Genomic DNA, 180,449 nt, shown 5'->3' with positions numbered 1-180,449 from the left:
GCGCCTCCTCCTACTCGATTACTTAAAAAGGAAAGGTTATGTATGGCAAAGAATATAGTGTATAGGATGGCTTTTCGAAAAAGTCCGAAATGAAAGGGAGCTAAAAAGTGTATATAATGATTGGAATACTAGTCTTCGTGATTGCATGTGTAGTAACTGCTAAAATAATTTCCTCTAAATATTGGACATGTATTTATACGGCATTCGGGAATGAAAATTATTTTAAGCTAGTTGCGAAATTGGAAAGGGAAGGGATACAATTCAAAACGAAAACGCCTATGAATTCAGGATCCGAAAACTTTCAAAATCGCCATGAAACAATTCAATATGATGTTTTTGTGAAAAAGGAACAGGAGCATATTGCCCAAAGGGCCGTTCACAAAAGTTAATAAAGGGAAAACCTTGAATCTGGCTGTTCTGGTGGCAGCCTTTTTTATTGGCTAGAAAAGGCAAATAGGGAAATGAAGTTTTACGTATGTGATGATATTTCTTATTGAACTAACGGAACTACTCTAACAATCAATCTTACGTTCCATTCATAACCTGGTTCTTTAAGCGAAATGACCTGGAGTGAACTCCAGGTCAAATTTTACTTCCTTGGAAACTCACGAGTAAAAGCTCTAAACTCACGAGTAAAAGCCCGGAACTTACGAGTATTCGCTCGAAACTTACGAGGGTGAGACTAATAAGAAGAAAAATGCTGCTAATCCATTTTTTCATTGAATTTATATGGATAAAAGAAAGAAAAAGCGTTGATTTTGATATGGAATTCGTTTTTTATAGTTTCAAAGACTGAAAATTTGTATAATGGGTGAGATGGATTTAATTGAATGTACATATAGGAGGGGCATGGATGAGTAAACTTAATGGCAGGACCGTTGCTTTATTGGGAGCGCGGAAGACGGAAGAACTTAGTAAAATCGTTCAAAATCTTGGGGGAGTCCCGCTCGTTCGCCCGGCACAGGGGACGGTATTCCTGGATGATTCCCATTTGGAAGAGGATGTCACCCGGTTGATGGCAGGGGAGTTCGATTGGATCATCCTTACGACGGGAGTGGGGACGGAATTATTATATAAAACGGCAGTGAAGATGGAAGCGGGAGGTCGTTTCATAGAAGCTTTGCAGTCCATGAAAATTGCAGCCAGGGGCTATAAAACGGTGAATATGCTGAAAAAGCTTGGTCTGCAGCCATTAATCCGGGATGATGATGGCAGTACAGCAGGGCTTGTTCGCAATTTGGAAGGCAATCTGTCTAAAGGTGTAAAGGTCGCTTTGCAGCTTCACGGCGATCCGGCTCCTCTTTTGATGAACTGGTTGGATGAACAAAAAGTGGAACATAAAGAAATCCTGCCATATGAACATATACCGCCCGAAAAAGAAACGATGCAGCAGCTGATCCAAGAAATCCTTGAAGGCAAAATCGATTCGGTTGTATTCACGAGTGCACCGCAGCCGCGAAATTTAATGAGATTTGTCCGTGAACAAGGTGTGGAGGATAAGATAATCGACCTGTTTGCATCAGATGTAATTGCTCTTGCGGTCGGAAAGGTAACGGCACAGGTGGTAATCGATGAAGGGATCGAGCGGGTCATATATCCTGAAGATCAGCGGATGGGCAGTGCAATGGTGGAGCTGGTGAAATATTATCATGGAATAGCAAGCAGATAGGGGTGAGTTCGGCATGACCAAGGGCAAGGTCTATTTTGTGGGTGCTGGTCCGGGGGATGTGGGCCTTATTAGCGTAAAAGGTCAAAAAGCGATTGAAAAAGCGGACATCATTTTATATGACAGATTGCTAAATCCCAAATTGTTGGAGGCCGCCACCCTCGATTGTGAATTGATATATTGTGGCAAGACACCTTATACGAATGGCATCACTCAAGGGGAAATCAATGGGCTGCTTATTTCCAAAGCAATGGCAGGGCATCGGGTCGTTCGCTTGAAAGGCGGGGATCCTTCCGTTTTTGGAAGAGTAGGGGAGGAAGCTGAATCGTTGAAAAATGTGGGAATCCCATTCGAGGTCATTCCGGGGGTTACGTCCAGCATTGCTGCATCCATGTATGCGGGAGTCCCCGTCACGCATCGGGATTATGGACGTTCCTTTGCGATGGTGACGGGCCATGAACAAACGGAGAAGGATATGGATTGGAACGGGCTTGTGAAAAGTATAGATACGGTTGCCTTTTATATGGGTGTTGCCAACCTTCCGTATATCCGCGAAAATTTGATTAATCATGGAAAGCCGGGGAATACGCCGGCACTCGTCATACAATGGGGCACTTATGGAAGACAGGAAAGTGTTGAGGGTACCTTGGATGATATCGTCGAAAGGGTAAGTGAAAGGTCGCTTGGCAATCCTGCGATCACCTTGGTCGGGGATATCATTTCACTAAGGGGAAAACTGCAATGGTTCGAAAAGAAGCCACTGTTTGGGCAACGGTTTTTAGTGGCCCGGACCGGGACGGCAAAAAGTTCCTTGGCAGAAACCCTGGATGAACTTGGCGGCGAAGTCATCGAGTTTCCTAAATGGAATGCGGCCAAAGTGAAAATAGATGAAAGTCAGCTGCTCTCTTTTCTTTTGTATGATCGGATTCTCTTCACTTCGCCCGAAAGTGTCCATGGATTCTTGGATTCACTCACTGAACATGCTATTGATTTCCGCCGGATTTCTTCTAAACTTTATGTGTTATCAAGGAAATCGAAAAAGGCTTTACAGCAACGGGGACTGATGGCCGAGCTCAAATCCGAGATGTCGGAAGCCGGAACCCTGTTGGTTGTTGGAGATCGAAACAGAGATCAAAGAGATCCGGCTCATGGGGACGGAGACTATTTTCAATCAGTCGATAAATTCGTCGATGAAAGATTCCTTGAAATCCTTCCGAGAATGCTGGACGGGATAGCTGTCGGAACGGTACTATTTTCGAATCGGCATTCAGTTGATATGCTGATGCAATATGGGAAAAAGGCAGACGTGGATGTTGAAACACTGCTAAATCAAGCCTCCATCGGGGTAATCGGGGAAAGCACCGGCAATAGACTTAAAGACTATGGATTTATATTGGATATGATGCCGAAAGAACCGTCTGTCGAACAATTGGTGGAGTTGATCTTGAATAGGAATGTTTTTTAGGCTCTGATAAAAACAGAGTCTATTTCCTTTGGTAGGGATTCGTTATTCATACCCGTTGAAATGTTGTTTGCGTCGAGTTTATTCTACATTGCCCTGCTTGTTCTGTTATTCGTAATGGTTGTGAAGGTGTTCCGTTTCTTTATAAAACATATGACAAAGATGAATTACATGATCGATTGAAAAAAGGGATGACTGATGGCCCTTTCTTCGGGTCGTTAGGGCAGGGATGGGCGTTGAGTGGATTCGGTCAACTTTACCAAATGATGGACGCTCATAAGATTTTGAGGAGTAAGCAATAAAAGTCTTTTATTTCTTCACAGATTGGGTATTATATATACGTGACTTTTCCAGGGAGGCGAAGTAAATGAAACGGACATGGGAATTCGTATTAAGTATCTTTGGCGTGGGTATCGCTGTGATTTTTTTAATCATGACGATCATAGCGGCCGTTTATCTCAACAGTATCGATATGAAAGAAATGATGGACTACTCTTTAATGACAGATTCTGAGTTTTCCTCGTCTGAGGTAGATATGTCGATCAAGTTGTTCATGGGCATACTATGGACGGGAATCATATCGCTGTTCATTGCATTGGCGGGCGGTTTAATCTCTATCTTTCTATTAAAAGGCGGCAAAGCGAAGGGAGCCGGAATCTTATTGATCATTACGGGCATTCTGACGGTCTTTCATGTTTGGCCGCTTTTTTTCTTCATCATACCGGGTATCATGTGCCTTGTAAGGAAGCCGAGGGAAACAGTGGAAGTGATCGTATGATCCGACACTATACATAGTGTAATTTGAAAACAAAGGAGCTGATCCGAAATTCGGGTCAGCTCCTTTTGTGCTGTGAGGATATTTTAGGGGAATATACCTATTTATACCTGCAATCACCAGTCTATCATGTTACTATTATTATAGATTTAAATATAAATAGACTGGAGTTCGATCGATGAAGATACCTTTAATGAAGGTTGGAGCACTGACCTGTTTAACGCTCGGTTTGTTCAATGGACAGGCTTTTGCGGAGTCTGGAATAACCAATGCATGTTCATCATTCGGTGAGATTCAATCCAATGAAAATCCTTCCCATAAGCAAATTAACTGCTTACTGACGAATGCGGCAATAGAGGCCGAAATCCCCCCTGAAGTGGTAAAAGCGGTGGCTACGCAGGAAAACGGGGATTGGAGGCAATTTAATGAGGACGGTACACCGATTAAATCCGGCGATGGCGGTATCGGTCTAATGCAGCTTACCAATAAAAGTGGGTATGACCAGAGAAATCTGGAAAATGATATAGTCTACAATATCGAGGCAGGCGTCGAGGTATTGAATGGCATGTATTCAAGAAGGGATTTGCCCAAGATCAAAGGTGCAGGAAGAAGGGTCATCGAAAATTGGTATTTCCCTGTAATGGCATACAACGGGACAAAACCGGTTAACAGTCCTCTTTACCAGGAAAACGGGAAAATAAATCCGAATGCCTATCAAGAGGAAGTTTTTGCCGAGATAGAAAAACAAAGTTATTTGGATGGCACAAAACTGGCCAAATATCCATTCAAAACAACGGACTTTCAATATGACCGGGAAAGCACTGAAAATATCATCTTTAAAAATCTTGAATACACACTGACAGATCAAACGCATGACTCTGTTTATTGGTTCAAGGCTGGAGACAAAGTTTTGACGACATCCAGTGCGAATATCAGGAAAGAAATAAGCACTACGGCAGGTGCGGTACTTGTGCCACCCAATACAAGCTTGATCATCACAGGGAATTTTGACTATCACGAATCTAAGGGAAATAAATTTGTCTTTTACCCTGTACAAACGGAAGACAAGAGTATTAAGGGGTATGTTTCATCGGCTTACATCACCAATAGTCCATCAGTTGTCGTGCCCATCAAGGATACGAATAAACCTGTGATTTCAGGGGCAGCTGGCAAATCGATACCATTCAATTCAACTTTCAATCCTCAAACCAGCGTAAAGGCGAAGGATGATAAAGATGGTGACTTAACGAGTGCCATACGTGTGGAAGGTAAGGTGGATACGAAGAAAGTGGGCACCTATACTTTGACTTATACGGTAGCTGACAAGGCGGGGAATATTGCTAAGGTCATAAGGAAAATAACCGTTTATGATCAAGTCAAGCCGGTAATTTCCGGTGCCGGGAATAAAACCATCAAACTTAATTCTTCATTCAATCCAAAAACAAACGTGAGTGCCAAGGATAATGCCGATGGCAACTTGACTAGTAAAATCAAAGTGACGGGTACAGTGAATACGAAGAAAAAGGGGACATATACATTGAAGTATACGGTCACCGATTCATCGAAAAATGCAGCGACAGTCACAAGAAAGATCACGATAGATGGCACCAAGCCAGTCATCTCGGGAGCCAATAGTAAAACCGTTGGCTATTATTCGACATTCAACCCTAAATCAGGCGTATCTGCGAAAGATAACCTGGATGGCAACATGACTAGTAAAATAAAGGTGACAGGTACGGTGAATACAAAGAAAAAAGGAACGTATACATTAAAGTATACAATCACTGATTCATCGAAAAATACTGCGACAGTCACAAGAAAGATTACGGTAGACAGCACCAAGCCGGTCATTTCCGGTGCCAATAGCAAAACCATTGCCTATAACTCGACATTCAATCCTAAATCAGGTGTATCCGCGAAAGATAATCTTGATGGAAGTTTAACAAGTAAGATCATAATAACAGGGACTGTGAATACGAAGAAAAAAGGCACCTATACATTGACATACACAGTTACGGATAAATCGAAGAACAAGGCAGAAGTAAAACGGAAAATTACAGTTAAATAGAAGGCAAAATGGGATTCCCGCAATAGGGGAATCCTTTTTTTTGCTGTCTGAATGGGTTTGGCTGAAAGATATGCATATATAATAGTAGAAAGTGTTCAAGGATTGATCCTCCAGGGTGGAGAGGATATTGATAAAAATGTTATAATTGTAAATAGATGTAACGCGAAGGGATCTGAAGGGGGATTGTTTATGGGCAAAGAACAAGGGCATGTGAACTGGATGGATCAGATTTTTAAGGAATATGAAAGAGACGGCGGGCTGAAGAATAATCCTGGCTTTGGAAAACCGCTTCCGGAGTCGGCGCTATCGGGAAATATATATGACAACTTCTTGACGAAGGCCAAGGATGCCGGTTACCTTCCGCTTTGGATAAAATGGCAAAAAGAAATTCGGGAAGAGCTATCAGGATTGGTTCGATTGAAAAAAATGAATGGAACTGAATCTGAAATCAAGAAACGAATGGATGAAATAAATGAGAAAGTCCGTACATATAATGCAATTTGTCCAGCCAAAATGCAGCGCAGGGAAATAGAGTTGGAAAGCATCGAAATCCAGTATGAAAAATGGAAGTAATTGATAATGTGTAAAATGCGGGTATTTGTATGACGTGATCATTAATGGATTATGATATAATGACATGAATAAAAAACAGAGAGAGGGACTTCGATTGGAAAAAAGAAAAGAAGTTTTTTCATGGATAAAAGCGATATTGATTGCAGTCATTCTAGCTTTTTTAATTCGAACGTATATTTTTGCACCGATTGTCGTGGACGGTGAGTCAATGATGCCGACTCTGCAAGACCACGAAAGAATTGTTCTTACCAAGTTTGGAACGAATATCGATAATATAGACCGGTTTGACATTGTCGTTTTTCATGCAACGGTAGATAAAGATTATATAAAAAGGGTAATTGGTCTGCCAGGTGACCATATTGAATATAAAGACGATACGCTTTATATTAATGGGAAAGCATATGAAGAACCATACTTGGACAAATATAAGAGTCAGATGGCAGGGGTGCCGCTGACTGAATCCTTCAAGCTAGAAGATCTTACAGGCAGCATGACAGTGCCGGAAGGCCATTTGTTCCTTATGGGGGACAATCGCCAAAATAGTTTGGATAGCCGTGAAATAGGCACGATTTCCGTCGATGAAATTGTCGGCAAGGCGAATCTAGTGTATTGGCCAATCAATGAAATAAAGCTTGTCAATTAAGAAGAAGCGGACTCGGGTATCGAGTCCGCTTTATTGTTGCCGTTATTCATTTCCGTAAAGAGGAAACATTGATTAGCATTATCATACAGGTATCAACAAAAAACGTGTCCATTCTTCTTTTTTTTCTATTTTTTTTATGAAAATCAACTCATTTGGGTTAAATTAGGTTATCCTATTAAAAAGAAGTAATCACGTTACCCAGGCCCGTGTAAAATATGGATTACTTTAAAAAAGGGTGCTGAGATGGAGTACTTTAGATGGATATTGTAAAAGATTTAATATCAAACTATGGTTATTTTGCGATATATGGACTGTTGGCCATTGGGATTATTGGCTTGCCGGTACCTGATGAGTTCATGATGACTTTTGTCGGCTATTTGTCATCCATTTCCGTTTTGAATGTCCAGGGAGCATTCCTTGTCAGTTTCCTTGGTTCGATATCCGGGATGCTTGTCAGTTATTTCATCGGAAAAAAGGTGGGGAAGCCTTTTTTGAGGAAGCATGGTAAGTGGATCAAAATGACCCCCGCGAGGTTGGAGAGATTGGAGAAATGGTTCAATAAATACGGTCCTTGGACCATCATCATAGCCTATTTCATCCCAGGAGTCCGTCACTTCGCCAGCTACATTTCCGGGATGAATGGAATGGGGAAACGAAAGTACTTTATCTTTGCAGGAGCAGGGGCTTTCAGCTGGTGTTTGGTATTTACGACTTTTGGTTATTTCATTGGTGTGTTAACGTAACTCATTTCAACTTACCAAATTTCTTTATTGGAATCAGAAAATCCCGTTTCTGGATCTCTAGAAACGGGATTTTCCATTTCTGCCTATAATTATTGAGCTGAGTATCCGCCGTCGATGACAAGCTCGGCACCAGTTACGTATGAAGCTTCATCGGATGCTAGATAAAGCACGGCATTTGCAATATCCGCCGGCTGACCCAAACGTTGTAATGGAGTTGCTTTGATCATTTGGTTCACTAACTCTTTTGACTCTTCTAATTTTTGAGTCATTGGTGTTTCGATGATACCAGGGAATACAGCATTGACACGGACGCCCATGCGGCCATATTGCGTTGCGGCAGCCTTGGAAATAGCACGAACGGCACCTTTTGAAGCTGAGTAAGAGTTTAAGCCCATACCGATTTGAGCAGTGAAGGAAGAAATGTTTACAACTGCGCCTTTACCTTCTTTAGCCATGTGAGGAACAACGTGTTTCATTCCAAGGAATGGTCCAAATCCATTGATGCTTAACATTAGCTGCCAATCGGCCAATGTCGTATCGTTAATGCCTTTTTCTGTTGAGATACCGGCATTGTTTACCAAAATGTCGATTTTGCCAAATTTAGCGATAACTTCATCGGTCACCTTTTTCCAGCTTTCGTCTGAAGATACATCAAGTACAGTTCCATGGACATTATCCAGTTCATTCACAACAGCTACAGCTTTTTCATTGATATCAGCAGCAATGACTTGTGCTCCTTCTTTTGTGAATAGGTCTACCATTTCCCTGCCCATACCAGATGCTCCGCCAGTGATAATGGCTACTTTATCAGTCAATCTTCCCATCATGATCACTCCTAATTAGTTGTTATAACGATGAATATATGTTCAAGTATAGTGCAAAAGTTATATTATCAACGAGCAATACTATAACTCCTTCAAGAATCCGTCAGGCATTTTATTTTCCGGCTTGCGAATTTCCTTTATCTTGCTGGATAAAAAAGTACATGTATGCCTGTGAAAAAATGGACTTCCCATAACTGATGCAGGTTGAAAGCGGTATCAATCTTTCAATCTTCTAATATTGAAACCGTAAATTATCAATATCTAAATAGCTTTACCCGTTCTATTTGAAACGATTCACTAGTAATCTTGTAGAGGCATCTCATGCATGTCGGGGAGGACCATATGCTCAATTCTAGTAATTAAAATTGAATACTGCAATCTTTTTGTACTTTGAATACAAATTTTTATAACACGATTCCAATTTTAACTTTTCAGAACTTTTATGTACATAGGAGGTCATTATTTTATGAATAACAGAGTGTATCTTTCCTTGGTCATCCCGCTTACGATTTCGACAATGAGTACGCCCTTGCTAGGTGCGGTCGATACGGCTGTGGTTGGAAAGTTGAGTGATCCCGCTTATATTGGCGGGGTGGCTGTCGGAACCATAATTTTTAATACGATGTATTGGCTTTTTGGTTTTCTACGGGTCAGTACATCTGCCTTTGCTGCACAAGCGGAGGGGGCACGGGATGAAAATCAAAGCCTGATGGCCTTGATTCGGCCTTTCTTCATTGCAGCGATCATCGGCCTGCTTTTTATCGTGATCCAAAAACCCATTTTGAATGTTTCGTTAGGCGCAATCGGTCCGGAATCGGACGTTTCCGCCTTTGCCGCAGATTATTTCGGCATCCGGATATGGGGTGCACCTTTTGCATTATTGAACTATGTCATCTTAGGCTGGTTAATCGGGAAATCCAGGATAAAAACATCTTTGTTCATTCAAGTTTTCATGAACGTGATCAATATTGTCTTATGCCTCGTTTTTGTAAATGGCTTTTCGTGGTCTGTATCAGGGGTTGCTGCCGCTTCATTGATATCAGAGATTTTCGCTTTTTTGCTGGGCTTGTGGGTCATCCGAAAAGCGGTTAACGTACCGGATTCATTTTCATTCCGGGAGGGGTTCGATCGGGCTTCCCTGAAAAAAATGATGGTGGTCAACAGGGATTTATTCATCAGGACCATTTGCCTGATCACGGTTTTCAATCTTTTTACGGCCAAGGGAGCCACTTTCGGGACAGAGACACTGGCGGCCAATGCCGTACTCATTCAAATCCATTACCTGATGGCCTATTGCTTTGATGGCTTCGCGAACGCGTCGAGTCTTCTGGTCGGGAAGGCGATTGGTTCGAGAGATATAGACCTTTATAAAAAAACACTCTCACTATCGGCGCGGTGGGGCTTGTATGCTTCGTTCATACTTGCCGCATCTTACTATCTATTCAGCGATAAGGTCATTCTCCTTTTCACGAACATTCCCGGCGTCATCGAACTGGCCCATGAATATGGACTTTGGATAGTCCTATTCCCATTCAGTGCCTTTATCGGACTCATTTTTTATGGAGTGTTTATCGGTGCGACAGAAGCCGTTCCAGTTAGGAACTCAATGCTCCTTGCACTATTGGCTTTTCTATTTGTCCAATTCATGGCTGTCAGCAATCATGGCAATCATGGATTATGGCTTGCATTCCTGGCTTTCAGTTTAGGACGTTCTGTGTTTTTAGCTCTATACATCCCAAGGCTGAACCGAAAAGTAACAAAGCTTATGGATGCCGATAGTCTAATGAAATCATCTTCTTTTTAATAAAAGAGGGTGTTTTTTATTAATGCAGGGAATTTTATCGGTAGTTTGATGTTGGCGATAATACGGGAATACGAAGAATAGGTAGCAACGCTTGGCGAATCAGGTAGTAAAAGTGATAAAATGAAAAATATATATAAAAGAGGAGTTGTCGTATTTTGAGTGAATTGAATTGGCGAGAAGAAGTTGAAAAACGGAAAATGAACTTATTACTGGACACACAAAACTTATTGAAAATAAAAAGTGTACTGGATGAAGAACATCCGACAGAGGTGGCCCCATTCGGTAAAGGGGTGAAGGAAGCACTTGATTTCATGCTTCAATTAGGCGAAAAGGACGGTTTTACTGTTAAAAATGTCGATAATGTCGCTGGTCATATCGAAATGGGTGAAGGCGAGGAATTAATCGGGATATTATGCCATGTCGACGTGGTACCTGAGGGAGATGGCTGGAGTTCCGATCCGTTCGGCGCTGAAATCCGCAATGGCCGCATTTATGCTCGTGGGGCAATCGATGATAAAGGGCCGACGATGGCTGCCTATCATGCGATGAAGCTGGTCCGAGAGCTAGGAGAACCTTTGAACAAACGTGTGAGGATGATCATTGGAACCGATGAAGAATCGAACTGGCGCTGCGTTGACCGTTACTTTGAAGTGGAGGAAATGCCCTCGATCGGCTTCGCGCCAGATGCTGACTTCCCGATCATCAGTGCGGAAAAAGGAATCTGGGATTTCTCGGTTATACACCCTGCAGATGCAGGAAATGGCACGAACTCTGAAGTGAATGTTTTGGGATTTTCTTCAGGTCGACGGACGAATATGGTACCGGATTTTGCTACGGCTATTGTGGAAGCGGCCAACCCTGCTGAAGTGGCGGCAAACTATCAGGATTATTTGCAAAAATACTCATTGAGGGGCCAAGCAGTTCCGCAAAAAAATCAAGTGCTGCTTGAAATGAATGGTGTCTCGGCACACGCGATGGAACCGAAAAATGGAAAGAATGCAGGTCTGCATTTAGCCGTATTTTTAGCTGATCTTACTCTTGATCCGCATGCGAAAGCCTACTTCACTTTCATAAAGGACCGTTTGTTTGAAGATTCCCGCGGAAATAATTTAGGTGTGGCTTATTCGGATGAGCAAACAGGAGAATTGACGGTCAATGCCGGCGTTTTCAATTATTCTAAACAAGGCGACAGCTCGATTGGTTTCAGCATGCGTTATCCGGTGACATTTGAGTGGGAACAGCAAAAGGCGGCAATGGAAGAAAGACTTGCGGCATATAATTTGAAAGTGAAGACCAATTCGCATTCAACTCCACATTATGTGGACAGTGAAAGCTTCTTGATTAAGACGTTGCAGGAAGTTTATGAAGCGGAGACAGGTGATAAAGCTGAACTCCTTTCGATTGGCGGCGGCACTTACGCCCGTTCATTGAAAGAAGGCGTTGCATTTGGCCCGCTTTTCCCTGGCAGCGAAGACATTGCGCATCAGAAAGATGAATATATTGATATTGAAGATATGCTTAAGGCTACGTCCATTTATGCACGTGCCATTCATGAATTGGCTAAATAAGAGGCAAAGAGGGAGAAAGACATGGGGAAAATCATTTTTAACGGCGACCTTAAGAGCAGGTCCGAAGTAAAGGTAGATATTGAAGACCGGGGATATCAATTCGGTGATGGCGTCTATGAAGTCATCCGGGTTTATAATGGCGAATTATTTGCGGGGGAGATGCATCTTAACCGGCTGATGGACAGTGCGAAGTTGATACAGATTAAAGTTTCCTTTACTGCAGCGGAAATCAAAGCACTCATGGAAGAGCTGATCGCTGAAGATCAACTGAAGGACGGTATCGTCTATATGCAGCTGACAAGGGGCGTATCTCCGCGTACACACTCATTTCCAACTGCTGAGGTGGAACCGGTCTTTGTTGCCTATACAAAGGAAATGCCTTATACAGGAAAAATAAAGCCAGGGGTCAAGGCTGTTACCACCGACGATATACGCTGGCTGCGCTGTAATATCAAGAGTTTAAATCTACTGGCTAATATAATGGCAAAACAGCAAGCTGTAGAAGCCGGTTGTGATGAAGCGATCCAGCATCGTGATGGTACGGTGACGGAGGGAAGTTCGTCCAATGTCTCAATCGTGGTGGATGGACTACTTAAAACGCATCCGGCCACAAACTTGATCCTGAATGGGATTACCCGTCAGGTGATGCTGAAACTTTGCGCTGATCATGGGATTCCATATGTCGAGGAAGCCTTCACCGTCGAGGACATGATGGCAGCCGACGAAGTCCTTTATACAAGCACAAGCGTCGAAGTGACACCAATTATTAATATCGATGGCCAATCGATTGCAGCCGGGGAAGCCGGTCCGATAACCAAAAGACTGCAGAAATTGTTTTCCGAGGAAATCGAGAAGCAATGCGGTTCCGTTAAATAAAAAAAAGCCCCTTTGCCACTATTGGCAAAGGGTTTTTTATATGTGTAGCCGGAAGCAGATGGCCATCACCGAGTCCCCGTTTACGTTAATTACATCCTCATGCAATCCTCCCTTTTTGACATTTTCAAGAACCAGGAATATAATTGCTAATAACCTAAAAAGTTTACCTGTCGCAACAATTTAAGTTGCGTATAAAAAGGAGTTGACATAGATATGTCCGATGTGTTGCATCAATCTTCTTCAACAAGAGGAATAAAAAAACTTCTTCCCTATCTAGGTCCTGCCTTTATAGCTGCTGTGGCCTATATTGATCCAGGGAATTATGCGACCAATATTACAGCAGGGTCAAAATATGGCTATACGTTATTATGGGTTATCTTTGCATCCAATTTAATGGCTGTGCTAATCCAATCACTATCGGCTAAATTGGGGATAGCCACTGGAAAGAACCTTCCAGAGCTATGCAGGGAAAGATTTTCGAAAAAAACATCTTTCTTATTATGGATTCAGGCCGAAGCCGTTATAATGGCAACCGACCTAGCTGAATTCATAGGAGCTGCACTAGGGATTTATTTGCTATTTGACTTACCGCTTATCACATCGGCAATAATTGCAGCGATTGGTTCCTTTGCCATTCTGGAATTCCAGCGCAGAGGTTATCGAACATTCGAAGCTCTGATCACGGTCATGATATTTGTCGTTGTGATAGCATTTGGTGCTCAAGTTTTTTATGCAAAACCTGACACTTCAGCCGTTGTTTTAGGACTCTTCACTCCAAAGTTCCAGGGAGTGGACAGTATTTTACTTTCGGCCGGTATGCTTGGAGCCACCGTTATGCCACATGCCATTTACCTTCATTCTTCTTTGACTCAAAGAAGAATAGTCGGAAAAAACGATATGGAAAGAAAAAGGATTTATCGTTTTGAGCTAATTGACATTGTCATCGCCATGTTGATTGCAGGCGCGATCAATGCCGCCATGGTTATAGTTTCAGCTGCCCTATTTCATAAGAATGGAATACTTGTCGAGGACTTGGATGTTGCCTATCAACAATTCGGTGCGATGCTTGGACCATCAGTCGCGATGTTCTTTGGAGTAGGATTATTATTTGCCGGTTTATCAAGCTCATCGGTTGGTGTACTGACAGGTGATGTAGTCATGCAAGGATTCATTAAAAGGCATATACCGATTTATTTAAGAAGGGTCATTACCACCGTACCGCCCCTGCTCATAATATTATGGGGAGTGAATCCATCCAAAGCACTTGTGATGAGCCAAATTGTACTCTCGTTTGGCATCGCGTTTGCCTTAGTGCCATTGATCATGTTTACAAGCAATGAAAAAATCATGGGCAGCCTGGTCAACCATAAAATCACCTCGAGCGTCGCTTGGCTTATAGCTGTACTTATCATTGGACTGAACTTGTTCCTGCTTTACGAAACACTGTTCAGCTAAAAGAAGAAATGGCAGGGAAGGACCAATTTTTTGGTCCTTTTTTATTTATTTTTGCTGACCTTTTCGTTTTATCCACCCAGCCCGAAAAAACCGGCCTGGATCTGCTGTGTATTATCCGTAGATTGGGAATATTCCTGATGGAGGGAATATTTATTAGGATGCCCAAGAAAAGGTATAGGCAATGGGAATTATGGTAAAATTAAAGGGAAAACAGGAAGGAATGTAAGTGACCATGAATACTCATTTTTTCTTTGCTTTAGTATTGCCCGATGATATTAAGGCTTATTTAAATGCTGTTACGGAACAACTAAAGCAAGACTTTCCATTTAAGAAATGGCTGCATCCAGCCGATTATCATATTACGATGGCATTTTTGGGCAATGCTCCCGATACATTGAAAGAGGATGCTTTGAGGCGTGTGGAAAACGAGCTTGCCAATGAGGCCTCATTCGGCTTGGAACTCGGCGTTATCGGCGGTTTTGGCAAGAGTGAGAGTCCAAGGATTCTATGGGCAGGCGTCAAGCAGCAAGAAAGGCTTTTTGCCATTCAAAGGAAAGTCTATAATTCTTGTATCGAAGCAGGTTTTGAACTTGATAAAAAGCCGTTTAAGCCTCATATTACGCTGGCAAGAAAATTCGAGGGGGATAGTCCCTTTTCGTTGGAGAGCGTTCGCCAGGTAGCGAATTTGGAGGATAAGCATTTTGAAGCAGTTCAGGTTGCGTTATATCAAACACATCTTGGAGCTTCCCCTTCATATGAAAAGATTTTCACGATAAACCTTCGAAAATAGAGAGAGATGGGTGGTGGTCGAATGGCACAGCTCATAAAGATGCAGGATTATATTTCCCGGTATGAGCAGGATATTTATCATTATCCAACACAATTTGCACGGTTGAAAAAACAGCAATGGGATAAATTGAAGGCTGCTTATCATGCGGGCGAGCTGGATCGGTTGTATAGCGAACATACTGAAAGTGAAACACAGGTCAAATTTGATCCGCCTCAGGAAGAGTCAAAGGGCCTGTTTAAAAAGGTGAAAGGCATATTCCACCGGACAGGTAAACAGGAGGCAGAGGCAGAAGAACTGCTAATACCGAACCAGTTCGAAGATACTAATGTTTTTTCATTAAGATTTCCGTTCCGACCGGACAGTCTGGATGAATTAAAGCAAAATTTTTTAAATCAATTACTCCGTTTTCAAATGAAATGGGGGAGTTCGACGCTCCGTGAAAAATCATTTGTGGACCAATCATTCGCTTTGGATGAGAGGCTCCGCTTTTTTCTGCAGCGTTTTCCGGATACGTTTCTCGTATTATATAAACCTATCTTTCTATTGAAAAATGCGCCTGTTGAAGTCGAAGTCATTTTATTGACCCCTGTTGATGCTTGGTGCATCACTTTTCTGGAAGCGGAAGAGGACGCTGCTTTCATCGGTTCGAGTGAACGGTTCTGGGTCCGCAGGCATCATAAGCATCCTGATAAAAAAGTGCTCAACCCTTTGTTGGGTGCAAACCGGATGACGAACATCGTCTCCCAGTTATTTGAGCTATATGAAGTGAACATGCCGATTAAAAAGGTGATTTTATCCCGGAATGGATATGTCGATTATCCCGAAGCACCTTATGATATTACGATGTTGGATAAACGGACCTTTCCGGAATGGTTTGAAAGGATGCGGGCTATATCGTCCCCTCTTAAGGCACAGCAGTTAAAAGGGGCGCAGGCATTGCTTGAATATTGCCAAACTACATCCAGCCTGCGACCTGAGTGGGAAGCCGATTATAACCAAACAGAAGGAAATGAGCATGCCGCGACTTAATGAAACGGTATATTTCATTGTCAATCCAATGGCTGGAAATGAAGAGAGTTTGAAGATTTGGAAAAAAGCCGAGGAAATACTGAAATCAAAATCTGTTCCCCATGAGGTGTTTTTTACACGTGAAAAGGGGCATGCGCTAAGATTGACAAAGGAAATTCTATCAGGGACGAATCAGGATACCAGGGTAATCGCTGTCGGAGGGGATGGCACGATTAATGAAATGATAAATGGCGCCATTGATTTCCCTCACGCTATCATCGGCTCCCTTGCAGCTGGATCCGGCAATGATTATGTAAGGGGCATTCAAAAAACTGAGGGTGTGGAAGAAGCCCTTTCTTTATTTCAGGTTAATGCCTTCAGTGCCATTGATATTGGACGGTTCGAGACGAATGGCAAGGCGGGTTATTTCGTGAACAGCCTGGGAATGGGCATTGATGCTGAAATTTCCGATGAAGCAGAACGTTCCGCTCTGAAAAAATGGTTTAATTTTGTCAGGGCGGGTAAATTGATTTATCTGTTCATTTTTATAAAAAAGATATTTACTTACAAGCCCAGCTGCATGGAATTGATCATTGATGGTGATCGGCATCTTTTGAAAAAGGTTTGGTTCATTGTTATTGCGAACCAGCCCTACTTTGGCGGCGGGATGAAAATTTCACCGATGTCGAAGTTGGATGATGGCAGGTTGAACGTGATTGCGGTCCATGATATTACTTTGTTGAAATTATTGACCGTCTTCATCACCGTTTTTTGGGGCGGTCACCTAAACATTAAAAATGTTGATTCTTTTTCCGGTAAAATGATAAAAATGAAGAATCAAGGGTCAGTAAAAATCCAGTCTGATGGGGAAATTGTTGGTACGCATGAAGTAGCTGCAGTGGTTCTGAAAGAGAAAATGCGCGTCATGTTCAAGGGTGATAACCCATACAAAAATATGAAATGATTTATTTGTTTTTGTTTTATGCGTATAATCGTTTTATAGTACTTGACGCAGAAACCGTTTTTCAACTAAAATTTAATTTATGGCTATTGTTTAATTGCTCAATAGCTATTTTTTTATTTCTCTAAAATGAGGATGTTTTTAATTGCGGGTATCATCCCGATGCAAGTATATATGCAGCTTCGCCAGCAGGCGGATTTTTTATAAAACATGGACTCAAAGTAGTGGTAATACATACACTAGGTGAACGTACCCACATTTGTATGATTAAGCGAGGAAATCGAAGGTGAACCAGTTGGAACATTTATTAGGTCAGGAGTGGGATATATCCCCTGCCGGAGGAGCTACGGGAGAAGCCTTTATTGCCGAGAAAGAGGGGCAGAAGCTCTTCCTTAAACGAAATTCATCGCCATTTTTAGCTGTTCTTTCGGCTGAGGGCATTGTTCCAAAGTTAATGTGGACAAAACGCCTGGAAAATGGGGATGTAATTACGGCCCAGCATTGGATGGAAGGCAGGGAGCTATCTCAGCAGGAAATGAACAATATAAGAGTCGCAAAGCTGCTTCAAAAAATTCATCAATCCGATCCTTTGTTAAGCATGCTCAAAAGGCTTGGGAAATCCCCTTTACGACCTGAAAGTATACTTACAGACATAGAAACCGGGTTATCTTCGGATGTTACGGATATTCCGATTATCAAGCAGGCCATCCATTTTTTACAGAATAATCTCCTGTTGATTGAATGCGACGAAAAAGTCGTCTGTCATTGTGATGTGAACCATAATAATTGGCTCATGACCGAAACCGACGGATTGTTCCTGATCGATTGGGACGGAGCGGTCATTGGCGATCCGGCCATTGACCTCGGTATACTCCTGTATTCTTATGTCCCAAGGGAAGAATGGAATCAATGGCTTGCCCGTTATGGCAAGAAGCTTGACGCAGGCCTGGAGATGAGGATGAAATGGCACACGGTTTCACAACTTGTGCTTTCCATCCAATGGCATCATCGTAGAAAGCGGTACGAGGAAAGAAATGAATTACTGCAAAAGCTGGAAGCATTATTGATGGTTGGCTGATCAGAATTGATCTATATCATCCACCCACTGGGACAGGTCGTTCTGGTGGGTTGAAATATGTGCATCTAAATCGGCGGTGCCGATGCCTGTTTGACTGTATTCGTAAATCTCCGTCAGTATCGTTTTCACATTGCTGTCAATTTCCATATTGATCATTAAGGATTTGACGAGCCTTTCAACCTGTTCACATTCAGAAACGGATCCGCAGCAGTCTGTTTGATGGTTGGTCAATATATCTTTCAATAGTGACATTTGATGTTCATGGGAAAGCGGCATATAATACCTCTCCTTTCTTAAATATGATTAAGGGATTCCCAGGTGGTTCTCGGCCTGCCCTTCACTTATATATGGTGTGTTTTGCTGAAAGTTTTATACATGAAAACTACAGAGACTGTCGCCAGGATGGCCGGCAGTTTTTTTATTTGTTCAGTGTGTGTTTCCTGAAAAAATCAACTTGCGGGAATCCATGCACTCGTGTTATGGTTTGAACGATTATATTATAAATAGGGGTGTCATCATGCGTTTAAGAAATAAACCTTGGGCTGAAGACCGTTTGAATGATTTTCCACAATATGTAATTCAGCAGCCAGTGAGCCATAAAGGTAAATGGCATGAAGTTTTCGGTAACGATAATCCGTTATATATTGAAGTGGGTACAGGAAAAGGCCGTTTCATCACAGAAATGGCAAAAGCCCATCCTGATGTGAATTTCATTGGAATTGAAGTATATGGAAGCGTCATTGTAGCTGCTTTGGATTTGCTGATTGAAGCGGATGTTCCAAATTTAAAGCTGTTGAATGTTGACGCAGCGGACTTAGGGGACTATTTTGCAAAAGGTGACGTGGACCGCGTCTACTTGAATTTCTCTGATCCATGGCCGAAATCACGTCATGCAAAACGTCGGTTAACGTACAAGACCTTCCTCGAAGTATATGAAGGCATCCTGCCAGACAAAGGCGAGATTCACTTCAAGACGGATAACCAAGGGTTATTCGAATCTTCTTTGAAAAGTATTTCCGAGTACGGCATGCTCTTGAAATATGTAAGCCTTGATCTTCACAATAGCAGTTTTGAAGGCAACATCATGACTGAATATGAAGAAAAGTTCTCGAGTAAAGGCAACCGGATATACCGAATGGAAGCAATGTTCCAATAATCATCGATCAAAAACCAGGTGCACAGCATCTGGTTTTTTTCCTTGTTAAGGCGGTATATTTCATTCAGGAGGATGACTTGATTGTTATCGATTTCAATATATGGAAGTGGGTGTTAAACTAAAGGGAGAGGAGGGGTAAAATGGAAACGATGCAAATAGGGGAAATTAAATTAACATGGTTGAATGGCGGTGTGACTCACTTGGATGGCGGTGCGATGTTCGGTGTTGTACCGAAACCGCTTTGGGCCAAGAAGTATCCTGTTAACGAAAATAACCAAATCGAGTTACGTACGGATCCGATTTTGGTGCAGGCCAATGGATTGAACATGCTTATAGATTCCGGCATTGGCAATGGAAAGCTGAATGACAAGCAGAAACGGAATTTTGGGGTGACGGAGGAATCCAATCTTGTCGAAGATCTTGGCAGACTTGGGATTCAGCCAAATGATATCGATTACATTTTAATGACCCATCTACATTTCGACCATGCCTGCGGTTTGACGAAACGTGAAGGCGAAACTTGGGTGCCTGTTTTCGAGCGTGCAGAAATCATTACGACCCAAACTGAATGGGTGGAAATGAAAAACCCGAATATTCGTTCAAAAAGTACATATTGGGCAGAAAACTGGGAGGCTGTCGCTTCTCTTGTACGTCCTTTTGAAGGTGAGCACGAAATTACGGACGGCATTAAAATGATCCATACCGGAGGGCATAGTGATGGACATGCGATCATCATCATTGAGGATGGTGGGGATAGATTGATTCACATGGCAGATATCATGCCGACGCACGCGCATGCGAATGTCCTCTGGGTCCTCGCTTATGACGATTATCCGATGACTTCCATCGAGGCGAAGGAAAAGTGGATGAAATCCGGACTGGAAAATGGGTCCTGGTATAGCTTTTACCATGATGCCCAATACTGTGCCATCAAATGGGATATAACGGGTAAGGAGATAATAGCCGATTTGAAACGGAAGCAATAAGAGGGGAAGCAACAGGAGGACGTCAGTTTGACGGCCCTCCTGTTGTTGTTTCAATCATTTTGCGCATTTAGCTCCAATATCGTTCCTGTTGAGGCATCTGCAACAAATTCGAATTGCTCGCGTTTACCCTCTGTGTTTCTGGTGATCCCGCCTTTGTACACTTCATAGTCCAAGTCATTTTTTGTATAATTCTCCGGCTTCATCAAGATCCATGAGCCATATATATTTCCATCCTTTTTGACTGTTTCCTTCACTTGGGCCAAGACTTTATCGGGAGAATGTTTACTTGATTGATCCAATAGTTGTTTTGTCGCATAGCCAGCAGCAAACCCGGCTGCAGTACCTAGTAAAAACGTTTTCCAATTCATTGATTTCTCCTCCATTGCATTTATTAAAATCGCTTCTTCCAGTATACAGAAGAAGGCTTTATTTGACTAATAATTTGAAATTTTACCCATTAACTGATAAATTAGAACTTTCTAGTGTATCACGATGCTAAGTTCTGTAAAATAGTAAGAAACAATACATAGGTTAGGGGTAGAAAAATGAATCATGAGACTTTGGAGCTTTTTAAAACATTGACGGAATTACCGGGAGCCTCGGGAAATGAACATGCAGTTCGTAGTTTCATGAAGCGGGAGCTGGAAAAGTATTCGGATGAAATCGTCCAGGATCGTCTTGGCGGAATATTTGGCGTAAAAAGAGGCGATGAGGATGGGCCGACTGTACTAGTTGCCGGACACATGGATGAAGTGGGATTCATGGTCACCTCCGTAACAGAAAACGGAATGATCCGCTTTCAGACCTTGGGAGGCTGGTGGAGTCAAGTGCTATTGGCCCAAAGAGTCGAGATCATAACCGATAACGGTCCGGTCATTGGTGTCATCGGTTCGATTCCGCCCCATTTGCTTGATGAATCGCAACGCTCAAAACCAATGGATATCAAAAATATGCTGATTGATATCGGGGCGGATGATAAGGAAGATGTGAAGAGAATCGGCATTAAGCCAGGTCAGCAGATTGTACCGATTTGTCCATTCACTCCTATGGCCAATGAGAAGAAAATCCTCGCAAAAGCGTGGGATAATCGTTACGGCTGCGGACTTGCGATAGAATTGTTAAAGGATTTAAAAGGTGAAACGTTACCGAATATCTTATATTCCGGGGCAACCGTCCAGGAGGAAGTTGGATTAAGGGGTGCACAAACTGCAGCTCATATGATCAAACCGGATCTTTTCTTCGCTTTGGATGCAAGTCCGGCGAACGATATGTCCGGGAGTAAAAGTGAATTTGGCCAGCTAGGAAAAGGGGCACTGCTCCGCATTTTCGATCGTTCGATGATCACTCATCGCGGCATGAGGGAATTCATCCTTGATACGGCCGAGTCGAATGAGATTCCGTATCAATATTTCGTTTCCCAAGGCGGCACGGATGCAGGGCAAGTCCATATTGCAAACGAAGGCATTCCAAGCGGGGTAATTGGCATTTGTTCCCGCTATATTCATACACATGCATCCATGATTCATATTGATGATTATGCCGCTGCACGTGAACTGATTGGGAAATTGGTTCGTTCCTGTGATAAAACGACATTCGAGACTTTGATTAATAACGGTTGATGGTGGAAGCTGAAATGGAAAGGGATGCTGTCATGTATCCTTTTCCATCAGCTTTTTTTACATAGAAGGAAGGTAATGATATTGAAAATAGCAGTAGGCAGTAAGAATCCGGCGAAAGTAAGTGCCGTGCTTGGTGTATATGAAGATGCAGAAATCATTTCGCTTCAAGTGGAGAGCGGGGTCCCGGAACAGCCTTTTTCAGACGAGGAAACGATGGAGGGGGCAATGACACGTGCCCGGAACTGCTTGATTCACAGTGATGCCGAAATGGGTATCGGGCTTGAAGGCGGTGTCGTGAAAATGGGACAATCCCTGTATTTGTGTAATTGGGGTGCAATGGCAACAAGGGACGGTGAGGTCTTTGTAGCTGCCGGAGCGAGAATCCCAGTTCCGGGAATTGTTGCTGAGAAGCTGCTGGAAGGTGAAGAGTTGGGCCCGGTGATGGACGCCTTCACAAGGCAAGAGAATATTAGCAAAAAGGAAGGGGCGATCGGCGTATTTACAAATGAGCGAATCACCAGGGGGGAAATGTTCCTTCATATCATGAGGATGCTTGCCGGTCAACACGAGTATAAGCTGAAAATGAAAAAGCAGGATTTTTGAATCACTGTCATGGAAAAGCGGGTTTCGAATGATGGAAACGAATACTGCCAAAACAGAGCAGGAACGGACAGGATTTTATTGAGCGGCGTTGCTAGTATAGTGACAAGGGGGGAACGAAATGGGGTGGGTTGAATCAATCCAAAAGGCCATCGAATATATCGAGGAGCACTTATTGGAGGACCTGACAATAGAGAGCATTTCCAAGCAGGCGAATGCCTCAGCTTTTCATTTTCAACGGACATTCACCATTTTAACGGATATAACCATTGGTGACTATATCCGTCGTCGAAGACTGACCTTAGCGGCCCAGGAGATTTCATCAACAAATGGCAAGGTCATTGATTTAGCCTACAAGTATGGCTATGACACCCCCGAGGCATTCTCGAAAGCTTTTCGAAGGCAGCATGGGGTATCTCCAAGCGAAGCCCGAAAGTATATGGGGAAACTGAAATTCTATGAACGCCTGGTGATACAGGTGATTCTGAAAGGGGCAAAACCGATGAAATACAATATCCTTGAAAGGGATTCCTTTCAATTGATTGGAATCAAGCAGGAGTTTTCCTTGGTTAATGAAGAGAATTTAATCGGGATTCCAAAGTTGTGGGAGAAAGTGAATTCGGATGGAACAAGTGATAGGTTAGCGAAGTTGAACAATGGCCAAATAGATGGCTTGATTGGTGTATGTGTCGATAAGCGGGCTGTGGAAAAAAATGAAATGATGGATTATTGGATAGGTGCAGAGTATGCCGGGAAAGTGCCTGAAGAGTTTTCAACCCTTACGTTACCGGCTTCCAAGTGGGTTGCATTCGAAGTTCACGGACCTATGCCTGATGCCATCCAACAAGCTTGGAAACGAATTTTTTCCGAATGGTTCCCTACCAGCGGTTATGAACATGCCGGAACTCCAGAATTGGAAGTATACGCGAATGACGACGCTTCAAACCCTGACTATTACTCTGAAATTTGGATTCCCATTAAAAAGGGATAAGATAAAATATTCGTTTTTCGCTTGCAGGGGAGGCCCTGCAAGCTTTTTATTCGTTTCTTTATAAATGATCAGTCTTTCATACTTGAGTTGGACAATGGGATTTACAGCCCTTCTTCAAAAATATAAGAAAGCACTTTCATGGCTTGGTTAACGGATTCTACCGTGACACTTGCCTTTTCCGATAATTCCTTTAAGGCATGATGATGGGATTCCGGACGAATCAAAATAAGTGGTTTACCCAGGGAAATGGCGGTGCTTGCGTCCATGGCAGTATTCCATTGTTTATATTTCTCGCCAAACAGAGCGACGACAAGATCAGCTTTTTTCATCAAAAGGCCTGTCCGCAAATTATTGATTTGGGAAGCGGCCGCATCCTTCAGGATGGGATTCGGCTGTTCCCCGATAATATCTTCACCGATATTATCGGAGCGTTCATGATTTTCCATCGGGCCTACAAATTCTAAAGGAAGCTTCAGTGCAGCGGCTTTATCTCTCAGCTCACTTCTCCAATTTGAATGGATCTCCCCAGCAAGATACACGGTTAACTTCATTGTTTTCCTCCTCGGTATTAAAATTGCTTTCATTGTACCATGTTTTTTAGAAAATGGATGAATTCCATAAATAAGGATAATATTATCCATAAGGTAGTAAAAGAGACGGCTGGAGGAATGACGATGGCTTTATCGAATAAGAATATCCTTGTTTTTCTGTTGATAAGCAGTTTGATCGTGGGCTGCTCAGGTATCGAGAGACAAACCGAAAAGGCAATGAAGGCTGCTGAAGTGGCTTTTCGTGACGATGAAAAACAGCCCAATCAAGAGGCAGGGCTAATTCAGGTCTATCTGCCAAAGGATTTTAAAGTAGTGGAAGAACATGATAATAATTTGATTTTACAAAAAAGTAATAAGATTTATATATTATTTGTCAATCCAAATGAAAAAGAAGACAGCTCCGTGTTATATTTGGCGATAAAGAAACAAGATGATCAAAATGTAATGCTGCACTCTTTTCAGACTGAAGATAAATTCGGCTTTATCTCGATCAAAGAGATACCGAAAGAAAAGTATGAGCTTGCAGTGGGAATCGGCGGGGTGAAGCTGACAACCGAAACGGATAAAGACCAATTAAAAACCGATGCAAAACAAATGATGGAAATCGTTTCATCCGTGCCCCAGAAATAAGCTGACCCCTGCCTCTCAACCGATCCGTATTAATGGTTGATTTCTGGAGAGTCTGGTATGATGGGATTATAAAAACTAAGGTGTCATTTAGAGCAGGAGGAATATTCAAATGGAAAATTTACAAACCGTTGAGCAATATGATGCATTGAAAAATGAAGGCAAACATATCTTTCTTTTTTCGGCGACATGGTGTGGGGATTGCCGAGTAATCGAACCGATAATGCCGGAGATTGAAACGAAATTTCCTGACTTTACATTCATTCATGTGGACCGTGATGAATTCATCGATGTGTGTGCGGCTAATGATGTATTCGGTATACCAAGTTTCATCGCGTATGATAATGGTAAAGAGCTAGGCAGATTCGTGAGCAAGGATCGTAAAACGCAAGAACAAATTGAGGAATTCATACAATCACTATAATCAAAATCCCCTTCTCGCTGGGGATTTTTCAATGAAGAGGAGGGTCAGTCATGAAAATGGACAGCACGAAGCTGAAAAATATCCTGAAGGAACGTTTAAAAGATGAAAATCGCACATTTAAATTCGATAGCAAGCAAGATACGTTACGGGTGGAAAATGTGAAGACCGGGAAGGGTATCACCATCGAGTTGCCTCCTGTACTTGCTAACTATGAAAACGTACAGGAAAAGGCCATCGATGAAATTATCTATTACGTGGAAGAGGCCCTGAATGTAATGGGGGGAGAACACAGCATGGAAGGCAAGGAGAAATTCATTTTCCCAGTCATCCGCTCGACCTCCTTTCCAATGGAATCGGAAGAAGGAAATCCATTTTTATTCGATGAGCATACGGCTGAAACCCGGATTTTTTATGCCCTTGATTTAGGGAAAACCTACCGTCTTATAGATGAAAAGATGATTCAACGGGAAAATTGGCAGGGTGACAGGATCCGTGAAATTGCCCTTTTTAATGCCCGTTCCCTCTCCACTGAAATGAAGTCGGATATCGTTGCAGGTAATGCATTTTATTTTTTGAACACGAATGATGGATATGATGCCAGCAGGATCCTGAATGAATCATGGCTTCGGGAAATGAAGGACAAGATCGAGGGAACCATGGCTGTGGCCATTCCCCATCAGGACGTCATCATCATTGCCGATGTGAAGAATGATACGGGCTATGATATTCTTGCGCAAATGGCGATGAGCTTCTTTGCTAGCGGTCATGTTCCAATAACGGCTCTATCATTTCTTTACGAAGAAAATGAGTTGGAGCCCATCTTTATTATGGGTAAAAACAAAAAGCGTGAACAATAATATATTGAATACATAAGGACCGTGTCAGCATCTGACAGCGGTCCTTTTAAAGTTTAATAGAGTTTATGACTCTTAGAGTTGATATTTATTTTTTAATCGGTGATAATATAATTGTAATATTTTGAAAATATGGAATAAAACAATAGAACGAGCGGATGAACGTTGTGGGAGAGTGCAAAGCATTGAGCCACCGAAGGAGCAAGTTCCAAAAATATCCCTTGGAGCAAATCTCTCAGGTAAATGGAACCGCAACTGGACGCAACTCTGGAGAGCGCGCAGGAAGTGTGCCACCAAAGGGGAAATCTCTATGACCAAAATGGAGTTAAACTCTCAGGTAAAAGGACAGAGAAGGGAGCGGTAAGTTTACGGAACCCTTCTCTGTCCTTTTTTATTTGGCTTTTTACATACAGAAGGTTTGCAGGGAACATGGAACTTACTAATATGCTAATCAACTTGAAATAATGGGGGAGAATAATCGTGAACGTGAAAAGCAAATTAATGAACATGCTGGAAGCCCGTAAAGGGGAAATGGTTCAAATCCGCCGTCATTTACACGAGAATCCGGAGCTATCCTTCAAAGAAGAGAAAACGGCAAAATATATCATTGATTTTTATAAGGGGAAAGATGTATCGATTCAAACGAATGTAGGAAATGGATTAGGGATCATCGTGACGATTGAAGGCGGAAAACCAGGGAAAACGATAGGTCTCCGTGCCGATTTCGATGCACTGCCGATTACAGAAGAAGCGGAGGTTCCGTTCCGTTCAAAAAATGAAGGGGTCATGCATGCCTGCGGACACGATGGGCATACCGCTTATTTATTGGTATTGGCAGACTGCATCAATGAGCTGAAAGATTCCCTATCAGGTACGATCAAAATAATTCATCAACATGCAGAAGAAACACCCCCCGGAGGAGCCAAAAGCATTATGGAATCAGGGTTTTTGGATGAACTGGATGCCGTTTTCGGAATCCATCTATTTCCTTCTCATCCAGCAGGGGTTGTCGGGTATCGCGGCGGCTATTCGATGGCTGGACGGACCTATTTCAAGTTAGCAATAAAGGGTGTAGGCGGCCATGGATCCTCCCCGCATATGGCTAATGATGCCATTGTGGCAGGCGCCCATTTCGTGACAGCCGTACAAACCGTAGTCAGCCGTCGCTTGAACCCTTTTGATATGGGCGTGGTCACGATCGGCTCCTTCGATGGAAAAGGAAGCTTTAATGTCATTAAAGATCGTATAGAGATTGAAGGGGATGTCCGTTATATGACAGCAGAGACCCAACAGCTGATCGATAAGGAAATCCACCGGATTGTTAAAGGGATAGAAACGGAATTTGATGTTCAGTGCGAACTTACATATGTGCCCGATTATCCTCCGTTATATAATGACCCTAAACTGACTGGATTCGTGAAAAATAGCCTGGAAAGCATGGATGAAAAAGATATTAAGAAGGTTGTGGAATTTCCGGTTTTCTCTGGTTCGGAAGATTTTTCGTATTATGCAGAAAAGATTCCTGGCTGCTTCTTTTATATTGGCTGTAAACCGAAAGGGGTGGAGAAGGCATATTTCAATCACCATCCTAAATTCGACATTGATGAAGATGCCCTTTTGATCGCTTCCAAATCAGTGGCGCAGGTTGTATGCAGTTTTTATGAATGGAAATAGTACCTTTTTGGTCTTTGTTTGCAAAAAAAACGCAGAAACCCACAAAACACCGTTCGGTCTTAACGAACGGTGTTTTATGGGTTGCGGCAGGTATTTGGATGCCGCCGGCGGTTTCATGAAGGATGTGGCAATGGATTGGCCAGTCTGCTTCCAAGGCTGCATGAAAACTTAATCTCTTTGTAAACGCGATTTAACAGCAGTGTTTTATTTAAATAGTAGACTAGGGGCTAATGTTATTTCGCGATGGATAGGTTTAAACTCATTCCAGATGGGGTTTAATAGGGTAGGAGTTCTGCGAAATACGTTAAGTTAGTAAGAATGCGATAAAAAAATAGATATTAACCCCAATTCAGCTTAAATTTTCTCGATATTTTTAAAATAACTGGTAGAATTAGTTACATAACTACAGATGTAGAAAGAGTGATAGTTTTGAAATGGCTAAATAAGATGAAAAAATGGTTCCAAGCAGAGGAAATTATTGAAATTGAAGAAATTATTATAGATGAACCGCTTGATGAAGAGACATTAAGGAAAATGGATTTTTCGAAGCTTTCGAAGTCAAAGGAAGAAGAAATAAAGGTTTACAATCAAAAAGTGGAAAAAATGTCCCAGACGCCAGACCCAGATACGAAAATCCTGTTTCAGTATCCTAAAGGACAGTTCAAGTTTCCGCTCATTCCAGACCGGGAGCAGAATAAAAGAAAGCCTAGGGAAAGAAACAGGGAAGACAACGAACCCAAACAGGGGAAAAATGTGACCAAAGAAACAACGAGAAGGCCTGTAAGGGATACTGAACCAAAACGGAGAAGCATCGACCGGGAGGAAACCTCAAAAATAGTCCCGTCAAATACTCCATTCCGCCCAACGGAAATCCCTTCACCCATTTATGGGTTCCGTCGTCCGGAAAAAAAAATAGTCCCTCCTGAAGAAATTGTCGAATATGAATTAGAAAGCAAAATGCCCATCTTTAAAAAAGAAGGACCCGATATCGGGATTCCGGTAGCGATCCCAGAAATTCCAAAAGAAGTGTCACATGAGGAAATGACGATAGAACCATCCGTTCTTATACCTGAACAAGCGGAAGAAAAAAGGGAAGATTCGGAGATACCCGCTTTCTTTCGTAGGAATTCCATTGAGTCACTGCCAGAAGAAGCAATAAGCGAGCCTGACATAATTGAGCATGCGGTGGAAAAAGAGGCTATTGAACAGGACCAGGTCGATTTTGGACGAGAAGTCGCTGTATCCATCATGGAACAGGCGGACGACACCCCGGCTGAAGCTATATCGGTTCCTGCACAATCAAATCAACCATCCGTTAGTCAAGGGACACTGCCTGAAGATCCAGCTGAGGCAATACCTGAGGTGCAGCCTAAACGTCCGAAAAAACATATCCCATTTAATGTGATGATGCTTACGCAAGATCGGGAAAAAAACAGCTTCATGAACAACATGATGCCGGAAAAAAAAAGCCTTAATTCGGAAAGGGCAGTAGTTTCACCTGATAAGCGACCAATGAATGATGCTGCTGAAACGGAGACAGGACAAGCGAAACCATCCGCCATTCCTGAACGGAAACAGGAGGAAGGCAGAGTTATGCCGAAAGAGGGGACTCCGGTCATTACACCAACCTTTTTGGACACTAAGGCTGGTTCGGAAACCGCCGCCGTGCCTGAAAATACAGTTGAATCCAATATTGGTTCCAGCCCGGTCACTAAGCCGCTCTTGGAGCAGGTATCCCCCATTTCCGGAAATGGGTATCAAGAAGCAGTTTATACAGAGGCGGCAGCAGAAAGTGGCCAGGGCGATACCCCGGCAGTTTTTAGCTCCGTGGAAGCGGAGGATAATCCATATTATGTGTTTCCGAATATCGAATTGCTGACACCTCCCACTTATGCTGTGCATGATGATGAGTGGCTCGAGGAACAGACTTTATTACTTGATGAGACACTGAAAAATTTCAATGTCCGTGCAAAGGTCGTCAATGTCACTCAAGGTCCGGCAGTAACTCGTTTCGAGGTGCATCCGGAGCCGGGAGTAAAGGTGAATAAAGTGACGAACCTGATGGATGACATCAAATTAAGCCTTGCTGCTCAGGATATGCGGATGGAAGCGCCCATTCCCGGTAAACATACAATTGGCATCGAGATTCCGAACAGGAAAAGCAAACCGGTATTTTTGCGTGAGGTTTTGGAAAGTACTGAGTTTCAAGAGCATGAATCACCGCTTGCCGTGGCTTTAGGACTCGATATATCCGGTCAGCCGATTATCACGGATTTGAGAAAGATGCCGCATGGATTGATAGCCGGGCAAACGGGATCTGGGAAAAGTGTCTGTATCAACACGATGCTGGTCAGCTTGCTGTATAAAGCGACGCCGCAGGAGTTGAAATTACTGTTGATCGATCCGAAAATGGTCGAGCTCGCCCCATATAACCGGATCCCGCATTTGGTCAGTCCAGTCATAACCGATGTAAAAGCCGCTACGGCTGCGTTGAAATGGGCTGTAGAGGAGATGGAACGGCGTTATGAATTGTTTGTACATGCCGGTGTGCGTGATATCACCCGCTTTAATGACCAAGCGGAGAAAGCCGGTCAATATTCAAGCAAGCTGCCTTATATCCTGGTGATCATCGATGAGCTTGCGGATCTAATGATGATGTCCCCGGCTGATGTAGAGGAAGCGATTTGCCGGATTGCGCAAAAGGCCCGTGCTTGCGGTATCCATTTGATTGTAGCCACTCAAAGACCTTCAGTCGATGTCATAACTGGATTGATCAAGGCAAATATCCCGACAAGGATCGCTTTTTCGGTTTCTTCACAAGTCGACTCCCGTACAATCATCGATAGCGGCGGTGCAGAAAAATTATTGGGAAGAGGAGATATGTTATTCGCTGAAAACGGCTCTTCGAAAACGGTGCGCCTGCAAGGGACTTTCGTGAGTGATGAAGAAATCGATCAAGTCGTCAACCATGTTAAACTGGAGCAGCAGCCGAAATACCTGTTTGAACAGGAAGACTTGCTGAACAGGGCCGAAGTCACGGAAGATGCGGATGAACTGTTTTTCGAGGCCTGTGAATTTGTCGTGAGCCAGCAGGCGGCATCTGCATCGAGTGTCCAAAGGCGCTTCCGTGTTGGTTATAACCGTGCATCACGTCTAATAGAAATGATGGAGCAACGGGGAGTCGTTTCCGAATCCAGGGGCTCAAGGCCCAGGGATGTATTGATTACGGAAGAAGAACTGGAATTTTTACATGTTAATTAAGAGAACCTAATAAAAGGAAATTGAATATAATGTGAAAGGGTGAAAACCCTTTTTTATCACCTTAATTGAGGGAAAAACCAATGTTTTGATAAATTGGCATCTGCCTGACATGGATGAATGAATAAAAAAGTGATATAATAGTTTTTTGTTGATGAATGATTGAAGATAAGAGCTTGAAAAACCTATTAAGAAATTGCGTTACTAACAAGTCTCGTAATGGAAAAAACAAATAAAAGATGACGTCATATACTGTCATACAGGTAGACGATTGGTGGAGGTTCGCTTTATGACTGCTTACCATTTTGTGGGAATTAAAGGGTCGGGTATGAGTGCTCTTGCACAAATACTGCATGATATGAATATTGAAGTGCAGGGTTCCGATTACGAAAAAGAATTTTTTACACAATTGGCATTAGAAAAAGCCGGGATTAAAATCCTTCCTTTTAACGAGGAAAATATTCAACCTGGAATGACCATCATTGCAGGAAATGCGTTTCCGGATAGTCATCCGGAAATCGTGAAGGCAAAAGAACTTGATTTGCCGATTATCCGTTATCACCGCTTCCTAGGTGATTTCATGAAAAACTTCATTAGCGTGGCCGTTACGGGAGCGCATGGTAAAACATCGACGACTGGTTTGCTTGCCCATGTAATGGGGGGCGCTAAACCGACATCCTTCTTGATTGGGGATGGAACGGGTAAAGGTATCGTGAATTCTGATTACTTCGTATTCGAAGCATGTGAATATCGCCGTCATTTCCTTTCCTATTATCCGGATTATGCAATCATGACGAATATCGATTTTGATCATCCTGATTATTACGCCAATGTCGAAGACGTGTTCGAGGCTTTCCAAACGATGGCCCTTCAAGTCAACAAAGGCATCATTGCGTGCGGAGATGATGAGCATTTACCACATATTCAGGCGAAAGTACCGGTTATTTTTTACGGATTTGCAGAAGGAAATGATTTTCAAGCGAAAAATGTTTCCGTCACTCCGGATGGCACGACGTTTGATGTGCATGTAAGGAACAATTACTATGATACATTCACTATTCCTACTTTTGGAAAGCATAATGTGTTGAATGCACTTGGTGTCATTGCACTTTGTAAATATGAAAACTTGGATACGGAAGCCGTGAAAGCCCAGTTGCGGACTTTTGGCGGAGTTAAACGCCGGTTCTCCGAAAAGGAAATCGGAAGTCAGATCATCATTGATGATTATGCACACCATCCGACCGAGATCTCTGCAACTGTCGACTCGGCGCGTCAGAAATATCCAGAGCGTGAAGTTGTTGCGGTATTCCAGCCACATACTTTCTCGAGAACGCAGGCATTCCTGGATGAATTCGCCGACAGCTTGAATTTGGCCGACAAAGTATACTTATGTGAAATTTTTGGATCTGCTCGTGAACATCAAGGGAAGTTATCGATTGAAGACCTTCAAGATAAGATTCCCGGTGCCGAGCTGATTACGGAGAACACAACATCAATATTGCAACATCATGAAAACAGTGTCGTGTTATTCATGGGTGCGGGGGACATTCAAAAGTTCCAGGCAGCCTACGAGCATTCACTGCAGGTAAAATAAAAAAAACGACCATCCGTTAGTAGCGGGTCGGTCGTTTTTTTATTGGTGTTTATGTTATTTTAAATTTTCTGGATTTAAATTTTCTAGTTCCGGTAAAACGAAGCGTCCGTCCTTACGTATCAAGACGTCATCAAAATGGATTTCCCCGCCGCCGTATTCAAGCCGCTGGATATTGACCAGGTCCCAGTGAATGTCTGAATGGTTTCCGTTAAAGGCATCATCATAGCATTGTCCGGGAGTGAAATGAAAACTTCCATCAATTTTTTCATCAAAGAGGATATCTTGCATCGGGTGTAGAATATAAGGATTTACACCAATTGCAATTTCACCGACATATCGTGCGCCTTCATCAGTATCAAAAATTTTGTTGATGCGTTCCGTATCATTCGCAACCGCTTCAACGATTTTTCCATCCTTGAATGTCAACTTCACGTTTTCAAAAGTAAAACCCTGATAAGGGGACGGAGTATTATACGAAATCACTCCATTGATGGAATCTTTAACCGGAGCCGTATATACTTCACCGTCAGGAATGTTTAGCTCACCCGCACATTTGATGGCTTTAATGTCTTTGATGGAGAAGGTTAGGTCCGTACCGGGACCAGTTAAGCGGACCTTATCCGTTTTATCCATCAATTCAACAAGATTGTCCATTGCTGCGCTCATTTTGCCATAGTCGAGGTTGCAGACTTCGAAATAAAAGTCTTCGAATGCTTCTGTACTCATTTTGGCTAATTGGGCCATTGAATTTGTCGGGTAGCGAAGTACGACCCATTTTGTTTTTGGCACGCGGATATTTCTATGTACTTTACCGACTGTCTGTCCATGAATCGCCATCTTCTCTGAAGGGACATCGGATTGTTCATTGATATTATCCCCGGCACGAAGCCCGATATAAGCATCCATCTGTTTCATTACGTTTGCTTCAAACTCACTCATCAACTTGTACTGTTCTTCTTTGGCACCCATCAGCAAGGCACGATCCACTTGGTGATCCTTTAAAAGGACGAATGGGTAACCACCTGCTGCATAGGCTTCATTCACAAGTGCGTTAACAAGCTCACGCTGCAATCCGAAGTTTTCGATCAAGATTCTTTCACCTTTTTGAAGCTTCACGGAATAATTGATTAAGTTTTTGGCCAATGTACCAATTCTGGGATCTTTCATAAAAAATACCTCCATTGTTTAAATTCGACTTATCTTTTCTATCATACCCGATTTCCTTCCATAAGTGTCACACATGAATTTCACGGAGGAACTGGATGCAGACAACAATATTTCCAGATTAGGGTTTGATAGGGTATATTGAAAAAATAAATAAGTTTATAATAATAGGGAAGGGGTAATTAATATCTAACAGCTATTAAATAAGTCGATTTTTTTCGGAGGTGTTCCAATGGAGATTATTTTATACGTAAGTGCTGCTGTTGCAGCGATAGCTTTTTTGGTACTTGTTATTTTCCTAACAAAGGTACTGACATCACTTCAAACTACCCTGGACAGTGTGGCCCGGACGCTGACAGGACTAGAGAGCCAAATGCAGGGCATAACGCTCGAAACTACTCAGTTATTACATAAAACGAATACGTTGGCTGAAGATTTGCAGCAAAAGTCGGAAAACCTGAACACGGTGGTGGATGCCGTGAAGGATGTTGGCACATCCATCTCTAGCTTTAATTCTTCCATCCAAAAGGTTTCCCATAAAGTGCAGGCTGAGATTGATAATAATCAAGAACGAATCTCACAAATTGTACAATGGAGCAATGTAGCCATGGAGATCAGGGACAAGTGGAAGGCCAGAAGCAAACAGGCTGCCCCGACCCCAACCGAAAGGGCGGAGTTAGAAAGGGAAGCGCTTGAAACAGATAACCTGCCTAAAAAAAGGTTTTTACGTTCTAGATCTTAAAATCTAGTTAAATAAAAAATGAACTGAAAATTGAAAGGGGAATGTATTATGACTCAAAAAGAATTTGCGGCAAAGGACTATCAGAAATCTTATGAGGACGAACGCGACTCGATCAATTCGAAGGACTTTATGATTGGCGCCTTGATCGGCGGGATGATCGGAGCGGCTACAGCTTTGTTCATGGCCCCTAAAACAGGCAAGGAATTAAGGAATGACTTCAATGAACAAGCTAAAAGCATTTCAGAGAAAACAGAAAGATTAAGACAAACGGCAATGGAAAAAGGAACAGTCCTTGCTGATACTGCAAAAGAAAAAACAAGCTCCGTCACGGAAATCGTTTCCAACAAATCTTCAAATATCGTCAATAAAGTGAAGAGCTTAAAAACGGGAAAAGAAAACGGCGACGCGGCTGATGATACGACGAATTCCAGCAATAAGGATATAGATGTAACAGGAACTTCCGATTCTCCTATCGTATCCGTCGAAACGAACTTTGCTAACGGCAATGACTCGGAAAATAATCCTGCAGATCCTACAAGCGGAAACAAGAATGCGGCAAAATTAAAACTTGATGAAGCGAAAAAGGCATTTGATGAAACAGAGAATAATCTAAAGAAATAAATTCCTTGGATTCCTTTAATGGGGATGAAGAGGCATAAAGGGACGAAGAATAAGGCGGTGAAGTGCTTCAATGGCTTCATCGCCTTTTTGATGGTAAAATTTATATGGACAAGGAAAGGAGAATGTTTTATGGTCATGAGCAAAATCGAAACAGAAGAACAATTCAATGAGCTTCTAAAAGAGGATACATTCCTGCTTTTCAAGCATAGTGTAACATGCCCGGTCAGTGCTGAAGCATTTGAACAATATGAGAGGTACATCTTGGAGAACGAACAACTTAAAACGGCCTATTTAGCCGTTCAGGAAGCTCGTCCACTATCTAATTATGTGGCAGAAACATTTGATGTCAAACATCAATCACCTCAGGCCATCCTTTTTAAAAGTGGAAAACCTGCCTGGAATGAATCTCATTGGCGGATTACATATGATTCATTGAGCAAGGCCATTACTGAATGAATGATGAAGGCCGGATCCCTTTGGTAAGGGGTCCGGCCTTTTATTATTCCATTTGGTGGCCATGGGAATTTTAAACGGTCTCCAGGGGAAACCTTTTCTTTAAAGGCCCTTCCTGTTCAAGTGACAGACGATTTGATCAGGGTCCAATGCTCTTTGAGATAAAATATCAATTAAATTATAGCTTTCTTGTTCTATTTCCAATATAATTCCTACAACGGATTGTTCCAATATTCAGTCTAAATCGTTTTTCATGCATGTGTAACACCTGATTTTATGCATTTATAGCTTTAATGCTTAAAAGCGTTTAATTATTAAAGAAAAATATAGTGACATTTATGGGTACTTCATTTATAATTGATTTAATCATACATGAAATATTCTAAAATTTTCATTGATAATACAATCGGGGTGGATGTTCGAGGATCCAGATGGGGTTTTTTTAGTTAGAGTCCGCTGAACCGATTTCTATTTTAAAAAACGAAGGGATGGATTTGTAATGAGCAACAAAGAGCTTGATGGACTTCGTAATCAACTGGATGATGTGAACCTTCAGTTATTACATCTTATTAATCAACGTGCTGAACTTGTACAGGAAATTGGTCGCGTTAAAGAAAAACAAGGTGTTAACCGTTACGATCCGGTCCGTGAAAGAACAATGCTGGATCTTATCGAAGCCAATAATCAAGGACCGCTTGATCTTGGTTCGATTAAACATATTTTCAAAGAAATCTTTAAATTGGGCTTGGAGCTGCAAAAAGATGATCAGAAGAAAACGCTTCTTGTATCAAGAAAACAAAAGGCTGAAGACACTATCATCGACATTAAAGGTGAATTGGTAGGTAACGGGATCCCTAGCTTCGTTTTCGGACCATGTGCGGTTGAATCTTATGAACAGACAGCTGCGGTGGCGGAAGTCATTAAAGCTAAAGGTCTGAAATTGATGCGCGGCGGTGCATTTAAGCCACGTACATCTCCATATGACTTCCAAGGGCTTGGTTTGGAAGGTTTACAAATACTTAAACGTGTTGCTGATGAATACGGCTTGGCTGTCATCAGTGAAATCGTGAGTGCCAACGATATTGAAGCGGCGATCGATCATATCGATGTCATCCAAATCGGGGCGCGCAACATGCAAAACTTTGACTTGCTAAAAGCTGCAGGTGCTGTAAATAAACCAGTTCTTTTAAAACGTGGACTGGCGGCAACGATTGAAGAGTTCATTCATGCAGCGGAATACATCATGTCGCAGGGAAATGGCAACATCATCCTTTGTGAACGCGGTATCCGTACTTACGAAAAAGCAACAAGGAATACACTTGATATCTCTGCTGTACCGATTTTAAAACAAGAAACTCATTTACCGGTCATGGTTGATGTGACGCATTCAACTGGACGTCGCGATCTTCTGCTTCCTACGGCTAAAGCGGCTCTTGCAATCGGTGCTGACGGTGTTATGGCTGAAGTGCATCCAGATCCTTCCGTTGCTTTATCGGATTCTGCACAGCAAATGGACTTCAAACAATTTGATGAATTCTACGATGAAATTAAACGTTTGAACTGGGTAACTGTATAAGCTAAGAAAGTCTTTAAATGATCTACTTACGGCCCTTACCAACTTGGCAAGGGCTTTTTTTAATGGTAAAATACTAGTTTTTGCAGAAAAAGCTTCGAAATAAGCACTATTGGATTGCAGGAAAGATTCTACTATCGTATGATAAATAACAAGAATGAGAACTGTTCGGAAGATTGAGTCATACATAAAGTGATATCTATGTGAATTTTATACTTGAATAGGGTATTGAATATTTGACTGAGAAGAGAGTAGGACTGCATTTTTGTTAGGCAGATCGTTCCTATAATAATCTTCCTTATAGAGAAAAACGCATAAAAGATTTTTTTTCGAAATAATTCGGGTCTTTTATGGGGAAAATGAAAGAAATGGAGGAATGGATGAATGAATAATATAACCATTTATGATGTGGCGCGTGAGGCGAATGTTTCCATGGCCACCGTTTCCCGCGTAGTTAACGGGAATCCAAATGTAAAGCCTGCAACAAGGAAGAAAGTTTCCGATGTGATTGAGAAGTTAGGGTACCGTCCCAATGCAGTGGCAAGGGGACTTGCCTCAAAGAAAACGACTACAGTCGGGGTCATCATCCCGGATATCTCGAGCATCTTTTTTGCCGAATTGGCACGGGGCATTGAAGATATAGCCACGATGTATAAATACAATATCATTCTAAGCAGTTCTGATGAGAATATAGATAAGGAATTCCATTTGCTGAATACGATGCTTGGAAAACAAGTGGATGGTATCGTGTTCATGGGCGGCAACATCTCTGATGAGCATGTCAAAGAGTTTAAGAATTCACCGGTTCCAATCGTACTGGCAGGTTCGGTGGATGAAAGCGGGCAAGTTCCATCGGTTAATATTGATTATGAGGCAGCGGCATTCGACGCAGTGACATTCTTTGCTGAAAAAGGCCACAAGCATATCGCTTTTGTAAGCGGAAACCCTTCCGCGCTGATTAATGAAATGAAATTGGCTGGTTATAAACGAGGGTTGAAAGAAGCTGGTCTTTCATTTGATGAAAGTTATATTGTTGAAGGTGATTATACATATGATTCAGGAATTGAATCTTTTGAAAAGTACCTGGAAGTTGAAGACCGACCGACGGCATTCATCGCCGGTGCTGATGAAATGGCTCTTGGAATTGTCCATGCTGCACAGGACAAAGGGTATAATGTACCGGAAGACTTTGAGGTGATCAGCTTCGATAACACGAGATTGACATTGATGGTGCGTCCGCAAATCACGACGATCGTTCAGCCTTTATATGACATTGGTGCGGTTGCGATGAGGCTTCTTACGAAGTTGATGAATAAAGAACAAGTGGAGGAAGGTCTTGAAAAAGTAATCCTGCCGCATCGGATTGAAAACCGTCAATCAACGAAATAAACTTGTTTGGAGAGTGTCCCGGAGGGCACTCTCTTTTTGTTTCTCAACCGGACAAAAAAGATCGTTTTTCAACGATCTTTTGGCTAACTTTGTTTATTGCTTTTCGAAGTTTGCTTGGAAGACCTGATGGGATAAAGGACCTTTTCAAGCGTCAGGGCATTCTTCTCGGTAATTTCAGGCTTCCTCGGAATGGGTTCGTATATATCCTCCATGTCATCCCATTCATCCGGCAGGGTAACAGGGGACTCGGGCTGCCAGCAATCGAGCCATTCCTTTGATAGGGGACCTGATATATCATTGTTCGTCATTTCAAGCCAGACCCTCGCCCAAGCCCTCGGGACGACGCGCCATATATCATATCCGCCGCCGCCTACTGCAATCCACCGTCCTTCGCAAAACTTATGGGCCATTTCGTGGGCCAACTTTGGTATTTCCCTATAAATCTTCATGGTGGCAGATAAGTGAGTGAGCGGATCGTAATAATGGGAATCGGCCCCGTTTTGCGTTAATATGACATCCGGTTTGAAGAATTCAATGACCTCCTTAAAAGAAGCCCTATAGCATTCGAGCCAGGATTCATCTTCAGTGAACGCATCGACCGGGATGTTGAATGAATAGCCGTAGCCTTTTCCCTGGCCCCGCTCGTTAATATTGCCGGTGCCGGGAAATAAGTAGCGCCCCGTTTCATGAATGGATAGGGTGCATACATCGGGATCATCATAAAATGACCATTGGACTCCGTCACCATGATGTGCATCGGTATCGACATACATGACACGTGCCCCATATTTTTTTTGCAGGTATTTAATCGCGACCGAACTATCATTGTAAATGCAAAAGCCTGAGGCTTTCCCGCGGAAACCGTGATGCAGGCCCCCGCCAAGATTAAGTGCGTGCAGGGACTGACCGGTCATGACGGCATCCACAGCCGTCAAGGTACCGCCTACAAGCAAGGCACTCGCTTCGTGCATCTTGGGGAAGATAGGGGTATCCTCTGTTCCCAGCCCATAATTTACTGCCTTTTCAGGGAGGAGCTTTCCCTGGCCTGCTAATTTGACAGCGTTTACATAATGGTGATCATGGATCAGTTCCAATTCTTCATCGGTAGCCATTCTGGGCTTGATAATTTGATCATCATTGATGGCATGGTGTTTTTTTAATAAATCAAGCGTGAGCTTAAGCCGTTTTTGATTGAATGGATGTTCATCGTTGAATTTGTAGGTAAGGAGTTCATCCGAATAGACGAAAAGGGATGTATCATTCATGTGAAATCCCCGGCAGGCTAGGCCATAAAACGGTATAGCCTTCTTTCTTCAAATCCTCCACCACCATAAATGGATTCATCGTCTGTACACGAATTACAAGAATTTTATAATCGGTTCCATTTTTTTCAGGATAAACAAGGGTGCTCAGGATATTCGAATTGCGCCTTTTGAAAATATGGGCAATATCATGAAGGGAACCGGCCTTATCCGGGATTCTGATTTCGATTTGGGAACCGGGCTGATTGACTCCAGTCAACTCAACGTATGAATGAAGTAAATCGGAACCGGTTATGATGCCCACTAACTTCCTTCCCTTTACGATTGGAAGGCAGCTGATATTGTTATCACAAAAAACAGCCCCGATTTCTTCCACGAAATCCAGCGGGTGCCCCGTGATTATTTCCGTTTTCATGATGCTTGATAATGGTTTTTGTAAATCATTTTTGTATTCTGCGGTACGGAATATAGAAGGGGCAGCATCCCGAATATCACGGTCGCTGACTAATCCCACAAGTTGATAGCTGTCATCGACAATGGGTATATGGCGAATTCGCTTCTCCTTGATGATCATGACAGCGCTATGGATTGTATCCGTTGGAGTGAGGGTGATAATATCCTCATTCATTATTGTTTCTACAATCATTTTCCTTCCTCCTCTTACTCGCCTCTTTAATACATAAACCGATTCATAAAACGCAACTGGTCGAACTTCTGGATGGATTCCGGCGGCACTCTTTTGCCGATACGGGCCATCAGGCAGTTGGCCGGGTGGGAACTGATTTCAGGATCATCTGTTGCAAAGTAGACCAAGCCACCCGCACTCATCATTTTTTCCATGACCTTGCGATAGTCCCAAATATTCAGACCTGTCCCTTTCAAATCCCAATGCCAATAGTATTCAGTGGTGATGATGATGAAATCTTCAACCGAATCGTCTTCCATGGAAAGGCGGATCAGGTTCTTCCCGACGGAGGCACCCCGGTATTTAGGGATGACCTCGATTGCACCAAGCTCAATCAAGTCCTCCATCTTAATTTCCGACCAGCGCTCCAAGGGATCGGGATATAAGTAAGTTACATAACCCACGATCGTTTCATTTTCACGGGCGATAAAGATCCTGCCCTCAGGTAAGTCTGCAATCTCTATTAACGCTTTATGCTGCAAAGCAGGAGGGCGAAAGGCGACCAAGTCTTCGTGAAACTCATAAGCGGACATTTTTTCGCCGTTCAACGGCCCTTCGATGATGAGCGTCCCGCTTAATGTCTGCAGTTCCTTAGTATAAAAGGTCTTATTATATTCCATTCTTTCACCACCCTTGTTATGTAGTAATCTTACACTCTAGCATTCCGAAGTATAAGAAGCGTTGCTTTTAAAAACTGACCGAATGGAAAGCTTAAATAAATTATACATAAAAACAAGGGGCATAATTTAGAAAGTTCAATACATATATGAATCTTTTGTTACAGTGCTTCTTCTTTCCGAACCATCAACATGAATTTACCTTAACTATAACATACTTGTAATTTTCAAAATTCAGCAAGCTGGATTTTCCCTAATATGGAAGTGTTTAATATTTTAAAAATTGAGAAAATTGTCCTCTTATACTATAATAAAAATATAGAGCCGAATGAAGGGGGAGTTTGTCGTATGAATGTGAAAGCGTTGCCAGTGGTGGAAGGTAATTTTAATTTAAAGAATTATGATGAAAAATACAAGAAGTTTGACTGGTCTGAGACGGAAAAGGAATTCTCCTGGTCTGAAACCGGTAAAGTGAATCTTGCACATGAAGCAATTGACCGCCATGCCGAAACATACAAAAAGAATAAAGTAGCCCTTTATTACAAAGACGATAAAAGAAACGAAAAGTATACATTCAAGGAAATGAAAGATTATACGAATCAAGCGGCCAATGTGTTCAAGAACATTGCCAATGTGGAAAAAGGTGATCGTGTTTTCATCTTCATGCCTCGCTCCCCTGAGCTTTATTTTGCATTGTTGGGTGCGATTAAAACGGGAGCGGTCGTAGGGCCGTTGTTCGAAGCCTTCATGGAAGGCGCAATAAGGGATCGTCTTGAAGATAGTGAGGCAAGTGTGATTGTGACGACACCTGAACTTTTGCCGCGCGTCCCAGTGGATGAGCTACCCCATTTAAAGCATATTTTCTTGGTGGGGGAAAATATAAAAGAAGAAGGAAAGTACTATCACTTCAATAAAAAATTAAAAGAAGCCGACAAAAAATTCGAAATTGAATGGGTGGATCGGAATGACGGTCTGATTCTTCACTATACCTCCGGTTCCACAGGTAAACCAAAAGGAGTGCTTCACGTTCATAATGCGATGATCCAGCATTATCAAACGGCAAGATGGGTCCTTGATTTGCAGGATGAGGACGTGTATTGGTGCACAGCGGACCCTGGATGGGTGACAGGGACGTCTTACGGGATCTTTGGACCTTGGCTGACAGGGACCTCGAATGTCATTGTAGGCGGGCGGTTCAAGCCTGAATCCTGGTACAAGACCTTGGAAGACTTTGGTGTCACGGTATGGTATAGTGCCCCGACGGCCTTCAGGATGCTGATGGGCGCAGGTGACGAAATCGTTAAGCGGTTCGATTTAAGCACTCTCCGCCATATTTTAAGTGTCGGCGAACCGTTGAACCCGGAAGTGGTGCGCTGGGGAATGAAGGTATTCAATCACCGTATCCATGATACATGGTGGATGACGGAGACCGGGGCTCAGGTCATCTGCAATTATCCTTGCCTGGAAATCAAACCGGGTTCGATGGGTAAACCGATTCCTGGTGTGAAGGCGGCAATAGTGGATGACCAAGGCAACGAGCTTCCACCGCATAGAATGGGGAACCTTGCCATCAAGAAAGGCTGGCCTTCGATGATGAAGACCGTCTGGAAGAATGAAGCGAAATATGAATCTTACTTTATGCCAGGAGATTGGTATGTGTCCGGGGATTCCGCATATATGGATAAAGATGGTTATTTCTGGTTCCAAGGCCGTGTTGATGATGTCATCATGACGGCAGGGGAGAGAGTCGGACCTTTCGAAGTGGAAAGCAAGTTGGTCGAGCATCCAGCCGTAGCTGAAGCGGGGGTCATTGGTAAGCCGGATCCGGTTCGGGGGGAAATTATCAAAGCGTTTATCGCCCTTCGTGACGGATACGATGCAAACGATGAGTTGATTGAGGAAATTCGTACATTTGTAAAGCATGGTCTAGCAGCACATGCGGCACCTCGTGAAATTGAATTCAGGGATAAACTTCCTAAAACAAGAAGCGGTAAAATCATGCGCCGTGTCCTGAAAGCTTGGGAACTTGATTTGCCAACTGGTGATTTATCATCGATGGAGGATTGAGAAACTGAGTCATGCTGATTATTGAAAAGGAAAAGGCATCCATTGTCACTTTCATGGATGCCTTTTTGGGAGATTATAAGGAAACAGGCTGTCGGGCTAACCCGACAGCCTGTTTTAGTTCAAGAAAGAGTGTCATTCTTCCTCTTCTTCAGCTTTATCCGTGTCTTGCTCTTTATCATTGACTGTGTCTTGCTCTTTATCATTGACTGTGTCTTGATCGTTGACTGTGTCTTGATCTTTGTCAGTCTCTTGATTTTCTTTATCAGTATTTTCTTTGTTTTGATCTTTGTCTAGGGCTGGCTCTTTATCTTTATTTGTTTCATTTTCTGGTTCTTTTTCTGGTTCTTTATCTTTATCTTTATCTTTATCTGAACCGTTCTCTTCTTTTGTGTCTGGTTTTTTATCTTCGTTAGCTACTTTATCTTTTCCGCGATCATCTTTATTTTTTGCGGAATCTTCTTTTGAACCTGTCTTTTTAGCGCCGCTTTCAACACGTTGGGAAGGGGCTGATTCTTTACCGACTATGTCTACGGCCGTTACGTAATAGGAACCGCCTGAGCCGACTTTGTAAACAAGACTCCCACCAGCATTGATGCTCGCCACTTTTTTGCCGTCCTTATAGACACGGTAACCGACGACATCTCCTTCATGATGCAGGCCCCATGTAATCTTATCGTTACTGATCGTTATGGATAGGGGATCTGGTGCTTTGCCATTATCATTCAATTTCGCTTTCGCCCCGACGACATTTCCTGATCTTTCGCCTCCAGGAATCACGGATCCCGGGTCATCGACATATTTCAGTCCGATATCTGCAAAGGAATCGGGATTCAACATGAACCCGCCGCTCGTGAATTCGCCAGGCGTTTGCGGAAGGGCTGCGTAGCGTTTGCTGCCGACTGATACATATTGTCCGTCTATGAAACTATCATCCGCCCTGGATGGAGCATATTTGGCGATGAATAAATCTGATTTAACAAGACCAGCCTTTTGGCATGCACTTGAAGGCAGCAGTCCTGAAACGCCACAGAAGGAACGGCTGACAATTCCGCCCGGCATTTCAAATCGCTTATCGGGGTCGATGAGTTTAGGATCGACCTTGTATGCGCCATTGATCAGATCTGCCCAATAATACATATTACGTTTATTATATTCCAGACCATTGTAGGTCCCTTGCAAGGATTTCGGTGTGTCATAACCCAGCCATGTTCCGAATGATACATTTGGATTGGTTGCGACGAACCAAGCGTCCTGATAGTTTTGTGAAGTCCCGGTTTTACCAGCCCAATCACTTGAGAAAGCAAGGCGGTTCCTGACCGAAGCGGCCGTCCCGCTGTTTACGACGTCACGCATCATATCAAGCGTCAGGTAAGCGGCTTGTGGTGAAAAAACATCCACTGGTTTCACTTTATGTTGATAGATGACCTTGCCATCTTTCGATACGATTTTATCGATCATATAGGCATCGACAAATTCCCCTGAATTGGCAAATGTGCCAAATGCATTGACGTTTTCTTCAACGGTTACACCTTTTGACATAGCTCCCAGTGACATGGAAGGATTAGAGTAATCCTGTTTCGTCACTGTTGTGAAGCCCATTCTTTCCAAATAGGAAGCTGGACCTTGGTTGATTATTTTCATGTAAAAGAGCGCTGCCGGGATATTATAGGAATTCTTCAGGGCCTCGCGTGCGGTCGTTACCCCCGTATAGCTTCCGCCCCCATAGTTCCCTGGACGCCACATTTTTCCTGCGGGGATGGAAATCGGTACGTTGGCTGATACACTTCCAGGTGAGATTTTTCCTAACTCAATACCTGGACCATATACGAGCAGCGGCTTCATCGTTGATCCGTTTGATCTCAGTGATGAGGTGGCATGGTTCGTCTGTTCCCGCTTGAAATCACGGCCGCCTACGAAACTGATGATTTTTCCTGTTTTATTTTCGATTAGAATGGCACCGGCTTCAACGGGCTCACCCGCTTTATCGTATCCGTAATTCGGATAGTTTTTCGTTACTTCCTGCATTTTGTCATAAATCTTTTTATTGACTGTCGTATAAATCTGATAGCCGTTTTGACGCAGCTTACGATCAGCAAGTGCTACATATTGTTCTTTTAAATCATCATTCTCTAAATCTTTCTCTTCATATCCATCGTCTTTTGCGAGACTGACAGATAGGATTTCAATGGAGCGTTTTTCAATTTCATAGGTGAGCCATGGATATTTCTCGGATGGCATCTCCGTTTTACCGATAAAGTCTTTTGTTATGTCGTATGTTCTTGCTTTATCATATTCTTCTTTTGTTATGTATCCGTTACTATACATCCGCTTTAAAACGGTTTTCATCCGGTTGATGCCGGGTTCTTGATTTTCTTTCAGTTTTCCTTGCTGGGTATATGGTGTATAACCGAAAGGGCTTTGCGGCAATCCAGCAATAAAAGCGGATTGGGGCAGAGTCAGATCTTTGGCCTCCACGCCAAAAATACCTTCAGCAGCCGACTCGACTCCAGCGATGTTCCGACCGGAAGAATTTCGTCCCAACGTGGAGACGTTTAGGTAGGTTTCCAAAATCTCTTCCTTTTCAAAGAACTTTTCGACCCGTAGCGCAAGAAGGATTTCTTTTGCTTTCCGGTCAAATGATACTTCGTTGGTGAGGACCTGGTTTTTAATGAGCTGCTGTGTTAATGTACTTCCTCCCGATTGGACGCTTGCATTCGAAAATTCCTGGTAAACGGCACGCAGGATGGCTTTCGGGACAACTCCGTCATGCTCATAAAAATATTCATCCTCTGTAGCGATGACTGCATTTTTAAGATACTCGGAAACTTTATCGATGGACACTTCCTCACGCTCAAGGTCACTCTTAAGCTTGCCCAAGTATACGTCATCAGCAAAGTATACTTCAGAGGTCTCTTCATAATTGTAAATGTCTTTTTTTAAATCTTCTTTTGTGCGTACCGGCTCATCTTTGACGAGGGCAGCGAAATAGCCGGCTCCGACGCCGCCGGCGAATGAGAATCCTAGAACCCCGACAATAATGAGGATAAGCGTTAAATTCCAAATGACTTGGTATGTAACCCGCGCGTTCTTATGTGTTTTTTCATTTTGAAAAAAATGGGTCAACTGCTTCCATAATGCTTGAAATCTATCTTTTTGATTACTATTCATCGTATCATACCCCCTGAAATCACATATATTATAGCATATAACAGGTAGGGGAAAGGGCATCTTTCTTATTTTTCTAGAATCTGTAAGGGTGATGTTGACAAGGATTCTTATGTATGATAAAAGTTTATTAACAATAATAAAATGATTAAATGATCGCGATGATAGGACCCAGTAGTCAGACTATCCCTGTTTCAGAGAGCCGGTGGTTAGTGGAAATCGGTACAAATGGTATGATGAATTACTTCCTTGAGCATTTGCTGTGAAATGATTAGTAGCAGGAAACGGTTGACGGCCGTTATTCGTCTTGAGCGGAGGGCATATTATGTCCTCAAGTTGGGTGGTACCGCGAATTCATTCGTCCCTTCATATTTATGAAGGGGCGTTTTTGTGTGCTTTTTGCGGGTTTTTTCTAAGATGGAGGAGGAATATTTAATGGAATTGCTTAAAGACCTCGAGTGGAGAGGGATTATTTATCAACAAACGGATGAAGAGGGTTTTAAGGCCCTTTTAGAAAAAGAAAAAATTTCTTTATACTGTGGTGTCGATCCAACTGCGGATAGTATGCACATCGGACATCTATTGCCATTCTTGACATTGCGCCGTTTCCAGCAGCACGGTCATCGTCCACTTGTGCTAGTAGGCGGTGCGACTGGACTTATTGGTGATCCAAGCGGTAAAAAAGAGGAACGCCAGCTGCAAACTCTGGAAAAAGTGCTTTATAATGCAGACTGCATAAAAGGGCAGCTATCCCACATCTTTGAATTCGACGGTGAAAATGGTGCGGTCATGGTAAATAACTATGACTGGATAGGTAAAATCGATATGGTTACATTCTTGCGTGATTACGGGAAATACATCGGCATTAACTACATGCTGGCAAAAGATACGGTTGCTTCCCGCTTGGATACGGGAATTTCCTTTACTGAATTTGCGTACACGATCTTACAAGGAATTGATTTCGGTCATTTATACAGCAATTACGACTGTAAATTGCAAATTGGCGGCAGTGATCAATGGGGCAACATTACGACCGGTCTTGAAATGATCAGGAAATCCAATGATGAGAATGCTAAAGCATTCGGTATGACGATCCCGCTCGTAACGAAAGCGGATGGAACGAAATTCGGTAAGACGGAAGGCGGAGCGATTTGGCTTGACCCGGAAAAGACGACTCCGTATGAATTTTACCAATTCTGGATCAATACAGCCGATGCTGATGTCGTGAAATACCTGAAATTCTTCACATTCCTATCTCGTGAGGCGATTGAAGAGTTAGAGCAATCCGTACAGTCCGAACCGCATTTGCGTAAAGCCCAAAAAGCTTTAGGGGAAGAAATGACCCGTTTGATTCATGGTCAGGAAGCTCTTGACCAAGCAATCAAAATCTCTGCAGCCCTATTCAGCGGTGAGGTGAAGAATTTAAGTGCAGCGGAAATCAAATTGGGCTTTAAAGATGTCCCTAGCTTCGAACGTGAAAGCAAAGAAGATATCGGTTTGGTCGATTTAATCGTTGAAGCGAAAATTTCGCCATCAAAGCGTCAAGCCCGTGAAGATATTCAGAATGGGGCAATCTCCATTAATGGGGAGAAAGTGACTGATCTGCAGTATGTAGTGACGGAAACTGCCAAGATTGAAGGGGAGTTCATCCTCGTTCGTCGCGGCAAGAAGAAATACACATTAGTGAAATGATTGTTCAAGGCCCGGCTGAATCCCAGCCGGGCCTTGTCATGCAAGGGTGTTTAGGTGTAAAAAAAACCCCATCCAAGGATGAGGTTTTTTGAAGTTATTAACGAGAGTAGAACTCAACGATAAGAGCTTCGTTAATTTCAGCAGGCAATTCAGAACGTTCTGGTAAACGAGTGAAAGTACCTTCTAATTTCTCAGCATCGAAAGTAAGGAAATCAGGAACGAAGTTAGTTGCTTCAACTGATTCTTTGATGATTGAGAAGTTGCGTGATTTTTCACGAACTGCGATTGTTTGTCCAAGAGACACTTTGTAAGATGGAATGTCTACGCGGCTTCCGTCTACAGTGATGTGACCGTGGTTAACAAGTTGACGAGCTTGACGACGTGTACGAGCTAAACCAAGACGGTAAACTAGGTTGTCAAGACGTGATTCAAGAAGAATCATGAAGTTTTCACCATGAACACCTTTAAGTTTGCCAGCGCGGTCGAACATTGAACGGAATTGACGTTCAGTGATTCCGTACATGTGACGAAGTTTTTGTTTCTCTTGCAGTTGCATTCCGTATTCAGAAATTTTTCTGCGTTGGTTAGGACCATGTTGTCCTGGAGCATAAGGGCGTTTTTCTAATTCTTTACCAGTACCTGTTAGGGAAATTCCTAAACGACGGGATAGTTTCCAGCTTGGGCCAGTATAACGAGCCATAGGATGACTCCTCCTTTAAATGTTTTTATTTTGGTAAAATAAAAACCGTGTGAATGTACGATCATGACCATTTTGTTTTCATGTACCTTCGCCCTAGCAGCAGAGAGTTACGAGATACACCTCTGTATTGAGGAACAAAATGAGAACATAAAGGCTGTCACATAGGCTGCAATATTTTACACAAGGAGTATTGTATAATATTCTGCTCAATGAGTCAAGGACAGTTGTGATTTATTAAGGAATGGATAAAGAGAATCACGGCATGAAAATACAAAATATTAAAAAAATGCAATTTATAGAGAGGTTTTTTCCATTGTAAGCATTATGAATAATGCTTACAAAAATTATGGATGGTTTGAGACATTTCTTGGGTGCCTATGCCATGGGTGTGGTTCATTCTTTGCTTAAAATGTCAAAAGGGTCGATGAGGGATTTTATATTGCGAAAAATTCAGGAAAGGACCTGGTACATGTACAACGGGTCCTGTATTGGAAAAGGGAGCAGGCAAGGTTTGCAGCTCCCTTTTACTTTATAGATGATTGGAAAGGATATCAGCGAACTTTTCCAGTCCTTGCTGATCCATTTCGTCAAAACGGTCCGTTATCGGGCTGTCGATATCGAGGACACCGAGCAATTTGCCATCCTTCATAAGCGGTATGACAATTTCAGATCTTGATGCCGCATCGCAGGCGATATGTCCAGGGAATTGGTGGACATCCTCTACGCGCAGGGTTTTTTCAGTTGCCGCTGAAGTCCCGCATACGCCCTTGCCTATTGGGATGCGGACACAGGCTGGAAGACCTTGAAAGGGTCCTAGAATTAATTGGCCTTCTTCATATAAATAAAAGCCTACCCAGTTAATCTCATCGAGAAAAAGATTAAGTAAAGCTGCCGCATTGCTTAAATTGGCTATTTGGTTCGTTTCATCTTCGATTAATGCAAGTAGTTGTTTTTGGACCAGTTCATAGTTTTTTTCTTTTTTTCCTTGATACATTTCGACATTAAACAAAAGCGTTCACCTGTCTTCCGCATATTTTTACAGCACTATCTAATCATGATGCTTTATTGTTGGGAAATTGTCGAGAACTTACTAAAGGATTCAGGCTCTTCCGTGAAGAAGTAGTCCACAAGACTTGTCTCAAAGAAAGCGAGGGATTGCCTAAATGAATCGCCAGACGCCAACGAAACAAGCCATTGTGGAAGCTGCATTGCATTTATTTCATTTAAAAGGCTATCATGCTACATCCATACGGGATATTGCGAATAAAGCGAAAGTGAACGCTGCAAATATTGCCTACTATTTTAAGAATAAACAGGGGTTGCTGGAATTCTGTTTCATTTCCTATTTAGAAGAGTATATCCTGGTCCTTGATAAGAACATGACATTGCTCGAACTTAAAGGCCCGCAGCATTGCTTGATGAATCTTGTAAAGGAAATTCTTGCTTTCCAGAGGGAAAACTTCCTTGCTGCACGGTTCATATATGGAGAATCTTCACTCGATTCCAATTTAAACCGCGAAATTCATTCGACTTATTTTACTAAGGAAAAGTCTTATTTTCAATATATTTTGGAACAAGGAATCAAGAGCAGGAGTTTCCAGCAGGTCTCCGTTCCCATGTATATGCTGCAGTTGAAGGGATTATTGACGGCCCCTGTCCTGCATACTCATTATGCGATGGATGTGCTTCATGTCTTCCCGCAGGAAGCCTATTACACGAATATTTATGCCAATGAAGTCGGACGTTTTCTGCAAAATACCCTTTTCATTGCCGAAGACTTACAGCCACTGTTAGCCGGCCGGCCTGAAGTGTATACATGAGTTACCCTTTAAAACCTGCAATCAGTGCCTGATGGCCCTGACCCAAATCTTTAGCCTGATGGGCATCGGAACCGTAAATAAGCGGAATTCCGAGATCTAAAGCACGTTTTGCAAATCGTTCAGGAGGATAGGGCTCACCGCATAGCGGCTTTACAAGCCCGGCTCCATTATAATCTAGTTCATACCTTTGATCCTTAATCATGTCGAGAACCTTGTAAACCCGCTCGTCAAAACTTGATGCCGGCGGATATCGATGCTGGAACTTATGGACAAGCGTAATGTGCCCGATCCGTTTTGGTTTATATATGCCTAAATCAGCTTCTATTGATTTTTCCAGTGTATCGTAATATTTGGTATAAACCGAATCCACTGAACCTAGTTCAGTGGCAATCTCACCAAACCCATTATCGCTGAAATCGATGCAATGCCAACTGTTTTGATGTTTGATGAAGTGGACGGAAAGTATACTATCATCAAGGAATTCTCCGATTTCGTCGAGGAATGCTTTTGTTTCATTTTCATACCCCTCTATAAAGTCAACCTCGAGGCCTGTTTTGATCAGGATTTTGTCTTTATAGCGTTCTTTCAGTACGCGGAGCTCTTGAAAGTAATCCAGGAGCAGGGCAGCGTCCATGCCGCTGTCTTTTTCAGGCGTAGGATCTAGAAAATTTCGTGGCAATGGAGCATGTTCCGTAAATGTGATTTCCTTTAATCCTAGCTCGATTCCCCGCGTAATATATTCATCGAATTTATCCGTAGAGCCGTGTGGGCAAAACGGAGTGTGCACATGACCGTCAACTTTCATGGTTCTTCCCTCCCAAAAAACAGGTATTTGTAGCAATTTTCTACAAAAAAATCATTTTTCTCGTCAAAAATTATTGCTAACATGGTATCATAAAAGCATTAAATTTAACATTTTTAAAATTGATATAAACGAGCAAGACTGTAAGGACTAGAACAGGGGGCTTACCATGGATTACATAATTGGGGTAATTGTATTAATTTTGATTTTCATCATTTGGGGTTATTTTTTCAAAAAGAGATATTTTAAAGAAATCGATCGACTGGAATCCTGGAAAATAAGCATCATGCACCGCCCCGTGCTGGAAGAGCTTTCTAAAGTCAAACAATTGAACATGACAGGTGAAACAGAGGAAATGTTCGAAAACTGGCGCATTGAATGGGACGCCATCATTACGGATCATATGCCCGAAGTCGAAGAGCTTTTATTCGATGCCGAGGAATTGGTTGATAAATACCGTTTCAGCCGATCAAAAGAGGTACAGCGCAAAATTACAGTCAAGCTGAATGAAATCGAGGAAATGATCAAAAAGATCTTATACGAACTGAATGAACTTGTAGGCAGTGAGGAAAAGAATCGATTGGAAATTGAGGATATCAAAGAATCCTATCGTCAATTGAAGAAATCCCTGCTTGCTCACAGGCATAATTATGGGAAAGCGGCTGATAAGCTGGAAAATTCCTTGGATGAAGTAGTGCAAATCCTCCAAAAGTATGAAGAAGAGACCGTGAACGGCAATTATTTGAATGCGAGGGAGCTTGTTCTATCCATTAAGGAAAAATTGGCGGTTCTGTCAGTTAAAATGGAAATGCTCCCAAAATTATTGGTAGATAGCCAATCAGAGCTGCATTCCCAGCTTCATGAATTGAAGGATGGTTATGAGGAGATGTCAGGACAAGGTTATCTGTTGACCCATATCCAATTCGAGCTGGAAATATCACGGCTTGAGGAAGAACTGGAACTATATAAAACACAATTGGAAAATGCCGAAACGGAAGCCGTGGAAAAGGGCATTAAGGAAATGCGTGAAAGCATTGAGGTGCTTTATGACCTTTTGGAAAAAGAAGTACTTTCAAAACAGTATATCTTGAAAAATGATGAAGTTCTCAGAAAAACGTTAAGTGACCTTGAATATGAAAACGATAAACTTAAAGTTGAAACCATACATGTTCAACACACATATCACTTGACGGAAAATGAGCTCGATGCACAACGGAAAATGGAAAAGCAGATTGCCCAGATTTCGAAACGCCATCAATTGCTCGTCTTGAAAATGGAGGATAATGTGATGGCAAGCTCCCTTATCAGCGAAGAGATGCAGGGGCTGGAGGCACAGTTGAAGGAATTACAGGAAAATCAGAAAGACTTTACCCTTAAATTACAGGCTTTACGAAAAGATGAAATGGATGCCAGGGATGCATTGGCCGAATTGAAACGCAAAATGGTCGATACTGGACGTTTAATTGCCAAAAGCAATATTCCAGGTCTTCCAGAAGAGTATAAAGTGGTGCTTCAGGACGCCAAAGAAAGCATGGATGACGTTCAGGGGAAACTTGAAGAAAAGCCGCTTGACATGGCCGTTGTTTATATTTATTTGGAAAAGGCGGTTCAACAGGTGAATAGGGTCCACGAAAAAGCCAGTGAATTGATCGAACATATGTATTTGGCCGAAAAGGTGATCCAATTCGGAAATCGCTATCGTAGCAGTCACGAAATGGTTGCCGAGAGTCTTAGGGAGGCCGAGGCCAAATTCCGAAGCTACGAATATCAAGCCGCATTGGAAACGGCAGCCACGGCCATAGAAAAGGTCGACCCAGGCAGTTTACAAAAAATCGGGGCGAACATAGAAGAAGTCCTTTCCTAAAAAACCCGCCATGGCGGGTTTTTTTCTTTTACAGGACCCTGAATAGACTAGCCGGGAAGTTAAATCATTCTGCAGGAATAAAAAGAAGCAGGTCTCCTATCATTCAGTGGACCAGTGTTTTACATTCTCTTTCAAATTCAATTATGTTAATATTAGAAGTTGCAACAGCAACAATGAAACTTATATTTAGTAGAGTGACCATCATAGATACAAAAACATGGAAGGTGAACCCATGATTTATTTTGATAATAGTGCAACAACAAAACCATATCCCGAAGTAATCGAATCATTCATGAAGGTTACTTCGGACTATTTCGGGAACCCCTCTTCGCTTCATGGACTTGGGGTGCAATCCGAAAAACTGCTTACCGCTGCAAGAAAGCAGATCGCTGATTTATTAAAGGTGAAGAGTTCGGAAATATATTTCACTTCCGGGGGTACGGAAGGAAATAATCTTGCCATTAAAGGGGCCGCCCACTCTCAGGGAAATCGCGGCAAACACATAATCACGACAGCGATTGAACATCCTTCTGTAGAAGATGCATGCCAATCATTGACGAAAATGGGCTTTGAGATCACATATCTTCCCGTTAACCAATTTGGGCAAATCGATGTAACGGATCTTAAGGAAGCATTGAGGGAAGATACCATTTTGGTTTCTGTCATGCATGTTAATAATGAAGTTGGCTCGATACAGCCGATTGCTGAAATTGGCAAATTGTTAAAACAATACCCAAACGTGCTCTTTCATGTCGATAATGTACAGGGAACAGGCAAAGTTTCATTATCATTGCGTGAAGCCAATGTGGATTTATGTACAATTTCCGGCCACAAGGTTCACGGCTTGAAGGGGACGGGCATCCTTTATGTTCGTGAAGGCGTTCGGGTCGATCCGCTTTTCCATGGTGGCAATCAAGAAATGAAAATCAGGAGCGGCACCGAAAATGTTGCGGGAATCGTCGCCCTATCGAAGGCTTTGCGTATTAGTATGAACAATCAATTGCTGTATCATGATAAGCTGCAGCAAATCAAAACATATTTATATAAAGGGTTGAAGGAAATGGACGGGGTACTGCTTAACAGTCCTGAAGAGGGGGCACCCCATATTGTGAATTTTTCCGTTCCAGGGCTTAAATCCGAGGTATTGCTGCATGCACTAGAATCTGAAGGAATATATGTTTCGACGACCAGTGCCTGTTCTTCGAAAAAAAGGACGGTAAGCAAAACGGTGGATGCGATGTTCCATAATTCAGCCCGTTCCGAAAGCGTCATCCGAATCAGTACTACCTATAGCAATGAAATGGAAGAAACAAAGCATGTTCTGGCGGCGATACAGAAAATAGTCGCTAATTTAGAAAAAATAATGAGGGTTGCAAAATGAAATTTGATCATATAATTATCCGCTATGGAGAAATCTCCACGAAAAAAAGAAACCGTAAAGGCTTTGTAGACAAAATGAAGGCACATATCCGCTGGAGTTTAAAAGATATAGAAGGCGTAGTGCTTACTGCCAACCGGGAGCGGATGTACGTTCTCCTGAACGGTGCGGACCATAAGCCTGTCATTGAGCGGTTGAAAGGCATATTTGGGATTCAGTCATTAAGCCCTGCAATAAAAATAGAGCGTGATCTTGAAGTGATGAAAACGGCAGCATTGTATTATCTTAATCATACTCTTGAAGAGGTGAACACGTTCAAAATCACGACAAAACGCGCGGATAAGGATTTTCCATATAATACCGATGAAATTAACAGGGCAATCGGCGGGCATTTACTTCGAAATACAGAAGATTTAAAAGTGGATGTGAAGAACCCTGATTTGAACCTGCTAGTGGAAGTGAGACGCGAAGCCGTGTATTTGACAGGTGAAATCATCCAGGGGGCAGGCGGTCTTCCATTCGGTTCAAGCGGGAAGGCGATGCTGATGCTTTCAGGCGGGATTGATAGCCCTGTTGCGGGATTCCTTTCGATGAAACGAGGATTGGACGTGGAAGCGATCCATTTTTACAGCCCTCCGTTCACAAGCGAACGTTCACGTCAAAAGGTCATTGATTTGGCAGGTAAGCTTGCGGAAATAAATGGAAGCATGAAAGTGCATATCGTTCCATTTACGGAAATCCAATTATTGATTCAAAAACAAATCCCGGAAAACTACTCAATGACTACAACCCGGCGTTTAATGATGCGGGTCGCCGATCGAATCCGTGAAAAGGAAGAAGCCATGGCACTGATTACCGGTGAAAGCCTTGGACAGGTTGCGAGCCAGACGATGAGCAGCATGTTTGCTATCAATGAGGTGACGAATACACCGATCCTGCGTCCGCTGATTACCATGGATAAGACAGAAATCATCAAAATTGCAAGAGAGCTTGATACTTTTGAAATATCCAATCTGCCCTACGAGGATTGCTGTACGGTCTTTACGCCGGCAAGCCCAAAAACGAAACCGAAACGTGAAAAAGTCAATTACTATGAAAGCTTCGTCGACTTTGAATCCTTGATTGAAAAAGCGGTCTCCGAAACAGAAATATTAACGGTTAAACCTGGTCAGACTTTCGATAAGGAAGAAGCGATGGAAGACTTATTTTAATATCCTGTAATTACCAATAAAATTGTACGAATGAAGCCATGTGTTTTAACACACTCTATAATCACAAGGAGGTGAAAAACACATGGCAAACAACAACAGCTCAAACGAATTATTGGTACCTGGAGTGGAACAAGCTCTAGAACAAATGAAATATGAAATCGCTACAGAATTCGGCGTACAACTTGGTGCCGACACAACATCTCGCGCTAACGGTTCAGTTGGTGGAGAAATCACAAAACGCCTTGTTCAAATGGCTGAACAACAATTAGGCGGAGGATTCAACAGATAATTTAATAAACATGGCTACAGAGAGCGGGTTCTAACACCCGCTCTCTTTATTTGTTTGTAAAAATAAATAGAAATATTACAGAAGTATCTTGTATAATGAGTAGGTACTAAGAGTTCATAATTGGAGGGGAAGAATATGAAGCGTGAAGACTTATTGGCTCCGGAACATTACAACTTAGTGAGTGAAATGGAACGTTTTGCAAAAGATCCAGAAAAAGTTGCCGTCCTCTGGGAGAATGAAACCGGGGATAAAAAACAACTTACATATGAGAATTTATTAAAAAGTGCAAATAAGATCGGAAATGCCTTCAAGAAAAAAGGACTGGGTAAAGGTGATACGGTCCTTATCATAATCCCTCGTTTGGTGGAAGCTTATCAAGTGTATTTAGCCGCATTGAAAATTGGCATGATTGTCATACCTTGTTCCGAAATGCTTCGTGCGAAGGACTTGCAGTATCGAGTCAACCATGGTGATGTCAAAGGAATCATCAGTTATCATGAATATACTCATGAATTGAATGAAATAGAAGGGGCGGAAAGCCTCCTGAAATTTTCAATCGGAAAAAGTATCGAAAATTGGCTGGATTTGAATGAGCTTGCCGATGAGGAATCAGATCAGCTGACTATGGCCGACACGAAGAGTGAGGATATGGCGTTCTTATCGTATACTTCCGGAACGACAGGAAATCCAAAAGGGGTCGTCCATACACATGGATGGGCTTATGCCCATTTGAAAACGTCTGCAGCAAACTGGCTCGGCATCAGCGAAAATGATGTGGTTTGGGCAACTGCAGGCCCAGGGTGGCAAAAGTGGATCTGGAGTCCTTTCCTGGCGGTTCTGGGAACGGGAGCTGCCGGTCTTGCCTATCATGGGAAGTTCGAGGCGAAGAAATATCTTCAGCTGCTTCAGGACTACAAGGTGAATGCGTTATGCTGCACACCGACCGAGTATCGATTGATGGCAAAGGCGGATAACCTTGATGACTATGATTTATCCCATCTTCATAGTGCTGTATCAGCGGGAGAGCCTTTAAATCAAAAAGTGTTCGAGGTCTTTAAAAACCATTTCCATATTGAAGTGCGTGATGGATATGGACAGACCGAAAATACCCTGCTGGTAGGTGTAACGAAAGGCATGGAAATTAAATTGGGCTCCATGGGCAAACCGACTCCGGGCAACCATGTGGAAATCATTGATGATTCCGGTAAACCTTGTTCTCCTGGCATAGTGGGGGATATTGCCGTACATGTAGATACACCTGCTCTCTTTAAAGAATATTTCAAAGATCCCGAGCGGACATCGCAGCAATTCCGCGGGGACTATTATATCACCGGCGACCAAGCGAAAAAGGATGAAGATGGTTATTTCTGGTTTGAGGGTCGTTCTGATGATATCATCATCAGCTCGGGATATACGATTGGACCGTTTGAAGTGGAAGATGCACTCGTTAAGCATCCATTTGTTAAAGAGTGTGCCGTTATAGCAAGCCCTGATGAAATAAGGGGAAATGTGGTCAAGGCATATGTCGTCTTGATGGAGGACATCGATCCGAACAGCCAAGGCTTGATCCAGACGCTCCAATCGCACGTGAAAGAATTGACTGCCCCATATAAATATCCAAGGAAAATTGAATTTTTAGAAGAGCTGCCCAAAACGACATCAGGTAAAATCAAACGGGTGGATTTACGCAAAAGGGAAGAAGCACTCCTTAACAATTGATTGAAAGCATTACCGTCAGCCCCCACGGCTGGCGTTTTTTTATTAATAGGTGCTTGGATAAAAGCGTAAATATGGGAATTCATGATATGAGATGGTACACTTACTGCATATCTGCGCAGTAACAATCATTTAATAAGGAGTGTAAAGCCGGAATGGGAACGTTATGGTTCAATGGGTCGATTTATACGATGATTAAAGAAAACGATCAAGTGGAGGCAGTCTTCACAGAAAAGGGGGTAATTGTTGATACTGGCAGCCTGGACTATTTGAAAAATGAATATGCCGGCAATATTTCCAGGGAAATCGACTTAAAGGGACAAACGATGCTGCCGGGGTTAGTGGATAGTCACCTTCATTTGGTCGGGCATGGTGAAAGGCTGCTTCGTTTAGACCTCTCTTTGATGGATAGCAGGGAGTCCATCTTGAAATCCTTGAAGGAAAAGTGCTCAAAAACCCCGGCTGGAAAGTGGATTGTTGCCGAAGGGTGGAATGAGAATGAATGGCCGATTCCTGAATTGATTTTACGGGATGAGCTTGACGCGATATCGACAGAACATCCCATCGTATTGAAAAGGATTTGCCGTCATGCCTTGGTGGTCAATTCCCGCGCCCTTTTGGAAGCGGATATTAAAGAAGATATAAAAGAACCTTCAGGCGGGGTGATCTGCCGTTATCCTGACGGACGTTTAAATGGTTTATTTAAAGAAAGTCAGGCACAGAACCTTATTTTAGACAGCCTTCCCGGCATTGATCAAGAGTATATCGAAAACGCGCTCACAGAGGCCATAGAAGACGCATATAAGCTAGGTTTGACTGGCGGACATACTGAGGACCTCCATTATTACAATGGCTTCATGCCGACATATCAGGCGTTTAAATCGGTAATCGAGGACCGGGAAATGGCCTTTCGCGCCAATTTGCTCGTCCATCACGAAGCGTTTGAAGAAATGCTGGCAGCAGGCGGCGGCTATCAGAAAGGTACGCGATATATCAAATTCGACAGCATGAAGATATTTACCGACGGCTCCTTGGGCGGACGCACAGCCCTGTTGAGCGAGCCTTATGTAGATCAAGGGGATACGAATGGAGTCGCGATATTCACTGAAAACGAGCTTCAGGAATGGGTAGAAAAAGCAAGGGATGCCGGAATGCCGATTGCTGTCCATGCGATTGGCGATCTCGCTTTTGAATACGTCTTGAATGCAATAGAAGCCCTCCCCCCGAAAAAGGGGCAGAGGGACCGGCTCATCCATGCGCAGATTGTCCGGCCGGAGCTGTTGGAGCGGGCGGCAAAGCTGCCGGTAATCTTTGATATCCAACCGGGTTTCGTCCCGTCCGATTTCCCGTGGGTGGAAGAAAAGGTTCCAGCCGATCTATTGGAATCCTCCTATGCCTGGAAAACCTATTTGAAGTTGGGCATCATTTGTGCGGGAGGGTCGGATGCACCCATTGAACCATTAAATCCAATTTTGGGCATTCATGCAGCTGTTACAAGGATGAAAATCAACAGTGAGGACCGGACCGTATATGGCTTGGGCGAAAGGCTTTCCGTATACGAGGCTTTCGCACTGTATACAAAAGGGAGTGCTGCAGCAATCGGCCAGGAAAAACGTCGCGGTGTGATCATTGAAGGGTACGATGCCGATTTTACCGTGTTTAATCTGGATGTTTTTGCTGTTGCGCCGGATGATCTCCTAAAAGCTGAGGCGGTCATGACGGTCATCGATGACAAAATCATGTATGATAAAAAATAACAGTTGCAAAAAAAGAAATCGGAATACAAAATTGTTAGATGGAATTAGATAAAGGAATGTAAATGGAAAGAAGGCTTGTTATGAAAGTGGATGAACAAAAAGAAGGGGCAATCTATGCAGCCCTTTCTTACATGATGTGGGGAGTCGTGCCGATTTACTGGAAGTTCCTTCAGGGCGTCGGTGCAACAGAAATTTTAGCTCAGAGGGTATTATGGTCTTTCGTGTTCATGCTGGTTTTATTGATGTTCATGAAAAAATGGCAAGCGTTTCTTGTTTATGTCAAAAACATAATGGGAAATCCCAAACTCTTTACGGCATTACTAACGGCGTCTCTGCTTGTTACAGCTAATTGGGGAGTGTTCATCTGGGCCGTTAACTCAGGACGGATCCTCGACACGAGCCTTGGATATTATATCAATCCGCTAGTCAGTGTACTATTGGGAGTGATAGTCTTAAAAGAAAAATTGAGCAGGGCCCAAATCATTTCATTCCTGCTTGCAGGAATCGGAGTCTTGATCCTTGGCATTCATTTTGGCACGATACCGTGGATCTCTCTTGTTTTGGCCATGACGTTCGGATTATACGGTCTGGCAAAAAAAATGATCAAGGCCGAATCGGCAATCGGGCTGACGCTCGAAACGATGATGGTAACGCCTCTTGCCCTGGGTTACCTGATATACTTGATGAATCGGTCAGAAATGCAATTCTTTACAGAGGGAAGCACAAGCCTGCTGTTGGTGGGCGGCGGGATTGTCACGGCATTGCCTCTTTTATATTTTGCGAAAGGGGCGGAGAAGATCCCGTTATCGATGCTTGGCATTTTTCAGTATATCGCTCCGACCTTATCTTTATTGATTGGGGTATTCGTCTATCATGAAAGTTTTACCAAAGCACATCTTTTAGCCTTTTTCTTCATATGGTCAGCCTTGGCTGTTTATACATTATCCATAACGAAATGGGGTCAGGCAAGTGCCCGCAGGTTCAAAGGCAAAGGGAATATTGGTGCGTGAATAGCAAAAAATGCTTGGGAGATTTCTCGCCAAGCATTTTTTTTATGCCGGTATTTAATGAAACGGTTTTACGGCATATGGGAAATGCCATGGTCACGAAAGGTAAATATTGGAACCTACTTCAGAAACAATACAATTGGAAAGGCTGATAGGACTGTAATCGGGCTTTGCACGTGGGGGATTTAATTGGAATTGACTATAGAAGGAACTATCCAGGGAAATGATATGATCTGTCAGGAATGCTGATATGGTGGCGAACGGCTTTCTATTGCTATTTAATTCAGCGATGATTCCCTGTGAACTGGTAATCCCGATCCCATGGCCATAAAAGAGGTTATTTCCTAATAATATGGCATTTTCACCTTGCCATTCAGGAGTTGACTCATCGTGATCAGGGTTTTTGAAGTAAACGCAATCACCTGGTGAATAATCCCTTCCTTTATGAATGATGAGAGCCATATTTTGTGGAGGGTGCCAGTCATATAAAACTAGGTTTGAAAAAAGGGTGTCGAAATTCCTCGGGCCGATTAAATCCAAAATGGCCTTTAAAAAAGTGACGACTATCGCTGTCCCGCATTCGAAAGCATAAAGCCTTCCATTTATGAAAATGTCAACGAGTGCAGCATGAGGGAGAATCCCTGGCTGAAGGGTAAAGGTGCCATCCTTTGAAAGGCGCCAATATTGTTTATTGCTTTCCGATTCCTCAAGTGTGGAAAATTCTGCATTACTTTTATCCAACGCAATAGCTGCCGCAATGACTCGGTTCCTCAGTTGTATCTCGAAATTAAACTCTCCAAAATTCCGGAATTCAAGAACGTTAGAATCTTCCGCAAGCAATTGGACAATTTCAAGCGATTTAGCAGATGTTATTCCTGGTTGGATTTGACTGACATCTAACCATTTGTGATTAATCTTTATCATGATCATATCCACCTTTTGCTTATGAAATTAACGGTTTATAAAACCGGTAAACAAAAATGTCTACATGTAATGCTCATTATATGAATGCCAGCAAGGAATTGACTATTTGGAACGTGTCAGCCACCGTTGCAGCCGAGAATGATTGGAATGAAAAGAGGCAGAATTTTTTTCTTTCATTCCAATAGATGTTTTGCTAGATATCCTAAAGTGCAAGGAATACCTTTCCAATTAGCGAGAAGAAGCAAATTAGTATTCCTTTTTCCCAATGAATTGATATAATGAGAGAGAAAAGTTCATATGTGCGAGAAATGTAGGGGGGCCAGTACTGCTGGCTGAGATTGCATCCTTTAGATGCTGACTCTTTGAACCTGATCTGGATGATGCCAGCGGAGGGAACATATTATTACTGATTTTCTGTTTTGTATGTTAACGTCCGAATTCATCTTCGGGCGTTTTTTGCTTTTTTATCCAGTATTTGAATAAACCCTGGAGCCCCATTATGGTTCCGGCATATGGAACTTATATGATGTGTAGGAGGATAATGACTTGAATAAATTCTTGCCACTGTTAACTTCGTTGTTCCTTTTGGCTGGATGCGGTGCAGGCGGAACTAATGAAAAAGAAGAAGCATCTAAAAATGAAGGAAATGAAAAATTAAAAAAAGTATCGGTCGTGCTCGATTGGACACCGAATACAAACCATACAGGATTGTATGTAGCCAAGGAAAAAGGTTATTTTAAAGACCAAGGTCTTGATGTGGAAATTATCATGCCAGGTGAAGCCGGAGCTGATAAGCTTGTCGCTTCAGGGAAATCTGAATTTGGCGTGAGTTACCAGGAGGGCATAACGCAGGCCCGCGTGCAGGGCGTGCCGATTGTATCGGTAGCTGCCGTCATTCAGCATAATACCTCGGGATTCGCTTCCCCTGAGGCAAAGAACATTAAAACTCCCAAGGATTTTGAAGGGAAAACGTATGGTGGCTGGGGGTCTCCGGTTGAAAAGGCCATCATTGATTCACTCATGAAAAAAGAAAATGCGGATGTAAATAAAGTGGATATAGTCAATACAGGAGACACGGATTTTTTCACTTCGGTTAAAAGGGATATAGATTTTGCCTGGATTTATTATGGATGGACAGGCATTGAGGCTGAATTGCGAAATGAAAAGCTTAATATGGTTTACTTAACTGAATACTCTGATAAGCTTGATTACTATACGCCTGTATTAACTACGAATGAAAAGATGATAAAAGAAGATCCGGAGACTGTTAAAGCATTCGTTCAAGCAGCTTCGAAAGGGTACCAGTTTGCGATTAAGAATCCTGACGATGCAGCGGACATATTAATTAAGTCTGCACCGGATCTTGATGCAAAACTAGTGAAGAAAAGCCAGGAGTGGCTTGCAGACAAGTATCAGGATGATGCTCCGCGATGGGGTGAACAAAAGCTTGAAATTTGGAAGAATTACAGTGATTGGATGACTGAAAATAAGCTTCTTGAAGGTGATTTCGATCCTGAAAAGGCATTTACCAATGAATTTTTACCAAAATAGGAGGAAATACAATGGCCAACTCATTAATTAGTATACAGATTATTCCTAAAGGGGAAAATGTCATCCCTATGGTCGATGAAGCAATCAAGATCATTGAAGAATCAGGTGTCAAGTATGAGGTTCACCCGCTTGAAACGACAATGGAGGGTGAGCTTTCCGAACTTTTTGCCGTGATAGAAAAAATGAATGTAAGAATGATTGAAATAGGATCGCCGAATGTCATTTCCCAAGTGAAAATATTATATCAGCCAAGCGGGATTACGATGGATACGTTAACGGAGAAATATCGGGCATGATCGGAAGGGGAATTTGGAAGAAGGGGGCTCCCTTCTTTCTTTTATTATTGTTGCTGATAGTATGGGAGTCAGTGACAGTCTTATTGAAAGTCGAAGAATGGCTGCTTCCCGCTCCATCGGCCATTTTCATTGAAGGAATTGAGTCGTCCCGCAATCTTTACGGACACCTTATATCCACAACCGAGCTTGCGTTGTCGGGTTTTTTTATTGGAAGCTGCATCGGCTTATTGATCGCGGCAATTTTACACCTATTTCCCGGTGTGAAGGACGCGGTTTATCCTCTGCTCATACTATCACAAAATATACCCATCATTGTTTTGGCGCCGCTCTTGGTGATCTGGTTTGGCTTTGGCATGCTGCCTAAGTTAATAGTGATTTCGCTTGTATGTTTTTTTCCGGTTGCGGTTGCATCATTGGACGGTTTTCGCCAGACACCATACGAACTTAAGCATTATTTCAAGATGATGGGAGCGGGAAAAAACCAGTTATTTTGGAAGTTGGAACTTCCTCACTCAATCCCATTCATTTTCTCCGGCCTGAAAATTTCTGCCACCTATAGTGTAATGGGTGCGGTTATTTCGGAATGGCTTGGGGCAAAATCGGGGATTGGTGTTTACATGACTCTCGCTTCCTCTGCGTTCAGGACAGATCGGGTGTTTGTTGCCATTTTCATCATCATGGGAATGAGCCTGATCTTTTTTGGAATCATCACCATTCTGGAGAAATACTTAGTTTCTTGGAAGAGAAAGGAGGGCGAAAAGGGTGAAGCTGGAAATTAAAGATGTCTCCTATTCTTTCGATGGTAAACAGAATATATTGGAGAAGATGAATTTCCATGTGGATGATGGGGAATTTGTCACGATCCTTGGGCCATCGGGCAGCGGTAAAAGTACATTGTTCCACTTGATCGGCGGCATATTGAAGCCGGATCATGGCATCATTTCACTGGATGGTAAAAAGATAAATGGCTTAAAGGGCCATATCAGCTATATGCCTCAGCAGCCTTCCCTTTTACCCTGGAGGACGGTATTGGAAAATGTTTTGCTTGGAAGTGAACTTGCTGGGGTCAGAGATAAAGAAAAGGCAAAAGCCCTTTTGAAGAAAGCTGGATTAGAAGAGTACGGGAAAGCATATCCTCATGAATTATCTGGTGGCATGAAGCAAAGGGCCGCATTCATCCGGAGTATCTTAAGTCCACAGGATTTGATGTGCCTGGACGAACCCTTTTCTGCCTTGGATGAACTGACAAGATTGCAAATGCAAAAATGGCTGTTGTCGGTTTGGGAAGAAAATCGGAGGTCGGTGCTTTTTGTTACGCATAGCATAGATGAAGCGGTTTTCCTTTCAGATAGGATTTATGTGTTATCAGCAAAACCGGCTGCTGTCATCAAAGAAGTGGAAATTCCATTTCCAAGGCCAAGAAGTGAAGAACAGCTTCTTAGTGATGAGTTTTTTCATTTGAAGAGAGAGTTATATGCAGCACTGAAACCAACTTTTTCTACTTAAGGGAGGCGATTAAACTTGAGGATCATCGACAGTCATATCCATTTGGACCGGTATGATGTTGTTAAGCGGAAGCAGATTCTGACTGACATGGAAAAGGTTCATATGGAATCCTTGCTGTCTGTTTCCATGAATTTGGCCTCTTCGATTAACAATTATCAGCTCTCACTGAAGGATTCACGAATAAAGCCTGCCTTTGGTTTTCATCCAGAGCAGCCCCTCCCAAGCGATGAAGAAGTGAACGAACTTTTGAACTGGATGCGGGAACATCGTCAAGATATGGTTGCCATAGGTGAGGTTGGGCTGCCCTATTACTTAAGGCAGGAAAATCCCGATATTGATAACTCAGCGTATATAGTGATACTGGAGAGGTTCCTGACCTTAGCTAAAGAGGTTGAAAAGCCGGTTATCCTTCATGCCGTCCATGACGATGCACCCATCGTTTGCGACCTTTTGGATAAGCACCAAATCACAAAGGCACACTTTCATTGGTTTAAAGGCGATATCCGGACAGTCGAAAGAATGGCCGAAAAGGGCTACCGCATTTCGATTACACCTGATGTTTGTTATGAGAGGGAAATACAGGAATTAGTTTTTGCATACCCACTTAAGCTGATGATGATTGAAACGGATGGACCATGGCCGTTTGAAGGGGTTTTCAATGGGAAATGGACCCATCCCGGCATGATGCATGACAGTGTGCGTCAGATTGCTTCGATTAAAGGATTGCCGATTGAGGATGTCTATGAAATCCTTTATCAAAACACGAAAGATTTTTATCATATATAAAGGTACCGGTTACCATACCCGGTACCTTTTTTAGTTCAAAGAAAGGTCCTTTTAACCTTTTCCCAAAAGGAATTGTCTTTTAGCTTAACGGTCTTGATGACTTTACCGCTTAACCGGACCTTTACCTTTTCGACATGATTGATGCTTAGTGCTTCATTGTCCATTCCGATGATCGGATAGCTTGGTCCGTTTTCTTCAAGGTGGACGGTCAATGTCTTATCACCGCTTAAAATAAATGAGGAACCTAGGGTCCGATAGGTATTATTATTGACGGAAGCAAGTTCGCTCACTTGAAAGCATGGGAGGAGGGGATCGACAACGGCCCCATTGACCGATTTATTATAGGCGGTGCTTCCAGTCGGAGTCGCAATGATGATCCCGTCCCCGCGAAAAGTTTCAAAATGGAGTTGATCAATGAAAATATCCATGATGAACGTTTTGGTGATGGAAGACCGGATACTAAGTTCATTAAGGGCGTAAAAGGAGGGCTGATCGTCCAATTGGATAGCGATGGTTGGATATTTACGTACCTCTATTTGCTCTTTTGTCATGGCATCGATCATTTTAGCACTGTCTTCCAAGTGGAAATCGCAATACATATTCAAGTTACCTGTGGTGGAAATGCCCGCATATAAACAGTCATCCCTGAATCCGGTTTTACGGGCTGCCTGCAGGAATGTGCCGTCATCACCGATGCTTACGATGATGTTTGCTTTCGTGAAATCCTGGATGACTTCATACGAATGCTGCTTCGCCAAGTCTGACAAGTATTCTACCTTGCTAATCATCTCTGCATTCGGTGCATGGAAAAAATAAATATTCCTTCGAGTGTTCATCATGTTCCCCCCTAGTATGGTATGGTGATGAAAGGGCTTTCTTTTCTTTCAAGAAGGGAAAGCCGTCAGTACAAAATGAAGCTGCACATTTCGTACACTTTTATATGACATAGTTTATCATGGAATGAAGCATTTTTGTTATTCGTTTGAGGAAGCAGTATCGAAGAAAGAATGATTGACTGGATAGCGAAGCAGTTCCTTTTAGGAAGTGAAAAGCGAATGATGGTATAATTAATTCTCAATAAAAGAAGCGCTCCACAAAGGTGGTCATATGTACCCTGGCCATACAGAGATTCTTGCTGACCTTACAGGTACAGATGACTTTTCGATGATGCTGACCACTCCCAATTTAAAGGGCATCCATTTGACGACTCATATGGGGCTGATCGAAGCTATCGAAAGCATTAATCCTGAGCGGACGTACAGAGTGATTAAGCTTGCACATGAAACGCTGACAAAGGCGGGCTTTCAAAACCAGCATCGCTGTTTGTGGTATAAACCCCCATGCAAGGGAAAATGGCTTATTTGGAAATGGTGAAGAAGAAGAGAAATTAATGCCTGGAATAGAACGGGCACAGGGTGAGGGAATCAATGTAAGCGGGCCGCTTCCGGCAGATACATTGTTCTTCAGGGCCGGCCGTGGAGATTTTGATATTGTCATTGCCTGTTATCATGATCAGGGACATGCCCCCGATCAAGGTCATGGGAATTGAGGCTGGAGTCAATATTACTGTAGGGCTCAAGGGCGGCATAGTCCGAACTTCCGTAGATCATGGGACAGCATTTGATATGGCCGGTAAGAATATCGCTGATGAAAAAAGCATGCTTGCGGCCATTCAGTCAGCAATTGAATTAGCTCCAAAGCAATAAATATAGAAGCTGCCGGGATGAATCCCGGCAGCTTTTTAGTTTGGCTGATTTTTCCGTTTAAAGCATGTACTGCTCCGGCTCAAAATTAGAAACTTGAAGAAAATTTTCTATTTGCATGTATATCATCATCCCTCTTTTGTATAAATAGGAAAGAAAGGTATATGCAAATTGTACAAAATGCACCAATGCATTTCCAATTAGAGGATTATTTGCTACAATTTTATATGTCTTAGTTTATCATGGAATGAAACATTTTCATCATTAGTTCGTATGGTAAGAAGGATACATATATTTAAGGGGGAAAACAGATGAATGGAAAGCGTTGGGCTGCACTTGGAATCGCAGCCGTTTTATTTTTTGTCTCTATTGCTGTTGGGGCGGCTACGACTCTATTTACAGCGGATACGGAAAATATCATTGATGAATTATTTGCTTCCGAAAGTGCATTTTACGAGGAAGTCATAGAAGGTGATGATTACTCAAATGTTATTGCCGTATTTGATGTAGAAGGCACGATTCAAGATACAGGAGAAGCCTCATTACTTAGTTCAGCAACATATAATCACCGTGCCTTCATGGATAAGCTGAAGATGGCAGAGGAAAATGATGATATCAAAGGAATCATCCTTCGGGTCAATTCTCCAGGCGGCGGTGTCGTCGAAAGTGCAGAGATTTATGACAAGATCCTTGATATCAAGAAAGTGAAAAAACCTGTCTATGTTTCCATGGGGTCTATGGCAGCTTCCGGCGGATATTATATTTCTGCACCAGCCGATAAGATATATGCTAGCCCAGAAACGATGACGGGTTCACTTGGCGTCATCATGCATGGGTATAATTACGAGAAGCTGGCCAAGAAATATGGTGTCGAGTTCGAAACCATCAAAAGCGGACCACACAAGGATATTATGAGCCCGACCAGGGAAATGACTGGGGAAGAACGTGAAATACTGCAAAATATGATTAATAATTCTTATGATCAATTTGTAAAAGTCATTGCAGATGGACGCGGTATGACAGAGAAGGAAGTAAGGGAAATTGCCGATGGACGCATTTATGATGGGCGTCAGGCTAAAGAAAACCATCTAATCGATGATTTCGGCCATTTGGATGATGTAATTGCCGCAATGAAAACGGATATCGGTGAAAAGGATGCTCAAGTTATCCGTTATACAGATGAGGCAGGTTTTGGTTCATTATTCAGTATGGGTGCGCAAAAAATGTTGGGAAATGATGTGGAAACGGCAGTCTTGACAAAAGTCCTTTCCTCTTCAAATTCTCCACGCTTAATGTATTTGTATGCGGAATAGGGGGGCTGAAGGATGACGGAACGAAATGAAAACAATGAACAAATCGCTTCATCCAATCTAATGGCAGATCAAGAGGTTCCTGTTCAGCAGGAATTTACACCAGCCAATAAGACCGTGGATGATGACGGAGTCAAGAAAGTGCATTTTGCAGGTTTTTGGATGAGGTTTTGGGCCTATCTAGCCGATCTATTGGTTATCGGAAGTTTGAACCGGATTTTGATTCATCCGATCTTCAAGTTTTATGAAGGGACAGATGATCTCTGGTTTTCCGCCGAGGGCTTCTTAACGGGGGTCGTATTCTTCTTATACTTTGTTTTGATGACCAAATTCTTGAACCAAACCCTTGGCAAGATGATTTTTGGACTGAAAGTCGTGGCATTGAAGGAAGAGAAAAACATTTCATGGGGTACGATATTGTTCAGGGAGCTGATTGGCCGCTATATTTCAAAAGTCACTTGGATTGGCTATCTCTTGGCAGGACTTTTACCGAAGAAACAGGCATTGCATGATGTCTTTGCAGACACGGGCGTTGTGTTGATCAGAAGATGATTTCTTCCATTCATAAATCTGTAAGAGCGGGATTTTCGCTTTTGCAGGTTTATTTTTTTTTGCATATGCCGATAATGATAGGCTGAAGGGGTGTGGGTGCATGAAGTGGCTTTTGTTGATTATAGGTATCCTCATTTTAGTGCTGCTGATTGTTGTTTTCACTAAAGTAAGAGTGTACATCGACTACAAACGTATCCAAACGAATGACCAAATACATATTAAATTATCAGCTTGGTATGGGCTTTTTCACTATACATTCAAGGTTCCGGTCATCAAAATGGAAGATGACTCTGCGGCTATAGTAGTAAAGGAAGAGCAAGAAATGAACGGAAAAACCAAAAAGGAAGAAAAGAAAAAAATCACGGCCGAAGATTTGCGTGACGGATTCGCAGACAGTCTGGAGATGCTTCAGCATATAATCGGATTTCATGGGATTGTCCGTCAATTCACAGGGAAAGTCCAAGTCAAAAAATTCACCTGGCATAGTATGGTCGGTACTAAAAACGCTGCACACACCGGTGTTTTAACTGGAGCATGCTGGGCGCTTAAAGGTTCAATCATCGGGTTGCTGACAACCTATTTCAACTTCCGGATCATGCCCTCCTATTCCATTACACCCGACTTTCAGAGATGGCAGGCAAACACGTCGATTTCCTGCATATTACAATTTAGAATCGGGCAAGCTATGGTGACTGGAATAAAACTGCTTCGTTATAGGAAAGGCGGAAAGCCGCATTTCAAGTCGAGGAAATTAGCGAAGCTATCAGGTGATTCCAATAAACAATCGTTATAGAGGGAGGAATTTAAATGTCAGATCATCCGATCCAAGGTTTAATGAAAGAAGCTATGGAAAATCTGAAAGAAATGGTTGATGTGAACACGATCATCGGGGATCCGGTGGAGACTCCGGATGGAAGTGTCATTTTAACCGTATCCAAAGTGGGATTTGGTTTTGCAGCCGGTGGCAGCGAATTTATGATGGATGGGAACCATCAAGGACAGCAAGGTGGTTCCAAGCAGCCTTTTGGCGGCGGTAGCGGCGGTGGGGTTTCCATAACACCAATTGCCTTTTTGATTGTCGGTTCCCATGGGGTGAAAATGATTCACCTGGATGAAGGGACACATCTTCTCGAAAAAATGATGGATTTAGCTCCTCAAGTCGTCGATAAAATTCAGTCCATGCTATCCAAGAAAGACAGTAATCAAAAGCAAGGCAGTAATCAAGGCGGCAGTCAACCAGCTGTAAAGAGATATCAAGAACCAAAACAGGATATAGATTTCTAACTGTGACTCGGCACCCGCCGAGTTTTCTTTTTGCTGCAGTATTTCATCAACATAAAAGCATGTATGTAATGTACAAGCACCATTCACATTTCCTAATTCAATTTATTGCAAAATTCCGGTAAAACAAATATGATTATGCTTGTACATATAGCAGAAAAGGGAGGAATTATTAATGGCTTCAGTTACATTTAAAAACAACCCGATCACTTTAGTGGGACAAGAACTAAAAGTTGGGGACAAAGCACCTGATTTTACAGTATTGGCTAATGACTTATCACCGGTTACATTAAGCGACTCCAAAGGTTCTGTCCGCATTATCAGCGTGGTTCCATCTGTGGATACAGGTGTATGTGATGCACAGACACGTAAATTCAATGAAGAAGCGGCAAAATTGGATAATGTGAAAGTACTGACGATCAGTAACGATCTTCCTTTCGCGCAAAAACGCTGGTGTGCTGCAAGCGGCTTGGACAATGTTCAAGTGCTTTCCGATCACCGTGACCTTTCATTCGGTGAAGCATATGGTGTTGTCATGCAGGAACTTCGTCTATTGGCCCGCTCTGTATTCGTAGTGAACAGCTCTGATGAAATCACATATGTAGAATATGTGAGTGAAGGTACCAACCATCCAAATTACGAAGGTGCAATCGAAGCGGCTAAAGCGGCAAAATAAGATGCAATCCTAAGAAACCGGGCGCTATGTACCCGGTTTTTTGTTTTAACTTTATTTAACGGATGTTATTCATGCCTGATTTTCAATGGAGCTGTGTATATTAAACTTTGAGTGCCGACCAATACAGTTCGTTTCTAATACACTATTTTTATCATTATATGCTTGATTTAGTTATGGCTCCAAACTCGGACCATTCAGTGGTAAAACAATTTTGCCAGACCACTCTTGACCATTAGGTGTACCAACTTTTATGTCAATTTCATTAGGCCACGACGGCATTTGTCTTTGATGATGTCCTGGAATAAACCCCGCTTGTTGCCCTGCTCGATATCCATCCCTATACCCTTGTCGATAACCTTGTCGATATCCTTGTCTAAACCCTTCTTGAAACCCTTGTTGTTGCCTGTTAATTTCATCTGCTGACTGTGTATCATGTTGCTGATTTATCGGATTAACCTGCCCATGATAGTATTGATATTGATTATCCATCATAATCACCACCTCATGTATGGTATTCTGTTTGGGCATTCATTGAGCCTTTCCAAGTAATAAAAAATACAGGGCAGCAACCCTGTATTTCATTTTGTAGACAAAAGGGCTTCGGAAAACGTAACTATGCGCGTGCCCTACGTTACAATCAACTTCCAAATTCCACACCCTGTATTTAATTTACCTTTTAATTACTCGTGGTTGAAATTTTGAAAAAAGAGTGCGCGCAAGATTCCATATATGTAACTTTCAAATCGAAAAACAGTATGTTAAACAAACGAAGAATGATAAGCAGGACGTACGGCTTGTATCTCATTCTTCTTACCTTTAAAATAGGGACAGAAGCAAACAGGAGGAATTAATAAGTGAAGTCTACCCCAGTTGAACAATTATTTTATGAATTTGATGAAACAGCCCAAATATTGCAAAGTGAACTTTCATGTACGTATCTGGATGCCCTGGGTGAAACGGGCGAGAATTTCTTCCAAGGGAAAGTCCTGCAGGAGGAAATCAGTGAAGTATCGAAGAAAAGGTTAGTGAAGCATTATGCAGATTTTTCACCGGAGAAATATGAGAAGGAAGCAATCCGTAAAGCGTATCAGCTTGCTATTTTAAAAGGCATGCAGCAGAGCGTTCAGCCGAATCATCATATGACCCCTGATGCAGTCGGCATGTTCGTCAGCTATTTAGTCGGTAAATTCACCAAGAATCAAAAAGAGATAGTCATGCTCGATCCTGCCATTGGAACGGGGAATTTACTATTTGCGATCTTGAATCAACTTACTGATAAAAACATCGCTTCATATGGTGTCGAGATTGATGAAACCTTGATCAGGCTTGCATACGCGGGTGCCAACCTGCAAGAACATCCGATGGAATTTTTCAACCAGGACAGCTTGGAGCCGCTTTTCATCGATCCTTCAGATGTTGTGGTCAGTGATTTGCCGATAGGTTATTACCCGAATGATGTTCGTGCAGCTGAGTATGAATTGAAGGCCGATAAAGGACATTCGTATGCACATCATTTGTTTATTGAACAAGGTGTTAAACACGCGAAGGATGGCGGACACCTATTCTTCATTGTCCCGAATAACCTGTTCGTCTCGGAGGAAGCTCCGAAACTCAATGATTTCCTGAAGAAGCATACACATATCCAAGGGATGGTGCAACTGCCGCTTTCCATGTTTAAGAGCGAAGCGGCTGCGAAAAGCATCCTGATCCTCCAAAAGAAAAAAGAGGGTATCGAAGCACCGAAGAAGGCATTGCTCGTACAACTTCCGAAGTTGTCGGATTTCGAAGCGACCAGGTCTGTCATGCAACAGATGGACGATTGGTTTAAAGAGGAAAAATAGTCAATGAAAGCTGATGCCGCAGGCATTGGCTTTCTTTTTTTTTTGAAAGAGTGATTATTTGCAATTTTTTATTATTATTTGGTTGAATCCGCTTGCCATGATAAGATTGTACAATACACTGCACGTTTCGTTTGGATGAACATTGGAGGAACTAGCATAGAGTAAAGGAGCAGGATGGATGTCAAAAATCATGGCTATTAATGCGGGCAGCTCATCATTGAAGTTTCAGCTTTTTGAGATGCCAAGTGAAAAAGTAATGACAAAAGGTCTTGTAGAAAGAATCGGCTTGAAAAATTCCGCATTTACCTTAAGCGTCGAAGGCGAAAAGGTTTCTGAAACGATGGATATACCCAATCATGAAATAGCTGTAGGGCTTTTATTGAAAAAGCTGATTGACCATCGCATCGTTGACTCCTTAGAAGAAATAGATGGCGTAGGGCATCGGGTGGTGCATGGCGGTGAGATATTCACGGACTCGGTCTTGATTACGGAAGACGTAATAGAGGAAATCGAAAAGCTTTCCGAGTTGGCGCCCCTTCATAATCCCGCCAATATCACCGGAATCAAAGCCTTCAGGCGAATACTGGATGATGTGCCAGCGGTTGCGGTATTCGACACTGCCTTCCATCAAACGATGGCGGCAAGTTCCTATTTGTACAGCTTACCTCTTGAATATTATGAAGATTACGGAATAAGGAAGTATGGGTTTCATGGCACTTCACATAAATATGTATCGCAGCGGGCTGCCGAAATGATTGGCCGCCCAATTGAACAGCTTCGATTGATATCGTGCCATTTAGGGAATGGTGCAAGCATTACGGCCATAAAGGGCGGCAAATCAATTGATACATCAATGGGGTTTACACCATTGGCCGGTGTTACTATGGGAACGCGTTCAGGGAACATCGACCCTGCACTGATTCCTTATATCATGGAAAAGACGGGAAAAACAGCAGATGAAGTTCTGGATGTCCTGAATAAGAAAAGCGGCATTCTGGCCCTTTCCGGATTTTCCAGCGACCTGCGCGATATTCAAGTTGAAGCGGATAAAGGCAATGAGCGGGCTGAACTCGCACTTAAAGTGTTCGCAGACCGGATTCACAAGTACATAGGCTCCTATTCAGCTAAAATGGGAGGTGTGGACGGCATCATTTTTACAGCGGGCATCGGTGAAAACAGTCAAACTATTAGGGGGCGAATCTTGGAGGGGCTTGAATACATGGGGGTATATTGGGATAAGGATCTCAATCGCACCTCGGGTAAGGAAGCATTCATCAATGCACCCTATTCCCCTGTGAAAGTCATGGTCATCCCCACTAATGAAGAAATCATGATTGTCAGGGATACCATGAAAATAGCTTTGTGCGAAACTTGGAAAACATGACTTCCTGTTTTATAATGACCCCCTTATCTCTCTGGTAAGGGGTCTTTCCCATGAAATTTCATTCTCAAAATCCGCCTTCCCATGGATTTTATCTCCATGCAAACCGATCCCCTTGAACGCTGGGTCGCCATCATCTATTCTTTGAAAACCTTTTCTCTATGTTATACTTAAGGGAGAATCCACCAATTCTGTACATAGGAGGCTTGATGCATGGAATTCACGAACCGGGAAATGAAACTTTTGAATGAAATTAGTGAATGGCAGGAAAAACTTTATCAATATGAGCCAACGGATCTGGCTGCATTGTATGATAAATGGTTGGAGCAGGGGTTTGCCCTGCTTCCGGAAAACATCCAACAACAGTTTTTTGACAAGCTTGATACTTGGCTTTTTCATTTGCATGCCATGGTTCAGAGCTCACAAGTTCAAATAGATGCAAGAGAGCGGATTTTAGCATCTGCGCGCGTGTTTAATGAAGAAATCGAAACGTTGAGTGATTTGAAACACTTATCGATCGATCAGTTGAATTACATAGCCAATCAGCATATCGCTAAGCATCGCTTATATTCATTTGCACAAGGCGGGATGAGCGGATCAGGAGGCCTGCTTCTGCTAGGGAGCGATATTCCGGCCATGACGGTCATCAATGTCAGGATCGTACAGCTGATTGCGATGTCTTATGGTGTTGAGGTGAATACACCGTTTGAAATGATGCTGGCCCTTAAGGTATTCAATGCAGGAGCGATGCCAAAGAGGCTCCAAGGAATAGCTTGGGAAGAATTGATCCGCGAGGTCCAGACCGCAGAAGATGACTATTTTTATTTAGGAATCGAAGAACTGACAAACCCTACCTGGATGGAACAGCCGCTGAAGCAGCTGTTGAAAGCATTATCCATTACTGTTTTCCGAAAAAAACTGGTTCGGGGCATACCGGTCATCAGCATGGTCATAGGGGCTGGGTCCAATTATCAAATGACCCGGAGTGTCAGTGAATTTGCCCAGAAGTTCTATCAGTACCGTTATTTACTTGAGAAGAAGGCTGATGAAGAATGAGTGTCAAGAATCATAAAAACGCCATCACGGAGGCAGTTCGCTGCATGGTGATAACCGTCAGCGATACGCGAAATGAAGAAATGGATAAAAGCGGAGCACTGATGATGGAATTGCTGAAGTCGAAAGGGCATGAAGTGACGGATTATGTAATCGTTAAAGATGAGCGGAAAGCGATTCAGGATGCGGTCAATTCCGGTAGCCAAAGCAGCACGGTCGATGTCATATTAACAAATGGAGGCACTGGCATCGCCAATAGGGATGTGACGATCGAGGCGGTCAAAGAGTTGATGACCAAGGAAATTCCCGGTTTTGGCGAGATTTTTCGAATGCTCAGCTATCATGAGGATATCGGGTCTGCCGCCATTCTATCCAGGGCGATTGCCGGAGTCGTGAACAACAAAGCGGTTTTTTCCACCCCGGGCTCTTCAGGGGCGGTTAGGCTTGCGATGAATAAATTGATTCTCCCGGAATTGGGACATGTCGTTGGTGAACTTCGCAAGGATTTATAAGAGGGATGCAAAAAAAGCCACAGTTTTAAACTATGGCTTTTTTTGCATGGAATAGGCCTTAATTATGCATCTTTTCAGTTACGCCTTGATTGGCACGATACCATAGCCATAAATCATTGATGATGGAAGCAAGTTCCGCAATTTCGGAATTGAGCTGGCATGATTTGGTGAAATTACTCTCATCGGAGAGCTGAAGCTGCTTTCGGTTAATGGTGGATTCCAGTTCCTTGATGCGGTCCGGGATGCTTCCCCGGATATTCTCCCAAAGTACGAGTATTTGCTGTTGCTCGCCTTTTGTATAATCATCCCACTCCAGATTCAAATCGGGAATTGAGATGCCAAGCCGTTCATCATAGATAAATAGTTCTTTCATATGCCCTCCGCTTTTCGATTTATCATACTCCTAGTTTACTATATTCTCGCGGAAGCATCCAATGTGTAAATTCCTTGAAAATATTAGCGGATTATTTAGCGAAATCTTTAAAATACCCCTTGTATTCCTTTAATAAAGATGATAAAGTACTAATCATAGATTGAATAAAAATAACAAACGATGAATTTTTATTCATACGAAAGGACGATGAAAATGAAAAATCAAAAAGTTGTTTTAGCATATTCCGGAGGTTTGGATACTTCCGTTGCAATTAAATGGTTACAAGATCAAGGGTACGAAGTTGTGGCATGCTGCTTGGATGTCGGTGAAGGGAAAGATTTGGACTTCATTAAAGAAAAAGCGATCACTGTCGGTGCGGTAAGTTCCTATGTCATTGATGCGAAGGACGAATTCGCTGATGAATTCGCATTGACGGCTCTTCAGGCACATACTTTGTATGAAGGGAAATATCCATTGATATCAGCTTTATCACGTCCGCTGATCGCGAAAAAATTAGTGGAAGTGGCTGAAGCGGAAAACGCGGTAGCCGTTGCGCACGGTTGTACGGGAAAAGGAAATGACCAAGTGCGTTTCGAAGTATCCATCTCCGCCTTGAACCCTAATTTGCAAGTTCTTGCACCTGTTCGTGACTGGAAATGGTCTCGTGAAGAGGAGATTGAATATGCAGCGGAAAATGGCATTCCCGTTCCGATTGGCATGGCGAGTCCATTCTCGATTGACCAAAACCTTTGGGGAAGAAGTAACGAATGTGGAATCCTGGAAGATCCATGGGCAGCTCCGCCGGAAGAGGCATATGATTTGACTGCAAGCCTTGAAAGTACGCCAGATACAGCTGATATCATTGAAATTGGTTTTGAACAAGGTGTGCCGGTTACATTGAATGATAAAAACTATAAATTGGCTGACCTGATCGTCGAGTTGAATCAAATTGCCGGCAAGCACGGAGTTGGACGTATCGATCACGTTGAAAATAGATTAGTAGGAATCAAATCGCGTGAAGTCTATGAAGCTCCTGGTGCAATGACATTGATAGCTGCACACAAAGAACTTGAAGATATCACGCTAGTAAAAGAATTGGCTCACTTCAAACCGGTTATCGAGAAGAAAATGACTGAATTGATTTATGAAGGGCTTTGGTTCTCTCCGCTTCAAAAAGCGTTGGCTGCATTCCTGAAAGAAACACAAGTGAATGTAACGGGTACGGTACGTGTGAAACTATTCAAAGGTCATGCGATTGTTGAAGGAAGAAAATCCGAGTACTCCCTATATGACGAAAAATTGGCTACTTATACAAAAGCGGACGAATTCGATCATGATGCAGCAGTTGGATTCATTAAGTTATGGGGACTTCCAACGAAAGTGAACAGCATGGTCACTAACAAGAAGGTGACAGTGTGAGCAGCAAGCTTTGGGGAGGAAGATTCACAAAATCTGCCGAAGAATGGGTAGATGAGTTTGGAGCTTCCATTTCCTTTGACCAGGAACTTGTCCTTGAAGATATTCAAGGCAGTTTAGCTCATGTAACCATGTTAAAGAAATGCAGCATTTTACCTGAAGAAGATGCGGATCAGATCATTGCGGGTCTGAAAACTTTACAGGAAAAAGCTGAGAAGGGTGAATTGACTTTTAAGGTTGAGATGGAAGATATCCATCTTAACCTGGAAAGTATGCTAATAAGCGAAATCGGTCCAGTTGGCGGAAAGCTTCATACAGGAAGAAGCCGTAATGACCAAGTTGCAACCGACCTTCATTTGTATATGCGTAACCAAACGAAAGTGATTCTGGAACTCATCAATGATTTGCAAATGGCGATTTTGGGACAATCCAAGAAAAATGTGGAAACACTAATTCCAGGTTATACACATTTGCAGAGAGCACAGCCCATTTCATTTGCCCACCACTTAATGGCTTATTTTTGGATGCTTGAGCGTGATAAGCAGCGCTTCAACGAGAGTTTCAAAAGGATTAACATCTCTCCATTGGGTGCCGGGGCATTAGCTGGGACTACTTTCCCGATTGACCGTGCCCTCAGTGCCGAGTTATTGGGGTTTGAGGGAATTTACGAAAACAGCCTTGATGCGGTGAGTGATCGTGATTTTGCCATTGAATTCATGAGCAACAGTGCGACAATGATGATGCATTTATCCCGTTTCAGCGAAGAAATCATTCTCTGGTCAAGCCAGGAATTCCAATTCATTGAATTGGATGATGCGTTTTCCACGGGAAGCAGCATCATGCCGCAAAAGAAAAACCCTGATATGGCGGAATTGATCCGTGGTAAAACAGGACGGGTTTATGGGAACCTAACGGGGTTATTAACTGTTTTGAAAGGACTGCCGCTTGCTTATAACAAAGATATGCAAGAAGATAAAGAAGGCGTTTTTGATACGGTTAAGACCATTGTTGGTTCACTTAAAATATTTGCCGGCATGATTTCAACGATGAAAGTGAAAACGGACGTAATGGAAAAAGCAACAAAAAATGACTTCTCGAATGCGACGGAATTAGCTGATTACCTGGCTTCGAAGGGTATGCCTTTCCGTAAGGCGCACGAAGTGGTCGGGAAGCTTGTATTGTTCTGTGTCCAGAATGGCTGCTATTTAGTGGACCTAAGCATTGAACAATTCCAGGAAGCTTCCGATTTGTTTGAACAGGATATTTATGATGCATTAAATCCTTATGAGGCCGTTAAACGCCGTAACAGTGCGGGCGGTACAGGTTTTGCCCAAGTATTGCTGGCTATTGAAAAAGCGGAAAAACTTGTAAGTGAATAACAGGAAAAAGCTCGTTCACCAATTTGGCGAACGAGCTTTTTATCATTTTCTTTTATCAATTCGTACGCACGACCATTACATCACAGTTTGAATGGCGAACGATGCCTTCCGACACGCTGCCGATGAGGAATCGTTCGACTGCATTTAGGCCTGTTGCACCGCAAACAATTAAATCGATTGAATGCTTTTTCGCTAAATCCCTTGGAATTTGAACTTTAGGAGAACCATATGCAACTTCTGTTTGGACCTTTGCAATCCCGGAGGCAATGGCTTCCGTTTTATACTTGTCCAATAGCTCATTGGCAAAGGTTTCAGAGTGATCACGGATAGTCATATCATAAGCTTCGACAGTAGGGAAATTCCTTGTATCCACGATATGTGTGAGCACAAGGGTAGCGTCACTGAGTTTTGCTAAATAGATTGCCTTTTTTAGGGCCCACTCTGCTTCTTCCGAACCGTCCACTGCTACAAGAATATTTTTATAATCTATACTATTCAAGTGAATCTCCTCCTTCTATTATATTCCCATTATACTATGTTTTACCTAATGGATCTGATTTCAATTGTAACAAATTAGCAAATGTTTTAGCCAATAATCTGGAAATCGCAATATGGAAAAATGATTCAAACCTTATTATGTGATGTGAAAAATATAATGAAATATATCAAAGCATGCAAAAGCAAGTATAAATATAATGCATAGTTTAATATTCTTGAGAACAGCATAATGAAGGAAAATCAAAATTAGATTTATAGTCATAACAAGCCTGTGCTTTACTCTTCTATTTTATTGTATTTTTAAGTTAGGGGTAAATGAATATGAATCAAGGTTCACCACTGAAAGATGGTTAAATGATGATGAAGGAAAAGTATATCTGGTTGATGACTTAATGAATGAACATGAATTGATAGGCAAGACAAAAGAAGAAGTGATCACGCTTTTAGGGTCCCCAACAGAAACGGAATATTTTAAAGAGAAAGATAATGTTGTTTATTTTCTTGGTGCCGAGAGGGGAATCATAAGAATAGATAGTGAATGGCTGGTCATTTGGTTTGACGGCAGTGATAGAGCAGTGAAACTTGAACTGCGGACCGATTAGCTAAAATGAGTTTTGAATAATAAATACCCCCGTCTTAAATGAAGGCGGGGGTATCCGGGTTTCGATATATTAAATGGTAACAGATCATCACTTTATGATTTGCAGGCTCTTCGGGAATTTGGTCAAAACTTCACAGCCGGTATCGGTGATCAGTAGATCATCTTCAATCCTGACGCCGGCAACATTTGGAACATATATGCCAGGTTCGATGGTATAAACCATTCCGGATTGAAGTTCAAGCGAATTCGTTTCAGTCAAGGATGGATACTCATGGACGCTGATCCCAAGTCCGTGCCCGAGCCTGTGCGGGAAGAATTCACCGTATCCTTTATTCCTGATGATGTTTCTGGCAGTCAAGTCTATCTCGGAACAGGATACACCAGGTTTACTGGCTGCCACGGCAGCTTCTTGTGCTTTAAGTACAGTTTCGTATATTTCTGCCTGTTTATCATTGATATCTCCGTAAGCAACCGTTCTAGTGATGTCAGAGCAGTACCCTTCATGAACGACGCCCAGGTCAAAGAGGACAAGGTCGCCGCGCTGAACCTTCGTATTCCCGGGTGTACCATGAGGGGAAGCGCCATTTTTACCAGTCAGGACCATGGTGGAAAAAGACATTTGGCTGACGCCGGCCTTTTTCAATTCGTATTCTATCGCTGCAAGGATTTCCATTTCCGTTTTACCCTCATGAATTTCGCTGACACCCACTTCGATCGCAAAGTCGGCAAGTCGGCATGCTTCACGGATTTTGACCATTTCATCTTCCGATTTGATCATTCGCATCCTTTGAAGTTTTTCTTCTGCGGAAACGAGCTTTGGTGCTCCGAAGTATTGTTGGACCTTTTCATAACGTTCTACATTCATATGCTCTTTTTCAATGGCCATTGTATTAATGGTCAACCCGCGACTCTTCACTGCTTGCTTCACTTTTTCCCAAGGATTTTCAATGTCGGTGTAACCGATGATATCTCCAGCCCATCCAGCCTGTTTAGCATCCGGGACTTCCATCTGCGGGCAGACAAGGAATGGGTCGGCATTTGCAAAAGTCGCAAGTGCTAGCAGTCTTTCATGAGGATCACTATAAAAACCGCTCAAATAGAAGATGCTCTCTGTAGATGTAAGTAAAGCGGCTTCTGCCTCATTGGCCTGTAACCAATTTTGTAGTTCTGTCAAACGTTCATTCATGACGATACCTCCATTAATAAGATATAATTACCTTAGCAATATTTAAAAGTATAGTAAATGGGAAAGGCCTAAGAAAGCTACTAAATAAATTGTGGGTATGGGAAGGGAGCATCAAAAATGAAAGTATCTTTTCATGGACATGCAGTTGTAAAAATCGAAACGAATGGTAAAACGATTTTAATCGATCCATTCATTACTGGAAACGAATTGACCGATTTGAAGGTAGAAGATGTGAAACCGGATGTGATTATCTTAACACATGGCCATAATGACCACGTCGGTGATACGGTTGAATTGGCCAAAAGGCATGATGCACTTGTCATCGGCATTGCAGAAATTGCCGACTACCTGGGTGCTCAAGGGGTTAGGACCCACGGGATGAGCATCGGCGGAGCTTTCGAGTTCGATTTTGGAAAAGTGAAACTGACGCCAGCTTTCCATGGAACGGGATTCAATAACGGAGAGGGGCAAATCATTTATTTAGGAATGCCTGCTGGCATATTGCTTATGTTAGAAGGGAAAACGATTTATCACGCAGGGGATACAGCGGTATTTTCCGATATGAAACTGATTGGGGAGAGACATCCGATTGACTTGGCATTCTTGCCAATCGGCGACAATTACACCATGGGGCCTGAAGATGCAGCACTTGCTGCGAAATTCCTTCAAGCCAAACAAGTCGTACCGATTCATTACAATACTTTCCCTGTCATCAAACAGGATCCTGACAAATTCATCGACTTGCTTGAAGAGGGAAATGGACTGATCATGGAAGCCGGGGATGAAATAGAATTTTAATAGGAGCGGGAGCCTGCAATGGCTTCCGTTTTTTTGTGTAACGTGTTGGCATAGCCGACCGAATTGACTGATCTCCGTGCATCATTGCCTTTTACGCAGATTTCCAGAAATGGAAAGTAAAGTCTCGTTCTGCAGCCAAGTCTTTTTTCCTTTCACAGGCATAAAATGAATAAATGAGAAAAAAGGGGGGATTGGATGAAACAGAGATTATTGCTGTGTTTGCTTTTATGCGGTGTGATGCTGTATTATGCCGTGCCGCGTTTGTCGTTGGAAAGTGGCGGTCTGGAGAGTCTGTTTGCTGGATCCTGGCTGTTGTTTGCATTGTTGGCGGTAGCTGGAAACTTGACGGGCATACTATATTCTCCTAAGAAACAAAAGGTAAAACGCAAGCTGGAATACAAAAGGTTGCGTCAATACTAGTAGTTGTTTGATAAACTAGGCTCTTTGACCTTATAATGGAGAATAGGAATACCGTGAAAAGGGTGAAGCGCTTGGCTACAAAGCATGAACAAATATTAAAACATATCGATGGGCTCCCTGTTGGCGAAAAGATTTCCGTCCGTCAAATTGCGAAAGCATTGAATGTTAGTGAAGGTACGGCATACCGGGCAATTAAAGAGGCGGAGAACCAGGGCTACGTGAGCTCGATTGAGCGGGTAGGCACGATCCGTATTGAGAAAAAGAAAAAAGAGAATATTGAAAAGCTCACTTTCGCAGAAGTAGTCAATATTGTTGACGGACAAGTTCTTGGTGGGAAAACGGGACTTCATAAGACATTAAATAAATTCGTCATCGGGGCGATGAAGCTGGATGCCATGATGAGATATACAGGGGCAGGAAACCTGCTGATCGTCGGGAACCGTACACAGGCCCACGAGCACGCGTTAAAAGCGGGTGCAGCGGTGCTGATCACCGGGGGATTCGATACGGAGGAGCCCGTTAAAAGGTTAGCCGATGAATTGGAGATGCCAGTCATCTCGACGAGTTACGATACGTTTACCGTCGCAACGATGATCAATCGGGCGATCTATGACCAATTGATCAAAAAGGAAATCTTGCTGGTGGAGGATATTTTGACACCCGTACAGGAAACGACCTTTTTGACTGTGGGTGACCGGGTTCAGACTTGGCATGAACTGAATCAGGAATCCGGGCATAGCCGTTTCCCTGTTGTCGATGACAATATGAAGGTTCAAGGAATGGTCACATCAAAAGATATCATCGGACAGGAAGAGCTGACGCTCATTGATAAGGTGATGACGAAAAACCCGATGACCGTAGGCGATAAAATGAGTGTGGCATCTTCTGCACATATGATGGTTTGGGAAGGGATTGAGTTAATCCCGGTCGTGAATGACAGCCATATCCTAAAGGGAATCGTGAGCAGGCAGGATGTGCTGAAGGCACTGCAAATGAGTCAAAGGCAGCCACAGGTCGGCGAAACGATCGACGATACGATTACAAGCCAGCTTGTGATGACTTCGAATCGTGGCAAGGGCGAGGAAGTGTATAACTATGGCGTCACTCCGCAGATGACCAATTACCTTGGGACCATTTCAAGCGGTGTGTTCACGACATTGGTCACCGACTCAGCAAACCGTGCACTTCGAAGCTATAAGCGCGGTGACTTGGTCGTGGAAAACATGACGATCTACTTCATCAAGCCAGTCCAGATCGACAGTACGCTTGAAATCCATCCGCGTGTGCTTGATGTAGGACGTAAATTCGGAAAAGTGGATGTCGAGGTGTTTAACCAAGGCAAACTTGTCGGCAAGGCGATGTTGACTTGCCAATTGCTGGACCGATCATGAGAAATAAAAAGGATAATCGAAATTCGATTATCCTTTTTGGTTTGCAGCTTCTTCGATTGCATGCGGCAAATAAAACTTATACATTTTATAGCCGCCCCAAACACTGAATAGGCCAACGAAGATGAAAACGGCAGCAATGATATAAGTGATGGTCGTGTGGAACAGAAAAAGCTGATTGATTCCGAATAGTGCGACAAACGCACCGAGGGCGATGGAAGACTTCCCAGAAATCCACTTTTTCTCCATCGGCAACCTGGTTCGGACCGATTTGATTTTATAAAACAGATAGACCCCTAGCGAAAGAACGATCAAGGTGACAAGAATAGGCATCGGTTGAAATTCCCCCAATTTAACATATGTACCTTTTTATTGTAGCGGGAAATGAAAGAGAATGCCACAGTAAACAAGATGAGTCTTCCTATTTCCCCAATTTTTTGATTAAATAAAATATATCATCTTTATAAGGCTCGATAATACATATGTTAAGGGGAGATCTAAATGAAAGCTGAAATATTAGCAGATATAAAGCGTTATGATACTATCATTCTCCATCGTCATGTCCGTCCAGATCCGGACGCTTATGGTTCACAGGGGGGATTGGCGGAAATCCTGAAAGCATCTTTCCCAGAAAAGCGAATTTTTACGGTCGGGAAAGAAGAACCGTCTTTGAATTACTTAAGAAGGCTCGATGTGATTTCTGATGAAACATATCAAGGTGCTCTGGTCATCGTTTGTGATACCGCAAATACGGACCGGATTTGTGATGCAAGGTACACGACGGGTGATAAACTGATTAAGATCGATCATCATCCTAATGAAGATCCATATGGGGATATGCGTTGGGTCGATACATCGGCAAGTTCAGCAAGTGAAATGATTTATGAATTTTACCAGTTCGGTAAAGAACAGGGCTTGAAGATGAGTGATGAAGCGGCACGTCTTATATATGCAGGCATTGTTGGCGATACAGGTCGTTTCCTATTCCAGAATACGACTGAAAAGACATTTGCCTATGCCAGTGAATTGATTAACTATTCGTTCTCCCGCCCGCAGTTATATCAGGGGATGTATGACGTCGAGGAAAGCATAGTCCGGTTGAATGGCTATGTGCTGCAGCATTTTGAAATCCTTCCATATGGCACAGGGAAAATGATCATCACAAAAGATATACTTGAACAATTCCAGGCTTCTACATCTGAGGCATCTCAGCTCGTTTCCTCGCTAGGTTCGATTAAAAATGTTAAGTCATGGGTCTTTTTCATTGAAGAGGATAAAGAAATCAGAGTCCGTTTCCGTTCTAAAGGACCGATCATCAATACGATTGCCCGTAAATATAACGGAGGAGGCCACCCGCTTGCAGCAGGGGCTTCGATTCATTCTTGGGATGTAGTGGATAACATCCTTGCTGACATGGAAGAGTTGAATAAATCGGAATGAAAAAACTTAAAGACCAAATCGCATATGATTTGGTCTTTAAATTTAGTGGATATTATTAAGAAGTAGTCCTTTTTAGTTTGATTTCAATATTCATTTTCGTATAAAACATGATCTCGACGACTTCAAGTCGATAGCGTTTTTTATTGATGGTAACGATCTTATTTTCGATGGATTTTTTCAAAAGCAGCTTTCCGTCATAGACACTGGCGACATCTTTGGCAAGAAGAGAGGAAAGGTCGTCCTCGATCACATCCTCGGCTTCTGCAATACTCAGCCGATCCAGACTGTATTTTTCATTCGTAATGGTTACTTCCACTTCCTGAATCGTCAATATCTCCTCGTTTTTCTGGTTCAATTTTTTATAATCCTGCTCCCAAATTGCGATTTTCCCGTTTAAATCCTGAATCACTTCACTTTGTTCGTGAAGGGTCCGGATCTGCTTCTCCTGCTGGACACCATGCATATAAAAGAAAAGCACCCAACTGATCAATCCGCCAAGTGCAGCTCCGGCAAAGAAACGCTGCCAGGTGGGAGACCGGTGATAGGGAGGAATCCTCATGATGAAATATGCTCCTGCGTGAACCAGTTTATGATCAGTGCTCCTGTCTGTGCTCCGCCAAGTGCAGATAGAATCAATAGGACCTGCTTGACTATATCCTTCGTTTCCCCGTGGAAAATACCGCGTTCGAAATTATAAACCATATCAAAAGTTCCCCCGATTGCAGCGACAATCGCCCAAATACGAAGGCTGTCCGAAAGCCGGAATACAGTCGTCATCGGGGCTTGTCCAGTAAAAAAAGCGGCGAGGCCCCCGATTATCGAGCCGCCAAGCAATACGCCAAGCGATATGAAAAAGCTGTTGATGAAGGCTGGAACAAAGGCTTCATTCATATATCATCATCCTTTTTTTCTTGATATTCTTCTATTCCATTTATATGGGAAGTTCAGAGGTAATATGATAGTCGTCGGAAATCAGTAAGTTAAATTGCATTGGTAATGAGAACATATTTTCTTTTTTTGAAATAAACACTATAATGAAAAGAAACATGCCTTACAAAGGTGGGAGAAAAAACGTGTATACTCATCTCCATATTCAGAGCGGATACAGCCTGCTGACAAGTACGGTGAAGATCACTGAACTTGTGGCCAAAGCGAAAGCGGATGGCTGTACAAGTCTTGCCTTAACCGATCGAAATGTTATGTACGGTTCGGTCTATTTTTATAAAGAATGCAAGAGACAGGGGATAAAGCCGATCATCGGCATACTTGCAGATATCCTTGATGAACGGGATTCGCCACATGGACTTCTTTTATTGGCAAAAAGTCTACAAGGATATCAAAACCTGCTTAAAATAAGCAGTGCCATAAAAACGAAATCCCCGTCAGGCATTCCAATGAATTGGCTTAAAGCCTATTCCCGGGGCTTGATAGCAATCACACCGGGTGCGGAGGGGCAAATAGAAACGCTATTGAGAGAAGAAAATCCTGAGGAGGCCAAACAGGCAGCGGGGCGATTTCTGCAAATTTTTGGTCATGATAACTTTTATGTATCCATACAGAGACTTTCGATCGCGAATGAGGAAAAAGGCAACGAAGCTATAAGTCAGTTGGCGAGAGATTTAGAGATAAAGATTGTCGCGACGAATCCAGTCTATTATTTGAACGAAAGCGATGCACTCGCTCAAGAAGTCCTATTGGCAATTGGAAATGGCGACAAGCTGGCGGATGAGACGCATACGGTTCTTGAATCCGGTCAATTTTATTTGAAAAGCCGGGCCCAGATGGCAGAACTATTTCATGACAGACCGGATGCACTCGAAAATACACTGCATATTGCCGCGCAATGCAATCTGGAGATTCCATTTCACCGTTCACTGCTTCCTAAGTACCCTACTGAAGATGGAGTCACAGCAGAGGAAATGCTCGAAGCCATCTGTTTCCAAGGGCTGAAGAAAAGATTGCCCGAGCCATCCATTCATTATGAAGAACGCCTGCGATATGAATTGGATATCATCACCAAGATGAAATTCAGCGATTACTTTTTGATTGTTTGGGATTTCATGAAATTCGCTAAGGACCATCAAATCCTGACAGGTCCTGGAAGGGGGTCGGCCGCCGGATCGATGGTCGCTTATGTGCTGTCGATAACGGATGTCGATCCAATCGAACATTCCTTGCTGTTCGAGCGCTTCCTGAATCCGGAACGTGTCTCGATGCCGGATATCGACATTGACTTTCCGGATAACCGCCGTGAAGAAGTGATTGCCTATGTCGCAAAGAAGTACGGGGAACTTCATGTAGCACAAATCATTACATTCGGAACATTGGCTGCCAAAGCTGCGTTAAGGGACACAGGGCGTGTTTTCGGCTTGAATTCAAAGGAACAGGAAGCGGTATCGAAAATGATTCCAGGCCGCCTGGGCATCACGCTTCCCGAGGCTTTCAAGGAATCGAAAAGGCTCAGGGAATTCGTTAATGAGAGTGACCTGAATCAAAAACTTTTTCAAACCGCTTTATTGCTTGAAGGTCTGCCTCGCCATGCTTCGACACATGCCGCCGGCGTCGTCATCAGCGATCAGGCACTGACCGAGCATATTCCGATTCAGGGGGGGCATGAAGGCATCCATCTGACTCAATATCCAATGGACCTTCTCGAAGAACTGGGACTTCTTAAAATGGATTTTCTTGGACTCCGCAATTTAACGCTCATCGATAATATTTTAAATAACATCAAAAAAGGAACGGGGAAAAAGCTCGACTTGTCCCATATCCCGATGGATGACCCCGAGACGCTAGCCCTTTTAGGGAGAGGCGAAACAACCGGAGTGTTTCAATTTGAATCGGATGGCATCCGAAAGGTTTTGATCAAGCTGAAACCGAACCGATTCGAGGATATCGTCGCGGTCAATGCCCTATATCGTCCAGGTCCGATGGAAAATATACCGCTGTTCATCGAGCGAAAACATGGACTGGCTCCGATTGATTACCTGCACGAGGATTTGAAGGATATCCTCGAGCCTACTTACGGGGTCATCGTTTATCAAGAACAAATCATGCAAATCGCCTCCCGTTTAGCCGGGTTTTCATTAGGGGAGGCTGACCTGCTCCGTCGTGCCGTTTCGAAGAAGAAGAAGGATGTTCTGGATCAAGAGCGGCAGCATTTCGTGAACGGCTCATTGAAACAAGGATACTCCGAAAAAACGGCAGATGAGATTTATTCCTTGATCGTCCGCTTCGCTAACTATGGATTCAACCGAAGCCATGCGGTGGCGTATAGTTTCATCGCTTATCAGCTGGGTTACTTGAAAACCCACTATCCGGAATATTTCATGGCAGCACTCCTGACATCGGTCGTCGGGAATGATGAAAAGATTTCGCAATATATCCGTGAAGCCAAAAAGAAAGGGATAATGGTTCTGCCTCCCTCGATTAACCGGAGCGGGTACCCGTTTTTACCGGAAAAGGAAGGGATCCGTTATAGCCTTGGAGCCATAAAAGGGATAGGCGGTACGGTCCTAAAAGAAATTTTTGCTGCAAGGAGGCAGAAGAAGTTCGCTGATTTATTCGATTTCTGTTTGCGCGTTTCAGGAAAAATCGTAAATAGAAAAGTGTTGGAGGCGCTTGTGCATTCAGGTGCATTTGATGAATTCGGTGAGGACCGGGCAACATTGTTGGCGAGCTTGGACGTAGCAATCAATCATACGGAATTGGTTAATCCAGATGATGAACTATTCGATATGTTTTCCGATGGTGAGTTTTCACTCAAACCGAAATACAACCGGGTCGAGCCTATACCTATCGAGCACAAACTCTCATTGGAAAAAAGCGCATTGGGGCTTTATCTATCGAATCATCCGGTGACAAGCTACAGAGAACTTTTTCAGCACTTCGGCTGTTTGACCATAGATGAAGCTACCAATAAAAAGGAATCAAAAGTCTTGCTTGGCGCATACATTACGTCGGTTAAAACCATAAGGACAAAAAAGGGCGATGTGATGGCTTTCTTGAGCGTTAGTGATGAAGAGGGGGATATTGAAGCGGTCGTTTTTCCAAATGTTTATAAAAATCACTCTGCCGACTTGAATCACGGACAACTCGTTATGCTGCAAGGAACATTGGAAGAGCGGGATGGAAAAACACAGCTCCTGATCAAGAACGTATACCCGCTTGAAAAAGTGAAGCAGATGAAAGAGGAAAGAAACGGAACGATATTCCTGAAAATCGAGGCTGGCAAGCAAACGAAGGATACACTGCAAAAAATAAAAAAAATTTTAATGCAGCATAGCGGTGAAACGAAGGTCATGCTTTTTTACGAGAGGGAAAACCGCTATGTACAGCTATCTTATTGGGATTGGGTCAATCCTACAGATAGACTGATGCAGGCATTATTTGACTTGGTCGGAAAAGGGAATGTGGTTTACAAGAAAGAATAACTGTTTTACAACTTTAATAGTTATGTTATATTGAAAACAGGCCGCTGTGGTCTGACCACTAGATTTCAGCATATAAGATATGGGATACCCAATTTGGTTTAGGAGTGAAACTATGACATTAAGAGAAGAAGCTTTACATATGCACCGCTTGAATCAAGGAAAATTAGAAACAGTTTCGAAAGTACCGGTAAGGAATGCAGTAGATTTAAGCCTGGCTTATTCTCCTGGTGTCGCAGAACCGTGTAAAGATATTTACGATAAGCCGGATACCGTTTATGACTATACAATGAAGGGGAATACTGTTGCTGTTATTTCTGATGGAACGGCTGTATTGGGACTTGGAAACATCGGTCCGGAAGCTGCCATGCCGGTTATGGAAGGTAAAGCCGTTCTATTTAAAAGTTTCGCTGGAGTTGACGCTTTCCCAATCTGTTTAAAAACGACGGATGTGGACAAAATTGTAGAGACCGTTAAATTACTCGAACCGACTTTCGGCGGAGTGAACTTAGAGGACATAGCCGCACCAAATTGTTTTGAAATTGAAGAACGACTCAAGAAAGAAATGAATATTCCTGTTTTTCATGATGATCAGCACGGTACTGCCATTGTTACTGTTGCCGGTCTTGTGAACGCGTTACGACTAGTGAATAAATCAATGTCAGAAATTAAAGTGGTAGCGAATGGAGCAGGCGCTGCTGGCATTGCCATCATTAAATTGCTTTATAGCTATGGAGTTCGTGACATCATCATGTGTGATACGAAGGGTGCCATTTATGAGGGCCGTTCGACAGGTATGAATGATACAAAAGAACAAGTGGCGAAAGTGACCAATCGAAATAGGGTTTCAGGACCTTTGGAAACTGTCATTCAAAACGCTGATGTATTTATAGGTGTTTCTGCTGCAGGAGCATTGACAAAAGAAATGGTTTCCTCGATGAACCGGGATGCGATCATTTTCGCGATGGCTAATCCAGATCCTGAAATCATGCCGGAAGATGCAAAAGCGGCAGGTGCTAAAGTTGTTGGAACAGGCCGTTCGGATTTCCCGAATCAGGTCAATAACGTCCTTGCTTTCCCAGGAATTTTCCGTGGTGCCCTAGATGTACGTGCGACTCATATCAATGAAAAAATGAAGGTTGCTGCAGTACAAGCCATTGCCGGTTTAATACAGGAACATGAGTTAAACGAAGACTACGTCATCCCTGCTCCATTTGATGAGAGGGTAGCACCTGCCGTCGCGGCTGCTGTTGCCAAGGCAGCGATGGAAACGGGAGTAGCTAGAATTAATGTAGATCCAGAGGAAATTAAAGAAAAAACAAGGAAATTAGCGATCATTGGAAAAAGTGAGGAATAATTAATTTGGCAGGTCGTACTTCTTCATCCAAAATTTATCTCGATGTCGTTGAGAGCCTACGTACCATGATTGAAGCGGACAGCCTCCTGCCGGGAGATAAAATCCCATCAGAACGGGAGTTATCGGATCGTTTTAATGTTGGCCGATCCTCTGTCCGTGAAGCATTGCGTGCCTTAGAACTATTAGGATTAATAGAAACAAGGCGTGGTGAAGGGACGTTTATCAGGGATTTCCAGGAGCATAAGCTAGTCGAGCTTCTGGGAACCTTTTTTTTGCAAGATAAAAAAGTACAAGAAGATTTGTCTGAGACGAAAAGGCTGATTGAAATTGACTGTTTGCGGATCGTCGCCTTTTTCGCTACGGCTGAGGATATTAAAAGATTAATGGTCTGGGTCAAAGCGGATGAGTTTCATGATGATGATTTCTTTTTAAGAATTGCCATTTTGAATCGCAATCGATTGCTGGAAAGAATTTGGCGCATTGTCAACAGCTATGCTAGAACATCAGAGATGGTACAGGGTAATGTGAAAAAAGAAGATTATCTAGCACTTCTTACATATTTGCTCGAACGTGATGAAGAAAAAGCCATCGAAACTTATCTTATTAGAATTAGAAATATGTCGAAGGACGAGTGACACCTTTTTACACGATACTAATTTTATTTCTGATATAGTTTGTACCAAGTATCATAAAATAGATAATTGGTGGTAAAGGGAGGATTAAGCTTGCTTAAAGAGCTATTTGCGAAGTCTAAGAAGAAATATGCAACGGTTCCTTTTGATCGTGAGAAACAAGATGTACCGGAAGGAATCATGACAAAGTGCACCGGCTGTAAAAAAATCATGTATACAAAAGAATTGGTGAAAAACAAGAAAGTCTGTCTGCATTGCGGGTACCATCATCCGATGTCTTCCCATGAGCGCATCGAATTTTTATTCGACGCAGGCACTTTTAATGAATTTGATAAAGAAATGATTTCAGTTAACCCGCTTGACTTTCCGGATTACCTAGAAAAATTGGAAAAAGATAGAAAGAAAGCCAAGATTAATGAGGCGGTTGTCACAGGAGTGGGAAGCATCAATGGGTACCAAGTTTCAACGGCCATCATGGATTCGAATTTCCGGATGGGAAGCATGGGATCCGTTGTTGGGGAAAAAATTACCCGTGCCATTGAACGTGCAGGTGAAATGAAGATCCCGTTCATCATATTTACGGCTTCAGGCGGCGCTCGGATGCAGGAGGGTGTTTTAAGCTTGATGCAGATGGCGAAGACAAGTGCGGCACTCAAGATATTCAGCAATGAAGGCGGACTGATCATATCAATGATGACCCATCCTACCACAGGCGGGGTTTCGGCAAGTTTCGCGTCACTTGGCGATATTAATCTAGCCGAACCTGGAGCCCTTATTGGTTTTGCGGGACGAAGAATCATTGAACAGACGATTCATGAAGAGCTTCCTGAAGATTTCCAAACGTCTGAATTCTTGATGAAGCACGGCCAATTGGATGCGGTCGTCAAACGTACGGAAATGAAGGAAACCTTGACGACGATCCTTAAAATCCATGCCCCGGGCGGTGAATGGTTATGATTTACGAATTAGAGTTCGAGCGTCCCATTACGGACCTTAGAAATAAGATTAAAGAGCTAAAAGACATTTCGAAGGACGCTGATGTAGACTTAACAGCTGAAATCGAAACATTGGAAAAGCGTCTAGAGAAGCTGGAAGTGGATATTTATAACCATCTTAAACCGTGGGATCGCGTTCAGATTGCCCGGCATCCAGCCCGTCCGACGACGCTTGATTACATTCCGCTATTATTCAATGACTTCATCGAGTTTCATGGTGATCGTTATTATGGGGATGATGAAGCGATTGTCGCTGGAATCGCAGAATTTGATGGACTTGCCGTGACTGTCATCGGTCATCAGCGAGGTAAGGATACGAAGGAAAACATCCGTCGTAACTTTGGCATGCCACATCCTGAAGGCTATCGAAAAGCTTTACGTCTGATGAAACAGGCGGAAAAATTCAACCGTCCGATTATTTGTTTCATTGATACGAAGGGAGCTTTCCCTGGTAAAGCTGCTGAAGAGCGCGGGCAAAGTGAAGCCATTGCGAAAAACCTTTTCGAAATGGCGGGGCTGAAGGTGCCTGTCATCAGTATTGTCATCGGTGAAGGCGGAAGCGGCGGTGCATTGGCACTTGGCGTCGGGGACCGAATTTTCATGCTTGAGAACTCAACATATTCGGTAATTTCCCCTGAAGGGGCTGCAGCCTTGCTGTGGAAGGATGCCTCTCAGGCTAAGAGGGCTGCGGAATCGATGAAAATCACGGCTCCCGATTTAAACCGCTTAGGAGTCATCGATGAGATCATTCCTGAAGTGAGGGGCGGCGCCCATCGGGATTCAAATTCACAGGCAGAAGCCATCAAGGATATCCTGAAACGTTCATTCAATGAACTTCTGCCATTGAATAGTGATGATCTTATCAACCAGCGTTATATGAAATTCAAGAAAATCGGTGAATATGAATTTGCAAAACAACCTGAGGGCGAACCTAAGGAAGTTGAACAGCATTCATAAACACATTTACAAAAGGGAAAACGTGCTGCCTTGGGCAACACGTTTTTTCATCCTTTCATGGGCACATATGTATTCATTACAGAAACGTGTAAAGAATATGGTTTGTGTGTAGAATGTAAACTTTTGCGCCATTTTACTTCAATTTCTGATGAGAATCGGTTAGGCTTATAACATCAAGTGAGCATAAGTGAAACAGTTACTGCTTATTGAAGCTTGAAAAAGGGTACAATGATATAACGAGGCTAAAAAAAATTGATTAGTGCTGTAGAGAGGTGACATTTATGAAAAGAATAGGTGTATTGACAAGTGGAGGAGATTCTCCTGGCATGAATGCGGCAGTCCGAGCGGTTGTCCGGAAAGCAATTTTTCATGAAATTGAGGTCTTCGGTATTTATCATGGCTATCAGGGATTGATAAATGGAAATGTAAAGAAGCTTGAACTTGGGTCGGTCGGGGATATCATTCATCGAGGCGGCACGATGTTACATACGGCTCGCTGTCCGGAATTTAAGACGGAGGAAGGCCAGCTGAAAGCGATTGAACAATTGAATAAACTTGGTATCGAGGGCATTGTCATCATTGGTGGCGATGGTTCATACCGCGGAGCGAAAGCTTTAACGGAAAGGGGCTTCCCTTGTATCGGAGTTCCTGGAACGATTGATAATGACATACCGGGTACGGACTTCACGATTGGTTTTGATACGGCCCTTAATACAGTCATCGATGCTATCGATAAAATTCGGGATACGGCCACTTCTCATGAAAGGACTTATGTGGTTGAAGTGATGGGAAGAGATGCCGGCGATATTGCGCTTTGGGCTGGATTGGCTGGCGGAGCTGAAACGATTCTTTGTCCTGAATATGAATATGATATAGAAGATCTGATTGGAAAGCTGAACCGCGGACATGACCGTGGGAAAAAGCATAGTATCATCATTGTAGCTGAAGGTGTTGGAAGTGCCGTTGATATCTCCAGGAAAATTGAGGAAAAGGCAGGGTTTGAAACCCGTGTAACGGTCCTGGGCCATGTCCAGCGCGGAGGATCTCCTTCGGCAAATGACCGTGTATTAGCAAGCCGGCTTGGAGCAAAAGCCGTTGAACTGCTTCTTGAAGGAAAAGGAGGCAGGGCTGTCGGGATAGAACAAAATCAACTAGTTGATTATGATATCATCGAAGCTCTTGCTAAACCGCATACAATTGATAAGAAAATGTATGAATTATCTGCTGAGCTATCCATTTAATCATTATTGATCGATAGGAATTTAAAGAAGACATAAAACACTGCGCCCCTGTCTTCAAAAGGTGGACAGGCGGCAGTTTTCCTTAAAGGAGGATGACAACATGCGTAAAACCAAGATTGTTTGTACGATTGGCCCCGCAAGTGAAAGTATAGAAAAGCTGGTTCAATTAATAGAGGCGGGGATGAATGTAGCACGGCTTAACTTTTCTCATGGAAATCATGAAGAACATGCCGCTAGAATACGCAATATTAGAGAAGCGAGCGAAAAAGCGGGTAAACAGGTTGCCATACTGTTGGATACAAAAGGACCTGAAATACGGACAAATAATATGGAAAATGATTCCATGGAGCTTGTTGCAGGCAATGAAATCATTATTTCCATGAATGAAGTCCTGGGAACACCTGAAAAATTCTCCATTACCTATGAAGGGCTTCTGCATGATGTCCACCCAGGATCTAAAATCCTTTTGGATGATGGATTGATTGGGCTTGAAGTGTTGAAGATAGATCAGGTAAGAAAAGAAATCCATACCAAGATCTTGAATAGCGGTACACTTAAGAACAAAAAAGGCGTGAATGTTCCTGGAGTTTCGGTTAACCTGCCTGGCATAACGGAGAAAGATGAACAGGATATCCTTTTTGGAATCGAACAGGGTATCGACTTCATTGCTGCCTCATTTGTACGCAGGGCTTCCGATGTGCTTGAAATAAGTGAATTATTGCAGCAAAATGGAGCGGAACATATTCAAATCATCCCTAAGATCGAAAATCAAGAGGGCGTAGACCGTCTTGATGAAATCTTGGAAGTTTCAGATGGCTTGATGGTAGCACGTGGAGACTTGGGAGTGGAAATTCCCGCAGAAGAAGTGCCATTAGTCCAAAAGCAATTGATCAAAAAATGTAATAATGCTGGGAAACCAGTCATAACGGCTACACAAATGCTCGATTCGATGCAGCGTAATCCAAGGCCGACCCGTGCAGAAGCAAGTGACGTGGCCAATGCCATATTTGATGGAACCGATGCAATCATGCTTTCTGGCGAAACAGCTGCTGGGACCTATCCTGTCGAAGCGGTGCAAACGATGCATAACATTGCTTCACGTGCTGAAACAGCCCTTGATTATCGGGATATATTATCAGTCAGAAGCAAAGTGAACCGCCATAATGTCACTGATGCTATTGGTCAATCCGTTGCCCACACCGCGCTTAATCTTAATGCCGGGGCAATCATCACCCCTACAGAAAGCGGTCATACGGCAAGGATGATTTCCAAATACCGCCCTAAAGCACCGATTATTGCTGTTACATCCAATGATCACGTTTCAAGACGGCTTGCATTGGTTTGGGGAGTCTATCCGCAGATTGGTCCAAAAGCGACGACTACAGATGAAATGCTTCAAACCGCAATAGATGAAAGCTTGCATTCTGGCTTAGTTTCCCATGGGGATTTAGTTGTCATTACAGCCGGTGTGCCTGTAGGTGAAACAGGTACGACTAACTTGATGAAAATTCATGTGTTAGGAGAGGTTCTTTTGAAGGCTCAAGGAATCGGCAGGAAATCTGCGAAAGGTGAAGTGGTTATAGCTAAGAATGCCAAGGAAGCTTTGGAAAAAGTGACGGAAGGCTCTGTATTGGTTACGATCGGTTCGGACCGTGAAATGATGCCGGCGATTGAAAAGTGTGCGGCATTGATTACGGAAGAAGGCGGTTTGACAAGCCATGCAGCTGTTGTAGGAGTTACATTGGGCATACCGGTCATCGTTGGGGCGGAGGACGCGACCAAGGTTTTCAAGGATGGTCAAAGAATAACAGTTGATGCAGGTCGCGGAGTCATTTACGATGGACATGCCAACGTTTTGTAAAACGAAATTTTGGCTGATTCCGTGCCGATGAGGTAAGATGGATGTACCGCACCAGAAATGGGCTGTGCAGGAGGAATGTAGATGAAATATTTTTTAATGTTTATCATTGCGATGCCGGTCGTTGAAATTATTGTCCTTTTGCTGTCAGGCAACCTGATTGGTTTTTGGCCAACGCTGTTCCTGATTGTAGCCACAGGCTTGATCGGAGCCTATTTGGCTAAACGGCAAGGGATGGAAACGTGGAAAAAGGCACAGGAACAGATTCGTTACGGAATGATGCCAGGAAATGAAATCATTGATGGAATCTGTATCTTTATCGGAGCTGCACTGTTGCTGTCCCCTGGGCTCATCTCGGATATCATGGGATTGATCCTTGTGTTTCCGCCAACCCGGAATCTCCTCAAACCGATTGTTATCCGGTTTATCATGAACAGGGTGAATAAAGGGAAAGTTACCATCATTCAGCATAAATAATATAAGGCTGTCTAAAGGCTCAAGCTTTTAGGCAGCCTTTTTTGGTCTGGAAAAAAGGTCAACAAAAGCATCCAAGTTTTTTATGGGGTGCTTTTTTTGATTAACAAATGGGAGTTTCAATGTTAATCGGATTTTGCCTGTTTCACCATTAAATGATGAATTCCACGAGAATGAAAAAGTGTATGATAACAGGATTTTTAAAGATTAACCCTTTGAAAACATTGGTAAATCAGGCTTTTCTATGATTGAAAATCTTTTTTTTAGATTTTTTAGAAAAAACTGGTGACAAATTTATACAACGTGTTATATAATACAAACAGGAAATAAAACAACTGTATTATAACATAAAAGAGTTGGAAAGGATGTGGAGAGGCAACATGATTACGGAAGCAAAAGGCTTACAAATTACAGGCAACATTAAGCCAGGATATGAACAAATACTTACAACGGAAGCTCTTCAATTCATCGAAAGAATTGAACGGCATTTCAATGGAAGAAGGGCAGAACTTCTAGAACGGCGGAAAAGCGTTCAGGAAGAACTGAATCAAGGTAAGCTTCCTGATTTCCTTGAAGAAACGAAGCATATTCGCGAAAGTGATTGGACGATTGCGCCCCTCCCGAATGATTTGCAGGACCGCAGGGTTGAAATCACTGGACCTGTTGATCGCAAAATGATCATTAATGCCATGAACTCGGGTGCCAATGTATTCATGGCGGACTTTGAAGATGCCAATTCACCCACTTGGGAGAATTGCATTGATGGCCAATTGAATCTGCGGGATGCAATCCGCGGAACCATTTCATTTAAAAATCCAAATGGCAAAGTGTATGAATTAAATGAAAGAACAGCTGTCCTAAAGGTAAGGCCACGCGGCTGGCATTTGGAGGAAAAACATGTCCTTTTGGATGGACAGCCTATATCAGCCAGCATTTTTGATTTTGGACTGTACTTTTACCACAACGCAAAAGCGTTGGTCGAAAAACAAAGCGGTCCATACTTTTACTTACCAAAAATGGAAAGCCATCTCGAAGCAAGATTATGGAATGACATATTCGTATATGCACAGAACGATTTGAGAATTTCGCAAGGGACCATCAAGGCAACGGTGTTGATAGAAACGATTCTTGCTGCATTCGAAATGGACGAAATTCTGTACGAGCTTAAAGAACATTCGGCAGGCCTGAACTGTGGCCGCTGGGATTATATCTTTAGTTTCCTGAAAAAATTCCGTCACTCGGATGATGTCATCTTCCCAGACCGGCAGCAGGTCACGATGACCGTCCCGAACATGAGGGTGTATTCCTTATTGGCAATCAAAACATGTCACACTCGTAATGCTCCTGCAATCGGCGGGATGGCGGCGCAAATTCCTGTTAAAAATGACCCGGTTAAGAACGATGAGGCTTTTGCAAAAGTAAAGGCAGATAAAGAACGCGAAGCAAGAGACGGTCATGATGGAACATGGGTTGCCCATCCAGGTATGGTAAGCACGGCAAAAGAGGTTTTTGACCTGCTCGTCCCAAAACCGAATCAAATTTTCCGAAAACGGGAAGATGTCCATGTAACAGCTCAAGAGTTGCTGGCTGTACCGGAGGGAACGATCACAGAGGCAGGATTAAGGACGAATATTAACGTAGGCATCCAATATATCGCCTCTTGGTTAAGTGGCAGAGGTGCGGCACCCATCAATAACTTAATGGAAGATGCTGCAACCGCTGAAATTTCAAGGGCTCAAGTTTGGCAATGGATCCGTCATCCAAAAGGCATTCTCGAAGATGGCAGGAAAATAACCAAGGAATTATTCCATCAAATCAAAGAAGAAGAATTGGCGGTCATTAAATCGGAAGTAGGGGAAGAAACTTTCAAATCAGGAAAGTTTGAAGAGTCTACTGAACTATTTGAACAATTGATTGAAGCGGATGACTTTGCAGATTTCTTAACGAATGCCGCATACGAAAAATTATCTTAATATTCAAAATATAAATTAGGAGGAAATAATGATGATGAATGAGAGAGCCCAAAAATTACAACAAAGCTGGGAAAATGACTCACGGTGGACTGGTATTAAACGTCCTTATACGGCCGAAGAAGTTATTAAACTAAGAGGTTCCATCGATATTGAACAAACATTGGCACGCCGTGGTTCTGAAAAACTATGGGATCTATTGAATACGGAGGATTTCATCAATGCATTAGGAGCATTGACTGGTAACCAAGCCATGCAGCAGGTGAAAGCTGGTTTAAAAGCAATCTACTTAAGCGGCTGGCAAGTGGCGGCAGATGCTAACATCGCAGGGCAAATGTACCCTGACCAAAGTTTATATCCAGCCAACTCCGTGCCGCAAGTAGTTAAACGCATTAATCAGACACTTCAGCGTGCAGACCAAATCAGCTTTGCTGAAGGAAAAGATGATATCGATTGGTTCGCTCCAATCGTGGCGGATGCTGAAGCAGGCTTTGGCGGTTCCCTTAACGTCTTCGAATTAATGAAAGGCATGATCGAAGCTGGAGCGGCAGGCGTTCATTTTGAAGACCAGCTTTCTTCCGAGAAGAAATGCGGTCACCTGGGCGGTAAAGTCCTTCTTCCAACCCAAACGGCAGTACGTAATTTAGTTTCCGCCCGATTGGCAGCCGACGTAATGGGTACACCGACTATCTTGATTGCCCGTACGGATGCAGATGCTGCAGATTTGATCACCGATGATATCGATCCGGTCGATGCACCATTCATCACTGGTGAAAGGACTCCAGAAGGATTCTACCGCACGAATGCAGGTCTTGACCAAGCAATTGCAAGAGGCCTTGCTTATGCGCCGTATGCCGACCTTATCTGGTGTGAGACTTCTGAACCTAATCTAGCGGATGCTCGCCGCTTTGCCGAAGCGATCCATGCAGAGTTCCCGGGCAAACTGCTAGCTTACAATTGTTCCCCATCATTTAACTGGAAAGCGAAATTAAGTGATGAAGAGATTGCAAATTATCAGGTGGAATTGGGTAAATTGGGTTATAAGTTCCAATTCGTTACACTTGCAGGATTCCATTCATTAAATCATAGCATGTTCAACCTTGCTCTTGGTTATAAAGACCGCGGCATGGCTGCATACTCAGAACTTCAACAAGCGGAGTTCGCTAGTGAACCCGACGGCTATACAGCAACACGTCATCAGCGTGAAGTGGGAACTGGTTACTTTGATGAAGTGGCACAAGTCGTTTCTGGTGGAACATCATCCACAACAGCGCTTGCAGGTTCTACTGAAACGGAACAATTCGAGACGTCAAAATAATTTTGCTTAAAACCAAAGATCCGCCTTGTACCCAAGGCGGATTTTTAAATGGAAATGGGTGAATGCTAATTGTGTCTGGAATATCTTAAGTCGTTTTCTTCGTATCTCCGATGATGAAAGTCCATGTTGCCTTGAAGACATTGGCACGCTGGAGTGTATTGAATATGACAAGTACGACAGGTCCTGCAATCAGACCTAGGAAACCGATCAGTTTGAAGCCGATGAACAAGGCGATGAGAGTGGCAAGCGGATCCAAACCAATACTGGAAGAAAGTACTTTCGGCTCTATTAACTGACGCTGGACAACGACGATTATGTAAAGAACGGACAAACCGATTGCAAGACTTGTATTCCCGGCGATGAATTCAAAGATGATCCAAGGAATGAAAATCGTACCTGTCCCTAAATAGGGGATGATATCGACCAGTCCGCATATCAGGGCAATGGTAATTGAATAATTCACCCCCAAAATGAGAAATCCTATTAAAATTGTGACAGTCGTCAACGAAACAAGAGTGAATTGTGCACGGATAAATCCGAACAAAGCCCGTTTTAAGTCCCTGAATAAACGCTTGGCACCCGCAAAAATCTTATCAGGCAACACTTTTCCGGTCATGCGGCTAAAGCTATCCCAATCTTTGCTGATGAAGAAAGTGCCCAGCAGGGTAAAAAGGAGTGCAGTTGCTGTAGTTGGAAACCATCCGATGATTGTGGGGATGTTCTTCAAGAAAGCTTGAATGAAGCCGCTTACTCCGGTAGTGATCGATTCACCGATATTTTGGATATTCTTGAGGACTGTGTCCTGCTGTTCGGTATCCAAATTATTGAACATGGCAGCTATTTGATTATAAAAAGGGATGACGGTGGACGCGATGTAAGTTTCTATATAATCCACGATGGTTTCAATATGTTTCGGGATGACTCCTGCTAGGTAATTGGTCCCTGAAATGATCTCGGTGACCAGTAAGGTGATAAGACCCGCAAATAAAAGGAAAATGAGTAAAAGGGAAACGAATACAGCCAACCCCCGTGGCAGCCTTCCTTTCCTTTCGAAAAAAGTGACCAGGGGATTCATCAAGAAAGCGATTATCATGGCAATGATGAATGGATATGTATATTTAGATAAATAAAACAAGGCAATTCCGCCTAAAATAATCCCTCCGATGACCAGTAAAGAGCGAATGAAACGATACATATATACCGGATTCAAGTCATATCCTCCTTCAATCATAAAGTTTGTATTATAATTGTAACGATGATGGTAAAGAAAGGAAAGATTCTTTCATCTTTCGGCTTAACTTTTTTCCGCCGATGCATCGTTCCATAAATCATTTTTCTCCCAGGAAACATGGGAGTTTGTTATGTTAAAATAACAAAAACAGAAGGAAGAAGGTGAAGGGAGAATGATCAACGGTCCTGTAGTATTTTTAATTCTGCTTGCTGCAATCGGTTGGTTTGGGAAAAACACCTCACTGATCATGGCTGCGGGTTTTCTTTTAAGCATGAAACTGATTGGCCTTGACTCTAAAGTGTTTCCATACCTGGAAGCGAAAGGAATCAACCTGGGCGTTACAATCATTACGATTTCGGTACTCATACCCATAGCAAACGGGGCAATAGGTTTCAAGGAACTCGGAGACGCAATAAAATCTCCTTATGCCTGGATTGCGCTTGCATCTGGAATAGCGGTTGCGCTCATAGCGAAAAATGGGATTACGCTCCTATCACATGATCCGCACATTACCACGGCTCTTGTTTTTGGGACGATTCTTGCAGTCGCATTATTCAAAGGTGTGGCTGTCGGACCGTTAATCGGGGCTGGAATTGCTTATTTATGCATGCAGATCTTCAATTTTTTTAAATGAAGCAAGTGGCAAAGGGGAGAAAAGCCTGTCAGTCCTGGGGATATAAATTCTCTATTTAATGTTTCGTTTATTCTGCTTTGAGGCGAATTTTCAAAAAAACGTTTTGAGTCGCATAAAAAAAAGCAAGAGAATATGTAGCTAATTTTTCTAATAAAATAATAATTTTTTCACATTTTAGGTGCTTTTCATTCCCAAAAAAGTGTTTATTGTTTATAATAATGGTGTAACTGCTCTGATTTATTAAAATTGGGATTCAGAATATCATTGATATTTTTGAGGAATCTTAAAAAAAAGATGTAGTTATTGAGCAAGCGCTCACTAGGAATAGCTACAAGCATTATTTTTAGATTTTCTTATTAAAGATTATCGTACATTTTACTATTGTTGGGGTCATATTCTGTGAACGCTTCCAATACAAGATGTATGTCTTCTGCTAAAAAATAGATGGTTGTATACAATAGCTAATTCCTTGGAAGCGCTATATTTATACGCAATGAGCAAGGGCATAGGGGAATACTTAGGAAAAGGAGAGATTTAGTATGACAGCAACAAAAGGTCTTGAAGGTGTGGTAGCAACAACTTCATCAGTAAGCTCCATTATCGATGATACATTAACGTATGTAGGATATGACATCGATGATTTAGCTTCTAACGCAACATTCGAGGAAGTAATCTATCTTTTATGGCACGGAGCTCTTCCGAACAAAAGCCAATTAGAAGAATTAACTAAACAACTTGCTGAAAATGCTGAAATTCCAGCTGAAGTGGTTAATCACTTCAAAACATACCCAATTGATAAAGTACATCCAATGGGAGCTCTTCGCACAGCAGTATCTCTTCTGGGTCTTTATGATGAAGAAGCAGATGTAATGAGTGAAGACGCTAACTATCGTAAAGCAATCCGCATCCAAGCAAAAATCCCTACATTGGTAACAACTTTCGCTCGCACCCGTCAAGGTAAAGAAGCGGTTGCGCCACGTACAGATTTAAGCTTTGCTGCTAACTTCTTATATATGTTAAGCGGTAATGAACCAACGGCAATCGAAGAAGAAGCATTCAACAAAGCATTGGTTCTCCATGCTGACCACGAATTGAACGCTTCTACATTCACTGCACGCGTTTGTGTGGCTACATTAGCTGATATCTATTCTGGCGTAACTTCTGCCATCGGCGCTTTAAAAGGCCCACTTCACGGCGGAGCTAACGAACAAGTCATGAAAATGCTTACAGAAATTGGTTCAGTGGATAACGTTGAGCCATATATCAACGAAAAATTAGCCAATAAAGAAAAAATCATGGGCTTTGGCCACCGTGTATACCGTAAAGGTGATCCACGTGCTAAACACCTTAAAGAAATGTCACAAAAACTGACTGAACTTACTGGACAACCGCAATATTATGATATGTCCATCAAAATTAATGAAATCGTAACTGGTCAAAAGAATCTTCCGCCGAACGTGGATTTCTATTCTGCTTCCGTATACCACAGTTTAGGTATCGAGCATGACCTATTTACACCAATCTTTGCTGTAAGCCGTGCTTCAGGCTGGATCGCTCATATCCTTGAGCAATATTCAAACAACCGTCTTATCCGTCCGCGTGCAGAGTACGTTGGACCAGGTATGCAAAAATACGTACCGATTGAAAAACGCTAATTAAAAGTTTTTTCGAAAAATCATTTTTTATTTCATCGAATTTGTAGTAAATTAATAGATGTGAGTAAAAAAGGTTAGTGGTTCTGCTTCATTAAATGGCAGGCCATCTAACCTTTGAATTTGAATCGGAGGTAAGAGACATGACACAAAGCCAAAAAATCACAGTTACTAACGGTGCTCTTAACGTACCAAACAATCCAATCGTTCCTTATATTGAGGGAGACGGAATCGGTCCTGATATCTGGGCTGCAGCATCCCGCGTTTTAGACGCAGCAGTTGAAAAAGCTTACAATGGCGAAAAGAAAATCGAATGGAAAGAAGTTTTAGCTGGACAAAAAGCATTTGACCAAACGGGCGAATGGCTTCCACAAGAAACTCTTGATGTCATTAACGAATATCTAATCGCTATTAAAGGACCTCTTACAACTCCAATCGGCGGCGGTATCCGCTCATTGAACGTTGCATTGCGTCAAGTATTGGACTTATTCGTATGTCTTCGTCCAGTACGTTACTTTGATGGTGTACCTTCACCAGTTAAACGTCCAGAAGACACTGACATGGTCATCTTCCGTGAAAACACTGAAGACATCTATGCTGGTATCGAATATGCAAAAGGTTCTGACGAAGCTAAGAAATTAATCGACTTCCTACAAACTGAATTCGGTGTTACAAACATCCGTTTCCCTGAAACTTCAGGTATCGGAATTAAACCGATTTCTGAAGAAGGAACGAAACGTCTTGTTCGCGCTGCACTTAACTATGCGATCAAAGAAGGCCGTAAATCATTAACGCTTGTTCATAAAGGTAACATCATGAAATTCACGGAAGGCGCATTCAAAACTTGGGGTTATGAAGTTGCAGAACAAGAATTCGCCGATAAAGTGTTTACATGGAACCAATATGACAAAATTAAAGATGCTGAAGGCACTGAAGCTGCTAACAAAGCACAATCTGCTGCTGAAGCTGAAGGCAAAATCATCGTTAAAGATTCCATTGCTGATATCTTCTTACAACAAATCCTGACTCGTCCTAAAGAGTTTGATGTTGTTGCAACAATGAACTTGAACGGAGATTACATTTCTGATGCATTAGCTGCACAAGTTGGCGGAATCGGTATCGCTCCAGGAGCAAACATCAACTACGAAACTGGACATGCCATCTTCGAAGCAACTCACGGAACGGCTCCTAAATATGCTGGTCTTGATAAAGTTAACCCATCTTCAGTTCTTCTTTCAGGCGTTCTTTTACTTGAGCACCTTGGCTGGAACGAAGCTGCAGACAGCATCACTAAATCAGTGGAACAAACAATCGCTTCTAAAGTTGTTACATACGACTTTGCCCGCCTAATGGAAGGTGCGACGGAAGTTAAATGTTCTGAGTTCGCTGACGAGCTTATCAAAAACCTTAAATAATTCATTACATGCTTTCTGGAAAAGTGCCTGAATGGGCTGCTTTTCCAGGAAGCTTATATATATTTTCATGAGGATGTTAAAAGTATTCCAAAAGTATTCATATATTTTAAGGAGGAAATAACATGTCTAAACGTAAAAAAATCACAGTTGTAGGTGCTGGATTCACTGGTGCTACAGCAGCATTCCTAGCCGCTCAAAAAGAACTTGGCGATATCGTTTTAGTTGATATCCCGCAAGCTGAAAACCCTACTAAAGGTAAAGCCCTTGATATGGCGGAAGCAGGACCTGTCCTAGGTTTCGATGCTAACATCATCGGTACATCCGACTATGCAGAAACAGCTGATTCCGACGTAGTGATCATCACTGCCGGAATTGCCCGTAAACCCGGCATGAGCCGTGACGACTTAGTTCAAACTAACCAAAAAGTTATGAAATCAGTAACTAAAGAAGTCGTTAAATATTCCCCTAACACAACCATCATCGTTTTGACTAACCCTGTAGATGCAATGACTTACACTGTTTACAAAGAATCAGGTTTCCCTAAAGAACGCGTTATCGGACAATCAGGTGTCCTTGATACAGCTCGTTTCCGTACTTTCGTAGCTCAAGAATTAAACTTATCGGTTAAAGATGTAACTGGTTTTGTACTTGGCGGACACGGAGATGATATGGTTCCTCTGGTACGCTACTCTTATGCAGGCGGAATTCCTTTGGAAACATTGATCCCTAAAGATCGTTTAGAAGCAATCGTGGCTCGTACCCGCACTGGCGGCGGAGAAATCGTCAACCTTCTTGGAAACGGAAGCGCCTATTATGCACCAGCTGCATCTCTAGTGGAAATGGCTGAAGCGATCCTTAAAGACCAACGTCGCGTTCTCCCGTCCATCGCTTACCTTGAAGGTGAATACGGATTTGAAGGTATCTACCTTGGAGTGCCGACTGTACTGGGTGCAAACGGTATTGAACAAATCATCGAACTTGAATTGACTGAAGACGAAAAAGCGGCACTTTCAAAATCAGTTGAATCAGTTAAAGCAGTAATGCAAGTCCTTCAATAAGTGATCATGATCAGACTGTTCGGAAATAGGAAGAAAAGGCCATGGTCTTTTTCCGATTCCGGGCAGTTTTTTTTCGCTTCAAAAGTCCGCTGGAACTTATAATCTCCTTGCTGAAGATAAGGAATAACTTTCTTTCGTTTTTTTATGTGTAAATTTCATATAATATTCTTTATAATGGAATTGGATGAGTAGACCAAGAAATTGGTCTTTTGGGTAATACAGAATTCAGGAGGATCTAATGTCAAAGAAAATTCTCGTAGTGGATGATGAACAATCAATAGTTACCTTACTTCAGTACAATTTAGAACAAGCAGGCTATTCGGTAATCACAGCTTTAGATGGAGAACAAGGGCTGGAGGCTGCCGTGGATATACGCCCCGATTTAGTGGTATTGGATTTGATGCTGCCTAAAATGGACGGGCTTGAAGTATGTAAGCAGCTTCGCCAGCAAAAAATCAATATACCGATCTTGATGCTGACAGCTAAGGACGATGAATTTGACAAGGTGCTGGGACTTGAACTAGGGGCGGATGATTATTTGACCAAGCCATTCAGTCCTAGGGAGGTAGTGGCCCGGATTAAAGCCATTTTAAGAAGATCCCAGTTACAAGCTAACGGCAGTGATTCAAGTCAGGATCAGGAAGATGGCCTCTTGAAATTAGGGGAATTGAAAGTGTTCCCGGAACGATACGAAGCATTCTTTGATGAACAGCAATTAGAATTGACTCCAAAGGAATTTGAATTACTTTTATACTTGGCGAAGAATAAAGGAAGAGTGCTGACCAGGGATCAACTGCTCAGTGCGGTATGGAATTATGATTTCGCGGGAGACTCACGAATCGTCGATGTCCATATTAGCCATCTTCGTGAAAAAATAGAAAAAGATACAAAAAAACCATTATATATTAAAACGATAAGGGGCTTGGGGTATAAGCTTGAGGAGCCTAAAAAAGAATGACGACCTATCGTAAAAAGCTCTTATATACCCTCATCACATTGGTGATGGTCGTCCTGATGGCCGTGGGCTTTTTATTAGGACACTTGTTCAAAAGCTATTATATTAAAACGTTCAATGACCGTATACAGAACGAAACGTTTTTCATTTCTACATATATTCAGGAGCATGGCGGGATTGAGTCCTTTTTGGAAAAAGGGAAGACGGCAAAACTGACACCCCTTTTAGATTCGAATTTAACCATTCTCTCCACGAATGGGGAAATATTATACGATTCGACATCATCCAATGAAATATTTAAAGGCCATGCCAATGTCCTTCGTAAAATAACTTTGGAAAAAGGGCTTAAGCAAGGGGAAGGGTATGAAGTGGTCGAAGGCGAATCGGACCTCCATTATTATTGGAAGACGGTTGAAAAGGATGGAGAGATTGAAGGCTTTGTCGTACATAGCAATGAAATAGAGGCCATCAATCAAGTGAATAAACAAATGTGGCAAATATTGATCATTTGTTTAGGGGTTGCCTTGATCATCATTCTCATGCTTGCGAGCAAAATCACTTCATATTATACGCGTCCGATCGAGGAGGCGACGATGGCGGCCATTGAACTGGCAAAAGGGAATTATGGAACCCGGACATTCGGGCGGCATTCCGATGAAACGGGAATGCTGACAACTTCCTTGAACATATTGGCGAGGAATCTTCAGGAAACAGAGATAGCGAGGGAAATGAATCAGGATCGTTTGGAAACACTTGTTGAAAACATCGGTAGTGGTGTCTTGCTGATAGACAGTAAAGGGTATACCACATTAATCAACCGGGAATTCAAGAAAAGCTTCCGTGTGAACTCCGCTACGTTTTTGTTTCAGGAATATTATTCGGTCATTAAAGAACAGGAAGTCATAGCCATCATCGAAGAAATCTTTCGAACGGAAAAAACGATTAAACGACAGGTGAAGATACCGCTTGCCATAGAACGTAAGCATTTTGAGATTTACGGGGCTCCCATTATCGGGAATCATGATGAATGGAAGGGGATCCTCCTCATTTTCCATGATATTACCGAATTGAAAAGGCTCGAGCAGATGCGGAAGGATTTCGTGGCTAATGTGTCCCATGAATTGAGAACCCCGATCACTTCTATTAAAGGCTTTTCTGAAACATTGTTAGATGGCGCCTTAAAAGACGAAAAGACCTTAAAGCACTTTTTATCGATTATCCTGAAAGAAAGTGATCGGCTGCAAGAACTCATTCAGGAGCTTCTGAATTTATCTAAAATGGAGCAACAGGAATTCGTTTTAAACGCAGGGGTCGTGGATATTACGAAGGTGCTTGGCGAAATACAAGAGATGCTCATAGGCAAGCTGAAAGAAAAAGAAGTATCCCTTGAAATTAAAACATCACCGGAACCGGTATTCATTGAAGGGGAATCTGACAGGATCAAACAGGTTTTCATCAATTTGATTACGAACGCATTGACCTATACACCAAATGGCGGCAGGGTCACCGTTGATATCATTGAAAATGAACAGACGGTCGATATAGCAGTGCAAGACAGCGGGATCGGCATCGAAGAAAAAGAACTGCCGAGGATCTTTGAACGGTTTTACCGGATCGATAAGGCGAGGAGCCGCGATTCAGGAGGAACGGGCATTGGACTGGCAATCGTCAAGCATATAATAGAAGTCCATAAAGGTAAAATCAATGTGGAAAGCACACCTGGAACAGGGACGACTTTTACAGTCACATTAAATAAAAGCTTAAAAGGAATGTAGCGGATTTCTTATTTACATGTCCTTTACAATTCCTTAAAACGGACTTCATAATGCAGGGGTACAATGGTTGTACAACCCCTCATCCAAGGAGTTAAACATTGACAGAGACATAGTCTCTGTCTTTTAATTTTGGCTATATTCCCCGGGAACGATTCCTCTATCCTATTTTCCTGGGAAAATATTTGATTTTTATGAAACTTTAGGCCCTTCCTTGCGTAAATAAGATATAACTGCAAAGAAGGGGTGATACATATCGTTAGCTTAAAAAGGATATATACGATCACAGGACTTGTCTTTCTTATTTTAATTTTAGGTGTAGTTGCGATATCGACCTGGTACACGGTTGATGAATCCGATCAAGCTGTCATAATGACGTTTGGTAAAGTGGAGCAAACGATAACGGAACCAGGACTTCACTTTAAACTGCCTTGGCCCGTTCAATCGGTCGAGAAATTATCCAAAGAAACATTCAGTCTTAAATTTGGATATAAGGAAGAGGATGGAGAGGTGAAGGATTACCCGAGTGAGACCAAAATGATTACGGGTGATGAAAATATTGTGCTGGCCGACCTGGTGGTCCAGTGGAAAATCACCGACCCTCCAAAATATCTATACAATGCGGATGATCCAGAAAAAATATTATACGATACGACTTCAGCTGCATTACGGAGCATTATCGGCAGCACGAAAATCGATGATGCCCTTACATCTGGTAAAGCGCAAATCGAAGCGGATGTACGCGATTTATTGTCACAGCTAATGGAGAAATATGATGTCGGGATTTCCATATCTGCGGTTAAACTCCAGGACGTGGAGTTGCCGAATGAAGAAGTGCGAAAAGCATTTACCAATGTAACGGATGCCCGGGAAACGGCGAATACGAAAATCAATGAAGCGGATAAATATGAAAATAAGCGTATGAATGAAGCGGAAGGGGAAAAAGATGCCCTCATTTCACAGGCTAATGGGGATAAAGCTGCCCGTACGGAAGCTGCCCGCGGGGATGTAGCGGTTTTTGAAAAATTACTCAGTGAGTATAAGGGCAATAAGGGGATTACGAAGGACCGCCTTATTATTGAAACCCTTGAGGAAGTAATGCCGAATGCAGAGATGTATATTATGAATGATGATGGAAACACAATGAAGTACTTGCCGCTTCGCTCACTTGAAAAGGAGGAAACGAAAAAAACTCCTGCCTCTGATGAAGCCGCTATACCCGAAGAAGAAACGAAAATAGGGAATGCATCGGAAGAAAAAGCGACAGGGGAAGGGGGCACTAAACAATGAGCGGAAAAATAATAGATTTCTCTGAGTTGAAAAAAGGGGATTTTCATTGGAGGGGCTATGTGAGAATCGGCATTTTCCTGATTATTTTCATCGCGTTGCTGTTAATCATCCTCACCAATGTCTATATCGTCAAAGAGGGCGAATACAAAGTCGTCCGCCAATTTGGTGAGGTGGTAAGGATCGATAAGACCCCGGGATTGAAGGCGAAGGTGCCATTCATTCAGAGTGTCATGACCTTGCCGAAGTATCAGATGACTTCTGATGTTTCCGAAGCGGAAATCAATACGAAAGATAAAAAGCGGATGCTGATCGATAACTATGCAGTTTGGAGAATAGAAGATCCGAAGAAATTGATTACAAATGCAAGGACACTTGAGAATGCCGAAACGAAAATGGAAGAGTTCATCTATTCGGCAGTTCGTTCAGAGCTGGGCCAGCTGAATTATGATGAGATCATCAATGATGAGAAATCATCCAGGGGAAGTTTAAACGACCGCATTACCGAAAAAGTCAACGAACTGCTGCAAAAGGACAGTTACGGAATCAGCTTGACGGATGTCAGGATAAAGCGGACTGACTTACCCTCCGAAAACGAAGCATCCGTCTTCAAGAGGATGATTTCCGAGCGGGAATCGAAAGCGCAAGAATACCTATCCAAAGGTGATGCGAAGAAAAACCGTATCATTGCGGATACTGATCGGAAAGTGAAAGAATTGCTCTCTACTGCAGAGGCTGATGCAGAAGTGATCAGGGCTGAAGGAGAAGGGGAAGCAGCGAAAATCTATAATAAGTCGTTTTCCAAAGACCCCGAATTCTATAAACTATACAGGACTCTTGAATCCTACAAAAAAACGATTGGAGATCAAACGGTCATCGTTCTGCCTTCGGACTCCCCTTATGCCAGCTTGTTAATGGGAAATACTAAATAACCTTGATGCCGTCATTTTTCTTTCCGCTTCTACTCATGGTAGAATAGAGAAAGAAAATGAACGGCTTTTTGCGTTTTTATATAGAAGCTATAACTACATAAACCTGTATGACTGGAGGAAGACGGATTTGGATAAAAAGTTAGTACTCATAGATGGAAACAGCATTGCATACCGTGCGTTTTTTGCGCTTCCGCTCTTGAATAATGATAAGGGGGTCCATACGAATTCCGTGTACGGATTCACCATGATGCTCAACCGCATTCTTGAAGAAGAAAAGCCAACGCACATACTTGTTGCATTCGATGCGGGTAAAACGACATTCAGACATGCATCATTTAAAGAATATAAGGGTGGGCGCCAAAAAACGCCGCCAGAATTATCGGAGCAATTCCCTTTCATTCGCGAACTGCTTGATTGTTTTCAAATAAAAAGGTATGAACTGGAGAACTACGAAGCCGATGATATTATCGGTACCCTGTCTTTACAAGCGGAAAAAGATGGTTTTGAAGTGAAGGTCATTTCCGGTGATAAGGACTTAACACAATTATCCTCCCCTAGTACGACGGTTTCCATCACGAAAAAGGGGATTACTGAAATTGAGGAATACACTCCAAAGCATATACATGAAAAATACGGTCTATCCCCTTTGCAAATCATTGATTTAAAAGGGCTGATGGGAGATGCTTCCGACAATATTCCCGGTATTCCGGGTGTTGGTGAAAAGACCGCCCTGAAATTATTGCATCAATTTGAAACGGTTGAAAACCTTCTGCAGTCGATTGATGAGGTAAGCGGACAAAAATTGAAAGAGAAAATAGAAGAACATAGAGACCTGGCCCTATTAAGCAAAGAGTTGGCTACGATAACGAGGGAAGCGCCGCTTGAAGTTTCCGTAAACGAGACCGAGTACACTGGCATTGACCAGGATAGAGTCATCTCATTCTATAAGGAGCTTGGATTTTCGACTTTGCTCGATAAATTGGATGTAACGGAAAGTGCACCGCTTGAACAGGAGAAGATAGAGGTGCACACTGCCGAAATGACAGAAGCAATGTTTGCGGATGAATGTGCTTTATATGTTGAGATTTTAGAAGATAATTATCATCGTGCCGATATAATGGGGATCGCCATTAGTAATGAACAAGGTAATTTTTACTTCAATGGGGATGATGCTCTGAGTTCCGGGGCATTTAAATCCTGGGCAGAGGATGAAACAAAAAAGAAAACGGTATTCGATGCGAAGCGTACGGTTGTGGCACTGCGTCATCGAGGAGTTGAAATAAAGGGCATCGATTTTGATGTATTTTTGGCATCCTATATCCTGAATCCCGCAGAGTCAGTGGACGAAGTGGCAGAAATCACGAAAACACAAGGTGCGATCCGTCTTGAAACAGATGATGTTTTTTATGGAAAAGGTGCAAAACGCAAAATACCTGAGGAAGCGGAATTGAGGGAGCATATCGCCAGAAAATCGAAGGCGATCCTTTCTCTGAAAGAACCGATGATTGATAAGCTGCAAGAGTTCGAGCAATTTCACCTATTTACGGAACTGGAGCTGCCACTGTCGATCATCCTGGCCAATATGGAATGGCAGGGAATCAAGGTGGATATAGGCCGATTGAAAAACATGGGACAGGAATTAGCCATTCGCTTAAGAAACATCGAAGCCCGAATTTTTGATTTGGCAGGAGAGGCGTTCAATATCAATTCACCTAAACAGCTCGGGGCCATCCTGTTTGAAAAGTTGGAGCTTCCAGTCATGAAGAAAACCAAAACAGGTTATTCGACTTCAGCCGATGTGCTGGAAAAACTGGAGAGCAAGCATGATATCGTTAAGGAGATATTGCTGTATCGCCAGCTTGGTAAGTTGCAATCAACTTATATTGAAGGGTTGCTTAAAGTGGTCAATGGCAAAACGGACAAGGTGCACACCCGGTTCAACCAAGCATTGACCCAGACCGGCCGGTTAAGTTCTACAGATCCCAATCTGCAGAATATCCCGATCAGACTGGAAGAAGGCAGGAAAATCAGGCAGGCCTTCATTCCTTCCGAAAAGGATTGGATCATTTTTGCTGCCGACTACTCCCAGATCGAGTTACGCGTCCTGGCGCATATCGCCAATGACAGCGGATTGGTGGAAGCGTTCCAAGCCGGGATGGACATCCATACAAGGACAGCTATGGATGTATTCCATGTACCGGCAGAGCAAGTCACGTCGAACATGAGGCGCCATGCCAAAGCGGTCAACTTCGGAATCGTTTATGGTATAAGTGATTACGGGCTATCGCAAAGTCTTGGCATCACGAGAAAAGAAGCCGGAGAGTTCATCGAGAAGTATTTAAGAAGCTTTCCTGGTGTTCAGGAATATATGGAAGAAAGCATACATGAGGCCCGTCAAAAAGGATATAGCACGACTCTGATGCAAAGAAGGCGCTATATACCTGAGATAACAAGCAGGAATTTCAACATCAGGAGCTTTGCCGAACGGACAGCGATGAATACGCCGATTCAAGGCAGTGCCGCGGATATCATCAAGCTAGCCATGATAAACATGAATAAGCGCCTGAAACGGGAAGGTCTTAAAACGAGAATGCTTCTTCAGGTGCATGATGAATTGATTTTTGAAACTCCTCCTGAGGAACTCGAAATCCTTAAAGTGATCGTTCCGGAGGAAATGGAAAATGCCATTGAATTGAACGTGCCCCTTAAAGTGGATTATGCTTTCGGGCCAACATGGTTTGATGCCAAATAATAAAAGATAGGTGATTGCAATGCCAGAACTTCCAGAAGTGGAAACAGTCAGAAGAACGTTAGAGCAGCTCGTGCTCGGAAAAGAGATCAAGGAAGTGTCAGTCTTCTGGCCAAAGATCATAAAAGCGCCTGAACCTGTCGAACAGTTTCAGGATGCTTTAAGGGGACAGACAATTTCTGGAATAGGCCGTCGGGGCAAGTTCCTCATTTTCACCTTGGATGATTATTCGTTGGTTTCGCATTTAAGAATGGAGGGGAAATACGGCGTGCATCCAAAAGAAGAGCCGTATGATAAGCATACCCATGTGATTTTCACTTTCACGGATGGAAGTGAACTTAGGTACAGGGATGTCCGGAAATTCGGAACGATGCATCTGTTTGCCAAAGGGGAAGAATTTGAGCGGTTGCCACTGTTGCATTTAGGGCCTGAACCGTTGTCTGAAGATTTTACTGTCGAGGGGCTAAGTAGCAAGTTGGCAAGAACCAACAGGAAAATCAAGCCCGTTCTCCTTGATCAAACGGTTGTCGTCGGGATTGGGAATATATATGTAGACGAGTCGTTATTCCGTTCCGGTATCCATCCGGAGAGAATCGCTTCTTCACTCTCGGTGCAGGAAATCAAAACGTTGCATGCAGAAATCATTGCGACGTTAGGTGAAGCTGTGGAAAAAGGCGGGAGTACGATTCGTTCATACATTAATTCCCAAGGGCAAATCGGCATGTTTCAGTTGGAACTGAATGTTTATGGCCGAAAAGGCGAGAACTGCAAAACATGCGGCACGCCTCTTGAAAAACTGGTTGTTGCAGGACGCGGCACACATATTTGCCCGTCATGCCAGCCGCTAAAATAGGTAATGTTTTTTCAAACACATCGGATGGGCTCCATCCATATACTAGGGTAGCAACGAGTAGGGAAGGAGTATTATTCCGATGTGGCTACAAATTATTTTTCTCGCTTTTGCAGTTAGTATTGACGGATTTGGCGTAGGTTTGACATTCGGTATGCGGAAGATGAAAATCCCCTTAAGGTCAATAGCGGTCATCTCATTTTGTTCTGCATTGAGTTTAGGTATTGCGATGGTCATCGGACAATTCATCAGTCAGCTCATATCGATCGGGGCGGCAGAAAAAACGGGTGGCATCATCCTCATTTTCCTTGGTGCCTGGATGGTATACCAGTATTTTAAGCCTGAAAAAGATTTGAAAGATGATAGATATCATGAAAAGATCATCTTTAATTTTGAAATTAAATCACTTGGGGTCGTCATTAATATTTTACAAAAACCATTGAATGCCGATTTTGATAAATCAGGTACGATTACGGGTGTTGAAGCGCTTGTTCTGGGGTTTGCACTTTCGCTGGATGCGTTCGGAGCCGGAGTTGGAGCGGCTATGATCGGCATTTCACCGATTATCCTCGCAGGGTGCATCGCTGTTATGAGTTCAATTTTCATTTGGAGCGGAATTCAAAGCGGGAAATTGCTTTCAAATAATAAAGTTGTCCAGCATTTGTCCTTTCTTCCAGGTGTACTATTGATTATCATCGGTTTATTCAAGTTATGATACATGGTTAAAAGGGGGAGCTTATGGGACAAATCATTGGAATCACCGGAGGCATCGCCAGTGGGAAAAGCACCGTCAGCCTTTATTTACAGGAACTCGGATTCACGATTGTCGATGCAGATCTAGCTTCCCGTGCTGTCGTTGAGCCAGGTGAAGAAGCCTATCATCAAGTTGTGAAGGCATTTGGTGAAGATATCTTATTGCCGGATGGGAATATAGATCGCGTAAAGCTCGGGTCGATCATATTTAATGATCAGGAAAAGAGATTGCTATTGAATGGCATCGTGCATCCTGCCGTCAGGAATTGGATGCGCCTCAAAACGGAAGAGGCACTATCATCAGGGGAAGAAACGGTGTTCATGGATATTCCGCTCCTATTCGAAAGTAAGCTGACATTCATGGTGGAAAAGACGCTTTTGATCTATGTGGATGAGCAAGTTCAATTGCAGCGATTAATGAACAGGAATGGTCTTTCGGAGACGGAGGCACTTGCCAGGATCAATTCGCAAATGCCCTTGGCCGATAAAAAGGCTTTAGCGGATGCCGTCATCGACAATAATGGGGACATTAATGAAACGAAGAGGCAAGTGAAGTCCATACTTAGCGAATGGCATGTCATATAATCATGATAAAAAGAAGAAACCACCCGGTTTCTTCTTTTTGTGTTGAAAAAATAAGTACAATCCGCATTTTTATTAGCACAATTCCTTTGAATTATGTTATACTAATTACATGTGAAGGGTAATAAGTATAACATTAATATTTTCTGGAGGGTCCGAACAATGAATTCAAGAATAGCGATTAACGGGTTTGGGAGAATTGGAAGAATGGTTTTCCGAAAGGCCATATTAGATGAGAGTTTGGACATTGTTGCCATTAATGCAAGCTATCCAGCTGAAACTTTAGCACACTTACTAAAATATGATACGATACATGGTAAATTCGACGGTATCATTATAGCGGAAGATGATTCACTAGTAGTGAATGGCCGCCGAGTAAAACTAATAAATAACCGCGATCCAAAGCTATTGCCTTGGAAAGAGTTGAACATAGATATTGTAATTGAAGCTACGGGCAAATTCAATGATCGTTCTAAAGCGGCTCTTCATTTAGATGCAGGAGCAAAAAGAGTTATTTTATCAGCGCCGGGTAAAAATGAAGACGTTACCATTGTAATGGGTGTTAATGAGGAAGTGCTGGAAATCGACAAGCATTTCGTCATATCCAATGCATCTTGTACAACCAACTGTCTTGGACCGGTTGCAAAAGTGCTTGATGAAAAATTCGGCATAAACAACGGTTTAATGACAACGATCCATTCTTATACAAATGATCAAAATAATATCGATAACCCGCACAAAGACTTAAGACGTGCCCGTGCTGCTGCGGAAAGCATCATTCCTACGACTACAGGAGCTGCAAAAGCCATCTCACTAGTGTTGCCGCAATTAAAAGGCAAGCTTCATGGAATGGCATTACGCGTACCGACACCTAACGTATCTCTAGTCGATCTTGTGGTGGATTTAAACTGTGATGTCACGATTGATGAAGTGAACCAAGCCTTCATCGATGCTTCAGAAAATGAACTCAAAGGAATTATGGAATTCACGATGGAACCTTTAGTTTCCAGTGATTTCAAAACGAATCCTCACTCTGCAATCATCGATGGTTTGACGACGATGATGATTGGGGACAGGAAAGTGAAAGTCCTTGCCTGGTATGATAATGAGTGGGGTTACTCCAACCGGGTAGTGGACCTTGTGAAATTGGTTGGATCCGAATTGAAAAAAACTTCCCAAGTCGAATTATCAGTACAATAATGAAAAAATCGAGCCTGCTAAAATTTTTTAGCGGGCTATTTTTAATGCAGTGATCCATCAATTCCTTGCTGCTTTAAGGCGCTGAATAAACCCCGAAAACAGAATTTCCCCCACATTGGAACCTTCGCTATATCCCTATTACATATAAAGTTTATCTTTCCAGAATTTCAATTTGGAGTTGCAAAAAAAATTCAAAGCATATATACTATGAATCGTGAACTTCTTCCAAAGCGGTTTGCATGATGGCTACTTAAAGGGTTAGGACCTCTTTGGACTAACTTTCCCCCGTGGTAGTTATCAGAACTTATTTTTAAATCATGGTAAGGGGGAAGCTTAATATGGAAACAGCTTACACTATGGAAACAATGGGTAGACATGTCATTTCTGAACTTTGGGGTTGTGACTTTGAAAAACTGAACAATATCGATTTAATTGAAAAGATTTTTGTTGATGCTGCTTTGAAATCAGGTGCAGAGGTACGAGAAGTTGCCTTTCACAAATTTGCTCCACAAGGGGTCAGCGGGGTTGTCATCATTTCTGAATCACACTTAACGATTCACAGTTTTCCAGAACACGGCTATGCGAGCATCGATGTCTATACATGCGGTAACTTGGATCCGAATATTGCGGCAGATTATATTGCAGAAGCTTTGAATGCGCAAACACGTGAAAACATAGAATTACCACGTGGATTAGGTCCTGTACAAATGAAAAAAGCTAATATAAGTGCCCTATAAAAAACACGTATACACAGAGATGCCATGGGTGCATCTCTTTTTTAATGCAATGAATCGGCAGCCTGCTTCACTTTATAGCTAATGATTGCGTGTAGCACAAAGACCTTGACAAAGGTGCTCCAAGGGCAGAACAAAAGTGCCTGCTGCTGGAAGTTACACTTTTTACTTGTACTGGCCGTTCCTTTTAATATAAGATTAAGATAGAGAAGTAAATCCTTGGGGAACATTTAGATAGGGGAGTCCTACATAAAATACGGAGCTGATAATGATGAAATGCCCATCATGTCAATATAACGGAACAAGAGTGCTCGATTCCAGGCCAGTCGATGAAAGTAAATCGATTCGACGACGCCGTGAATGTGAGGCATGTGGTTTTCGATTCACGACATTTGAAAAGGTGGAGGAAACACCGCTTATTGTAGTGAAAAAGGGCGGGACACGGGAAGAGTTCAGTCGTGATAAAATCCTGCGTGGCTTAATCAGGGCTTGCGAAAAACGCCCGGTTCCCTTGAAGGAACTAGAGCAAATTACCAGTTATGTAGAAAAAGAACTGCGCAATCAGGGCATATCGGAAGTGAAAAGCGACAATGTCGGCGAAATGGTGATGGACAAGCTGGCGGAAGTCGATGAGGTTGCCTATGTAAGGTTCGCATCCGTCTATCGGCAATTTAAAGATATCAATGTCTTTATCGATGAATTGAAAGATTTAATAAATAAGGAAAGAAAGTAGAGCTGAAGATTCACTTTGGCTCTTTTTTCACTACATCTTTTGAAAGGTTTGAATGGAGATGTCAATGCATTGGCAAGAATTGCTCCCAGCGGATTCATATTTGGTCTCATCTGCGGGGCTGCTTCATGATTATGATCGGAAAATACTTACCCGACTATATCAACCTCTTATTGGACCTATCTGTATTAGCCTATATATGACGTTATGGAGTGAGCTGGAGGAAAACAGGCTATGGTCGGAAACCTCCTCACATTATCAATTAATGAATACCATCGGCCTTAAGTTAGGTGATATTTACGAAGCACGCCTTTTACTTGAAGGAATTGGTCTGTTGAATGTATATAAGAAATCGAAAAATGAAACGAAGGAATTCATCTATGAGTTAAACCCGCCGCTTTCCCCGCAGCAGTTTTTCACGGATGGAATGCTGAATATTTACTTGTACAAAAAAATCGGCAAAGCGCAATTCAACCGGTTAAAGAGATTCTTTTGTGATGATCATATCTTAACCGATCAATATGAAGGTGTGACTAAATCTTTTGCGGAAGTATTCTCATCAGATCATTTGGACTCTTTATATGTAACGGATGAAGCGAAGGACGAATGGAAACCGATGCCTGAACAGCAATTCATCGATCGGACGGAAGGCGTCGAGCCATCGGGATTTGATGACTTATTTGATTTTGACCTTTTATTTGCCGGGATGAAATCCTCAATCGTACCGAAAAAGGCCTTTACTCCGAAAATAAAAAGTACGATTGCCAAACTTGCTTTTTTATATGGCATTGATCCGCTGGAAATGCAAAAACTAGTAATGGATGCCGTTTCATTGGATGATGAAATCGATGAGGAAGTGCTCAGAAAGGCGGCAAGGGACTGGTACCAGATCGAACGGCAGGCAGATATGCCTTCCCTAGTCAATCGGGTGCAGCCGATTCGTGAACGGACACAAAAAGAAGAACCGAAAACACAGGAACAAGAGTTAATCCGTCATTTGGAGACGATTTCCCCAAGGGAGCGACTGATGCAATTGTCTGGAGGCGCAGAGCCATCAAGCGGTGATTTAAAAGTGGTTGAGGGCGTGATGATCAATCAAAAGCTGAATCCGGGTGTCGTCAATGTCTTGATTGAATACGTCATGCTCAAAACGGATATGAAGTTCACGAAGGGCTATGTGGAAAAGCTGGCAGGCCATTGGGCACGGCTGAAGGTCTCTACGGTCGTCGAGGCGATGGAACTAGCTAAAAATGAACATAGGAAATATCAGGACTGGGCTCAAGGAAGCAGGAATGCTGCGAAGGGCAGCCGGAAAAAGGCGATACGGGAAGAAGTGGTTCCGGAGTGGCTTGAGAAAAAAGAAGAAGCACAGCTGGAGCAGAATGCAGATCAGCCTGAATTGAATGCCCAGAAACGCGAGCTACAGGAGAAATGGAAGCAGTGGAAAGCAGGAGGTGAAATGAACGATGGAAAAGATTAATAGATCCCTTAATAAATTGGCCAATACAAACCAATTTCAACAACGTTATGAAAAGCTGAAACAGGAGATTTTTGAAGACGAACAAGTGCGGTTATTTTTGAATGCCAACAGTTCGACGGTCACGAAGGAAATGATTGATAAAAACTTGGGGAAGCTTTATGAGTTCACTACACAAAGCAATAAATGTGATAAATGTCCAAGCTTGAATGGCTGCATCAATATGATGCAAGGGTATTATCCCAAATTGGTGGTTCAAGGGAAGGCCCTGAACCTGAATTATGAAATCTGCCCGCGGAAATTGGCAGAGGATGAAAAGCGGAAACGGGAAAAATTGATCCGCAGCCTGTATGTACCGAAGGATATTTTAAAGGCGACCATTGAGGACTTTACCCAAACGGATAATGAAAACAAACGCTTGGGTGTTTTAAGCAAGGCGATGTCGTTCATTATGGAATATGAGCCAGGTAAAATGCAAAAAGGCTTATATATATATGGGAAATTCGGTGTTGGGAAAACGTACTTATTAGGTGCGATTGCCAATGAACTTGCACAAAGGCAAATTTCCTCCCTTATTGTCTATGTCCCTGACTACTTGCGGGAACTTAAGGGGTCGATAGGTGATAATACGGTCAATGAAAAAATTGAGATGGTGAAAACGGCACCTGTTCTCATGCTGGATGATATTGGAGCGGAGTCCATGACGAGCTGGGGACGCGATGAGGTTTTTGGTCCGATTTTGCAATTTAGGATGCTGGAAAACCTGCCGACGTTTTTCACTTCGAATTTTGACCTGAATGGCCTGGAGAACCACCTAACCTTTTCACAGCGTGGTGAGAAGGAAGAAGTGAAGGCGGCCAGGATAATGGAAAGAATTCAATATTTAGCGGAGCCGGTCAAGCTGGATGGCTTGAATCGGAGAAGATGAAGGAAAGTGGTCTCTTAATGGAGGTCACTTTTTTCTTTTACAAGGCCCATCCTACTTCTAAACACGTCCCCATCCCCATATACATGAACAAAGAGGCAAGGGGGAAGGGGGGATGTCGTAGTGCAAATTTCGTTTCAAAACGATTCAGAGGCAATGAAATTACTGAATTTTGTTTCTGTCCATCCACTGGGGGCAGAATTTCAAGCATACATTCGATTTCTTCCGCAACAAGGCATGCATGTGGATATGACGAAGTCTTCAGGTGATAAATGGCTAATTCTGCTTCGTGATGCATTTCATTCTTTTTTATTGGAAGAAAAGACGATTCCTGTTCTGGAGCAAATAATAGTCGGTAAATTTTTTTATAGGGAACGGGAAGAAATTGAAGCCATCATTGAAATTGCATCATCGATCATCGAGGTGGAAAGAGCCAGGAATCAAGATGGAGCATTCAGTACGGAGAAACGATTGATTGAGGAAGGACTTCAAAGCATATTGGCTGGAAAGGTATCTTTTTCATTCGATTCTTTTACGACCTTCCGTTTAAAATCATTTCAGCACACTTTGGAAAAGTATGTCGTTAAGGCGATTGATGAATACAAGCTGGAACAGGACTATCAAAATTTCATTGCCACTCTCCGTGATTGCCTTCATGGGCAGGAGTCGAAATTAAGAAAGCTGCACCTGGTCAACCGGGATGGTTTTCATTTCTATGATCAGAAATTCAGCAAACTCGACCGGCCAAAAATCAATAGTATGATCGACAGGAGACTTCTTGTCAAAAGTTCACTTTTTCTCGATACGGTGATACTTGCCCCGCTTTTATCGATTGCTCCCGAAAACTTGTGCATCTATACCGATGACAAGGAAGAAGGACTGATCCAGACCATTTCAAGGATTTTCGAAGAACGGGCGACCATCTTGCCACTTTCGTCATTTTCGATGCATTTGAATGATCTTTCGTGGAAAAAAGAAAATTAACCTTGATTTTCACCGTATAACAAATTATAATTTCCTACATACTATTAAAAAACTAAAAGTTATGATGAGGACAAGGGTATTCTAGTCGCCGATTATCAGAGAGGGGAGCCAACAGGCTGTAAGCTTCCTATTCGCATGGAACACTTACCACCTTTAAACTTCGGCTCGGAAAGCAGGCATTCTGCGAATATGAGCTGACGGGAAGCTGCCGTTACCAAGTTACAAGTGCCATTTTGCCGTGAAAAGCAAGCTGGAACGAGGGTGGAACCGCGGGTTAATGATATTTATTACTAAGCTCGTCCCTGTTTTATACAGGGGCGGGCTTTTTTGTGTTGTAATGGAATCAAAAACCTGTAATTTGTTCGAACAATAAGAAGGAGTGAAACTGAATGTCAGAATTACTGAAAATATCTTTTCCTGACGGAGCGGTTAAGGAGTTTGCTAAAGGCACAACAACTGAAGACATCGCTGCATCCATCAGTCCTGGTTTAAGGAAAAAATCCATTGCCGGAAAATTCAATGGTGAATTATATGATTTGAAACGTCCGATTGAACAAGATGGTACAATCGAAATCGTCACACAGGACGCGGCGGATGCTCTTGAAGTATTGCGTCACAGTACAGCACACTTGATGGCACAAGCGATCAAACGTTTGTACAAAAACGCTAAATTCGGCGTAGGTCCGGTCATTGAGGGCGGTTTTTACTATGATATGGATCTGGAGGAATCATTGACTCCCGAAGATCTTCCATTGATTGAAAAAGAAATGAAGAAAATCGTCAACGAAAACTTGGAAATTTCCCGCATCGAAGTGAGTCGTGATGAAGCGATTTCCCGTTTTAAAGAAATCGGCGACGAGTATAAATTGGAGTTGATCGATGCGATTCCTGCCGATCAGCAGGTAACGCTTTATGAGCAGGGTGAATTCTTTGACCTTTGTCGTGGAATTCATGTTCCATCAACGGGGAAAATCAAAGAGTTCAAGCTATTGAGCATCGCTGGAGCATACTGGAGAGGCGATAGCAAAAACAAAATGCTTCAACGCATTTACGGTACGGCTTTCTATAAAAAAGAAGATTTGGCCGAACACCTGCGTTTCCTTGAAGAGGCCAAGGAACGTGACCATCGTAAAATCGGCAAAGAATTGAACTTGTTCATGAGCTCACAGAAAGTGGGGCAAGGGTTGCCGATGTGGTTGCCAAAAGGCGCGACCATCCGTCGGACAATCGAAAGATATATCGTGGACAAGGAAGAACGATTGGGCTATGACCATGTTTACACACCTGTAATGGGAAGCGTGGACCTTTATAAAACATCTGGACACTGGGATCATTACCAGGACGGCATGTTTCCTGTCATGGAGATGGAAAACGAACAGCTTGTCCTGCGTCCGATGAACTGTCCGCATCACATGATGGTCTATAAAAACAGTATCCATAGCTACCGCGAACTGCCAATTCGGATTGCCGAGCTAGGCTTGATGCACCGCTATGAAATGTCAGGTGCCCTTTCAGGCCTTCAGCGTGTACGTGGAATGACATTGAATGATGCTCACATTTTCGTCCGTCCCGACCAAATCAAAGAAGAGTTCAAGCGCGTTGTGAACCTGGTTCTGGAAGTATATAAAGATTTCGATATCAAGGATTATTCATTCCGACTGTCTTATCGCGATCCTCAGGATACAGAAAAATACTTCGATGATGATGACATGTGGGAAAAAGCACAAAGCATGTTAAAAGGCGCCATGGATGAACTTGGCCTGGATTACTTTGAAGCGGAAGGTGAAGCGGCATTCTACGGTCCTAAGCTTGATGTTCAGGTGCGTACTGCCTTAGGGAAAGATGAAACGCTTTCCACTGTTCAGCTTGATTTCTTGCTTCCTGAACGTTTTGATCTTAATTACGTCGGTGAGGACGGCAAGCAGCACCGTCCGGTTGTTATCCACCGCGGCGTCGTTTCCACAATGGAACGTTTTGTCGCTTACTTGATCGAAGAATACAAGGGGGCATTCCCGACTTGGCTTGCACCTATCCAAGCGCAAGTGATCCCGGTCTCACCTGAAGTGCACTTGGATTATGCGAAAGAAGTACAGGAAAAACTTAAAGCGCAAGGCATTCGTGTCGACCTGGATACACGTGACGAGAAAATCGGTTACAAAATCCGTGAAGCGCAAATGCAAAAAATCCCGTACATGCTGGTTGTTGGAGACAATGAAGTCAAAGAAGGCAGCGTGAATGTACGTAAATACGGTGAACAAAAATCCGAAACGATCGCTTTTGAAGATTTCGTTTCAGCGATTAAGGCGGAAGTGAGTCGTTAAAAGCAAAAAGAGGGGCACATATAGTTGTGTCCCTCTTTTTAATTAAGGCATGATAAAATGAAACCATCATGTGAAAATATGTACAGCAATGAAAAGGAGGGTCAGCATGAAAAAGAAATTTTCTTATCTATTCGGACCGACATTTCTTGTCATCATCATCTTATTGTTATGGGATGATTATCGACAATATGCCATTGTCCCGGTCCTGCTTTTTTGGATAGTCCTATTTTCCTGGGACACCATTGAGAAAAAGAAAAAGGCGAAAGAAAACTCTTAGCATTTGATCGCCTCGATCAGTATGGTCTGTAACCAAAGGGGGAGTGGGGATAAATGGAGATTAGAAAGGCTTCAAGGAAAGACGCGGGTAACCTGGCTGCTCTGTTCAATCATGTTGAAGATTCCGGGTATATGCTGTTCAACCCTGGGGAAAGAAAAGCGACGGGGAAACAAATGGAAAAGCAAATGGAGCAAATTGAAAAAAGTCCCCTTTCCGTTTTCCTCGTTGCTGCTAGCGGTCATGAGTTGAAAGGTTACCTAATCTTATTGGGCAATCAAATGGGCCGAACGAGGCATTCGGCCAAAATCGTCATCGGCATCAATGAACAGGACAGAGGAAAAGGCATCGGTACAAAGCTATTTCAGAAAATGGAGGAGCATGCACGGACAAACGAAATACGTCGCCTGGAATTGTCCGTGATCGCAAACAACGCCCCTGCGCTTTCCTTATATCGAAAGATGGGTTTTGAAAAGGAAGGAATAAAGCGGGAATCACTGTTTTTTGATGGAAAGTATCATGATGAATATTTTTTGTCCAAATTACTTTAAAAAACGTATTGTCAAATAACTGAATGTCTGATAATATTAATTTTGTTGTGAAAAACGAATAAAATTTAGCATTTGACAAGTCATCAGTGTTTATGATATATTTCTAAAGTGAATTGAATACGTGTTTGATGAAAAGAAGAAGCACCCGCTTCTCACCTGGTTGACGCAAACAATGCAGTTAACAGGTCATGATTTGATTATTTGGATCTTTCTGAATGAGTCTATCAGTGTGGGTGCAGCATGCATCCACACTTTTTTATTATGATTATATCCTGTAAGCGAGTTGTGAGCGTGACCGAATTTATTCAAATATTCGTATTCGCCAATATCTTTGGAGGTGGCTAACTATTAGTAAAGACGCGATGGTAAACGAGGGCATCCGAGCCCGTGAAGTTCGTCTTATTGACCAAAACGGAGAACAACTTGGAATTAAAACGAAATTCGAAGCAATGGAAATTGCCGCTCGTGTAAATCTTGATCTAGTTTTAGTTGCTGCAAATGCAAAGCCTCCGGTAGCCCGGATCATGGACTACGGAAAACACCGCTTCGAGCAGCAAAAGAAAGACAAGGAAGCACGTAAAAATCAAAAAGTCATCAGTCTGAAAGAGGTTCGTTTGAGCCCGACGATTGAAGAACATGATTTCAATACGAAGCTTCGCAACGGTATTAAATTCCTTGAAAAAGGCGATAAAGTAAAAGCTTCTATCCGATTCAAAGGACGTGCCATTACACATAAGGAAATTGGTCAACGTGTACTCGTTCGTTTTTCTGAAGCATGTAAAGAAGTGGCTACAATCGAGCAACACCCAAAAATGGACGGGCGCAGCATGTTCATTATCTTAGCACCGAAAAACGAAAAGTAATTGTAAAGTAATTTGTAATGAGGAGGAATACCTTATGCCTAAAATGAAAACTCACCGCGGATCTGCTAAACGTTTCAAAAAGACTGGATCCGGCAAACTTAAGCGTTCTAACGCTTACACAAGCCATTTATTTGCTAACAAATCTACTAAGCAAAAGCGTAAGCTTCGCAAAGCTAGCCTTGTAAGCAAAGGTGACTTCAAACGTATTCGTCATATGCTAGACAACATTAAATAAGTTCGATTTATCGAGTTAAATAGGAGGGAAATAACATGCCACGTGTAAAAGGCGGTACTGTTACTCGCAAACGTCGTAAAAAGGTAATAAAATTAGCTAAAGGTTACTATGGCGCGAAACATATTCTTTTCAAAGTAGCTAACCAACAAGTAATGAAGTCAGGAAACTATGCTTTCCGTGACCGTCGTCAAAAGAAACGTGATTTCCGCAAACTTTGGATCACTCGTATCAACGCTGCAGCACGCATCAACGGTCTTTCTTACAGCCGTTTAATGCATGGTCTAAAGCTTGCTGGTATCGAAGTGAACCGCAAAATGCTTGCTGATCTTGCTGTTGCTGACGAACAAGCTTTTGCTCAATTAGCAACTGCTGCTAAACAACAATTAGACAAATAAGTCTGACTGATACAGCCACTCTCTTTTCAAGAGGGTGGCTTTTTACATATTTAAAGGAGGGAATGAGAATGCAAGGAGTATGGTTCATTGCTGCTTATATGATCATCACGAACATCATCGGATTTGCCTTAATGGGAATCGACAAAAGGAAAGCGCGTAATGGGGAGTACCGGATCAGCGAAAGGACACTTTGGTTTTGGGCGGTCATAGGCGGGGGGACTGGGTCCTTTTTGGGGATGAAACAATTCCGCCATAAGACGAAGCATGCCGCTTTTAAGTGGGGCCTGCCCCTATTGATGATTCTTCAGATAGCCTTATTGATCAAGATATTCATTCAATTGTAATATGTAGCCCGTATGATGTATATGCTTTGTAGAAGCAGCAAAGAGTAGCTGGAGGGAGAGCATGAATGATAAACTGACACTTGTGATGAGCTACGTTCAATCTGGCAGCGTGTTTGCACCGTTGATTTTTATCACTTTTCATTTATTAAGGCAATTTTTATTCATTCCCGTCATTGTAGTTTGCATGTCTGGCGGAGTATTATTCGGGGCAGCCTTTGGAACCATCTATTCGGTAATCGGTTTGACATTGTCCAGTATGGCCTTTTATTTCGTGATAGGCAAATTTCCGAAAACAAAGGATAGGCTGCTGCGGCTAAAGAATAAGCTGTTTGGAAATCGAAAGCTAAATAGTCGGCAAATTGCAGTACTGAGGCTAATACCATTCATACACTTTTACTTACTGTCGCTTTGCTTATTGGAATCCAATAAAGGGCTGAAAAATTATTTTTATCTATCCTTCATGACCAATCTCCCTGTAGCATTCGTATACACGGTTTTTGGCCACTATATTGCAGATTTCAGTCCAACGATGATCGTCATCATTTTATTATCCTTAACCTTATTGATCTATTTATTGAGAGAGAAGCAGACGGTCGTCCCTTGGAAGGAATTTTTTCGTTCAGATGATTAATATAGAGCCTTGAGTCCATTTTTCTCAAGGCTCTTCATTACGTTTAATTTTTTTCATTTTTGTAAAAACTCCTTAACTGGGCTCTTCCAATCAATAACGGCATCCGGATATTGTTTTTTAATGGCTGCCTCGATTTTTAAGAAGTCATTTCGCTTCAAGCCTTTCAGGCCGGCCGTTTTTTTAGGCCATATGAAGATGGAGATGACCTCGAAGGAGCGTTCCGTCGTCCCTAAATACTTTTCCCCTTCAAACATCACCCCGTTGTACGTCAATAAAAAATTCTTTCGTATATTGGCTGTATCGTCGAGCAGAAAGAACTTTTTCTGTTCATGTGCAAGTTCTAATTTTCTTTTCGGATTAAATAGGTATTTGATAACTGTATATATTAAGAAAATGATGAGAGCCAAAAGAATGAGCCGCATGATCAATACCATGGTTCTACCTCCTTAAACAGAGTGATTCCCTTCATTTACGTATGGGTTTTTAATAAGTTTCATTTATTTGATATAATTTAGGGGAAGACGATAGAAAGAAGTGATGAAAATGAACATAGGTAAATTAATGGAAATGCAGGCAGCTTTGGACGAGCATATACAATCAAAGCATGATTTGGGTGCTGAAGATTTAGTGGAACGGAAGATACTTGCTCTTTTAGTGGAGCTTGGAGAGCTTGCCAATGAAACAAGATGTTTTAAATTCTGGAGTCTTAAAGGCCCCTCTGATAAAGAAACGATTTTGGCTGAATACGTGGATGGCATTCATTTCATTTTGTCACTTGGGATCGAACGGGGATTTGTACCGGAAGTTCCATCCGCCTTCAAGATGGATCAGGAGGATTTGACGGTCCAATTTACTGCTATTTACGGCTATATAAGTGAATTTCGCACACAGTTGACAGAGTCAACTTTCCAAAAGGTTTTTGCTGCGTATTTACATTTAGGGGAGTTGCTTGGATTTTCAGCAGTGGATGTGGAAAAAGCATATATAAGCAAAAATGAAGTGAATTACGAAAGGCAAAAGCAAGGCTACTGATTGTTTATGTAATCAATTATCTGTATAATTATTCTTGTAATGTAAGTTATAGGGAGGTATAAGAATGGCTCAATTGGATGAAACGTTAAGGATGCTTGCTGACTTAACGGATGCTAAAGGCATCGCAGGAAATGAAAGTGAAGTAAGAAAAGTGATGACCGAATACATAACACCATTTGCGGATGAAATATCGACAGATGGCCTGGGAAGTTTGATTGCCAAGAAAACGGGTGATGAAAACGGACCGAAAATCATCGTTACCGGGCATATGGACGAAGTCGGTTTCATGATCACCCAAATTGATGATAAAGGATTTTTGCGTTTTCAGCCGGTAGGGGGTTGGTGGTCACAGGTAATGCTGGCTCAGCGCGTGACGATCGTTACAAGTAAAGGTGATATAACTGGCATTATCGGTTCCAAGCCGCCGCATATCCTGTCAGCGGAGGCGCGGAAGAAGCCGATTGATATTAAGGATATGTTTATTGATATCGGTGCATCCAGTAAAGAAGAAGTTAAGGAATGGGGTGTCAAGCCAGGGGATATGGTTGTGCCATATTTTGAATTCACGGTCATGAATAATGAAAAGATGCTGCTCGCCAAAGCCTGGGACAATCGAATTGGCTGTGCAATCGCCATTGATGTGCTTAAACAGCTGAAAGACAGCGACCATCCTAATGTAGTTTATGGAATTGGTGCTGTGCAAGAAGAGGTCGGCCTGCGTGGCTCCAAAACATCCACATTCAAAATTCAGCCGGATATCGGTTTTGCCGTCGATGTTGGCATTGCTGGTGATACACCGGGGGTTTCCGAAAAAGAAGCGATGAGTAAGATGGGGGAAGGACCGCAAATCGTCATCTATGATTCATCGATGGTGGCACATAAGGGATTACGCGATTTCGTCACCGACACGGCTGATGAAATGAATATTCCTTATCAATATGAGTCGATTCCAGGCGGCGGGACGGATGCCGGCTCCATCCATTTAACGGCAAATGGAGTTCCCGCACTGGCAATCACGATTGCGACACGCTACATTCATTCACACGCAGCAATGCTCCACCGGGATGATTATGAGAATGCAGTTAAGCTCATTGTCGAGGTGATCAAACGTCTCGATCGTGAAGCGGTTGATCGGATCATTTACGAGTAATATGAAAGTTAAAAATGGAGAGGCCTAATCAGGTCCTCTCCATTTTCTTTTCCTTATTTCTACTTATCTTCGACGATTATATAGACCGCTTTGATGGGACCATGAACGCCGACGACAAGGTCCATTTCGATATCAGCCGAATTGCTCGGCCCTGTTATGAAGTTGATGCAGGAAGGAACGACTTCGCCCCGGGTAACTTTGGAACGGATGGCCGCTGCAGCCTGTGTCATTCGCGGAACGATGGTGCTTTTTGGAATGATGGAAACATGGCAGGAAGGAAGGAAGCTGATGGAACGGCCATGGTCCTTGTCGCTGAACAAGACGACGGTCGCTGATTCTGCTAGTGTCATCTCACTGAATGTGATTCCGATGTTAGCACTTTCTGCTTTTTCGATATTTTCTTTCCCGGCTTGGTGATCCCATATATGGACATTTTTTTCCTTTAAGATACCCTCCAATCCATAGTCGAAAAATCGATCGTCCTTAGGGATGATCAAGGGCCCGTTTCCAAGTTCCTCGATCACCTGTTTTAAACAATGCATCACTTGCTTGGAGTCGGTAACGTGAACCTGAGTATGCACCCGTTTACATTGCTCCTCCAATTCCGCGACAAGATCATTTGGTGTCGCATGTTTCAAAACTTCTTTTTGGGGGGCGTGCTTCCATTCCGGAACGGAGATGCCTTCCGTAATAGGAGCCCTTCCCAGGTTTTTGGCTATATTGTTTAAAAATGTCCCTTCATTATGGATGGTTCCATTCATGATGGTTTCCCTCCTTTTTCCCGATTTTTGAACCAGTCCCGAAAGCTCTCTTTCCCTGGAGCAGGGAACTCGCGGCTTTCCGTCCAAGTTTTGAGTGGTCCCGGTCCTTTCGAGATGATATCCCCCGTTTTAAAAGGAGACATCGCGGATGGGGCCATTTTGGAGCCGAACTTATAAAGCATAGGCGAGGCCGCACCGATTCCGAAGGCTTTCATGGCCATCCTTTCTGAGAATGGAGCCATTTTTTCCTTTTCAACGATGACCTCACGATGCTTCCTCAGTAAGTCATGGAGAGGAATCTTAACCGGACAGGCATCCGTACAGGCTGCACAAAGAGTGGAGGCATATGGCAGCTCCTTGAAATCATCATACCCCCCGAGTAAGGGGGAAAGCACAGCACCGATTGGTCCTGGATATATTGAACCATATGAATGACCGCCAACCTGGCGATAAACCGGGCAGACATTTATACAGGCGGCACATCGAATGCATTGAAGAACGGATTGAAACTCAGTTCCTAAAATGGAGGAGCGTCCATTATCTACGATCACAAGGTGAAATTCCTCGGGGCCGTCTACATCTCCTTCATCACGCGGCCCGGTAAGTGCGGTGATGTAACTGGTCAACCTTTGGCCGACAGCGCTTCTTGTCAATAAGCTGACAAGGATTTCGAATTCATCGAATGTAGGTACAAGCCGTTCCATTCCCATCACGGTGATTTGCGTTTTTGGGAGGGCAGTGACCAAATCGGCATTTCCTTCATTCGTCACCAAACCGATCGAGCCCGATTCGGCAATAGCAAAATTACAGCCAGTAATGCCCACATCGGCGCTTAAGAAATCTTTCCGCAGAATGCCCCGCACATGGGCGGTAAGCTCTTCCGGCTTTTCGGTTTGCGTATATGCAAGCTTTTCTTTAAAGACATCCCTAATCTGCTCCTTATTTTTATGGAGAGCAGGTGCGACGATATGGGAAGGGGGATCATGATCATCCACTTGTAGAATGTATTCACCAAGGTCCGTTTCAACGACATCGAGGCCAACTGCTTCAAGAGTTGCATTCAAATTGATCTCTTCCGTGACCATCGATTTGGATTTCACGACCTTTTTGGCGTTCTTTTTTACAATGACATCCTTAATGTAGCCGCTTGCTTCTTCAGCGGTTTCAGCGAAGAAGACATGACCGCCCCTTTTCGAAACGTTTTCTGCAAGCTGGTGCAAATAGAAATCAAGGTTACTAAGCACATGCTGCCGGATTTCTTCCCCAAGGGACCGCCAATCCTCCCAGCTTCCCAATTCATCAACGGCAGTCAGTCGCCTTCCGTGTAATCGTTCTTGGGCACTCGATACGGCCAATCGCATAAAATCATTATGTATTCCTTCATCCACCCGGTCTTTAAACTTGGCAGAGCTGGTTTTCATAGCCATTAGTTTTTCCCTCCTCGCTTTCTTTAAATACTATTCAGGACTTCCGCGATATGAAGCACTTTGACCGGTTGCCCCTTCCTTTGGATCCGTCCGCCGATATTCATCAAACATCCTGCATCCCCGCCTATTAAAAAATCGGCGCCGGTAGCTTCAATATTGCAGACCTTCTCCTCGACCATTTGCCCGGAAATGTCCCCCATCTTAACCGAAAAGGTCCCCCCGAACCCGCAGCAGTTTTGGGCATCCGGAAGTGGTGTCATTTCCAGCCCCCTGACATGGCTTAACAAAATGGCAGGTGCTTCCTTCACCTTAAGCAGCCGTGTCATATGGCATGAAGTATGATAAGTGGCCTTTCCCTTAAGGGTCGCCCCGACATCGGTCACTTTTAAGACATCCACGATGAATTGGGTCAATTCATATGTTTTAGCCGCTAATGATTCCGCCCTCTTTTCCCATTCGGCATCGCCTTTGAAAAGGACCGGATATTCTTTGAACATCGCTGCGCAGGAACCGGAAGGGGTTACGATGTATTCAGCATCCGCGAACGTTTTAATCATCTTTTTCATAGCTTCCTTCGATTCCTTCGTATACCCGCTATTATATGCGGGCTGTCCGCAGCATATCTGGGACTCCGGGAAATCGATCTCACAGCCTAATCTCTCGAGTAGCTCCACTGTCGCTTTGCCGACATTGGATTGAAACAAATCCACTAAACATGTTGCAAAGAGAGTAACTTTCAATTTGAACTCCTCCTTTTTCAAATAGGTTAACAGGTCATCTGATGACTAGAAAATGGAAAAAGGAAATGGTTAAGAGAATATACCAATTTCCAAGATTTTTTAAATGTAGTAATCGTTTTCAAAATAATATATCAATTTAATCCTTTTTTGTATAGGGTATTTTTGAAATTTAAAGGAAGATCAACTATACTTTTGCTGATTTTTTTGGATGACCCGGTCCAGTGATTCCTCGACGCTTTGAAGGTGAAACAGCATGGCACTGCGAGCTCCGTCTTCATCCTGTGCCACGATTGCATCATGAATCCGGACATGCTGCTGGTAAAGCTGCTTAAGTGTCATCTCTTCGGAATAAAGCGCTATCCGGCGGATATCCCCCATCTTTTCCGTCATTAATTCTGAAACGTGGTTCATCAATGTAATCAGCAGTTCATTTTGAGATGCATTTGCCACTGCAATATGGAAGGCGATATCTGCTTTATCACTGAGTTCTTCATCGTCGGATACCTTTTCCATATTAAAAAGACTTTCCTTGAGTTCGATAAGGTTTTCTTCCGTTCTCATCTTCGCTGCCACTTCTGCCGTACCGGACTCAAGTATTTTCCGGACTTCCAGTAAATGCTTGATATTGTCTTGATCCATCAAAAGGGCGGCAGACAAGGGATGGTTCATGATGGTGGGGTCGAAGGTTTTGACGAATGTTCCTTCACCTTGTTTTATTTCAATAAGACCCATTGAACTCAATGCACTTAATGCTTCGCGGATGGCCGGGCGCCCGACTTGGAAATTTTCCGCAAGCTGCTGAATGGAATCCAATTGTTCACCTGGTTTCAGGCTGCCTGACCGAATCATTTCATAAAGTTCATCGCTGACTTCTTCATAAATTTTTTTCGGCTTTATTTTTTTATATACCAAGTAGTAGCACCTCTATTTTCTATGAGTTTCTCTGGTTAATATTATATAACACAAATGATCTTTGACACTTCCAGAAGGTTAAAAAATCAACAAAAAATAAAAAAAATCTTGATTTTATATTTTTAATCATTTAATTTTAATGAGTACTCATCAAGTCATCTGATGACTTAGAATTTTCGGATATGTAAGGGGTTTCAATTAGCGGGTGATTTCTGAATTTTTTAAAAAATTTATAGAAAATGGAGTCGAAATGAATGACATGGACACAAAACTTTACGCCGATCACCGATAATTTAGTTTTATCATCTCTTGCCGCACTCATTCCAATTCTTTACTTTTTCTGGGCACTTACCATCAAACGTATGAAAGGTTACATTGCAGGTATAACCACGTTGCTTGTAGCTCTTGCAGTGGCAGTATTGATATATGGAATGCCTGCAGGAAAAGCAGTGATGTCTGCTTCACAAGGAGCCGTATATGGGCTGCTCCCGATCGGTTGGATAATCATCACTTCCGTATTTTTGTACAAAATGACTGTTAAAAGCGGACAATTCAATATCATTCGTTCTTCGGTGCTTTCGCTTACGGAAGACCGCCGCCTCCAGGCGTTATTGGTGGCATTTTCTTTCGGGGCCTTTTTAGAAGGTGCCGCGGGATTTGGGGCACCTGTTGCCATTTCAGCCGCGCTTTTGGTCGGTCTTGGATTTAACCCGCTATATGCAGCCGGGATTTGTTTGATCGCGAATACCGCTCCTGTAGCATTCGGGGCGGTTGGAATACCGATCATCGCCATGGAAGGCCCAACTGGCATAGCCGCCATGGAGATTTCAAAAATGGTCGGCCGCCAATTGCCATTCCTTTCGGCTTTCATTCCGCTATATCTCATTTTAATAATGACTGGGTGGAAGAGGTCGCTTGAAGTCTTGCCGGCAATATTGGTTTCCGGATTTTCCTTTGCCATCACACAGTACTTAAGTTCAAATTTTCTTGGGCCAGAATTACCGGACATCCTTTCCGCGTTAGTGTCACTATTTGCATTGGCGATTTTCCTTAAATTCTGGAAACCTAAAACGATTTTTCGCTTTGCATCCGAGGAAACGGCAGCAGCTGTCGAACCTTTATATACGGCAGAAGCGGAAACAAAATACACGAAATGGAAGATATTCCATGCTTGGTCACCATTCCTTCTGTTAACGCTTTTCATAACAATATGGGGGATGAACCCAATAAAGCCGGCGCTCTCCGGACATTATGAAGGCAACAATGCGTTGCTTGGCGGAATCAATGAAATCGGGAAACTATTAACCTTCCAAATCGAAGTCCCAGGTCTGCATAATGCGATAATCGGAAGCGATGGATTGCCGATTGCGGCTTTCTATAAAATAGAACTGCTCGGAGCGGCCGGGACTGCGATTTTACTGGCTGCCATCGTAACGAAGTTCATCGCACACATGTCTGCAAAAGACTTTTATAGCACCTTTGTTGAAGCGATGAAAGAGTTGGCAAAACCAATCTTGATGATTTCTGCCGTGGTGGCTTTTGCCTATGTGACGAATGCTTCAGGCATGTCGACAACATTAGGGATGACCCTTGCAAAATCGGGTGATTTATTTCCGTTCTTCGCACCGGTCCTCGGCTGGCTGGGTGTGTTCATTACAGGCTCGGATACATCAGCCAACCTCTTATTTGGCAGTCTGCAGAAAGTGACCGCACTTAAAGTGGGGATGGAGCCGGTCTTGGCACTAGCGGCGAACTCTTCTGGAGGGGTCACCGGAAAGATGATTTCCCCCCAATCGATAGCGATTGCATGTGCTGCCGTTGGATTGGCGGGCAGGGAATCGGAATTATTGAGATTCACACTCAAACATAGTTTGTTTTTATTGCTGCTTGTTTGTGTGATTACCTTCTTGCAAAATGGCGTCCTTTCCTGGATGATTCCATAAGTAGAATGAGGCTCCCTTTTCATAGGGGAGCCTCGAAATATTTTCAAGTCCATTCAAAAAAGGAGGACATATCATGCAATTGACAGCTGTGGCAGGAAAATTGGTTCATGAGGTTCGGAAACTGATTGATGAGGAAATCATCATTATTGATCATGCTGGCACGATTATCGCCAGTACCGATAACAGCCGTATTGGATCTTATCATGAAGGAGCTATCCATGCTTTCAACAATCGTGAGAAATTGATCATCAATAAACAGGATGAACGAAGTTGGAAAGGAGTGAAGGCAGGTATAAATCTACCTGTTTTCTTCAACCAGGAAGCAGTTTGTGTCATTGGAATTACAGGCGACCCCAAACATGTTTCCCCCTATGCGGAACTTTTAAAAAAGATGACGGAGATGTTCATTCAGGAAAGCTATCATATCGAACAAGCAGAATCCCAATCACGTCTGATGGAATTCTTTGTATTTGAATGGCATCAGCTGCAGACGTTCAATGAGCTTTTCCTTCAGAAGGCCAAGTTGCTTGGGGTCGATGTTCATGCAGAACGGATCATCACCCTTGGTGAATTTAAGACTGAGGGAATTATTGAACCTCATGTGTGGAGAACGCTTCAGATATACATAAGACAGCAGCATCCCAATGACATCGCAGTCCGTTGGGGAAGAAACCAATTCGTCATTCTTTCTATAGCGGATTTCATCGGGTCAAAAGTCCAGCAATTAAAGAAATTAAGTAAACTCCAAAATAAGCTGGAAGAGAGTTCGGGTTATAAAGTGTGTGCAGGAGTTAGTTCTCGTGCATCGGGATCCGCATTCAGGTCAGCGTTTTTTAAAGCGGAACGTTCTTTGAAAATCGCGCTTCCTTCATCGGGGATTATATTTGACGAGGACTTGAAGCTTGAGGTCCTGCTTGATGAAGTTACCGCTGAAACAAGACAGGAATATTTATCCCGGACGATTCAGGAGTTGCTTCCTAATGAGGAGCTGCTTAAAACCCTTTCCATGTATTTTGCATGTGATCTATCTTTAAAGGAGACCGCCGCAGTGCTGCATATCCATATCAATACCCTCCATTACAGGCTTAAGCGCATAGAAGATTTGACCCGCCTGAATCCCAGGAAGCTAGCCGATTTAGTCACTATGTATCTAGCATTAAGTGTATTGGATAAACATACAAATTAATTCTATGGAAAGCTCAAAAATTTATAGGTTCATACATAGATGATTGAGTGTTTTCTTTCTTATACTTACATCATATAAAAGATCTCGAATTTCCTGTGTTTATATATGAGGAGGATGTACATGTTAACAAAGCAGGTTAAGCAGCTACTTCTTACCATCGTCGGTCAGGAGAATTACGATGACTCGAAAGTGGAACGTCTAGTCTATTCATATGATGCAACGCCGGGGTTTCAAGCGATGCCGGATGCTGTCATTAAACCGGGCTGCACAGCTGAAGTCGCAGCCATCGTCAAAGTGTGCAACGAATACAATGTTCCAATCGTTCCACGCGGGTCTGGGACGAATTTAAGCGGAGGCACTTGCCCGACAGAGGGGGGGCTTGTCCTATTATTCAATCGAATGAATTCATTACTTGAAATAGATGAGGAGAACTTAACGGCGACCGTACAGCCTGGGCTTATCACATTGGACTTGATTTCAGCAGTTGAAGAGAAGGGGTTGTTTTATCCGCCGGATCCCAGTTCGATGAAAATCTCCACTATTGGCGGAAACATTAATGAGAACTCTGGTGGACTGCGAGGATTAAAGTACGGAGTCACCCGTGATTATGTCATCGGGCTAGAAGTGGTCCTTCCGAATGGGGACATCATTCGAACAGGGGGCAAGCTTGCTAAAGATGTAGCCGGATATGATTTAACGAAACTTTTTGTCGGCTCAGAAGGGACCTTGGGCATCGTTACGGAAGCGATCTTAAAGCTGATCCCAATGCCGGAAACGACAAAGACGATGCTTGCCTTATATCAAGATCTGGATGCCGCAGCCCAGTCAGTGGCCAAGATCATTTCAAATAAAATCATTCCTGTTACATTGGAATTTCTGGATCGGCCGACGTTGATCGTGGTTGAGGACTTCGCGAAAATCGGTTTGCCCACCGATGTGGAAGCCGTGCTGCTGATTGAACAGGATGGTCCGCCTGAAGTGGTGGAACGTGATATGAAAAGGATGGCCGATATCTGTCTAGAGGAAAAGGCGGTTTCCGTGGAAATTGCCGAAACGGAATCTGACGCTGTCGCCTTGAAAACCGCAAGACGGACAGCCCTCTCTGCACTGGCACGCCTCAAGCCGACGACCATTTTGGAAGATGCCACCGTTCCGCGGTCGGAAATTGCCAAAATGGTTAAAGCGATTAATGAGATCGCTGTCAAGCATAACGTGGACATTTGCACTTTCGGTCATGCTGGGGATGGGAACCTGCATCCAACGTGCATTACCGACGCTCGTGATCATGAGGAAATGGAGAGAGTGGAGCTCGCTTTTGCCGATATTTTTGCCGCGGCTATCGACCTTGGCGGTACGATTACCGGTGAACATGGTGTAGGGGCGATGAAGGCCCCTTATCTTGAATGGAAGCTGAAGAAAGAAGGGATTGATGCCATGAGAGCGATTAAACAGGCTTTCGATCCCAATAACATCATGAATCCCGGCAAAGTATTTGCCAAGGAAACCAGGAAAAGGGTGGTGGTTTCTTCATGACGACAGTTCAGGAAAGGGAAACCATTGCCATGCAATTCGCTGAAAAAATGAATGAAGATGAATTGTTGAATTGTATGCGCTGCGGCTTTTGCTTACCCCACTGCCCGACATACATGGAATCGGGGCTGAAGGAATCCCATTCACCAAGGGGCCGGATTGCACTTATGAAAGCGGTGGCGGATGGTGTGATTGAGCCCGATGAGGATGTAGAACGTTCATTGAGTCTTTGCCTCGGCTGCAGGGCTTGTGAACCTGTGTGTCCTTCAGGTGTGAAATATGGACATCTTCTTGAAGAAGCAAGGGATATCATCCATCAGAATAAAAAGCATAGTTACCCTGTAAAAACGATCCGCAAGGCCGTTTTTAGTGGATTATTCCCGCACCAGGAGCGAATGCAGGCCATGACGAGCTTGCTTGGCTTCTATCAGAGATCAGGCCTGCAATACATGGCCCGAAAAACGGGAGTCCTCAACATGCTACCGAATAATTTGGCAACCATGGAAAAGGTGCTGCCGAAAGTCCCGAAAAAATCAGAAATGAAAAATAGGCCAACCGGGCTGCCTGCAATCGGAACCCCGCTCAAAAAGGTGGCTTTCTTTTCCGGCTGCTTGATGGATACGATGTTTTTGGAAACGAACAAGGCCACACTAAAGCTACTTCAGCTGGCAGGGTGTGAAATCGTGATTCCGAAATCCCAGGCATGTTGCGGGGCGCTGCATGGGCACAGTGGTGAAAAAGCAGGTGCAAAACAACTGGCCAAGCGTAATATAGAAGCTTTTGAAGCGGAGGAAGTTGATTATATCATTACGAATGCCGGCGGCTGTGGAGCTTTTCTCATAGATTATGACCATTTGCTCCAAGGCGAACCGGAATGGCATGACCGTGCAATCGCATTTAAAAATAAGTTGAAAGATATCAGTGAGATACTTGTTGATTTGCGTTTCCAGGAAAAGGTTCGCTTGAAACTGCCGGCACAATCGGTAACTTTTCAGGATTCCTGCCATTTACGGAATGTGATGAACACCTCCTTGGCTCCGCGAATTCTCCTTCAATCGATAGAAGGAATCGATTTCAGGGAAATGAAAGATGCGGATCGGTGCTGTGGCTCCGCAGGGATTTATAATATTGTTGAATCAGAGATGTCCATGAATATCCTCGACTCCAAAATGGAACACACGAAATCGACTCAGGCCGATATTGTTGTCACGGCAAACCCTGGCTGTCTATTGCAAATGCAATTGGGAATCGAGAGGGAAAACTTGGGGGAATGTACGAAAGCGGTGCATATAGCGGACCTGCTAATAAAGGCTGTGGCATTATAATAGAAGAAAAGAAAAAATGAAATAACATTATTTGGTTAAACATTACATTTTTATAAATGGGGAAACCCTTGAAAAGTCTGGATTTCAATTGAAAAATCGTTCTGTGCTGAGAACAATTTGTAAATGATATAACATAAATGAAATATTCATTCCTCGTTTACTTAGGTTCATAGCGGGTAGAGTTTATATATAGCATCCACTAAACGAAACAACAAAACCTAAGGAGGAATGTAAAATGAATAAAACAGTATATGGAGTATATGAATCAAATGCAGAAGTGATCCAGGCAATTAATGCACTTAAGGCAAAGGGCTTTGAAGGGGACGATATCACGGTCGTCGCAGACAAGGAAGAAACATTGGATTTCACGAACACACAACGCGAAACGGATGTTCATACAATGACGAATGTTTCTAACGACGAATCATTTATGGACAAGGTGGCACGTTTCTTCATGCCGGATGATACGGCAGACCTTTCAACAAGATTGGCGAATGCAGGCCTTTCGAATAGTGAAGCGGCGGAACATGTCTTTGATGTAGAAAATGGAAAGGCCCTGGTTCTGGTAGAAGAAGGTGAAGGCCATCTTGGAACGGCAAGAGATAAATTCACGACCGGAAATATGGATACTGCCGCTACACGGCTTGATACAAATTCTACCAACCAACTATATAATGGCACTGAAAAAACCGATGCATTAAATAAAGAAGATGTTTATGGTGTCAACGGACAAGGCCGTGAATTGCCAGAGGATGAAAGGACGCTTACACTTCGGGAAGAACAGCTGAACATTGACAAAGAAAGAGTTCAGACAGGAGAAGTCGTCATTAACAAAGAAGTCAATGAACAGCATAAAACGATTAATGTCCCTGTTGAACACGAAGAAGTGACAGTCGAGCATAGATCAGTTTCAGGACGTGAAGCGAACCTGGAAACCGGAAGCATTGAAGATGGGGAAACATTACGGATCCCCGTAGTTGAAGAAAAATTGGAAGTTTCGAAAAAACCGGTCGTCACAGATGAAATTGTCATCAAGAAACATGCTGTACAAGAAACCGAACAAGTTCAGGATACTCTTAAAAAGGAAGATATCCAGCTTGATAGTACGAATGAATCGATCGTAAATGAGAAAAACGCAACTGAACGTAGAAACGATCGCTTCTAGGAGTGAAGGAAATGGCCTGCAGTTTTTAAAACTGCAGGCTTCTTTTGGGTTTTAAAGACTGATTAAAAGTACGAGCCCAGGGAAGGCAAACCTTTTTGTTTAATTGGCACCCATCAGGGTATAAATACACATAAGAAGAAATATCGGAATAATAGGAGGAGGAAGATGCATGGGAAAAACATTATATGGTGTTTTTAATACGGAAAGAGAAATAATCCAGGCTATTCAATCCCTCAAGGAAAAGGGGGTCCACGAAGGAGAAATAACGGTAATGGCTGATAAGAAAGAAGATTTGGATTTCGTCAACCAAAAGCGTGATCCGGATGTCGACGTCGTTACTAACTCTAACGAGGATTCCTTCATTGATAAGATGAAACACTTTTTCCTGAATGAGGGTTCTGAAGATATAAGGAACCGACTAGGTGAGTTAGGGCTTGCCGATAGTGAAGCCACCGCTTATATAAATGAAGTGGAGGATGGAAAGTTCCTGATTCTGTTAGATGAATCGGAAACCGTAACAGCACGGGAGAGCATAACTTCCAATCGCATGGAGGATACGGACGAACCTGCAGAGAATCCGCTTAAAACAGGGGTGGTGAACAATCCGGACCCGAACCTTTTTCCTGAAACAACAGCAAATGCCTATCAAACAGGGGAAGTGGAAGCACAGCCAGGAAGAAGCGAAGAACTTCATGGGAATTCTGCGAACATCTTTGAAAATGAAGAGCTAGATACAAAGCGAGCTCAAGAAAGGGAAATCTGGGGGAACTCCACAGAAAAATTCAAGAAGAAAAAACCAGGGAATGATGAAGGAACACTAGCAAGCGACCCTCATGCAGACCCGTTTTCTGCTGATACTGATAAAGCCCTTGATGCTAAAGGATCACTGGAACGGACCGTGAGCCCGAATGCCAGCGGGCAGCAAGAGGAAGTCTTGCAGGATGAATACATCAAAAATCGAATCAATACCGACAATCTGTAATACGCAAAAATAACTGCCTGCACAAGGCTGTTCAGACTGTAGACAAACTAGATGAAAATCGAGTTTGTCTACAGTTTCTTTATGAGTTGTAAAATTTGAACGTTGATTTTCAGGCACTCGCTTTCCGCCTGCCGGTCTCCCTTGGATAGAAATCATACATGATAAGTTGAAGATATTGCTTTGGTACAGTTGGCTCGTTTGATGAAGGATATATTTTCCGAACCCTTTTTATCTGCAAACTGAACCAGGCTGTTTTTTTAAAAAAAACCTTTAGGCAAAGGGTTCCCTTGTTCATTAGTCAGGAATTCTCCATAGACTATTTGCTTGTTTATTGTTAAAGCTGCAAGGTATAATGACAAAGGAATTATTTTAAGTAGAGTAACAAGGAGGGGGAGAAACATGGAAAAAAACATATATGGTGTTTTTGACTCTAATCCGGAACTACTTGCTGCAATTCAAGACTTAAAAGCTAAAGGCGTATCTGGCACCCAAATGACAGTAGCAGCTAATATAAAAAATAATGTGCAGCTTGGAAATGAACATACGGATATCCTGATCATCGCCAATCAGGATAAGGAGGACACTCTTTTTTTAAGAATCTTCCACTACTTCACAGATGAAGGGTCTGGAGATTTACGCAGCTTTTTCACGAAATACGGCTACTCATATGATGAGACAAAAGCAATGCTTGAAGAAGTGAGCGCAAAAAAATTCATCTTGCTGCTTGATGAAGAAGTCTCCATCGAAGAACTGAAGGCGTGCGAAGCGAAATCAAAAAAATAACAGCCTCTGAAGGCTGTTATTTTTTTAATCCTGATTCAAGGACAGTGATCATTTCCTGTTTTTCCTGCTCAGATGAATTTTGCCAGATGACCTCGAATAATACTCCCAATCCAGGTAGCATTTTTTCCTCGCCATTTTGTATGGCATCAACAATCGTGTCTTCCAGCTGTTCTTGCGAATTTCCAGAAACATTTTGGATGATCGCATTACGTAAGTTTAAATTCATAATTATTCCTCCTCTAACACATAATGACTGACATTAATAGCATTTCACAAACTCGCATGCAATATGTATGTGAATTGCGTTATAATAGGAAAATCAGTGTGAAGTTAAAGGAGCGTTTACCCTTGAAATATATCGAATCCGTAAAAAACCCGCAAGTTAAGCAATGGAAAAAACTTTTGACGAAAAAAGAACGAGATAAAACAGGTAAATATTTAGTCGAGGGTTTTCACCTAGTTGAAGAAGCCTTAAAGGAAGAAATCGTCTTGGAAGTGATCATCAATGAAGAAACTGAAATGCCAGCACATTTTAAGGTGGAAGGCACAGAACTCATTTATGTGAAACATGATATTATGAAGGCGATTTGTGATACCGAAGCTCCGCAGGGAATTGCTGCTGTTTGTGAACAGAAATCAACGAGCATGGCGTCCATCAATCCGGATAAACTATTGTTGATCGATGCCGTACAAGATCCAGGGAATATTGGAACGATGATCAGGACAGCGGATGCAGCTGGAATCGATGCGGTCATACTTGGCGAAGGGTGTGCTGACTTGTATAATCCCAAAGTGGTCCGTTCGACGCAAGGGAGCCTCTTTCATATGCCTGTCATTAAAGGGAACCTTTTCGAAATCATCGATGGGCTGAAGGAAAGCGGCATACCGGTATATGGCACCGCATTAGAAGGCGCATCGCCATTTGAAGAAGTGGAAAAGTCTTCCCGATTTGCCCTGCTGGTCGGTAATGAAGGCCAAGGAGTATCGAAGGAATTACTGGAGAAAACGACTAAAAACCTTTATATTCCCATCTACGGAAAAAGCGAATCATTGAATGTGGGGATCGCTGCCGGGATATTAATGTACTATTTACGAAAATCGATTTGAAACGGCCGAAGAATTATAATATAATAAAACAGAATTTTATAATGAAAACAACGATGACAAAGAGTAGTAGCTTAAGTTAACCATATCCAGGGAAAAAATGCCTTGACTGAAAGCATTTTTATGGCACTGCTTAAGGGAATTCACCTTTCGAGTTGGCATTGGGAAGACATGATGTCCGAAAAATGTTCCGGTGAAGAGCCGTTATTTTTAATGAAGTGAGTGCAGAAGTTTTTTTGTTCGTGCACTAATAAGGGTGGTACCGCGATACATAAACCTCGTCCCTTTAGGGATTGGGGTTTTTTTGTGTTCATTTTTACAAAAGGAAAATAAAGGAGGAAGACATGATGCAGGAACGTTTACTAGAACTGCAGGAAGAAGCGTTGCAAAAAGTTGCCGCCGCTTCCGAATTAAAAGAACTGAATGAAGTCCGAGTTGCTTATTTAGGGAAAAAAGGGCCAATCACTGAGGTATTGCGCGGCATGGGTAAATTATCTGCCGAAGAACGCCCGAAAATCGGGGCACTGGCCAATGATGTAAGGGAAGCGATCGCAACAAAGATCGAGGAGAAACAAAAAGCACTTGAAACTGCTGCAGTCAATGCAAAGCTAGCAACTGAAACGATTGACGTCACACTTCCTGGACGTCCGGTTAACAAGGGGAATCTACACCCATTAACACGTGTCGTGGAAGAAATCGAAGACTTATTCATCGGTATGGGTTATACCGTTGCGGAAGGTCCTGAAGTCGAAAGCGACTACTACAACTTCGAGGCACTTAACTTGCCAAAAAGCCATCCGGCACGTGATATGCAGGATTCCTTCTACATAACGGATGAAATCCTGATGCGTACGCACACTTCACCTGTTCAAGCCAGAACGATGGAAAAACATAAAGGGCAAGGTCCAGTTAAAATCATTTGCCCAGGAAAAGTATATCGCCGTGATAACGATGATGCTACACACTCCCATCAATTCCAGCAAATTGAAGGCTTGGTCATTGATGAGAACATCAGCATGAGCGACCTGAAAGGAACGCTGGACGTATTTGCGAAAAAAGTATTTGGGCAAGACCGAGAAATCCGCCTTCGTCCAAGTTTCTTCCCATTTACGGAGCCTTCCGTCGAAGTGGATATTTCTTGTAAAATCTGTGGTGGTAAAGGCTGCAGCGTATGTAAACAAACAGGCTGGATCGAAGTGCTTGGCGGCGGGATCGTTCATCCGAACGTCCTTGAAATGGCTGGCTTCGATTCCAAGAAATACTCTGGATTCGCATTTGGAATCGGCGTGGAACGGATTGCCATGTTGAAGTACGGTGTGGATGATATTCGTCATTTCTATACGAATGATGTTCGATTCTTAAAACAATTCAACCATCACGAAGCATAAATTTTTATTTTAAAAAGGAGGACCTACCATGTTTGTGTCATATAAATGGTTACAAGATTATGTTGACCTTTCAGGCATCAATGCGACGGAGTTAGCTGACAAAATCACGAAAAGCGGCATTGAGGTTGAAGGGGTTGAAAAGAAAAGTGAAGGGCTAAAAGGGGTCGTCATCGGGCATGTCATGGAACGTGAACAGCATCCAAATGCGGATAAATTGAATAAATGCCAAGTTGATATCGGGGCCGAAAATCCCGTTCAGATCATCTGTGGAGCACCGAATGTCGATAAAGGCCAAAAAGTCGCAGTCGCTACTGTTGGCGCAGTCCTTCCAGGTAATTTCAAAATCAAGAAAGCGAAACTTCGTGGAGAGGAATCGCACGGGATGATTTGCTCGCTTCAGGAATTGGGCTTCGAATCCAAGCTCGTTTCCAAGGATTATGCTACAGGTATCTTCGTCTTCCCTAATGATGTGGAAGTAGGGAAAGATGCATTGGAGGAACTTGGTCTAAGTGATGAAGTGCTGGAACTTGGGCTGACTCCAAACCGTTCCGACGCATTGAGCATGCTTGGTGTTGCATATGAAGTGGCAGCCATTCTAGGCCGTGAAGTGAAATGGCCGGTTGTCGAGAAAGAAGAGGCAGCTGAAAAAGCAACTGATTATATCAGTGTCAAAGTTGAAGCGAAAGAAGATAACCCGATATACATTGCTAAAATCATCAAGGATGTCAAGGTCGGACCCTCACCGCTTTGGATGCAGACTAGGTTGATGTCTGCAGGTATCCGACCTCATAATAATGTGGTGGATATCACGAACTACATTTTACTTGAATACGGCCAACCGCTCCATGCCTTTGATTATGACCGCTTTGGTTCAAAGGAAATCGTCATCCGCAGATCGAAGGATGCTGAAAAAATCGTAACATTGGATGAAGCGGAACGCACTTTGACACCTGACCATTTAGTGATCACAAATGGCAGCGAGCCAGTAGCGATAGCTGGTGTGATGGGCGGAGCGGATTCCGAAGTGAAAAATGATACGACGAACATCATTATTGAAAGTGCATACTTTGCAGGTACAGTAGTTCGTAAAGCTTCAAAGGACCATGGATTACGCAGTGAAGCTAGTGCCCGCTTTGAAAAAGGTGTCGACCCGGCCCGTGTACGTGAAGCTGGAGAACGTGCTGCACAATTGATTGCACAATATGCAGGTGGAACAGTCTTACAAGGAGCAGCAGAAGTTGATGAATTGACAATGGAACCTGCGGTCATTAGCATCACTCTTGAAAAAATCAACACACTTCTTGGAACAAGCATGACCGTATCGGTTGTGGAATCGATCTTCAAACGTCTGCAATTTGGCGTTGAACTTGACAATGAAACATTCACAATCACAGTCCCGACGCGCCGTGGTGATATTACGATTGAAGCTGATTTAGTCGAAGAGGCTGCACGTTTATTTGGATATGATAACATTCCCGCTACACTGCCGATTGGTGCTGCTACCCCAGGCCAATTGACTGACTATCAAATTAAACGGCGGAAGGCACGTCGTACACTTGAAGGCGCAGGCCTTTATCAAGCGGTGACCTATTCTCTGACAAGCCAGGAAAAAGCGTCCCAATTCGCATTGGAAGCAAGAGAATCCATCCGATTAGCAATGCCAATGAGTGAAGAAAGAAGCCAGCTGCGTTTAAGCATCGTGCCTCAATTGCTGGAAGTGGTGAAATATAACAATGCCCGCCAAATTGATTCACTGGCACTGTATGAAATCGGTTCGGTATTCTTTAAGCGTGACGAACAAGAACTGCCTGAAGAAAAAGAACATATTGCTGGGGCAATCACCGGCCTATGGGAGTCACATCTATGGCAAGGCGAAAAGAAACCAGTGGATTTCTTTGTAGCCAAAGGCGTGATCGAAGCATTATTCGACACACTTGGATTAGCTGATCAAATCAATTATCGCCAAGCTGAAATCAACGACATGCATCCAGGACGGACAGCGGAAGTACTATTGAATGGTGAAGTGATTGGCTTTATCGGCCAAGTGCACCCAACTGTCCAAAAAGACTTGGATATTAAAGAAACATACATTTTCGAACTTTCCTTAAAAGCATTGGCAGAAGCCGAAGTCGCGCCGATTGCGTACCAAACCATTCCGCGCTATCCATCAACCACACGCGATATCGCGCTCGTTGTGGATCAAGCTACGAAAGCCGGGGACATTCAGGATATTATTGAAGAAGCCGGTGGCAAACTGCTGAAAGAAGTAAGCATCTTCGACTTATACGAAGGTGAAAGAATGGACGAAGGCAAGAAATCCATTGCCTACTCACTGAAATACTTCGACCCGGAACGTACTCTAACGGACGAGGACATTACAAAAGCACATGATAAAGTTCTTGAAGCCGTTAAAGAAAAAGCTGGCGCAGAACTAAGAGGTTAAAACAAAAAGACAGCTCCCTGAAACATGGGAAGCTGTCCTTTTGGATTTTACGAGTAAATAGCGTGAATTCACGAGTAAATGGAGCGAACTCACGAGTAAATGGAGCGAACTCACGAGTAAACGGCGTAAATTTACGAGTAAAAGGTGCAACCTCACGAGTAACGGCGTAAATTCACGAGTAAATCATAAATTTACGAGTAAATAGAGTAAACTCACGAGTAAATCGTAAATTTACGAGTAAAAAGTGCAAACTCACGAGTAAATCATAAATTCACGAGTAAATAGCGTGAATTCGAGTAAATGGAGCGAACTCACGAGTAAAAGGTGCAACCTCACGAGTAAATCATAAATTTACGAGTAAATAGCGTAAACTCACGAGTAAATGGCGTAAACTCACGAGTAAACGGCGTAAACTCACGAGTAAATCGTAAATTTACGAGTAAAAGGTGCAACCTCACGAGTAAACGGCGTAAATTCACGAGTAAAAGGTGCAAACTCACGAGTAAATCGTAAATTTACGAGTACCGGCGTAAACTCACGAGTAAACGGCGTAAATTCACGAGTAAATGGTGCAAACACACGAGAAAACGGCGTAAACTCACGAGTAAATCGTAAATTTACGAGTAAAAGGTGCAAATTCACGAGTAAATGGAGCGAACTCACGAGTAAATGGTTCAAACCTACGAGTAACCGGCGTAAACTCACGAGTAAATCGTAAATTTACGAGTAAATGGAGCGAACTCACGAGTAAATGGTTCAAACCTACGAGTAAACGGCGTAAATTCACGAGTAAATGGAGCAAACACACGAGAAAAAGGCGGCTGTTCCGGAAGGTCAGCCGCTTTCTTCTATTTATGATATTTCTGTTGATATAGTCGCTTCGCTTTTTCAGTGTTGGCGAAGTGGGTTTTCGTGAATTCGTGTAATGAATCGATTCCTTTTTCATGAATCAATCTTGCGGCCGCTTCATCGACTGCAAATCCGGCACCTTTAGGGATTTTGAATCCGGCTTTTTCACTCAGCAAGTCAAAGCGTTTGACGAATGCATATCGGGCAATGATGGATGCGGCTGCTACTCCAAGATGAATGCCTTCCGCTTTTGTGCATAGATAGGTGGCATTAGCTTGGAATAGTTCTTGGCCTTTTAGGTAATTGAAAAATACCTCTGGTTGAGCGAATTGATCAATAAGGACCGCTTCCGCTTGTTCAGGCTGGATTTTTTGTATGAGATTCTTGATTGCTTGGTTATGGAGGAGTGCCTTCATTTTTCCTTGTGACATTCCCTTTGCCTGTAGCGCATTATATTTCGGGTTGTCGCATGTGAGCAGGCTGAAGGGCACTACATCCTTAATCTGTTTGGCAATTTCGATGATCTGTGGATCTTTCAGATTTTTGGAATCCTGGACACCAAGCTCCTTTAATAGGGCTAGTTGCTCCTTTTTTGCATAAACGGCTACGACAGTGATCGGGCCGAAATAGTCTCCTGTTCCGACTTCATCGGAACCGATCACTGACATGGTTCCGATATTGGCAGGCGGCGAATATCGATGGACGTTGACTGATGCAGATGATGCCGTTTTTTTCTTTGGAGCCGCAGCAGTGGTGCCTTTTTGCCATTTTCCCGCTTCTAGTTCGGCATTCTTACCCTGAAAAAGGACCTTCCCGGATTTATAGGCCGTCACCGTACATAGCGGCGGTTTGGCGGAAAAGATGCTCCCCGGCGGAAGCTTGGCTGCCAAGGATGAAGAATAATGGGACTTCATCGCCTTTATTTGTTCAGGACTGATAAGTAAAACAACATGGGACATAATGGGTTAGCTCCTAACTTCATTTTGTTTATTAGGTGATCGTCTTCCTAAATTCGCTTTCGTTTGACAAATTATTGAAATTTTTATGCAAGAAATGACGATGTACTCTCTTTCGTGACGAAAAACTTCATGATATGATAGAATTAGGATTGTTTAGATTGGGGGCATCATTTTGTCAGACGATAAACGAAATAAAACAACAGTTGATATATACGGACAACCATATACAATCGTCGGCACAGAAAGTGCAAGTCATATGCGCCTGGTCGCTTCGATGGTTGACGAAAAAATGAGAGAGATCAGGATGAAAAATCCATACTTGGATACAAGCAAGCTAGCGGTACTAACGGCCGTGAATACCATCCACGAATATATTAAATTAAAAGATGAACTAGACCAGCTTCAACTGGAATTAAAGAGAGAGAAGGACTGAGTACATGCTTGATTTAGCAATTCTGGCCATTCTTTTAATCGGTTTATTAATCGGTTTAAAGCGTGGCTTCATTTTACAAATGGTTCATATGACAGGGTTCATTGTAGCCTTCATCGTCGCTTATGTATTTTACGGAGATCTTGCTCCCAATTTGAAATTGTGGATTCCGTTCCCAACGATGGGTGATTCCTCGACCCTTAATATGTTTTTCGATACAGTCGGGCTTGATACGGCGTATTACAATGCAATTGCCTTTGCAATCATTTTCTTTGCTGCCAAGATCCTTTGGCAAATGATAGGATCCATGCTCAACTTCATTACCCACCTACCGATATTAAAGCAGCTGAATCGCTGGGGTGGAGGGATATTGGGTTTTCTCGAAGTCTATCTTATCATGTTTATTATATTATATATAGCTGCCATGCTGCCAATGGATTCCATTCAGAAACCATTAACTGGCTCATTTTTGGCAGAATCGATCGTGAAACATACGCCGTTCCTTTCCGAGCAAGTGAAGGAACTTTGGTTTCATGATGTAAAACAATCTTAATGTCAGTATAAGAGGGCCTGCCTCCCTTTCTCAAAGTCCTGGATTCCTATACTTTGAACGGGGGAGGCCCCTTTTTATGTAGCAGCATGTTTAACTTCCCCCTATTTGATTCGAAAGTTAAGAATCTGACTGCTTGTACTTTACCTCCAAGAAAGGTATCTTTAAGAAAGTGAACAATGGACACCCTACTAATTTTTTCGGCGGTGAATTAAATGACAATTAATAAAAAAGATATCATTAAACTATTAGAAAAAATTGCAATATATATGGAACTAAAAGGAGAGAACCCGTTCAAGGTTTCAGCTTTCCGAAAGGCAGCTGGCGCCTTGGAAACGGATGAACGGAGCCTTTCGGCCATCGATGACTTTACCGCTTTAAATGGAATCGGGAAAGGAACGGCCTCCGTCATCGAAGAGTATATAAATGAGGGGAAATCGACCGTACTTGAAGAGCTGCAGGAGCAGGTGCCAAAAGGATTGATTCCGCTTCTGCAGCTTCAAGGTCTGGGCGGGAAGAAAATTGCCAAGCTTCATAAAGAGCTGCATGTCAATGATGTGAATGATCTTAAAATCGCCTGTGAAGAAGGCAGGGTCGCGGCGCTTGCCGGTTTCGGCAAAAAAACGGAAGAGAAGATCCTGTCTGCAATTGCCGAGGCGGGTTCAAGGCCCGATCGGCTGCCTCTTGCCTTCATGAGGCCGATTGCGGATGATATTGAAACGGCCCTTGCTAACATGGAATACATCATCCGTTCTTCCAGGGCCGGCAGCATCCGGCGTATGAGGGAAACCATCAAGGACCTCGATTTCATCATCTCGACAGATCATCCCGAAGAAGTTAAGGATCAACTGCTTGCATTAACGGGGATAAAGCAGGTGATTGCGGCCGGTGATACAAAAGTATCGGTCGTGCTTGATTATGAATATGATATTTCTGTCGATTTCCGAATCGTGAAGGATCAGGAATTCATCACGACACTCCATCATTTTACAGGTTCGAAGGATCACAATGTGCGGATGCGCCAGCTTGCTAAAGATCGCGGCGAGAAAATCAGCGAATATGGGGTGGAAGTGGCTGAAACCGGTGATGTATTGACGTTTGAAACGGAAGAACAATTTTATAATCATTTTGGTCTTCCCTTCATTCCGCCAGAACTGCGTGAAGACGGAACGGAAGTGGAGCATTATGATGCTAATGAACCTCTCATATCTTTAGAGGCCATCAAAGGTGACCTGCATATGCATACCACTTGGAGTGATGGGGCACATACGATTGAGGAAATGATTGAAGCATGCCGTGCAAAAGGGTATCGGTATATGGCCATCACCGATCATTCGCAATATCTGAAAGTGGCGAATGGCTTGACCGTGGAACGTTTACGTGAACAAAAACGTATCATCCATGAACTAAATGAAAAATACGCTGACTTTACCGTTCTTTCAGGGATTGAAATGGATATACTTCCTGATGGGACCCTTGATTATGACGATGAGCTGCTTGCAGAGATGGATTTGGTGATCGCATCGATTCACTCAAGCTTTTCACAGCCTCGGGAAACGATCATGGAGCGCTTAAAAACGGCTCTAAATAATCCGCATGTAGATATCATTGCCCATCCAACGGGAAGGATCATCGGCAGACGAGCCGGATATGATGTTGATATAGAGATGCTGATTGAACTGGCCCGTGAAACGAATACTGCCTTGGAATTGAATGCGAACCCGAACCGATTGGATTTGGCACCTCCCCATCTGCGCAAGGCACAGGAAGCAGGCGTTCCCATCGTGATCAATACGGATGCCCACAGCATCGACATGCTTGAACATATGCCTGTTGGGGTCTCATCAGCCAAAAAAGGCTGGATTAAAGAATCAACGGTTCTTAATGCAAGGGATACGGATGGATTATTGGCGTTTTTAAAGAGAAATGATTAACTATTTGCCCATAAATAAGGAGGAGCTTTAACTCCATGCATAATAAAGCTTTAAAGACATTGGAATTTCATAAAATAAAAGATCAATTAATTTCACACGCATCCTCATCCATAGGAAAAGAGAAGGCAGAGCAATTGATGCCTTCCACGGATTTTGAAGAGGTGTCGAGATGGCAGGAAGAAACAGATGAGTCAGCCAAAATCGTCCGATTGAAAGGTAACTTGCCATTGGGCGGGATTTTTGATATCCGTCCGCATGCAAAAAGGGCACAGATTGGCGGAATGCTCTCACCGATGGAATTGATGGAACTCGCGAGTACGATTCGTGCCGGCAGGATTCTCAGCCGTTTCTTTGAAGAACTTGCAGAGCAGGAAATTGATGTTCCGCTTTTGGCCGAATATATCGATTCCCTTCATCCATTGATAGATTTGCAGCAGGAAATTACATATGCAGTAAGCGAACATGGCGAAGTGATGGATTCTGCCAGCGACAAGCTTCGTACCTTAAGAAACCAAATTCGGACGAACGAAAGCCGCGTCAGGGAAAAACTAGAAAGCATGATCCGTTCTTCCAATGCATCAACAATGTTATCCGATGCCATCATCACCATCCGGAATGACCGATTCGTCATCCCGGTAAAACAGGAATACCGGAGTGTGTATGGCGGGATCATCCATGATCAATCCTCATCAGGGCAGACGCTGTTCATTGAACCGCAAGCAATCGTTCAGCTGAATAATGCCCTGCAGGAAACCCGAGTGAAGGAAACGCAGGAAATAGAACGGATATTGGTCGAACTATCGGAAAAAGTCGGTGCGTACACTCCTGAATTGCTTCATAATGTCAAAGTGCTTGCACAAATCGATTTCCTTGTCGCCAAGGCAAAGTATGCAAAAGCGATAAAAGGGTCCAAGCCGATTCTGAATAATGAGGGACGCGTGAAATTATTCAAAGCGAAACACCCGCTCATTCCGAGTGATGTTGTCGTGGCCAATGATATTTTTCTTGGTGATGAATTTACTACAATCGTCATTACCGGTCCGAATACAGGTGGTAAGACGGTTACCCTGAAAACGATTGGCCTCTGTACGTTAATGGCCCAGTCCGGTCTGCAAATCCCTGCGCTGGATGGTTCCGAAACGGCTGTGTTTTCCTCTGTTTATGCCGATATTGGCGATGAACAGTCGATTGAACAAAGCTTAAGTACATTCTCTTCGCATATGGTCAATATTGTCGATATCCTTAAGCATGTCGATTATGACAGCCTAGTTTTATTCGATGAGCTTGGAGCGGGAACTGACCCACAGGAAGGTGCCGCTTTGGCCATTTCCATTTTGGATGAAGTGTATAAGCGCGGAGCACGTGTGATTGCAACGACACATTATCCGGAATTAAAGGCGTATGGATATGATCGGGAAGGCGTCATTAATGCAAGCGTCGAATTTAATGTGGAAACCTTGAGTCCCACCTATAAACTTTTGATCGGTGTACCAGGTAGGAGTAATGCGTTTGAAATTTCCAAACGCCTTGGTTTGGAAGAAAGCGTGATAAGCAGCGCCCGCAGCCATATTGGTGAGGATACGAATAAAGTTGAGAATATGATAGCGTCCCTTGAAGACAGCCGCAAAAAGGCCGAAGAAGAAGAACAGGAAGCCAAGAATCACCTGGAACAGGCGGAAATTCTTCATAAAGACCTTCAAAGGCAAATTGGTGAATACCATGAAGAACGGGATGCGATGGTTGAAAAGGCAGCAAAAGAGGCAGCGGCAATCGTTGAAAATGCACAAAAGGAAGCGGAAGCGATTATTGCCGACTTACGTAAACTGCGACTTGAAAAGCATGCCGATGTTAAAGAGCATGAACTGATCGATGCCAAAAAGCGGCTTGAAGAAGCTGCGCCAAAAGTGAAAAAAACATCAAATAAAGCTGCAAGGCCGCTGGATAAAAGCTTGAAGCCTGGAGATGAAGTAAAGGTAGTAAGCTTCGGTCAAAAAGGTCACTTGATCGAGAAGGTCTCAAATAATGAATGGCAGGTTCAAATCGGCATCATGAAAATGAAGGTGAAGGAGTCTGACCTGGAATTCATCAAGGCCACAAAAGTTAAAGAAACAAAGCCCCTCACCACGATCAAAGGCCGCGATTATCACGTTAGCGTCGAACTTGACCTCCGGGGAGAACGCTTTGAAAATGCAATATCAAGAGTGGAAAAGTACATTGATGATGCTCTTTTGGCCGGTTATTCGAGTGTTTCCATCATTCATGGTAAAGGAACGGGTGCTCTTCGGTCCGGGGTCCAGGAATACTTGAAAAATCACCGCTCTGTCAAAAGGATTCGCTTCGGCGAAGCCGGTGAAGGCGGAACAGGTGTTACGGTGGTGGAATTTAAATAAAGGAAAGCGGTCACTCCGGCCATTCAGCCAAGCCGGGTGGCTAGTTACCATTCGGGAGTTGGACCATGGTGAACATGTGGGAAAATGAATATGTATATATAGCTGCTCGTTACAGTGTCGTTATTCTGTGCATGATTGTTTTTTTAGCCATTTTTGAACTTGTCACAAAGTACAAGAACTGGGAAGAAATCAAACAAGGAAACCTTTCTGTCGCGTTGGCAACAGGTGGTAAAATATTTGGGATCGCCTATGTATTCCAACAGTCCATTCTCCATCAGAATTCGCTTATTACCATGATTGGCTGGGGCGTATACGGATTTGTCCTGCTATTGATCGGTTATTTCATTTTTGAATTTATGACTCCTGGATTTAAAATAGATGAAGAGATACAAAAAGATAATCGGGCAGTTGGATTCCTATCGATGATCATATCAATCGCATTATCTTTTGTCATCGGCGCAGGGATTTCTTAATGCCCTTCATGAGAGGGAGTAAGCTGTGGAGAAACTTGCAAAAGTCCTAATTGTTTGTTGCGGAATCTTTTTTCTGTTTGGAATCATTTATATGACATTCTTCAACTGAAGCGGCCATTGTGCCGCTTCTTTTATTTTGAGTTCCATTAAAAAGAGTGGGGGGCGGCATGTAAAATACTAATGGTCAATTCTCATCATAGGGTCTTTATACTCTGAAATTCGGCAATTGTAAGAAAATCCCGATTGTATTATAATGAAAAGAGTATTGAGAATATTCAGAAGGAGGGGGCAAATGAGCAATAAGCCATGGCAAGCTATTTATCCGGAACAGATACCCGCTGTTTTGTCTTACGAAGATAAACCTCTTTATTCTTTTTTAAAGGAATCAGCCGAAGAATTCCCCGATAAAGTATCGATTCATTTCCAGGGAAAAGAATTAACTTTCCGGGAAGTGCATGAATCTGCTTTAAAGTTTGCTGCCTATTTAAAAAGTATCGGTCTTCAAAAAGGTGAACGCGTTGCCGTCATGCTTCCTAACTGCCCACAGGGTGTCATAGGCTTTTTTGGGATATTGATGGCCGGCGGAGTCGTGGTTCAAACGAATCCAACCTATACTGAACGTGAATTGGAATATCAAATGAAAGATTCCGGAGCGAAAATAATTTTGGCGATGGATATTTTATTTCCCCGTGTTACTGCAGTGGCATCAAGAACGGATATAGAACATATAATTGTAACCGCTATCAAGGAATATTTACCTTTTCCAAAAAATCTTATCTATCCTTTTATTCAAAAAAAGCAATACGGCATTGTCATCAATGTGGAGCATGAAGGGAATCATCATTTATTTTCCGAAATCATGAAACGTAAGATGACTGAAGAAATCACTGTGCCGATCGATGTGGATAATGACCTTGCCCTTTTGCAATATACTGGTGGGACAACAGGCTTTCCCAAAGGGGTCATGCTTACCCATAAGAACTTGCTGGCAAATACGAAAATGTGCAATGCATGGCTTTATAAAAATAAGCGCGGTGAGGAAAGGATCCTTGCGATTCTGCCTTTCTTCCATGTGTACGGTATGACTACAGTCTTGGTTCTTTCCGTCATGGAAGGGAACACCATGATCATCATGCCAAAGTTCGATGTTGAAGCGACGCTTAAAACCATCCAAAAACAGAAACCGACCATGTTTCCAGGAGCGCCAACGATGTATATCGGCCTCTTGAACCATCCGGATATCGCTAAATATGACCTTTCTTCCATCAATGCCTGTATAAGCGGTTCTGCATCATTGCCCATAGAGGTTCAAGAGCAGTTTGAGAAAATTACCGGCGGGAAGCTTGTTGAAGGCTATGGACTTTCTGAAACCTCTCCGGTGACCCATGCTAATTTCATCTGGGATCAGCCGCGTGTAAAAGGAAGCATTGGGCTGCCATGGCCAGATACTGACTCGGTGATTCTGTCCCTGGAAACCTTTGAAGAGCTTCCTCCGAATGAAATAGGCGAAATTGCCATTAAAGGACCACAGGTAATGCAAGGATATTGGAACCGTCCGGATGAAACGGAAAACACCTTTAAAAATGGCTGGCTGCTTACAGGAGATCTGGGTTACATGGATGAGCAGGGGTTCTTTTTTGTGGTCGAGAGGAAAAAGGATACAATCATTGCAGGCGGTTTCAATATATATCCACGAGAGGTGGAGGAAGTGCTATACGAGCATGAGGCCATACAGGAAGTGGTTGTGGCAGGTATCCCTGACCCCTATCGCGGTGAGACCGTTAAGGCCTATGTCGTACTGAAAAAAAATGCCAGGGCCACTGAAGAGGAATTGAATGAATTTGCCAGAAAGAACCTGGCTTCCTATAAGGTGCCGCGCAGCTATGAATTCAGGGATGAACTTCCTAAAACGACGATAGGAAAAATCCTGAGAAGAGTCCTTATCGAGGAAGAAAAGAAAAAAATATCCGAGGAAAGAAAAGAAGCTTAAACAAGCACCCCTTTTAACGGAGCAGCGGAAGAAAGCTCCGTGTTTTGCAGAACAGCTGGACAACCTATGGATGGGGGCTGTACAATGAACTGAAGTGAATGTCAGGACCCCTAGAAGTTTTTGCTTGACAGTAAAGGGTCGTCATTTTATGATAGAAATATGAATGATGATTCATTCATATTTCTGAAAGGGGACATCCAGTGAAAAGCAACAGACCAAAGTATAATCAAATTATTGAAGCGGCCGTTATCGTCATTGCCCAAAACGGTTACTATCAAGCCCAAGTATCCAAAATCGCCAAGCAGGCAGGCGTAGCGGATGGCACCATATATCTATATTTTAAAAATAAAGAAGATATATTAATATCATTATTCCATGAAAAGATGGGCTCTTTTGTGGAACAGATCGAAGAAGAAATAAAAGGAAAGACCACTGCTTCGGATAAACTGCATGTGCTCATCCAAAAACATTTTAAAAACCTTTCAGAAGACGTGAATTTAGCAATTGTCACTCAGTTGGAATTAAGACAGTCGAATAAAGAATTGCGCCTTAGAATTAATGATGTGTTAAGAGGGTATTTAAATTTAATCGATCAGATCATTATTGAAGGAAAAGAGAACGGCGAATTCCTGCCTGATTTAAACAATTTACTTGCCAGGCAGATGATTTTTGGAACGATTGACGAAACAGTGACGACTTGGGTCATGAATGAGCAAAAGTACTCTCTTCCTGACCTTGCACCAGACGTTCACCGCCTGCTAATTGGCGGCTGTGGCCTGAAAAGTTAACGATTTAAATAGAGGATGGCTAGCCATCCTCGAAAGAATCATTATTCCTGCTTCCCCTTTATCGGGAAGTGATACATATTGAATTTTCAAAAAAGTTTGACTAGCATGCCTGGAGGGATTGATATGGAATATCTTAAGCTTTCTGTCGAAAATCATGTGGCTTTTATAACGATTGATCATGCACCTGCAAATGCGCTTTCTTCGGCTATCATCGGGGAGCTTTCACAGGCCTTCGATCAAATTGGGAAAGACGAAGCGGTACGGGTTGTCCTTCTTCATGGTGAAGGAAGATTCTTCTCTGCAGGAGCAGACATTAAAGAGTTTACGGAAGTGGAGAACGGGAAAGCTTTCGAGAAGCTGACCAAGAACGGTCAATCTGTATTTGAGAAAATCGAATCTTTTCCAAAACCGGTCATTGCAGCCATCCATGGAGCAGCGCTTGGCGGAGGATTGGAGCTGGCCATGGCCTGTCACATCCGATTGGTCACGGAAAGGGCTAAACTTGGTTTGCCTGAGCTGCAGTTGGGCTTAATCCCTGGATTTGCCGGGACCCAACGTCTTCCTCGTTATGTAGGCATGGCAAAGGCAGCTGAAATGCTGTTTACAAGTGAACCGATTTCAGGTATCCAAGCTGTACAATGCGGATTGGCGAATCATGCCTTCACGGATGAAGAACTGATTCCAAAAGCTAAGGAACTAGCTCATAAAATTGCCAAGAAAAGCCCACTGGCTTTAAAGTCGGCCATTGAGTTATTAAATTATTCTAAGCATGATTCCTATCATCAAGGTGTGGAAAGGGAAGCCGCCCTCTTTGGCCAAGCTTTCGATACCGCTGATGCACAAGAAGGAATCAGCGCTTTCATTGAAAAAAGGGAAGCTGTATTCAAAGGGAAATGAGATTTTGGTATAAATAACTATTTTTATATATCATGCAGGATTTTGATGAAATCTGTAGAACAATACTATATATCAATAAAATTCATAATCTTCAAAACTCAAATCATTCGGGAGGTATTATCGTGAACATTTATGTACTGCTGAAAAGGACATTTGATACAGAAGAAAAAATTACACTATCCAACGGGAAAATTAATGAGGATGGAGCAGAATTCATCATTAATCCATACGATGAGTATGCAGTTGAAGAAGCAATCCAGGTACGTGATGCACAAGGCGGCGAAGTAACGGTTATTTCTGTCGGAACAGAAGAGTCTGAAAAGCAATTACGTACAGCGCTGGCAATGGGTGCTGACAAAGCCGTATTGATAAATATAGAAGACGACATAGAAAATGGCGACCAATTCACGACTGCCAAAATTATAGGTGAATACTTAAAAGGTAAAAATGCCGATTTAATCATTGCAGGAAACGTTGCAATCGATGGCGGTTCTGGTCAAGTGGGACCACGCGTTGCCGAAATTTTAGAAATTCCTTATATAACAACCATTACAAAACTGGACATCGCAAATGGAAATGTAAGCGTTATCCGTGATGTCGAAGGGGACTCTGAAACGATCGAAGCATCCCTTCCATTGTTGGTGACAGCTCAACAAGGGCTAAATGAGCCGCGTTATCCTTCATTGCCAGGAATCATGAAAGCGAAGAAAAAACCGCTTGAACAATTGGAATTGGATGACCTGGATTTGGAAGAAGAAGATGTTGAGGCAAAAACAAAAACGATTGAAATTTACCTTCCTGCTAAAAAAGAAGCTGGAAAAGTATTGGATGGAGAAATCAGTGATCAAGTTAGCAAACTTGTTCAATTATTACGCAGTGAAGCAAAAGTGATTTAATCTTAAACGGTACTTTTCAAAACAACACACACGACAAAAATGAAAAATAGAGCACAGGAGGTTTTTATAAATGGCTAGAAAGTTTCTTGTATTGGGCGAAGTTCGTGACGGTTCACTAAGAAATGTATCATTTGAAGCTATCGGTGCGGCTAAACTTGCTGCAGATGGCGGGGAAATCGTAGGTGTTTTAGTTGGTGACAGTGTTCAAAATTTCGGGAATGAATTGATCCAGTATGGCGCGGACCGGGTTGTGGCAATAGAGAATGATCAATTGAAACAATATACTTCAGATGGATATGCGCAAAGCTTGCTTGCCGTCATCGAGCAGGAAAAGCCAGAAGGGATTTTCTTTGGACATACGGCCCTAGGAAAAGACCTTGCACCTAAATTGGCTGGAAAGCTTGAATCAGGTTTGATCTCGGACGTTACATCCATTGAAGATGAAGGCGGAAATATCGTTTTCACCCGCCCGATATATTCTGGTAAAGCATTTGAAAAGAAAATTGTTACGGATGGCGTGATATTCGCGACAATCCGTCCGAACAATATCGAACCATTAGCGAAAGATGAGTCCCGCTCTGGTGATGTTTCTACATTAAGTGTGGACATTAAGGATTTACGCACAATCATTAAAGATGTTGTTAGAAAAGCTAGCGAAGGGGTCGACCTTTCAGAAGCGAAAGTAATCATCGCAGGTGGACGGGGCGTGAAAAGTGAAGATGGTTTTGAACCATTAAAGGAACTTGCACAAGTTCTTGGCGGAGCGGTAGGAGCTTCCCGCGGAGCATGTGATGCGGACTATTGCGATTACTCTTTGCAAATCGGGCAAACGGGTAAAGTCGTAACACCTGATCTTTATATCGCCTGCGGAATTTCCGGTGCGATCCAGCATTTAGCGGGGATGTCGAACTCCAAGGTTATCGTTGCCATCAATAAAGACCCGGAAGCTAACATATTCAATGTGGCTGATTATGGAATTGTCGGAGACCTTTTCGAAGTCGTTCCATTACTTACGGAAGAATTCAAAAAACTAAAAGTTAACGCTTAATAGAGATAATACAGATAAGGGGGCAAGACATTTGGCATAAGCCGATACATGTCTTGCCCCTTTATTTGGGCTAAGAGGCAAGGACTTCGGCCTGCATATTTATTCTTATTTTGGACATCCTACCACTGAAGCAAAATATTAGCATCGATTCGAGCAACAATGGTATACTGTCTTTAGTTATTTGAGTAAATTTGAGGAGGAAATATATATGGCTATTGTAAATGCAACAGACCAAACTTTCACAACAGATACTAGCGAAGGTGTTGTTCTTGTAGATTTTTGGGCTCCATGGTGCGGACCTTGTAAAATGATCGCTCCTGTTCTTCAAGAGCTTGATACTGAAATTGGCGATACAGCAAAGATCGTAAAAGTGGATGTAGATGAAAACCAAGAAACAGCAGGAAAATTCGGTGTAATGAGCATCCCGACATTAATCGTCCTTAAAGACGGTGAAGTGGTTGATAAGGTTGTTGGTTTCCAACCTAAAGAAGCACTTGCTGAACTTATCGCAAAACACGCGTAATAATAAGTTAGCTAAAAAAAGCTTCAAGTCTGCGGACTTGAAGCTTTTTTCGCTATCTTGATATATAATGATTGTAAAAATGGGAGAACAGGAGGCTGAAAGCATGAATCAACAAATAAAGAATAAACTTGCCCTTCTTCCCGATCAACCTGGTTGTTATTTAATGAAAGATCGTCAGGGAACGATCATATATGTCGGCAAAGCGAAGGTGTTGAAAAATCGTGTCCGTTCTTATTTTACGGGATCTCATGATGGAAAAACATTTCGGCTCGTGAATGAGATTGAGGATTTCGAATACATCGTCACCTCTTCCAATATCGAGGCTCTTATTTTAGAGTTGAACTTAATCAAAAAATATGACCCAAAATATAATGTCATGCTAAAGGATGATAAGACGTATCCTTTCATCAAGCTGACTGCGGAACGCCACCCACGTCTAATCATTACGCGAAAAGTAAAAAAAGACAAAGGGAAATATTTCGGTCCTTATCCGAATGCATTTGCTGCTAACGAAACGAAAAAATTGCTCGACCGCATCTATCCCCTAAGAAAATGCAATACTTTACCGGATCGCGTTTGTCTCTACTATCATCTTGGCCAGTGCCTGGCCCCGTGTGTATATGAAGTAGAGGAACAGGAATATAAAAAAATGGTGGATGATATCAACCGGTTCTTGAACGGCGGGCATACTGAAATAAAAAAAGAACTGACTGAAAAAATGCTATTGGCATCAGAAGAGCTCGATTTCGAGAGGGCCAAGGAGTTCCGTGACAAGATTGCCCACATTGACATTACGATGGAGAAGCAAAAAATGATGACGACCGATTTCATAGACAGGGATGTATTTGGCTTTGCCTATGATAAAGGCTGGATGTGCGTTCAGGTATTTTTTGTCCGGCAAGGTAAATTAATAGAAAGGGATGTTTCACTTTTTCCGGTCTACGATGAACCCGAACAGGAACTTCTCACATTCCTAGGTCAGTTTTACGAGATTACGAACCATTTTAAACCAAAGGAAATCTTGCTGCCTGAATCAGTGGATGCCGAAATGGCCGAAGGGCTGCTTGGGGTCAAAACGATTCATCCCAAAAGGGGAGCGAAAAAAGACATGCTTAAATTGGCGAATAAAAATGCCTCCATCGCCCTTCAGGAAAAATTCTCTTTGATTGAAAGGGATGAAGAAAGAACGATCAATGCGGTGGAAAACCTCGGTAACCAACTGGGTATCTACACCCCGCATCGAATTGAAGCTTTCGATAACTCCAATATCCAGGGAAGTGACCCTGTTTCCGCTTTAGTCGTGTTCATTGATGGGAAGCCGGAAAAAAGAGAGTACCGAAAATATAAGATCAAGACGGTCCAGGGACCTGATGATTATGAATCGATGCGTGAAGTTGTCAGAAGAAGGTATTCACGAGTATTGAAAGAAGGGCTGCCGCTTCCGGACTTGATCATCATTGATGGCGGAAAGGGACATGTCGAAGCTGTTCGGGATATTTTGGAAAATGAATTGGGCCTTGATATTCCGCTTTCAGGCCTCATTAAGGATGAAAAGCATAGGACATCGCAATTGATGATCGGAAATCCTCTTGAAATCGTACCTCTTGATTCACGGAGCCAGGAATTTTACCTATTGCAAAGAATTCAGGATGAAGTGCATCGGTTCGCGATTACTTTTCATCGCCAGCTACGCGGGAAAAATGCGGTTCACTCCCAGCTTGATGATATTTCAGGAGTCGGGGAAAAACGAAGGAAGCAATTATTAAGGCATTTTGGATCATTGAAGAAAATCAAAGAGGCAACAGTCGAGGAAATCATGGAAGCTGGTATGCCAAAAGGGGTAGCCGAGGGAATCGTTAGAAAATTACAAGAATAATCTTGCTACTGATAAATCTCTATGCTATGATTAAAAGGAATTTTTAACTAGACAACTTAAAAGTGCTGATAGAGGTGCGGAATTCAAGAGTAAAAACCTGGAGAAGTATGAGCTTCCATGAAAGGTTTTGAAAGGGGATGACGCCGAAGGAAATCAAGACTCATACCTTGTTTTCCTGGTCCGACATTTAATAAATGGCGGATTGTCAGGGTTTATACCCTGGAGAGCTATCTCACTGTGTTTACAGTATTAGATATGTGATCACAGCAATGAGATATTTCTCATTGCTTTTTTTATTGCCTAAAAAGTAGAGAGGGTGCATGAGGATGGCATTAATCGTTCAAAAATTCGGCGGAACATCTGTCGGTAGCGTAGAAAAAATCAAAAATGTTGCCAATCGGGTAATCGAGGAAGCGGAGAATGGAAATGAGGTAGTTGTCGTTGTTTCAGCTATGGGGAAAACGACGGACCAATTGGTTTCCATGGCCCGTGATATTTCCGCAACCCCGAGCAAAAGGGAAATGGATATGCTATTGACTACTGGGGAACAGGTAACGATTTCCCTGTTAACGATGGCATTGATTGAAGAAGGACATGAAGCCATTTCGTATACTGGCTGGCAGGCTGGCATGCAAACGGAATCCGTTCATGGGAATGCCCGGATTTTAAACATCAATGCTTCAAGGATCCAAGCTCAGCTTCAAGAGAAGAAAATAGTGGTCGTGGCCGGTTTCCAGGGTAACGATGTAAATGGGGAAATCACTACCTTGGGGCGAGGCGGTTCTGATACGACGGCGGTTGCCATCGCTGCAGCGCTGAATGCGGATAGATGCGATATTTATACGGATGTAACGGGTGTTTTCACAACGGATCCACGCTACATAAAAGGCGCGCGAAAACTCCAATCCATTTCTTATGATGAAATGCTGGAACTTGCCACCCTGGGGGCGGGCGTCCTTCATCCAAGGGCTGTCGAATATGCAAAAAATTATCAAATTCCGCTTGAAGTCCGTTCAAGCATGGAGAGAGAATCAGGAACGATCATTGAGGAGGAAGCAACTATGGAAGAAAACTTAATTGTACGCGGCATTGCTTTTGAAGACAGTATTACGAGGGTTACAATCTATGGTTTGCCCCAATCACTTGGTGCATTATCCACAATCTTCACGACTCTTGCGAAAAACCGGATTAATGTGGACATCATCATTCAAAGCATGACCGCCGAGGATACAACCAATCTATCTTTTTCCACAAAAAGTGAAGATACGGAAGCGGCCTTGATCGTGCTGGAAAATAATAAAGAACGATTGGGATTCGACCGGGTCGAAACGGAGAGCGGGTTGGCCAAAGTGTCCATCGTCGGATCTGGTATGGTATCCAATCCCGGTGTGGCTGCCGAGATGTTTGAAGTGATGGCCAATACAGGCATCCAGGTGAAAATGGTCAGCACATCGGAAATTAAAGTTTCGACTGTCGTCAATGAAAAGGAAATGGTGAAGGCGGTTGAATCTCTTCATGAAGCATTTAAACTAGGTCAGCATGCAAATGTGCTAGCCTAAGTGTCAGGAGTCCAATAAAAAACAGACTTCCGGTAAAAAGGGTAAGTCTGTTTTAAGGGCTCATTAGATTGGATCTCTGGGATCCCATTGGATGGTGAATATCACTTTTTTTGCGCGGCGTTTGATTTCTTCCGTTGATTCGCTGAGGAATTTTTTTTGCAGTGAAAACTGCTCGGCAAGGAAACCGGCTTCAAGCTGGAAGTGACAATCAGGGTGTAAGTCCAGGCGGCGGCTGATTATTTCACCCGTCAGGGATAATTCCATCTCGTGTTTCGTATACTTCAAGATTTCCAGATTGCCCCATCCAGCGCTTTGGAAAAATTCAATAACTTCCTGATCGCCATTCAATGGGAATTTTCTTGCTAATTGTTTACCTGCCCAATAGAGGATTTGATTAGAGTCTTTTCCGAGAATATCGTTCAATAGAACTTCTCTGATTAATTCGTACCCGAAAGCTGGAACTTTGAATTCTTCAGTTTGAATTTCTTCAGTTTGAATCTCTTCTTCTATCGCAGCAGCAATATTTTTTTTCATAATTTATCGCCTCTTTCTGTAAATCTATTATAAACGTATTTCTTTTGCAAATTATACTGTTTTTTATTTATTTAAATAACAATTGGAAAAAAATGAGAAATTATACCGGGATATTAATAGATTAATTAGTAATTTCTCCAAAATATATACTTGATAGATAAAAAATAGACAATTTAATCCAATAAAATCTATTCTGAAAAAGAGATTTCTTGTATCCGTTTTCTTGACGCACATTGAAGTCAGGAGTAAAATGGACATGTCACATAATTGTAAAGGGAGTATAGAGGAGTTTTTTGACTCTATACTATATTTTCACGCGGAGATAAAAGGTAGCCACCAGATTATCTTTGCATGATTTTTCACAAATTAAGGGGGGGCACTTAGTGGCAAAGAATCGTGAGTTTGGGAACCGTAGACTTCATTCACTACTTGGAGTTATTCCGATCGGGCTGTTCTTGTTGGAACATTTAGTTACCAACTATATGGCAACAAAGGGACCGGAATCATTTAATTCAGCAGCACATTTTTTAGAAAGCATACCGTTTCGTTATTTTCTGGAAATCTTCATCATTTTCTTACCTTTGATTTATCATGCGGTTTACGGGATTTATATCGCGTTCACGGCTAAAAATAATTTAGGTAGATTTGGGTTTTTCCGAAATTGGATGTTCTTTTTACAACGCCTAAGTGGAATCATTACGTTGATTTTCCTTGTTTGGCATGTATGGTCAACTAGGATTCAAGCAGCTATGGGTACAGAGGTTGACTTTGACATGATGGCAGAGATTTTCTCTAATCCATTTATGATTGCATTTTATTTAGTTGGGGTCATTTCGACAATTTTCCACTTCTCAAATGGATTATGGTCATTTGCAGTGAGCTGGGGTCTAACAGTTTCACCAAGATCGCAAAGAATCATGACTTACTTTACATTGATCGTTTTCGTTCTTCTTTCTTATATCGGAGTTAGCGCAATTTTCGCTTTCGTATAAGAAGATAGAGTTCATTTATAAGTATTAGGAAAAACATAGCTTGGCTAATGGAAATAAGGGAGTGACAGAATTGGGTAAAGGTAAAATAGTTATCGTTGGTGGAGGTCTAGCTGGATTAATGGCTACGATCAAAGCAGCAGAGCTGGGACAACAGGTTGATTTATTTTCTTTAGTGCCTGTTAAACGCTCTCACTCAGTTTGTGCCCAAGGCGGAATTAACGGGGCAGTTAATACAAAAGGTGAAGGGGATTCTCCATACATCCACTTCGACGATACAGTTTATGGCGGAGATTTCTTGGCTAACCAACCGCCGGTTAAAGCGATGTGCGATGCAGCACCATCGATCATCCACATGTTTGACCGTATGGGTGTAATGTTCAACCGTACTCCGGAAGGTCTTCTTGATTTCCGTCGTTTCGGTGGTACTCAACATAGCCGTACAGCATTCGCTGGTGCAACGACTGGTCAGCAATTACTTTACGCATTGGACGAGCAGGTTCGCCGTTATGAGGTTGAAGGCCTTGTAACGAAATATGAAGGCTGGGAATTCCTTGGAGCTGTTATCGATGATGAGCAAACAGCACGCGGTATCGTAGCTCAAAACCTGACTTCAATGGAAATCAAATCATTCCCTGGCGACGCAGTCATCATGGCGAGCGGCGGCCCTGGAATCATTTTCGGTAAATCAACTAACTCAATGATCAATACAGGATCAGCAGCTTCCATCGTTTATCAACAAGGTGTAAATTATGCAAATGGTGAGTTCATTCAAATTCACCCGACAGCAATCCCTGGAGATGACAAACTTCGTCTGATGAGTGAATCCGCTCGTGGTGAAGGTGGACGTATCTGGACATATAAAGACGGAAAACCTTGGTATTTCCTTGAAGAAAAATACCCTGCTTATGGTAATCTGGTACCTCGTGATATCGCGACTCGTGAAATCTTCGACGTATGTATGAACATGAAGCTTGGCATAAATGGAGAAAACATGGTTTACCTGGATCTATCACATAAAGATCCTAAATTACTTGATATAAAACTTGGCGGAATCATTGAAATCTACGAGAAATTCATGGGTGAAGATCCTCGTAAAGTTCCAATGAAAATTTTCCCTGCCGTTCACTATTCTATGGGCGGACTTTGGGTGGATTATGACCAAATGACTAACATCAAAGGTTTATTCGCTGCAGGTGAGTGTGATTATTCACAACATGGCGGTAACCGTCTTGGTGCGAACTCACTTCTTTCTGCAATCTTTGGTGGTTCAGTCGCTGGACCGAATGCCGTTAAATATATTGAAGGCCTTGATAAAACTTCAGAATCCATTCCTTCTTCATTGTATGAAGGGTACGAAAAACAAGAACAGGAGAAATGGAATGAAGTCATGTCTCTTGATGGTAACGAAAATGCGTACGTCCTTCACAAAGAACTTGGTGAGTGGATGACACAGCATGTTACTGTAGTTCGTTACAATGACAAGCTGAAAGAAACGGATAACAAGATTCTTGAGCTGATGGAACGTTACAAGAAAATTAACATCAATGACACGGCAAAATGGAGTAACCAAGGAGCAGCGTTCACTAGACAGCTGCAAAACATGATGCAATTGGCTCGTGTAATCACAATTGGTGCGTTAAACCGTGACGAAAGCCGCGGAGCGCATTACAAACCTGATTTCCCGGAACGTAATGATGAGGAATTCATGAAAACTACTATGGCAACATTCAAAGGCTTGGATCAAGCACCTGAATTCCATTATGAAGATATTGATGTATCACTGATCGCACCGCGTAAACGTGACTACACAACGAAACACTAAAGAGGGGGAGCAAAAAAATGGTTGAAACTAAATCTGAGACTAAAACAGTCCGTTTTATAATCACTCGTCAAGATACACCGGATTCAGCTCCTTATGATGAGGAATTCGAATTAGCGTACCGCCCGAATATGAACGTAATTTCCGCTCTAATGGAAATTCGTCGTAATCCAGTAACTGTACAAGGCAAGCACACTACAGCAATCGCATGGGACATGAACTGTCTTGAAGAGGTATGTGGTGCTTGTTCAATGGTTATCAATGGTAAACCAAGACAATCATGTACAGCCCTTATCGATCAATTGGAGCAGCCGGTTCGTCTAGCTCCAATGCGTACATTCCCTGTTGTTCGTGACCTACAAGTCGATCGCAGCCGTATGTTCGACTCATTGAAAAAGGTAAAAGCATGGATTCCAATCGATGGAACGTACAATCTTGGACCAGGACCTCGTATGCCAGAAAAGAAACGCCAATGGGCTTACGAGTTATCTAAATGTATGACTTGCGGTGTTTGTTTGGAAGCTTGTCCGAACGTAAACAGCAATTCAGACTTCATTGGGCCACAACCATTATCGCAAGTTCGTTTATTCAATGCACATCCAACAGGTGCAATGAACAAAGCTGAACGTTTAAATACGATCATGGGTGATGGAGGACTTGCAAACTGCGGTAACTCGCAAAACTGTGTGCAGTCTTGCCCTAAAGGCATTCCATTGACGACTTCGATTGCCGCGTTGAACCGTGATACTACGATCCAACAATTCCGTAACTTCTTCGGCAGCGATGAAGTTTAATAATGAACATGAAAGAACCTGTATCTTATGATATGGGTTCTTTTTTTTATTGTTTTACATACGTAGACTTGGTTGGGAATCGATTGCAATAATAATCGATTGATAACTGGCATTAAAGTGTAAATGCGGCACCAAGCCAACGGTGGAGGATTTGATTAATGAAGTGAGCTTGATAAAATTAACCTGCTTCCAATAGAAAATCCTTTTCATTATCCTTGTTTTCTTATAAAATGAGTGAATAGTCATTCAATTCAGAAAGGGTGTGCACAAGTTGGGCAGAATATCATATATCGATAATATAACGGAGTGGATCAATGATTTTTCTTTTAAACATGAGATTAAGGTCCGCTTTTCGGAAACTGATATGTTTGGGCACTTGAATAACACGATTCCTTTTACTTATTTTGAGGAGGCTCGGATTGAGTATTTCAACAGTATGGGGTTCATGAAGAATTGGACCTCGGCTCAATGCGGTGAGATGCCGGTTGTTGCAAATTTACAGTGTGATTACCTGAAACAGGTGTTTTTCAATGATCAGTTGACCATTCATGTGAAAGCTGACCATATCGGAAATTCTTCAGTGGACATACATTATATGGGGACCAAACAAGATGGTTCAATTTGTTTAACGGGCAGGGGGACGATTGTACAAGTCTCAAAGGCCACCGGAAAGCCAGTACCTTGGACGGAAGAGATGAAGCGGTCGATGTGGCATACAGAGCTGAACATTCCTAAAAATATTTCCATTTAGACAAGTAAAAGAGTCACTCCATTGCCCCAGCCGACATACTATATCTTGACTAAATAGACACCCACTCCGGGTTTTATGCTGGTGAAGGCAAGGAGGGTAACATTACTTGAAGGAGAACGAATTCACTCATAAGCCACTACTCACCAAAAGAGAAAAAGAAGTATTTGAGTTACTAGTACAAGACAAAACAACAAAAGAAATCGCAGGTGAATTGTTTATTAGCGAAAAAACAGTTCGAAACCATATTTCGAATGCGATGCAGAAGCTTGGAGTTAAAGGACGTTCGCAGGCAGTCATAGAACTCCTTCGTATGGGAGAACTTAAGCTTTAATGTGTTAACTCTTAATACGTAAGCCTTATAAATAATTTCTCTCCCGTTTATTGGCAGCATATAAGGAAGAGCAAAGCAACTTGGTTGTTTTGACTTCTTTGGATGCTGCTTATTTTTATGTATGGGGTTTCATTATGCTTCCAGGCAATCAATCTTGAAAATCATTTCACTTTCATCCAAAATGGTAGTATGATAAGTTTCATGAAGTGGGGAGCTGTGTGTATGGATGAAGAGAAGCAGGCGGCATATGTAGCCGATATCGAGAGGGAATTGCGCTATGTATCGACATGGCTTAAACAAAGGGGAAGAGAAATTCTCCATGATTATAAAATTACCATTCCTCAATTCGTGGCTTTGCAATGGCTTTTTGAATCAGGCGACATGACGATTGGCGAATTGTCCACGAAGATGTTTCTCGCCTTCAGCACAACGACGGACCTGATTGACCGCATGGAGAAACATCAGCTTGTTCAGCGTGTCAGGGATGAAAAGGACCGGCGTGTGGTTCGAATTCACCTTCTTGAAGAAGGTGAACGGATTATCGAAGAAGTAATTAATAAACGGCAGCAGTACTTGAGTGGCGTGTTAGTCAATTTTAACGAATCTGACATCAGGTCCCTCAAAGGGATTCTAGCAAAACTACATCTAGAAATGAAAGAAAAATGAGGCGAGTTTTTTGAAACAACCGATAGGCATCATTGATTCAGGGATAGGCGGCTTGACAGTAGCTAAAGAAGTCATGCGTCAGCTTCCAAATGAAAATATAATTTACTTAGGTGATACAGCAAGATGCCCTTATGGGCCGAGGACTAAAAAAGATGTCCAAACCTTCACATGGCAGATGACGAGGTTCTTGATGAAGAAGGATATAAAAATGCTGATCATCGCTTGCAATACGGCGACTGCAGCTGTACTGGATGAGATCAGGGCAATACTTCCGATTCCTGTGTTGGGTGTCATTCATCCAGGGGCAAGGGCAGCATTGAAAGTTTCTGATTCCTTGCATATTGGCATTATTGGTACGGAAGGCACGGTAAAAAGCAAAGCTTATGACGACGCGCTTGCTTCCATCAATTCCGATGTGAAAGTAGATAGTTTAGCATGCCCGAAATTTGTCCCAATCGTGGAAAGCGGGGAGTTTCAAGGGGGGATCGTCAATAGGGTCGTGGCACAAACCTTGAACCCGTTGAAGAAAACGAAGATCGACACATTGATCCTTGGCTGTACCCATTATCCACTGCTGGGGCCTGTAATCTCTTCCTATATGGGGGATGAAGTACAAGTCATTTCCTCTGGGGAAGAGACGGCCCGTGAGGCAAGTGTCATTTTGGATTACTATAAATTAATCAATAAAAGCAAGCTCCGTCCAGTTCATCGCTTTTACACAACCGGTTCAAGAGATATGTTTGGTTCCATCGCGTCGAGCTGGCTCGGTATTCATGTCAATGACATCGAAACAATTAAAATTGATCACTTATAAGGCTTCCATTTGGAAGTCTTTTTTTCGGGAATTGTTGTGTATATAGCTACAAGCCAGGATGGATATATCGCTAGAGAAGATGGAAGCATAGATTGGCTTTAAGGGACAGAAGGGGAAGGGGATTCGATTGTCCTATCAGGATTACCTGAAATCCCAATGAAGCTGACAAAGATGAAGCAGTACGGGCAAGTTACCCGGCTCCATTATCAGAGAGAAAAATAATTGGTCTATTTTCCCCTAGGGCTCGTATAAATAGGAGTACAAACTGTCCTAGGAGTGATTTTATGTCCAATAAATCAAAAGTAACAATGGTTGTGACCATTCTGGCATCTTCTTTTTGGCTTTCGGGCTGCGGATTATTTGGCGGTGAAGAGAAAAAGGAAATAGATCCACCAAAGGATGTTTCATTAGTCGAGGATGAATCTTCATTGAAAGAAACAGAAACGAATGGTGAGGAAAAGCCAGCGGCTGATGGAGAAGAAGGCGCTGTTGAATCGAAAACGGTGAAGACGGAGTTATATTTAATTGATAAAAGCGGGTATGTGGTTCCACAGACATTGGAACTTCCTAAATCGGAGGCTGTCGCTAAACAGGCCCTTGATTACCTTGTCAGTAATGGACCAGTCACGGATAAACTTCCAAATGGGTTCAGGGCCGTCATTCCTGCCGATACCCAAATAAGCGTGAACATTAAAGACGGAGTGGCTGTGGCGGACTTTTCGCCAGAGTTCAAAAACTATCAGAAAGAGGATGAACTTAAAATCCTTCAAGCCATTACTTGGACCCTGACACAATTCGACTCGGTCGATAAAATCAAAATGAGAATCAATGGGGAAGATATTTCCGAAATGCCGGTCAATGGTACACCGATAGATGAAAATATCTCAAGGTCGTCAGGAATCAATATCGATACGAGTGACGTAGTCGACATTTCCAATACAAAAGCACTGACCGTTTATTATGTAGGCGGTGAAGAGGAGTACACTTATTATGTTCCGGTGACGCGCAGGATCAGTGAAACGGTGTCTGATAATGTAACAGCAGTCATTAAGGAATTAACGAAGAGTCCTTCGGGTTCTAGCCTGCAAACAGGGTTCATGAGTGATGTAGCTTTACTTGACGAGCCTAAAGTGGCTGAAGGTAAGGTCAGCCTCAATTTTAACGAAAATATCCTTGGAAGCTTTAAAGAGAAAAAGGTATCACAAGAAGTCCTTGATGCCTTGGTCCTTTCTTTAACGGAACAGAAAGGAATTGAAAGCGTTGAAGTACAAGTGCAGGGCAGCGCAGATGTACTTAATGAAGAAGGAAAGAAAATATCCGAACCAGTGGTCCGTCCAGAGAAAGTCAACACAGGCAGTTTTTAAAGAACGATATCATATTTAGAAATAGCACAATGAGGCAGCCTGAAGCTGCCTCTTATTTTTTTGCCTCCAGAATTGAATAACCACCTTTTTAGAGCCCCTGTCGTATAAATCTTAAGTATTGCATTAGTTGAAAACTAATTCCCCTGCCAGGCAAATTCTCGTATTGTGAGAAAGTTTTTACATAAATAAATTTTTAAAAGGGGAAATTACTTTTAATAATGCAATCACTGGGGGATATTATGGAACAAAAGGTCATTCAGGCTGTACACATCTATGTTTTAATCATTATGAATACAGGATTCATGGTACATGTCCTGCTCCTTCCCAATATCTTGACCGCATCTCAACGGGACGCATGGATAAGTGTCATAATAAGTGTTGTTCCCTGTATCATATGGACCCTATTTATTTTTTATATTTATAAAAAACTAGATAAAGAAGATATAATCGCTTTTCTAAAAAAATGGTCTACACCTTTTGTTACATATATTTTCACAATAGCATTTGGGTTGTACTTTATATTTAACGCCTTCATTACCGTCAAATTTACAGTGATTTGGGCAAAAGCTAATTATACTCATGACATACCAAACATCGTAGTCGTTAGCCTGTTCACTTTTACTTGTATGTTTGCAACGTATAAAGGAATACGCACCATAAGCACTTTGGCTTTCCTGTTTCTTCCGTTCGTCACTTTTTTCGGGATATTTGTGGGGCTGGGGAATACGAGTAATAAGAATTACGAATTATTGTTCCCGATATTTGAAAGCGGGTATCGCAATACTCTAAATGGAATTTTGTATACGAGTGCAGGATATTTAGAAATTATCGTTTTTTTATTTTTGACTCCTTACCTGAAAGATAAGATAAAAGCCAAGTGGCTTTTATTAGTTAGTGTAATTTTAATCATGCTGACGTTAGGACCCCTCATGGGAGCGATTGCAGAATTTGGTTCTGTGGAAGCAGTGAAAATGAGGAATCCAGCTTATGAACAGTGGAAGTTGTTAAGGTTTGGCTATTATATTACTCGACTCGATTTCCTGTCCATTTTCCAATGGCTTTCAGGTGCCATGATTCGAATAAGTTTATGTTTATTTATTGGATATAAATTAATCTCAAATTCTAAACATCAGAAGTGGATACTGCTTTCCCTATATTCAATGATTGTTTTTGGGACGCTAATCCATTGGGATGCCACATCTTTTTTTTATTTTATATACAAATACTTCTTTCCAATCAGTAGTCTGTTTCTCTTAAGTGCTGCAATTATACTGTTATTCCTTATTATAAAAAAGGGAAAAGGAAAAGGTGAAACATTATGAGGAAGGGAAAATTGAATGGAACTCCTTCTTGCATTGACCAAATCCAAAAATGGTTCGAACATTCCTCTGATGTTGTTTTAAGAAAAAAAACATTTGATCCTGAAGGTCGTTATTTGTTGGGGTTTTTATATGCGCCAAACTTAGTTGATATGCAATTTATCAATGAAGTGATACTGCCTACAATATCAAAAGCGGTTCAAGAAAATGGGGAATTAACAATTGATCAATTAAGCAATATTATGGAGATCAGTAAGCTAAAAAAAGACTCCGATTTAAAAGAGGAAGTAGAAAGCATTCTTTTTTCAGGAGACCTAATCATTATTAATGAATCTTCTAATGAAATTTACTATACCCCATTAGCTAATTCCCCTAAGCGCAGTCCGGAAGAATCCAATATAGAATCTTCCATTCGCGGACCTAGAGATGGATTTGTTGAGAATATATCGGATAACATGTCTTTGATTCGCCAAAGATTAAAAACGTCAACACTTAAATGCATTGAATATACAATCGGGAAAAGAAGTAAAACTAAAATATTGCTACTTTATATAGATGACATTATTAATCCCTCGATTCTATTGGATATTAAAAAACGATTGGATTCATTAAAGGTTGATATCATAGTGAGCAGTTACCAAGTTGAAGAACTCTTATATGATACTCAACTTTCCATCTTCCCTTTAATGGACTATATCGGTCGACCGGACTATGTTGTTGAATCCTTGAATCAAGGGCGCTTTGCCATCCTGGTGGACGGGAATCCGACATGCTTGATCGGACCGACCAGCATTAATCAGTTACTGTATTCTGCTGATGACGCACATGCAAGCTTTTTTTATATTAGTTTCATGCGCATCATTCGTGTAGTCGCCTTATTTGTATCGGTTGCATTACCTGGTTTTTTTATAGCGTTAGTTTCCTATCAATTCGACCAAATTCCCTTTTCGCTTCTTGCGACGATTTCAATCACGAGACAAGGATTGCCGATACCTGCTTCGTTGGAGGCTTTCATGATGATCATATTGTTTGAACTATTTAAAGAAGCTGGTCTTCGCCTACCAAAAGCTGTAGGTCCGACGGTTTCTGTATTGGGTGGGTTGATCATAGGTGATGCAGCGATTCGGGCAGGGCTGACTTCACCCTCCATGCTTGTAATAATAGCTGTTACAGTTCTCTCAAGCTATACCTTAATCAATCAGAATATTGCTGGGAATATCGTCCTCATAAGGTTATTCATATTTGCCTGTTCAGCGTTTTTAGGCTTGTTTGGATTCTTCATGGGAATATTCCTTATCTTGATTGTTGTGGTTTCCTTGGAAAGTTTCGGCCAGCCTTTTGTGAATCCACTTTCCAAACCAAATAAATCGGATATGTTAAAAGTCTTATTTAGGACTCCGTATGGGATGTTAAGGCAGCGGAATCAAGCTCTACAGTCCACTGATAATGAACCTCAAAAGGAGTCGAACAAATGAGAAAGCTAATTGCAGTCTTGGTTATTGGCTGTCAACTTTTACTGACGACAGGATGCTGGGGAATGAAGGAAATTCAAGCCCAAACATATGGGTCAGCCCTAGGGATCGATTATAAAGAGGGTGAATTCATCTTATACTTTCAAGCGTTGAATTTTGCGGATATTGCAAAACAAGAGGGGGCGACTGCATTACAACAAAAATCTTCTGTTGTCATTGGGGAAGGTAAAGGGGAAAGTATCGAGGAAGCATTTACCGAATTAGAACAACATGCCGCATTACCGCTTTATATCGGGCATATTAACTCCTTCATTTTAAGTAAGAGTGTAATCAAGAATAAAATGAAGGATTTCATTGAATATGTAGGGAAAGAGCCCTTATTGCGATACAATTCATGGCTGTTCGTTACGAACGAGGATATTAAAAAGGTGTTTAACAGTGATAGTTTCTTTAATCTTCCTAACTTATTCACGATCATTCAAAGGCCAGAGACCGTTATTAATGAGAACTATTTCATTTCCCCGTTAAAATTCAGTGAACTGGTTTCGAGGTTTTATCAACCGGTTGGTTCCATTTTAATTCCCTCTTTGGTCATAAATGAGCATCATTACTCAGAGGGCGGGAAAGAAAAGAAGATACCAACATTGAATGGCGGCTATATATTATCAAAACAACAATATAAAGGGTTCGTAAGTAAACAAGATTTGATAGGTTTAAAATGGGTTGAAAATAAGGCGACAGTGATATTCTTTTCGCTGAACGAACAAAAGGTAAGTGTTGAAATCATAGACCCCAAAACAAACATCATGGTATTGGAGCAGCAAAAGAAACCTCTGTATGATCTAGAAGTTAAAGCAAATGGAATATTGAAACAAAATATAGATGACTTTGATATGGAAAAAATCGAAAAAAAGGTAGAAATAAAAGTTAAGGCAGATATTTTGAAGACATTGGAGACAGGGGAAAAAATCAATACAGACCTTTTTAACATCAGTGAAAAGGCATACAGATACCATGTCAATAAGTGGGATAATAAAATGATTAATTCCTTTGATAAGACTTCAATAAATAACATAAAAGTTAATATCCATATTGAACATAGTGAAAATTACAAACGTTAGATTACACGTTTCGGCTTATTGCAGATGAGGGAGTTGTGTTAGACTTAAGTTATCTGGATAATTCAGCGGCAGTTGTTGATCGTGAAAGGCAGCGCTGAATTCGTCCGTTTGGCACTGGAGAAGAAGCGGCTTTTACATATAACGAGTTACAGCGGATTCTTTCTTAGCCCAAAAAGAGCTTCATGCCGATAAAATAAAAAAGGGTGAAATGATAAATGAAGACAGTAATCATTGCAACGAAAAATAAAGGGAAAGCCAAGGAGTTCGAAAGCTTATTCTCTGCAAAAGGATATGAAGTCAAAACACTTCTCGATGTACCGGATGCTCCTGATGTTGAAGAGACAGGTACGACTTTTGAAGAAAACGCGATCCTGAAGGCAGAGGCCATTGCCCAGAAGCTAGGCCACTTTGTCATTGCTGATGACTCAGGATTAATTGTAGATGCATTGGAGGGCCGTCCCGGCGTATATTCTGCGCGCTATGCTGGAGAGTCCAAGAGTGATGAAGCAAACACGGAAAAAGTCCTCCGGGAACTGGAAGGCCTGCCAAAAGAGGATAGAACGGCGAGATTTTATTGCGCCTTGGCACTAGCGTCACCCAACCAGGAAACGATTACGGTATCAGGAACGATGGAAGGCCTGATTACAGAACAGCCTTCAGGAACGAATGGATTCGGTTATGACCCCATCTTTTTTGTTGAGGAACAGGGCAAAACAAATGCCGAATTGACAAAAGAGGAAAAAAACAAAATCAGCCACCGTGCCAACGCATTGAGGGCTCTAGATGAAAAACTTGATCTATTTCTAAAAAGGGAAGAAGGAATGTGACGATGAAAGTGCTAATAATGAGTGACAGTCATGGCTTAACTCATGAAATCAGCATGATTACCGACCGTCATAAACAAGAGGTTGCGGCCATGATCCATTGCGGTGATTCAGAGTTGGGAAGAAATGACCCTCACATGTCTGAGTTCTTAGCCGTTCGTGGGAATTGTGACTATGATTCGGCATACCCGAATGATATTGTGGAGAGTATTGCAGGCAAGCGTTTCTTCCTTACGCATGGACACCTCTATAACATAAATATGACCTTGATGAACCTATCATATAAAAGTGAAGAGACAGGAGCGGATATTATTTGCTTTGGCCATTCCCACGCTGCAGGTTCAGAATTGATTGACGGCAAGCTCTACATCAACCCGGGAAGCATACGGCAGCCGCGTGGACGAAAAGAGAAAACCTATGCCATTTTGAATATCGGAAATGACCAACTTGAAATCATCTTTTATGACCTTGAAGGAAAAATCGTTGAGGAACTAAGAAATGCTTATCAAATGGAATGACTTCATGTATTATGAACAGGAAGCGTTTTTTCCCGCTTCCTGGTTCATAAAAAAGAAAAAACTTTTTATGAAAAGCCGTTGACTTTCTTTTGATATCCTACTATAATAAGAAGTGTCCTAAGGGAACAGTTAAGGTAATACATAAGTTTTACCGCAACTTATATCATAAACGTCTCAGTAGCTCAGCTGGATAGAGCAACGCCCTTCTAAGGCGTCGGTCGGGAGTTCGAATCTCTCCTGGGACACTAACTTAGTGGATTTAAATCCCGCTACGAAAACCTTCTATATTAGTTTAGTGAAACGGTCAGTATAACGGTCATGTAAGAAATTACACCGTATATCGATTTATCCTACTAACGATATAGGAGGTTTTTTCGTATGACCAAAAGAAAAGGCTTATTAGATGTTGAAGTAGATATGATAACTTCGAATTGTTCGATAAAGTGTATTCTTCATTTTTTACTGCAAACTTCATTCAAATACCATGATAAATATTGAATGAATGGTAGGGGTGTTCTAAAACTTTTCAAAATTAAATATTACTAGTATTGCAATGAGTATTATACTAAGTTATAATAAGAATCATATGTCTCAGTAGCTCAGCTGGATAGAGCAACGCCCTTCTAAGGCGTCGGTCGGGAGTTCGAATCTCTCCTGGGACACTAACTTAAAGCCAAAACCTTTACAAGGTTTTGGCTTTTTTTCTTTTTTGTTTTACGGATGATATGCGGCAAGAAGTTTTTTATTTCATATTTATCGCAGGTGGATGACCTTTTATGTCGAACTTGTTATAAATAAGGAGATGTTTAAATGAATAAAGATAGATTATTCAAGCTCATTCAAACTTCCACTCGGGGTAATTTCTTTTCAGTAGAGATAACCGAAGATGGAACTGAAGTAGTCCAATTAGCCAGGGAGTTAGAAAAAGAAGGAAGAATCAAATTGAGGGAATGCACACGAAAAGAACAAGGCGTTTATCTGGAAGGAATACTTAAGTTTGTGCCTAGCAATACTTAATGAGCTCTGACGAAGGAACTATATTAGGAATTTTATATGATCCACAGAAAATGGCATCCATGATCGGATGCCTCAGTTTGTAGACAAGAGGGGTTCGGAATTAGAAAAATTCCGAACCTCTTTTGAAATTCCCTTTGAATTTTCGCCTAAAATTAAGAGAATGGGGCTCAGTGAGTCCGCTATGTTAGGCGATGCCTAGAACTTTCCATGTCAATTGGCTATCTTCTTTAAATTAAAGGCAGCGAAAGTAAGCATCGCCTGCATAGGCTGTTTTTTAAGTCCCTTTAAAGTAGTCCAATGCAGCCTAAGAACCAACGGTAAGTCATATTTGTTTTAACTTCTTCAATTGTTTTACGCATTGAATGAAAGTTAGTTTGACTAATATCATTGGATCAATACTTGGGCGTCCTACCTCTGAATATATCTTTCAACAAATCATAAATGAAAGAGAAGTCAATGGCAGCCTCAATTTTTCGAACCAAATGGTTCGCCGACACTATTTGATCTAAAGTAATCATTTCAAGTTGATCTCACTGAATAGAATCATGTATAGAAAGGCGCCTCATCACCTCAAGTTTTAATAATTCTATTTGAAAACAATAAAGATCTTAGGCAAAAGGTTTCATCTAAAAGTTAAAACAAAGTTGATTGGAGCGGGTGTGCGAGACTCCTGCGGGAAAAGCGAGTCCTAGGGAGACCCCGCAGGCGCAGAGGCGCCGAGGAGGCTTCCGGACCGCCCGTGGAAAGCGAGTTGCCTGGAGAGGAAATCAACGTTTAAATTGTACAGTCTGAGGCATCCGTGATCGGATGCCTTTTTTTCGTGCGCCCGGCATGGGTGCAA

The 180,449-nt window shown here is 42.6% G+C and carries 169 protein-coding genes, 2 tRNA genes, 3 pseudogenes, 3 riboswitches and 3 other annotated features; of the genes and pseudogenes, 142 read left to right on the top strand and 32 right to left on the bottom strand.

The features are described 5' to 3' along the window. Positions 1 to 116: 116 nt before the first annotated feature. From J7J00_RS12550 to J7J00_RS12515, 8 genes are all read left to right on the top strand, one after another. On the top strand, positions 117 to 389 hold the full coding sequence (locus J7J00_RS12550; protein WP_214791044.1) for a hypothetical protein: 273 nt from the start codon (positions 117 to 119) through the stop codon (positions 387 to 389). 464 nt (positions 390 to 853) lie between these two features. Next, complete coding sequence (locus J7J00_RS12545; protein ID WP_214791043.1) at positions 854 to 1,669, top strand: uroporphyrinogen-III synthase; 816 nt, start codon at positions 854 to 856, stop codon at positions 1,667 to 1,669. A gap of 13 nt (positions 1,670 to 1,682) precedes the next feature. Next, positions 1,683 to 3,131 carry a uroporphyrinogen-III C-methyltransferase gene (gene cobA / locus J7J00_RS12540; RefSeq protein WP_214791042.1) on the top strand — a complete coding sequence of 483 codons (1,449 nt, stop codon included), beginning with the start codon at positions 1,683 to 1,685 and terminating at the stop codon, positions 3,129 to 3,131. Positions 3,132 to 3,495: 364 nt separating this feature from the next. Continuing rightward, positions 3,496 to 3,906 (top strand): DUF4064 domain-containing protein, encoded by a 411-nt coding sequence (locus J7J00_RS12535; protein ID WP_214791041.1) that lies wholly within the window; start codon positions 3,496 to 3,498, stop codon positions 3,904 to 3,906. 175 nt (positions 3,907 to 4,081) lie between these two features. Further along, a complete protein-coding gene (locus J7J00_RS12530) occupies positions 4,082 to 5,971 on the top strand; it encodes an immunoglobulin-like domain-containing protein (RefSeq protein WP_214791039.1) in 1,890 nt (629 codons plus the stop codon). Between the two features lie 189 nt (positions 5,972 to 6,160). Then, on the top strand, positions 6,161 to 6,544 hold the full coding sequence (locus J7J00_RS12525; RefSeq protein ID WP_214791037.1) for a DnaJ family domain-containing protein: 384 nt from the start codon (positions 6,161 to 6,163) through the stop codon (positions 6,542 to 6,544). Positions 6,545 to 6,638: 94 nt separating this feature from the next. Further along, positions 6,639 to 7,187: a signal peptidase I gene (gene lepB / locus J7J00_RS12520; RefSeq protein ID WP_286201313.1), complete on the top strand. Its 549-nt coding sequence runs from the start codon at positions 6,639 to 6,641 to the stop codon at positions 7,185 to 7,187. Between the two features lie 257 nt (positions 7,188 to 7,444). Beyond that, positions 7,445 to 7,930 carry a DedA family protein gene (locus J7J00_RS12515; RefSeq protein WP_098369910.1) on the top strand — a complete coding sequence of 162 codons (486 nt, stop codon included), beginning with the start codon at positions 7,445 to 7,447 and terminating at the stop codon, positions 7,928 to 7,930. An 89-nt stretch (positions 7,931 to 8,019) separates the two neighbouring features. Here the strand turns inward: J7J00_RS12515 and J7J00_RS12510 are convergent, their stop codons facing one another. Then, positions 8,020 to 8,754 carry an SDR family NAD(P)-dependent oxidoreductase gene (locus J7J00_RS12510; protein ID WP_141993947.1) on the bottom strand — a complete coding sequence of 245 codons (735 nt, stop codon included), beginning with the start codon at positions 8,752 to 8,754 and terminating at the stop codon, positions 8,020 to 8,022. A gap of 466 nt (positions 8,755 to 9,220) precedes the next feature. Here J7J00_RS12510 and J7J00_RS12505 point away from each other — a divergent pair, with 466 nt between their 5' ends. From J7J00_RS12505 to J7J00_RS12470, 8 genes are all read left to right on the top strand, one after another. Continuing rightward, the gene (locus tag J7J00_RS12505) at positions 9,221 to 10,558 is read left to right on the top strand and encodes an MATE family efflux transporter (protein ID WP_214791035.1); all 1,338 of its coding nucleotides are present in this window, start codon (positions 9,221 to 9,223) and stop codon (positions 10,556 to 10,558) included. Positions 10,559 to 10,713: 155 nt separating this feature from the next. Next, on the top strand, positions 10,714 to 12,126 hold the full coding sequence (gene pepV, locus J7J00_RS12500) for a dipeptidase PepV (RefSeq protein WP_214791034.1): 1,413 nt from the start codon (positions 10,714 to 10,716) through the stop codon (positions 12,124 to 12,126). 21 nt (positions 12,127 to 12,147) lie between these two features. Beyond that, positions 12,148 to 13,002 carry a D-amino-acid transaminase gene (dat, locus tag J7J00_RS12495; protein ID WP_214791033.1) on the top strand — a complete coding sequence of 285 codons (855 nt, stop codon included), beginning with the start codon at positions 12,148 to 12,150 and terminating at the stop codon, positions 13,000 to 13,002. A gap of 213 nt (positions 13,003 to 13,215) precedes the next feature. Then, positions 13,216 to 14,457: an Nramp family divalent metal transporter gene (locus J7J00_RS12490; protein WP_214791032.1), complete on the top strand. Its 1,242-nt coding sequence runs from the start codon at positions 13,216 to 13,218 to the stop codon at positions 14,455 to 14,457. A gap of 232 nt (positions 14,458 to 14,689) precedes the next feature. Continuing rightward, positions 14,690 to 15,247 carry an RNA 2',3'-cyclic phosphodiesterase gene (gene thpR / locus J7J00_RS12485; protein WP_214791031.1) on the top strand — a complete coding sequence of 186 codons (558 nt, stop codon included), beginning with the start codon at positions 14,690 to 14,692 and terminating at the stop codon, positions 15,245 to 15,247. A 21-nt stretch (positions 15,248 to 15,268) separates the two neighbouring features. Then, positions 15,269 to 16,276, top strand: coding sequence for an NERD domain-containing protein (locus J7J00_RS12480; RefSeq protein WP_214791029.1), 1,008 nt, complete (start codon positions 15,269 to 15,271; stop codon positions 16,274 to 16,276). Continuing rightward, positions 16,257 to 17,219: a diacylglycerol/lipid kinase family protein gene (locus J7J00_RS12475; RefSeq protein ID WP_214791027.1), complete on the top strand. Its 963-nt coding sequence runs from the start codon at positions 16,257 to 16,259 to the stop codon at positions 17,217 to 17,219. The genes J7J00_RS12480 and J7J00_RS12475 overlap by 20 nt, the downstream gene beginning before the upstream one ends. Positions 17,220 to 17,511: 292 nt before the next feature. Next, positions 17,512 to 18,294: a phosphotransferase family protein gene (locus J7J00_RS12470; protein WP_063232868.1), complete on the top strand. Its 783-nt coding sequence runs from the start codon at positions 17,512 to 17,514 to the stop codon at positions 18,292 to 18,294. Here the strand turns inward: J7J00_RS12470 and J7J00_RS12465 are convergent, their stop codons facing one another. Next, positions 18,295 to 18,570 (bottom strand): YtzH-like family protein, encoded by a 276-nt coding sequence (locus J7J00_RS12465; protein ID WP_034309293.1) that lies wholly within the window; start codon positions 18,568 to 18,570, stop codon positions 18,295 to 18,297. It abuts the gene before it with no gap. A gap of 241 nt (positions 18,571 to 18,811) precedes the next feature. Between J7J00_RS12465 and trmB the strand changes: the two genes are divergently transcribed. Both trmB and J7J00_RS12455 read left to right on the top strand, forming a co-directional pair. Further along, the gene (gene trmB, locus J7J00_RS12460) at positions 18,812 to 19,450 is read left to right on the top strand and encodes a tRNA (guanosine(46)-N7)-methyltransferase TrmB (RefSeq protein ID WP_214791025.1); all 639 of its coding nucleotides are present in this window, start codon (positions 18,812 to 18,814) and stop codon (positions 19,448 to 19,450) included. Between the two features lie 140 nt (positions 19,451 to 19,590). Further along, complete coding sequence (locus J7J00_RS12455) at positions 19,591 to 20,436, top strand: YtnP family quorum-quenching lactonase (RefSeq protein WP_214791024.1); 846 nt, start codon at positions 19,591 to 19,593, stop codon at positions 20,434 to 20,436. 50 nt (positions 20,437 to 20,486) lie between these two features. Here J7J00_RS12455 and J7J00_RS12450 read toward each other — a convergent pair whose 3' ends face one another. After that, on the bottom strand, positions 20,487 to 20,804 hold the full coding sequence (locus J7J00_RS12450; RefSeq protein WP_214791021.1) for a PepSY domain-containing protein: 318 nt from the start codon (positions 20,802 to 20,804) through the stop codon (positions 20,487 to 20,489). Between the two features lie 177 nt (positions 20,805 to 20,981). Here J7J00_RS12450 and J7J00_RS12445 point away from each other — a divergent pair, with 177 nt between their 5' ends. From J7J00_RS12445 to J7J00_RS12435, 3 genes are all read left to right on the top strand, one after another. Further along, the gene (locus tag J7J00_RS12445) at positions 20,982 to 22,055 is read left to right on the top strand and encodes a M42 family metallopeptidase (protein WP_214791018.1); all 1,074 of its coding nucleotides are present in this window, start codon (positions 20,982 to 20,984) and stop codon (positions 22,053 to 22,055) included. 81 nt (positions 22,056 to 22,136) lie between these two features. Next, on the top strand, positions 22,137 to 22,658 hold the full coding sequence (locus J7J00_RS12440; RefSeq protein ID WP_214791061.1) for a DUF84 family protein: 522 nt from the start codon (positions 22,137 to 22,139) through the stop codon (positions 22,656 to 22,658). A 118-nt stretch (positions 22,659 to 22,776) separates the two neighbouring features. Next, entirely contained in the window at positions 22,777 to 23,646 is an 870-nt protein-coding gene (locus J7J00_RS12435) for an AraC family transcriptional regulator (protein WP_214791016.1), read from the top strand. Between the two features lie 101 nt (positions 23,647 to 23,747). Here J7J00_RS12435 and J7J00_RS12430 read toward each other — a convergent pair whose 3' ends face one another. After that, entirely contained in the window at positions 23,748 to 24,197 is a 450-nt protein-coding gene (locus J7J00_RS12430) for a YtoQ family protein (protein ID WP_214791014.1), read from the bottom strand. A 57-nt stretch (positions 24,198 to 24,254) separates the two neighbouring features. Between J7J00_RS12430 and J7J00_RS12425 the strand changes: the two genes are divergently transcribed. The 6 genes from J7J00_RS12425 to murC all read left to right on the top strand — a co-directional run bounded on the left by J7J00_RS12425 (position 24,255) and on the right by murC (position 32,628). Continuing rightward, complete coding sequence (locus J7J00_RS12425; protein WP_214791012.1) at positions 24,255 to 24,827, top strand: hypothetical protein; 573 nt, start codon at positions 24,255 to 24,257, stop codon at positions 24,825 to 24,827. Between the two features lie 109 nt (positions 24,828 to 24,936). Continuing rightward, the gene (locus J7J00_RS12420) at positions 24,937 to 25,248 is read left to right on the top strand and encodes a thioredoxin family protein (RefSeq protein ID WP_076364640.1); all 312 of its coding nucleotides are present in this window, start codon (positions 24,937 to 24,939) and stop codon (positions 25,246 to 25,248) included. 50 nt (positions 25,249 to 25,298) lie between these two features. Further along, on the top strand, positions 25,299 to 26,105 hold the full coding sequence (locus J7J00_RS12415; protein ID WP_192206088.1) for a DUF1444 domain-containing protein: 807 nt from the start codon (positions 25,299 to 25,301) through the stop codon (positions 26,103 to 26,105). Positions 26,106 to 26,359: 254 nt separating this feature from the next. After that, positions 26,360 to 26,461: riboswitch (glycine riboswitch) on the top strand. Positions 26,462 to 26,588: 127 nt separating this feature from the next. Next, positions 26,589 to 27,776 (top strand): amidohydrolase, encoded by a 1,188-nt coding sequence (locus J7J00_RS12410; RefSeq protein ID WP_214791059.1) that lies wholly within the window; start codon positions 26,589 to 26,591, stop codon positions 27,774 to 27,776. A gap of 447 nt (positions 27,777 to 28,223) precedes the next feature. Beyond that, complete coding sequence (locus tag J7J00_RS12405) at positions 28,224 to 31,037, top strand: DNA translocase FtsK (RefSeq protein WP_286201312.1); 2,814 nt, start codon at positions 28,224 to 28,226, stop codon at positions 31,035 to 31,037. A gap of 286 nt (positions 31,038 to 31,323) precedes the next feature. Next, a complete protein-coding gene (murC, locus tag J7J00_RS12400; RefSeq protein ID WP_098369927.1) occupies positions 31,324 to 32,628 on the top strand; it encodes a UDP-N-acetylmuramate--L-alanine ligase in 1,305 nt (434 codons plus the stop codon). A gap of 54 nt (positions 32,629 to 32,682) precedes the next feature. Here murC and J7J00_RS12395 read toward each other — a convergent pair whose 3' ends face one another. After that, entirely contained in the window at positions 32,683 to 33,795 is a 1,113-nt protein-coding gene (locus J7J00_RS12395; RefSeq protein ID WP_214791010.1) for an aminopeptidase, read from the bottom strand. A gap of 229 nt (positions 33,796 to 34,024) precedes the next feature. Between J7J00_RS12395 and J7J00_RS12390 the strand changes: the two genes are divergently transcribed. The 5 genes from J7J00_RS12390 (at position 34,025) to ccpA (ending at position 38,570) form a co-directional block, all read left to right on the top strand. Continuing rightward, the gene (locus tag J7J00_RS12390) at positions 34,025 to 34,534 is read left to right on the top strand and encodes a DUF948 domain-containing protein (protein WP_076364648.1); all 510 of its coding nucleotides are present in this window, start codon (positions 34,025 to 34,027) and stop codon (positions 34,532 to 34,534) included. A 48-nt stretch (positions 34,535 to 34,582) separates the two neighbouring features. Beyond that, positions 34,583 to 35,155 (top strand): YtxH domain-containing protein, encoded by a 573-nt coding sequence (locus J7J00_RS12385; RefSeq protein ID WP_214791007.1) that lies wholly within the window; start codon positions 34,583 to 34,585, stop codon positions 35,153 to 35,155. Positions 35,156 to 35,284: 129 nt separating this feature from the next. Further along, positions 35,285 to 35,611: a bacillithiol system redox-active protein YtxJ gene (gene ytxJ / locus J7J00_RS12380; RefSeq protein ID WP_214791005.1), complete on the top strand. Its 327-nt coding sequence runs from the start codon at positions 35,285 to 35,287 to the stop codon at positions 35,609 to 35,611. 496 nt (positions 35,612 to 36,107) lie between these two features. After that, complete coding sequence (locus J7J00_RS12375; RefSeq protein ID WP_034309244.1) at positions 36,108 to 37,184, top strand: bifunctional 3-deoxy-7-phosphoheptulonate synthase/chorismate mutase; 1,077 nt, start codon at positions 36,108 to 36,110, stop codon at positions 37,182 to 37,184. Between the two features lie 381 nt (positions 37,185 to 37,565). Next, positions 37,566 to 38,570 (top strand): catabolite control protein A, encoded by a 1,005-nt coding sequence (ccpA, locus tag J7J00_RS12370; RefSeq protein ID WP_214791003.1) that lies wholly within the window; start codon positions 37,566 to 37,568, stop codon positions 38,568 to 38,570. A gap of 83 nt (positions 38,571 to 38,653) precedes the next feature. Here ccpA and J7J00_RS12365 read toward each other — a convergent pair whose 3' ends face one another. The 3 genes from J7J00_RS12365 to J7J00_RS12355 are packed head-to-tail and all read right to left on the bottom strand — an operon-like array spanning position 38,654 to position 41,137. Beyond that, positions 38,654 to 39,835, bottom strand: a complete 1,182-nt coding sequence (locus J7J00_RS12365) for an acetoin utilization protein AcuC (protein WP_214791001.1) — start codon at positions 39,833 to 39,835, stop codon at positions 38,654 to 38,656. Continuing rightward, positions 39,828 to 40,478: an acetoin utilization AcuB family protein gene (locus J7J00_RS12360; protein WP_076364661.1), complete on the bottom strand. Its 651-nt coding sequence runs from the start codon at positions 40,476 to 40,478 to the stop codon at positions 39,828 to 39,830. The genes J7J00_RS12365 and J7J00_RS12360 overlap by 8 nt, the downstream gene beginning before the upstream one ends. Positions 40,479 to 40,504: 26 nt before the next feature. Continuing rightward, positions 40,505 to 41,137, bottom strand: coding sequence for a GNAT family N-acetyltransferase (locus J7J00_RS12355; RefSeq protein ID WP_098369934.1), 633 nt, complete (start codon positions 41,135 to 41,137; stop codon positions 40,505 to 40,507). 345 nt (positions 41,138 to 41,482) lie between these two features. Here J7J00_RS12355 and acsA point away from each other — a divergent pair, with 345 nt between their 5' ends. After that, a complete protein-coding gene (gene acsA / locus J7J00_RS12350; RefSeq protein WP_214790999.1) occupies positions 41,483 to 43,201 on the top strand; it encodes an acetate--CoA ligase in 1,719 nt (572 codons plus the stop codon). Positions 43,202 to 43,333: 132 nt separating this feature from the next. Here acsA and J7J00_RS12345 read toward each other — a convergent pair whose 3' ends face one another. Next, positions 43,334 to 46,369 (bottom strand): transglycosylase domain-containing protein, encoded by a 3,036-nt coding sequence (locus tag J7J00_RS12345; protein WP_214790996.1) that lies wholly within the window; start codon positions 46,367 to 46,369, stop codon positions 43,334 to 43,336. A 149-nt stretch (positions 46,370 to 46,518) separates the two neighbouring features. Next, positions 46,519 to 46,735: a binding site (T-box leader), on the top strand. A gap of 66 nt (positions 46,736 to 46,801) precedes the next feature. On the opposite strand from J7J00_RS12345, the gene tyrS reads away from it, so the two are divergent. Further along, positions 46,802 to 48,058, top strand: a complete 1,257-nt coding sequence (tyrS, locus tag J7J00_RS12340; RefSeq protein WP_214790994.1) for a tyrosine--tRNA ligase — start codon at positions 46,802 to 46,804, stop codon at positions 48,056 to 48,058. 97 nt (positions 48,059 to 48,155) lie between these two features. On the opposite strand, the gene rpsD is transcribed toward tyrS, so the two are convergent. Next, positions 48,156 to 48,758 carry a 30S ribosomal protein S4 gene (rpsD, locus tag J7J00_RS12335; protein ID WP_063232686.1) on the bottom strand — a complete coding sequence of 201 codons (603 nt, stop codon included), beginning with the start codon at positions 48,756 to 48,758 and terminating at the stop codon, positions 48,156 to 48,158. Between the two features lie 529 nt (positions 48,759 to 49,287). Next, complete coding sequence (locus tag J7J00_RS12330; RefSeq protein WP_214790992.1) at positions 49,288 to 49,767, bottom strand: GAF domain-containing protein; 480 nt, start codon at positions 49,765 to 49,767, stop codon at positions 49,288 to 49,290. 154 nt (positions 49,768 to 49,921) lie between these two features. Between J7J00_RS12330 and refZ the strand changes: the two genes are divergently transcribed. Beyond that, the gene (refZ, locus tag J7J00_RS12325) at positions 49,922 to 50,578 is read left to right on the top strand and encodes a forespore capture DNA-binding protein RefZ (protein ID WP_214790990.1); all 657 of its coding nucleotides are present in this window, start codon (positions 49,922 to 49,924) and stop codon (positions 50,576 to 50,578) included. A gap of 1 nt (position 50,579) precedes the next feature. Here the strand turns inward: refZ and hisJ are convergent, their stop codons facing one another. Further along, a complete protein-coding gene (gene hisJ, locus J7J00_RS12320) occupies positions 50,580 to 51,383 on the bottom strand; it encodes a histidinol-phosphatase HisJ (RefSeq protein WP_214790988.1) in 804 nt (267 codons plus the stop codon). A gap of 166 nt (positions 51,384 to 51,549) precedes the next feature. Between hisJ and ezrA the strand changes: the two genes are divergently transcribed. The 7 genes from ezrA (at position 51,550) to rarD (ending at position 60,605) form a co-directional block, all read left to right on the top strand. Further along, positions 51,550 to 53,244, top strand: a complete 1,695-nt coding sequence (gene ezrA / locus J7J00_RS12315) for a septation ring formation regulator EzrA (RefSeq protein WP_214790986.1) — start codon at positions 51,550 to 51,552, stop codon at positions 53,242 to 53,244. 232 nt (positions 53,245 to 53,476) lie between these two features. Continuing rightward, positions 53,477 to 54,625, top strand: a complete 1,149-nt coding sequence (locus J7J00_RS12310; RefSeq protein ID WP_214790984.1) for a cysteine desulfurase family protein — start codon at positions 53,477 to 53,479, stop codon at positions 54,623 to 54,625. Further along, positions 54,622 to 55,833 (top strand): tRNA uracil 4-sulfurtransferase ThiI, encoded by a 1,212-nt coding sequence (gene thiI / locus J7J00_RS12305; protein WP_214790982.1) that lies wholly within the window; start codon positions 54,622 to 54,624, stop codon positions 55,831 to 55,833. Before J7J00_RS12310 ends, thiI begins: the two co-directional genes overlap by 4 nt. A gap of 82 nt (positions 55,834 to 55,915) precedes the next feature. After that, the gene (locus tag J7J00_RS12300) at positions 55,916 to 56,122 is read left to right on the top strand and encodes an alpha/beta-type small acid-soluble spore protein (RefSeq protein ID WP_137018142.1); all 207 of its coding nucleotides are present in this window, start codon (positions 55,916 to 55,918) and stop codon (positions 56,120 to 56,122) included. 135 nt (positions 56,123 to 56,257) lie between these two features. Then, on the top strand, positions 56,258 to 57,841 hold the full coding sequence (gene mbcS, locus J7J00_RS12295; RefSeq protein ID WP_214790980.1) for an acyl-CoA synthetase MbcS: 1,584 nt from the start codon (positions 56,258 to 56,260) through the stop codon (positions 57,839 to 57,841). A 152-nt stretch (positions 57,842 to 57,993) separates the two neighbouring features. Further along, positions 57,994 to 59,595, top strand: a complete 1,602-nt coding sequence (locus J7J00_RS12290) for an amidohydrolase (protein ID WP_214790978.1) — start codon at positions 57,994 to 57,996, stop codon at positions 59,593 to 59,595. 80 nt (positions 59,596 to 59,675) lie between these two features. After that, entirely contained in the window at positions 59,676 to 60,605 is a 930-nt protein-coding gene (rarD, locus tag J7J00_RS12285) for an EamA family transporter RarD (RefSeq protein WP_214790977.1), read from the top strand. 93 nt (positions 60,606 to 60,698) lie between these two features. On the opposite strand, the gene J7J00_RS12280 is transcribed toward rarD, so the two are convergent. Beyond that, positions 60,699 to 61,526, bottom strand: a complete 828-nt coding sequence (locus J7J00_RS12280; protein ID WP_286201311.1) for a protein-glutamine gamma-glutamyltransferase — start codon at positions 61,524 to 61,526, stop codon at positions 60,699 to 60,701. A gap of 302 nt (positions 61,527 to 61,828) precedes the next feature. Then, positions 61,829 to 61,938: riboswitch (TPP riboswitch) on the top strand. A 134-nt stretch (positions 61,939 to 62,072) separates the two neighbouring features. On the opposite strand from J7J00_RS12280, the gene J7J00_RS12275 reads away from it, so the two are divergent. The 5 genes from J7J00_RS12275 to J7J00_RS12255 are packed head-to-tail and all read left to right on the top strand — an operon-like array spanning position 62,073 to position 65,665. After that, positions 62,073 to 63,077, top strand: coding sequence for an ABC transporter substrate-binding protein (locus tag J7J00_RS12275; protein WP_214790976.1), 1,005 nt, complete (start codon positions 62,073 to 62,075; stop codon positions 63,075 to 63,077). A gap of 11 nt (positions 63,078 to 63,088) precedes the next feature. Then, positions 63,089 to 63,373, top strand: coding sequence for a thiamine-binding protein (locus tag J7J00_RS12270; RefSeq protein WP_034309193.1), 285 nt, complete (start codon positions 63,089 to 63,091; stop codon positions 63,371 to 63,373). After that, positions 63,370 to 64,152: an ABC transporter permease gene (locus tag J7J00_RS12265; RefSeq protein WP_214790975.1), complete on the top strand. Its 783-nt coding sequence runs from the start codon at positions 63,370 to 63,372 to the stop codon at positions 64,150 to 64,152. The genes J7J00_RS12270 and J7J00_RS12265 overlap by 4 nt, the downstream gene beginning before the upstream one ends. Further along, on the top strand, positions 64,142 to 64,879 hold the full coding sequence (locus J7J00_RS12260) for an ABC transporter ATP-binding protein (protein WP_286201317.1): 738 nt from the start codon (positions 64,142 to 64,144) through the stop codon (positions 64,877 to 64,879). The genes J7J00_RS12265 and J7J00_RS12260 overlap by 11 nt, the downstream gene beginning before the upstream one ends. A 15-nt stretch (positions 64,880 to 64,894) precedes the next feature. Then, the gene (locus J7J00_RS12255) at positions 64,895 to 65,665 is read left to right on the top strand and encodes a TatD family hydrolase (protein ID WP_214790974.1); all 771 of its coding nucleotides are present in this window, start codon (positions 64,895 to 64,897) and stop codon (positions 65,663 to 65,665) included. A 35-nt stretch (positions 65,666 to 65,700) separates the two neighbouring features. Here the strand turns inward: J7J00_RS12255 and J7J00_RS12250 are convergent, their stop codons facing one another. Next, positions 65,701 to 66,501, bottom strand: a complete 801-nt coding sequence (locus J7J00_RS12250; protein WP_214790973.1) for an NAD kinase — start codon at positions 66,499 to 66,501, stop codon at positions 65,701 to 65,703. 244 nt (positions 66,502 to 66,745) lie between these two features. Between J7J00_RS12250 and J7J00_RS12245 the strand changes: the two are divergent. The 6 genes and pseudogenes from J7J00_RS12245 to tpx all read left to right on the top strand — a co-directional run. Then, positions 66,746 to 67,371 (top strand): annotated as a pseudogene (locus J7J00_RS12245) (4-hydroxythreonine-4-phosphate dehydrogenase PdxA); the annotation flags it as partial. Between the two features lie 308 nt (positions 67,372 to 67,679). After that, the gene (gene sppA, locus J7J00_RS12240; protein ID WP_214790972.1) at positions 67,680 to 68,681 is read left to right on the top strand and encodes a signal peptide peptidase SppA; all 1,002 of its coding nucleotides are present in this window, start codon (positions 67,680 to 67,682) and stop codon (positions 68,679 to 68,681) included. Positions 68,682 to 68,693: 12 nt separating this feature from the next. After that, positions 68,694 to 69,230: an RDD family protein gene (locus tag J7J00_RS12235; RefSeq protein ID WP_286201310.1), complete on the top strand. Its 537-nt coding sequence runs from the start codon at positions 68,694 to 68,696 to the stop codon at positions 69,228 to 69,230. A gap of 100 nt (positions 69,231 to 69,330) precedes the next feature. Beyond that, complete coding sequence (locus tag J7J00_RS12230; protein ID WP_214790970.1) at positions 69,331 to 70,023, top strand: DUF2953 domain-containing protein; 693 nt, start codon at positions 69,331 to 69,333, stop codon at positions 70,021 to 70,023. 14 nt (positions 70,024 to 70,037) lie between these two features. Next, a complete protein-coding gene (gene ytfJ / locus J7J00_RS12225; protein ID WP_098369959.1) occupies positions 70,038 to 70,514 on the top strand; it encodes a GerW family sporulation protein in 477 nt (158 codons plus the stop codon). Positions 70,515 to 70,686: 172 nt separating this feature from the next. Further along, positions 70,687 to 71,187, top strand: coding sequence for a thiol peroxidase (tpx, locus tag J7J00_RS12220; RefSeq protein ID WP_034309176.1), 501 nt, complete (start codon positions 70,687 to 70,689; stop codon positions 71,185 to 71,187). 171 nt (positions 71,188 to 71,358) lie between these two features. Here the strand turns inward: tpx and J7J00_RS12215 are convergent, their stop codons facing one another. Beyond that, positions 71,359 to 71,676: a FliH/SctL family protein gene (locus J7J00_RS12215; protein WP_214790968.1), complete on the bottom strand. Its 318-nt coding sequence runs from the start codon at positions 71,674 to 71,676 to the stop codon at positions 71,359 to 71,361. A gap of 365 nt (positions 71,677 to 72,041) precedes the next feature. On the opposite strand from J7J00_RS12215, the gene J7J00_RS12210 reads away from it, so the two are divergent. From J7J00_RS12210 to J7J00_RS12195, 4 genes are all read left to right on the top strand, one after another. Beyond that, positions 72,042 to 73,028, top strand: a complete 987-nt coding sequence (locus J7J00_RS12210) for a class I SAM-dependent methyltransferase (protein ID WP_214790966.1) — start codon at positions 72,042 to 72,044, stop codon at positions 73,026 to 73,028. A 178-nt stretch (positions 73,029 to 73,206) separates the two neighbouring features. Further along, positions 73,207 to 74,412, top strand: coding sequence for an acetate/propionate family kinase (locus J7J00_RS12205; protein WP_214790964.1), 1,206 nt, complete (start codon positions 73,207 to 73,209; stop codon positions 74,410 to 74,412). A 210-nt stretch (positions 74,413 to 74,622) separates the two neighbouring features. Further along, entirely contained in the window at positions 74,623 to 75,465 is an 843-nt protein-coding gene (locus J7J00_RS12200) for an EcsC family protein (protein ID WP_214790962.1), read from the top strand. After that, positions 75,462 to 75,974 (top strand): MogA/MoaB family molybdenum cofactor biosynthesis protein, encoded by a 513-nt coding sequence (locus tag J7J00_RS12195; protein WP_214790960.1) that lies wholly within the window; start codon positions 75,462 to 75,464, stop codon positions 75,972 to 75,974. Before J7J00_RS12200 ends, J7J00_RS12195 begins: the two co-directional genes overlap by 4 nt. A 58-nt stretch (positions 75,975 to 76,032) precedes the next feature. Here J7J00_RS12195 and J7J00_RS12190 read toward each other — a convergent pair whose 3' ends face one another. Next, a complete protein-coding gene (locus J7J00_RS12190) occupies positions 76,033 to 76,347 on the bottom strand; it encodes a hypothetical protein (RefSeq protein WP_214790958.1) in 315 nt (104 codons plus the stop codon). 213 nt (positions 76,348 to 76,560) lie between these two features. On the opposite strand from J7J00_RS12190, the gene J7J00_RS12185 reads away from it, so the two are divergent. Together J7J00_RS12185 and argH are read left to right on the top strand one after the other, a co-directional pair. Then, positions 76,561 to 77,766 carry an argininosuccinate synthase gene (locus tag J7J00_RS12185; RefSeq protein ID WP_214790956.1) on the top strand — a complete coding sequence of 402 codons (1,206 nt, stop codon included), beginning with the start codon at positions 76,561 to 76,563 and terminating at the stop codon, positions 77,764 to 77,766. Beyond that, a complete protein-coding gene (gene argH / locus J7J00_RS12180) occupies positions 77,763 to 79,142 on the top strand; it encodes an argininosuccinate lyase (protein ID WP_214790954.1) in 1,380 nt (459 codons plus the stop codon). The genes J7J00_RS12185 and argH overlap by 4 nt, the downstream gene beginning before the upstream one ends. Positions 79,143 to 79,197: 55 nt before the next feature. On the opposite strand, the gene J7J00_RS12175 is transcribed toward argH, so the two are convergent. Next, positions 79,198 to 79,632: a universal stress protein gene (locus tag J7J00_RS12175; RefSeq protein WP_214791049.1), complete on the bottom strand. Its 435-nt coding sequence runs from the start codon at positions 79,630 to 79,632 to the stop codon at positions 79,198 to 79,200. Between the two features lie 400 nt (positions 79,633 to 80,032). Between J7J00_RS12175 and bamE the strand changes: the two genes are divergently transcribed. Then, positions 80,033 to 80,242, top strand: coding sequence for an outer membrane protein assembly factor BamE domain-containing protein (bamE, locus tag J7J00_RS12170; protein ID WP_214790952.1), 210 nt, complete (start codon positions 80,033 to 80,035; stop codon positions 80,240 to 80,242). A gap of 87 nt (positions 80,243 to 80,329) precedes the next feature. Here the strand turns inward: bamE and J7J00_RS12165 are convergent, their stop codons facing one another. After that, a complete protein-coding gene (locus J7J00_RS12165; RefSeq protein ID WP_214790950.1) occupies positions 80,330 to 81,427 on the bottom strand; it encodes a M24 family metallopeptidase in 1,098 nt (365 codons plus the stop codon). Between the two features lie 117 nt (positions 81,428 to 81,544). Between J7J00_RS12165 and J7J00_RS12160 the strand changes: the two genes are divergently transcribed. The 3 genes from J7J00_RS12160 to J7J00_RS12150 all read left to right on the top strand — a co-directional run bounded on the left by J7J00_RS12160 (position 81,545) and on the right by J7J00_RS12150 (position 84,036). After that, positions 81,545 to 82,225 carry a metal-dependent hydrolase gene (locus J7J00_RS12160; RefSeq protein ID WP_214790948.1) on the top strand — a complete coding sequence of 227 codons (681 nt, stop codon included), beginning with the start codon at positions 81,545 to 81,547 and terminating at the stop codon, positions 82,223 to 82,225. A 195-nt stretch (positions 82,226 to 82,420) separates the two neighbouring features. Continuing rightward, the gene (locus J7J00_RS12155; protein ID WP_098369970.1) at positions 82,421 to 82,645 is read left to right on the top strand and encodes a hypothetical protein; all 225 of its coding nucleotides are present in this window, start codon (positions 82,421 to 82,423) and stop codon (positions 82,643 to 82,645) included. A 71-nt stretch (positions 82,646 to 82,716) separates the two neighbouring features. Beyond that, entirely contained in the window at positions 82,717 to 84,036 is a 1,320-nt protein-coding gene (locus J7J00_RS12150) for a DRTGG domain-containing protein (RefSeq protein ID WP_137018167.1), read from the top strand. A gap of 27 nt (positions 84,037 to 84,063) precedes the next feature. Here J7J00_RS12150 and J7J00_RS12145 read toward each other — a convergent pair whose 3' ends face one another. Beyond that, positions 84,064 to 84,366, bottom strand: coding sequence for a YtpI family protein (locus J7J00_RS12145; protein ID WP_214790946.1), 303 nt, complete (start codon positions 84,364 to 84,366; stop codon positions 84,064 to 84,066). Between the two features lie 168 nt (positions 84,367 to 84,534). Between J7J00_RS12145 and J7J00_RS12140 the strand changes: the two genes are divergently transcribed. Next, on the top strand, positions 84,535 to 85,473 hold the full coding sequence (locus J7J00_RS12140) for a DHH family phosphoesterase (protein WP_214790944.1): 939 nt from the start codon (positions 84,535 to 84,537) through the stop codon (positions 85,471 to 85,473). Between the two features lie 55 nt (positions 85,474 to 85,528). Here the strand turns inward: J7J00_RS12140 and ytrI are convergent, their stop codons facing one another. Then, the gene (gene ytrI, locus J7J00_RS12135) at positions 85,529 to 86,032 is read right to left on the bottom strand and encodes a sporulation membrane protein YtrI (RefSeq protein ID WP_214790941.1); all 504 of its coding nucleotides are present in this window, start codon (positions 86,030 to 86,032) and stop codon (positions 85,529 to 85,531) included. Beyond that, the gene (gene ytrH / locus J7J00_RS12130) at positions 86,029 to 86,364 is read right to left on the bottom strand and encodes a sporulation membrane protein YtrH (protein ID WP_098369973.1); all 336 of its coding nucleotides are present in this window, start codon (positions 86,362 to 86,364) and stop codon (positions 86,029 to 86,031) included. Before ytrH ends, ytrI begins: the two co-directional genes overlap by 4 nt. A 155-nt stretch (positions 86,365 to 86,519) precedes the next feature. On the opposite strand from ytrH, the gene dnaE reads away from it, so the two are divergent. From dnaE to aceA, 10 genes are all read left to right on the top strand, one after another. After that, positions 86,520 to 89,906, top strand: a complete 3,387-nt coding sequence (dnaE, locus tag J7J00_RS12125) for a DNA polymerase III subunit alpha (protein ID WP_396020537.1) — start codon at positions 86,520 to 86,522, stop codon at positions 89,904 to 89,906. Between the two features lie 112 nt (positions 89,907 to 90,018). Next, entirely contained in the window at positions 90,019 to 91,260 is a 1,242-nt protein-coding gene (gene ystJ / locus J7J00_RS12120) for an NADP-dependent malic enzyme (RefSeq protein ID WP_214790937.1), read from the top strand. A 5-nt stretch (positions 91,261 to 91,265) separates the two neighbouring features. Continuing rightward, complete coding sequence (locus J7J00_RS12115; protein ID WP_098369976.1) at positions 91,266 to 91,895, top strand: FadR/GntR family transcriptional regulator; 630 nt, start codon at positions 91,266 to 91,268, stop codon at positions 91,893 to 91,895. A gap of 90 nt (positions 91,896 to 91,985) precedes the next feature. Continuing rightward, positions 91,986 to 92,849: an acetyl-CoA carboxylase, carboxyltransferase subunit beta gene (gene accD / locus J7J00_RS12110; protein ID WP_214790935.1), complete on the top strand. Its 864-nt coding sequence runs from the start codon at positions 91,986 to 91,988 to the stop codon at positions 92,847 to 92,849. Next, positions 92,846 to 93,844, top strand: coding sequence for an acetyl-CoA carboxylase carboxyl transferase subunit alpha (gene accA, locus J7J00_RS12105; RefSeq protein WP_214790933.1), 999 nt, complete (start codon positions 92,846 to 92,848; stop codon positions 93,842 to 93,844). Before accD ends, accA begins: the two co-directional genes overlap by 4 nt. A gap of 281 nt (positions 93,845 to 94,125) precedes the next feature. Continuing rightward, a complete protein-coding gene (gene pfkA, locus J7J00_RS12100) occupies positions 94,126 to 95,085 on the top strand; it encodes a 6-phosphofructokinase (RefSeq protein ID WP_214790931.1) in 960 nt (319 codons plus the stop codon). A gap of 100 nt (positions 95,086 to 95,185) precedes the next feature. Then, on the top strand, positions 95,186 to 96,946 hold the full coding sequence (gene pyk, locus J7J00_RS12095; protein ID WP_214790929.1) for a pyruvate kinase: 1,761 nt from the start codon (positions 95,186 to 95,188) through the stop codon (positions 96,944 to 96,946). Between the two features lie 81 nt (positions 96,947 to 97,027). Beyond that, positions 97,028 to 97,420, top strand: a complete 393-nt coding sequence (locus J7J00_RS12090; RefSeq protein ID WP_098369980.1) for an FxsA family protein — start codon at positions 97,028 to 97,030, stop codon at positions 97,418 to 97,420. Positions 97,421 to 97,797: 377 nt separating this feature from the next. Continuing rightward, positions 97,798 to 99,390, top strand: a complete 1,593-nt coding sequence (gene aceB, locus J7J00_RS12085) for a malate synthase A (protein WP_214790927.1) — start codon at positions 97,798 to 97,800, stop codon at positions 99,388 to 99,390. A gap of 31 nt (positions 99,391 to 99,421) precedes the next feature. Beyond that, on the top strand, positions 99,422 to 100,705 hold the full coding sequence (gene aceA, locus J7J00_RS12080) for an isocitrate lyase (RefSeq protein WP_098369982.1): 1,284 nt from the start codon (positions 99,422 to 99,424) through the stop codon (positions 100,703 to 100,705). Between the two features lie 85 nt (positions 100,706 to 100,790). Here the strand turns inward: aceA and ytvI are convergent, their stop codons facing one another. Further along, on the bottom strand, positions 100,791 to 101,915 hold the full coding sequence (gene ytvI / locus J7J00_RS12075) for a sporulation integral membrane protein YtvI (RefSeq protein ID WP_214790925.1): 1,125 nt from the start codon (positions 101,913 to 101,915) through the stop codon (positions 100,791 to 100,793). Positions 101,916 to 102,108: 193 nt separating this feature from the next. Here ytvI and J7J00_RS12070 point away from each other — a divergent pair, with 193 nt between their 5' ends. From J7J00_RS12070 to J7J00_RS11945, 26 genes are all read left to right on the top strand, one after another. Continuing rightward, on the top strand, positions 102,109 to 102,570 hold the full coding sequence (locus J7J00_RS12070; RefSeq protein WP_214790922.1) for a DUF441 domain-containing protein: 462 nt from the start codon (positions 102,109 to 102,111) through the stop codon (positions 102,568 to 102,570). 539 nt (positions 102,571 to 103,109) lie between these two features. Continuing rightward, positions 103,110 to 104,225, top strand: coding sequence for a citrate synthase (gene citZ, locus J7J00_RS12065; protein WP_214790920.1), 1,116 nt, complete (start codon positions 103,110 to 103,112; stop codon positions 104,223 to 104,225). A gap of 95 nt (positions 104,226 to 104,320) precedes the next feature. Continuing rightward, on the top strand, positions 104,321 to 105,637 hold the full coding sequence (gene icd / locus J7J00_RS12060; protein WP_286201309.1) for an NADP-dependent isocitrate dehydrogenase: 1,317 nt from the start codon (positions 104,321 to 104,323) through the stop codon (positions 105,635 to 105,637). Between the two features lie 122 nt (positions 105,638 to 105,759). Further along, positions 105,760 to 106,695 (top strand): malate dehydrogenase, encoded by a 936-nt coding sequence (gene mdh, locus J7J00_RS12055; protein WP_214790916.1) that lies wholly within the window; start codon positions 105,760 to 105,762, stop codon positions 106,693 to 106,695. A 238-nt stretch (positions 106,696 to 106,933) separates the two neighbouring features. Continuing rightward, positions 106,934 to 107,653: a response regulator transcription factor gene (locus J7J00_RS12050; protein ID WP_098369987.1), complete on the top strand. Its 720-nt coding sequence runs from the start codon at positions 106,934 to 106,936 to the stop codon at positions 107,651 to 107,653. Next, the gene (gene pnpS, locus J7J00_RS12045) at positions 107,650 to 109,425 is read left to right on the top strand and encodes a two-component system histidine kinase PnpS (protein WP_214790914.1); all 1,776 of its coding nucleotides are present in this window, start codon (positions 107,650 to 107,652) and stop codon (positions 109,423 to 109,425) included. Before J7J00_RS12050 ends, pnpS begins: the two co-directional genes overlap by 4 nt. 252 nt (positions 109,426 to 109,677) lie before the next feature. Further along, positions 109,678 to 110,712 carry an FtsH protease activity modulator HflK gene (gene hflK / locus J7J00_RS12040; protein WP_214791048.1) on the top strand — a complete coding sequence of 345 codons (1,035 nt, stop codon included), beginning with the start codon at positions 109,678 to 109,680 and terminating at the stop codon, positions 110,710 to 110,712. Beyond that, positions 110,709 to 111,641 (top strand): protease modulator HflC, encoded by a 933-nt coding sequence (gene hflC / locus J7J00_RS12035; protein WP_098369989.1) that lies wholly within the window; start codon positions 110,709 to 110,711, stop codon positions 111,639 to 111,641. The genes hflK and hflC overlap by 4 nt, the downstream gene beginning before the upstream one ends. A gap of 127 nt (positions 111,642 to 111,768) precedes the next feature. Then, on the top strand, positions 111,769 to 114,393 hold the full coding sequence (gene polA / locus J7J00_RS12030) for a DNA polymerase I (RefSeq protein ID WP_214790911.1): 2,625 nt from the start codon (positions 111,769 to 111,771) through the stop codon (positions 114,391 to 114,393). A gap of 19 nt (positions 114,394 to 114,412) precedes the next feature. Continuing rightward, entirely contained in the window at positions 114,413 to 115,243 is an 831-nt protein-coding gene (mutM, locus tag J7J00_RS12025; RefSeq protein ID WP_214790909.1) for a DNA-formamidopyrimidine glycosylase, read from the top strand. Positions 115,244 to 115,322: 79 nt separating this feature from the next. Then, positions 115,323 to 115,955, top strand: coding sequence for a sporulation membrane protein YtaF (gene ytaF, locus J7J00_RS12020; RefSeq protein WP_214790907.1), 633 nt, complete (start codon positions 115,323 to 115,325; stop codon positions 115,953 to 115,955). 23 nt (positions 115,956 to 115,978) lie between these two features. Then, complete coding sequence (gene coaE, locus J7J00_RS12015) at positions 115,979 to 116,578, top strand: dephospho-CoA kinase (protein ID WP_098369993.1); 600 nt, start codon at positions 115,979 to 115,981, stop codon at positions 116,576 to 116,578. Between the two features lie 159 nt (positions 116,579 to 116,737). After that, positions 116,738 to 117,775 (top strand): glyceraldehyde-3-phosphate dehydrogenase, encoded by a 1,038-nt coding sequence (locus J7J00_RS12010; RefSeq protein ID WP_214790905.1) that lies wholly within the window; start codon positions 116,738 to 116,740, stop codon positions 117,773 to 117,775. 356 nt (positions 117,776 to 118,131) lie between these two features. Further along, positions 118,132 to 118,512 carry an adenosylmethionine decarboxylase gene (gene speD, locus J7J00_RS12005; RefSeq protein ID WP_034311443.1) on the top strand — a complete coding sequence of 127 codons (381 nt, stop codon included), beginning with the start codon at positions 118,132 to 118,134 and terminating at the stop codon, positions 118,510 to 118,512. 268 nt (positions 118,513 to 118,780) lie between these two features. Next, a complete protein-coding gene (gene nrdR / locus J7J00_RS12000; protein WP_057911467.1) occupies positions 118,781 to 119,242 on the top strand; it encodes a transcriptional regulator NrdR in 462 nt (153 codons plus the stop codon). A gap of 64 nt (positions 119,243 to 119,306) precedes the next feature. Continuing rightward, positions 119,307 to 120,719, top strand: coding sequence for a replication initiation and membrane attachment family protein (locus J7J00_RS11995; RefSeq protein WP_286201308.1), 1,413 nt, complete (start codon positions 119,307 to 119,309; stop codon positions 120,717 to 120,719). Beyond that, positions 120,706 to 121,644 carry a primosomal protein DnaI gene (dnaI, locus tag J7J00_RS11990; protein ID WP_214790903.1) on the top strand — a complete coding sequence of 313 codons (939 nt, stop codon included), beginning with the start codon at positions 120,706 to 120,708 and terminating at the stop codon, positions 121,642 to 121,644. Before J7J00_RS11995 ends, dnaI begins: the two co-directional genes overlap by 14 nt. Before the next feature lie 120 nt (positions 121,645 to 121,764). Beyond that, entirely contained in the window at positions 121,765 to 122,625 is an 861-nt protein-coding gene (ytxC, locus tag J7J00_RS11985; protein ID WP_214790902.1) for a sporulation protein YtxC, read from the top strand. Positions 122,626 to 123,014: 389 nt separating this feature from the next. Further along, positions 123,015 to 124,946: a threonine--tRNA ligase gene (gene thrS, locus J7J00_RS11980; protein WP_098369999.1), complete on the top strand. Its 1,932-nt coding sequence runs from the start codon at positions 123,015 to 123,017 to the stop codon at positions 124,944 to 124,946. A 106-nt stretch (positions 124,947 to 125,052) separates the two neighbouring features. Further along, positions 125,053 to 125,223, top strand: a complete 171-nt coding sequence (locus tag J7J00_RS11975; protein WP_214790901.1) for a hypothetical protein — start codon at positions 125,053 to 125,055, stop codon at positions 125,221 to 125,223. A 53-nt stretch (positions 125,224 to 125,276) separates the two neighbouring features. Next, a complete protein-coding gene (locus J7J00_RS11970; RefSeq protein WP_214790900.1) occupies positions 125,277 to 125,771 on the top strand; it encodes a GNAT family N-acetyltransferase in 495 nt (164 codons plus the stop codon). A gap of 127 nt (positions 125,772 to 125,898) precedes the next feature. Then, positions 125,899 to 126,035: a sequence feature (ribosomal protein L20 leader region), on the top strand. A gap of 98 nt (positions 126,036 to 126,133) precedes the next feature. After that, positions 126,134 to 126,634, top strand: coding sequence for a translation initiation factor IF-3 (gene infC, locus J7J00_RS11965; protein WP_214790899.1), 501 nt, complete (start codon positions 126,134 to 126,136; stop codon positions 126,632 to 126,634). 34 nt (positions 126,635 to 126,668) lie between these two features. After that, positions 126,669 to 126,869 carry a 50S ribosomal protein L35 gene (rpmI, locus tag J7J00_RS11960; protein ID WP_034309070.1) on the top strand — a complete coding sequence of 67 codons (201 nt, stop codon included), beginning with the start codon at positions 126,669 to 126,671 and terminating at the stop codon, positions 126,867 to 126,869. A 35-nt stretch (positions 126,870 to 126,904) separates the two neighbouring features. Continuing rightward, on the top strand, positions 126,905 to 127,264 hold the full coding sequence (rplT, locus tag J7J00_RS11955; RefSeq protein ID WP_034309067.1) for a 50S ribosomal protein L20: 360 nt from the start codon (positions 126,905 to 126,907) through the stop codon (positions 127,262 to 127,264). 68 nt (positions 127,265 to 127,332) lie between these two features. Further along, on the top strand, positions 127,333 to 127,608 hold the full coding sequence (locus J7J00_RS11950; RefSeq protein ID WP_214790898.1) for a DUF1294 domain-containing protein: 276 nt from the start codon (positions 127,333 to 127,335) through the stop codon (positions 127,606 to 127,608). 61 nt (positions 127,609 to 127,669) lie between these two features. Continuing rightward, positions 127,670 to 128,239: a TVP38/TMEM64 family protein gene (locus J7J00_RS11945; RefSeq protein ID WP_098370002.1), complete on the top strand. Its 570-nt coding sequence runs from the start codon at positions 127,670 to 127,672 to the stop codon at positions 128,237 to 128,239. A gap of 53 nt (positions 128,240 to 128,292) precedes the next feature. Here the strand turns inward: J7J00_RS11945 and J7J00_RS11940 are convergent, their stop codons facing one another. Next, positions 128,293 to 128,673, bottom strand: coding sequence for a sigma-w pathway protein ysdB (locus J7J00_RS11940; protein WP_214790897.1), 381 nt, complete (start codon positions 128,671 to 128,673; stop codon positions 128,293 to 128,295). 109 nt (positions 128,674 to 128,782) lie between these two features. Here J7J00_RS11940 and J7J00_RS11935 point away from each other — a divergent pair, with 109 nt between their 5' ends. Then, the gene (locus J7J00_RS11935) at positions 128,783 to 129,271 is read left to right on the top strand and encodes a dUTP diphosphatase (protein WP_214790896.1); all 489 of its coding nucleotides are present in this window, start codon (positions 128,783 to 128,785) and stop codon (positions 129,269 to 129,271) included. A 64-nt stretch (positions 129,272 to 129,335) separates the two neighbouring features. Then, positions 129,336 to 130,421 (top strand): M42 family metallopeptidase, encoded by a 1,086-nt coding sequence (locus J7J00_RS11930; protein ID WP_214790894.1) that lies wholly within the window; start codon positions 129,336 to 129,338, stop codon positions 130,419 to 130,421. 59 nt (positions 130,422 to 130,480) lie between these two features. On the opposite strand, the gene J7J00_RS11925 is transcribed toward J7J00_RS11930, so the two are convergent. The 4 genes from J7J00_RS11925 to J7J00_RS11910 form a co-directional block, all read right to left on the bottom strand. Further along, complete coding sequence (locus J7J00_RS11925; protein ID WP_214791046.1) at positions 130,481 to 131,185, bottom strand: LutC/YkgG family protein; 705 nt, start codon at positions 131,183 to 131,185, stop codon at positions 130,481 to 130,483. After that, complete coding sequence (locus tag J7J00_RS11920) at positions 131,179 to 132,609, bottom strand: LutB/LldF family L-lactate oxidation iron-sulfur protein (RefSeq protein WP_214790892.1); 1,431 nt, start codon at positions 132,607 to 132,609, stop codon at positions 131,179 to 131,181. The genes J7J00_RS11925 and J7J00_RS11920 overlap by 7 nt, the downstream gene beginning before the upstream one ends. Before the next feature lie 23 nt (positions 132,610 to 132,632). Further along, positions 132,633 to 133,349 carry a (Fe-S)-binding protein gene (locus J7J00_RS11915; protein WP_214790891.1) on the bottom strand — a complete coding sequence of 239 codons (717 nt, stop codon included), beginning with the start codon at positions 133,347 to 133,349 and terminating at the stop codon, positions 132,633 to 132,635. A gap of 180 nt (positions 133,350 to 133,529) precedes the next feature. Next, positions 133,530 to 134,261 (bottom strand): FadR/GntR family transcriptional regulator, encoded by a 732-nt coding sequence (locus J7J00_RS11910; protein WP_214790889.1) that lies wholly within the window; start codon positions 134,259 to 134,261, stop codon positions 133,530 to 133,532. 254 nt (positions 134,262 to 134,515) lie between these two features. On the opposite strand from J7J00_RS11910, the gene J7J00_RS11905 reads away from it, so the two are divergent. From J7J00_RS11905 to J7J00_RS11875, 7 genes are all read left to right on the top strand, one after another. Then, entirely contained in the window at positions 134,516 to 136,204 is a 1,689-nt protein-coding gene (locus J7J00_RS11905; RefSeq protein ID WP_214790887.1) for an L-lactate permease, read from the top strand. A 73-nt stretch (positions 136,205 to 136,277) separates the two neighbouring features. After that, positions 136,278 to 137,390, top strand: coding sequence for a PucR family transcriptional regulator (locus J7J00_RS11900; RefSeq protein ID WP_214790884.1), 1,113 nt, complete (start codon positions 136,278 to 136,280; stop codon positions 137,388 to 137,390). A 120-nt stretch (positions 137,391 to 137,510) separates the two neighbouring features. Beyond that, positions 137,511 to 138,923 (top strand): glycolate oxidase subunit GlcD, encoded by a 1,413-nt coding sequence (glcD, locus tag J7J00_RS11895; protein WP_214790882.1) that lies wholly within the window; start codon positions 137,511 to 137,513, stop codon positions 138,921 to 138,923. Next, a complete protein-coding gene (locus J7J00_RS11890; protein ID WP_214790881.1) occupies positions 138,920 to 140,245 on the top strand; it encodes a (Fe-S)-binding protein in 1,326 nt (441 codons plus the stop codon). The genes glcD and J7J00_RS11890 overlap by 4 nt, the downstream gene beginning before the upstream one ends. A gap of 235 nt (positions 140,246 to 140,480) precedes the next feature. Next, positions 140,481 to 141,410 (top strand): YsnF/AvaK domain-containing protein, encoded by a 930-nt coding sequence (locus J7J00_RS11885; RefSeq protein ID WP_214790879.1) that lies wholly within the window; start codon positions 140,481 to 140,483, stop codon positions 141,408 to 141,410. 169 nt (positions 141,411 to 141,579) lie between these two features. Next, positions 141,580 to 142,392: a YflT domain-containing protein gene (locus J7J00_RS11880; protein ID WP_214790877.1), complete on the top strand. Its 813-nt coding sequence runs from the start codon at positions 141,580 to 141,582 to the stop codon at positions 142,390 to 142,392. 399 nt (positions 142,393 to 142,791) lie between these two features. Continuing rightward, entirely contained in the window at positions 142,792 to 143,175 is a 384-nt protein-coding gene (locus J7J00_RS11875; protein ID WP_214790875.1) for a general stress protein, read from the top strand. Between the two features lie 16 nt (positions 143,176 to 143,191). Here J7J00_RS11875 and sspI read toward each other — a convergent pair whose 3' ends face one another. Continuing rightward, entirely contained in the window at positions 143,192 to 143,401 is a 210-nt protein-coding gene (gene sspI, locus J7J00_RS11870; protein WP_214790873.1) for a small acid-soluble spore protein SspI, read from the bottom strand. A gap of 122 nt (positions 143,402 to 143,523) precedes the next feature. On the opposite strand from sspI, the gene J7J00_RS11865 reads away from it, so the two are divergent. The 3 genes from J7J00_RS11865 to pheT all read left to right on the top strand — a co-directional run bounded on the left by J7J00_RS11865 (position 143,524) and on the right by pheT (position 148,110). Continuing rightward, complete coding sequence (locus tag J7J00_RS11865; RefSeq protein ID WP_214790871.1) at positions 143,524 to 144,282, top strand: TrmH family RNA methyltransferase; 759 nt, start codon at positions 143,524 to 143,526, stop codon at positions 144,280 to 144,282. A 44-nt stretch (positions 144,283 to 144,326) separates the two neighbouring features. Then, positions 144,327 to 144,568 (top strand) — a binding site (T-box leader). Between the two features lie 58 nt (positions 144,569 to 144,626). Beyond that, the gene (pheS, locus tag J7J00_RS11860) at positions 144,627 to 145,667 is read left to right on the top strand and encodes a phenylalanine--tRNA ligase subunit alpha (protein WP_098370018.1); all 1,041 of its coding nucleotides are present in this window, start codon (positions 144,627 to 144,629) and stop codon (positions 145,665 to 145,667) included. A 28-nt stretch (positions 145,668 to 145,695) separates the two neighbouring features. Continuing rightward, positions 145,696 to 148,110, top strand: coding sequence for a phenylalanine--tRNA ligase subunit beta (gene pheT / locus J7J00_RS11855; protein ID WP_214790869.1), 2,415 nt, complete (start codon positions 145,696 to 145,698; stop codon positions 148,108 to 148,110). Positions 148,111 to 148,524: 414 nt separating this feature from the next. Here pheT and J7J00_RS11850 read toward each other — a convergent pair whose 3' ends face one another. Next, positions 148,525 to 148,815, bottom strand: a complete 291-nt coding sequence (locus J7J00_RS11850) for a hypothetical protein (RefSeq protein ID WP_214790867.1) — start codon at positions 148,813 to 148,815, stop codon at positions 148,525 to 148,527. Positions 148,816 to 148,958: 143 nt separating this feature from the next. Next, on the bottom strand, positions 148,959 to 149,918 hold the full coding sequence (rnhC, locus tag J7J00_RS11845; protein ID WP_214790865.1) for a ribonuclease HIII: 960 nt from the start codon (positions 149,916 to 149,918) through the stop codon (positions 148,959 to 148,961). 172 nt (positions 149,919 to 150,090) lie between these two features. On the opposite strand from rnhC, the gene zapA reads away from it, so the two are divergent. The 13 genes from zapA to J7J00_RS11780 all read left to right on the top strand — a co-directional run bounded on the left by zapA (position 150,091) and on the right by J7J00_RS11780 (position 165,272). Next, entirely contained in the window at positions 150,091 to 150,351 is a 261-nt protein-coding gene (gene zapA, locus J7J00_RS11840) for a cell division protein ZapA (RefSeq protein ID WP_048678967.1), read from the top strand. A 4-nt stretch (positions 150,352 to 150,355) separates the two neighbouring features. Continuing rightward, on the top strand, positions 150,356 to 150,901 hold the full coding sequence (locus J7J00_RS11835) for a CvpA family protein (protein WP_214790863.1): 546 nt from the start codon (positions 150,356 to 150,358) through the stop codon (positions 150,899 to 150,901). A 212-nt stretch (positions 150,902 to 151,113) separates the two neighbouring features. Next, the gene (polX, locus tag J7J00_RS11830; protein WP_214790861.1) at positions 151,114 to 152,832 is read left to right on the top strand and encodes a DNA polymerase/3'-5' exonuclease PolX; all 1,719 of its coding nucleotides are present in this window, start codon (positions 151,114 to 151,116) and stop codon (positions 152,830 to 152,832) included. A 35-nt stretch (positions 152,833 to 152,867) separates the two neighbouring features. Next, positions 152,868 to 155,222, top strand: coding sequence for an endonuclease MutS2 (locus J7J00_RS11825; protein WP_214790859.1), 2,355 nt, complete (start codon positions 152,868 to 152,870; stop codon positions 155,220 to 155,222). A 65-nt stretch (positions 155,223 to 155,287) separates the two neighbouring features. Further along, a complete protein-coding gene (locus tag J7J00_RS11820; protein ID WP_098370024.1) occupies positions 155,288 to 155,695 on the top strand; it encodes a DUF350 domain-containing protein in 408 nt (135 codons plus the stop codon). Between the two features lie 292 nt (positions 155,696 to 155,987). Beyond that, entirely contained in the window at positions 155,988 to 157,685 is a 1,698-nt protein-coding gene (locus J7J00_RS11815) for an AMP-binding protein (RefSeq protein ID WP_214790857.1), read from the top strand. A gap of 200 nt (positions 157,686 to 157,885) precedes the next feature. Then, positions 157,886 to 158,473, top strand: coding sequence for a fatty acid metabolism transcriptional regulator FadR (locus J7J00_RS11810; protein WP_141994379.1), 588 nt, complete (start codon positions 157,886 to 157,888; stop codon positions 158,471 to 158,473). A 123-nt stretch (positions 158,474 to 158,596) separates the two neighbouring features. Further along, complete coding sequence (locus tag J7J00_RS11805) at positions 158,597 to 159,370, top strand: enoyl-CoA hydratase (protein ID WP_214790855.1); 774 nt, start codon at positions 158,597 to 158,599, stop codon at positions 159,368 to 159,370. Positions 159,371 to 159,492: 122 nt separating this feature from the next. Beyond that, on the top strand, positions 159,493 to 160,266 hold the full coding sequence (locus J7J00_RS11800; protein WP_214790853.1) for an electron transfer flavoprotein subunit beta/FixA family protein: 774 nt from the start codon (positions 159,493 to 159,495) through the stop codon (positions 160,264 to 160,266). Positions 160,267 to 160,336: 70 nt separating this feature from the next. Then, a complete protein-coding gene (locus J7J00_RS11795) occupies positions 160,337 to 161,314 on the top strand; it encodes an electron transfer flavoprotein subunit alpha/FixB family protein (protein WP_214790851.1) in 978 nt (325 codons plus the stop codon). A gap of 202 nt (positions 161,315 to 161,516) precedes the next feature. Then, the gene (gene trxA / locus J7J00_RS11790) at positions 161,517 to 161,837 is read left to right on the top strand and encodes a thioredoxin (RefSeq protein WP_328113193.1); all 321 of its coding nucleotides are present in this window, start codon (positions 161,517 to 161,519) and stop codon (positions 161,835 to 161,837) included. A gap of 103 nt (positions 161,838 to 161,940) precedes the next feature. Next, entirely contained in the window at positions 161,941 to 163,713 is a 1,773-nt protein-coding gene (uvrC, locus tag J7J00_RS11785; RefSeq protein WP_214790849.1) for an excinuclease ABC subunit UvrC, read from the top strand. A gap of 61 nt (positions 163,714 to 163,774) precedes the next feature. Next, positions 163,775 to 163,951: riboswitch (Lysine riboswitch) on the top strand. Positions 163,952 to 164,039: 88 nt separating this feature from the next. Then, complete coding sequence (locus J7J00_RS11780; protein WP_214790847.1) at positions 164,040 to 165,272, top strand: aspartate kinase; 1,233 nt, start codon at positions 164,040 to 164,042, stop codon at positions 165,270 to 165,272. A gap of 63 nt (positions 165,273 to 165,335) precedes the next feature. Here J7J00_RS11780 and J7J00_RS11775 read toward each other — a convergent pair whose 3' ends face one another. Continuing rightward, positions 165,336 to 165,806, bottom strand: coding sequence for a YslB family protein (locus J7J00_RS11775; protein WP_214790844.1), 471 nt, complete (start codon positions 165,804 to 165,806; stop codon positions 165,336 to 165,338). Positions 165,807 to 166,189: 383 nt separating this feature from the next. Here J7J00_RS11775 and J7J00_RS11770 point away from each other — a divergent pair, with 383 nt between their 5' ends. From J7J00_RS11770 to J7J00_RS11695, 17 genes and pseudogenes are all read left to right on the top strand, one after another. After that, positions 166,190 to 166,798, top strand: coding sequence for a succinate dehydrogenase cytochrome b558 subunit (locus J7J00_RS11770; RefSeq protein WP_214790842.1), 609 nt, complete (start codon positions 166,190 to 166,192; stop codon positions 166,796 to 166,798). 70 nt (positions 166,799 to 166,868) lie between these two features. Beyond that, positions 166,869 to 168,620, top strand: a complete 1,752-nt coding sequence (gene sdhA, locus J7J00_RS11765) for a succinate dehydrogenase flavoprotein subunit (protein WP_214791045.1) — start codon at positions 166,869 to 166,871, stop codon at positions 168,618 to 168,620. Positions 168,621 to 168,637: 17 nt separating this feature from the next. After that, positions 168,638 to 169,411 carry a succinate dehydrogenase iron-sulfur subunit gene (gene sdhB, locus J7J00_RS11760; RefSeq protein WP_034308984.1) on the top strand — a complete coding sequence of 258 codons (774 nt, stop codon included), beginning with the start codon at positions 168,638 to 168,640 and terminating at the stop codon, positions 169,409 to 169,411. A gap of 271 nt (positions 169,412 to 169,682) precedes the next feature. Further along, on the top strand, positions 169,683 to 170,162 hold the full coding sequence (locus J7J00_RS11755) for an acyl-CoA thioesterase (protein WP_214790840.1): 480 nt from the start codon (positions 169,683 to 169,685) through the stop codon (positions 170,160 to 170,162). A 106-nt stretch (positions 170,163 to 170,268) separates the two neighbouring features. Beyond that, the gene (locus J7J00_RS11750; protein ID WP_028392149.1) at positions 170,269 to 170,493 is read left to right on the top strand and encodes a helix-turn-helix domain-containing protein; all 225 of its coding nucleotides are present in this window, start codon (positions 170,269 to 170,271) and stop codon (positions 170,491 to 170,493) included. Positions 170,494 to 170,715: 222 nt separating this feature from the next. Further along, on the top strand, positions 170,716 to 171,159 hold the full coding sequence (locus J7J00_RS11745; RefSeq protein ID WP_098370109.1) for a MarR family winged helix-turn-helix transcriptional regulator: 444 nt from the start codon (positions 170,716 to 170,718) through the stop codon (positions 171,157 to 171,159). 10 nt (positions 171,160 to 171,169) lie between these two features. After that, complete coding sequence (gene racE / locus J7J00_RS11740) at positions 171,170 to 171,973, top strand: glutamate racemase (protein WP_214790838.1); 804 nt, start codon at positions 171,170 to 171,172, stop codon at positions 171,971 to 171,973. 30 nt (positions 171,974 to 172,003) lie between these two features. Next, positions 172,004 to 172,072: pseudogene (locus tag J7J00_RS28635) on the top strand (dihydrofolate reductase family protein); the annotation flags it as partial. A gap of 185 nt (positions 172,073 to 172,257) precedes the next feature. Then, complete coding sequence (locus J7J00_RS11735; RefSeq protein ID WP_214790836.1) at positions 172,258 to 173,337, top strand: GerMN domain-containing protein; 1,080 nt, start codon at positions 172,258 to 172,260, stop codon at positions 173,335 to 173,337. A gap of 239 nt (positions 173,338 to 173,576) precedes the next feature. After that, entirely contained in the window at positions 173,577 to 174,659 is a 1,083-nt protein-coding gene (locus J7J00_RS11730) for a GerAB/ArcD/ProY family transporter (RefSeq protein WP_214790834.1), read from the top strand. After that, positions 174,656 to 176,131 (top strand): spore germination protein, encoded by a 1,476-nt coding sequence (locus J7J00_RS11725; protein ID WP_214790833.1) that lies wholly within the window; start codon positions 174,656 to 174,658, stop codon positions 176,129 to 176,131. The genes J7J00_RS11730 and J7J00_RS11725 overlap by 4 nt, the downstream gene beginning before the upstream one ends. Beyond that, positions 176,128 to 177,249, top strand: coding sequence for a Ger(x)C family spore germination protein (locus J7J00_RS11720; protein WP_214790832.1), 1,122 nt, complete (start codon positions 176,128 to 176,130; stop codon positions 177,247 to 177,249). The genes J7J00_RS11725 and J7J00_RS11720 overlap by 4 nt, the downstream gene beginning before the upstream one ends. Positions 177,250 to 177,464: 215 nt before the next feature. Continuing rightward, positions 177,465 to 178,076: an XTP/dITP diphosphatase gene (locus J7J00_RS11715; protein WP_214790831.1), complete on the top strand. Its 612-nt coding sequence runs from the start codon at positions 177,465 to 177,467 to the stop codon at positions 178,074 to 178,076. Between the two features lie 2 nt (positions 178,077 to 178,078). After that, positions 178,079 to 178,591 (top strand): metallophosphoesterase, encoded by a 513-nt coding sequence (locus tag J7J00_RS11710; RefSeq protein ID WP_214790830.1) that lies wholly within the window; start codon positions 178,079 to 178,081, stop codon positions 178,589 to 178,591. Between the two features lie 171 nt (positions 178,592 to 178,762). After that, positions 178,763 to 178,836: transfer RNA gene (locus tag J7J00_RS11705), tRNA-Arg, on the top strand. 343 nt (positions 178,837 to 179,179) lie between these two features. Further along, positions 179,180 to 179,253 (top strand) — tRNA-Arg (locus tag J7J00_RS11700). 148 nt (positions 179,254 to 179,401) lie between these two features. Next, positions 179,402 to 179,608: a hypothetical protein gene (locus J7J00_RS11695; RefSeq protein ID WP_214790829.1), complete on the top strand. Its 207-nt coding sequence runs from the start codon at positions 179,402 to 179,404 to the stop codon at positions 179,606 to 179,608. A gap of 302 nt (positions 179,609 to 179,910) precedes the next feature. Here J7J00_RS11695 and J7J00_RS11690 read toward each other — a convergent pair. Beyond that, positions 179,911 to 180,126 (bottom strand): annotated as a pseudogene (locus J7J00_RS11690) (transposase); the annotation flags it as partial. Positions 180,127 to 180,449: the final 323 nt, after the last annotated feature.

The organism is Bacillus sp. ISL-4 (assembly GCF_018613275.1).
Classification (GTDB): domain Bacteria; phylum Bacillota; class Bacilli; order Bacillales; family DSM-1321; genus Peribacillus; species Peribacillus simplex_E.
Note: the sequence above shows the minus strand (reverse complement) of the source record. Positions and strands in the feature narration are given on the sequence as shown.

Coding starts and splice junctions, on each gene's coding strand:
- J7J00_RS12550 (WP_214791044.1), top strand. CDS start 117: ATGATTGGAATACTAGTCTTCGTGATTGCATGTGTAGTAACTGCTAAA.
- J7J00_RS12545 (WP_214791043.1), top strand. CDS start 854: ATGAGTAAACTTAATGGCAGGACCGTTGCTTTATTGGGAGCGCGGAAG.
- cobA (WP_214791042.1), top strand. CDS start 1,683: ATGACCAAGGGCAAGGTCTATTTTGTGGGTGCTGGTCCGGGGGATGTG.
- J7J00_RS12535 (WP_214791041.1), top strand. CDS start 3,496: ATGAAACGGACATGGGAATTCGTATTAAGTATCTTTGGCGTGGGTATC.
- J7J00_RS12530 (WP_214791039.1), top strand. CDS start 4,082: ATGAAGATACCTTTAATGAAGGTTGGAGCACTGACCTGTTTAACGCTC.
- J7J00_RS12525 (WP_214791037.1), top strand. CDS start 6,161: ATGGGCAAAGAACAAGGGCATGTGAACTGGATGGATCAGATTTTTAAG.
- J7J00_RS12515 (WP_098369910.1), top strand. CDS start 7,445: ATGGATATTGTAAAAGATTTAATATCAAACTATGGTTATTTTGCGATA.
- J7J00_RS12510 (WP_141993947.1), bottom strand. CDS start 8,754: ATGGGAAGATTGACTGATAAAGTAGCCATTATCACTGGCGGAGCATCT.
- J7J00_RS12505 (WP_214791035.1), top strand. CDS start 9,221: ATGAATAACAGAGTGTATCTTTCCTTGGTCATCCCGCTTACGATTTCG.
- dat (WP_214791033.1), top strand. CDS start 12,148: ATGGGGAAAATCATTTTTAACGGCGACCTTAAGAGCAGGTCCGAAGTA.
- J7J00_RS12490 (WP_214791032.1), top strand. CDS start 13,216: ATGTCCGATGTGTTGCATCAATCTTCTTCAACAAGAGGAATAAAAAAA.
- thpR (WP_214791031.1), top strand. CDS start 14,690: ATGAATACTCATTTTTTCTTTGCTTTAGTATTGCCCGATGATATTAAG.
- J7J00_RS12480 (WP_214791029.1), top strand. CDS start 15,269: ATGGCACAGCTCATAAAGATGCAGGATTATATTTCCCGGTATGAGCAG.
- J7J00_RS12475 (WP_214791027.1), top strand. CDS start 16,257: ATGAGCATGCCGCGACTTAATGAAACGGTATATTTCATTGTCAATCCA.
- J7J00_RS12465 (WP_034309293.1), bottom strand. CDS start 18,570: ATGCCGCTTTCCCATGAACATCAAATGTCACTATTGAAAGATATATTG.
- trmB (WP_214791025.1), top strand. CDS start 18,812: ATGCGTTTAAGAAATAAACCTTGGGCTGAAGACCGTTTGAATGATTTT.
- J7J00_RS12455 (WP_214791024.1), top strand. CDS start 19,591: ATGGAAACGATGCAAATAGGGGAAATTAAATTAACATGGTTGAATGGC.
- J7J00_RS12450 (WP_214791021.1), bottom strand. CDS start 20,804: ATGAATTGGAAAACGTTTTTACTAGGTACTGCAGCCGGGTTTGCTGCT.
- J7J00_RS12445 (WP_214791018.1), top strand. CDS start 20,982: ATGAATCATGAGACTTTGGAGCTTTTTAAAACATTGACGGAATTACCG.
- J7J00_RS12435 (WP_214791016.1), top strand. CDS start 22,777: ATGGGGTGGGTTGAATCAATCCAAAAGGCCATCGAATATATCGAGGAG.
- J7J00_RS12430 (WP_214791014.1), bottom strand. CDS start 24,197: ATGAAGTTAACCGTGTATCTTGCTGGGGAGATCCATTCAAATTGGAGA.
- J7J00_RS12425 (WP_214791012.1), top strand. CDS start 24,255: ATGAATTCCATAAATAAGGATAATATTATCCATAAGGTAGTAAAAGAG.
- J7J00_RS12420 (WP_076364640.1), top strand. CDS start 24,937: ATGGAAAATTTACAAACCGTTGAGCAATATGATGCATTGAAAAATGAA.
- J7J00_RS12415 (WP_192206088.1), top strand. CDS start 25,299: ATGAAAATGGACAGCACGAAGCTGAAAAATATCCTGAAGGAACGTTTA.
- J7J00_RS12405 (WP_286201312.1), top strand. CDS start 28,224: ATGAAAAAATGGTTCCAAGCAGAGGAAATTATTGAAATTGAAGAAATT.
- murC (WP_098369927.1), top strand. CDS start 31,324: ATGACTGCTTACCATTTTGTGGGAATTAAAGGGTCGGGTATGAGTGCT.
- J7J00_RS12395 (WP_214791010.1), bottom strand. CDS start 33,795: ATGAAAGATCCCAGAATTGGTACATTGGCCAAAAACTTAATCAATTAT.
- J7J00_RS12390 (WP_076364648.1), top strand. CDS start 34,025: ATGGAGATTATTTTATACGTAAGTGCTGCTGTTGCAGCGATAGCTTTT.
- J7J00_RS12385 (WP_214791007.1), top strand. CDS start 34,583: ATGACTCAAAAAGAATTTGCGGCAAAGGACTATCAGAAATCTTATGAG.
- ytxJ (WP_214791005.1), top strand. CDS start 35,285: ATGGTCATGAGCAAAATCGAAACAGAAGAACAATTCAATGAGCTTCTA.
- J7J00_RS12375 (WP_034309244.1), top strand. CDS start 36,108: ATGAGCAACAAAGAGCTTGATGGACTTCGTAATCAACTGGATGATGTG.
- ccpA (WP_214791003.1), top strand. CDS start 37,566: ATGAATAATATAACCATTTATGATGTGGCGCGTGAGGCGAATGTTTCC.
- J7J00_RS12365 (WP_214791001.1), bottom strand. CDS start 39,835: ATGAATGATACATCCCTTTTCGTCTATTCGGATGAACTCCTTACCTAC.
- J7J00_RS12360 (WP_076364661.1), bottom strand. CDS start 40,478: ATGATTGTAGAAACAATAATGAATGAGGATATTATCACCCTCACTCCA.
- J7J00_RS12355 (WP_098369934.1), bottom strand. CDS start 41,137: ATGGAATATAATAAGACCTTTTATACTAAGGAACTGCAGACATTAAGC.
- acsA (WP_214790999.1), top strand. CDS start 41,483: ATGAATGTGAAAGCGTTGCCAGTGGTGGAAGGTAATTTTAATTTAAAG.
- J7J00_RS12345 (WP_214790996.1), bottom strand. CDS start 46,369: ATGAATAGTAATCAAAAAGATAGATTTCAAGCATTATGGAAGCAGTTG.
- tyrS (WP_214790994.1), top strand. CDS start 46,802: ATGGAATTGCTTAAAGACCTCGAGTGGAGAGGGATTATTTATCAACAA.
- rpsD (WP_063232686.1), bottom strand. CDS start 48,758: ATGGCTCGTTATACTGGCCCAAGCTGGAAACTATCCCGTCGTTTAGGA.
- refZ (WP_214790990.1), top strand. CDS start 49,922: ATGAATCGCCAGACGCCAACGAAACAAGCCATTGTGGAAGCTGCATTG.
- hisJ (WP_214790988.1), bottom strand. CDS start 51,383: ATGAAAGTTGACGGTCATGTGCACACTCCGTTTTGCCCACACGGCTCT.
- ezrA (WP_214790986.1), top strand. CDS start 51,550: ATGGATTACATAATTGGGGTAATTGTATTAATTTTGATTTTCATCATT.
- J7J00_RS12310 (WP_214790984.1), top strand. CDS start 53,477: ATGATTTATTTTGATAATAGTGCAACAACAAAACCATATCCCGAAGTA.
- thiI (WP_214790982.1), top strand. CDS start 54,622: ATGAAATTTGATCATATAATTATCCGCTATGGAGAAATCTCCACGAAA.
- J7J00_RS12300 (WP_137018142.1), top strand. CDS start 55,916: ATGGCAAACAACAACAGCTCAAACGAATTATTGGTACCTGGAGTGGAA.
- mbcS (WP_214790980.1), top strand. CDS start 56,258: ATGAAGCGTGAAGACTTATTGGCTCCGGAACATTACAACTTAGTGAGT.
- J7J00_RS12290 (WP_214790978.1), top strand. CDS start 57,994: ATGGGAACGTTATGGTTCAATGGGTCGATTTATACGATGATTAAAGAA.
- rarD (WP_214790977.1), top strand. CDS start 59,676: ATGAAAGTGGATGAACAAAAAGAAGGGGCAATCTATGCAGCCCTTTCT.
- J7J00_RS12280 (WP_286201311.1), bottom strand. CDS start 61,526: ATGATAAAGATTAATCACAAATGGTTAGATGTCAGTCAAATCCAACCA.
- J7J00_RS12270 (WP_034309193.1), top strand. CDS start 63,089: ATGGCCAACTCATTAATTAGTATACAGATTATTCCTAAAGGGGAAAAT.
- J7J00_RS12265 (WP_214790975.1), top strand. CDS start 63,370: ATGATCGGAAGGGGAATTTGGAAGAAGGGGGCTCCCTTCTTTCTTTTA.
- J7J00_RS12250 (WP_214790973.1), bottom strand. CDS start 66,501: ATGAACACTCGAAGGAATATTTATTTTTTCCATGCACCGAATGCAGAG.
- sppA (WP_214790972.1), top strand. CDS start 67,680: ATGAATGGAAAGCGTTGGGCTGCACTTGGAATCGCAGCCGTTTTATTT.
- J7J00_RS12235 (WP_286201310.1), top strand. CDS start 68,694: ATGACGGAACGAAATGAAAACAATGAACAAATCGCTTCATCCAATCTA.
- J7J00_RS12230 (WP_214790970.1), top strand. CDS start 69,331: ATGAAGTGGCTTTTGTTGATTATAGGTATCCTCATTTTAGTGCTGCTG.
- ytfJ (WP_098369959.1), top strand. CDS start 70,038: ATGTCAGATCATCCGATCCAAGGTTTAATGAAAGAAGCTATGGAAAAT.
- tpx (WP_034309176.1), top strand. CDS start 70,687: ATGGCTTCAGTTACATTTAAAAACAACCCGATCACTTTAGTGGGACAA.
- J7J00_RS12215 (WP_214790968.1), bottom strand. CDS start 71,676: ATGGATAATCAATATCAATACTATCATGGGCAGGTTAATCCGATAAAT.
- J7J00_RS12205 (WP_214790964.1), top strand. CDS start 73,207: ATGTCAAAAATCATGGCTATTAATGCGGGCAGCTCATCATTGAAGTTT.
- J7J00_RS12200 (WP_214790962.1), top strand. CDS start 74,623: ATGGAATTCACGAACCGGGAAATGAAACTTTTGAATGAAATTAGTGAA.
- J7J00_RS12195 (WP_214790960.1), top strand. CDS start 75,462: ATGAGTGTCAAGAATCATAAAAACGCCATCACGGAGGCAGTTCGCTGC.
- J7J00_RS12190 (WP_214790958.1), bottom strand. CDS start 76,347: ATGAAAGAACTATTTATCTATGATGAACGGCTTGGCATCTCAATTCCC.
- J7J00_RS12185 (WP_214790956.1), top strand. CDS start 76,561: ATGAAAAATCAAAAAGTTGTTTTAGCATATTCCGGAGGTTTGGATACT.
- bamE (WP_214790952.1), top strand. CDS start 80,033: ATGAATGAACATGAATTGATAGGCAAGACAAAAGAAGAAGTGATCACG.
- J7J00_RS12165 (WP_214790950.1), bottom strand. CDS start 81,427: ATGAATGAACGTTTGACAGAACTACAAAATTGGTTACAGGCCAATGAG.
- J7J00_RS12160 (WP_214790948.1), top strand. CDS start 81,545: ATGAAAGTATCTTTTCATGGACATGCAGTTGTAAAAATCGAAACGAAT.
- J7J00_RS12155 (WP_098369970.1), top strand. CDS start 82,421: ATGAAACAGAGATTATTGCTGTGTTTGCTTTTATGCGGTGTGATGCTG.
- J7J00_RS12145 (WP_214790946.1), bottom strand. CDS start 84,366: ATGCCTATTCTTGTCACCTTGATCGTTCTTTCGCTAGGGGTCTATCTG.
- J7J00_RS12140 (WP_214790944.1), top strand. CDS start 84,535: ATGAAAGCTGAAATATTAGCAGATATAAAGCGTTATGATACTATCATT.
- ytrI (WP_214790941.1), bottom strand. CDS start 86,032: ATGAGGATTCCTCCCTATCACCGGTCTCCCACCTGGCAGCGTTTCTTT.
- ytrH (WP_098369973.1), bottom strand. CDS start 86,364: ATGAATGAAGCCTTTGTTCCAGCCTTCATCAACAGCTTTTTCATATCG.
- dnaE (WP_396020537.1), top strand. CDS start 86,520: ATGCCTTACAAAGGTGGGAGAAAAAACGTGTATACTCATCTCCATATT.
- ystJ (WP_214790937.1), top strand. CDS start 90,019: ATGACATTAAGAGAAGAAGCTTTACATATGCACCGCTTGAATCAAGGA.
- accA (WP_214790933.1), top strand. CDS start 92,846: ATGATTTACGAATTAGAGTTCGAGCGTCCCATTACGGACCTTAGAAAT.
- pfkA (WP_214790931.1), top strand. CDS start 94,126: ATGAAAAGAATAGGTGTATTGACAAGTGGAGGAGATTCTCCTGGCATG.
- pyk (WP_214790929.1), top strand. CDS start 95,186: ATGCGTAAAACCAAGATTGTTTGTACGATTGGCCCCGCAAGTGAAAGT.
- J7J00_RS12090 (WP_098369980.1), top strand. CDS start 97,028: ATGAAATATTTTTTAATGTTTATCATTGCGATGCCGGTCGTTGAAATT.
- aceB (WP_214790927.1), top strand. CDS start 97,798: ATGATTACGGAAGCAAAAGGCTTACAAATTACAGGCAACATTAAGCCA.
- aceA (WP_098369982.1), top strand. CDS start 99,422: ATGATGAATGAGAGAGCCCAAAAATTACAACAAAGCTGGGAAAATGAC.
- J7J00_RS12070 (WP_214790922.1), top strand. CDS start 102,109: ATGATCAACGGTCCTGTAGTATTTTTAATTCTGCTTGCTGCAATCGGT.
- citZ (WP_214790920.1), top strand. CDS start 103,110: ATGACAGCAACAAAAGGTCTTGAAGGTGTGGTAGCAACAACTTCATCA.
- icd (WP_286201309.1), top strand. CDS start 104,321: ATGGCAGGCCATCTAACCTTTGAATTTGAATCGGAGGTAAGAGACATG.
- mdh (WP_214790916.1), top strand. CDS start 105,760: ATGTCTAAACGTAAAAAAATCACAGTTGTAGGTGCTGGATTCACTGGT.
- J7J00_RS12050 (WP_098369987.1), top strand. CDS start 106,934: ATGTCAAAGAAAATTCTCGTAGTGGATGATGAACAATCAATAGTTACC.
- pnpS (WP_214790914.1), top strand. CDS start 107,650: ATGACGACCTATCGTAAAAAGCTCTTATATACCCTCATCACATTGGTG.
- hflC (WP_098369989.1), top strand. CDS start 110,709: ATGAGCGGAAAAATAATAGATTTCTCTGAGTTGAAAAAAGGGGATTTT.
- mutM (WP_214790909.1), top strand. CDS start 114,413: ATGCCAGAACTTCCAGAAGTGGAAACAGTCAGAAGAACGTTAGAGCAG.
- ytaF (WP_214790907.1), top strand. CDS start 115,323: ATGTGGCTACAAATTATTTTTCTCGCTTTTGCAGTTAGTATTGACGGA.
- coaE (WP_098369993.1), top strand. CDS start 115,979: ATGGGACAAATCATTGGAATCACCGGAGGCATCGCCAGTGGGAAAAGC.
- J7J00_RS12010 (WP_214790905.1), top strand. CDS start 116,738: ATGAATTCAAGAATAGCGATTAACGGGTTTGGGAGAATTGGAAGAATG.
- speD (WP_034311443.1), top strand. CDS start 118,132: ATGGAAACAATGGGTAGACATGTCATTTCTGAACTTTGGGGTTGTGAC.
- nrdR (WP_057911467.1), top strand. CDS start 118,781: ATGAAATGCCCATCATGTCAATATAACGGAACAAGAGTGCTCGATTCC.
- J7J00_RS11995 (WP_286201308.1), top strand. CDS start 119,307: ATGCATTGGCAAGAATTGCTCCCAGCGGATTCATATTTGGTCTCATCT.
- dnaI (WP_214790903.1), top strand. CDS start 120,706: ATGGAAAAGATTAATAGATCCCTTAATAAATTGGCCAATACAAACCAA.
- thrS (WP_098369999.1), top strand. CDS start 123,015: ATGTCAGAATTACTGAAAATATCTTTTCCTGACGGAGCGGTTAAGGAG.
- J7J00_RS11975 (WP_214790901.1), top strand. CDS start 125,053: ATGAAAAAGAAATTTTCTTATCTATTCGGACCGACATTTCTTGTCATC.
- J7J00_RS11970 (WP_214790900.1), top strand. CDS start 125,277: ATGGAGATTAGAAAGGCTTCAAGGAAAGACGCGGGTAACCTGGCTGCT.
- infC (WP_214790899.1), top strand. CDS start 126,134: ATGGTAAACGAGGGCATCCGAGCCCGTGAAGTTCGTCTTATTGACCAA.
- rpmI (WP_034309070.1), top strand. CDS start 126,669: ATGCCTAAAATGAAAACTCACCGCGGATCTGCTAAACGTTTCAAAAAG.
- rplT (WP_034309067.1), top strand. CDS start 126,905: ATGCCACGTGTAAAAGGCGGTACTGTTACTCGCAAACGTCGTAAAAAG.
- J7J00_RS11950 (WP_214790898.1), top strand. CDS start 127,333: ATGCAAGGAGTATGGTTCATTGCTGCTTATATGATCATCACGAACATC.
- J7J00_RS11945 (WP_098370002.1), top strand. CDS start 127,670: ATGAATGATAAACTGACACTTGTGATGAGCTACGTTCAATCTGGCAGC.
- J7J00_RS11940 (WP_214790897.1), bottom strand. CDS start 128,673: ATGGTATTGATCATGCGGCTCATTCTTTTGGCTCTCATCATTTTCTTA.
- J7J00_RS11935 (WP_214790896.1), top strand. CDS start 128,783: ATGAACATAGGTAAATTAATGGAAATGCAGGCAGCTTTGGACGAGCAT.
- J7J00_RS11930 (WP_214790894.1), top strand. CDS start 129,336: ATGGCTCAATTGGATGAAACGTTAAGGATGCTTGCTGACTTAACGGAT.
- J7J00_RS11920 (WP_214790892.1), bottom strand. CDS start 132,609: ATGGCTATGAAAACCAGCTCTGCCAAGTTTAAAGACCGGGTGGATGAA.
- J7J00_RS11905 (WP_214790887.1), top strand. CDS start 134,516: ATGACATGGACACAAAACTTTACGCCGATCACCGATAATTTAGTTTTA.
- J7J00_RS11900 (WP_214790884.1), top strand. CDS start 136,278: ATGCAATTGACAGCTGTGGCAGGAAAATTGGTTCATGAGGTTCGGAAA.
- glcD (WP_214790882.1), top strand. CDS start 137,511: ATGTTAACAAAGCAGGTTAAGCAGCTACTTCTTACCATCGTCGGTCAG.
- J7J00_RS11890 (WP_214790881.1), top strand. CDS start 138,920: ATGACGACAGTTCAGGAAAGGGAAACCATTGCCATGCAATTCGCTGAA.
- J7J00_RS11885 (WP_214790879.1), top strand. CDS start 140,481: ATGAATAAAACAGTATATGGAGTATATGAATCAAATGCAGAAGTGATC.
- J7J00_RS11880 (WP_214790877.1), top strand. CDS start 141,580: ATGGGAAAAACATTATATGGTGTTTTTAATACGGAAAGAGAAATAATC.
- J7J00_RS11875 (WP_214790875.1), top strand. CDS start 142,792: ATGGAAAAAAACATATATGGTGTTTTTGACTCTAATCCGGAACTACTT.
- sspI (WP_214790873.1), bottom strand. CDS start 143,401: ATGAATTTAAACTTACGTAATGCGATCATCCAAAATGTTTCTGGAAAT.
- pheS (WP_098370018.1), top strand. CDS start 144,627: ATGCAGGAACGTTTACTAGAACTGCAGGAAGAAGCGTTGCAAAAAGTT.
- pheT (WP_214790869.1), top strand. CDS start 145,696: ATGTTTGTGTCATATAAATGGTTACAAGATTATGTTGACCTTTCAGGC.
- rnhC (WP_214790865.1), bottom strand. CDS start 149,918: ATGTCCCATGTTGTTTTACTTATCAGTCCTGAACAAATAAAGGCGATG.
- J7J00_RS11835 (WP_214790863.1), top strand. CDS start 150,356: ATGCTTGATTTAGCAATTCTGGCCATTCTTTTAATCGGTTTATTAATC.
- polX (WP_214790861.1), top strand. CDS start 151,114: ATGACAATTAATAAAAAAGATATCATTAAACTATTAGAAAAAATTGCA.
- J7J00_RS11825 (WP_214790859.1), top strand. CDS start 152,868: ATGCATAATAAAGCTTTAAAGACATTGGAATTTCATAAAATAAAAGAT.
- J7J00_RS11820 (WP_098370024.1), top strand. CDS start 155,288: ATGGTGAACATGTGGGAAAATGAATATGTATATATAGCTGCTCGTTAC.
- J7J00_RS11815 (WP_214790857.1), top strand. CDS start 155,988: ATGAGCAATAAGCCATGGCAAGCTATTTATCCGGAACAGATACCCGCT.
- J7J00_RS11805 (WP_214790855.1), top strand. CDS start 158,597: ATGGAATATCTTAAGCTTTCTGTCGAAAATCATGTGGCTTTTATAACG.
- J7J00_RS11795 (WP_214790851.1), top strand. CDS start 160,337: ATGGCTAGAAAGTTTCTTGTATTGGGCGAAGTTCGTGACGGTTCACTA.
- uvrC (WP_214790849.1), top strand. CDS start 161,941: ATGAATCAACAAATAAAGAATAAACTTGCCCTTCTTCCCGATCAACCT.
- J7J00_RS11780 (WP_214790847.1), top strand. CDS start 164,040: ATGGCATTAATCGTTCAAAAATTCGGCGGAACATCTGTCGGTAGCGTA.
- J7J00_RS11775 (WP_214790844.1), bottom strand. CDS start 165,806: ATGAAAAAAAATATTGCTGCTGCGATAGAAGAAGAGATTCAAACTGAA.
- sdhB (WP_034308984.1), top strand. CDS start 168,638: ATGGTTGAAACTAAATCTGAGACTAAAACAGTCCGTTTTATAATCACT.
- J7J00_RS11745 (WP_098370109.1), top strand. CDS start 170,716: ATGGATGAAGAGAAGCAGGCGGCATATGTAGCCGATATCGAGAGGGAA.
- J7J00_RS11735 (WP_214790836.1), top strand. CDS start 172,258: ATGTCCAATAAATCAAAAGTAACAATGGTTGTGACCATTCTGGCATCT.
- J7J00_RS11730 (WP_214790834.1), top strand. CDS start 173,577: ATGGAACAAAAGGTCATTCAGGCTGTACACATCTATGTTTTAATCATT.
- J7J00_RS11725 (WP_214790833.1), top strand. CDS start 174,656: ATGAGGAAGGGAAAATTGAATGGAACTCCTTCTTGCATTGACCAAATC.
- J7J00_RS11720 (WP_214790832.1), top strand. CDS start 176,128: ATGAGAAAGCTAATTGCAGTCTTGGTTATTGGCTGTCAACTTTTACTG.
- J7J00_RS11715 (WP_214790831.1), top strand. CDS start 177,465: ATGAAGACAGTAATCATTGCAACGAAAAATAAAGGGAAAGCCAAGGAG.
- J7J00_RS11710 (WP_214790830.1), top strand. CDS start 178,079: ATGAAAGTGCTAATAATGAGTGACAGTCATGGCTTAACTCATGAAATC.
- J7J00_RS11695 (WP_214790829.1), top strand. CDS start 179,402: ATGAATAAAGATAGATTATTCAAGCTCATTCAAACTTCCACTCGGGGT.